Below are 164,555 nucleotides of genomic sequence, written 5' to 3' on the forward strand. Positions count from 1 at the left end.
CAGAAGTGAAACGCGGTAGCGCCGATGGTAGTGTGGCATTCGCCATGCGAGAGTAGGACACTGCCAGGCACCCAATTTAAGAACCCCGCTCATCGAGCGGGGTTTTTTATTGCCTGCAATTTATTAAATCGTCTGATAACTGACCTTTTATTCCCTCTTCTCTGCCGTTTTCCCTGTTTTTCCTCCCCGATTTTCTCCGGTTATGCCATCGCGGCTGGCGGTGGTTGTCGCTATAATGGCCGCCCTCAAGCAAGGTGGTGGTATGAAAGCAGAATATCTACAGCGATTCGGGGGCATTGCCCGTCTTTATGGTCAGAATGCCCTGCGTTCCTTTAGCCAGGCCAAGGTCTGTGTGGTGGGGATAGGCGGCGTGGGCTCCTGGGCGGCCGAGGCGCTGGCCCGTGCCGGTATCAACCAGATCACCCTGATCGACATGGATGATATCTGCATCACCAACACCAATCGCCAGATCCACGCCATGCAGGGGACGGTTGGTCACCTCAAGACCGAGGTGATGGCCGAGCGTATTCGCGCCATCAATCCGGATTGCAAAGTGATCGAGGTAGATGATTTCGTCACCGCCGATAATCTGGCCGAGCATATCAAGCGGGAGTTTGACTATGTGGTGGATGCCATCGACTCGGTCAAGGCCAAGGTGGCGCTGATTGCCTTCTGCAAGCGCAACAAGATCCCGGTGATCGTCGCGGGTGGTGCCGGCGGTCAGATGGATCCGACCCAAATCACCGTGGCCGATTTGGCCAAGACCATTCAGGATCCGCTCGCTGCGAAGGTTCGCTCCGACCTGCGCCGGTTGCACAACTTCAGCAAGAATCCGGCGCGCAAATTCGGGGTGGAGTGTGTCTTCTCAACCGAGCAGCTGAGTTATCCGGATGGTAATGGTGGCACCTGTCAGGCCAAGGCGGCCAGCGATGGCACCATGAAGATGGATTGCGCCTCCGGTTTTGGCGCCGTGACGCCGGTGACGGCAACCTTTGGGCTGGTTGCCGCGTCCCGGGTATTGAAGAAGATTGCCGAGCGGGGGGCCCGCGCCGAGAAAGAGGCCGGGGATGAAGAAGTAGGGTCGATTGGCGAAGCCTAATCGACCGCTGAACAAGGCGGGTTAGACAGCCTGTTCCCGGATCGCCAGCACGATCGCTCTGAGCCCGTTACCTCGTGACGGGCTCAAGTGTTTCTCTAGTCCCAGTTCGGTGAAATACCCTTCCATATCAAAGGCCTGGATCGCCGCAGACGATTTGTGGTTGAGCGCGGCCAGCACGATGACGATAAGGCCCCGCACGATGCGGGCATCGGAATCACAGGCAAAGTGCCAGCAGCCATCCTCACTTTGTTCTCCCTTCAGCCAGGCTTGACTTTCACACCCCTTGAGACGGAGTGCCTCCTGCTGCCATTCGGCGGGGAGTGCTGGCAGCTGCTTGCCGAGCTGGATGATGAGCCGGTACTGGTTCTCCCAGCCATGAGCGGCGGCAAACTGCTGGCGGATGGTGTCGGCGTTGGGCTCAAGGCCAATCTGGGTATAGCTTGCGAGGTCACTCATTCGGTTGTCTGCCTTAGAAGAAGTCACTGAGTTTGTGCAGGGCGGCCAGCAGGGCGTCGACATCGTCCCGATTGTTGTAGCAAGCCAGCGAGGCGCGCATGGTGCCGCCGATCCCGAGCGATTCCATCAGCGGCATGGCGCAGTGATGGCCGACTCGCAGGGCGATACCCTGCATGTCGAGCAGGGTAGCAGCATCTTGCGGGTGGATGTCGTCGAGCAGGAAAGAGACCGCACCGGCGCGTTGGCCGGGTTCGCCGACCAGACGCAACCCCGGCACTTGTTGCAGGCCAGCTACCAGATAGTCGGTCAGTGCCTGCTCATGTTGGGCGAGCCATTCCCTATCTTGCGCCATCACAAAGTCGATGGCGGCGGCGAGGCCGATAGCGCCAGCAATATGGGGGGTGCCCGCCTCGAACTTGAAGGGCAGGGTATTGAAGGTTGTGCCGCTGAAACTGACCCGATCGATCATCTCGCCACCGGCTTGCCAGGGCGGCATCCGCTCCAGTAGTTCGGTGCGGCCCCACAACACACCGATGCCGGTCGGGCCATAGAGCTTGTGACCGGAGAAGGCGTAGAAGTCGCAACCTATGGCCTGCACATCCACCTCGAGATGAGCCACCGCCTGAGCGCCATCGAGCAGGGTCAGAGCGCTGACTGCCTTGGCCGCTGCCACCATCTCTTTGACTGGATTGACGGTGCCAAGGGCATTGGATACGTGGGCCACGCTTACCAGACGGGTCCGTGGCCCCAGCATGGCGTGATAGGCGGCCAGATCGAGATCGCCCCGCTCATCGAGCGGGATGACCCGGATCACCGCGCCGGTGCGTTGGGCGACCAGTTGCCACGGGACGATATTGGCGTGGTGCTCCAGCGTGCTGAGGATGATTTCCTCCCCCGCCTTGAGCTCGTTCATCCCCCAGCTCTGGGCCACCAGATTGATCGCTTCTGTGGTACCACGGGTCCAGATAACTTCGTGGCTGCGGGGTGCATTGATAAAGCGGGCGACCGTCTCGCGGGCAGCCTCAAAGGCTCGGGTAGCGCGGCCACTCAGGGCGTGGGCGGCACGGTGCACGTTGGCGTTGTCGGCCCGATAGTAGTGAGCGATGGCATCCAGTACCGCGTGTGGCTTCTGGGTGGTGGCGGCATTGTCCAGATAGACCAGAGGGTGGCCGTTTACCGCCTGCGCCAAGGCTGGAAACTGGCTGCGCAGTTGGTCATGCTGTTGCTGATTCATGCTCCCCTCATCATCTGGAAAAAGTCATCATCTCGAAAGGTCGGCCATGATCCTGAAAATAGCGCTCGAACACAAGGCGCGATAAGCCCGATTGGCGGTTGCCTGCCGTGCAGCAGGTACGGCTCGTCGGGTGATTTCTGGTACAATGCCGCCCCTCATCATAAGCCAAGAGATCCGGCCCATGAAGCTCAACCCCAATCAGAACGAAGCGGTCAAGTATGTTTCCGGCCCTTGCCTGGTGCTGGCGGGTGCCGGATCGGGCAAGACCCGCGTCATCACCAACAAGATTGCCTATCTGGTGCAGCAGTGCGGCTACAACGCGCGCAACATAGCTGCGGTCACCTTTACCAACAAGGCTGCGCGGGAGATGAAGGAGCGGGTTGGCCAGACTTTGGGGCGCAAGGAGGCGCGGGGGCTGATGGTCTCCACCTTCCATACCCTGGGGCTCGATATCATTCGTCGTGAGCACAAGAGCCTGAATCTCAAGGCGAACTTCTCCCTGTTCGATGACACCGACCAGCTGGCGCTGCTGAAAGAATTGACTGAAGACGAGCTCGACAACGACAAGGACAAGCTCTCGGCCCTTATCAGCCAAATCTCCAACTGGAAGAACGATCTCATCCTGCCAGCCCGCGCCATGCGCATTGCCCGCGGGCCGGAAGAGGTGTTGATGGCCCAGCTCTACGAGCGTTATCACCGCCAGATGGTGGCCTATAACGCGCTGGATTTTGACGACCTCATCGTGATGCCGACCCTGCTGCTCAAGAACAATCAGGAGGTACGTGAGCGCTGGCAGAACAAGATCCGCTATCTGCTGGTCGATGAGTACCAAGACACCAACACCAGCCAGTACGAGCTGGTGAAGCAGATCGTCGGCGAGCGTGCCCGTTTTACCGTGGTAGGGGATGATGACCAGTCCATCTACTCCTGGCGCGGTGCCAAGCCGCAGAATCTGGTGCTGCTGAGCGAGGATTTCCCCAGCCTCAAGCTGATCAAGCTGGAGCAGAACTACCGCTCCAAGCGGCGTATCCTCAAGTGCGCCAACATCCTGATCGCCAACAACCCCCACGTCTATGACAAGGCGCTCTTCTCCGAATTGGATGAGGGGGTGAAGCTCAAGGTGCTGTTCGCCAAGAACGAGGAGCACGAAGCGGAGCGGATCGCTGCCGAGATGATGGGCCACAAGTTTATGAACCGCACCCGGTTCAAGGATTACGCCATCCTCTATCGGGGCAACCATCAGTCGCGCATCTTCGAGAAGGCGCTGATGACCAACCGGATTCCTTACCGTATCTCCGGCGGCACCTCGTTTTTCTCCCGCACCGAGATCAAGGACATCATGGCCTACCTCAAGCTGCTGGTGAATCCGGATGAGGACACCGCCTTCCTGCGGGTGGTCAACCTGCCGCGCCGCGAGATTGGCCCCACTACCCTCGAAAAACTGGGGCAGTATGCCAATCAACGCGGAAAGAGCCTGTTTGCCGCCAGCTTCGAGCTTGGGTTGGAGCAGCACCTCTCCGGGCGGGGCCTCGTGGCCCTGCAGGCTTTCACCAACTGGCTGGTACGCCTTGGCGATCAGGCGCTGCGTGGCAATCCGGTGGAGGCGGTGCGGGACATGATCAAGGAGATCCACTACGAAGAGTGGCTCTACGAGACCTCCCCCAGCCCGAAAGCGGCAGAAATGCGGATGCAGAACGTTTCTACTCTCTATCGCTGGATCACCGAGATGCTGGAAGGAGATGAGCTGGAAGAGTCGATGACGCTGGCTCAGGTGGTCAATCGCCTCACCCTGCGCGACATGATGGAGCGCAACGAGGGGGAGGACGACGCGGATCAGGTGCAGTTGATGACGTTGCATGCCTCAAAGGGGCTGGAGTTCCCCTATGTTTACATGGTGGGGATGGAGGAGGGCTTGCTGCCCCACCAGACCAGCATCGACGAGGACAATGTGGAGGAGGAGCGGCGTCTCGCCTACGTGGGCATCACCCGGGCTCAGACCGAACTGACCTTCACCCTCTGCAAGGAGCGGCGTCAGTTTGGCGAGTCGGTACGTCCGGAGCCGAGCCGCTTCCTGCTGGAGCTGCCGCAGGATGACCTTGAATGGGAAAACCAGAAGAAGGTGACTGCCGAGGAGCGCCAGCAGAAGGGGCAGATGGCGGTGGCCAATCTGCGCGCCATGTTCAAGAAAGATTAGGAGGTTGCGTTGCCGGGGGATAGCAGTGGAATGATGTCTGCTCCCGGCATGGGGGGAGATATATAGCGTCCTTGCCCCATCCGGCAGCCGATATCTATCAGCTTCTGTAACTGCTGCTGGTTCTCAATGCCTTCAACCACAAGGGTGTAATCGAGATCCTGACAGATATCCCGCATGGCGCGGATCAGCGCCAGATCTTTGGGGGACTGCAGCATCCGCTGGGTAAAGCTGTCATCCACCTTGATGTAATCTACCGGGAAATGGAACAGGGCGTTGAGGGAGGAGAAGCCGGTGCCGAAATCATCGAGGCTGATCTGGATACCCTTGGCCCTCAGCTCATGCAGGGAGGCCAGCGCATCGGAATCCTGCCGCGACAGCTCCCGCTCGTTGAATTCAAAGATCAGATAGCCTGGTGCTATCCCCTCCTCATCGATAATGTCCACCAACCGCATGATGTGATCATGGTTGACCAGATGTTTGCCGGAGAGGTTGATGGCGACCTTGAACTTGCTCTGGCCCGAGATCGGAAGCCACACTTTCAGTTGCTGGCAGGTGTGGCGCAGGATCTGATAATCCAGCTCCAGAATCAGGCCACATTGCTCCGCCAGCGGAATAAAGTCGAATGCATCCTTCAGAATTCCCTCTTCGGTCAGCCAGCGCGCCATCACCTCCAGACCGGTCAGGCGGCTATCCTGTAGCCGGATCACCGGTTGGTAGTAGGGGACGATACGCCCTTCCCGCAGGGCCCGAGCCAGCATCTCTTCCGGCGAATTCCAGTTCTGGTTGATGCAATCATCCGAGTAGCTGACGATGCGGCTGCGGCCATTGCGTTTGGCCTGGTACATGGCCAGATCGGCCTGGTGGAGTAACTGGCTGATATCCGATGTCTGTTCGGACACACTCGATACCCCCAGGCTGACGGTAATACTCAGCTCATTGCCAAGCAGCCGGAACGGATAGGAGAGGCGGCTGATGATACGGTTGAGCACCGGGCTGATGTCATCTTCATGTTTGCTGCTATCGAGATAGATGACGAACTCGTCGCCCCCCAATCTGGCCACCATATCGTTTTGCCGGATGCAGGTCTGGAGGCGGCGGCTTACCTCCTTGAGCAGCTGATCACCAGCACTGTGGCCCAGGGTGTCATTGATCTGCTTGAAGTGATCCACATCGATGAAGATCACCGCAAACCCCGGTGACTTGTAGCGGTTGTAGTGGGTCATGGCTTGATTGAGGTGGTTCATCAACAGTGCCCGGTTCGGTAGCTGGGTCAGCGGGTCGTGAAGCGCATCGAATTGCAGCCGCCGTTCCAGCTCCTGATGCTGCTTGAGCTGCTTTTGCAGCCTGAGGTTGGTCTGACGCAGCTGTTGCAGCCGCTGGTTGATGGAGTCTTCACTATTGATGTCGTTAAGCTGCTGGCGGATCCGCTTCAGCTCCAACAGCAGGGTGAGCTGGCCACGCAGGAAGTCGAGAAACAGCTTGTCGTCTGTCTCCAGCGGTTGCGCGGTGCTGATGATGAAGTGGGCGAAGTACTGTTGTTGCAGCCGTAGCGGCATGCTGTGCCAGTAGGTTGCCTCCCTGTTGACCTCGATATTGCTGGTGCTGTGGCACAAACCGCTGATGAATTCGTCGCTTTGACGAGGATGTGCGGGATAAATCTTCTCAAGCGTATGGCTGTGGAGCCTGACCAGCAGCATATCCTCAATGGCGAGCATCTGGCGCAGCACCGCCTCCAGCTGGGAGAAGAGCGCCTGACCGGGCAGGGTGTTGGCCAGTCGCATGATGCGGCTGATGCTCTCGATTTTCTTTTTCCAGTTCGGGTCTTTGCGGATCAGCGGAGAAGGCAGCTCGGTGAGATGGGAGCCCGCTTGGGTTTCGGTCAGCCGTTTGGATAGACACTCCAGCAGCAGGCGTAATGTGGGCAGGTCGGATGGTTCGCCGCGAGCCAGCAGCCACTGCACCTGACCATGTTCGATAGGAAAGACGCACCACCCTTCGGCCTCATCGAGCTGGGTGAGCTGATCGGTGATGCGGGACTGCTCCCGCCCCAGTTGTTGCTTGAAGGTATCGCTGATTTTGTAGGCGTAGAGCCAGTTCAGACCACTGTCGGAGAGGCCCAGCATGCCGAAATGCTGCAACGGGCAGAGCTGGTTTATCTGCTTTATCAGATCATCATAATCGCTGCTCTGCGCTGTAGGGGGAGCCGGAAAATCCATAATGGCAGAGACCAACGCCAGCAGAGGAGTTGAGTAGTGGGATTCGGTGGAATGGGGCGACATGAGCAACTCCCGACTATGCCTACCCTACAAGAGTAGTCGGAAGCCGATAGATTGAAAGGGCCGCAATTGCGGCCCTTTCAAATACTTAGAGGTTGTCAGTCATGTAGTGAATGGCGTTTTCAATCTCTTCGTCGCTGCAGTTCGCACAAGTGCCGCGTGGAGGCATCATGCCGGACTTGCCGGTAAAGCCTTCAATGGCATGTTTCTTGAGAGTATCAATGCCCTGGGCGACGCGTGGTTCCCAGGCTGTCTTGTCACCCCGTTTGGGGGCACCGGCAGCGCCGGTGTCGTGACAGGCAAAGCAGGCGCCCTTGTATACCGTTTCGCCATCGCGGGGACCGGAAGAGGCGGTCGCAGCAGGTGCAGCACCCGCGCCGGCAATACCTTCCAGATCCTTGGCGGTGTAGACCTGACCGATCGGTTTGATCCGCTCGGCAATAGCCTCCGGTGACATCTCATCGGCAGCAAGCACTGCCCCAGACAAGCTGGCGGCCGTCATCCCGACAGCCAGCAAATAGCTCAGTTTTTTCAACACGCTCATATACTCCCAGCAGTCTTTTATTATCCATGTAAACGACGGGATTATAACCGAATAGTTACAGCCATTTAAACGCTTGTGTGTGAAGTGTTAAACACTCTGCGTACAAAGTTTTGGGCGATATCACGGCAATTCTGGTGGTGGAGATAAAAAGAAACCCGGCGAATGCCGGGTTTCGAGTAACCAAAGGGTGAAAAGGGTTATTTATCCCAGCTCAGGATCACCTTGCCGGAGTGGCCGGAGCGCATCGCATCGAACCCCTGCTGGAATTCGTCGATGTGGAATCTGTGGGTGATGATGGGGGAGAGATCCAGCCCGGACTGGATCAGGCTGGCCATTTTGTACCAGGTCTCGAACATCTCGCGGCCATAGATCCCTTTGATAAACAGCCCCTTGAAGATCACCTTGTTCCAGTCGATGGCCATGGTGGAGGGGGGGATGCCAAGCATGGCGATCTTGCCGCCGTGGTTCATCTTGTCGAGCATCTCCTGGAAGGCGCTCGGGACGCCGGACATCTCCAGCCCCACGTCGAACCCTTCGGTCATGCCCAGCTCGCTCATCACGTCGGCCAGCTTCTCCTTGGCCACGTTGACCGCGCGGGTGGCGCCCATCTTGCGGGCTAGCTCCAGCCGGTATTCGTTGACATCGGTGATCACCACGTGGCGCGCACCCACATGGCGGCAGACGGCGGCAGCCATGATGCCGATAGGACCCGCCCCGGTGATGAGCACATCTTCACCCACCAGATCGAAGGAGAGGGCGGTGTGCACCGCATTGCCGAACGGGTCGAAGATGGCGGCCAGCTCGTCCGGGATGTTGTCCGGCAGCTTGAAGGCGTTGAATGCGGGGATCACCAGATACTCGGCAAAGGCGCCCGGGCGGTTGACGCCAACGCCAATGGTGTTGCGACAGAGGTGAGTGCGTCCGGCGCGGCAGTTGCGGCAGTGACCGCAGGTGATGTGCCCTTCACCGGAGACCCGATCGCCGATGGCGAAGCCGCGCACCTCCTGACCGATGGCGACCACTTCCCCGACATATTCGTGGCCGATCACCATGGGTACCGGAATGGTCTTCTGGGACCACTCGTCCCAGTTGTAGATATGGATGTCGGTGCCGCAGATGGCGGTTTTGCGGATCTTGATCAGCAGATCGTTGTGGCCGAGCTCGGGAGCCGGTACATCCGTCATCCAGATGCCGACCTCTTTGTGCAGTTTGGAGAGTGCTTTCATGGCTGTTCCTTCAATATGAATGCAGAAAAAAGGGGCTGCAGCCCCTTGATTCAAATCAGATAACGCCGAGTTCACGGCCGATGCGGATAAAGGCGTCGATCGCCTTGTCCAGCTGCTCGCGGGTATGGGCGGCAGACATCTGGGTGCGAATGCGCGCCTGACCCTTGGGCACGACCGGGAAGGAGAAGCCCACCACATAGATGCCGGCTGCCAGCATGCGGCTCGCCATTTCGGAGGCCAGCTTGGCATCCCCCAGCATCACCGGAATGATGGCGTGGTCGGCGCCAGCCAAGGTGAAACCGGCTGCGCTCATCCGCTCGCGGAAGTAACGGCTGTTCTCTTTCAGACGTGCGCGCAGGTCGTGACCTTCCGCCAGCATGTCGATCACCTTGATGGTGGCGGCAACGATGGAGGGGGCCAGCGAGTTGGAGAAGAGGTAAGGGCGGGAGCGCTGACGCAGCCAGTCGATCACCTCTTTCTTGCCGGAGGTATAGCCACCGGACGCGCCGCCGAGCGCCTTGCCCAGGGTGCCGGTGATGATGTCGACCCGCTCCATCACGCCGCAATATTCGTGGGTGCCACGACCATTTTCGCCGATAAAGCCGACGGCGTGGGAGTCATCCACCATCACCAGCGCATCGTATTTGTCTGCCAGATCGCAGATGGATTTGAGGTCGGCGATGACCCCATCCATGGAGAAGACACCGTCGGTGGCGATCAGCTTGAAGCGGGCGCCATCGGCGTCAGCCTGCTTGAGCTGGGCTTCCAGCTCGGCCATATCGTTGTTGGCGTAGCGATAACGCTTGGCCTTGCACAGCCGCACGCCGTCGATGATGGAGGCGTGGTTGAGGGCATCGGAGATGATGGCATCTTCGGCGCCGAACAGGGTCTCAAAAAGACCGCCATTGGCATCGAAACAGGAGGAGTAGAGGATGGTGTCTTCGGTGCCGAGGAAGGCAGACATCTTCTGCTCCAGCGCTTTGTGCTGATCCTGGGTGCCACAGATGAAGCGCACCGAGGCCATGCCGAAGCCATGGCTGTCGAGTCCCTGATGGGCGGCAGCGATCAGATCCGGGTGGTTGGCCAGCCCAAGATAGTTGTTGGCACAGAAGTTCAGTACCTGCTCACCGCCGACGGCGATGCTGGCCTGCTGGGCGGAGGTGATGATGCGCTCCTGCTTGTACAACCCTTCAGCTTGCACCTGGTTCAGTTGCTCGGTCAGGTGACGATAGAATCCGTTAGACATCCTCGATCCTTAGTGGCTATTTCAGCTGCGTATCAACAGAGGGCGACATTTTACTGCAATCTGTTGCGGTAAATTCAAATGATTGTGCTGATATTCAACAAATGTGAAACAGATCTCACCCAGCTGGTTGGGCCAGCTGGCGGTAGTGCTGCTCCAGCTGCTGGATCTGTCCGGCAACCTGGGGTTGCACATAGGGGCGCAGTAGGAACAGCACCTTCAACACGCCCTGATAGAGCAGCGGTTTGGTGATGCGGGTGTTGGGGGCCTGGGCAATCTGGAAGGGGATCCAGCAGGTCACCACCATCTTGATGGTCTGTCCCAGATCCGGCAGGTCTTCATCGCTGACATCTATGATGCCCCCTTCGCGCAGGCTTCTGAGCAGCGCGACCACTGAGGATCGCATCTGCTCCTGGGCCTTGAGGTACTTCTGTTGCAGCGGCTCGTCACGGCTCAGGATGTCCGGCAGATTGGCGTAGAAGAAGCGGAACTGCCACATCAGATAGAAGATGGCATCGAGATAGCCCATCAGATCCTGCAGAGTGATTTCACGGTTGCGGGTCGGCACGAAGCTCTCGCTCAGGTGACGGGCATACTGGTCGAAGATGGAGTGGATGATGTCTTCTTTATTGCGGAAGTGGTAGTAGAGGTTGCCCGGGCTGATACCCATGTGCGCCGCAATATGGTTGGTGGTGATGTTGCGTTCACCCTGATCGTTGAACAGCTCGGTCGCGCTGTGAATGATCCTGTCTCTGGTTTTCATCACTCATTCCTCCAACAGGTTCCGCTCGGGGCAGTTTTGAACAAGGTCGAATCCCCGGACGGCCCGTGATAAACTTTTCGGCAATTTCAAATTGGCTCACTATACACAGCTTTAACAAGCAGTCACATGTAGCCATCAACGTACGAGAGGCAAACTCCATGATCGTAGTAACTGGCGGTGCTGGCTTTATCGGCAGCAATCTGGTCAAGCAGCTGAACGCTCAAGGACGGACCGATATCGTGGTCATTGATGACCTGACCGACGGCACCAAGTTCGTCAACCTGGTCGATCTGACCATCGCTGACTACATGGACAAAGACGAGTTTCAGGCGCGCATCGTCTCCGGTGACGAGTTTGAAGAGTGGGACAACGGCATCGAGGTGATCTTCCACGAAGGTGCCTGCTCTGCCACCACCGAGTGGAACGGCAAGTTCATCATGGAGGTCAACTACGAGTACTCCAAGGATCTGTTCCACTACTGCATCGAGCGTGAAATCCCGTTCATTTACGCCTCTTCTGCCGCGACCTACGGTGGCCGCAACGACAACTTCATCGAAGATCCCAAGTTCGAACAGCCGCTCAACGTCTACGGCTACTCCAAGCAGCTGTTTGACCAGTACGTGCGCCGCTGGATGCCGGAGATCAACTCTCAGGTCGTTGGCCTCAAGTACTTCAACGTCTACGGCCCGCGCGAGCAGCACAAAGGCTCCATGGCTTCCGTCGCCTTCCACCTCAACACCCAGGTGAAGAAGGGCGAGAATCCCAAGCTGTTCGAAGGTTGCGATGGCTTCCCGAACGGTGGTCAGATGCGTGACTTCATCTATATCGACGACGTCTGCAAGGTAAACCTCTGGTTCTGGCAGAACCCGCAGCACTCCGGCATTTTCAACTGCGGTACCGGCCGTGCCGAGCCATTCCAGAACGTGGCCGAAGCGGTGATCAAGCATCATCAGAAGGGGTCTATCGAATACATCCCCTTCCCGGATCACCTCAAGGGTCGCTACCAGAGCTTCACCCAGGCTGACATGACCAAGCTGCGCAGCGTGGGTTATGACGCCGAGTTTAAAACCGTTGCCGAAGGGGTAGCGGATTACATGGCCTGGCTCAACCGCTAACAGGTGAGCACAACGCGGCAGTTTGAGCGCAAAACCGGAAGTGGGCACTCGCCTGCTTCCGGTTTCTGGTCTCTGTGGCTGCTTGCCGTTCCTCTCTTCTCTACCGGGTAACCGCGCGATGAATATATTGATGGCACTCTCCCAGCTCGAGGTAACGGGAGCTGAGGTCTATGCCACCACGGTCGGCAACGAACTGACCCGGCGTGGTCACAACGTCTTTTATGTATCAGATACCCTGACCAAGCCGACTCTTGGCCCAGTCTTCAAGCTGAGATTCAACAAGCGCAGCATTCTGCGCCGCTTCTGGCACGTCTTCTACCTTATCTATCTCATCAAAAAGCACCATATCCAGTTGGTGCATGCTCACTCCCGCGCCTCCGGCTGGAGCAGTTATGTGGCCTGCAAGCTGACTGGCACCCCGATGATCACCACGGTTCATGGTCGCCAGCCGGTGCACGCTTCGCGCAAGGCATTCCATGCTCTCGGCTATCGGGCAGTTGCCGTTTGTGAGGATATTGCCCATCAGATTGTCGACAATCTGGGGGTCGATCCCGCGATCGTGCAGGTGCTGCGCAACGGTATCGAAACCGACAAATTCCAGCCTGTGCCAGCGCCGGACAATCCCAAGCCGGTGATCGCCATCATTGGCCGTTTGAGCGGCCCCAAAGGGGAGCTCTGTTACCGTCTGCTCGACGAGGTACTCGATCTGGATGCCTACAAGGTGCGGATTGTCAGTGGTACCAAGGTGCCTGAGCGCTTTGCCCATTTCGAAGGCCGTGCCGAGTTTGTTGGCTATGTTGACGATGTGCCCGCTCTGCTGGCGAGTTGCGATCTGGTGATCGGTGCCGGTCGGGTAGCGATGGAAGCACTGCTCTGTGGTCGGCCCGCCTTTGCCATTGGTGAAGCCAAGGCAGTTGGTCTGGTAACCGAACAGAATCTGGATGATGCTCTGGCGAGTAATTTTGGCGATATCGGCCCCAAGGATCTGGCCATCGATTTTGCCGCGCTGAAGGGCGAAATCGAATCCGCCCTCGCAAGCAATGTGGTGCCGGAAGCCATTCGCCAACGCATTCAGGATGAGTATGGCTTGCAGGGGGTAGTATCCGGCCTCGAAACCATCTATCAGGATGCCGTAGTCGAAACCCTGCGCCGCGAGATGCCCGTCATCATGTACCACCGTTTTATCGAGCAGGATAGCGAGAAAGGAGTGCATGGCACCTGGATGCCGATCACCATGTTCGAGAAGCATCTGCGACTGATGAAGTGGCTCGGCTACGAGACCCTGACTTTCCGCGATTTGGCGGACAAAGGCTTTATCCACCGTCTGCAATACGGCAAGAAGTACCTGATGATCACCGCCGATGACGGCTATCAGGACAACCTGACCCGCATGCTGCCACTGCTGGAAAAATATGGTTACAAAGCTGTGGTGTACGTAGTCACAGGTGAAGGTTATAACCGCTGGGATGTGGAGCATCCGACCAATCCGGATACCAAGGTTTCGCTAATGAGTGGTGAGCAGGTCAAAGCGCTGGCCGCCAGCGGTCATGTGGAAATTGGTGGTCATACCCTGACCCATCCCCGCTTGAGCAAGCTCGCACCCGAACAACAAGCCCATGAAATTCAGGAGAATAAACGCCAACTGGAGGCCCTGCTTGGCCATCCGCTGCTCTCGTTTGCCTACCCTTACGGAGATATGGATGAGAGTGCCAAGGAACAGGCTATCACCGCCGGGTATCGTTTTGCTGTCGCTACCAATAGCGGCCCCAAAGCAATGCACCAGGACCCTTTCCAGATCCGCCGGATTGCCATCTTCCCCCGTACCGATGTATTCGGGCTGTGGCGAAAAATTCGTGGGAATTATGTGTTCAGGAAATAACTTGTGAATTTAGATAATAATTGCCTACGACTAAATATTATTGTGCAATTTGCAGCTTTTTTATTTGGCGCAATAGTTTTAACGGTCCCCAGTGGCTATGGATATGGGCCCAGCATTTTAGTTTTGACAAGTGTTTTTGTCTTTTGGCGTAAAAAATATTATTTGGCAATGAGTTCAGAGGTGAAAATATTATCATATATATTCATCTCTTTTTTTGTCATCCAAGCAGTGTCAATCTGGATTGATGGTGGCGCACTCAAAGAGTTAGACCGACCAAGTCGTTTGTTAATGGCTGCAATGACCTTACCTTTATTAAGTGTGTTCCCCATTAACATAAACGTTCTTATTGCTGGCCTCTCTATAGGAGCAGTGAGCTCAGGTCTAATCGCAATATATGAAAAGTTTTATCTTGGAATGCCTCGAGCTTTTGATGAAAGCATGCCAATTCAGTCAGGAAACATCAGCATGACATTGGCATTGTTATGTCTGTGTGCTTTTTTCTGGTTCCGCCATTTAGGGAAGAAAAGCATTGCTGCCTTTATGCTTCTTTCATTTTTAATGGGGGGGATAGGCAGTTTTCTCTCCGGGACCAGAGGTGGCTGGGTTTTACTTCCAATCGTCTTGTTTACAATAGTTTTTTATTTTAGAAAACAGCTATCCCTCAAAGATGGTCTCTATGCAAGCACTGTATGTGCCTTGTTGCTTTTCTTGGCTATGCTTCCGCAAAGTGGCGTAATGGATAGGATATATAATGCCAAAGCGGATGTTGTTCATTATTTTGATGGTGTGAATCCGGATACATCTCTAGGCATTCGATTGCAGTTGTGGGAAAGTGCATATAACTCTTTTTTGGAAAAACCAATTTTTGGTTGGGGAAATAACGGAATTCGCTTATCACAATTAAACCAATATAATAATGGTTCTATATCTGAGTTCATTTATAATTTTAACTCACATGCACATAATCAATTTTTAGATGAATTGGCTAAACGCGGCATTATAGGCTTCTTGATGTTAGCTCTGCTGTACTTTTATCCACTTTGGGTTGCGAGTAAAAATAGAGATAACTTATTGGTCAGTAGTATGTTGGCGGTTTCATCATTAACTCTTGTTGATTATAGCTTGAGTCAAGCATTTATAAGTCATAACTCCGGGGTGATATTCTTCATGTTTTTATTTTCGGCTTTAATTACCACAATAAAGGTATCGCCTTTGGAGGGAAGAAAATGATTAAGAAATTGCAATCATGGCGCGATATCATTCGTCGTAAAATAGGGATTGTGCTTTTTGACCGATCTTTGAAATCAGCTTCAAGTAAAGATGGTGCTATAGTCTTTGTTCGTTGGGATGCCAAATTGGGGGATGCCATAGTATCATCTTGGGTCGCTCGTGAAATAAAAAAGAAGTTTCCAGGCAAAAAAGTAGTTGCAATTACAACCCCTGAGATGAGGTTTTTATTTAAAAACCAATTTCTTTTTGATGAAGTTTATTCTATTCCGAAAAGACCAAGTTATGCAGCACTCGCCTCATTGGCTAGAGATATAGGAGATATTGAATATCTTGTTCATCTTACTAATGAAATGAAGATGAAAGATATTTTCTTTATCTCAAAATTATCTGTAAAAAATGTTATTGGTATAGATGACAAAATAAAATGTGTGAATATTAAAATTGGTCATTTAACCAAGAATATTCACTTCTCACAGAAGTTTGCCTTGGCCGTTAATAAAATGGGGGTTGATAACCCCGATACAGATTATATTGTTCCAGAATATCTTGAAGATGAGTCAAGCGTTAAATCTAGCTGGCCTGATAATCCCACAATCTGTTTTAATCCTTACGGTAGTGGCAGCTCACGAACATTTAATGATGAAAAAATTATCGAGATCCTGAAGGTTATGTTGAGCAAGCCTGGATATAATGTATGTTTGCTCTATCCACCGATAAAGAAAATTGAAACAGAACACAATATCAGGAGAATGCCTGATATCTTAAGGGAAAGAGTTATCACACATGACTCATCCCATTCTTTAGGTGTTCTATTCGCTCAAATAAGAAATAGTATCGGTATCGTGTCTGTAGATACGGCGACAATACACATTGCTGCAGGGCTTAAAAAACCTATATTTGGAATATATAATGATAATTTTGGTAAAGGTGAAAACCGGGAGTGGTTACCAAATTTTGAGAAAGCCATGGTAATGTATATTGATGCCAAAAAAGAACAAAATGTAAGCTACATTAATATGGAGGAGTTTGAGAATCAATTTAATGATTGGTATGTTCAGTACATAGCACAATAATTTAGATTTCTGCACCATAGCCTGGTGCAGAATAAAAATTAAAGCATCGCCTTTATGTATTTATTTACCCATATATCTAGTCTGTATTGATTTTTTATCTCGTCAGATATGTGATGATAAGGGAGCGTTAAAAAGTCAGGTGAGACTTTTAGATCTGTATCTGTTATGCAAAATATATTGTTGGGATGAAAGAACGGAAATGTCTCTGCGGTATTGTTATTTGATATTATTTTTTGTTCATAGGCAAGAGACTCAAAGAATCTAAAAGACAAGCCTTTTTGTGACTGGTATCCTATATCAAGAATACAGTGATAAGCCGATGAGATTGCCAATAGTTCATCACCAGTAATTGGCTTGGTAATTATTTCTATTCTCTTGTCTCTTATTTTTTTGATCTTTCGGTGGTGATCAACATAAATCATGATTTTAATTTTTAAGTCTGGGTTGGCATCCAGAAATGCAGTTATAAAGGCGTAGCGTTCACGATCAAAGCTAAAAATACCAAACACATCACCATCATAATTTCTGTTTGGTTGGAGTGGGGTTAAATTCTTTTTATAGTAGTTAGTTACTGGTGTAAAGCCATAGTTTTTAACATCTTGCGGATCAAAGCTCAAAACTTTATCAAAAAGTGAAATGTTTTTGATATTATTTGGCATTCTGAGAGTACTGTCCCACAGGTGGCAAATCATCCTGTTGGTGCATTTTTTGAGCTGTGTCAGATGTTCTGCCGTGTAAATATCAGGATTAGTGAGGATAGTGATATCAAAGTGGCGGTTTTTTGTAAAACCATTCAAAAACTGGGTGGTCGACAGCCAGCTTCTTTCTTGTTTTAAATTTCTTTTAAACAGAGCCTTTGAAATTAAGTTTGATATTCTCTCTACTGGGTGCAGGTAATCATATCTAGATATTTCTCCATTCTCAATAAATGTAACCACGTGTCCTTGTTGTCGCATCTCTTCAACTATCGGGGTAATGAGCCCTGCGTTATCAATACCTATTAATAGGATATTCATTGGATTAGCTCTCAAAATGACATTTCAATGTTATTTCATTAAATTTAATAAACTAAAGTGACATAAATGATTTTATGGTCTCTGTACTAGAGAATGGGCTGTAAAAATGATCTGGTATATGCATTTTATCAATATCCATACGAGATATTTTTTGCGCTATTTTGGGAATGTCAAAAAGGGAGCAAAGGTTATCTTGAAGTGGCCCAGTAAGAATTTCTGCCGGTCCAGACGGGCAATCCACGCTGATCACCGGGGTATGGCAGATGAGTGCTTCAATAAGCACTGTTGGCAGCCCTTCAGCATCGGATGTCAGGATGAGCGCCTGAGCGGCTTTGATATAGGGGTAGGGGTTCTTCTGAAAGTCGATGATCTTCACCTTGCTGGCAAGGTTCATCTCCTCGATCAAGGCTTCAATGTGAGGGCGTCGCTCCCCTTTGCCCATCAGAACGAGTGGCGTAGCAACGCCGCTTAGCTGATATGCCTGCAAGAGACGATCGTGGCGTTTTCGTTCTTCGAAGGTGCCGACATGGATAAAGTACTTGTCGAATGGCTTGCTGAAAGGCTCATCGGCCAACGCCTGAATTTTCTCGATATCAAACGGATTGTAGATAACCTGACACGATTTTGGTGTGGCTCTTACATTGTGCAAAATGTCGTCCGCGATGCCACGAGATACGCAGATCAGTTTCTTGCCATTATAGAAACGCTTGAATTTTTCATATCCTTTGGCATTGTCTTTGGCAAAGCCGGTGACATTTCCGTGGATCCAGTAATAAATATTCAGTGTATCAGGCAGGTGTCTGGTAATTTTGTCACATGAGCATGAGATAATTACGTCAGGTGAGATCTCTTTGACTTTTTTCAAGATCAGAGATGCTTGTATTTTTTCAACCGCAACATTGGATATGGCTTTAGTCAGCTTGGTGACAATGCCAAGATTAATCGGGTGAATGTTGTCAGGTAGCGTATGGTCTATTTTTTCCCGCAAGGTAAACAAGGTAACATCGACACCTGCATCTTTTAGCAAGGATGCGGTATTGAGCAGAACCTTTTCCGCACCACCACCATACAAGTCTTCAACAATGAATAAAAACTTTTTAACTGGTGGGGTCATAACTGCTCCGCGGGTCTCATAACTGACTGGTAAATCTACTAAAAATGTGAATCGTAAACGAGCAAAATCAGGTGGCAACTGTTAAAGTCGTTAGCAATTTTTTCAATAGGTGTGGATCAATGATTGGTCTTAGTGGGCGCTACCATAACGCATTATTCGCGGCCTGTATATTTGCCGGGCTGCTGCTCTCCTGGTTGTTTTCTGTTAATCAGCTCCTCACCGGCGACCAGACCCAGATGCTCTACAAGGGTTACCTTGGAGCCTATGAGGGGGTCTGGCTCAGCTATGGCAATGCGGCGAGTGCGGTGGGCAATGTGCCGGGGAGCTTGTCGGCCTGGCTGATTGGTGGGCCGCTGCTACTGTGGGATTCTCCCTATGCCCCCATGGTGTTGCTGCTGGTGATGCGGTTGGTCGGTTTTTTGCTATTTGATGCGGTTATCCGCCAGGTGTTTGTTGACCCCGTATCGAAGGGCAATGCGCGGTTGCTGTTTCTGGTGCTCTGCTGGCTCAACCCCTGGTTCCAGTACGAGAGTTTGCTCTACAACCCCTCCTATCTCTTCCTCTTCTCGGCCATGCACTGCTGGTCGGCTTGGCATATGCGCGAGCGAGCCTCCTTCTGGCACATGATTGTTCATCTGCTGGCTATCGGTATGGCGATGCAGTTGCACTACTCCTGGCCGTTGCTGGCTGTGATCTCCACCTACCTCTTCTGGCGCCGAATCCTCAAGGTGAGCTGGAGCGGGGTGGTGGTCGCAGCCCTGCTGATCGGTGCATCTCTGATCCCTTACGCCATGGAAGTGATGAGCAACAGCCATATCACCCAGAACGTCGATCCCGAAGCGCGTCAGCGCTATATCGGATGGGGGCTGGTGCATGTCTATCCGGTGCTGAAATCGGTGATCTACTGGCTGCGTTACGGCTCCTGGCTGTTTGCCAGCAAGCTGGTCAACGACACTCAGTTCATCTGGCTGGCGGGTCATGAATATTTGCAGATGACAGCAGTCTGGCTGTGGCGGGTGATGATCTACGGGGTGGGCTCTGCCACCGTGCTGCTGGCGGCCAAGGCCAACTGGCAACTGTGGCGGGATCTCAAGCCGCGTCTGCTGCGCAGCGACCGTGCATCAGTGGACGGCACGAGCTGGCTCGGCCTCTATGCGCTGGCGGCCGTATTGGCTGTGCTGGTGAGTGCGGCGCTCTCGCCCATCATCTTCAACTATTGGCACCTGATGCTGATATTCCCCTATGCCCTGTTCCCGATCCTGCTGTTGCTGGTTAGCTGGAGCCGCAGCCATCCTCAGTGGGTTGGCAAGGGGTTGCTGGCTGCCACCCTGTTCTGCACCGCGGTCAACCTGATTGCGGCGAGCGACAGCACCAAGTTCTCCTATCAGGCGGACTACAAGCAGCAGGTGCAGGAGTATTTGCAGGAGATGAAGCTGCAACCCAAGTAACTGGGTTGTGTGATCAGTCGAAGGGAGGCGTAATGCCTCCCTTTGCTTTTTCCGTAGCTCAATAAGCGGGTTGTGGTTGCCGGTTATCGCTGGTGGCGTAGCCGACCTGCTTTGGTGGCCATTGCACCAGCTGCAAGGGCATAGCCGGAATGCAATAATCTACAAGCTTTCAGCTTGTTTGCGGTGTATCTATAACCCATGAATACCACCGATTCCCTCATCCGCTACTGGCAATCCCCGCACCTGCCGGGGGTCGAGCTGTCACACTCCCACCACAGGGCGTTCAGCTACGGCCGCCATGTCCATCTCGACTACCATATCGGGCTGGTGCAGCGGGGTGGCCAGAAGTTTATCCACAAGGGAAATAGCCACCATCTGGTGCGCGGGGTGCTCTCTACCGTTAACCCGGACGAGGTGCACGACGGCCTCAGCCTGTTGCCGGAAGGGTATGAGGTGCGGGTCTTTGCCATCGATCCGCAGCAGCTGGCGCTCTGGCTGCCGGAGCAGCCGGAACCCTTCTTCGACAAGGGATTGCAGAGCCGCCCCGACCTCTATCAGGGCTTTGCCCAGCTGCACGGCTATCTCGACAACCCCAAGGCCGATGGCCTGCTGATCGAGAGCCAGCTGCTCGCCCTGCTGGGGGAGCTGCTGCATCTGGCCCCCGAGGTGCACCAGCTGGCCGATCCCCAGTTGCGATTTCTGCGCGACTACCTGATGGCCGCCCTCGACGAGCCCCACTCGCTGGAAGAGCTGGCGGGGCTGCTCGGGCTCGATCGCTTCGCCTTCCTGCGCCAGTTCAAGAAGCGCAGCGGCATGACCCCCTACGCCTGGCTGAAACGGCTGCGGCTGGAGCAGGGCAAGCGGCTGCTGGCGAGCGGCATGGCGGTGAGCGAGGTGGCGCTGGCGGTCGGCTTCTTCGATCAGAGTCACTTCCACCACGGCTTTCGCCAGGCATTCGGTCTGACACCCGCCGAATTTCGTGCCCAGATGCAATCTTTTACAAGCCGCGCCCCCCGCTGATCCGCCATGCTGGCTCTCCGTCGTTAAAGCGAGAGTTGTTATGCTGACCAGTCTGTTCGTTACCCTCGGCCTGATGCACCTGATTGCACTGGCCAGCCCCGGCCCCGATTTCGCCCTGATCCTGCGCACCAGCCTGCACCGGCCGACCGCCCTTGGCGCGGCGCTGGGCATCTCGCTGGCGATCATGGTGCACGCCACCCTGAGCCTGACCGGGATCAGCATGCTGATTGCCAGCCATCCGCTGCTGTTTATGGTGATCAAGTGCTGCGGCGCCCTCTATCTGGGCTGGTTGGGGTGGGGAGCCCTGATGGCGGCTCGCCAGCAGAGCAGTACCCTGATGGCCAGCGCCGCCAACGAGCTGCGCGGCTGGGGCAGGGGCGTGCGCACTGGCCTTGCGACCAATCTGCTCAACCCCAAGGCGCTGGTGTTCTTTATCGGCCTGCTGGCCGCCATGGTGACGCCAGAGGTGGACGGGATGACCCGCAGCCTGCTGGTGGGCGAGCTCTTCATTATTTCCCTCTGCTGGTTCGGGCTGCTGGCGTGGAGCCTCTCCACCGATCGTGCCCAGCGCCTGCTGCTGCGGGTACAGCGACCACTCAATCTGGTGACAGGCGTGCTGTTTGCGGTGGTCAGCCTCTCCATTCTGGCGAGCATGGGAGCCGAGCTGGTGGCCTGACGAGTGGGCGCATGGGCCTATACTCCAACAAGGTTTACCTGTCAGGAGTACCCGGCCATGCGTCTACTGCCTCTTTGCTGGTTGTTGGGGATGACCCCGGCGCTGGCGGCCCCGGTTCAGCTCAAATTGCTGGAGTGGGGCTATCTGCCTGCGGGTTATGAACAACAGTTTGCCGACTACGCCAAAGCCCATGGGGTGGAGGCGACGGTCAGCCGGATCGAGCCGCTGCTGACCGATTTCGACAGCGTCTACCGCTCCCTACGCACCCGCAGCGCCGATGTGGTGCTGCCGACCAGCTACTTTTACAAGGCCCATCACCAGCCGCTGTTCAAGCTGCTGCTCCCCATCGATTTCAGTCGCCTGCAGCACTACCCCGAGGTGAAGACCGCCCTCAAGAACACCGAGTATGACAAGCAGGGGGAGCGCAACTACTCGGTGCCCTTCTCCTACGCCATGTTCAGCCTCGCCTATGACAGCAAGCAGGTGCCGCAAGCGCCCACCAGTTGGCAGGTGCTCGCCAACAGCTCGCCGCCGGGCCAGTTTGCCGAGTTCTGCGACCAGTTCGAGCCGCTGCTCTTTTCGGTGCTGCTCTCGCTGGGCAAGTCGCCCGCCCTGTTTGCCAGTGGCGAGATGCTGGCCGACAAGACCTTGCAGCAAGAGGTGGAGCAGCAGCTCTCGCAGCGGCTGCGAGCCAGTCGTGGCTTCTGGTTCAATCAGGCCAACCGCTGTGAGGATCTGCGCCAGCAGACCTTTGCCACCACCTGGGGGCTGGAGCTGGTGGAGTGCAACAAGCAGAACGAGCAGCAGTGGCGGATCGCCATGGTGCAGGAGGGGGCCATCTATGCCCTCGATGCGATCTCCATCGCCCGCCATGTCGGGGATGATCCTGCGCGGCTCAAGGCCGCCTACCTGCTGGTGGATTTTCTGCTGAGTGCGCCGCTGCAACGCCAGATGCTGGTGGGCACGCCCACCATCTCGGCCAGCAATATTGCCTCCCGGCCGCCCCTCAGCCCGCAGGAGCAGGCGGTGCTGCCGGATCGCCCGCTGCCGGAGTTTGACGAGCGGCTGTTGGTGCCCGCGTTGCCCGCCCATATCAAGAATCGCTACAAACGGATGGTGCAGCAGGCGATCGTCGCCAGCGGTAAAGAGGGGCTGGTCAAGCAGTGCCCCTGGGATCTCGATAACTGATGAATGAGCCTGCTGCTTCTCCGGCGGCAGGCAAGTTTGCGCAAGATGGCTGATGATCGGTCATCGCCCGTTCCAGGGCATTTCCCCGTTCAACTCATGCCGCCCGCGGCTCGCATCGTTTGAAAAAACTGAGCGCTTTCCGCCGCCCCATTTAGCCGGATTAAACAACCGAACCCTCGCCAGATTGCCGTTCGTACCCTGGCTGACCCTGTACGAAAGTGCCTCAATTGTGACAACTTGGATGTGAGCTGAACAATCCTGATCTGTTGCTTGTGGGAAGGTGATGAATCGGTTATTTCTCTGTGACATTGGCGGCATCCGGCACGGGTTCTCCAGCCATGTGGTGCGAAATCCACAGCAAAAACAAACAGTAAAATGCAGGAGCAAATATGAAAAAGGTCGTGATGGTTGCCGTGGCTGCGGCCCTTCTGGGTGGCTGCGCCGTCAAGAATCAGGTATCCCACAGCTTGCAGGCGATCCCGTTGACTGCCTTCCAGCAGAGCGAGAGCAACCCCAATCAGCGCGTTTACAAGGAGCCGGGCGTTGACCTGCGCCAATACAATGAGGTGCTGCTCGATCCGCTGCAGTTTATCCGGCAGGAGAACGGTCAGTGGTATCTGCTGACCGCCAACGAACAGAACCAGATTGGCCGCTACTACCACGACAAGTTCCAGAGCGAGCTGATCAAGCAGGGCGTCAAGATCGCCACCGCCCCCGGCCCGAAGGTCATGCGGATCCAGGCCGCTGTCACCAACTTCGACCTGACCCGCCCCGACCCCAAGCTGCGTGACCTGCTGCCGGCCAAGATCGCCATCAACGTCACCCGCGAAGTGATCGGCAAGGAGCCTTACCTGCTCAAGGTGGGCAGCATGGCCCAGCTGCTCGACTCCCGGAGCGGCAAGCTGCTGGTGCGGGTGATGGATGCCCGTGAGAGCACGGACAGTACCCACAAGGATGAGCCCATCACCGCCGGGGAGATGGAGAAGATGATCGACCAGTGGGCGGCCAGCCGCGCCAAACAGCTGGCGGACAATCTGGGGCGCTGATCGATTGGTGCGTCCAAGCGGGGCGCAGCGGGAGCCTTTTGGGCTGCAATAATGGCAAGATGTTGATAAGGTGGTCATTTTGCAGGCAGGAGAAAATGATATGAAACGTGTGTTGTTACCCATCCTTGTTGCTGGCCTGTTGAGTGCCTGCAGCACCTCGTCACCCACTCCTGAGTGTGCGCCGATGGCGGGTGGCTGGCAGAGTCAGCCGTTGCCCAATACTGAAGGGGAGGCTGCGCTGGCCAGCGTGCTGGCTCGCATGAACACGGCCGCCAAACTGCAGAGCATCCGCGAGGTGCGCAGCCAGGTGGTCTCCGGGGTCAACTACGACATCGAGTTCCAGCTCGACAACGGAGAGGTGTGGAACACCCGTGTCTATCGGGATCTTACCGGCAACTACCAGATGACCCGCACGGCTGCACAGGGCGAGCTTCCTCCCTTGCCTTGCGTCAAGGCCAAGTAATTCCTGCTTGTTGAGCCCCTCGTCAGAGGGGCTCATCTGACCAGAAAATTTCTGCTTTTCTCCCCGCATTCTGACAGTCAGGATGACCCTTCCCGTGACTGCATCCTCATGGAAAAGGAACCGCTATGAATCGCCACCCCTGCATCAAACACTGGAGCGAGCTGCAAGAGCAGACGCCGCGCTACTACTCCGGCAGTCAGGAGCCCCTGTCGCGCGGTTGCGCCCTCGGCAAACACTTTGGCTTCAGCCGCATCGGCATCCACCACGAGATCGTCGAGCCCGGCCACCGTACCAGCTGGCCCCACGCCGAAAAGACCGAGGATGAGTTCGTTCACGTGCTGGAAGGGACGCCGGATGTCTGGCTCGATGGCGTGCTCTATCGGCTGCAACCGGGCGACTCGGTGGGTTTCAAGGCTGGTGACGGGCTGGCCCACGCCTTTATCAACAACACCGAAGAGACTGTCCGGCTGCTTTGTATTGGCGATACCGATCGGGAGGACAACCGCATCCACTACGCCGTGCACCCCGAGCGCAATATCACCCTCGGCAAGCTGCACTGGGATGACGTGCCCGAGCGCGAACTGGGGGATCACGACGGCCTGCCCGACAAGCTGCGCGAGAGCAACGGCCCCTTCTAGGGCGCAGCCCTTCTGCGCACCAGCCCAGTGCCATCCGGTATAAAAAAGCCTGCCGCTTGGCAGGCTTTTGCTATCTGTTTGCCGCCAGTGGCGTGCAGCGCTTATTGCAGGTTGAGCCCGCCCAGATAGTCGCGCTTGCCAAGATCGACCCCGGCGCGGCGCAGCAGGGCGTAGGCCATGGTGAGGTGGAAGTAGAAGTTGGGAATGCCGTACTCATGGACGCAGGTATGGCCATCCATCCCCTTGCCGCCCGCCCAGTGGGGCACGTAACGGCCGCTGGCGTACTGGCTGTAGTCCGCGTCCAGCTTGCCTTGCAAATAGCTGATGGTCTTGCCGATATGGGCGCGCAGATCCGCCATGGTTTTGGGCTCATCCCCCATGGCCGGCAGCTCGCTGTGGCTGGCGGTGGCGACCACGGCGCGGGCCGAATCGCAGCAGATCAGCACCTGCTTGGACAGCGGCAGCATATCGACGATCAGCCGATCGCCGAAGAAGTTGTCCACGTTGAACTGCTTCGCCGCGGCGTGGGCCTCGGCCTTGGCCAGACAGTGGTCGAGGTTGGTCAGCATCTTGATGAACTGGGCGGTAATGTCGCGATTCATGAGCACTCTCCATCTTGTTGAAACAGCGGCCCGCTTGCGCGGCCACGGTGAATGAGACTGGCTAATCGGCCACCAATATACCCCAACCGCTGCCGGGTTCGAGCCCGCCGCGACGAAAAGGGCAGGGCAGCACCACTGCGTGCGACAACCGCTGGCCAAGGGGTTATGCTCGCTTTTTGAACCTGTGAGTCCCTTATCGCCCCTTTTTTGATCTGTGACATAAATCACCTTTTTTCAGGGGCGTAGGCTGAATGTCGTTGTCCTGGACAGACGCCTGCGCATTCGCCAGGACACAAGAAAAGGAGAATGAGATGAAGATCTATGACCGTAACCGCAATGTGCTGAACCTGGGTCAGCGCGTGATGATTGCCGCCACTGGCGCAGTCGATTTTCTGAAAGAGGCCCACACCGACAATATGACCCCCTATCAGGCGGAGCATGAGAAGTGCGTGCTGCTGGCAAACTCCGGTGAGCGCTACGCCCCCATCGAGTTGATTAGACTAGGCTGATCCCTTTCCCTGTCACCCTACTCTTTACAATTCACCCGGCCGCCGCGCCCCATCTGGCGGCCGGGTTTCTGATTTCCCCCTACCTGTTTTGCCCACTCGTCTAACGAATCGCTGCAAGCCGCTTTGAGTCGCCTTGTAGGTTCGATTAGCGAAGCGTAATCGGACGATCGCGTAAGCGAACATCCGCGTAATGGAACATCCGCACCATCACGCCTGCAAGCAGATCGAAGTGAGGCAAGGCTATGCTTGGCTTTTCGGCCTCAACGAGGAGGACAGGATGGCCAATTGGCGGCGGGCATGGTGGCCCGGAGGAACCTGGTTCTTTACCGTCAACCTGCTGGAGCGGCGCAACAACCGGTTGCTGGTGGAGCAGATTGACCTGCTGCGCCGCAGCGTTGCCAAGGTGCAAGAGGCTCACCCCTTCGCCATTCACGCATGGGTGGTGTTGCCCGACCATCTCCACTGCATTCTCTCTTTGCCGGAAGGGGACACCGATTTCCCCCTGCGTTGGCGGCTGATCAAAAGCCACTTTTCCCGCGCCTTGCCAGTGAACGAGCGGCGCAGCCAGACCCGGTTACGCCACGGGGAGCGGGGCATTTGGCAACGCCATTATTGGGAACACCTGATCCGGGATGAGCAGGATTACCGCCGCCATATGGATTACGTCCATATCAACCCGCTCAAACATGGTCATGTCACCCGGGTGGCCGATTGGCCGTATTCCACCTTCCATCGTTACGTGGCGAATGGCGTCTATCCGCCGGATTGGTGCGGGTCGGTGGATGGAGTATTGGGGGGATTGGAGTAAACCCCTAAAGGGTTGTTCCGTTGTAAGCGTTCGATTACGCGAACGTCTGATTACTCGATCGTCCGATTACGCTTCGCTAATCGAACCTACGACTATGCGTCATTTAACCATATGAATATATTGTGTTTTTGTGCTTCTCTGAACGTTGGGGTATCACAAATAGTGATATATTTTCATTGACGGCTAGGTCACGATTGTCCATGATTCCGGTTACACATTTGACTCACAAATTGTAAGTTAAGGGTGTAAAAAAGGGCCCGAAGGCCCTTGGTTAGATCTGGTAATACTGCACTTTGGTTGCTTCTGGTGTGCGAGACCAAAAGTAATCGTTGAAATCGTGCGGGACTACACTAAGCAGAAGTAAAAACACAAATCCTACAAGCTTTTGTCTTAAAGCGTCTAGGAACCCTGATATGAGCCACCTGATCCATTTTGGAAGGGTGGCTTTATCATTTGTAGTCTTTGGTGTTGAACGACGTGAACGTCGTGGCCTTTTTGGCATGGATGACCTCCATTATTTGCCATGGGATGGGCACAGTTTCGCCCGGGATAGGTTTTGATACTTCGCTTCTCAACATGAGTTGCTCCTTAGTTGATGTAAAACCACTATATGTGGTGCTCCTGTCGCTTCGTAACACAAGATAATGGTGCAGAGACAGAGTTGCAATGTGTGGATAACTGACGCGCTGTGGATAAATTGTGAGTCCCTTGCTATCTGTTAGTATCCACTCACACTGAGCGGGTTTTCATTCGTCCGCTCCGCTAAATACAAGTCTCCCGATCGAGGGTGGAAAATTTAAATAACTTTTTTTGCTTGCGATAAGGGTGCTTTTTTAATAGCAAAATTAAGTTGAATATACCTTGTCCAATATGGGGCAAATATTGTTCTTCCACAGTTTAAACACAGCTGTAGGTTCGAATAGCGAAGCGTATTCGGACGTTCGCGTATTTAACGTTGTCGCGATAATGGATATAAAACCCAACCCGGCCTAAGCCGGGTTGGTTGTATCAAAAGGCGGGAAAAATCACAGCGCTTCCAATCTGGCATACGCCGTCACCAGCCACTTGGCGCCGACGTCGTCGAACTGGATCTGCACTCGGCTCTGCTGGCCGACCCCTTCGAAGTTGAGTACTACCCCTTCGCCGAATTTCGGATGGAGCACCCGCTGGCCGAGCTTGATGCCGCTGGCGTCGAAGCTCTGCTGCACCTCGTTCTGGCTAAAGCGGCCGTACTGGGTGGGGCGGCTGACCTGAGTGCGCAGCCGGATCTCTTCCAGACACTCGGCGGGCATTTCGCGGATAAAGCGGCTCGGTTTGTGGAACATCTCGCGGCCGTAGATGCGGCGGCTCTCGGCATAACAGATGTAGAGCTTCTCCATGGCGCGGGTCATGCCGACGTAACAGAGGCGGCGCTCCTCTTCCAGCCGGCCCGACTCCTCGGTCGATTGCTGGCTGGGGAACATCCCTTCTTCGACGCCGACCAACAGCACCAGCGGGAACTCCAGCCCCTTGGCGCTATGCAATGTCATCAGCTGCACCGCGTCGGCATATTCGTCCGCCTGATTCTCGCCGGATTCCAGCGCCGCATGGGCGAGGAAGGCGGAGAGATCGCTCATATCTTCCAGCTCGTCCGGGCGCTGGTACTGGCGGCAGGCGGTGACCAGTTCGTCCAGGTTTTCTACCCGCGCCTGGGATTTCTCGCCCTTTTCTGCCAGATACATCGCCTTGAGGCCGGAGTTCTGGATGGCGATATCCGCCTGCTGGTGCAGCGGCAGCAGGGAGACCTGTTCCTCCAGCGCGTCAATGAGATCGACAAAGCCGCGCACCGCGTTACCGGCGCGACCGGTCAGCACCTTGTCGTTGAGCAGCGCCTTGGCCGATTGCCACAGGTTGAGCCCCTGATCGCGGGCGTTGCCGCGCAGGATCTCGATGGTGCGATCGCCGATGCCGCGGGTCGGGGTGTTGACCACCCGCTCGAAGCTGGCGTCGTCGCCACGGTTGTTGATAAGGCGCAGGTAGGCCATGGCGTCCTTGATCTCTTGCCGCTCGAAGAAGCGCAGGCCGCCGTAGATGCGATAGGGCATGGCGTCCTGCATCAGCGCCTCTTCCAGCACCCGTGACTGGGCGTTGGAGCGATAGAGGATGGCGCAGTCGGCCAACAGGCCGCCCTTTTCCTTCCAATCCTTGAGACGGCCGACCACGAAGCGCGCTTCGTCCACCTCGTTGAAGGCGGCGTAGAGGGAGATCGGCTCGCCCTCGGCCCCTTCGGTCCACAGCTCCTTGCCAAGGCGCTCGGCGTTGTTGGCGATGACGCTGTTGGCCGCTTTGAGGATATTGGCGGTGGAGCGGTAGTTCTGCTCGAGGCGGATGGTCTCGGCCCCCTGATAGTCGGTCAGGAAGCGCTGGATGTTCTCGATTTTGGCGCCGCGCCAGCCGTAGATGGACTGGTCATCGTCGCCGACGATCATCACCTTGCCGCTGTTGCCCGCCAGCATCCGCAGCCAGGCGTACTGGATGCCGTTGGTATCCTGAAACTCGTCCACCAGGATGTTCTGGAAGCGGTCGCGGTAGTGCTCGAGGATGTGCGGCTTGTTGAGCCACAGCTCGTGGGCGCGCAGCAGCAGCTCGGCAAAGTCCACCAGACCGGAGCGATCGCAGGTCTCCTGATAGGTCTTGTAGATCTGCTGATAGGTGCGGGTGACGGGGTCGCCGTAGAGGTCGATGTCGCCGGGGCGCAGCCCCTCGTCCTTCTTGCCGTTGATGTAGCCCATCACGGCGCGTGGAGCCCAGTGCTTCTCGTCGAGGTTGAGCGCCTTGAGCACCCGGCGGATCAATCGGTACTGGTCGTCAGAGTCGAGGATCTGGAAATCCTGCGGCAAGCCGGCATCCAGATGGTGGGCCCGCAGCAGGCGGTGGGCGATACCGTGGAAGGTGCCGATCCACATACCGCGCACGCCGTCGCCGATCACTTTTTCGACCCGGCCGCGCATCTCGGCCGCCGCCTTGTTGGTAAAGGTGACCGCGATGATGGAGAAGGGTGAACAGCGTTCCACCTGCATCAGCCAGGCGATACGGTGCACCAGCACCCGGGTCTTGCCCGAACCGGCACCGGCCAGCACCAGCAGGTTGCTGCGGGGCGCCGCAACGGCATCTCTTTGCTTGTCGTTGAGCCCGTCGAGCAGGGTTGAAACGTCCATCACCACTCCTGTTTATTTATACAGGCGGGGATTATACGGCCATCCCCCTGCCAGACCAAATCCAAACTCGGGGGTAGGGGTGAGATGGGGTCCTGCAAGGGCGCCGGTGCGGCCATTTTTGGCTGGCGCAGAGAGAACGGGATGGGGAGGTCTCCAGCTGTAGCCAATCCTTGCTCGCGCGGTTTGTGGGGATTTTGCGAGCCGGATCACGGGCTTGCCGGGGGGCTGGATGAATAAGAGGGGAAAACGGTTTACAGTAACTTGCTGAACAATAAGAGAAATGTCGTTTGGGTCTTTTGGTTGTTAGCATAAAAAACTGAAAAGTAGCTAAAAAACAACTGCTTATAAGGTTATTTGCTTATAATTCAAACCGTTAACGCAAACGTTTTTCCCTTATCATTTGCTTGACCCGCATCGGGGCTGACTTAGAGTAAGCCTGCGTGCTAGATAGCCTGCTCTGACAGGCAAGCAAGTTCCCTCACTTAATAACAATCAAGGATACGATCGTGACTAAAGTGCTCAAGCTGGCCACCGTGGCCTCCCTCACTCTCGCTGCTCTCTCTGCTCAGGCTGCTTCCGAGCCAGCCGTCATTTATGACACCGCGGGCAAGTATGACAAATCATTCAACGAAGCCGTGTTCCGTAACGGCGTCGAGCTCTACAACAAGGACAAGGGCGTCAAGGTCAAAGAGTTTGAACCCCAGAACGAAGCCCAGCGCGAGCAGGGTCTGCGTCGTCTGGCCAGCCGTGGCAACGGCCCGATCGTGGCCGTCGGTTTCAACATGGGTTCTGCGGTAGAGAAGGTTGCGACCGAATTCCCGAAAACCCAGTTCACCATCATCGACATGGTGGTCGACAAGCCGAACGTCCAGTCCGTCATCTTCAAGGAGCATGAAGGTTCCTTCCTGGTGGGCGCGCTGGCAGCCATCGCTTCCAAGAGCGGCAAGGTCGGCTTCGTGGGCGGCATGGATATCCCGCTGATCCGCAAATTCCAGTGCGGTTACGAGCAGGGTGCCAAGTTCGTCAATCCGAAGATCGAAGTGTTCCAGAACATGGCGGGCTCTACCCCGGCCGCGTTTGCTGACCCGGCCAAAGGTGCCGAGCTGGCCAAGTCCCAGTTCGCCAAGGGCGCTGACGTGGTTTACGCCGCAGCTGGCGGTACCGGTATCGGTGTCTATCAGGCAGCCAAGGACAGCGGCAAGTTCGCCATCGGTGTGGACTCCAACCAGAACCACCTGCAACCGGGCACCATGCTGACCTCCATGGTCAAGTCTGTGGGTCTGGCCGCTTACCAGACCTGGGATGACGCTGCCAAAGGCGAGTGGAAGCCGGGTATCAAGAACCTGGGTCTGGCCGAAGGTGGTGTGGATTGGGCGCTCGACAAGGACAACGAGAAGCTGATCACCCCGGAAATGAAAGCCAAGGTAGATGCCATCAAGGCTGAAATCATCGCTGGCAAGGTCAAGGTTCATGACTACATGAGCGATAACACCTGCAAATACTAATTAGATAGTTGCTACGACTCTCAACGCACCACCGGCCCGCACGGGCCGGTTTTTAGTCTTATTTCATGAAACGCAGGGCTGCATCATGGACCAGACAGATCGCTATGCCATCGAATTAAGAGGTATCGATAAGCGGTTCGGCGAAGTGTACGCCAACAAGCTGATCGACCTTAAGGTTCGCAAAGGCAGTATCCACGGCATTGTCGGCGAAAATGGCGCCGGTAAGTCCACCCTGATGAGCATCATTTATGGTTTCTACCATGCCGACAAAGGCGAGATGCTGATCGACGGGAATCCTTTCAAACCCCATGGCTCACAAGATGCGATTGCCGCAGGCGTGGGCATGGTTCACCAGCACTTCATGCTGGTCAACAACTTCACCGTATTGGAAAACGTCATCCTCGGCGCTGAGAACGGCTGGCACCTTCAGCAGAGCGTGGCGTCAGCCGAAAAGTTGCTGGGCGAACTGGCGCGAGACTATGGCCTCGACGTGCCGCTGCACGAGAAGGTCGAAGATCTGCCGGTTGGTTTGCAACAGCGGGTCGAAATTCTCAAGGCGCTCTATCGCGGCGCTCGCATCCTGATCCTCGACGAGCCGACCGGGGTACTGACCCCGCAAGAGGCGGATCACCTGTTCGAGGTGCTGAAAAAGCTGCGAGATCAGGGGGCAACCATCATCCTTATCACCCACAAGCTGCGCGAGATCCTGGCCATTACCGATCAGGTCTCCATCATGCGCCGTGGCGAGATGGTGGCGCACGTCGCCACCAAGGATACCGACAAGGAGCAACTGGCCGAACTGATGGTGGGCCGCAAGGTACGCCTCAAGGTCGACAAGGGGCCAACCCAGCCCGGTGAAGCCAAGCTGAAGATCGAAGGGCTCAGCTATTTCGACGCCAGCAAGGTGGAGCGGGTCAAATCGGTCAGCTTCGAGGTGCGGGCCGGTGAAGTGGTCGGCATCGCCGGGGTCTCCGGCAACGGTCAGTCCGAACTGCTCAGCCTGCTTGGCGGCATTCTCAAGCCGAGCAAGGGCAGCTTTACCATCAGCAGTCGCAGCGGCGTGCACAAGGTGAGCGCGGAGCACCCGGCCGATCCCGAGCTGGTGCGCAACTACGGCCTCGGCCATGTGCCGGAAGATCGCCACAAGATGGGTCTGATCAACCGCTTCGAGGCGAAAGAGGCCTTTATCCTCGGTTATCACCGCCGCCCGCAATACAACAAGGGTTGGCTGCAGAACAAGGAGGCGATCCAGCAGGATTGTCAGGCCAAGATGGAGAAGTGGGACGTGCGCCCGCCCCATCCCGATCACAAGACCGCCAACTTCTCCGGTGGCAACCAGCAGAAGCTGGTGATCGCCCGTGAAGTGGAGCAGGACCCGGATGTGCTGTTGATCGGCCAGCCGACCCGCGGGGTCGACATCGGTGCCATCGAATATATCCACCAGCAGATCATCGCCATGCGCGACAAGGGCAAGGCGGTGCTGCTGGTCTCGGTGGAGCTGGACGAGATCATGAGCCTCGCTGACCGGATTCTGGTCATTGCCGATGGTCGCATCGTCGGCGAGCTGGATGGTGCCAAGGCGGACGAGCGCACCATTGGTCTGATGATGGCGAACATAGTGCCGGACGAAGTTGCCAAGGAGGCCCACTGATGAGCCAAGTACGTATTCCTGCCTGGGTCTCCGTAGGCGTCTTGTCTGCGGTCAATATCCTGCTGGCCTTCCTGGTGTCGGCCATTCTGTTCTACTACCTCGACATCAACCCGGTCGATGCCGCCAAGATCATGTGGTACGGCGCGTTCGGCACAGGTGAAGGGGTTGGTTTCACCCTCTACTACGCAACCGGCTTTATCTTTACCGGTCTGTCGGTGGCGGTCGCCTTCCACGCCGGTCTGTTCAATATCGGCGGTGAAGGTCAGGCCTATATCGGCGGTCTCGGTGTCGGTCTGGTCTGTCTGATGCTCGGCGATGTGCTGCCGTTTGCCCTGCTGTTGCCGCTCTCCATCATTGCCGGTGGTCTGTTCGGTGCCGCCTGGGCCTTTATTCCGGCCTGGCTGCAAGCCAAGCGCGGCAGCCATATCGTGATCACCACCATCATGTTCAACTTCATCGCCGCCTCGCTGATGGCCTATCTGCTGGTGGAGGTGTTCAAGCCGCCCGGCTCGATGGCGACCGAGAGCAAGGTGTTTGCCGAAGCAAGCTGGCTGCCCAAGATGAGCGGGCTGGCGAACCTGTTCGGGATGGAGATCCCCAACAGCCCCCTTAACATCAGCTTCTTCTGGGCGCTGATCTGTGCGGCGCTGGTGTGGGTCTTTATCTGGCACACCCGCTGGGGTTACGAAATCCGCTCGGTCGGCGCCAGCCAAAGTGCCTCCGCCTACGCCGGTATCTCCTATCCCAAGGTGGTGATCCTGGCCATGGTCATCTCCGGCATGCTGTCGGGCTTCTTTGCCCTCAACGTGCTGCAGGGTGAGCTGCACCAGATCAAGCTCAACTTCGTGGAAGGGTTCGGCTTCACCGGTATCGCGGTGGCGCTGATGGGGCGCAACCATCCGGTCGGCGTCATCATCGCCAGCCTGCTGTTCGGTTTCCTCTATCAGGGGGGCGCCGAGCTCAGCTTCGAGTTCGGTGTCGACCGCAACATCGTGGTGGTGTTGCAGGGTCTGGTGATCCTGTTCTGTGGCGCCCTTGAGCACATGATGCGCCCGCGTATCGAGCAGCTCTATCTGGCGTTTGCCAACCGCTCAGCCGCACAAGCTAAAGGAGTCTGATCATGTTTGAAATTCTGATCCTGATGCTGGATGCGACCATCCGTACCGCGCCGCCCCTCATTCTCGCCGCCATGGCGGGCATGTTTTGCGAGCGCTCCGGGGTGGTCAATATCGCGCTGGAAGGCAAACTGCTGGCGGCAGCGTTCGCCAGTGGTGCGGCGGCGGCGGTCTCCGGTTCTGCCTGGATAGGTCTGGGTGCCGGGGTGGGTGTCTCTATCCTGTTTGCTCTGATGCACGGCTTTGCCACCATCACCCACCGCGGTGATCAGGTGGTGAGCGGCATGGCCATCAACATTCTGGCGGCCGGTCTGACCGTCACCCTGGGCCGTTACTGGTTCGATCAGGGTGGCCAGACTCCGGCACTCTCCGGTGATGCCCGTTTCGCCCCCATCGATCTGCCCTATGCCAAGGAGCTGTGGGATGTGCCGGTGATCGGCCAGCTCTACAGCGAGCTGCTGAGCGGCCACTCCCTGCTGGAGTATGTGGCATTTGCCTGTGTGCCGCTGGCCTGGTGGGTGATGTTCCGTACCCGCTTCGGTCTGCGTCTGCGGGCGGTGGGTGAGGCGCCGGCAGCGGTCGATACCGCTGGTATCTCTGTGGTGCGGATGCGCTATACCGCGCTCCTTATCGGCGGCCTGCTGGCCGGTATCGGTGGCACCTATCTGGCGGTGGCCCAGACGGCCCAGTTCATCCCCAACATGAGTGCGGGCAAGGGCTTTATGGCACTGGCGGCGCTGGTGTTCGGCAAGTGGCGCCCCTGGAATGCCATGGCCGCCTGTCTGCTGTTCGGCTTCCTCGATGCGGTCGCCATTCGTCTGCAAGGGGTCAGCATCGGTGGCTTCGCCATTCCGGTGCAGGCCATCGAGGCACTGCCCTACATCCTGACCGTGTTCCTGCTGGCCGGTTTTATCGGCCGTGCGGTGGCGCCGAAGGCGCTCGGTACCCCCTATGTGAAGGAACGGGAGTAGCGCCCTTTATCGCGATACTCCCGATCACACAGATAACAGCAGGCCCACTTCGGTGGGCCTGTTTTTTTATGGGCGGAATGGGGCAGACCAGCCGGGATCTGGATGGTGTGATAGAGGGAGGCGATGGCGTGAAGGGATAAAGGGGCTGCGTGAACTGCCGCAGGTAGCGGCTGGCGTACAAGAGCTGACCCTCTGCCTGCACCATCAAAAACCCCCTCGTATCAGGAGGGGGTTGCAGAGGTTATTGCCGGATTAACCCTGAGGCTCAGGGTGCCAGCACCAGCTTGTAGACGCCAAAGCCGGGGTGTTTGGCATCGGTGGGCGGCAGCGTCTCCACATAGTTCAGCTTGCCACCGGTCAGGGCTTGCGCCTCGCTGCGTGGCGAGCTGTAGATGCGCAGATCCAGATTGGCGGGCAGGGGGGCCAGCTGCCAGTTGTTGTCTGCCGGGGGCTCGAAACCGGCCGGATTCTTCTCTGCCAGATCCTTGAGGTATTCGGAGAGCACTTCGCGGGTTTCGAACTGATCTTCATGGACGATCACCTTGGCGTTGATGCCCGGGAAGTTGCCACCACCGCTGGCGCGGTAGTTGTTGGTCACCACGTAGAACATCTGGGCCGGGTCGATTGCCTTGCCCTGATAGGTCAGGTTGGTGATGCGATAGCTGTCGCTCACCTTGTTGCCATCCACATCGTAACGGGCGGGTTTGGTCACATCGACCTGATAGTTCACCCCGTCGATCACGTCGAAGTTGTAGGTGCGGTACTTCTCGTTCACCAACCACTGGGTAGCGGTGCTGGCGGCATCGATCTTGTTGAACTGAACGGCGCTCTTCTCCAGCCACTCCTGTACGGTCGAGCCATTGATGGCGACCACCTGCAGGGTATTGGGGTAGACATAGAGGTCGGCCACGTTGCGCAGGGAGATATCGCCAGCCGGTACATAGGTGAAGTCGGTCGGGCCGTTGCGACCGCCGCGGAATGGCGCGGCGGCGGAGAGGATGGGCCATTTCTCCTTGAGCTGACCATCCTGTTGCAGTTTCTTGGCGTGCCACAGCTGGGCGTCGCTGACGATCTGGATGGAGGGGTCATCCTGCACCAGCGCGAAGAAGCTGTGGATCGGCTTGGTGATCTTGCTGAGGGGCTCGTCCAGCCACTGGTTGGCCTGCTCGTGCTCGGCAATGACCTGATCGACTACCGCCTGATCTTCGGTGCTGGTGGCACTGCTGTCGATTTTGCGCAACTGGGACTGGCTGGAGGCCACTTCCCAGCGACCCTCTTTCCAGGTCATGTGCAGGTCGATGATGCCGAGGTGATTGCCCCAGACGCCCGGCATCACGGTCGGTACGCCCGCCAGGGTGCCTTTCTCGTTGTCCACATCGGTCATGTTGGGGTAGTCGCCCGGGAAGGTGCGGTGGGCGTGGCCCAGCAGCAGGGCATCGACCCCCTTCACCTTGGCCAGCGGCAGGGCGGCGTTCTCCATCATGGGTTCGCGCGGGTCACCTATGATGCCGGTATGGGCCACGACCACGACGATGTCTGCGCCCTTGGCGCGGATTTCGGGTACATAGTGCTCGGCGGTTTCGACCATATCGGCCACCACCACCTTGCCTTCCAGATTGCGCTTGTCCCACTGGGTGATCTGGGGCGGGGTCAGGCCCAGCACACCGACCTTGATGGTCTGGGTATTGCCGTTGGCATCCTTCACCTGACGATCCAGCACCACATAGGGTTTGAACTTCTGCTTGCTCCAGTCGATGGTGCCCTTGCCATCACGGCTGAAGGCATCGGCCTGGAAGACGTTGGCGTTGATGTAGGGGTAGTTGGCCCCTTTCAGGGTCTCTGAGAGGAAGTCGAGACCGAAGTTGAATTCGTGGTTGCCCAGGTTGCCGACATCATAGCTCATGGTGTTGAGCGCCTTGATGGCGGGATGGGTCTGCTTGCTCAACCACTGCTGTTTGACCTGCTGGTCGTGGATATAGTCGGCCAGCGGGGTGCCCTGGATCAGGTCGCCGTTGTCGATCAGCAAGTTGTTGGCGTTCTCTTCGCGGGCCTTGCGGATCAGCACTGCGGTGCGGGCAAAGCCCAGCGAGGCATCCGGCTTGTTCTGGTAGTAGTCGTAGCTCAGCAGGTTGGAGTGGATATCAGAGGTTTCGATCAGCCGCAGGGTGAGATCACCGGGGGCCTGAGAGTTGTTGTCGTCACAGCCGGACAGCAAAAAGATAACTGCCACCGCGCTCAGTTTGAGGGTGGTTTTCATTGTTGAATTCTCTTGTTATGGGTATGCCAGCGTGGAGCATTCTATCGATAGCAAAAGAATCCTATTGTGAGCCGGCTGGCAATTCGGGTTAATTGCCTTCCTGTTAATAGAGTTATGGCTCTGATTTTAATCTCTTTTTTTTATCTTTCTTCAGGGCCGCCACCCTCAATGCTATTTCACTGTTAGTCACCCTGTTGTCGTCACCGCTGTGCGGTCGGGGCAAGCGGAGCGGTCTGCCGCTCCTGCGAGGCTGTAATGGTTGGTTACAGATCTCCATTCGACTGATAGATGACCTTTCCCTTAAATTCAGCGGCGATTGATTGCATCTAAAAAATTACAAAGCGACAGCAAGGAATAAAACTTCATGAAAATGCACAACAAAGCGCTGCTGGCCATCGCCTGCGCTGCGGCCCTGTCTGCCTGTGACAGCGAAAAAGCTGCCAACAGCATCGCCAAGCGGGTGCCTCTGGCTCTGCCGGAGGCGGGTCTTTACCAAGCGAATCTGATGAGCCGCGACGGTGACAAGGCGACGCCGCGCATGATCAAGGATCTGGATGGTCTGGCGCTGGTCTACCCGAAGGGTGAAACCGTGCAGTACTGGGGTGTCTGGGTGGATCATCAGGTGGGCAAGGTCGAGACCAACAGCCAGTGGCTGGGTCAGGCTGACCAGAAAGCCGACAAAGACGGGATCTACCCGGTGCAGTTGATCCGCAACAGCGAGCGGCTCGGCACCAGCACGGCGCTCAGCTCGGTGACCAACGACCACAACCTCATCACCTTCCAGGATCAGCCGGTCATCGATCTGCAGGGCAAGGAGATCAAGCGCTGGGTTTTTGATTTCACCCGGACCGGCACCAAGTTCTCCGACAACTCCCCCATCTATTCCGGTTTCAGCGGTCATGTGGCGGTGACGGCCCTGACCACCAAAGCGGTGACCACGGCCAGCTGGGGTGCCACGGACAGCGATGGCTTCAGCAGCGACATGGTGGGCAAGGTGGATACCACCAACAACGGCGGCAAGCTGACGGTAGCGATCGAGTTTCCGGCGGCAGGTTGTACGCTGGTGGGCGAGGGGAGTGCCACTGCCGGGTTGAGCAAGCTGACCATGACCGGATTTGGCAAGTGCAACTTCAAGCAATCCGCTGCCGCCACGCCGATCGAAAACCTCTGGAATGCCGCTCTGGCCCGGGCGATGGATAACAGCGTCGCCTATGTCACCACCTATACCACGGATGCCAAAAAAGAGGCGCTGGTCATCGGCTTCCCCGACACCAATGGCCTGCTGATCACCGCTGACAAGCGGTAAGCAGCCCAACGGCAGGGGCGGGCAAACACGCCTGAAACAACAAGGGAGCCAGTGGCTCCCTTGTTGTTTTCAACGCACGGTTTACAGCAGGAACAGGGTCGCCAGCCCGAGGAAGATAAAGAAGCCGCCTGTGTCGGTGATGGCGGTGATCATCACGCTGGCACCGACTGCCGGGTCGCGGCCGAGGCGGGTCATGGTCATGGGGATGATGACCCCCATCAGGGCGGCCACCAGCAGGTTGAGCATCATGGCCAGGGTCATCACGGCGCCGAGCGCCGCATCCTGATAGAGCAGATAGGTGGCGATGCCCATGGTGCCGCCCCACACCAGCCCGTTGATAAAGGCGACGCCAAGTTCCCGCAGCAGCAGGAAGGAGAGGTTGCCTGCCTGAATGTGCTGCAGCGCCAGCGCCCGCACTATCATGGTGATGGTCTGGTTACCGGTGTTGCCGCCGATCCCGGCGACGATGGGCATCAGGGCCGCCAGTGCCACCAGTTGGGAGATGGTGTGCTCGAACAGGCCGATCACCCGCGAGGCGACAAAGGCGGTGCAGAGGTTGATGGCAAGCCAGGCCCAGCGGGTCTTGACCGCCTTGGAGACGGGCGCGAATACGTCTTCATCCTCGCTGATACCCCCCATCCGGCGCAGGTCGGTGTCACTCTCCTCATAGACCAGATCCACCACCTCTTCGACGGTGAGGCGGCCCATCAGCTTGCCCTTGCCATCCACCACGGCGGCGGAGAGCAGGTCATCCCGCTCGAAGGTGCGGGCGGCCGCTTCGTCGTTATCCTCCGGATCGAAGGTGACCGGATCCCGCTCCATCACGTCGCTCACCAGGGTGGCGGGCTTGTGCAGCAGGACAGTGGTGAGGGCCAGCTCCCCCAGCAGGTGGTTGCGCCGGTCGATGACGAACAGCTTGTCGGTGTTGGCGGGGATCTTGCCGCGCAGGCGCAGATAGCGCTGCACAGTGGCGAGCGTCACCTCGGGGCGGATGGTGATGATCTCGAAGTCCATCATGGCGCCGACGGTGTGCTTGCCGTAGCGGATCACCTCGCGCACCCGATCCCGCTCGGCGGGGGCCATGTAGGTGAGCAGCCGCCCCATCAGGTTGCGCGGCAGGTACTGGCCCAGATAGATTTGGTCGTCGATATCTAGGGAGCGCAGGGCGTGCAGCAGCTCCTTGTCGCTCATCCCGCTGATGAGGCTGTCCCACACCGTCTCCGACGCTTCGACCAGGATCTGGCCGCGCTTCTCCTCCTCCACCAGCGCCCACAGGGCATGACGCTCATCGGGCGGCAGCGACTCCAGCGCATCGGCGACGTCGGCGGCGGGCAACCCGTTGACCAGCGTGGTGAGTTCGCTGGTCTGATCGCGCTGTTCGGCATCCTGCACCACCTGCGGATCGAGCAGGCTGTCGGTGAGGGCATCATCGCGCAGCAGCAGGGTGAGAATGCGGGATCTGTCATCCGCGCGCTGCCGGGCGCTGTTCTTGATGGGAAGAGACATGGGATGAATTCCTGAGATGGTAGCCAAGGGCTCAATGCCCATAGGATACCAGACTTAAAACAACAGGTTATGACCGTGATGGGAGAAGAGGGGGGGTAAAAGTGAGGCCACCTGCTGGTGGCCTCATGGTGAGTTGCCGAGGATCCCTCAGGCGAGGGCTCGCTGGCGCTGCGGGGCCTCGCCAAACCAGGCGAGCCGGTCGGCCAGGGTCACCACCGAGCCCACCATGATCAGCGCCGGGCTTTCGACCCCCACCGCCAGCGCGGGTAGCTCATCGAGAGTGCCGCGAATGACCCGCTGGCAGGGCTGGGTGCCGCGCTCGATCAGCGCCACCGGGGTGTCGCCTGCCTTGCCGTGGGCCAGCAGCTGTTCACGGATGGTGGCGCAGGAGGAGAGCCCCATGTAGAACACCAGAGTCTGTTTGTCCTTGGCGAGCAGCGGCCAGTCGAGATCCCGGGCGCCCCCCTTGCCGTGGGCGGTGATGAAGCGCACGCTCTGGGCGTGGTCGCGATGGGTCAGCGGAATGCCGGCGTAGGCGGCGCAGCCGCTGGCCGCGGTGATCCCCGGCACCACCTGAAAGCCGATGCCAGTGCCGACCAGCGTCTCCAGCTCCTCGCCGCCACGGCCGAAGATGAAGGGGTCGCCCCCCTTCAGCCGCACCACCCGTTGCCCCTGCTTCGCCTCCTCCAGCAAGAGCTGGTTGATCCCCTCCTGCGGCACGCAGTGGTTGCCCGCCTGCTTGCCGACGAAGATGCGCTTGGCATCCCGGCGCACCAGCGCCATCACTTCGTCCGAGACCAGCCGGTCGTAAACCACCACGTCCGCCTGCTGCATCTGGCGCAGGGCGTGCAGGGTGAGCAGACCCGGATCGCCGGGGCCCGCTCCCACCAGCACCACCTCGCCTCCGGTCTGGCTTTCATCGGCAAACAGGCTGTCGGCCAGCTGGTTGGCAGAGGCGCTATCCCCCCGCGCCAGCGCCTGACCGAGCCGATCCGCCCCGAGCAGCCGCTCCCAGAAGCGGCGCCGCTCCCCCATGCTGGCAAAGCGGGCCTTGACCCGCTCCCGCAGGCTGCCGGCAAAGGTCGCCACGGCCCCCAGATGTTGCGGCAGCAGGGCTTCCAGTTTTTCCCGCAGCAGCCGGGCCAGCACCGGGGCCTTGCCGCCGGAGGAGATGGCCACCATCAGCGGCGAGCGGTCGATGATCGACGGCATGATGAAGCTGGAGCGTTTCGGGTCATCCACCACGTTGGCAAAGATCCGCGCCTGATTGGCGCTTTGGTAAACCAGCGCATTCACCTCGCGCCGATCGGTGGCGGCCACCACCAGCCACTTGCCCGCCAGTTGCTCCGGCGCGAATTCACCGGCCAGCCATTCGATGCTGCCGTTGGCAGCCAGTTCCGCCAGCTCGGGGTCGAGCTCGGGGGCGACCACGGTGAGCTGGGCACCGGCATCCAGCAGCAGGCGCGCCTTGCGCTCCGCTACCTCGCCGCCGCCGACTAGCAGCACGGGTTTGTTGTCGAGTCGGCAAAAGATTGGCAAGTAGTCCATGGGGCCTCCGGATCAGGCGGTTTGGGTCTGGCTGGCGGTGGTGGTGGCGTCGCTCACCGCGACCGGGCGCTCAGCCTTGGGGGTGGCATACCAGTAGCCGAGGCCCATAAAGAGGGCACCGGAGACTGTGTTGCCCAGGGTCACCCACAGCAGGTTGTGGCCGATGCCGCCCAGGGTGTAGGCCTCGGAGTGGGCGCCAAACCAGGAGAGAGCGAACAGGGTCATGTTGGCGATGGAGTGCTCGTAGCCGGAGGCGATAAAGGCCAGCAGGCACCACCAGATGGCGATGAACTTGGCGGCCCCTTCGGTGCGCAGCGCCATCCAGATGGCGAGGCAGACCAGCCAGTTGCAGAGGATCCCCTTCATAAACAGGGTCAGGGCCGGTGCCTGAGTCTTGGCCAGCGCCACCTTGTGCGCTAGGCTGCCCGCGTCCGGCAGCAGGCTGCCGCCGTAGGAGTAGATGAGCGCCACCACGATGGAGCCAATCAGGTTGCCCGCCCAGGTCTGCGGCAGGATGCGCAGCAGGTCGGCCATGGTGATCTTGCCGGTTTTCACCCCGAAGGTGAGGAACATGGTGTGGCCGGTGAACAACTCGGAGCCTGCGATGATCACCAGCGTCAGGGCGATACCGAAGGTGGCCCCCATCACCAGCGGCCGGATGCTCGGATCCACCAGGTTGCCGAGGGTGAAGATGAGGATGATGCCAAGGCCCACATAGGCCCCCGCCATGGCGGAGCTGAGCCAGAAGCCGAGTGTGTCGCTGCGCTCGAAGCGGTTGATGCGGGCCGCGTTGGCGGCGCACTTATTAATGGTTTCCGTGTACATCTTGTGAGTCCTTGAAAGGGCTGCCCTCAGGCAGCCCGAAAGAGAGTGAATTTGGCTTTAGACGGCGACCCAGACCTGCTGGTCGCGCACTTCAACGGGGTAGCTCTGCACCGACATCGCAGGATTGTCGAAACAGTGGCCATCGCTCAGACGAAAGCGCTGCTTCTTGAGCGGGCTGGCCACCCAGAGTTCGCCGTCGTGTTCGCAGATCAGGCCCCGCGACAGCACGTTGGCGGCGAAGAAGGGGTCCCGGTTGTCGATGGCGAACACCTCGGCGGCCACGCTCGGGCGGAACAGGGCGATCTGGCGCCCTTCCAGCAGGGCACAGACGCCGGTTCCCGGCAGGATGTCGTTGAGTTGGCAGGCAAGTTTCATCGTTTAATCTCCACCTCGAGTTGGATGGACTGGCTATCGAGCAGGGCGCAAACGTCCATGCAGCCCGGCAGGATGTCGTTGAGTTGGCAGGCTAATTTCATCATTTGGTTTTCACCTCGATCTGGTAGACGGGGATGCGCTCGGCCGGGGTGGCCGGTCGGTGCTGATCGCGCTCGGCGACGAACTGGACGTCCGGGTCGCGCTTGTCGCTGTTGATGAAGTGGCTGAAGCGCTTGAGTGCTTCCTCTTCGTTGAGGGTGCGCGACCATTCGCATTCGTAGCTATCGATCAGGGTCTGGATATCGCGCTCCAGCGTCTCGACCAGCCCCAGCTTGTCGTCGACGATCACCTCGCGCAGGTAGTCGACGCCCCCTTCCAGATTGCCGAGCCAGACCGAGGTGCGCTGCAGTTTGTCGGCGCTGGTGACGTAGAACATCATAAAGCGGTCTATCAACCGGACTAACGTCTCGCGGTCAAGGTCAGACGCCAGCAGGTCGGCGTGGCGCGGTTTCATGCCGCCGTTGCCGCCCACATAGAGGTTCCAGCCCGCGTCGGTGGCGATGATGCCGACGTCCTTGCCCTGCGCTTCCGCACATTCGCGGGTACAGCCGGAGACGCCAAACTTCATCTTGTGCGGGGTGCGAATGCCCTTGTAGCGGTTCTCGAGGAAGACCCCGAGGCCAACGCTGTCCTGCACGCCGAAGCGGCACCAGGTGCTGCCGACGCAGGTTTTGGCCATGCGCAGTGCCTTGGCGTAGGCCTGACCTGTCTCGAAGCCCGCCGCCAGCAGCTTGCGCCAAATGGCAGGCAGATCATCCTTCTGGGCCCCGAACAGGCCGATGCGCTGGGCGCCGGTGATCTTGGTGTAGAGCTTGTAGTCGCGGGCCACTTCGGCCACCGCCAGCAGCCCCTCCGGAGTCACTTCGCCACCGGCCATGCGCGGGATGACGGAGTAGCTGCCGTCCTTCTGCATGTTGCCGAGGAAGATATCGTTGGTGTCCTGCAACGGGATGTTGCGCGGGCTCAGTACATGCTCGTTCCAGCAGGAGGCGAGGATGGAGCCGACGGTCGGTTTGCACACCTCGCAGCCATAGCCCTGACCGTGCTTGGCCAGCAGCTCGTCGAAGCTCCTGATCCCCTCCACCTTGACCAGATGGAACAGCTCCTGACGGGAGTGGGGGAAGTGGGCGCAGAGGTGGTTGTTGACCTCGATGCCCTGCTTCACCAGCTCGGCGTTGAGCACCTGGCTGATGAGCGGCACACAGCCGCCACAGCCGGTACCGGCCTTGGTGTGCTGCTTGATGGCGGCCAGGGTGGTGTGACCCTCGGCGACGGCCTGGGCGATGTCACCCTTGGAGACGTCGAAGCAGGAGCAGATCTGGGCGCTCTCCGGCAGGGCATCCACCCCCAGCGTCGGCTTGGCACCGGCGTAGGCGGGCAGGATCAGGGTGTCCGGGTGGCTCGGTAGCGGCAGGGCGTTGAGCATCATCTGCAGCAGGTTGCCGTAATCCTCCACGTCACCCACCAGCACGGCGCCGAGCAATCGGCTGTTGTCTTCGCTCACCACGATCTTCTTGTAGACGCCGGCCTGATCGTCCTGAAACACATAGCTGTGGCTGCCCGGGGTGCGGCCGTGGGCATCACCGATGGAGCCGACGGAAACGCCGAGCAGCTTGAGCTTGGCGCTCATGTCCGCCCCCTCGAAACGGCTGTCGCCGCCGAGCAGATGGTCGACGGTGATCTGGGCCATCTTGTAGCCCGGCGCCACCAGCCCGAAGAAGCGGCCCTGCCAGGCGGCGCACTCGCCGATGGCATAGATGTCGGGATCGGAGGTGAGGCAGTGATCGTCGATGACGATGCCGCCGCGCTCGGCGATGGCGAGATCACCGTAACGGCCCAGAGTATCTTGCGGGCGAATGCCGGTGGAGAAGACCACCACATCCACTTCCAGCTGGCTGCCGTCGGCAAAGGCGAGGCGGTGTTTCGCCTGCTCGCCGCCATGCATCAGGATCTCGCTGGTGCTCTTGCTGGTGTGTACCTGCACGCCCATGGATTCAATCTTGCGGCGCAGCAGCTGGCCGCCCTGACCGTCGAGCTGCTCGGCCATCAGCACAGGAGCAAACTCCACAACGTGGGTCTCGAGACCCAGCGCCTTGAGGGCACCGGCCGCTTCAAGGCCAAGCAGGCCGCCCCCGATCACCACCCCGCTCTTGCTGCTCCTGGCGGCGCTGCGGATGGCTTTCAGATCCTCGATGGTGCGATAGACGAAGCACTCGTGGTGCTGGCTGCCCGTAATGGGCGGCATCCAGGGGTAGGAGCCGGTGGCCAGCACCAGCTTGTCGTACCCGACCACAGTGCCCTTGTTGGAGTGCACTTCGCGGTTGGCCCTGTCGATTTTTTTCACCGCTTCGCCGAGCAGCAGGCGGATGCCGTGCTTGTCGTAGAAACCGGGTTTGACGAGGGAGAGATCTTCGCTGGTGTGATGGGAGAAGTAGGAGGAGAGATGGACGCGATCGTAGGCGGGACGGGGTTCTGCACCGAAGACGGTGATCTCGTAGCGGCCCGGGTCGGCCCGCTCGATCAACTCTTCGATGAAGCGGTGCCCCACCATGCCGTTGCCCACAACGACCAGTCTGACTTTGCTCATGATTGCCTCTAGTTTGGAGTAATAAAACATCATTCTGGGGCTAGGCTACCCAGTCAGTCGGGGCGGGCAATTGATGCAAATCAAGTGTCTATTTATATATCTCGTCAGGGGTAATTCGATAAAATTCAAAGATATACAAAAATAGGTATACCAGTTGATGATTTCTGCGTTGGCTTGGAGTGAGGGATGGTGGAGAGCAAGAGCGCTTTAGCAAAAGCCGGGGAGTGAAAACTTCTGGCGGAAAATGGCCGGCCTCGCACTGGCGAGACCGGCATCAGCCGAGCAAGGCGGCACGTCAGGCGATATGGCGGCGGAACATGGCGAGCGCCAGCGACAGGGTGACGCCGGCGATGGCGAGCAGCGGCCAGAGCAGGGGCCAGGCGGCCGACCAGTCAAACCCCTTGAGGAAGACCCCCTTGAGCAGCACGATGAAGTGGGTGAGGGGGTCGATGGCCGCCAGCCACTGGAACACCTGCGGCATGTTCTCCACCGGCGAGATATAACCAGAGAGGATCACCGCCGGGACGGTGAAGGAGAAGACCCCGAGAAAGGCCTGCTGCTGGGTCGAGCAGAACGACGAGATGAAGAGCCCGATCCCGGCCAGTGCCAGCCCGTAGCAGACCATGCCCGCCATCAGCAGACTGAGGCTGCCGGCAAAGGGGAGGTGAAAGACAAAACGGGCGGCCAGCGCGACTATGCACCCTTGTCCCACCGCCACCATGATGCCGGGCACCGCCTTGCCCGCCATGATCCAGCCCGCGGTGAGGGGCGAGACCAGCAGCTGATCGAAGGTGCCCTCTTCCCGCTCCCGCGCGACCGAGAGGGCGGTGACAATCAGACAGCCGGTGGTGGTGATGATGGCTACCAGCGCTGGCAGGATATGCCAGTGGAACTCGACGTTGGGGTTGTAGAGGTTACGTACCGCCAGCTCGGGTTGCCCTTTGCCCTCACTTTGCCAGCGGGCGATAACCTGACTGATGTAGCCAGCCGCCACCTGACCGCCGTTGGAGCGACGGCCATCGATAATCAGCTGCACCTTGGCCGGTTCGCCCCGCGCCAGCCGGCGCGAGAAATCCCCCGGAATAATCAGCCCGAGCAGCGCCTGCTGCCCGGTGATGGCCTCGGTCATGCCCGCCTCGCCCTGCACCGGGATGATGGTGGTGAAGGCGGGCATATGGGTGAGGCGTTCCAGCAGCTCGCGGCTCTGGGCACCGCCATCCTGGTTGTAGATGGCCAGCGTGTTGCCGGTCACCTCCAGAGTGGCGGCGAACGGGAAGAGGGCGGTTTGCAGCAGCACCGGCATGATGAGCAGAAAGCGCCCCTGGGTATTGCCCATCAGGGCCTGCAGCTCTTTTCGGATCAGCCACCAGAGTCGGATCAGCATGGGTTACTCCAGAGTGCGCCGCGTCTTGCGGGCGGTCAGGGCCAGCCAGAAACCGGCCAGCAGCAGCAGACAGAAACCGTTGACCAGCAGGATCGAGAAGACGCTGCCCGCCTGATAGAGGGTCTGCAGGGAGCTCGCGAAGTAGCGGGCCGGAATGAGGTGGGTGATGGCCCGCAGCAGCGGTGGCATGCTGGCGATCTCGAACACGAAGCCCGACAGCATCACGGCGGGCAGAAACGCGGCGATCAGCGCTGCCTGCGCGGCGTTGAACTGGCTGCGCATCACGGTGGAGAGAAACAGCCCGAGTCCGAGGGCGCTGCCGAGAAAGACGCTGGTGACCAGAAAGAGCAGCAGCAGGGAGCCGCGCCACGGTACGCCCATCACCGCCACCGAGAAGAGCAGGCAGAGCAGCATGGCGATGATGCCAAGGCCGTAGTAGGGCAACAGCTTGGAGAGCAGCAGCTCCCCCTTGGTGACCGGGGTGGCGAGCAGCGCCTCCATGGTGCCACGCTCCCACTCCCGCGCCACCACCAGCGAGGTGAGCAGGGCACCGATGATGGTCATCACCACCGCAATGGAGCCCGGCACCAGAAAGTTGCGGCTCACCAGCGCCGGGTTGAACCAGGCGCGGCTCTCTATCGACACCGGCATGGCAACCCCCTCGCCGGCGAGCCACCCCTGCCAGATCCCCTGCACATAGTTGGTGACGAAGTTGGCGGTGTTGGGCTCGGAGCCGTCAGTCAGCAGCAGCGCCTGCGGCGTGCCATTGCTCTGACCGGCCATGGCGCGGGAGAAGCCGTCATCGATCACCAGCAGGCCGCGGATCTCGCCACGGGCCAGACTGGCGAGCAGGGACTCCCTGCTCGGGCCGCTGTGGATCTCCAGCGCGGTTGAGCCGCGCAGGGCCTGCTCCAGCCGCACCGCCGGGGCGCCGCTATCGGTACGCCAGATGCCGAGGCGCAGGTGGTCCACATCCAGATTGATGGCGTAACCCATCACCACCAGCAGCACCACCGGCATGATGAAGGCGATGAGGATGCTGCTTGGGTCACGGACGATTTGCAGCGTCTCCTTGCGGCAGAGGGCCAGCAGTCGCCGACGGTTGATGCTCATGCTTCCTCCTCGCTGGCCCGTTCGACCAGGGTGATAAAGGCCTCTTCCATTGTTGGCAAAGAACAGGTCGGCAAGGAGCCGGTTGGCAAAGAGGTCGCCGCCTCTTTGGCGGCCAGCCCCTTGAGATCGTCCGGAGTGCCGAGCGCCAGCAGCTTGCCGCGATAGATGAGGGCAATGCGGTCGCAATACTCCGCCTCGTCCATAAAGTGGGTGGTGACCAGCACTGTGACGCCGTGGTCGGCCAGCGCGTTGATGTGCGACCAGAACTCGCGCCGGGTCACCGGATCGACCCCGGAGGTGGGCTCGTCGAGAAACAGCAGCGGCGGCTCGTGCAGCAGGGCGCAGGCCAGCGATAAGCGCTGGCGCAGGCCGAGCGGCAGGGATTCCGCCTTCTGATCGAGCCAGGGGGCGAGGGCAAAGGCAGTCACCATGGCATCGATCCGCGTCTGCTGGTGGCGGCCGAACAGGCCGTAGATACCGGCGAAGAAGGAGAGGTTCTGGGCCACGGTGAGCTGCTTGTAGAGGGAGAACTTCTGCGCCATGTAGCCGAGGCGCTGGCGCGCCGCCGAGGGGCTGTGAGCCAGATCGATGCCGGTCACCAGCGCCTGTCCCTCGCTCGGGCGCAGCAGGCCGCACTCCATCTTGAAGGTGGTGGACTTGCCCGCCCCGTTGGGGCCGAGCAGGCCGAAGATCTCGCCGCGGCGCACCGCAAAGCTGACATCATCGGTGGCGGTAAAATCGCCGAAGAGCTTGGTGAGGTGGCGCGCCTCGATCACCGCCTCGGGGGAGACCCCCTGCGGCAGTTCGGCCTCCCGCATCCCCGCCGCCAGACTCGACTCCCCGCCGGGGCCGCCGCCGAGCAGGTCAATAAAGGCATCCTCCAGCCGCGGCTGGGCCGGTTGAAAAGCTCCGTTGGCCAGCTGCAGCTCCGCCAGCGGCGGGGGCGTCATGCCCGGGTGCAGCAGCAGGCGCACCCGCTCCCCCGCCACCGCGCCATCCATCACCGCCGGGTGAGCCAGTGCCCGGCGCAGCAGGGCGCGCCGCTCGCGGCCATCCAGTTGCCCCGCCTCCAGCAGCCAGCAGCGGCTGGCCATGGCTCCCATCAGATCGGCCGGCGTGCCGCTGGTGCGCACCTCGCCATCCGCCATCAGCAGCACGTGGTCGCACAGCTCCGCCTCATCGAGATAGGCGGTACTCCAGAGCACCGTCATCCCCCCCTTGGCCAGCTCGCGCACCATCTGCCAGAGGGCGCGGCGGGAGATGGGATCGACCCCGACCCCGGGTTCATCGAGCAGCAGCACATCCGGGGTGCCGAGCAGGGCGCAGGCCAGCCCGAGCTTCTGCTTCATCCCGCCAGAGAGCTTGCCTGCCGGCCTTGCGGTGAAGCGCGCCAGATCGGTGAAGGCGAGCAGCCGCGCGAAGGTGGGCGTGCGTTCGGGCTCCAGTACGCCGCGCAAGTCAGCGTAGAGGGTGAGGTTCTCCAGCACGCTGAGATCCTCGTAGAGGCCGAACTGCTGGGGCATGTAGCCGAGGCGCTGACGCAGCAGATCCCCCTCGCTCACCGGATCCAGCCCCAGCACCCGGATGGTGCCCGCTTCCGGGATCAGCAGACCGGCCAGCAGGCGCAGCAAAGTGCTCTTGCCCGCGCCGTCGGGGCCGACCAGCCCGGTGATACCACCAGCCGGAATGGTGGCCGAGATGGCGTTGAGGGCGACCCGCTCGCCAAAGCGTTTGGTGAGCCCCTCAAGGGAGATGGCGCAGCTCATGGCGCCAGCCTGACGGTGACCGGCATCCCTTGGCGCAGGGCCGGGTCGGGGTCCTGCACAACGATGCGCAGCCGGTAGACGAGGTGAGTACGCAGGTCAGGCGTCTCCACCGATTTCGGGGTGAACTCGGCGGTGGGCGAGACAAAGCCCACCACCCCGTGATAGGGCTGATCCGACCGCGAGTCGGTGGTGAGGGTCACCCTGGCGCCGCTCGGGAAGTGGCCGAGCCAGGGCTCCTCCACATAGGCGCGCACCCAGACCGGCGCAGTCAGGGAGAGATTGAAGGCGGTCGCTCCGCTCTGCACCATGCTGCCGTTCTCGATGGCGCGGCTGATGATGATGCCGTCGCTGGGGGCGGTCAGGCTGGCATCCGCCAGCGCCAGTTCGGCACTGGCGAGCGCCGCTTTGGCCCCTTCCAGTTGGGCATCGGACTGGGCAATCTCTTCCGGGCGGTAGCCGGTTTCGAGCTGGGCGAGCTGCTCGCGGGCGGAGCGCACCTGCGCCCGGGTCTGATCCCGCTGGGAGCGGGCGGTATCGAGCTGACCGCGGGAGATGGCGCCGGTGGCTGCCAATGCGATCTGGCGGCGCCACTGCTGGTCTGCCTCCAGTGCAGCGGCTTCGGCGGCGGCCAGTGCGGCCCGGGCGCGGTCGGTCTCTTCGCTGCGATAGCCTTTGTGGATCAAGGTGTTGGCGGCAGTGAGCGCAGCCAGATTGGCGCGGGCGCTGTCGCGGCTGTGGGTGAGGGGAATCGGATCGAGGCGGGCCAGCAGTTGACCGGCTTTTACGCTATCGCCCTCATCGACCAGCACCTGATCGACGCGACCGCCGACTCGAAAGGCCAGATTGACGTCGCGAATATCGACATTGCCGTAAAGGATGGAGCCGTCGGCGGGGCGCCCCTGCCACCAGAGGTAGCCACCGATAACGGTTAGCAGCAGGGCTACGATTGCAATGCGTTGTTTCATGCCGCTTCTCCTTCTTTCATGTCGGTGGGGCGCAGGCCGCGCAGGGCCCATACCAGCCGTTGTCTGGCGGCCTCAGGGCTGTCTATCTGACTCAGAAAGGGGGCGGCCTGTTCGGGCAGCCAGCCGAGCTGACGACCGCTGCCTGCGATCACCAACGGCAGGCCGACCGACCCCATGATGAAGATCATCAGCTGGAGCGGGTGACCCGCGACCAGCGACCCTTCCGCCTGTGCCATCCGTACCTGCTCGATCAGCAGCAGGGGATGACGGCGTGGCAAGCTGAGCAGAAAACGTTGGGCCGCCCCTTCACCCGCCAGCGCATCGCCAAACAGGTGGTTGATAAAGCCGCGTTGGCGCGCCACCAGCCCGATCAGCGCCTGCATGGTGGCCTCGAACATGGCGATGGCAGAGGGGTAGGAGCCTTTGGCTGCCACCGCCTTGAGCTCGTCATAGAGGGGGGCGTACCAGAGCTCCACCAGCTCGTCGATAAAGGCATCGCGGTTGCCGAAGTGATAGACGAAGGAGCCAAGGTTCACCTCGGCCGCCGCCGCCAGCTCGCGCACCGTCAGGCCGCGCAGCCCCTTCTCGGTGGCGATGGCGAGGCCGGTATCGAGCAGTTTCTGCCGGGTTGGATTCATCTTTCGGGTTCCTGCTGCACAGATTTCGATCTGATTTATACATATGTATAAATCAACCGCACAGAAGTAGATAGATCTTTTTTTGAGCAAATTTCAGCGGAGATGAAAAAGGACGCCTCCACACAGGGAGGCGTCCATGATGTCGCTTATTGGCTGGTGTCCCAGTCAGTAAACTCGAGATACCAAGTGTCGTGGGTATTGCCGACAATAGAGCCACGTTTACCGATCTTTTTTCTTAATGTAGCGATGCACGCAGATTCAAAATCCAAGCTGTATCTTCTTTGCCGAGATATTGAGTCAAGCCATTGCCAATCACTGCTGCCTGGATTGATGCTCAGGCGAATTTTTTGTCCTGTGCCTCCGAGTTGGATTACTCCGCCACCCTGTGATCTGCTCAAAATAAGTGGCACAAGGGGGCCGTCCTCATGGATCTCAATGAAATCAATCTGACGACCATTTACTGTCACAATATCAGGTTCACGTTCAGTCATTGGCATGCTCCATTAAAGAGGAATATAAATAATATCAGTGCCTTAGTTGACAGTCCCGTCAATGGCTGGAGAGGATGGTTAGGGGCATTAAAATGCAAAACGCCCCCATTTCTGGAGGCGTTTTTTTACAAACGGAACTGCGCTTACAGAATAAAGCGGCTCAGATCTTCATCCTCGACAAGCGCACCTAGGTGGGCGTTGACGTAGTCGGTGTCGATGACAAAGGTCTCGCCGGACTTCTCGGAAGCGTCGTAGGAGATATCTTCCATCAGGCGTTCCATCACGGTGTGCAGGCGGCGGGCGCCGATGTTCTCGGTACGCTCGTTAACCTGCCACGCCGCTTCAGCCAGACGGCGGATGCCATCCTTGGTGAACTCGATGTTGACCCCTTCGGTGGCCATCAGCGCCTTGTACTGATCGGTCAGCGAGGCGTTCGGTTCGGTCAGGATGCGCTCGAAGTCATCGGTGGTCAGGGCGGTCAGCTCGACCCGGATCGGCAGACGGCCCTGCAGCTCGGGGATGAGGTCGGACGGCTTGGCGATCTGGAAGGCGCCGGAGGCGACAAACAGGATGTGGTCGGTCTTGACCATGCCGTGCTTGGTGTTGACGGTGCAGCCCTCGACCAGCGGCAGCAGGTCGCGCTGTACCCCTTCACGGGAGACATCGGGGCCCGAGCTCTCGCCGCGCTTGCAGATCTTGTCGATCTCGTCGAGGAAGACGATGCCGTTGTTCTCGACTGCGGCGATGGCTTTCTGCTTCAGCTCTTCAGGATTGACCAGACGGGCCGCTTCCTCTTCGATCAGCGCCTTCATGGCCTCTTTGACCTTGATCTTGCGCTTCTTCTTCTGGTTCTGGCCCAGATTCTGGAACAGCCCCTGCAGCTGGTTGGCCATCTCTTCCATGCCCGGCGGGGTCATGATTTCGACGCCCATCGGGGAGGCGGAGAGCTCCAGCTCGATCTCCTTGTCATCCAGCTGACCTTCCCGCAGTTTCTTGCGGAAGATCTGGCGGGTGTTGGAGTTGTCGGCTTTCTCTTCCTCACCCCAGGTGTTGCGCGGGTTGGGCAGCAGGGCGTCGAGGATGCGCTCTTCGGCGGCTTCCTCGGCGCGATATTTCATCTTCTCCATCTCGGTTTCGCGCACCAGCTTGATGGCGGCATCGGTCAGATCGCGGATGATGCTATCCACTTCCTTGCCGACATAGCCCACTTCGGTGAACTTGGTCGCTTCCACCTTGATGAAGGGGGCGTTGGCCAGCTTGGCCAGACGACGGGCGATCTCGGTCTTGCCGACACCGGTCGGGCCGATCATCAGGATGTTTTTCGGGGTCACTTCATGGCGCATCTCTTCGTTGAGCTGCATCCGGCGCCAGCGATTGCGCAGGGCAACGGCAACGGCGCGCTTGGCATCGGCCTGACCAATGATGTGTCTGTCCAGCTCGTGGACGATTTCTCTCGGGGTCATCTCGGACATGATGGTGTTCCTGTATCCGGGGCGGGCAGTGCCCGCCCCTTGGGAAATTGGGTTTGGCTGGCGGCCTTATTTGGCTGCGTAGTCCAGCACTTCGATGGTGTGGTTGCCGTTGGTGAAGACGCAGATGTCGCCCGCAATCTTGAGGGACTTCTCGACAATGGTCCTGGCATCCAGCTCGGTGTTTTCCAGCAGCGCGATGGCGGCGGACTGGGCGAAGTTGCCGCCGCTGCCGATGGCGATGAGATCGTGCTCCGGCTGCACCACGTCACCGTTGCCGGTGATGATGAAGGATTTGTGTTCGTCGGCCACGGCCAGCAGCGCTTCGAGACGGCGCAGGGCGCGATCGGTGCGCCAATCTTTGGCCAGCGCCACGGCGGCGCGCTCCAGATTACCCTGATGGGCCTGCAGTTTTGCTTCGAAACGTTCGAGCAGGGTGAAGGCGTCGGCGGTACCGCCAGCGAAACCGGCCAGCACCTTGCCGTTATAGAGGCGATGAACCTTGCGGGCGTTGCCCTTCATGACGGTGTTGCCAAGAGAGACCTGGCCATCGCCACCGATGACGACCTGACCGTTGCGGCGAACTGAAACTATGGTAGTCACTTTACTTACCTCGCTTGAGCCGAATGACGGCCTGACTGTGCATGGCAAGAAAGATGGGGATGGCAAACGGGTTTTTCAACCCTGCCTTTGGTCGGGATAAACGGGGTAGCAAACAGCGTGGGTGCGAGTGATACCAAAAGAGCAGGGCCGGGTGTTGCCACCCGGCCCTGCGTCATCGGTAAGCGGATTACCCTTTCTTGGGAATGCAGCCGCTGATGCCGGAGCTCTGCAGCTTGCTGTTGGCCGCATCGGCGGCCGCCTTGCCGTTGAAGGGGCCCACCATCACCTTGTAGACGGTGCCGTTGGCGCCATTGATCACCTGCAGGCTGGAAGAGAGGCCGGCGGTGAAGGCGATACGCGCCTTGAGCGACTCTGCAGAATCCTGCGAGCGCAGGGCGGCGCACTGCATCATATAGCGACTGCTGTCGGCGGCTGCGGTCTGGGCTGGTGGGGTAGCCGCTTTGGCCTTGGCTGCTTCGGCCCGCTCCCGCTCCAGCTCGGCACGGATCTCCCGCTCCATCCGTTCTCGTTCGGCCTGGCGATCGATCACCTGTTCCCGAGCGCTGGCAACGGGCGCACTGTTGTCAGGCGTTGTCGCCGGATTGGTCTGATAGGGTTTGGACTGGCCGATGGGCGTCCCCGGTTGGGGAATGTCGGTCGGTACCGGTTGCGGCAGCTTTTCCGGCTGCAGGGTCAGAGTATCGGCGGGGGGCGGTGGCAGTACGCCCGGCTGGGGCGGTGGCTCGATAACATCAACCTGCTTGTTCTCAAGCCGTTCGATGTAGCTCCACTTCTCCTGTGGCAACCCGTTGTTCTGTGGTTTTGGCTTGTTGGCCTTTACCTGCTCTTCGATGGTGGGGGCGTCGCTGCCCTTGCCATTGATCATGTAAAGGAAGCCACCAAAGCCTGCCAGCAGTGCCACGACCAGCAGCACTGGAATAACAGGAAAGCGGCGAGGGGCCGCTTTCTTGGTATTGCGGCCACCCGCCCGACGTCGCGGGCGGCTGCCGACATAATCCCGGGTTGCCATCTATTACATGCGCTCCAGGGTATGGATGCCCAGTACGCCGAGGCCCAGTTTCAGTACCTTGGCGGTGGCGGCGCACAGCAGCAGACGGCTCTGACGGGTTGCCTCGTCCACGCCATCCTTGTTGATCGGGCAGGCTTCATAGAAGGTCATGAAGTTGCCTGACAACTCGTACAGGTAGGTACAGAGCAGGTGTGGCATGCCTTTGTCGGCCACGCCGTTGACCGCGTCGGAGAACTGGATCAGCTTCTGGGCCAGCACCTCTTCGGCCTCTTCGTTCAGGGTCACGTTGCCGGTCAGCGTCTCGGCATCGATGTTGGCCTTGCGGAAGATGGACTGGATACGGGTGTAGGCGTACTGCAGGTAAGGGGCAGTGTTGCCTTCAAACGACAGCATCAGATCCCAGTCGAAGATGTAGTCGGTAGTACGGTTCTTGGAGAGATCCGCATACTTGACCGCGCCCATGGCGATGGCGTTGACCACATTGGCCTTCTCTTCGGCAGAGAGGTCGCTGTTGCGGCTCTCCAGCAGCGCAGCGGCGCGCTCTTCGGCTTCGTTCAGCAGGTCAACCAGCTTGACGGTGCCACCGGAACGGGTCTTGTAGGGACGACCATCCTTGCCCAGCATCATGCCGAAGGCGTGGTGCTCAAGCGGCACGGATTCCGGCACATAGCCCGCCTTGCGGGTGATGGTCCAGGCCTGCATCAGGTGCTGGTGCTGACGGGAGTCGATGAAGTACATGACACGGTCGGCGCCCAGGGTTTCATAACGGTATTTGGCACAGGCGATGTCGGTGGTGGTGTAGAGGAAACCGCCATCGCTCTTCTGGATGATGACGCCCATGGCCTCGCCATCCTTGTTCTTGAACTCGTCCAGGAAGACAACGGTGGCGCCTTCGCTCTCGACCGCCAGCCCCTTGGCTTTCAGGTCGGCCACGATCTCCGGCAGCATGTCGTTGTACATGGACTCGCCCATGATGTCCTTGTTGGTCAGGGAGACATTCAGGCGGTCGTAGTTGATCTGGTTCTGTTCCATGGTCATGTCGACCAGCTTCTTCCACATGGTACGGCAGTACTCGTCGCCGCCCTGCAGCTTGACCACGTAGTTACGGGCGCGCTCGGCAAAGGCTTCGTCTTCGTCGTAGCAACGCTTGGCCTGGGTGTAGAAGGCTTCCAGATCCTTGAGTGCCATGTCGCTGGCGTGTTCGTTGGACATCTTCTCCAGATAGGCGATCAGCATGCCGAACTGGGTGCCCCAGTCGCCGATGTGGTTGGCACGGATCACTTTGTGGCCGAGGAATTCCAGCGCGCGCGCAGCTACGTCACCGAGTACGGTGGAGCGGATGTGGTGCACCGCCATCTCTTTGGCCACGTTGGGGGCGGAGTAGTCCACCACCACGGTTTGTGGCGCGGGCAACCGTACGTTGGCGTTGGCAGAGGTCACCATGGCCTCGACCTGACCGGCCAGCCAGCGCTGGTCGAAGAAGAAGTTGATGAAGCCGGGACCGGCGATCTCGACCTTGGCGATCAGGTCGGAGGCAGGCAGGTGCTCGATGATGGCCGCTGCCAGCTCACGGGGATTCTTGCGGGCCGGTTTGGCCAGCAGCATGGCCAGGTTGGTAGCCAGGTCGCCGTGAGCTTTTTCCTTGCATCGGTCTACTTGCACGCGGGCTTCCAGGTCCGCCGGCAGGACGCCTGCTGACTTGAGATTGGCTACCGTTTGTTCAAGTAGATGATGAATATGCTCTTTCATAACTGACCACCAAGGTTGCGCGTCGAAAAATGACTGATATATAAGGGCGTGAATTTTACCCGCATCGGCCCGAGAAAACTATAGGGATGACCCGCCGCTCGCTGTCGGGCGGATATTTCACTGCGTTTGGCACCATATTCCAGAATATTGGGCGGAAATTACGGTGCTTATCCATTTCTACTGCATATCGAAGCGGCTTGTCCAGGCTATTTTCCCCTGATTGTTAAGGGTTTTTCCTTTCCGATGACGGGAATGATCTCCTCCCTCTGGCCCGGCGTATCAACAGGGGTTCCCAACCGAGGAGTTTGCGATGCGACTGGCGCTGTTTCCCCTATCTGCCCACCTGCTGCCCGGCGGCGTCATGCCGCTGCGGATCTTCGAACCGAGATACCAGCGGATGATTGCCGAGGCGGGGGAGCCCGGCTTTGCCCTCTGCATGGTGGACCCTCGCCAGCCCGACGCCCTGCGCAACATGCTGCCCATCGCCACCCGGGTCACCATCATCGATTTCGACCGGCTGCCGGACGGCATGCTGGGGATCACGGTGCTGGGGATGGAGCGGGTGCAGATAGAGGATTTGTGGCAGGAGCCCGATGGCCTGCGTATCGGCGAGGTGACGCCGCTGACGGCCTGGCCGCCCCGCCGGCTCCATCCCGATCAGCAACCGCTGGCCGAGGCATTGCGGGAGGTGTTTGCCGACTATCCCGACTATGCCGCCCTCTATCCCGCCCCCTGCTGGGACGATGGCAACTGGGTGGCCCAGCGCTGGCTGGAGGTGCTGCCGATACCCCCTGAACAGAAACAACTGCTGCTGGCCGCCGCCGACAATCAGCCCGCCATCGCTCTGCTCAAGGGGGTACTGGTGGCCAGCCACTGATTTTTTCCTGACCCGCTGATCCGCCACTGCCGCAGCGCCGTACAAGTCATCACCACAGCATGTTCGACAGCACACCAAAGGGATGGCGCAATGGCATATACTGGCCAACCACACTCGACCATACGCAGGACCTCGCCCGTGATGGATAACCCGGATGGCGACCTCAAATCTCTGCTGATCAGGGTGGCAGAGCAGGCCGACAAGGCTGCTTTTGCCCGCCTGTTCCAACACTTTGCGCCGCGTATTCGCAGCTACGGCCTGCGCCACCTCGGCAGCGAAGCCAACGCCATGGAGCTGGTGCAGGAGACCATGCTGCTGGTGTGGCAGAAGGCGCGTCTCTACCACCCCGAGAAGGGGGCGCCGACCACCTGGATCTATACCGTGATGCGCAACCAGTGCTTCGACATGCTGCGCCGTCGTCGCGCCAGCAAGGAGGATCTCTGTGCCGAGGAGCTGTGGCCGGTGCTGGAGTTTCAGGCCGAAGAGGAGCACCTGAGCGGGGGGGAAGATGCGGTGCTGACCCGTCAGATGGCCCATTATTTGGGCACCCTGCCGGAGCCGCAACAGCAGGTGGTGCGTGGCATCTATCTGCAGGAGTTCTCCCAGCAGGAGTTGGCGGAGCGACTCGGCGTGCCACTCGGCACCATCAAGTCCCGCCTCCGGCTGGCGTTACAGAAACTGAAAGAGCAAGTGGAGCAAGGCCATGATTAAAGCCCATCCGACCGACCCTATGCTGCGTGCCTTCGCCGCCGACGAGCTGCCTCTGCCGCTGGCGGTGGGGCTCTCCGCCCACTGTGAACTCTGCCCCGATTGTGCTGCCCGACTAAAGACATTCGAAGAGGAGCTGGCGCAGCAATATCTTGCCTCGCCAGTAGAGCCCAAGCTGGACTCCCGCGATGAAGTGGGACTGGACGCCGGATTCGACGCCATGCTGGCGGATATTCTGGCCCAGCCGCTGGCAGAGCCCCTCTCCGAGCCAACACATGACCAGCCCCGAGCCCAGCCCGGAGAGCTGGAGGTAGCCGGTCACGCCTACCGTTTGCCACGGGTGCTGGCCCGCTATCGTTCGCCCAAGTGGCGCCATATCGGGGCCATTCGTCAGCAGAGTCTGCCGCTGGACGAGATGGGTGCCCGCGCCAGCCTGCTCCATATCGAAGCGGGCGGTCGCATCCCCGAGCACACCCATCAGGGCTATGAGCTGACCCTGCTGCTGGCTGGCAATATTCAGGATGGCGATACCCTTTACAAGGTGGGAGATTTCATCTGGCGCGATGCCAGCCACTCCCATAGCCCGCATACGCCAGATGGCTGCCTCTGCTACACGGTGCAGGATGCGCCGGTGCAGTTCACCAAGGGGCTGTCGCGGCTGCTGAATGGCATCAGCCAGCACCTCTACTGAGCACCATGACGCCATAGAAAAAGGGACCAGATTGGTCCCTTTTTTCATTTGATTGCTGGTTGCCGGTCAGGCGACAAACACCAGATAGACGGCGAATGCCACGATAAAGCGGTAGATAGCGAACGGGATAAAGTCGATGCGGCGGATCAATGTCAGGAAGGTCTTGATCGCAAACATCGCTACCACGAAAGCGGTGATAAAGCCCACGGCAAACATCGGGAAGTCGGCCATCGAGAGAAAATCGCGGCTCTTGTAGAGATCAAGCCCGCTGGCCGCCACCATCATGGGCACCGCCATGATGAAGGAGAACTCGGCGGCGGCGTGACGGCTGATCCCCATCAGCATGCCACCACTGATGGTGGCGCCGGAGCGGGAGAAGCCGGGCCACAGGGCCAGACACTGGAACAGACCGATGCCGAACGCCTGCTTGTAGCTGATGTCATCAAGGGTTTCAGCTGTGACGGCCGGGCGGAACTTCTCGGCGATGATGAGCAGGATGCCCCCCGCGACCAGCGCGTACATCACGGTCTGTGGACCAAACAGGTTGGCCTTGATCCAGCTGTGGATGGCCAGACCGACCACGATGGCGGGCAGCATGCCGAGGATGACGTGGATCAGCGACAGGGTGGCGTGATCCCGGGACGGCTTCTGGCCGAAGTGGATGCCAATCAGGCCAAACAGGCGGCGCCAGAAGACGGCGACCACGGCGAGGATGGAGCCAAGCTGGATCACCACTTCGAAAGTGGCAGCCTTGGGCCCTTCAAAGCCCAGCAGATGGCCGACGATAATCATGTGGCCGGTGGAGGAGACGGGGAGGAACTCGGTCAGCCCCTCGACGACGCCCAGAATAAAGGCGACCAGCAGGCTATAGGTGTCAGTCATCGAACAAACAATCCTTAACTTCGTTGATGTAAAACGCCCCGGGAGGGTCTCGGGGCGGCTTATCTTGCTCGATAGTGACTGCTGAGGCTATGTAAAAATCATGAAACCTTTAAGTCAGTCGCGGATAAAACGGTAGCGGGTCTGGTGGTGATAACGCTCGCTAGGCAGCAGCCAGGGGTTGCCCAGCTCGGGCCGATTGGGGCTGTCCGGCAGCTGTTGCGCCTCAAGACAGAAGCCGTCGTGATCCCCGAGTGCCAGCCCCAGGTTGTATGAATGCTCATCAGTTCCTTTCGTTACGCAGCTTGAGCATCAGGACGGCGCAGGCCAGAGCGAGAGTGATGCTGTTTGCTATGGTGATGGGCATGTCGTTAGTGCGCAGGCCGTAGATCAACCATAGAAGTACGCCACAGCTGAAGGCCAGATACATATTGGTTGAGATGGCCCTGGTTTCTTGGGTCTTTATTATGTGTATAACTTGCAAGGCAAAAGATCCTGTGGTCAGAAAGGCTGCACAGAGACCGAGGTTGGCGGTGTCGAGCCAGAAAACCAGAACGCAGAGAGCGATTGGCACAATAACGATATTGTGCCAGAAATAAACCGACAAATTTGAACTCCTCAAAGACCAATGGAGGCAATGGATATTTATTATCGTGTAATATACTTCAGCAAAAGTTTACCCAGTGGCTTTCGATGATTCATGTAACTTATGTTGATTGCTTTTCCTATGCGCAATGCAACGAAAGAATAATTTATCAATCATTGTAGTTTTCATGTTCTTGAATGGAATTTGCCAGTCAAGTTGAATGGATAGAGGCGCTCAATTCGACTGGCGTATATTTTATGGTAAAGCATTCATTGTTTTTATGTTAAAGAGACGAAATGGAACGCCATTTATTTAGAGCATGACGTACTTTGGCGTGCTTATCTTCGGTGAAATTGTAGCGGGTCATGATCATCACCCGTAATATGCTACCCAATATCGGCACAAGTGATATACAGATAAATAGTCCGTCCATCGTAGCCTGAGTCTGTGCCGCATTCGGTTGATAGCCAAGCCAGATCAGCAGGGTACCGGAAATACCACCTGCGATGGCCCAAGCCAGTTTGCCGGTAAAGGTCTGCCCCGAGAATGCGATGGCAGCGCAACGGCGGCCAGACTTTAGTTCTGCATATTCGATGGTCTCACTCAACATGGCCGAGATAAGCGGATTGGTGATGACGTTGGCCGCATGGATCAAGGCGAGGAAGCCGAACACCATTATCAGATTGTCGTAGCCTGTCGTATAGAAACCGATGCGTAATGCAATCTCCAGCAGAGTGAGTAGCAGGAAGAGATCACGTTTCCTGAGCTTGCTGGTCAATATCGGCATCAGCATACAGGCCATAGAGGTTGCCACACCGATAGAGCCCATCACCGAGAGCAGCCCGGCATCACCCATGTTGTAGGTGAAGAAGAAAATGTAGAGCCCGGTGGCCAGATTAAAGAACACGTTACAGAAGAAGGCGCCAAGTACATACGCCAACGGTTTGTTGGAACGCAGGACGCGGAAAGAGTCCCTAATGGTGATCTTGTCATTCGGATTGGGCTTGATGCGCTCTTTCATCTGGCTTGCTCCGAGCACCATCAGCGGCAGGGCGATCAGCATCAGGCAGATGGCACCTTCCATGTAGCCCTTGGTGCTGCTGGTTGCAGCAAACAGTTCGGTGAGCTTCGGGAATATGATGGAAGCACTGCCAATGCCGATATTGACGCCCAACATGGCGACGGTTACGGCCTTGGCTCGCTCCTGTGGCTCTTGGCTCATGACCGATGACATGGTCCAGAAAGGTACATCAGACAAGGTGTATATCATCCCCCACGCGATATAGGTGACTGCTGCATAAGCTACCTTGGTGGTCATGGGTAAATCCATGCCAATGAAGCTGAGAGAGGTGATCCCGGCAATCAAGAAGGGAACGAAAAGCATATATGGCGTGAATTTGCCACGTTTGAAATTAAGAGTATCCATATAACCAGCGATAATAGGATCGTTGATGGCATCCCATACTCTGGCAATGAGGAAAATAGCCCCAGCTGCAGCGGGCGATATTCCAAGGATATCGGTGTAAAAATAGAGGATAAATGATCCCACCAGGCCGAAACTGAGGCATTGCCCGACGGCATAGCTGAAATATCCCACCAGCTCTCTATTGTGTATCTTTTGATCTGTCATCTGCCAACCTTTCCCAACATGAATGTGTTGTGAGGGGCGCCACTAGGGTGGCGTCCTCTTTTGCGTTATGAACGGGTCAATGTGCGGAGCAGTTCTATTTCACTGGCAGAGTAGGGGGTACCATCCTCCTCCAGCAGGTCGTGAAACCAGACCCTGCGGAAATCGGGGTCGATATTGCGAACGAAAGGCCATGGCAGGTGAGTTTGCGTCTTCCCTTTTACCAGACCCCATTGATAGGCACCTATTTTTAACTCTTTGAAGAGTGGCAGTTGTTGTTCCATCACGCTGCCGACATGCCTGGCCAGCCACTCTGTGCAGAGGAGCGGACGGCGATATTTGCTGACCACATCCAGAGAGATTTTCAGCCCCTCCATACGCTGATAGGAGTGGAAAGTGATGACATCCGATAGCTCCATAGCGCGCAGGTCGGTCGGATGAGTAAAGGTGTTTTCCGGAGTAAATTCCGAATCCCCCTGACCGATGCTGTAGGGTGCATGCCACGCGCCGACGGTGAGTGGCTGGGAGGGGTTCTCTTCTCGGGCCCAGACAAAAGCCAACTCCATCAGATAGTGGGCATATGTCTCCAGCGACTCATCGAAACGCACCTCGACATCGCCTTCCGAAAAGATGCCCCTGTTGGTCGGCTCATTGTACAGATCCCAGATAAAGATCCGCTCATCCTGTGCAAATGTACGTATCAGGTCGCGAATATAGTGTTCCACTTCGCGCCATTGGGTCGGGTCAATGACGACATTCCGACCGGGACTGGCCGCCGCCTGGCTATTGTGTACATCTTCCCGAGGTGGTTGCTGGCGGCCCAGATAGGGGTGATCGCCGGAGAAGCCACAGTCATCCATCAAGGTCATCATCACGCGGATATTGTGCTTGCTACACAGGCCAAGGAACTGCTCAATGCGCGCGAGCAGGCCATCCCGATCATGCTGCCAGACGATAAAGGGCAGATTGGTTCGCAGGGTGTTGTAGCCCAGTTTGTTGGCCCAACCCAGTTCCTGGTCAATGATGACTGGGTCGAAGGTTTCTCCCTGCCACATTTCGGTCCAGTTGACCGCTGTGCGGGGGAGATAGTTGAAGCCCAATAGCCAAGGTTGTTTGTTCCACCATTGCCAAGCTCGTTCTGTTGACCACTGTTGTATCGCCATCGGATATCCTTGCAACTAATTATTTAAACTTATAGCAATTAATATTAGCTAATATATTTAGTTGCAAATCATGAAGGACAGAATTCAGGGATTAGTCACAAAATGAACAAATTTAGGGGGTTAACAGGCATGACTGGCGAGCCATCTGTACTCGGGACGATAACCGAAACCCCTCTATCGTCCTTGCGGGCTGTTGTGCTGCTTGCTCATGTCCGTAATCATGAGTCATGATAAAAGATAAATAATTAATATTATTATCTGGGCGGTACTGCTCAAACTATGGCCATATCAATGAATAGTAAACGCATCACCATGAGCGCCATCGCTGCAGCTGCAGGTGTTTCCCAATCAACGGTTTCACTGGTGCTCAATGGTTCAACCACCATCAAACTGGCGGAGGAAACGCGGCGTAGAGTGCTTGAAAAAGCGGCCGAACTGGGTTACCAGCATAAGCGAGCTGAACATCTACCCAAGGGACCATCTGCTAGAAAAATAGCTTTTGTTTTCAATGGCCTGACTCCATATGACCCTTTTCTGGATGCGATCAATGCTTGCAATGAACGCGCTTGGGAGGCAGATCGCATGCTGGTTACATTCGATTATCGCAACAGCGCGGAGCTCACCAAGTTGATCGAGCAGGAGATCAATCAGGGGGATTATCTGGGGATGATTTTTGCCTCTTCCATGACACGACAACTTGCCGAGATGGAGCTCTCCCCACAGGTGCCTACCGTTTTGCTCAACTGCTACCTGGAGGGCAGTGGCTCGTCCGAGAGTTATTCCATCCTGCCTGCCGATAAGCTGGCGGGTTACAAGGTGACGGCGCACCTGTTGGAGCAAGGCTGCAAACGAGTGGCTCTTATTCAGGGGGAGCCATGGATGGAGGCAAATAGTCTGCGGCTGGAGGGGTATCGTCAGGCGTTGATCAACCACGATTTGATACCGGATCCACAATGGGTGCGTGTGGGCAACTGGTCGCTACATGAGGCTTATGAACAGACTCGGCAACTGCTGGCGCTGCCTCAGCCGCCTGATGGTATCTTCTGTTGCAGTGATTACATGGCTCAGGGTTGTTACCAGGCGATAGCCGAGGCGGGATTGCGCATCCCGGAAGACATTCTGGTGGCGGGCCATGATAACCAGATGCTGGCCTGCGAAATGGAGCCCCCTTTGAGTTCTATCGAACTACCTTACGACGAGATGGGTAAACTGGCGGTGGATACCTTGTTGCAACTGGCCCAAGGAGAGAAGCCCATCGCTTTACTGATGAAGCTGGAAGGGGAGTTGCTGATCCGTGCCTCGACCAGGGGTCAGCCAGTTAACAAAATTTGATCCTCTCTCGATGACCTGCTGCGTAGTGGTTCCTTGTGCCACAGGGCGTGCCGATATGCTCCCGTCATGCCTGCCAAGTTGTGTGGTTGGCGGTAAGAATGTAAAGCACATAATGGGTACTCAATGACTTTACCCGACACGAGCAGGTCAACGCCACTCTGAAAGCCATACACCCATCAGCACTGCACGCGGTGGCTGATATCGTAATGATGCCAAGCCGTAGCATGCTTCTTTCTTGGTTGTGTTGAATAAGCCGGGCGGGAGAGATGCGACAAAGGGGCGCCTTGACGCGCCCCTTCAATGGGTCAAGCCATAACCGGAATGAGCCGATAACGGGTTATGTGCTGATAGCGTTCTCCTGGCTCCAACCATGGGTTACCTAATTCTGGACGGTTCGGACTGTCTGGCACTTGCTGTGCTTCCAGGCAGAGCCCCTGATAGTTGCCCCAATGTCCCCCCCCGCGTTTTGGGGTGCCAGCCAACCAGTTGCCGGTGTAGAGCTGGACTCCTGGCTGATTGGTATACATCTCCATACAGAGTCTGCCATCCCCTGCCATCAGGGTGGCTTGTGGTGAGGGCGAGGTGTCATCAAACAAGAAGCAGTGGTCGAATCCCAGACATTTTTCCTGCTGCGAGTGGATCATCCACTGCTCCCCGACCCGCCTGCCATGACGTAGATCGAATACTCCTTCGACCGGCGCAATACCAAGCGGCAGCGAGTGTTCATCGGTTGGCAGATAGCGGTCTGCATTAATGGTGACACGGTGATCACGCACATCACCGCCATCCAGGTTGAAATAGGCATGGCTGGTGAGGTTGACCGGGGTCGGAGCATCTGTGGTGGCGCTCAGTTCGATCACCAGATCGGTCTGCTCCAGCCGGTATTCTACGGTCACGTCCAGATTACCAGGGAAGCCCTGTTCGCCGTCGGCCAGCCGAGTTTGCAGACAGATGCGATCTTCCGCCAGCCCGTCCAGTTGCCACTCCCGGTTGTGCAGAGAGTCACTGCCCCCGTGCAGGCAGGTGGTGCCCTCGTTGGCGTCTAGTTGCCACTCTTGCCCTGCTCGCTCTAGGCGGGCGTTGCCGATACGATTGGCAAAACGTCCTACTATCGCCCCCAAATAAGAGCGTTGATTGGGGTAATCCAGCGGATCACAAGCCAGCAGCACATTGCGATAGATGCCATTGACCGGGATCTCGAGGGCGGTGAGCGTTGCCCCGAAATCGAGTACGCTCAACCGCAGGCCGGCTGCATTCTGCAGATGGAACTCTTTCATGCGATGCCCCCTGCACCTGCGCTGGCGCGGCAGACGTAGCAGTCGGCCTTGAGGCCCGAGATGGCCGGATACTCCGCCTCGACGGCGGCGATCACCTCGGCCACCTTCTCGGGGCGCAGCAGGGCGACCACACAGCCGCCGAAGCCGCCACCGGTCATACGCACGCCGCCATCGATGCCGATCCTGGCCTTGATGATCTCCACCAGACCGTCGATGGCGGGCACGGTGATCTCGAAGTCATCGCGCATGGCGGCGTGCGACTCGGCCATCAGCTCGCCGAGGCGGGTCAGATCGTGGTTCGCCAGCGCAGCGGCGGCCGCCAGGGTGCGGGCGTTTTCACCGACGATGTGGCGGGCACGGCGGTAGCAAGCATCACCCAGCCCGGCTTTGCCCGCTTCCAGTCCGGTCAGATCGAGGTCGCGCAGCGCCTTGACCCCGTAGTGACGGGCGGCCTCTTCACACTGCTGGCGACGAGTGTTGTATTCGCTGTCCACCAGACCGCGGCGCACATTGGAGTTGACGATCAGCACCGCCAGATCCGCCGGCATGGGGATGAGGCGGGTCTGGAGCGAACGGCAGTCGAGCAGCAGGGCATGATCGGTTTTGCCGCTGGCGGAGATCATCTGATCCATGATGCCGCAGTTGCAGCCGACGAACTTGTTCTCCGCCTGCTGGCCGTTGAGGGCGATCTCGGCCTGGCTGATGTGAAGCCCCAGCGCCTCTTTGAAGGCCTGTCCGATAGCCACTTCCAGTGAGGCGGAGGAGGAGAGACCCGCCCCCTGCGGCACGTTGCCGGAGACTACAAGATCGAGGCCGCGCAGGGCATAGCCACGCTCCTGCAGATACTTCACCACGCCGCGGATGTAGTCGCTCCAGCGCTGGCTGGGGTGGTGTTCAATGGGCTGGTCGAGGTCGAACTGGTCGCGCTGGTTGTCGTAGTCGGCGGCGATCACCTGCACTTGCCGGTCATCGCGCAGGCCGATGGCGACGCAGGTCTCGTAGTCGATGGCGCAGGGCAGCACGAAGCCGTCGTTGTAGTCGGTATGTTCACCGATGAGGTTGACGCGGCCAGGGGCGCGCACCAGCAGATCGGGCGCTTTGGCAAATTGCTCGGCAAAAACGGTGCTGACGCGTTGGCTGGGGGTCATAGGGCCTCCTCATTGGTGTGGCTGGTCTGGTTGTAGTGAACGGGGCTCAGAGCGCGCAGCCGCTCGGCGGCCTGCTCGGGGGTAAGGTCGCGCTGGGTTTCGGCCAGCATCTCGAAGCCGACCATGAATTTGCGCACGGTAGCGGAGCGCAGTAGTGGCGGATAGAAGTGGGCGTGCAGTTGCCACGCCTCGGGGCAATCCGATTTGGGCGGTGCAAAGTGCCAGCCCATGGAGTAGGGGAAGCTGCACTCGAACAGGTTGTCGTAACGGCTGGTGAGCTCCTTGAGCGCTACCGCCAGATCCTGTTGCTGGGCCTGGGTCAGGTTGAGCATGGAGGGGACGTGCGCCTTGGGCAGTAGCAGGGTTTCGAACGGCCAGGCGGCCCAGAAAGGAACCACGGCAAGCCAGTGCTCGGTCTCCACCACGATGCGCGAGCGATCCGCCAACTCCCGCTCCACATACTCCAGCAGCATGGGGCGGCCATGCTCGGCCAGCCAGTCACGCTGGTGCTGCTCTTCGCGGGCGATCTCGTTGGGCAGGAAGTCGCTGCCCCAGATCTGGCCGTGGGGGTGAGGGTTGGAGCAGCCCATGACGGCCCCTTTGTTTTCAAAGACCTGCACCCACCCCCACTGGGCCGACAGCTCGGCGACCTGATCCATCCAGGTGGTGATCACCCCCTCGATGGCGAGCAGCGGCAGCTCGGGCAGGGTCTTGCCGTGATCCGGCGAGAAGCAGATGACCCGGCTGGTGCCGCGGGCGGCTTCCAGTTTCAGCAGGGGATCGCTGGCGCTATCGGCGGCCGGAGTATCCTGCATCAGGGCGGCGAAGTCGTTGGTAAAGACGAAGGTGCCCTTGTAGTCGGGGTTGATGTCGCCAGTGACCCGGGTGTTGCCCGCGCAGAGGAAGCAGTCGGGATCATGGGCCTGTTTGGGGGCCTGACTCACCTTCTCCACCTGTCCCTGCCAGGGGCGTTTGGCCCGGTGGGGGGAGACCAGCACATACTGGCCGGTCAGCGGGTTGAAGCGGCGATGGGGATGATCGACGGGGTTGAACATCATCTCTCCTGAATAAGGTATTGAAAAATAAAGTCGTTTATTACCGGGGAGCAGGCAGGCCTACTCCTCGTAACCGTTCGGATTGGCGGATTGCCAGCGCCAGCTGTCGGCGCACATAGCGTCTATGTCCCGGGTCGCCTGCCAGCCCAGCTCACGCAGCGCCTTGGCCGGATCGGCCCAGCAGGCGGCGATGTCGCCCGGGCGGCGCGGTTCGATGCGAAATGGCAGCGGCTTGCCGCAGGCATTGGAGAAGGCGGCGACCAGCTGCAATACGCTCTGGCCCTGGCCTGTGCCCAGGTTGTAGGTGTGCACGCCACCCTTGCCTACGCAGTGTTGCAGCGCCTTGACGTGTCCTTCGGCAAGATCCATTACATGGATGTAGTCGCGCACGCCGGTGCCATCAACAGTTGGGTAATCGTTTCCAAAGACCGACAGGCAGTCGCGACGGCCGATGGCGACCTGAGTGATATAGGGCATCAAATTGTTGGGAATGCCTTGGGGATCTTCCCCCATGGTGCCCGACTCGTGGGCGCCGACCGGATTGAAGTAGCGCAGCAGGGTCATGCTCCAGTGGGGCTCCGCCAGCTGCAGATCTTCGACGATCTCCTCGATGATCAGCTTGGATCGTCCGTAGGGGTTGGTGGCGCTGCGGGGGAAATCTTCGCGGATTGGCAGGCTGGCCGGATCACCGTAGACGGTGGCCGAGGAGCTGAACACCAGATTGTGCACGCCAGCCCGCTTCATCGCCTGCAGCAGGGTGAGGGTGCCGCCGAGGTTGTTCTCGTAGTAATCCAGTGGAATGCGGGTCGATTCACCGACCGCCTTGAGGGCGGCAAAGTGGATCACCGCATCGATCTGCTGTTCGGCGAGGATCCGGTCCAGCAGGGCTGCATCGCGAATATCCCCTTGATAGAACAGGGGTTGCTGGCCGCTGATAGCCGCGACTCGGGCTAGCACGCTGCGTTTGCTGTTGCCGAGGTTGTCGACCACCACGGGATTCATGCCTGCCGCTTGCAAGGCCAGACAGGTGTGGCTGCCGATATATCCGCAACCGCCGGTGACCAGAACGTTCATCTTGCTCTCCACTGAAAAAGTGTCTGGAAGCAGTCTAGCCGAGGGTGTGGCGATCAAACTGTGAGCTTGCTTGCAAAACAATGTAAACGATTACACTGTTTTTGTGATCATCCTGATGGCAGATATGCGTTTCACCCCTGTTTTCAAAGGGTTTGCTGGGTATAATGGCGCTCTATTGCACAGTGAAAGAAGTGAAAACAGCATGAGCACCATCAAGGATGTCGCCCGTTTGGCCAATGTGTCAGTGGCAACGGTTTCACGGGTGATGAACAACTCCCCCAAGGCCAGCGCCGCGTCTCGCGAAGTGGTGCAGAAGGCCATGGCTGAACTGGGCTACACCCCCAACGCCAACGCGCGGGCACTGGTTAGCCAGACTTGCGACACCATGGGGGTGGTGGTCGGTGATGTAGCCGATCCCTTCTTCGGCGCACTGGTGAAGGGGGTCTCCGGCGTGGCCGTCGAGCAGAACCTTCACCTGCTGATGGGTAACGGTTTTCACAAGGTGCGTCAGGAGCGTGAAGCGATCGAGCTGCTGATCGGCAAACGCTGTGAGGCGCTGGTGGTGCACAGCAAGGCGCTGAGCGACGAAGAGCTCTGCGACTACGCCATGCGGGTGCCCGGTATGGTGCTGATCAACCGCGATATTCCGGCCCTCAAGGGACGCTGCATCGCTCTCAACAATCGGCTGGGTGCGGCTACGGCGACTCGCCACCTGATCGAACTGGGCCACCGCCATATCGCCTTTATCAGCTCGGATCACGCCATCGAGGATGCCACCTTGCGGCTGCAGGGTTATCAGGATGGGCTGATGGAAGCCGGTCTGGCAGCCGATCCCGAGCTTATCGAGAGTGGCACGCCGAATGAGGAGGGGGGCGAGCGCGCCATGCTCAACCTGCTGGCCAAGGGGCTCAAGGTGACTGCCGTGGTGGCTTATAACGATGCCATGGCGGCGGGCGCCATCTCTGTGCTGGCCGACAACGGCCTGCGAGTGCCGGAGGAGGTATCGGTAGTGGGCTTCGATGACATCATCTATGCCAGATATTTGCGCCCCAAGCTCTCCACCATGCGCTATCCCATCGAGCTGATGGCGGCCCAGGCGGCCAAGCTGGCCATTCAGCTGGCGGCGGGGGAGAGTGACGCGACCCAGAGCCGGATCTATACACCCACCCTGATAAATCGTCACTCGGTGGCACCGGTTCGGGCCGGATAGCTCCCTTTTGCGGCCCTGTTCGGGGCCGTTTCTTGCACGGTTATTGTTTTACCTATTTTTAATCATTTTTACTCCGCTTTACTTAACAAAACAAGTGTAATCGTTTACATCTGTGTGAGCGAGATCGCCGTTCCCTGCGTCATACTTCTCTAGACTGAATACGTGTTCCAATCAGCAGGGAGAGAGTGAATGCTCAGGGAGATAGTGGCGCGTCAGGATTGGCAGACTCAGGCCATTACGTCGGTAAACCGGCTGGCAGCCCATACCCCCATGTTCAGCTGGCGCAGCGAAGCGGATGCCAGGGGTGATCTGGCCTCTTCCTCCCGTCTCTTGCTCGATGGCGAGTGGCGCTTCTCCTTCTTTGCCGCCCCCGAGCGGGTGCCCGAGAGCTGGCTGGCGCAGGATCTGGCGGATGCCTGCCCCATTACAGTGCCGGGTAACTGGCAGCTGGATGCCGCCTATCCGGCTACGCGGCCGCTCACCGATGGCCCCATCTACACCAATATCAAGTACCCCTTTCCTTGCGATCCACCGCGAGTGCCAGCAGAGAATCCTACTGGCTGCTACTCCCGCGAGTTCGAACTGCCCGCCGACTGGCTGGCAAGCGGCCAGAGCCGGATCATCTTCGACGGGGTGAGCAGCGCCTTCCACCTCTTTTGCAACGGCCGCTGGGTCGGTTACTCCCAGGACAGCCGCCTGCCCGCCGAGTTCGATCTGACTCCTTATCTGCACACCGGTCGCAACCGGTTGGCGGTGCTGGTGCTGCGCTGGTCCGACGGCTCCTATCTGGAAGATCAGGATATGTGGTGGCTGTCGGGGATCTTCCGCTCCGTCAGCCTGCTGCACAAACCGTCCCGCCATCTGATGGATATGCGGGTGGCCCCCGAGCTGGACGCCTGCTATCGGGATGGTCGTCTCAAGATTGCACTGCAGGTGGCCAATGGGGCCGGTCTGTCGGTGGAGGCCAATCTTTATGACGGCAGCGAGCGGGTCGCGGCCCTGCACCAGCCGATCGGCACCCAAACCATTGATGAAAAAGGGGCGTATGACGATCGCGCCGAGTGCTGGCTCGACGTGGTTGCGCCGCGCAAGTGGAGCGCCGAGACGCCCCATCTCTATCGCCTGACCCTGACCCTGCTGGACGAACAGGGCCAGGTTATCGAGAGCGAGGCATGTGATGTGGGCTTTCGGGTGGTGGAGATCCGTGGCGGCCTGCTGCGGGTCAACTGTCAGCCGCTGCTTGTGCGCGGTGCCAACCGTCACGAGCATCACCCCGCCAAAGGCTATGCCATCGATCGCGCCACCATGGAGCGGGATCTGCTGCTGATGAAGCGCCACAACTTCAATGCGGTGCGCTGCTCCCACTATCCCAACCACCCCGACTTCTATCGCCTCTGCGATCGGCTCGGTCTCTATGTGGTGGACGAGGCGAATCTGGAGACCCACGGCATGACTCCGATGGGGCGGCTGGCGCGGGATCCCGCCTGGAGCAATGCCTTTCTGGAGCGGGCGACCCGCATGGTGGCGCGGGATTTCAACCACCCCTCCATCATCATCTGGTCGCTGGGCAACGAGTCGGGTTACGGCCCGGCCCACGATGCCATGTATGGCTGGATCAAGCGCAGCGATCCGAGCCGTCCGGTGCAGTACGAGGGGGGCGGGGCCGATACCCCGGCCACCGACATCATCTGCCCCATGTATGCCAGAACCCATCAGGATCAGCCCTTCCCGGCGGTGCCCAAGTGGGCGCTGGCCAAGTGGATCGGCCTGCCCGGCGAGCACCGGCCGCTGATCCTCTGCGAATATGCCCACGCCATGGGCAACAGTCTCGGGGGCTACGCCCACTACTGGCAGGCGTTTCGCGATCATCCACGTCTGCAAGGCGGGTTTGTCTGGGATTGGGTCGATCAGGGGCTCGACAAATACACCATCGATGGTCGCCACTACTGGGGCTATGGCGGCGACTTTGGTGATGTGCAAAATGATCGCCAGTTCTGCTGCAACGGCCTGCTGTTCCCGGATCGCACCCCCCATCCCGCCCTGTGCGAGGCTAAGCGCGCCCAACAGCCGTTCCGTTTTGCCCTGCTCGAGCACACCCCGCTGCGGGTGCGGATCGAGAGCGAATACCTGTTTCGGGAAACCGATAACGAGCGGCTTTGCTGGCAGTTGTGTGAGAACGGCCATGTGCAGCAGCAGGGGGAGGTTTCCCTTGAGCTGGCGCCACAGGGGGTGATCGAGTTGACTCTGAGCGAGGCGTTGCCCCCCTTTGCGGCAGGCTCACTGGCCTGGCTCGATCTTGCCATCGTTCAGCCGCAGGCTACCCCCTGGTCGCAGGCGGATCACAAGGTCGCCCGTCAGCAGTTCACCCTGCCGACCCCCCTTGCCTTGCCAGCGCCGGTCGCTGCCGCCACCCTGAGCGAGCAGCCGGATGGCTGGCGGATCACTGCCGCAAACAGCCAGTGGTGGCTCGACAAGCAGAGTGGCCGCATCACCAGTTGGCAAAAATCGGGGCAGGAGCAGTTGCTGGCGCCGATCATGGATCACTTCTACCGCGCGCCGCTCGACAACGACATCGGCACCAGCGAAGCGGATCACGTTGACCCCAACTCCTGGATTGCCCGCTGGCAGGGCTGTGGTCTGGGTCAGTGGCAACATCGCTGTTTGGGGATTGCGGTCGCTGGAGGGGATATCCGGGTCAGCCATGGCTACTTCCACCGCGATGAGCTGCTGCTGGTGAGTCACTGGCATCACCGCTTTACCGACGATGGCGCCATGAGCCTGGAGATAGAGACCGAGCTGGCGCAGGTGCTGCCGTCGCTGCCGCGGATCGGTCTGCTGCTCCATCTGGCCGAGGTGCCAGCGCGAGCAGAATGGCTGGGGCGTGGCCCTCACGAGAACTATCCGGATCGCCTGCTGGGCGCTGATCTTGGTCGCTGGAGTTTGCCGCTGGAGGCGATGCATACCCCTTACATCTTCCCGAGCGACAACGGCTTGCGCTGCGATACCCGCCAGTTGCAATTGGGCAGCACGACGGTGAGCGGCAGCTTCCATTTCAGTGCCAGCCGCTTCAGTCAGCAACAGCTGGCCGCCGCCCGTCACCAGAGCGATCTGGTGGCCGAAGCAGGGCTGTGGGTCTGCCTCGATGGCGCCCATATGGGGGTGGGCGGGGATGACTCCTGGAGTCAGAGCGTGCGTCCCGAGTATCAACTGCTCGAGCGTCGTTACCGTTGGGGCTGCACTCTCCGTTAAGCCAGCTATTGAGGGGACTGCCTGGCCAGTGCGCCATTTTGACAACAGACCAGTAACGACTAGCCTCAATGCTGTGGGAAAGATTGAGTCTCAAATCTGATTTAAATTTATATGTATTTGAAAAATAAAAACAAAGTTTCAATGTAACAGAGTGTAATCGTTTTCATTTTGTCGTCATGATCACAGAAGAAATGACAACAAACTGATTACATTGATTGGCGCTTGCTCAATTGCTCGCCACCCTACAACACAGATAGACACATCGGAGCACACATAATGAAAAAACTGACCACAGTTGCCGCCCTGCTGATGGGCATGATGGCTGGAGCCAATGCCCAGGCTGACACCCGTATCGGGGTAACCGTCTACAAGTACGACGACAACTTCATGGCGGTCGTGCGCAAGGCCATCGAGAAGGAGGCGGCAGCCACTCCGGGGGTGGAACTGCTGATGAACGACTCCCAGAACGACCAGTCCAAGCAGAACGACCAGATCGACGTATTGCTGGCCAAAGGGGTGAAGGCGCTGGCCATCAACCTGGTTGACCCAGCTGCGGCACCGGTGGTGATTGAGAAAGCCCGTGGCGAAGATATCCCGGTGGTCTTCTACAACAAGGAGCCAAGCGCTACCGATCTGGCCAGCTACGACAAGGCCTACTACGTGGGCACCGACTCCAAGGAGTCAGGGATCATCCAGGGTCAGCTGATTGCCAAACACTGGAAAGCTCATCCGGAGTGGGATCTGAACAAGGATGGCGTGATCCAGTTCGTGTTGCTGAAAGGGGAGCCGGGCCACCCGGATGCCGAAGCGCGCACCTCCTACGTGGTCAAGACCCTGAACGATGGCGGCGTCAAGACTGAACAACTGCACATGGATACCGGTATGTGGGATACCGCCATGGCGAAAGACAAGATGGACGCCTGGATCTCCGGCCCCAACGCCAACAAGATCGAAGTGGTCATCGCCAACAACGACGGCATGGCAATGGGTGCAGTCGAGTCACTGAAAGCCCAGGGCAAGACTGCCATTCCGGTATTCGGCGTCGATGCGCTGCCGGAAGCGCTGGCCATGGTCAAGAGCGGTGCCATGGCGGGTACCGTGCTGAACGATGCGGCCAACCAGGCCAAAGCTACCTTCGAGCTGACCAAGAATCTGGCTGAAGGCAAACCGGCCGGTGAAGGCACCAAGTGGAATATCGTCGACAAGGTAGTACGTGTTGCCTACGTCGGTGTGGATAAAGACAACCTGTCCCAATTCGAGTAATTCCCTCCTTCAGGGCAAGGGAGATCCCCTTGCCCTTTTTTCAACCAGATGTGATGGCTGATATGACAACACAGCAACAATCAGAATGGCTGTTGGAGATGATTGACGTCAGTAAGAGCTTTCCCGGCGTCAAGGCACTCGATAATGTCAATTTACGGGTCCGTCCTCATTCTGTGCATGCGTTGATGGGCGAGAACGGAGCGGGAAAATCCACACTGCTCAAGTGCCTGTTCGGCATTTACGAGAAGGATCAGGGCAAGATCTTCTTCAAGGGCGAGGAGGTCAACTTCACCTCGTCCAAGGAGGCGCTGGAGAACGGTGTCTCCATGGTGCATCAGGAGCTCAACCTGGTGTTGCAGCGTACCGTGATGGACAACATGTGGCTCGGCCGCTACCCCACCAAGGGGTGGTTTATCGACCACGGCAAGATGTATGACGACACCAAGCGCATCTTTGATGAGCTGGATATCGACATCGATCCCAAGGTGAAGGTCGCGACCCTGTCGGTCTCCCAGATGCAGATGATCGAGATCGCCAAGGCGTTCTCCTACGATGCCAAGATCGTCATCATGGACGAACCCACCTCCTCCCTGACCGAGAAAGAGGTGAACCACCTCTTCAAGATCATCAACAAGTTGAAGGATAAGGGGTGCGGCATCGTCTACATCTCTCACAAGATGGAGGAGATCTTCCAGCTCTGTGACGAGATCACCATATTGCGGGATGGCCAGTGGGTGGCAACCCAGCCGCTCAAGGGCATGACCATGGATCAGATCATCGGCATGATGGTCGGCCGTGAACTGACCCAGCGTTTCCCGGAAAAGACCAACCAGCCGAAAGAGGTGATCCTCGAGATCGAACACCTGACGGCGAAGAACCAGCCCTCCATTCAGGATGTGACCTTCAACCTGCACAAGGGGGAGATCCTCGGCATCGCCGGACTGGTCGGGGCCAAGCGCACCGATATCGTCGAGACCCTGTTCGGTATTCGTGATCGCAGCCAGGGCAGCATCAAGCTGCACGGCAAAGAGGTAGCCAACCACAACGCCCACGAAGCGATCCGCAACGGCTTTGCGCTGGTGACGGAAGAGCGCCGCTCCACCGGCATCTACTCGCGGCTTGATATCGCCTTCAACTCCCTGATCGCCAACATGGACAGCTACAAGGGCTCCATGGGGCTGCTCAGCGACAACAAGATGAAGAGCGATACCCAGTGGGTGATCGACTCCATGCGGGTCAAGACGCCGACCCAGCAGACCCAGATCGGTTCCCTCTCCGGGGGTAACCAGCAGAAGGTGATCATCGGCCGCTGGCTGCTGACCCAGCCGGAGATCCTGATGCTCGACGAGCCCACTCGCGGCATCGACGTCGGGGCCAAGTTCGAGATCTACCAGCTCATCCTGGAGCTGGCGAAGAAGGACAAGGGGATCATCATCATCTCGTCAGAGATGCCGGAATTGCTGGGGATCACCGACCGCATCATGGTGATGAGCAATGGCCGGGTCGCCGGGATCGTCAATACCAAAGAAACTGACCAGAGCGAGATACTGCGCCTGGCATCTCTGTACCTCTAGAGACAGGAAGACATTTATGGAGTCGGCTAAAAATTTCAATCTGATGCAGGCGCTCAAGGAAAACGCCATCTATCTGGTGCTGCTGGTGCTGCTCATGGTCATCGTGATCCAGGAGCCCTCCTTCCTGAGCCTCACCAACTTCAGCAACATCCTGACCCAGTCCTCGGTGCGGGTCATCATAGCGCTGGGGGTGGCGGGCATCATTATCACTCAGGGGACGGATCTCTCGGCCGGTCGTCAGGTCGGTCTGGCGGCACTCATCGCGGCAACCATGTTGCAGGCGTTGACCAACGTCAACAAGGTGTTCCCGACGCTGGGGGAGGTGCCCATTCCTGCGGTGATCCTGCTGGTGTGTGTGGTGGGGGCGCTGATTGGTCTGGTCAACGGTCTGATCGTGGCCTACCTGAACGTCACCCCGTTCATTACCACCCTGGGCACCATGATCATCGTCTACGGTATCAACTCCCTCTACTTTGACTCGGTTGGGGCATCACCGGTGGCCGGGTTTGATCCCCGCTTCTCCAGCTTCGCCCAGGGCTTTATCCGGATAGGAGGATTCAAGCTCTCCTATCTCACCTTCTATGCAGCCATCGCCAGCGTCTTTGTCTGGGTGCTGTGGAACAAGACCCGCTTTGGCAAAAACATCTTCGCCATCGGCGGCAACCCCGAGGCTGCCAAGGTCTCCGGCGTCAACGTGGCGGTCAATCTGGTGATGATCTATGCGCTGGCGGGGGTCTTCTACGCCTTCGGCGGCATGCTGGAAGCGGGCCGTATCGGTAGCGCCACCAACAACCTCGGCTTCATGTACGAGCTCGATGCCATCGCTGCGTGCGTGGTGGGCGGGGTGTCGTTTGCCGGCGGGGTGGGAACGGTCGCGGGTGTGATCACCGGCGTACTTATCTTCACCCTGATCAACTATGGTTTGACCTATATCGGGGTCAGCCCTTACTGGCAGTTCATCATCAAGGGCGGCATCATCATTCTGGCGGTGGCATTGGACTCCATGAAGTACGCCAAGAAGAAATAACGATTGGCAGGGAGGGTTGGTGTTGCCAGCCCTCTCTTCTGGAGGGAACCCATGCCATTCAAGGTCAAGATTTACCTCTTGCTGCTACTGGCCATTCTGGTCACCATCGGCACCGCCGGGCTCAGCGTCAACCACTTCATCAGTGGCTACATTCGCACTCAGGCCACCCACAACATCAACGAACAGATCACCCTGGTCAAAGAGAAGCTGGCCAGCGACATCAATCAGAAGATCCTGTTGGCCGCCAACCTCAACTTCGGGGTGACCAACGTCAAGAAGACCCTGCAAGAGACCGGTTTTCACAACATCGTCAAGGTGATCGGCGACATGGCCTTCGACGTGAGCGGGGTCATCAACGACAGCGCCAAAGTCGATGCGCTGCGCAAGCTGATCCCCGCCGCCAACAACCAGATCACCGTCAGCCCGCTGCAACAAGTGGATGGCAAGCCGGTCATCACCATTCTGGTGCCGCGCGGTGCCGATTCCGCCTATCTCTACTACCTCGACATGAGCGAGTTCAAAAGCCTGCTGGAGAAGATGAGTGGCGATGGCCGCTACTTTTCGTTGGCCGACAGTCAGGGTAACAACCTCTATGACAGCAAGCCGCAAGGGGAGAGCGAGGCACGCCCCAACCAGCTGGATATTCGTGGCAGCAGCTGGACGCTGACCGGCTACATCGACCTCGATTACATCCGGGCCATGACCCGGGCCCTCAACGGCCAGATCATCATGGCGCTGTGCGGCGTGGCGATCGTGGTGATGGTGCTGGCAATGCTAGCGCTCAACGTGGCCTATCGCCCCATTCTCTCGTTGCGGGATCTGGTGCTGGAGCTCTCCCGTGGCAGTGGCGATCTCACCCGCCGGCTGGCGGTGACCAGCAAGGATGACCTTGGCCAGATCTCGGCCGGTATCAACCGCTTTATCGAGCGGTTGCAGGAGATGATGGGGGAGGTGCGGCAGGCGAGCGGCCAGCTCAACAGCGGTATCGAGGGGCTGGCCAGCCAGACCGGCGCCGCCCAGTCTCTGCTGGCGGACCATGTACGCGAGACCGAGCAGGTGGTGACCGCCATCAACGAGATGAGCCGCACCGCAGTCTCCGTCTCCGAGAGTGCAGCCAGCACCGCCCGGCTCACCGGCCAGAGCCAGCAGCTGGCGAGCCAGTCCCGTCAGGTGGTGGATCAGGCGATGGCCAGCGTGATGGCGCTGGTGGACGAAGTGGAAGCCACTGCTCGCTCCATTGAAGCTATGCAACAGGATGTGCAGCAGATTGGCTCTGTGCTGGGGGTGATCGGCAGCATTGCCGAACAGACCAACCTGCTGGCCCTCAACGCCGCCATCGAGGCGGCCCGCGCTGGTGAACAGGGGCGTGGCTTTGCGGTGGTGGCAGACGAGGTGCGTTCCCTCGCGGCCCGCACCCAGCAGAGCACAGCCGAGATCCAGACCATGCTGGCCAGTCTGCAGCGAGGCACCCGCACTGTGGTGGATGCCATGGGCAATACCAAGCAGAGCTGTCAGGGCGCTGCCGAGAACACCACCAGGGTCAACGAGTCGCTGGATCTGATGGCAGGGGAAGTGGTGGAGATCAACGATCTCATCAGCCATATCGCTACGGCGGCGGAGCAGCAGAGCGCGGTGGCCGAAGAGATCAACCGCAACATGAGCGCCATCGCTGAAGTGATCCGCCAGCTGACCCACAATGGCGAAGCGACGGTCGCCAGCTCTGCGGCGATGCAGCAGACCTACGACCGGCTGCGGGAGATCGTGGGCCACTTCCGGTTGGAGTGAGGCCGGTGTTCAGTCAATAACAAAACAGGGCCATCCGGCCCTGTTGTTGTTTTCCTGTCTGCCTGAATCAACCGGCCTTGCGGCGCAGATAGACCCCGGCTTCCATATGATGGGTCCAGGGGAACTGGTCGAACAGGGCGAAACGGGCGATTTCGTGGGTTTCGCCCAGCACGGCCATGTTGGCCTGCAGTGTCTCGGGGTTGCAGGAGATGTAGAGGATGTTGTCGTACTCCTGCACCAGCTTGACGGTGGCATCGTCGAGACCGGCGCGGGGCGGGTCGACGAAGATGGTGTTGCACTGGTAGCTCTTGAGATCGATCCCCTTGAGGCGGTTGAACTCCCGTTCACCACGCATCGCCATGGTGAACTCCTCGGCCGACATACGCAGGATGATCAGGTTGTCGACGCCGTTGGCGGCGATGTTGAACTGGGCGGAGTCGACGCTCGGCTTGGCGATTTCGGTGGCCAGCACCTTGCGGAAGTTCTGCGCCAGCGCGATGGAGAAGTTGCCATTGCCGCAATAGAGCTCCAGCAGGTCCCCTTCGCTCTCTTTGGTCACATCCAGCGCCCAGGCCAGCATCTGCTCGTTGATGGCGGCGTTGGGCTGGGTGAAGCTGTTCTCCACCTGTTTGTAGGTGAGCTGGCGACCCGCCACGTTGAGCTGTTCGATGACGAAGTCATCCCCCAGACAGATCTTCTGCTTGTGGGCGCGGCCAATCAGCTGCAGCTCGAACCCTTTGGCGCGCAGGTCGGCCTGCAGCGCTTCGGCGGCTTGTTGCCATTCGGCCTCCAGCTTGCGGTGATAGAGCAGGCTGACAATGATCTGGCCGGACTGGGTGGAGAGGTAGTCGATCTGGAACAGCTTGCGGCGCAGCACCGGGTGTGGGCGCAGCCCCTCCAGCAGCAGCGGCATCAACTGGTTGATGAGGCGGCTGGCGGTAGGGAAGTGGTCTATCTTGATGATCTCTTTGGTCGCCGGGGCATACATGCAGTGGAAGAGGTCATCCCCTTCGTGCCAGATGCGAAATTCGGCGCGCATCCGGTAGTACTCCGCCGGTGAGCTGTGCACTTCCAGCGCCGGGAGGGTGAAGCCGGCAAACAGCTCGGTGAGGCGAGCGCGCTTTTCGTCGAGTTGGGCCTGATAGTCGGCCGCGGTTCTAGGCGCCGGAGCGTTCGCGGAAGGCTGTTGGGATTGGGTCATAAATACCTCACATGCACACCGGCCGGGCCGGGTCGAAATCGGGGGAAGGCAACAGGCCACCCAAAGGGGCCCGATTTTAAAAGCCAGCCGCAGATTGTCCAGCATTTTGTGGTCAAGAAGTGTTCAGTCAGGCCGATAGCTGATCTACAGGCATGGTGGGAGGACACATTATGCAGATCGAAGGCGTGGGCGCAGCCCAACCCAAGGGAGTGGGTGTTTCTCCCAAATCGCCCCAACAGGCGGAGCAGAAACAGGTCAAGAGCGAGGAGGCGGTCTCCTTGCACAAGCCGCCCAAGTGGGCGCAGGTGCTGATCCAGCAGGCATTGCAGTTCTCGCTGGAGATCAACGGCCAGGGCTATCAGGCGCCGAAGGTGAAAGAGCCCGAGGAGATCACCCCGGAGACCCTGTTCGACTTCCAGTCGGTGGCGGACAACGTGCTGCAGTTCGTGACCGGGCGACTCGGTGCCGCGCGGGCCGATGGCAAATCCGACGACGACCTGACCGGGATGATGGAGCAGGCCCGCAAGGGGATCGACAAGGGCTTTGACGAGGCGAAGAAGCAGCTCGGCAAGTGGGCGACTGACAACGAGGATATCAAAACTGGTATCGATCAGAGCTACAAGCTGATCCAGAAAGGGCTCGAGGAGTTCGAGAAGGAGTTCTTCGGCAAGGTTTCCCCGACCGACATGGGGCAGGCCGAGATGGCCAGTCGCCAGCAGGGTTATCTGGAGATCCAGACCAAGGATGGTGACAAGGTGGTGCTGCGCTTCAACGATAGCTGGCAGACCAAGTCCCAGAGCAGCGAGAGCGGCAGCCAGTTCAGCCTCAAGTCGAGCCAGAGCTTCAGCTTCTCGCTGGAGGGAGATCTCAGCAGCGACGAGATGGAGTCCATCGGCAAGCTGGTCAAGGGGATCGACGAGCTGGCGGGGAGCTTCTTCTCCGGCAACTTCGAGGATCTGCTGGACAAGGCGGGCGAGCTGAAACTGGATGACAGCCAGCTGGCCTCCTACTCCCTCAAGCTCAAGCAGAGCGTCAAGCTGAGCCAGACCTATCAGGGGGCCAGCTCCCTGCAGGATCTGATCAAGCCGTTTGCCGACTACCTGCCGAAGCTGGATCAGGTGCAGAAACAGGCAGATACCCTGCTGCCACCATCCCAGCAACAGGCGCTGACCCCGGCCGTGTTGGCGGCGAGAGGGGAAGGGGAACCTGCACAGATCGATCGCTTCACCAGCTTCAACCAGCGGATGCTGGAGGCGCTGCGGATGATCAACCAGTTCCAGCCCTCCACCGAGCCCGCCAGTAAGAACGTCTGAGCCACAGCGCGTTACGCAAGTAATGAGCTGCCGTTTGCCAGCCCTTCCCGGGGCTGGCACACTGGCCTTTTCTCCAATCCGGTTGCCCCATGAACCCCAAGAAGCCAAGAGACAAGCGCGAGCTCTGCTACCCCTTTATCTTCGAAACCTCGTTCAAATGTGATTTTGAAATCGCCACGGACGAGCTCTGCTGTCAGGTCGGGGCCGTGCTGTCACACCTTGCGCCGGATGCGGATACCGAGCCCATGCTGGCGGATCTCGCGGCGTTGCAGCGACTTATCTACAACCTAAACGGCTCGGTACGCGGCAAACTGGGGATCTTCGATGCAGATCTTGAGTGGCTCAAGGCCCGTTACGACCACTACAACGAGGCGAGTCGCGGCAGCGTCACCGGTTTTGTGCTGCCACAGGGGCCGCAGCCCATTCCAACCCTCCATCTGTGCCGCTGCGGCAGCAAGAAGGTGGTGCGGCTGCTGGTCAGGCTGGAAGAGAGCGAGGTGGCCTTCGATCCCATTCTCTATCGCTTCGCCAACCTGCTGGCCAACTTCTTCTTCGTGCTCACCGTCTACCTCAAGCAGCGCTGGCAGGTGCCGGAAGTGCCCTACGTCAGCATCAACTACTGATGGCGGCTGGTTAGGGGCCAGACGTCATGGTGGATTGAATGGAATAAAAAACCGGAGCCTTGGGCTCCGGTTTTGCTTTTCAGCGCGTAAGTTGCCCGCTCAGCTGGAGATCAGCACCCGGGCCGAGTTGGCGGGGATGGTGAGCTGCACCTCGCCCTGCACCACTTCAAACTTCTCACCGTTGAAGGCGTCGGTGAAGCGGCTGGCAGGGCTGGCGGTCTGCCACAGGGGCAGGCTGATGGTGCGCGGCTCGCTCGGGTGGCGGTTGCAGGCTACTACCACTTGATCGCTTTGCAGGGTACGGGCGAACACATAGCTGTGGGGCCCGGCGTAGAGGGTCTGGATATCGCCACGGCGCAGGGAGGGGCGCTGGCGGCGGATCTGGATCAGCCGGCGATAGTGGTCGTGCAGCACGTGATCCCAGTCTGTGGTATTCCACGGGAAGCAGCGGCGACAGTCCGGGTCGTTGCCGCCAGAGAGCCCCACTTCATCGCCGTAGTAGATGGAGGGCACACCGATATAGGTGAGCAGCAGGGTGGCGGCCAGCTGCATCCGCTGCTTGTCCTCACCCAGCAGGTGGAGGAAGCGGGCGGTATCGTGGCTGTCCAGCAGGTTGAACTGGGCCAGCTGGTTCTTGAACGGAATGTGGGCCCGCGCCAGTTTGAGCCAGCGATCCAGCTCTTCGGCGCTGATCTTGATGGGGTGGTAGGCGATATCCTGCCCCGCCAGGAAGGCGCGGATCGGGTGGGCGAAGCCATAGTAGTTCATGGCACCATCCTCCTGATCCCCTTGCAGCCACTGGCTCGCCTCGAAGAAGTGCTCACCCAGCACATAGGCGTCCGGGTTCTCCTGCTTCACCGCCCCGCGAATGGCGCGCACATGGCTGCGGTTGCCCTCGGCGGTGCCGCGCTCGCCCAGCATGTGGATGACGTCAAAGCGCCAGCCATCGATCTGGTAGGGGGCGCGCATCCAGTAACGGAGGATGGCGTCGTCAGCCCGATAGACGGCGTCCTGAACCTTCTCGCAGGAGAAGTCGAGCTTGGGCAGGCTGCGAATGCCCTTCCAGCTGACGTAATCCCCTTCTTTATCAAAGGTGTAGAAGCTGCGCCACGGGGAGTCCGGGTTGCTCTGGGCTCCCAGTGGCGGGCAGAACCAGGGGTGCTCGGTAGAGGTGTGGTTGACCACCGCATCGAGGATGATCTTCATGCCGCGCTGGTGCAGGTTGCGGGTCAGCTCGGCGAACTGCTCGTTGCTGCCGAGGTGGGCATCCACCTTGAAGTAGTCCTGGGTGTCGTACTTGTGGTTGCTCGGTGAATCGAAGATGGGGTTGAGGTAGAGCGCCGTCACCCCGAGAGATTGCAGATAGTGCAGCTTGGCATCGATGCCCGCCAGATCGCCGCCGTAAAATTCGCAGGCGCCGTGGCCCTCTTCATGACGACTGACCGGCTCACCCCACGCTTTGCTGATCACCGCCTTGCCACGGTACTCGTACTCGTGATGCTTGACGCTCAGCGACGGATCGCCGTTGCAGAAGCGGTCGGGGAAGATCTGATAGAACACCTGATCCTGCACCCAGGCCGGTGGCTGGTGCAGGCTGTTGAAGCGAAAATGTTGCTCCCGTGGCGGCATGGACGCGCTGACGCCCGCCCCGTGCAGCCACCACTGCTCCTCGTCGGTGAGGCACTTGAAGCTGTAGAGGTGGATATCTTGTCCTTTGATGAGCGGCAGGGTCGCCTGCCATACCTGCAGCCGATCGCGGGTGGAGACTGCCGTCATCGGGATCAGGTACTCCTCGTTATCCGGCTCGTGGCGCAGCCATACCTCGCGGATCGGCGCATCCAGCTCGCTAAAAAGGGTCAATTGCAGTGCGTCGGCGCTCTCTTTGAACCAGGGCGCCACCTGGGGATGAAACAGAAACGGATGGGTCATGATGCTTATTGAGTCAGAAGATCGGCGAGGGCATTACCCTGTTCATGCAATGTTTCGAGCTGGCCTGCCAGCGACTTGGGATCCAGTCCCAACTGGTCGGCGAGCGGTTTAGGGAAGCGGGCGATGATGGCCTGGGCAGGCACGCCCGCGTTCCAGGCGAAGGAGATAAACACGGCGAGGCGGATCAGCACCGCCTCCTTGCTGACTGGATCGTGGGAGAGCGGGTCAAGCTGCTGGGAGATGGCATCGACGAAGGCCTCGGAGAGGTTCCAGCGCCGCGCCAGCTCGGCACCAAGCTGGGCATAGTCGTAGCCCAGCATCTCCCGCTGGGCCTCGACCCGGCTGCTGCCGTTCTGGATCGCCATGTTGATGAGCTCGGCCTCTTCCGGCAAGGTGCTCTGGATAAGCAGTTCGCCGATGTTGTGGATCAGAGCGCAGGTGAAGGCGGTCTCGGGATCCATCACCTTGGCCTCCTGGGCCAGGGTCTTGGCTATGGTGGCGACCTGGAAGGTCTCGGTCCAGAACTTGTTCTTGTCGAAGCTGGGCGGGGCCTTGAAGGTGCCGATGATGCCGGAGGCGACCACCACGGAGCGCAGCCGGTTGAAGCCGAGCCGGATCACCGCCTGTTCAATAGAAGTCACTTCGTTGCCCCGGCGCAGGGCGGCCGAGTTGGCCATCCGCAGCACCTTGACGCTGATCACCTGATCCATGGCGATCTTGGCCGCAATCTCGTCGATGCGGGCATTCTCGTCGTTGAAGCTCTGCATCAACTCGTGCAGCAGCTTGGGAATAGTGGGGAGTTGTTTGATCTTGTCAAACAGGCGATCCATCGACATGGCTGAGGCAGCCTCCGTTGCGAACTCTGCCTCATATTGTGCCACAGCCGGACAACATGTTCCTGTTTGTGATGCGGCTTTGTGAGCGCTAGAACACCCAGTCGCGCAAGGTGTATTCCAAACGGTGCTGTTTGCCCTGCAGGATCAGGTTCTGACTGGTGCCGCTCAAGGTCGCCCCCTCGGTAAGGGTGGTCAGCACGGCCTGTTCGATGGTGTCGAGCGGTGGCATGCAGGCCATTTCGGTGCTGCCCAGACTGGTGACCCACAGTTTGTCATCTTCCAGATGGCCCTGACCGAAGTAGCGGTTGCAACCGGCGATGCCGTTGACGGTGAAGTGCTCGCCGATCTCGAAATCGGGGGGATTGTCGCGGGGGGCCTTGATCGGTTCGCCATCCAGTTTGCTCAGTACCCAGTGGTGGTGTTGCAGATCTTGCTGAACAAAGGCGGTCGAGCTGCAGCCAGCGAGCAGTAACAGGGGGATCAGCAAAAAGGGCAATCTGGGCATGAGGGGGCTCCGGTTGGGGGAGCGTCAAGAATACCCTTTTTGGGCAGTCGGGAGCAGGGCGGGAGAGGGGACGACCGACCGCTTCTGTCGCCCCTTGTCCCGCACGACTGTCGCTTAATGGCAACACACGGGTGATGTTGCCATCGATTTACGCTATCTCAGGGCTCAGTTGGCGAACAGCCGCTCGGCATAACGGGCGAGACCGGCGGCCACCGAGCCGAAGTCATCGCCACCCTCAAGCGGGATGGACGGGAGCTTCTGGCGGATAAAGCTGGCGATCAGCGGCGAGCGGGCGCTACCACCGGTGACGAAGATGCGATCCGGCTGCACACCGGCGGCGGCAATCGCTTCGTCCATCAGCTCGCCAATTTTCTCCAGCAGCAGGGTCGATGCGTTAGCCAGCTGTTCGCGGGTCAGTTCGGCTTCCAGCCCTTTTTCCAGCTCGGCCAGCGACTGGCGATTGAGCTCCTGCTCCGAGAGGGCGATCTTGCCCTGCTCGGCACGCCACACCAGCTGGTGGCTCAGCTTGTGGGCCCGCAGGCTGGCCAGACGCCCCAACTTGCTGCCGGGCTGGCTGTCGAGCTGCAGATCCTGCAGCTGGCGGGCGGTGTCGAGGCTGTAGAAGCGGCTCTGGGCGCTGACGTCGTTGATGGCGGCCGCATCCCAGAACAGCGGGTGGGGCAGCGGCTTGCCGGTCTTGAGGGTCTCGTGCATGCCGAGCAGCGGCATCATCCCCTCCACCGTCAGGCGGATATCGAAGTCGTTGCCGCCGATCCGCTGGCCGCTGTGGCCGAGCAGATCGCCGCTGCGATCCAGCTGATCTCGGTAGCTCGGGCCCATCCGCAGCATGGAGCAGTCGGTGGTACCGCCGCCGATATCCACTACCAGCACCACGGCGTCTTCGGTGAGGCGCGCCTCGAATTCAAACCCGGCGGCCACCGGTTCATAGAGGAACTCCACCTGCTCGAAACCGGCCAGACGGGCTGCCTCGGTCAGGATGGCGATAGCTTGCTGGTTGCTCTCTTCCCCCGCCAGACCCTGGAAGTTGACCGGACGGCCGATCACCGCCTGGCGGATCGGGGCGCCGAGCTGCTGCTCCGCCTGCTGGCGGACATGGAGCATCATGGCGCAGACGATGTCTTCAAACAGGGCGATCTGGGGAGCCTTGAGGCCATAAGCCCCGAGGAAGGATTTCGGTGACTTGATGTAGTAGCCGTCGTCCGGCTCTTCCAGATAGCGCTCCAGTGCAGCGCCGCCAAAGCTCAGCTCGTCGATCAGTCCCTCTTCGCGCATCTGGCGGCGAACCATCTGGGCGCGGGTGACCACGGGGCCACGCAGCTTGAGGTATTCCGCCTGCTGGGCGGGGGCCAGCCCTTCAGCCAACAGACCGGCGATAGCATCCCGGTGGGGGGCATGCAGGGTGGAGGGGAGATAGCGGGATGCGCCAAGATTCAGCAGCCTGGGGCTACCTTGTTCCATCACGGCCACGGCACAGTTGGAGGTGCCGTAATCAAATCCGATAAACATGGGCGCCAGACTCCTGAATAAAAAAGGGGGGCTAGCCTACCCGAAGGCGCCGGGTCTCACAACCCGGCGCGTGACGAAGAGAGGGCGAGCCCTTATTCCACTTCGTTGTCGCAGCGGCCCTGGATCTCGATGGCGCGGATATTGCCGAGGGTGGTATCGGCGATGGCGTGCAGCGCCTCGCGGGTCAGGAACGCCTGATGGCCGGTGAACAGCACGTTGTGGCAGGCAGACAGGCGGCGGAACACGTCATCGGTGATCACCTCGTTGGACTTGTCGGAGAAGAAGAGATCCTCTTCCTCCTCGTAGACGTCCAGCCCCAGTGCGCCGATACGGGAGGTCTTGAGCGCCTCGATGGCGGCGTTGGAGTCGAGCAGACCGCCACGGCTGGTGTTGATGATCATCACCCCGTCCTTCATCTTGGCGAACGCCTCCTTGTTCAACAGGTGGTAGTTCTCTTTGAACAGCGGGCAGTGCAGGCTGATGATGTCGGATTGGCGGAACAGGGTATCGAGATCCACGTACTCGGCACCCAGCTCGATGGCTGCCGGATTCTGGTAAGGATCGTTGACCAGCAGGCGAACCCCGAAGCCCTTGAGGATGCGCAGGGCGGCCAGACCGATCTTGCCGGTGCCGATGACGCCAACGGTCTTGCCATGCATGTTGAAGCCGACCAGCCCCTCCAGCGAGAAGTTGGCGTCGCGGGTGCGCTGATAGGCTTTGTGGATGCGGCGGTTGAGGCACATCATCATGCCGACCGCGTGTTCTGCGGTCGCCTCGGGGGAGTAGGCGGGCACCCGCACCACTTTCAGCCCCAGCTCTTTGGCCGCGGCCAGGTCCACGTTGTTGTAACCGGCGCAGCGCAGGGCGATCACCTGGGTGCCGTTGGCAGCCAGTTCGGTCAATACCTCGTGGTCGGCGTCGTCATTGACGAACAGACACACCACTGGGAAGCCGTGAGCCAGTCGGGCCGTTTTGGCCTCCAGCCGCACATCGAAAAACTCTAGGTCGAAGCCGTACTGGCTGTTGGCCTGGTTGAAATGCTCTTTGTCATAGCTCTTGGTACTGAATACGGCGACTTTCATGGTATGTGCTCCGCAGCGTGTGTGTCGTCAAATTACAACAAAATGGGTCAGCTATCACCGGACAAACCGGCTGGTTATTGTCCCCACGGCATGATGGGAACGGCGCTGACTGCACTTTTGTACGAACCATCCACCAGTTTGGTGCTGTAGGTCAGGTAAACCAGTGCATTGCGTTTCTTGTCGTAAAAACGCACCACTTTCTGCTCCTTGAACACCAGCGAAGTGCTGACATCGAACACCTCTTCCCCCGCTTTCAGCTTTTCGGGCAGGGTGATGGGGCCGATCTGGTGGCACGACAGGGAGGCGTGGGAGGGATCTTCCGCCAGTCCCAGCCCACCTTTGACGCCACCTGTCTTGGGGCGCGCCAGATAGCAGGCGACACCGTCGATGCGCGGGTCGTCGAATGCCTCCACCAGGATCTTGTGGTTGGGGCCAAACAGCTTGAAGGCTGTGCTCACTTCACCGACCGGGTCGGCCTTGTCGGCCAGCGCCGGGCCGGCAAACAGGGCCCCCAGCAGCAGGGGCAGGGCGCGGCGCAGGGCATTATGTCGCGTGTGGTTATGTGTCATGGTCTCTCCTGTTGGCCCGGCACTCCTCAATAGGGAATGCCCAGGCGACGATAGAGGCTGGCGAGCACCCAGGCGGGGCCTATCAGCAGAAATTGCAGGTCGGCGAGGAAGGAGGGGCGTTTGCCCTCGATCTTGTGGCCGACAAACTGGGCTATCCAGAGAATCACGAACGCCGCCACCGCGGGCCACAGCAGCGGCCCCTGCCATTGGTGGCAGATCCACAGTCCCAGTGCGGTTAGCCCGGCCATCCCCGCGAACAGCGAAAACGACAGCTGCAGATAGAACAGCAGCACCGGAATAGCCGCCACTGCCGCCCAGTTGAGGATCTCTGGCAAGGGCCCGTGTGGCAGACACCAGAGCAGCGCCAGCGAGCAGAAATAGATGCCCGGCACCGCCAGCTTATGGATGGCGACGTTGACCGGATGGCGATGGCTCTGGCCGTACTCCTCAAACCACTCCTGGATTCCCTTCATGGCACCTCCCTGGCGCACTGTGTTCTCGCAGCCTGACCTTCGTGGTCAGGCGTTCGTGATGCTTATCCTTGCGGTGGATACTCCCAATATTGGGCCGGAATGGATTTTAGCAACGGGGTCATATCCGGATTGGGCAGGGCGATGGTGACCCGCTGATCGAGGTTGGCGCTGGCGAGCGCTTCGCGGATCTTGGGGTTGTCATTGAAGAACTTCATGAAGCTGCCATCGGCATAGGCCCGCTCCAGCCCGGTCTGAATCGCCTTGGCCAGCTTGGGGTATTCGGGGCTGACGAAGAAGAATTGGGCGAAGGGGTAGCGGATCAGCAGATGCTGCTCGATGGCGAGGTTGGGATACTGCGCCACCAGCTCGCTGCGCTCGGCGAAGATCTCCACCAGGGCGCGCGGGAAGAAGTCGATCTTGTCGCCGTCGTTGATAAGGCGAAACAGGCTGCTGTATCGGCCGGAGAAGGTCGGGATGCCCGCATTTTCCAGAATTTTGTTATCGGCCCAACCGACCCCTTGTGCCGCCTTCAGCTGTTTGAGGCCGGCCAAGGTATTGATCTGGTTGAACTTCTCTTGGGCATCCGCGTGAATGAAGGACAGCCGCAATCCTTCCAGCCCGCGAAACAGCGGAATGGGGACGGCAATCAGGGAGGATTCGAGTGCGCTGGAGGTGCCCATCCAGAAGACGTTGATGGTCTTGCCCTTGCTCAGCTGCTGCTGGAGGGTGAACTGGTTGAGGTCGAGTTCGACAGGCTGGATGCGAAAGGGTTGCCCAGAGCGGGTCAGGGCCAGTTCCAGCAGCTTGTACTGGTACTCCTGGTCAAGATTGTTGACGGGACGGCTGGGGACCTTGACCGTCAGAACCTGTGCTTGTGCCAGCAGTGGCAGGCACAAACACAGCTTGATGAGCCATTTCACTCTCTGTTCTCCTGTAGATTCCGGAAGGTGTCCGGAGTCTAACAGAACTTGTCACCATCTTGCTGCGAGGCGTTGTGCAAGGTTTGAGCGCGGTGCCCTGCCTTGCTGGCGTCTGTTGCACCAGAATGGTGACGGTTCTTCGAAGAATCAGGCGACGCGACGGAACACGTGGGTATCGTTAAATTCCTTGGTGCTCTGGCATTCGACGCAGAAACGGGATTCCGGACGGGCATGCAGCCGCTTGAGGGAGATCTCGTCACCGCAAGATTCGCAGTAACCAAAATCCCCTTCGCTGATGCGCTTCAATGCGCCCCGCAGCTTGCGCAGGTGCAGCTTGTCGTGCTCGATGCGGTTCAGCTCCAGACGGCGGGCTTCCTCGATACTGGCACGGTCAATTTCATCGGCCATCTCGTTGGTGTCGGTGGCGATGGCCTGGCTGGCCTGGGAGTTCAGGCGCTCTTCGAGCTCGGCGATCTGCCGCTCGATCTGCCCCTTGTAAAAGGCCAGTTGGTCTTCAGTCATGAAATCACACATACGATTTACTACCAGTCAGTTTACTAACCCAATTATCCCTGTTTATGGGGGCTGTCTGCCTGCAGACCAAGCCCTTCTCGTCTGATTTGCACCGTTTTCATGCAAGAGAGTGCAAATCAGGGCGGGCCTTGTACCAAAAAAAAGCAGCCAAGCAAAGCAAATAGGACAGGGATTGTGCGCCTTTGCAAAAAAATGGCCCCTTTAGCGGCTGATCTGACGGGATCTGACATCTGGTTTTGGCCGGTTGGCACCGGCTTTGCACTGGGGAGAGGCGAGACCACGAGTGTTTAGTATTTGGTGCCGACTTGGTCATTATATGCGCCGTTATTTATAGTTTTTTAAACACCACTGCTTGACATTACCCCTGATAGCGGGCTTTTATGGTGGTGTTGATTACAATTTGATAACAAGGGTGTTCCATATATTAGACACCCTTGCCAATGGCAACCGTAGAGTCGGGGTTTAACATGGACAGTATCAAGGGCTGGATGGAGAGCAATCGCATCACGGAAGTGGAGTGTCTCTTCCCTGATTTCACCGGCAACGCCCGGGGCAAGATCATCCCAGCCAACAAGTTTTTGCGAGAAGGGGGCATGCGTCTGCCCGAGGTGATCTTCACCCAGACAGTGACCGGTGAATATCCGGATGACGACAGCATGATCGATCCGCTGGAGCGGGACATGCAGCTCTATCCTGACCCCAACACCATCCGTTTCGTCCCTTGGGCGCTGGAACCTACCGCTCAGGTTATCCATGACTGTTACGACGTCAACGGCAAGCTGATCGACATTGCACCTCGCTCCGTACTGCGTCGGGTTCTGTCATTTTACGAGGCTCAGGGCTGGAAGCCGGTGGTGGCGCCCGAGCTGGAGTTCTATCTGGTCACCCGCAACGAAGACCCCGACTATCCGCTGATGCCGCCGGTAGGGCGCAACGGCCGTCCGGAGACAGCTCGCCAGTCCTTCAGTATCGATGCGGTCAACGAGTTCGATCCCATCTTCGAAGACATGTATGACTACTGCGAAGCGCAGGAGCTGGAGGTGGATACCCTGATCCACGAGTCCGGTGCTGCCCAGATGGAGATCAACTTCCTGCACGGGGATGCCATCGATCTGGCGGATCAGGTGTTCCTTTTCAAGCGCACCATGCGTGAGGCGGCCCATCGCCACGGCATCTACGCCACCTTTATGGCCAAGCCGATGAGCAACGAGCCGGGCTCCGCCATGCACATCCACCAGAGTCTGGAGGATATGAACGGTCGAAATCTGTTCGGTACCCCGGATGGCGGCAACTCCGAACTCTTCATGCATTTCATCGCAGGTCTGCAGAAGTACACCCCGGCGGTGACAGCCCTGCTGGCTCCCAATGTCAACTCCTACCGCCGCCTCACCTTCGGTGAGAGCGCGCCACGCAACGTCCAGTGGGGTGTCGAGAACCGCACCTGTGGTCTGCGGGTACCCTTCTCCGACCCGAGTGCCCGCCGGGTGGAGAACCGCTTCGCCGGTGCCGATGCCAACCCCTATCTGGCGCTGGCCGCCACCCTGGCGTGCGGCTATCTCGGCATGATGGAGAAGCTGGAGCCCATGCAGGAGATGAAATCCAGCGCCTACGACCTGCCCTACAGTCTGCCCCGCTCGCTGGAGGAGGCGCTCAGCCATCTCGAACAGTGCGAGCCGATCAAGGAGATGTTGGGGGAGCGCTTCACACGCGCCTTTGTCGCGGTCAAACGCAAAGAGTACGAGACCTACTTCGGGGTGATCAGCCGCTGGGAGCGAGAGTTCCTGCTGCTGAACGTCTGACCCGGATGCGTGCCGGCCACGCATCGTCCGAATCGGGGAGGCAGGCTGCCTCCCCTGCCTGTAACCGGTAATACGGGATGGAGGAGTGCCTCCGCCTGCGGATGGTTGTGAGCGGAAGTTGGCTCGCCACCGCTCTGGTTGCATGGTTGATAACAGTTTTTGGCTCGAATTGAAGGATGTGAGGAGCAGGCCGTGCCGCAGTCCACGCGAAAGTGGCAGTGATTGCGGGAGTGGCAGCCCTCCTGATGATTGACGAACAGAACCAGCTAAATCGAAGGAACCGAGGAGCTAACAATGCAACAGACTACCCGTGAGTGGCAGCAGCAGGATGCCAGCCACCACCTGCACCCCTTTACCGACTTTCAGGCCCTGAACAAGAAGGGCAGCCGTATCATCACCAAAGCCAGCGGCGTCTATCTGGAAGACTCCGAAGGCAAGCGCATTCTGGACGGCATGGCGGGGCTCTGGTGCGTCAATATGGGCTATGGTCGGCAGGAGCTGGTGGATGCCGCCACCCGTCAGATGCAGCAGTTGCCCTACTACAACCTCTTCTTCCAGACCACGCACCCGCCGGTGATCGAGCTGGCCACCTTGCTGGCCGAAGTGACGCCATCCCATCTCAACCATGTATTCTTTACCGGCTCCGGCTCCGAGTGCAACGACACCGTGCTGCGGATGGTGCGCCACTACTGGGCCAGCAAGGGGCAACCGGAAAAACAGGTGATCATCAGCCGCCACAACGCCTATCACGGCTCCACAGTGGCGGGGGCGAGTCTGGGTGGCATGAAAGGGATGCATGCCCAGGGTGGTCTGCCCATTCCCGGCATAGTGCACATCGACCAGCCTTATCACTTCGGTGAGGGGCAGGGGATGAGTGCCCACGAGTTCGGGCTGGAGCGGGCCCGTCAACTGGAGCAGAAGATTCTGGAGCTGGGGGTGGAGAAGGTGGCCGCCTTTATCGGCGAGCCGATCCAGGGGGCGGGCGGTGTCATCATTCCGCCTGACAGCTACTGGTCGGAGATCCAGCGCATCTGCGATCACTACGGCATTTTGCTGATAGCCGACGAGGTGATCTGCGGCTTTGGCCGTACCGGCCACTGGTTTGCCAGCGAAGGGTTTGGCATCAAGCCGGATCTGATGTGTCTGGCCAAGGGGATTACCTCCGGTTATATGCCGCTCGGCGCTGTGATGGTGAGTGACCGGGTTGCCAAGGGGCTGGTGGAAGAGGGGGGCGAGTTCAACCACGGCTTCACCTACTCTGGCCATCCGGTCTCTTGCGCGGTGGCGGTGGCCAATATCCAGCTTATGCAAAAGGAGAGCATAGTTAAGCGAGTGCATGATACCATCGGCCCCTATTTGCAGCGCCGCTGGGCAGAGCTGGCTGACCACCCGCTGGTGGGTGAAACCCGTGGCCGCGGGCTGGTCGCCGCCCTGGAAATCGTCCAGGACAAGCAGACCAACCGGCGTTTCCCGGCCCATGCCAATGCCGGGATGACTTGCCGGGAATTCTGTTTTAACAATGGCTTGGTGATGAGGGCGGTAGGCGATACCATGATCATATCGCCCCCCTTGGTGATCACCGAGGAACAGGTTGATGAATTGGTCAAGCTAGCCAGGCTCAGTCTGGATCTGACGGCTGCAAAGCTGAAGGGATAGCTGCCGCCAGGCAGGTTGGCATGCGCATACAATTTGCTTAGGAGACAAGGATGATGTCTTTCAAAACGGGAGTGATCGCTGCCTCTGTGGCTCTGGTCATGGCAAGTGCCGGAGCAATGGCTGAAGAGAAGGTGTTGCACGTCTACAACTGGAGCGACTATATCGCCCCGGATACCCTGGAAAACTTCCAGAAGGAGACGGGCATCAAGGTGGTTTATGACGTGTTTGACAGCAACGAGGTACTGGAAGCCAAGTTGCTGGCTGGTAAATCCGGCTACGACATCGTGGTGCCGTCCAACCCCTTCCTGGCCAAACAGATCAGGGCTGGCGTGTTCCAGAAGCTGGACAAGTCCAAGCTCTCCAACTGGCAAAATATGGATACCGACCTGCTCAAGGCGCTCGACCCGAGCGATCCGGGCAACCAGTACTCCATCCCCTATCTGTGGGGCACCATCGGTTATGCCTACAATGCCGAGAAGGTGAAGGCCGTACTGGGGGCCGATGCGCCGCTCAACTCCTGGGATCTGGTGTTCAAGCCGGAGAACATGGCCAAGCTGAAGGAGTGCGGCGTCTCCTTCCTCGACTCGCCGACCGAAATGTTACCGGCCGCCCTGCAATATCTGGGCTTCAAACCGGATAGCCAGAAGCCGGACGAGCTGAAGAAGGCCGAGGAGCTGTTCCTCTCCATCCGTCCCTATACCGCCTATTTCCACTCCTCCAAGTACATCTCGGATCTGGCCAACGGCAACTTGTGTGTTGCTGTCGGTTACTCCATGGATTTGCAGCAGTCCAAGGCGCGGGCGGCGGAAGCCAAAAATGGCGTGGCACTGACCTACACCATTCCGAAAGAGGGGGCTGGCAGCTTCTTTGACATGATCGCCATCCCGGCGGATGCCAAGAACGTCGAGGCGGCCCACACCTTCATCAACTATCTGATGAAGCCCGACGTGATCGCCAACATCACCAATCAGGTGCAGGCGCCTAACGGCAACAAGGCGGCGACCCCGCTGGTTGACGAGGCGATCCGTACCGATCCGGGGGTTTATCCGGACTCTGCAACCTTGCAGAAGATCTACACCTTCCCGGATCTGCCGGCCAAGGTGCAGCGTCTGATGACCCGCAGCTGGACCAAGATCAAGTCCGGTAAGTAAGTAACGAATACCCCTCCCGGTCCGCAGTTCGGCCGGGAGGGTAGTGATGCCATCCATCCGGATGGGCCGCGCGAATGGATGCGCAGACGGTCAACCACTGAACAGGAGAACTGACACCGTGAATACAACCAGATTGCTAACCATAGCGCTGACCATGGGATTGGCGAATGCAGTCCAGGCAGCCCCTGTGCTCCATTTCTACAACTGGTCTGACTATATCGGCGAGACCACCCTCAGCGATTTCCAGCAGGAGACCGGGATCAAGACCGTCTATGACGTATTTGACTCCAACGAAACCCTGGAAGGCAAGTTGCTGACCGGACGGACCGGTTACGATCTGGTGGTGCCCTCAAATAATTTCCTCTCCAAGCAGATCAAGGCGGGGGCTTTCCAGAAGCTGGACAAGAGCTTGCTGCCCAATCTGGCCAACCTGGATCCCGTGCTGCTCAAGCAGCTCGAGAAGGTGGATCCGGGCCATCAGTACGCAGTGCCCTATCTGTGGGGAACCAACGGCATCGGCTACAACGTCGACAAAATCAAGGCGGTGCTGGGGGTCGACAAGATCGACTCCTGGGCGGCCATCTTCGAGCCGGAAAACATGGAGAAGCTCTCCCGTTGCGGCGTCGCCTTCCTCGACTCGGCAGACGAGATGATCCCGGCTGCCCTCAACTACCTTGGTCTGAACCCCAACAGCCAGGACGCGGCCGATATCAAGCGCGCCGAGGCGCAGTTGCTCAAGGTGCGCCCCTATGTGGCCTACTTCCACTCCTCCAAATACATAGGTGATCTCGCCAACGGCGATATCTGTGTGGCAGCGGGCTTTTCCGGCGACATCTTGCAGGCGGCAGCCCGTGCCGACGAGGCAGGCAAGGGGGTGAAGATTGCCTACAGCATTCCTAAAGAGGGGGGCAATCTCTGGTTCGACATGATGGCGATCCCGTCTGATGCCACCAATGTCAAAGAGGCACATGCTCTCATCAACTATGTTCTGCAGCCCGAGGTGATCGCCAAGGTCAGCAATTATGTGGGCTATGCGAACCCCAATGCCAAGGCTGGCGAGTTCATGGATGAGACGGTGCGCAATGATGAGGGGGTTTATCCGCCTCAGGCTGTGCTGGAGCGGCTCTATGTGCAGGAGGCACATTCCCGCGCGGTACAGCGTCAAATCACCCGGAGTTGGAGCAAGATCAAGTCCGGTACCTGACCTTGGTGCCCGCTCTGGGGCGCCAAATCGCTTTTATGGATTGGCCGTGAGGCCAGTATCACGTTAGGGAGTTTGGTAATGGCGATAGCCTCCAGTGCCTACAAGAAAGCCCTCGAGGGCAGTCAGCAGCGCAAAGAAGTGCTGGTGAAAATTGATCGGGTAAGCAAGCAGTTCGACGAAACGCTGGCGGTCGATAACGTATCTCTCAATATTCACAAGGGGGAGATTTTCGCCCTGCTCGGCGGGTCCGGTTCCGGCAAATCGACCCTGCTGCGGATGCTGGCCGGTTTCGAGCGCCCGACCGAGGGGCGGCTGTTCCTCGACGGGGTCGACATCACCGACATGCCCCCCTATGAACGCCCCATCAACATGATGTTCCAGTCCTACGCCCTGTTCCCCCATATGACGGTGGCCCAGAACATCGCCTTTGGCCTCAAGCAGGATGGCCTGCCCAAGGCCGAGATTGATGCCCGGGTGGAGGAGATGCTCAAGCTTGTGCAGATGACCCAGTATGCCCGTCGCAAACCGCATCAGCTCTCCGGTGGCCAGCGTCAGCGGGTGGCGTTGGCTCGTTCCCTGGCCAAGCGTCCCAAGTTGCTGCTGCTGGATGAACCCATGGGGGCGCTCGACAAGAAGCTGCGTTCCAAGATGCAGCTGGAGCTGGTTGAGATCATCGAGCGGGTCGGGGTTACCTGCGTCATGGTGACCCACGATCAGGAAGAGGCCATGACTATGGCGGAGCGGATCGCCATCATGCACCTCGGCTGCATCGAGCAGATCGGCAGCCCGATGGATATCTACGAGACTCCGGCCAGTCGGCTGGTGTGCGAGTTCATCGGCAACGTCAACCTGTTTGACGGCCTGCTGGTGGAGGATGAGCAGGACCACGCCACCATCGCCTGCGCCGATCTGGAGCAGCCCATCTATGTGGGCCACGGCATCAGCTCCCGCGCCGAAAACAAGAAGGTGACCTACGCCCTGCGGCCGGAAAAACTGCTGATGAGTCTGCAAAAGCCGGAGGAGATCGAGCACCCGGACTTCAACTGGACCAAGGGTGAGGTCTATGACATCGCTTATCTGGGCGGTCACTCGGTTTATCACATCCAGCTGCCCTCGGGCAAAATCGTTCAGGCTTTCATCGCCAATGCCGAACGCCACGGCAAGCGGCCAACCTGGGATGACCAGGTGTTCCTCTACTGGGAAGATGACAGCGGCGTGGTGCTGCAATCATGAAGTTCTTGCAACGACTAAAGCGGGTCGGGGGGCGCCGACTGGTGATTGGCATCCCCTTCTTCTGGCTGTTCCTCTTCTTCCTGCTGCCCTTCGTCATCGTGGTGAAGATCAGTTTTGCGGAAGCGGATGTGGCGATCCCGCCCTACACCGACGTGGTGAGCTGGGCCGACAATCAGCTCACCATCCTGCTCAATATGGGCAACTACCTGCTGCTGCAGGAGGATGAGCTCTATATCGCGGCCTATCTGGGCTCCCTCAAGATGGCCTTCGTCAGCACTTTGCTCTGCCTGCTGATTGGCTATCCGATGGCCTATTCCATCGCTCGGGCCAACAAGGAGACCCAGACCGTTCTGCTGCTGCTGATCATGATGCCGACCTGGACCGCCATTCTGATCCGGGTCTATGCGTGGATGGGGATCCTCAGCAACAACGGACTGCTCAACAGCGTCTTGCTGGGGATCGGGGTGATCGACGAGCCGCTGCAGATCCTCAACACCAACCTGGCGGTCTATATCGGCATCGTTTACTCCTATCTGCCCTTCATGGTGCTGCCGCTCTACGCCAATCTGGTCAAACACGATCAGAGCCTGCTGGAGGCTGCCTCCGACCTGGGGGCGCGCAACCTGACCCGTTTCTGGCAGATCACGGTGCCGCTCTCCAAGAACGGCATTATCGCCGGCTGCATGCTGGTGTTCATTCCGGTGGTGGGGGAGTTCGTTATTCCGGAAATGCTGGGCGGCCCGGAGACCCTGATGATCGGCAAGGTGCTGTGGCAGGAGTTCTTCAACAACCGCGACTGGCCGGTTGCCTCTGCGCTGGCGGTGGTGATGCTGGCGGTGCTGATCATTCCGATCATCCTGTTCAACCGTAACCAGGCCAAAGAGCTGGAGGGCAAGGCATGATGAGACGTTTCGGTTTTGCCAAGCTGATGCTCTGGCTTGGGCTGCTGTTTATCTACCTGCCCATGATCATCATGGTGATCTATTCCTTCAACGCCTCCAAGCTGGTGACGGTGTGGGGTGGCTGGTCGCTCAAGTGGTATTTCGGCCTGCTCGACAACAAGCAGCTGATTGGATCCGTGTTCCGCTCGCTGGAGATCGCCTTCTACACCGCGATCGCCGCGGTGGCGCTGGGGACGGTGGCGGCATTCGTGCTGACCCGAATTCCCCACTTCCGTGGTCGCACCCTGTTCGGCGGCATGGTGACGGCGCCGCTGGTGATGCCCGAGGTGATCACCGGTCTGTCGCTGCTGCTGCTGTTCGTGGCCATGGCCCAGCTGGTGGGCTGGCCCGCCGAACGGGGCATGCTGACCATCTGGATCGCCCACACCACCTTCTGTACCGCCTACGTGGCGATCGTGGTGTCGGCGCGGTTGCGGGAGCTGGATCTCTCCATCGAGGAGGCGGCAATGGATCTCGGCGCCAAGCCGTGGAAGGTGTTTTTCCTGATCACCATCCCGATGATCGCCCCCTCGCTGGCGGCAGGCGGCATGATGTCGTTTGCCCTGTCGCTGGATGATCTGGTGCTGGCGAGCTTCGTCTCCGGCCCGGGCTCGACCACCTTGCCGATGGAGGTCTTCTCGGCGGTGCGGCTCGGGGTGAAACCCGAGATCAACGCGGTAGCCAGCCTGATCCTGTTGTCGGTATCGCTCTTTACCTTTGGCAGCTGGTATCTGATGGCCAGGGCGGAGAAGCGCCGTCGTGCCGAGATCGCCATGACCACCCAGATGCAGGCCGTGGTCTGACGGCATGATAAGATCCGCCTACTCTCGTCAATCTGGAGGATGAGTATGCGGATCACCCTTTTTAGCGGTCGTGGCACCGAGCTGGTGCCCGGCCTCACCAGTGCCATTCACAAGCAACCGATCTCTGCACCAGTTCGCTGTACCTTTGCCGGTCTGGAAGGGGATGAGCAGTGTGACCTGCGCCACCACGGTGGCCCGGATCGGGCGCTCCACTACTATCCTGCCGATCACTATCTCTGGTGGCAGACCTGGCAAACCGCACTGGACTTGCCTGCGCCACGTACCCCCTGGCAACCTGCCGCCTTTGGCGAGAACCTCTCCGGTATCGGTCTGACCGAGGTGCAAGCCTGCATTGGCGATGTCTATCGACTCGGCGAGGCACTGATCCAGATCAGCCAGCCGAGATCCCCCTGTTTCAAGCTCAACCAGCGCTTTGGCTATGGCCAGATGTCGCAGGTGATACAACTGAATGGCCGTTGTGGCTGGCTGCTGCGGGTGCTGGAGGAGGGGAGGGTGTCGCCGGAGTCGGCCATGGAGCTGGTAGACAGACCCTATCCCGAACTGACGGTGAAGCGCACGGCGGATATCCTATTCAATCAGGTGCGCAATGAAGCGGATCTGCTGATGTTGCTGGAGAATCCGGCCCTTTCCCCCAACTGGCGCCAGCATGCAGCCGACTGGCTGGAGCATGGCACTGTGGCTGACTGGCAGCGCCGTCTGCTGGGACCGGCATCCCTGCGCCTGGCCTGACAGTCGGTTACCGGAATGTCACCAGCTGGCTGCAGCCCGGTAAACGGATGAAAAGAGTGCTGAATAGTTGAGCGAACAGCACTTTTTTTCCTGCAAAATGCAAAAAAGGCTTGTGTCAGGTCTGGGCTTTCGGTAAATTCCCGTCCCGCAGACATCGGTGTGTAGCGCAGCTTGGTAGCGCACTTCGTTCGGGACGAAGGGGTCGGAGGTTCGAATCCTCTCACACCGACCAAATTTGAAAAGGCCGCTCAATAGAGCGGCCTTTTTGCATTTTCCTTCCAGTTACTCGGTTTTTCATTAGCTGCTGACCTGTTACCTGGCCAAGTGATCTGACTTGATGTATGCAGGGTCGAAGCAAGCCCACAGACATTAAAAGGGCCACCGCTCGGTGGCCCATCGGTGGAGTCTGATCCTGACTCCGGCACTCTAGATTGTGGCAATCTCGCTATGGGTCTTGTCTATGGTGCCCTCCTTGCGCGCCAGGCGCTTACTCAGATATGCCAGTGCTGATGCCGCAAAGCCTTGAAACTGTGTTGAGGCAGCAAGGCCGCGTGCTTGGGGTACTCACTAATGAAATGTTCTATTCCCTCCATCAGTTGTGCACGTAATGAAATAACGGGCTCATGCCAGGCTTGCAGGCATAGATGGCCGGGGATCAACTGCTCCTGATAATCTTCCAGCAGCTGTTCTGGCCAGGGTTCAATACCGGAATTGCGTTGCAGCAAATAGTGGGCGGCGGGTTCACGGGCATAAATGAACTGAATTTGGGCCAGATCGCGTTGGCATAGCGTTTGACTGTTGATATGACAGGTCAAATATTTTCCCGTTTTCAGATCCAGAAAGTGACCGCGTTGCCGACAGGGAACGATGCGATACCAAGGCAGGGGTGAGGAGAGAGAATACCCCTCAAGCTCCTGTTCCAACCAGTGGCGACACTCGGGTGTCTGCACCTCGTCGAGCATGGACTCGAGCTGTGTCAACAAGGCTCTGGATGGTTTGATGGCCAGTTTCGCACTCATCGCCTGCAATCCTCCCTCTGCACACAATCCCGACTATCAGTATGGACCTTGTTCGGCCAGAGGGGGTAAGGAATCTAATGATTAAAAGTAGATTAGCCGCGTGGTTTTTATGCACTAACTTGGTTCAACCCACCAGATAGGTACCAGTGCCGAAGGCGATGTGGGTGCCCTCTTCGTTGTGCAGCTCCATCCGGGCGACGGCCACCTTGCTGCCTGCCCGGATGATGTGGGCGGTGGCGATAAACTCGTTGCCGCGCCCCGGCCGCAGGTAGTCCACCCGCAGATCTATGGTGCCGAGGCGAGCGAAGCGCTCCTTGAGATAGCTGGGGGAGAACTCCTCCAGCTCGTCGATGCAGGAGGCGGCGACGATCATGCCGCCCGCCACATCCAGCAGCGTGGCGGTGACACCGCCGTGCAGGATGTTGTGGAAGGGGTTGCCGATTAGCTTCTCGTCCATCTTGATGCGCAGTTCCACCTTGTCGAAGTCGTAGTGGGTCACCTGCATGCCGATCAGCTTGTTGAACGGCATCTTCTCGGCAAACAGGTTGGCAATGCCACTGAGCGCCATCTTCTTGAGCATCTGTTTCATTCTCTGATCCCAATCCTTGTCATCAAAGCCGAGTAAAAACTCCAGCCAGTCTGCAACAGTTCCTTAACAGTCGCAATGGCAGGTTTATTGTGGGCGGCGGCTGCTTTAGAATGGCGACCCCAAAGGAGAGCCCATGACCGCGATTGCCGAAACCCTGCCAGATCCTCAGCCAGAGAGTCCGCTTGCCCTGCTGCAGGCGGTCTTCGGCTATCAGCAGTTTCGGCCGGGTCAGCTCGAGATCATCGAGCAGATCGTCGCGGGGCGCGATGCGCTAGTCCTCAAGCCCACCGGTGGCGGCAAGTCGCTCTGCTACCAGATCCCGGCACTGCTGCGGCCCGGGCTCGGTGTGGTGGTCTCTCCCCTAATTTCGCTGATGAAGGATCAGGTCGACAGCCTGCGCGCCAACGGCGTAGCGGCGGTCTACATCAACTCGGCCCTCAGTCGGGAGGAGATGATTCAGAACTTCGCCGCCATGCGTCGCGGCGAGATCAAGCTGGTCTATGTCTCCCCCGAGCGACTGTTGCAGCACGAGTTTATGGATCGGCTGGCCGAGCTGCCGCTCGGGCTGTTCGCCATCGACGAGGCGCACTGCGTCTCCCAGTGGGGCCACGATTTCCGGCCTGAGTATGCGGCGCTGGGGCGACTCAAGCAGTGGTTCCCGCAGGTGCCGGTGGTAGCACTGACCGCCACTGCCGACGAGGCGACCCGCAGCGACATGCTGCACCGGTTGGAGCTCAACGATCCCTTCATCCACACCGCCAGCTTCGATCGCCCCAATATCCGCTACAGCCTGGTGGAGAAGTTCAAGGCGGCCGAACAGTTGTTGCGTTACGTGCAGAGCCAGAAGGGCAACTGCGGCATCGTCTACTGCTCCAGTCGCAACCGGGTGGAGGAGGTGGCCGAGCGGCTATCCCGCCACGACTGCAAGGCCGCGCCCTATCATGCGGGGCTGCCGCTCGAGCAGCGCCAGCAGACCCAGGATGCCTTCCTCAAGGATGACATCGAGATCGTGGTGGCGACGGTGGCGTTCGGTATGGGCATCGACAAACCCAATGTGCGCTTCGTGGTGCACTACGACATCCCGAAGAACATCGAATCCTACTATCAGGAGACCGGCCGCGCCGGGCGCGATGGCACTCCCGCCGAGGCGCTGCTGCTCTACGATCCCGCCGATATCGGTCGGGTGCGCCGCCTGCTCGACAACATCGAGAACCCGCAGCAGCTGCAGGTGGAGCAATACAAGCTCAACGTGATGGCAGCCTTTGCCGAGGCGCAGACTTGTCGCCGCCAGGTGCTGCTCAACTACTTTGGCGAGTACAACGACAAGCCGTGCGGCAACTGCGATATCTGTCTCGATCCGCCCAAGAGCTATGACGGCACCGAAGATGCCCAGAAAGCACTCTCCTGCGTTTGGCGGGTGGGGCAGAACTTCGGGGTGGGCTATGTGGTGGAGGTGCTGCGCGGTTCCCTCAACCAGCGCATCAAGGATCACGGCCACGACAAGCTCTCGACCTACGGCATCGGCAAGGATCAGAGCCATGAATACTGGATGAGCGTGATCCGCCAGCTGATCCACAAGGGGCTGCTGACCCAGAACATCACTCGCAATCTGGTGTTGCAGCTGACCGAAGCGGCCCGCCCTGTGCTGCGTGGTGATGTGAAGCTGGAGCTGGCGGTGCCCCGCCTGCAGCCTATCTCCAGCCGCAAGGAGAAGCGCAACGGCCTGCTCGATAACGCCAACTACGACAAACGGTTGTTCAAGGAGCTGCGAGGCCTGCGCAAGCAGATTGCCGAGGACGAAGAGGTGCCGCCCTACGTGGTGTTCAACGATGCGACCCTGGTTGAGATGGCTCAAGTGATGCCGATGACTGAAGACGAGATGCTGGCCATCAACGGCGTCGGTCACCGCAAGCTGGAACGCTTCGGTGAAGCCTTTATGGACCTGATCATCGACTACTGCCGTCGTTAGGGTCGATTAGGCAGCCTAATCGACCACGGTAAGCGCGGCTCGGAAGAACCTCGGTTCAGACGCGAGGTTATTTCAGGCTGGCGTAGAAGGCGGCCAGATTGTCGATATCCGCATCGGTCAGCGGCGCCATGAAGGGGTCCATCAAGGGCTCTTTGCGGGTGCCATCCTTGAACGCTTTCAACTGTTTCACCAGATAGGCGGCATTCTGACCCGCCAGATGGGGATAGTTGGGGATCATCGCCTTGCCTTCCACGCCGTGACAGGCAGCACAGACCGCCGCTTTGGCTTTGCCGGCTTCGATATCGGCAGCCTTGGCCTGATGACCCCACGCCAGTGCCAGCAAGGGCAGGGCATATACCCATTTTTGCATCTTCTTCTCCTTGAATTGAAAAATGATGGTCGCCAGTTAGCGCAAGCATGGCTGACGGCAGTATAAAGAGTGACACGAGCATACGCAGGGACGAATGGTACAACCATGAAGTTGATCAACACTTTTGCGACCGAGTTGCCCTGGGCCTGTGAACCTGTGGTGCCCCAGCCGCTGCAGCAACCCCGGTTGCTTCATCTCAACCGGGCTTTGCTGGATGAGCTGGGATTGGGAGGCATCAGCGAGGCTGACTGGATCGCCTGTTGTGGCGAGGGAAAGGTGCTGCCCGGTATGCAGCCGGTAGCTCAGGTCTATGCGGGCCATCAGTTTGGGGGTTATAGCCCGCGGCTTGGGGATGGCCGCGCGCTGCTATTGGGTGAGCAGCAGGCGCCTGATGGTCAGCGCTGGGATCTGCACCTGAAGGGGGCAGGAAAGACGCCGTTTTCCCGTTTTGGTGACGGCCGCGCCGTGCTGCGCTCCAGCATCCGCGAATATCTCGCCTCCGAAGCGCTCCATGCTCTCGGCATCCCGACCACCCGGGCGCTGGTATTGGTGGGGAGTCAGGAGCCCGTTTATCGCGAGCAGGTTGAGACAGGGGCGACTGTGCTGCGCACCGCCCCCAGCCATCTGCGCTTCGGTCATATCGAGTATTTCGCCTGGAGCGGGCAGGGGGAGAAGATCCCGCCACTCATCGACTATCTGCGGCGCCACCACTTCCCCGAACAGGAGAGTGGTGCCGAACTGTTTACCGAAGTGGTGCGCCGCACCGCGCGGTTGATTGCCAAATGGCAGGCGGCGGGGTTCTGTCACGGGGTGATGAACACCGACAACATGTCGCTGCTCGGCCTGACGCTGGATTACGGGCCATACGGCTTTATCGATGCCTATGTGCCGGACTTTGTCTGCAACCACTCGGACCCTGCGGGCCGCTACGCGCTGGATCAGCAGCCCGCGGTCGGTTATTGGAATCTGCAAAAGCTGGCGCAGGCGCTGGCTGGCCATGTAGACGGTGATGCGCTGGCTGCTGCGTTGGCCCAGTACGAACGGCAGCTGATGCTGCACTACTCCGAACTGATGCGGGCCAAACTCGGGTTGGCGATGTGGGAGGAGGATGACCCGGCGTTGTTCCGTGAGTTGTTCCGGTTGCTGGCGGCTAACAAAGTGGATTACCACCTGTTCCTTCGCCGTCTCGGTGAGGTGACGCAAGAGGGGGCGTGGCCTGCATCTCTGCTGGCCCTGTTGCCTGAACCACTGGGTTGGCAGGCGTGGCTGGAGCGCTATCGGGCGCGGCTGATGCTCGAAGGCAGCGAGGATGCCGTGCGCAAGGTGCAGATGGATGGCATCAATCCCAAGTATGTGCTGCGCAATGCGCTGGCCCAGCAGGTGATAGACGCCGCCGACGCAGGGGATATGCGGCCTTTCGAGCGGCTGTTCGCCGCCTTGCAGCGCCCCTATGATGAACAACCCGAATATGAGGATCTCGCCACCCCGACTCCGGCATGGTATTGCGGTGGTGAGCTCTCCTGCAGCAGCTGAGAGACAGGGAATGAGTTGGCAAATCAAACAGGTAGATAGCGAAGCTGGCGTGGTGACGCTGGATTGTCCGGCACTCGACTGGGACACGTTCCCGCTGTTGGCGCAGGCCTTGCTGCGAGAGTGGGAGCTGCAGCCGCTCGAGCAGGATGCGGGGGCCGACCGCCATAGCTGGTTGCTGGTGTTTGAAGGGAGCCAGTTTCGGCTGGAGTACGAACACTACAGCGGCTGCTGGCTGGAGGCGGTGCGCCCGGCGGATCGGGAGGCGCTGCTCTGGCTCGCCAGACAGCACAAGGCGTGACTATCGCCCACAAGGCCTGCAAGGCCTGCTCTGCCGCTGGCCAACCTGGACAAGCGTAATCGCATAAAGATTGAACTATCGGTTTGGGGGCGTATAATCTCGCCCCTCGATTATCGTCAATGGTGGCGATATGGGTTCCCTAACCCCATTAACCAAAAAGGTCACAAGATGAATTTGACCCCTGCGCAGTACCAAACGGCGCTCGTTCGCCTGTCGTTGTTCCACATCCTGATCATTGCCAGCAGCAACTATCTGGTGCAGCTGCCGATCACCGTGTTTGGCTTCCATACCACCTGGGGTGCGTTCAGCTTCCCGTTTATCTTCCTGGCGACCGACCTGACAGTGCGGATCTTCGGTGCTGGTCTGGCACGCAAGATTATCCAGACCGTGATGCTGCCTGCGCTGGCAGTCTCCTATGCGCTCTCTGTGCTCTTCTTTGAAGGGAGCTTCCAGGGCGTTGGTCATCTGGCCGAATTCAACCTGTTCGTGGCGCGTATCGCACTGGCCAGCTTTATGGCCTATCTGGTAGGGCAGTTCATGGATGTGGTGGTGTTCAACCGCCTGCGTCTGCTCAAGCAGTGGTGGATTGCGCCAGCGGCCTCCACCCTGTTCGGTAATCTGGTCGATACCATCGCTTTCTTCAGTGTGGCCTTCTGGCGCACCACAGATCCTTTCATGGCAGAGCACTGGGTCGAGATCGCAACCGTCGATTACGTATTCAAGTTGCTGATAAGCCTTGGTTTGTTCGTGCCGCTCTACGGTGTCTTGCTGCGCTACCTCAGCCGCAAGCTGGTGGGCGAGGCCGGATTATCCAGCCTGCACACGGCCACCCGGCAAGCCTGACCAGATTGACCACCCTTCGCGGTGGTCAATTTTTTTGCACTTTCTGCAAATAGCGCTTGCCTACTTAAATGAGAATGATTATTGTTAACTTGTTTTCCGGGAAAGACTTCATTCGTTCCAACGTGATGGACTTCTTGTGAAGGCACGACATTGCTCACATTGCTTCCAGTTAAGGGCCAGTTTATCTGGCCCTCTTTTTTTGTCATTTTTCAGCAAGTTGCAGGCATAAAAAACGGGAGCCAAGGCTCCCGTCGTCACTCTGCCTGTGGCTTACTCGATATCGAGTGCCTCGGGGGAGAGGATCACCCCTGTGGTATCGGCGTAGAGGTGGTCGTCAGGCAGGAAGGTCACGCCACCGAAGTTGACCGGCAGATCGGTCTCCCCTACATCCTTGCTGTCGGCACCGACCGGAATGGCAGCCAGTGCCTGAATGCCGATATCCAGATCTTCCAGAATATCGACTTCGCGGACGCAGCCGTAGCAGACAATCCCTTCCCAATCATTCTCGGCCGCCGTGGTGGCGATGTCGCTGTCAATCAGGGCACGGCGCATGGAGCCACCGCCATCGATCAGCAAGACACGTCCCAGCCCATTCTCTTTGACGAGTTCACGGATCAGGCCATTCGATTCGAAGCATTTGACGGTGGTGATGACGCCGCCGAAAGAGGCGCGGCCGCCGAAGGAGCAGAGCATGGGTTCAAGCACATCCACCATGTCCTGATAGATGTCGCACAGTTCAGAAGTATTGTATTCCATAGTGTCAAATCCACGGCTGGAAACAGGTGCAACCAGTATAAGGAGTGGGTGTGGCATTTCAATGAATATTCCTTGCACAGATCACCTGTCGCCGCTTTTCTGCATAAGCTCAATGCAGTTCACTGCCAGTTTGCGAGAGGTCCATCGTGCTTATCCGTCATAAGTTGATCCTGAATACCGTGCTGGTTGCCGTTGCCATGCTGGTACTGAGCGGCCTGTTTATCTACTCCAGCCAGGTGCACCGTCATCTGACCGAAGCCCAGCGCAATATCGACCAGCTGGAGATCGCCATGCTCAACTTGCGGCGGGCCGAGAAGGATTTTCTGATCCGCAAGGATATGACCTTCGTCGAGCGCTTCAATCAGGGGCTGTCAGATTTTCACCAGCACAACCGGGAGCTGGTGACTGATGACAATCTGGCGGCCGTCGAGGGGGAGCTGACCAGACTGGATCAGCAGATCAGCGGTTATGGCAAAGCCTTCAATGATCTGGTGGCCCAGCAGCAGAAGATTGGTCTGGGGCCTGAGGAGGGGCTCTATGGCAAGCTGAGGGCGGCGGTGCATGAGGTGGAGAATGGGCTCAAGCAGCTGGATCAGCAGGGGCTACTCATCACCATGCTGCAACTGAGGCGGGCGGAGAAAGACTTCATGCTGCGTTCCGATATCCAGTATCTGGAGCGTTTCGAGACCTTGCACAAGAGTTTTCAGGATAGCCTTGCCACTTTGCCGGAGGCGGGTCGCGGCAAGCTGGAGCAGGCCAGCAAGCAGTACCGGCAGGACTTTGTGGCGCTGGTGCAGGGGATGCAGGTACTGGGGCTGAAAGAGGATGAGGGGCTGCGCAACCAGATGCGGGATCTGGTGCATCAGACCGAACAGGGGTTTGCCGCCGTCGATCAGCACATTGTCGCTGAGCTGGAGCGGCAGAGCGCTCGCCTCAACAGCCTGATGCTGGTCTGTGGCGGGGTGATTGTGGTGCTGATCGGCATCATGAGCGTGCTGCTGGGGCGCAGCATCGACCGTCCCATTACTAAGGTGAATGATACCGTCAACCGCATTCGTCAGGATAATGACCTGCGCCTGAAGATAGAGCTGCGCGGGGCAGATGAAATGGCCCAGCTGGCAGGTAATCTCGACGTGATGCTGGGCGGGTTTCGCGACCTGATTGGCGATGTGAAGCAGAGCGTGCACACCCTGACCGAAGCGGCGGATCACCTCTCGGCCAACGTCAAACGCACCAGTGAAGGGGCGGCGCGCCAGCTGCAGGAGACCGATATGGTGGCGACCGCGTCCACCGAGATGGGCTCCACCATCGAAGAGATCGCCCGCAACACCGAGCAGGCGGCCAACAATGCGCAGGCGACCAACAACAAGGCGATGGAGGGGCGGACTGCGGTCGAGAACACTGTCGAGCAGATCCGCTCGCTGGCGGGCAATCTGGAGAGTTCATCTCGCGAGGTGAGCCAGCTGCAAAAAGAGAGCGAGACCATCGGCTCCGTGCTTGACGTGATCCGCGGCATTGCCGAGCAGACCAACCTGCTGGCCCTCAACGCGGCCATCGAAGCAGCCCGGGCAGGGGATCAGGGGCGCGGCTTTGCGGTGGTGGCCGATGAGGTGCGCAATCTGGCCATCCGTACCCAGAAATCGACCCAGGAGATTGCCGGCATCATCAGCTCGCTGCAGAAACAGACCGGCAGCATCGTCGAGGTGATGGCAACCTGCCGCGAGCAGGGCAACCGCAGCTCGGATCAGGCCAGTACCGCAGGGGAGTTGCTGGGGCAGATCACTCAGGATGTTACCAACATCATGGACATGAGCACCCAGATTGCGGCAGCCATCGAACAGCAGAGTCTGGTGGCCAACGAGGTGAACCGCAACGTCAACAACATCCGCGACATCGCCCAGGAGTCGAGCATCATGGCAGAGGAAAATGCGAGATCCAGCGAGGGTCTCAACGAGCAGGCCCAGCTGCTCAACAAGGCGGTGGCAAAATATCGGGTTTAGTGAGCGGACTGGCATCCTTGTGAGGTTTTTGCACCAGAGTGGCAATGATTTGATCGTAATGGCTGTTATTGGGGTAATTCGCTCATATAATCGCCGCCACTATGATGATTCGGAAGGATTCGATGGCAAAGTTGCTGGTGGCCGTATTCGGGCTGCTCTGTTCCTGTCTGGTGTTGGCAGGCTCGGCGCCTCAGGCTACCCCACTCAAGCCCGGTATGGAACCGCTGCTCAGCTGGTTCAACGGGGCCTTTACGAGCCGGGAGCAGGCCAGTTACGACAGCCGCTTTACCAGTGCCGAGCTGCGTCTGATGGAGATTTGGCCCGGCTATCAGGGCTATCGCTGGGTCTATGCCGAGCAGTATCTGAGCATGCGCTCCGTCCGCCCCTTTCGCCAGCGTATTTATCGCTTCTCACCCGCCCCTGACGGGCGGATCCTGATGGCAGAGCTGACCATGCCCCGTGCCACCGATTTTGCCGGTGCCTGGCATGATCCCGCCCTGCTCGACAGTCTGACCCCGCAGCAGCTCTCCTTGCGCCACGGTTGTGAGATCTGGCTGACACGCACTCCCTCCGGCGAATATGCCGGTCACACCCGGGTGGGCCACTGCTCCACCGATTTTGGTGGTGCCACGACGCTGGTGCAGCATATCTGGATTGGCCCCGACAGCGTCAGATTGCTGGATCGCGCCTATGACAACGCAGGGAGCCCGCGCTGGGGCAGCCCGGGTGAGGGGTATGTCTATTTGCGTCGTTCCAAAGGGTTTGGCCAGTAGGGGAGAGTGCGTCTGGCTGCGGGAACATGAAGGATGAAAAACAGGGATCGTAAAAAAGGCGCCCATTGGGCGCCTTTTTCAGAATTCTTCAGAAGTAAAATTACTTCTTGGTGGTCATCGCACCGAAACGCTTGTTGAACTTGTCTACGCGGCCGCCGCTAGAAACTTCTTTCTGCTTGCCGGTGTAGAACGGGTGGCACTCGGAGCACACGTCCAAGTTCAGATCTTTACCGATGGTAGAGAAAGTGTTGATGACGTTACCGCAAGAGCACTTGGCGGTGATGGCTACGTAGTCAGGATGGATACCAGCTTTCATGGACAACCTCAATTAATTGGCCGTGTCGCCATCCGATCTCTTGTCGGACACCACACGATTGTTGAACACAGTTTCAAAGGCTGCGAATAATATAGGAAATGCCTGAGATCAGGCAAGTGGCTTCGCAGAAAAAATAGGCAACACCTGGTGAATTCTTCCCAAACGCTGGATCTGGTTCGTGTCGCTGTCCCGGTACCGTTACGCCGTCACTTCGACTATCTCTCTCCCCTGCCGTTACCTGCCCCCGGTTGCCGGGTCGAGATCCCTTTCGGTCCCCAGACCCTGGTCGGGCTGGTGGTGGAGCACCCGGCCGACAGCCAGGTGCCCCGCAACAAGCTCAAGCCCATCAAGCGCGTACTCGATGCGACGCCGGTGCTGGGGCCGGATATTCTGGCGCTGATGAACTGGAGCGCCAGCTACTACCAGCATCCGCTGGGGGAAGTGCTGCCCCACGCCCTGCCGGTGTTGGTGCGCAAGGGGGAGCCTGCTGCTTATCGTGAACTGGAGTTCTGGTTTGCCACCGAGGCGGGCATGGCCATCGATCTCAACGAGCTCAAGCGGGCGGCCAAGCAGCAGCAAGCGCTCGCCTTGCTGCGCAAGGGGCCGCAGACCCCCTCCGCCCTCAAGCAGGAGGAGATCCAGAGTGCAGCACTCAGCGCACTGGAGAAGAAGGGGCTGCTGGAGAAGCGTTCACTGGAGCCGAGCCACGATGGCGACTGGGCTGCCCGCTTTGAGCCGGGGGAGGGGCTGCGCCTCAATGGCGAGCAGGCGCTGGCTGTCTCTGCCGTTACCAGCCAGAGCGACAAGTTCGGCGCCTTTCTGCTGGACGGCATCACAGGTTCCGGCAAGACCGAGGTCTACCTGAGCATCCTCGAACCCCTGCTCAAGGCGGGCAAGCAGGCGCTAGTGATGGTGCCGGAGATCGGCCTGACCCCGCAGACCATCAACCGCTTCCGGCGCCGCTTCAACGTGCCTGTGGTAGCGATGAACTCGGCCATGAACGATCGGGAGCGGCTTGATGCCTGGCTCGCCTGTCGCGACGGCGGCGCCGCCATCCTGATCGGCACCCGCTCCGCGGTGTTCACCCCGTTTCACAACCTCGGCATCATCATCATCGACGAGGAGCACGACGGCTCTTTCAAGCAGCAGGACGGTTTTCGCTACCACGCGCGGGATCTGGCGGTGATGCGGGCTCATCGTGCCGGTATCCCCATCCTGCTTGGCTCGGCCACCCCGTCGCTGGAGACGCTGCACAACGCCCGCACCGGCAAGTATCACCATCTCACCCTGACTCGCCGTGCCGGCAATGCCCAGACTGCCCGTCAGGTGATCCTGGATATCAAGAACGTGCGGTTGCAGGCCGGGCTCTCTCCCCAGCTGGAGCAGCTGATGGCGGAGCATCTGGTGGCGGGTAACCAGGTGATACTGTTTCTCAATCGCCGTGGCTATGCCCCGGCTCTTATTTGCCACCAGTGCGGCTGGAGTGCCGCCTGCGAGCGCTGTGACGCCTGGTACACCTGGCATCAGGCTGGACGACGACTGCACTGCCACCACTGCGACAGCGTGCGCCCCTTGCCCCACCACTGCCCCGAGTGTGGCAGCAACGAGCTGATCGGATCGGGAGTGGGCACCGAACAACTGGAACAGCTGCTCACCACGGTTTTCCCGCAATATCCCGTAGTGCGCATCGATCGGGACAACACCCGCCGCAAGGGGGAGCTGGAGACTCACCTCGGCGACATCAAGGCGGGCAAGTACAAGATCCTGATCGGCACCCAGATGCTGGCCAAGGGCCACCACTTCCCGGATGTGACCTTGGTGGGGCTGCTGGATGTGGATGGCGCCCTGTTCAGCGCTGATTTTCGCGCAGCTGAGAAACTGGCCCAGCTCTACACCCAGGTGGCGGGCCGTGCCGGTCGCGCCAGCAAACCCGGGTTGGTGGTGCTGCAGAGCCATCATCCGGAGCACGCCCTGCTGCAGGATCTGACCCAGAATGGTTACGGCCACTTCGCCGATACGGCGTTGAAAGAGCGCCGCCTGCTGGGGCTGCCGCCGTTCAGCTATCAGGGGCTGTTTAGGGCCGAGGCCAACGGCCGCGACGAGGTGCAGCTGTTCCTCGCCCGCCTCGCCGATACCCTGCGCAGCGCCCGCTATCCCAACGTTCAGGTGCTGGGGCCCATCAGCGGCTTTATGGAGCGCAAGGCGGGCAAATTTCGCATGCAGTTGCTGCTGCAGGGGCCGAACCGGGCACCGCTGGCCCAACTGCTGGATTGGGCGGTGAAGGAGCTGGAAGGCTGGCCCGAGACCAAAAGGGTGCGCTGGAGTCTGGATATCGACCCCACCGAGCTGAGTTGATAGTGCCGGAGTCGGTCGCTGGCAGCTCTCGTCAGCGACCGGGTTTGCCATGCGGGTGCGGGGTTCAGATCCGCAGATCGATCTGCTGCACCCAGCCTCCCTTACCTTGTTCGGTGAGATAGAGGCCGGATTGGCGCAGCACCCCCTGATTGCCGCTCTCCCCCAGATGGTTGAAGGGGGTGTCGAGGGGACGTAGCAGGATGGCGCCGATCCCCAGCTCCACCAGAGCGATAGGGGCGTGCTCGGGATGCCAGAACTGCAGGGCTGAAAACTGGCTATCCCCCTCATCCAGCACCCCGTTGCCATCCTCATCCAGGGTTGCCAGCTCGCCGAAGCCATTGCCGGAGCGGGCACCAAACAGCTCGCCGCCATCGTCTATGGTGCCGTTGCCATTGCGATCCAGCGCCACAAAGCCGCTGCCTTCCCGCAGACCCGGCAGGCTATCCTCTTTGCCATCCTGATCAATATCGAAAGTGACACGTGCCTCGGTCAGATCGGCAATCTTGCCATCCAGACTGAGCACCAGCGGATCCTTGAGGGCATTGAGGGTGGTGCGTCGCTGGCTCACCTCCAGCTGACGCCAGTCGAGCACAAAGCCGAGATCGAGCTGAATAGTCTGACCATCTTGAGTCGCTACGCTGGCCGATGCCACCACGTTGAGCTGCTCCTGTTGCAGCAGGGTGTCAGTCACCTCCACCAGTTGATCCGGCTCGTCGGCTTGAGCAGCGGCGTCTCTTTGGGTCACTCCATCGCCTCCTTCTTCGGAGGGTTTGATCGGCTTGGGCAGCTCGATTTCGTGGCCCAGCATCGCCTCAATCATCAGCTTGATCAGTCGCTGGCGGTTATCCAGCCCATCGTCGGGAATGCCATCCTGCTCTTTGCCGACGTCCGCTGCGGGCGGGGAGGGCGGTGTTGCTGCTTGCTGACTGGCGGCGGATTGCCTTGCGGTTTGCAGCGTCAGGGCGCTGGTGAGGGTCAGGGTGCTGCTGCGTTCGCCGGCCGCGGCCGTGTTGTTGCCCTCCGGTGGATTGACGGCGGGTGGCACTGGCCCGAGGTTGCGCACCTTGCGGCTCTGGGCCTGTTGTTGCCGGTATTGCACCTCCCCCTGGAGGTCGTAGTGATCGATGCGCATACGTTCGCCCTCGGCGCTATACATCTGGTCAGTTATCGACCAGCCAATGAGCAGGGCTTAACACCAAATCGGACTAATCAGAGAGGTGGTTAGTACTAGGTTGCAAGGTGGTGACGTGGCAGGATGGCAAGAGACTGGATGGTGGCGCAGTGGTTGAACATTTTCAGGTAGCGCTGCGCACGCTGGCTGACAAGCGGCATCGGTGAGGATAGGGAGAATTACATGAGAAATTGTCTGGTGATGGGTGTGGCGGGATATGGTGGATTCCTGTCTGGCGCCCCTTGCATCAATGATGTTGAGGGCTTCACTCATGCGTAACTGTCTGGTGATGGGAGCGGCAGGATATATCGGTTCCTATCTGGTACCCCACCTGCAGACCCTCGGCTACAAGGTGATTGCCGGGGCGCGCCGTCCCTGCCGATTGCCTGAGGGGGTCGAGTTTCGCCTCGCCGACAGCCTCAAGCCCATCACACTGCTGCCTGCGCTGGCGGGCATAGATACCGTCTTCTATCTGGTGCATGCCATGGGGGCGGGGGCCGATTTTCACCGATTGGAGCAGCAGGGGGTAAAGAACTTCGCTGCCGCCGCCCGTGCTGCCGGGGTGCGCCGTATCATCTATCTCGGGGCAATCCAGCCCGAGCAGTGCAACAGCCGCCATCTCAACTCCCGCCGCCACTGTGGCGAGCTGTTTCGCGAATCCGGTGTGCCGACGGTGGAGCTGCGCGCCGGCATCATCATCGGGCCCGGTTCGGCGGCGTTCGAGGTGATGCGGGATCTGGTGTTCAACCTGCCGATGATGGTGACGCCCAAATGGGTGCGCTCGCGCACGCCGCCGATTGCGCTGTCCAACCTGCTTCACTATCTGGGCGGGTTGGTGGAGGCCGACGAGGTGGATGGCCACATCTTCAATGCGGTCGGCCCCGAGCTGCTCAGCTATCAGCAGCAGTTGCAGAAGTTCGCCGCCCATATCGGCAAGCGCTGCCCCATCATTCCCATCCCGTTTCTGAGTCCGCGCCTCTCCGCCTGGTGGCTGCAGTTCGTCACCTCGGTGCCTCAGCCGGTGGCCAAGGCGCTGGTGGGGGGTCTCAAGCACGATATTCCGGCCGATGATGGCCCGCTGCGGGCCCTGCTGCCACAGACTCTGCTCAGCTTCGACGAGGCGCTGGCGGAGAGTCTGGCGCTGGAGCAGAAGCTGGGTGCCGAGCAGCAGGGGCAGGAGACCCCCCTCGGCCTGCGCTGGCGCCATCCCGAATATGGCTTCTACGACCGCACCGCCAGCGGCGAGGCCATCTGTCTCGCCTCTCCCGAGGTGGTGTGGCAGGTGTTGCAGCAGCTGGGGGGTGAGCAGCGCTACTTCTACATGAACGAGCTGTGGGTGGTGCGCGAATGGATGGATCACCTGATTGGCGGCCCGGCCCGCACCCGTGGCCGCACCAATCCGGATCGTTTCGTGAAGGGGGACATGCTCGACTCCTGGCAGATCCTCGGGGTGGATGAGGGGCGCAGGCTCGATCTCTTGTTCAACATGAAGGCCCCGGGCGTCGGGCGGCTGGAGTTCAACATCCTGCCGGAGGAGTCCGGGTTGACCCGCATCCGGGTCACCGCTCACTGGCACCCGCAGGGCGCCTGGGGGCTGGCCTACTGGCTCGCCATGCTGCCGTTCCACCTCTTTATCTTTCAGGGGATGACCGAAGCCATCGCCCGTCAGGCCGAAGCGAGAGCGGGTATCCCGGTGATGGATTAACCCCTCTTCACATCATTTCCGCTGATAGAGTGCCCCGTTCGGGGCACTTTGTATGCGGCGGCCATGCCCGGTTATGACAGATAGTGGTAGGCGTCTTATGGCAAAGGCTGGCATCATGCCGCGGTCTTGTTTACCGCGGATAGATAATCAGTCAGAAAAAGAAGGGATTATGAAGAAAAAACCGTCAATTTTGGGGGGCGCCTGCATCATTGCCAGCGTCTGCGTGGGAGCCGGCATGCTCGGTCTGCCGAGTTCTGGGGCGGGGGCCTGGACCCTCTGGTCGGTGCTGGCGCTGACCGTCACCATGGTGATGATGACCCTCTCCGGCTGGATGCTGCTGGAATCCTTCCAGCACCACGATATGCGGGTCTCCTTCAATACCGTGACTCGCGAGCTGCTGGGGGAGAAGCTCAATCTCCTCAACAACCTCTCGGTCTACTTTGTTGGCGGCATTCTGCTCTACGCCTATATCACCTCCTCCGGTGCCATCCTGCAGGGCATTCTGGGGATCGACAGCAAGCTCGCGTCCGTGCTGTTCGTGGCGCTCTTCTCTGCGGTGGTGTGGCACTCGACTCGCGCTGTTGACCGTATTTCGGTGGTACTGATCGCCTTCATGATCCTCAGTTTCGCCCTCGGTGTGGCCGGGCTGCTCGGCAGTATCAAGCTGCCGACCCTGCTCGATCTGGCGGGCAGCGAGAGTCGTTATGCCCCTTATGCCATGGCGATGCTGCCGGTGGCGCTCACCTCGTTTGGCTATCACCACTCTGTTGCCTCCCTGCGTGCCTATTACCAGAACGAGCAGCAGGCCAGATGGGCCATTCTGGGGGGAACCCTGATCGCGCTGGCGCTCTACGTGCTCTGGCTGCTGGGGATCTTCGGCAACCTGCCCCGCCAAGATTTTGCTCCGGTGATTGCCAAGGGGGGTGACGTGAGTGTGCTGCTCTCCGCGCTTTCAGGGGTGATCGAATCGGAGAAGGTGGCCAGCGCCATCAACGGCTTCTCCATGGCGGCCATCCTCTCCTCCTTTATCGGGGTGGGGCTCGGGGTGTTCGACTACCTGGCTGATCTGTTCAAGTTCGACAACAGCCGCGCCGGTCGCAGCAAGACCTGGGCGGTCACCTTCCTGCCGCCGTTGGTGCTCTCTCTGCTCTTCCCGTTCGGTTTCCTGCTGGCCATCGGCTATGCCGGTGCCGCCGCCACCATCTGGACCTGCATCATCCCGGCATTGCTGGTGCTGCGCACCCGGGCGCGGGCCGAGCGGGGCGAAGTGACCCCCCATTTCGTCACCCCCGGCGGCAAGCTGATGGCCTGGCTGCTGATCCTGTTCGGATTGGCGACCGCGCTGTTCCACTTCCTGTCGATGGCAAATCTGTTGCCGGTCTATCTGGGCAACTGAGTCAGGTCTACAGCTCTGACAGAAAGGGCGGCAAGGCCAACTTGCCGCCCTTTTTGCACCATTTTTACCCCATACAGCAGGATCTATAACTAAAGTGGTAGGTGTGGGTGGGGTAAGGTGCTGAAATAACTGGTCTGATCTGGCTGGCGGTAGCATGATCTGCTGGGCATGCCCGCCGCTTTCTTTTATGATCCCCGCCCTTCTGTGTGCCCCCTGTCGGCACCTCATTTGCACCAACCACATCGGGGTCCCCCATGTCCGATCTGCGTCAAGAAGCACTCGATTACCACGCCCTGCCTGTACCGGGCAAAATTGCCATCGCCCTGACCAAGCCTGCCGAAACCGCCCGTGATCTGGCGCTGGCTTACAGCCCGGGTGTTGCCGAGCCGGTGCGCGAGATCGCTGCCAACCCGGCCGATGCCTATCGCTATACCGGCAAGGGCAATCTGGTGGCCGTCATCTCCAACGGCACCGCGATTCTGGGTCTGGGCAATCTGGGGCCGCTGGCCTCCAAGCCGGTGATGGAGGGCAAGGCCCTGCTGTTCAAGCGCTTTGCCGGCATCGACGCCATCGACATCGAGGTGAAGCACGAGACCAGCCAGCAGTTTATCGACACGGTGGCGGCCATCGCCGATACCTTCGGTGGCATCAATCTGGAAGATATCAAGGCGCCGGAGTGTTTCGAGATTGAAGAGGCGCTGATCGCGCGCTGCGACATTCCGGTGTTCCACGATGATCAGCATGGTACCGCCATCGTCACCGCCGCCGGTCTGCTCAACGCGCTGGAAGTGCAGGGCAAGCAGATCAGTGACAGCCGCATCGTCTGCATGGGGGCGGGGGCTGCCGCCACCGCCTGCATGGATCTGCTGATCAAGTGTGGCGCCAGAGCGCACAACATCTTCATGCTGGATCGTCAGGGTGTTATCCACACCGGCCGCAGCGATCTCAACAAGTACAAGCAGCGCTTCGCCAACGAGACCCCGCTGCGCACCCTGATGGATGTCATCGAAGGGGCGGATGTGTTTGTCGGTGTTTCAGGCCCCGACGTGTTGCCCGCCGAAGCGGTCGCCCTGATGGCGCCCAACCCGGTGATCTTTGCCTGCTCCAACCCGGACCCAGAGATCAAGCCTGCGCTGGCCCACGCCGTACGCCGCGACCTCATCATGGGCACCGGCCGCTCCGACTACCCGAACCAGATCAACAACGTGCTCTGCTTCCCCTTCATCTTCCGCGGTGCCCTCGATGCCCGTGCCAGCCGCATCAACGATGCCATGAAGATTGCTGCGGTCGAGGCGATCCGCGCGCTGGCCAAGGAGCCGGTGCCGGCCGAGGTGCTGACCGCAGCCGGGGTGAGCGAGCTCGCCTTCGGCAAGGATTACGTCATTCCCAAGCCGATGGATGCCCGTCTGCTGCCGCGGGTTGCCCGCGCCGTGGCGCTGGCAGCGGTGGCCTCCGGCGTCGCCCGCATCGAGCTGCCCGCGGACTACATGCTGTAATCCGGCGTTGCAAACGGCCCCATAGCGGGGCCGTTTTTATTTGTGCTTCTGACGACAGCCAGAGACGCCAGTCGGGTGACAGGTTGGGGCTGATGGAGGCAAATCGGGTTCAAAGGTGGTCAAACAGCGCTCTCCTCTGACACAATATTGCCACTATGACGCTAACGAGAATCAAGATGCAGCAGCCTGTCAGCGGCCGTTTGGCCCACGCCCTCTCCTTCTTGCGCCATGATGGTCGCCACTTTGCCCAGTTTGTCTGGGGCCGTTTCCAGCAGGACAGATTGACGGTTACCGCCGGTTATCTGGCCTATGTCACCCTGCTTTCGCTGGTGCCGATGATCGCCGTGGTCTTTGGCATGATGTCCGCCTTCCCGGTGTTCCAGAGCCTCAAGCAGGCGATGGAGCAGTTCGTCTACCACAACTTCGTGCCGACCGCGGGCGACATGCTCAAGGAGTACATCGACGGCTTCGTCGCCAATGCCACCAACACCACGGCAGTGGGGATTGGGGCGCTGGTGGTGGTGGCGTTGATGCTGATCTCCGCCATCGACAAGAACCTCAACTACATCTGGCGTTCGACCCAGGGCCGCCCGCTGGCGCAGGCCTTTGCCATGTACTGGATGATCCTGACCCTGGGGCCCGTGCTTATCGGGGCCAGTATCGCCATCTCCTCTTACATCTTCTCGCTGCGGCTGTTTGGTGCCGAGAGCCTGTTCGGCATCGGCTATCTGCTGCTGCGCGGCTTGCCGTTCCTCTTCTCGGTGCTCACCTTCCTGCTGGTCTATACCGTGGTACCCAACTGCAAGGTGCGGCTGATCCACGCCTTTATCGGTGCGCTGGTAGCGGCGACCCTGTTCGAGCTGGCCAAGCGCGGCTTTGCCATCTACATCACCAACTTCCCCTCCTATCAGGCCATCTACGGCGCGCTGGCCACCATCCCGATCCTGTTTGTCTGGGTCTATCTCAGCTGGCTGGTGGTGCTGCTGGGGGCTGAAACCACGGCCTGCCTTGGCGAATATGAAAAACCGGCGAGCGAGGAGCTGGGCTAAGCCATCGCCTTGCCCACCGGTTTATTGGTAGCATCGACGACCGCCCCTGCGAGGGGGCGGTCGTTCTGTTTTCAAAGGAGAGGGATGTGATTGCATTGATTCAGCGGGTCAGCGAGGCCAGCGTGACTGTCGAGGGGGAGGTGACCGGCGCCATCGGTCAGGGACTGCTGGTACTGCTCGGGGTTGAGCAGGGGGATGACGAGGCCAAGGCCGACAAGTTGCTGCATCGGGTCAGTGGTTATCGCATCTTTCCGGATCAGGAGGGCAAGATGAACCTGAATGTCAGCCAGATCGGCGGCAGTCTGCTGGTTGTCTCCCAATTCACGCTGGCGGCGGATACCAAGCGAGGGATGCGTCCCAGCTTCTCCTGCGGTGCTCACCCGAGCGAGGCCGAGCGGCTCTATGACTACTTCGTGGCCAAGGCTTCAGCCAGCGGCATCCCGACCGAAACCGGCCGTTTTGCCGCCGACATGAAGGTGGCGCTGGTCAACGAGGGGCCGACGACCTTCTGGCTACAGGTCTGAGGATGTTTCGTCCCGCGGTGTGACGTGGACGATCACGTTGATGAGCCCCGCTACCGGATAGGGGGTTGCCGGGCCAATCCACTGTTCGATCAGTGTCAGGGCGTGGGTTAGCTCAAGCGCGGTGCGCGGCAGCAGGTTGATCACCAGCGTGCCGCAGAGGCGGGGAGCCAGCGCCCGGTAGAGCCGCTCCTGAAACAGCAGCAGCGGGTTGCCATCCTGACTGAATAGATCGAGCAGGATGAGGTCGTACTGCTGCTCGCTCTGCTCCAGAAAGGCGAGGGCATCGGCCTGATGGAGTGCCGGAGCAGCGCGTTCATCGCTCTCCTGATGCTGGAAAAACTGCTGATAAACGGTCAGCACCTCTTCGTCGAGGTCGACGCACTCGTGGCGGGCATCGGGCCAGCGTTGGCAGAGATGGCGAGTGAGATCGCCGCCCCCCAGCCCCAGTTCGAGTATCTGTGTGGCCTGCTCCGGCAGCAGGCAGGCGATGACCCGTTGATGGGGCAGACAGAGGGTGGCGGGGTCGGCGAGCGACATGGCGGATTGCACCACGCCGTCTATCTCCAGCCAGCGGTGCTGGTCATTTTCCTGTACCGTGAGGCGGCGCTGGGGTTTGACGCTGAGGTGCAACAAGTGATCGGCTTGGTACGCTTGCAGATTGAAGTCCATGAATTTGCACGGCAAGATGGTTTCCGACCAGTGTAACTCAAGGATGAAACTATGTACCGGGTAGTCACCCCTCAGACAGTCGCCGAGCTGGATGCCTACTACCAGTTGCGCTGGGAACTTCTGCGTAAGCCCTTCAATCTGCCCGTCGGTTCCGAGCGGGACGAGTACGACACCGTCGCCATTCACCGGCTGATGCTGGCACCCGATGGCACTCCCATCGCGGTGGGCCGCCTCTTTATCGGCGGTGACGAGGCGCAGATCCGCTTTATGGCGCTGCGTCCCGAATATCGCGGTCAAGGGCTGGGCGCCCGAATGGTGGAGGATCTCGAGCAACTGGCCCGCAGCGAGAAGGTGAAACGGCTGGTGATGAACGCTCGTCAAGAGGCGGTGGAGTTCTATCGCAAGTGCGGCTTTCTCGAAGTGGGGGGCGGCCCCGTCTCCTTCGGCCGGATTCCCCATCGCCAGATGATCAAATCCCTGAGCCCGTTGCAGACTATCCAGTACCGGCCGGAGTGGTGTCAGGATCTCACCACCCGCTGGTCGCGCGGGGTACCCATCAGCGAGAAGATGGGGATGCACATCAGCCACTACGATGGCCAGACTTTCCACCTCAAGGCCAATCTGGCGGCCAACTTCAACGTGCATGGCAGCATGTTCGCCGGCAGTGTCTACAGCCAGTGCGTGCTGGCGGGCTGGGGGCTGATCTGGCTGCAGCTTAAAGAGGAGGGGCTGGTGGGCGAGCCGGTGCTGACCGAGAGCACCATCAAATATCATGGCCCGGTCGATGAGGAGCCGGAGGCGCGGGTGGCCCGCGAGGGGATGCCCGCCGTGCTGCAGCCGCTCAAACGGGGGGAGCCTGCCACCTTCAGCCTCAAGATCCAGCTGTTCAGCGGCGGCAAGCTGGCGGCGGAGTTCTGTGGTCACTACGTGGTGCAGCCGCCCCGCCGCCCGGGCCAGTAACCGCGTCGTTTCCCCATCAAACAACAAGGCCTCATCATGAGGCCTTGTCTGTTTTTACCCTTGTTGGCTGTCGCTTGTCTGCCCGGCTTGTGTCTGCACTTGGGTTTGGTTTTGGGCTTTCGGTGCGGGAGCCGGTCGCCAGAGTGGGGCGCTGTTGCCTTGCGGCGGATAGCGTACTCCCACTTCCCAGCCGCAGGCGTCCTGCTTTTGCGGGAAGCTCCAGGCCAGCGTGGGGGCAGTCAGCGGCCCGCGCCACTGGCCGAGCAGCTCGGCGCAGCGGTTGCCGTTGAGGATCCCCAGATCGAGCTGCCACTGCTCGTTGACCAGATCGATCCCCCCTTGCAGCGCCAGCAGATGGGTGATGGTGGAGGCGCCAGCCTGCTCGACTTGTAGTTGCCCCTTGTCGATCTTGCCCTGCAGCTTGATGCGGTAGAAGGGGGTGTCACCCTCCTGCATCGCCTGCCACAGCTGATCCGGCGTCAGGGTGGGCGGGGTCGCCCCCTTGAACCACTGATCCAGCAGCGGATCTATCTTTACCTTGTCCCAGAACGGCTCGTCGGCATCGAGGGCAAAGCTGCCCTGCAGGGTCTGGCGCCACTCGCCCGCCGTTTTGCCATGTTCGGCTTGCAGATCGGCGCTCACGTCCGCCTTGCCAGCGAACGAGACAGGGGAGTGGAATATCTTGCCCCATTGCTGCAGATCCAGCTTGGTCGCCTGCAGTTGGAGGCGGCTGCTCTGGCCCGGTTCGCGGCCCCACTGGCCACTCAGGCTGAGAGTGCCCTCATCCGGCAGCGAGCTGGTGAGTTTGCCCAGTTGCCAAGAGCTGGGGGTCAGCTCCCCATCCAGCTCGCCGTTGCGGGCGCTGAGGCCATCCCACACCAGCTCGAACCACTTGCTCTCGATACGGGCACGGCCGAGCAGCGGGCCGGGTTGGTTATCGCGCAGGGCGAGATCGCTCAGATAGAGCTGCCAGCCGGTCAGCGACAGAGGGATGGAATCGTCGAAGGAGAGCACCTTAAGCTTGTCGAACGCCAGCTTGCGGATATCCACCTGCTGCGGGCGCCAGCCCTGCCAATCCTGCCACCACCCCTGTGGCAGACTGATATCCATGCCGCTCAGCGCCACGTCTTTCAGGGTCAGCTTCTGCTGCTGGCTATCGAGGGAGAGCTCGACATTGAACTCCCCTTCATAGGCTTTGCCCCGCAGTTCCCCGTCGATCTGTTGGGGCGAGAAGGCGAGCTTGCCCTTGATCTCCTCCAGCTGGAACAGGCCACGCCCCATGTCGCCCAGGGTGCCGCTCAGGTAGCCGGTGGGCTGGTTGCCCGCCTGCCAGTTGAAGGCGGTGAGCTGGCCGCTGAAGTTGTTGAAGGAGAGCTCCTGATTGATGTCGTTGAGGCTGATGTTGTCCAGCTGGCCGCGATCCAGCGACACGCTTTGCAACGGGAAGCGCTGCGGGAAGCCTTGTTGTGTCAGATCCCCCAGCTCCACCCGCATGCCGCGCGCCTTGAGGTCATGCAGTTGCAGGGTGCGGGCGGGCCAGTCCAGCACCATGCCGGTCTCCAGCAGACCGTCGAACAGGTTGGTCACCAGCTTGTCGGTGCGCAGCACTTCTCCTTCCAGCCGCCCTTGCAGGTTGAGACGGGCGAAGGTGAACTGCGGAGTCTCCAGCTGGCCGATATTGAGGCTCAGGTTGGCCTGTGGCTGGCGTTTCGGATCGATCAGCTCCCAGTCGCTCAGGGTGGCATTGAGGCCGCGCAGGGTCAGCTCGGGGCTTTCCAGACTGAGCCGGTCTATGGTGCTGTCACTGATGGTGAGGGAGTGCACCGGCAGGCTCGGTAGCTGGTTGGGCAGCGGCAGCTTGATGGCGGGACGAATGAGATCGAGATGGGCGATGCGCACGTCGCGGCTCAGCCAGTCGATGCTCTCGATCTCCAGATAGATCTTGTCGAGGGAGACCGCATCGCCGTAACGCACCTGCTCAGCCAGCAGGGTGTAGGGGTGCAGCGGGTTGAACACCAGTCGCCCTATGGTGACCGGCACGCCGGTCTGCTGGCTGATCCAGCTGGCGATGGGGCCTTTGGCGCGCTCGGCGTCGAACAGGCCGAGGGCAACCCAGACAAACAGCAGCAGGAAGGCGAAGGTGTAGAGCAGGCCGCGTAGCCAGGAATTCATGGTTGCTTTCCTCCTGTTTTGGGGTGGTTGTCAGGCGTTTGAGTAGTGGTCTCGCAGACCGAGCCAGCGGCGGATCAAGGGTTCGACATGGCTTGGGTGCCTATCCATGAGGAAGCGCGCCATTTTTTGCACCTGCGGAATAAGCGGCTGATCTCGCACCAGATCGGCGATCTTGAGGTCGGCCAGACCGGTCTGGCGAGTGCCGAGCAGTTCCCCCGGGCCGCGCAGTTCCAGATCCCGCTGGGCGATCAGGAAGCCGTCGTTGGTCTCCCGCAGCACCCCGAGCCGGCTCTGGGCCGTCTTGGACAAGGGGGCATGATAGAGCAGCACGCAGTGAGAGGCTACCGCACCACGGCCAACCCGCCCACGCAACTGGTGCAACTGCGCCAGCCCGAGCCGTTCCGGGTTCTCGATGATCATCAGGCTGGCGTTGGGCACATCCACCCCCACCTCGATGACGGTGGTGGCGACCAGCAGTTGCAGTATGCCCGCCTTGAACTCCTCCATCACCCGCTGTTTCTCCACCGGCCGCATCCGGCCATGTACCAGCCCAATGTGCAGGCCGGGCAGCAGGGTCTGCAGCTCGGCGGCGGTATCCTCGGCAGCCTGACACTCCAGCACCTCCGACTCCTCGATCAGGGTGCAGACCCAGTAGGCCTGCTTGCCCTCGGTGCAGGCGAGCTTGACCCGCTCGATCACATCGCCGCGACGACTGTCGGGCAGCGCGACCGTGGTGATGGGGGTTCGGCCCGGCGGCAGTTCGTCGATGACCGAGGTGTCGAGGTCGGCATAGGCGGTCATCGCCAGGGTGCGGGGGATGGGGGTGGCGGTCATGATGAGCTGATGGGGATGTACCCCTTCCCGCTCCCCTTTCTCGCGCAGGGCGAGGCGCTGATGCACCCCGAATCTGTGCTGTTCATCGATGATGACCAGCGCCAGACGCTGGAACACCACCTGCTCCTGAAAGATGGCGTGGGTGCCCACCACCATCTTGACGCTGCCATCGGCGATGGCGGCCAGCGACTCTTCCCGCGCCTTGCCTTTCTGTTTGCCCGCCAGCCAGCCGACTCCGATGCCGAGCGGCTCCAGCCACTTGGCGAAGTTGATGGCGTGCTGTTCCGCCAGCAGCTCGGTCGGCGCCATCAAGCCCACCTGACAGCCGTTGCCGATAGCCTGCAGGGCCGCCAGCGCCGCGACCAGCGTCTTGCCGGATCCCACATCCCCCTGCACCAGCCGCATCATGGGGTGGTTCTGTTGCAGATCCTTGCTTATCTCGGCCACCACCCTGCTCTGGGCGCCGGTGGGCTTGAACGGCAGGGCGCCGAGCAGCTGTTCGACCAGCGCAGGCGCCGGTTTGAGGGCGCGGGCCAGCTGGGTTTGTGCCTGAGCACGTACCTTGAGTACCGAGAGATTGTGAGCCAGCAGCTCCTCCAGTACCAGTCGCTGCTGGGCCGGATGCTGGCCGCTTTCCAGCAGCGGCAACGCCACCGAGGGGGGCGGACGGTGCAGCAGCTTCAGAGCAGCGGCCAGTTCAATCTGATGGGGATAGAGTCCGGCGGGCAGCAGCTCCTCCACGCCATAGAGGTCGAGCTGGGCCAGCGCCTGATCGGTGAGGTTGCGCAGGGTGAGCTGGCGCAGCCCTTCGGTGGTCGGGTAGACGGGGGTGAGCGCCTCTTCGGTCTGACCGGCCTGCTCCTCGCCGAGCAGCTTGTACTCGGGGTGGGCCATCTCCAGCCCGTATTTGCCGGGGCGAACCTCGCCAAAGCAGCGGATCAGACGGCCCGCCGCCAGACTGTTTTTCTGGGCGGCGGTGAAGTTGAAGAAGCGCAGGGTGAGGGTGCCGGTGCCATCGCTGATGCGACAGACCATCATGCGGCGGCGCCCCATCACCAGCTGAGTGTCCTGGATTTCGCCCTCGACGGCGCCGTGCAGGCCGGGCGGCAGATCGCCGATGGGCCACACCTGGGTGCGGTCCTCGTAGCGCAGGGGAAGGTGGAACAGCAGATCCTGTACCGTGGCCAGCCCCAGCCGCTCGAGCTTCTCCAGCATCTTGCTGCCGACACCCTTGAGGCTATCGAGAGGAATTTTATCCAATTTCATCAATTAGATGCCCGAAAACACTGTAAATATGTCCAGATGATAGGGGTTGTTGAGGGGCCGATGCAAGCCGAGTTGCTGCTGGCTGGGCCGTCAAAGTGGGGGAAACGGCGGATACAACAAAGGCCTGCCGAAAACGGGAGGCCTTTGTGCGGCTGCCAACAGGCAAGGTGCGGGCGCATGGCGCCCGGAGTCAGATGATGCGTTTGAGCAGCAGATGGGCCTTGACCCGGTGGATCCGTCCCAGCAGCTTGCGCACCTGTTCCGGGTAGTCCTGGATCTGCTCCACCTGATCGAAGTGACTGATCCGCTTGGTGTTGGTCAGGATGTTCTCCCGCTCCGCGTTGAACTGGGGACGCAGCAGGTGGCGACGATCGTGTACCAGCAGGCCATTCTCCAGATCCAGCGCCCAGGCGCGGGGGTTGAGGTTGTTGCCGGTGAGCAGGGCCCACTCGTCATCCACGAAGATCCCCTTGAGATGGTAGGAGTTGCGCTCGCAACACCAGAGCATCAGGTTGAGGCGGCCGTCGTCAATGTGACGCTGGTTGCGTTCGGCAAACTTGCGCAGGTTGGTCTCGTAGAGATAGGGCAGGCCACCGATGGTGGAGAACTTCTCTTCCGGTGGAATGAAGAAGTCGTTGGCGGTCTTGTCGCCCACTACGATGGTGACTTTGCAACCGCGCTGCAGCAGATCCTCGATATCCTTGCTCAACTCCTTGGGCGGGTTGAAGTAAGGGGTGCAGATGAAGATCTCCCGCTCGGTGGCGCGCACCAGATTGCGGATCATCAGGTTGAGCTGATTGTTGCGCTTGCCCAGACCCACCATGGGGGTGACGGCCACCTCCTGAGTGTTGACCGGCATGGTGCTGAAGCGGTACTGGCTCTGGCGCAGGCTCTGCTTGAAGCGGCGGATCGGCCCCTTCAGCTGTTTGGCGCTGGGGATATCGCTGTGATCCAGTCGCTGCACCGCGTCGCTCTTCACGAACAGGTCATCCACATAGTTGACCATGCTGCGGGCCAGCTCCGGGCTGGTGATCTGGTGATAGCGATCGAAGCGGTAGCGATCCTGCTGGTGCAGGTAGATGTCGTTGAGGCTGGCACCGGAGTAGAGCACCACATCATCAAAGATGAAGCCCTTGAGGTGGAGCACGCCGAGCAGCTCGCGCCCCTTGACCGGTACGCCGTAGATTTCGATCTGGTGCTCGTGTTCGGCAGCCATGGCCTGATACATCAGGTGGTTGCCGCCCTGCTTGCCCTTGCCGATCAGGCCGCGCTGGGCACGGTGGAAGTCGACGAACAGCTTGATGTCGAGGGCCGGATTGCGCTGCTTGGCGGCGTAGAGGGCGGAGAGGATCTCCCGGCCTGCTTCGTCATCCTGCAGATAGAGCGCGACCAGATAGATGCGCCGGGTGGCACTGGCGATAAGCGCAAGAATGCGGCGTTTGAAATCCTGGGCGCTGTAGAGCACTTCAAACTGATCCGCTGCGACGGCGATCTGGGGCAGGCGCGCCAGCAGTTGTCGATAATGGGCCGATGAATGCATAGATAAACCTGAAATCACGGGGTTAAGCGTTCCACTCGGAGCGATGAATAGGCGATTCTAGCAATCTCGCCCTCTCAGCCAAAGAAAGAATCATCAGAAAGATGAAAAAGGCCTCACGAGTGAGGCCTTTTTGTCAGCATTTCGCCCTTGTCAGAGGAAGCTGTAGATGATCATCGCCATCACGCCGCCGGTGGTGCCGATGATGGTCTCCATCACGGTCCAGGTCTGCAGAGTCTGCTTCTCGGTCAGGCCGAGGTAGCGGTTGGCCAGCCAGAAACCGGAGTCGTTGACGTGAGAGAGCACGATGGCACCGCCGCCGATGGCGATGGTGACGGCCGCCAGCTGGGCACCGTTGAGGCCGAGCGGCTCCAGCATCGGCAGCACCAGACCACAGGCGGTCAGCATGGCGACGGTGGCAGAACCCTGAATCACCCGCACCGCAGCGGCCAGAATGAAGGCCAGCGCGACGATGGGCAGACCGGAGTCGGCCAGCATGTTGCCCAGCGCGGCGCCTACGCCGGAATCAACCAGCACCTGCTTGAACACGCCACCGGCACCGGTCACCAGGATGATAACACCGGCGGGCTGGATGGCGCTGTTGCAGACGCTCATCACCTCGTCACGGGACATGCCGCGGCGAATACCCAGCAGGTAGAAGGCGGCCAGACAGGCGACCATGATGGCGGTGAAGGGGTGGCCGATGAACTCCAGCCAGTTGTGCAGGGTGGAGCCCGCCTCGACGAAGCGACCGACAATGGTCTTGAGGCCGATCAGCAGCAGCGGCAGACCGATGAGGCCCATGGCCAGCCCGAAGGAGGGCAGGGATTTGCTGTCATCGTGTACGCTGTTCTGGGCATCGGCAGGCAGCGGCACATCGACGATCTTGCTGATGAAGTCACCGAACAGCGGGCCAGCCAGGATCAGCGCCGGTACGGCGGCGATCAGGCCGAACAGGATCATGTAGCCGAAGTCGGCACCCAGCTGGGATGCCACCAGGATCGGGCCCGGCGCCGGGATAAGGAAGGCTTGGCAGGTGGCGATACCGGCCAGCAGAGCGATACCGATCTTCACCACGCTGCCGCCGCCACGACGGACGATGGCGAAGGCGACGCCGATCAGCAGCACCACGGCTACGTCAAAGAAGAGCGGCAGGGCGCAGACAAAGCCGGTCAGGGCCATGGCCCAGTTGGCGCGCTTGACGCCAAACTTGCCGAGCAGGGTGTGGGCTACCCGGTCGAGAGCACCAGTCACTTCCATCACCTTGCCGAACATGGCGCCCAGCGCCACCACTACCGCGACGAAACCGAGGGTGCCACCCATTCCTTTCTGGATGGTGTTGGCGATATCGGCCGGGTTCATGCCGGCGGCGAGACCCGCCACCATGGAGACCAGGATCAGGGCTACCACGGCGTGGAGCCGGGCCTTCATCACCAGGAAGAGCAGCAGCACAATCGAGCCGGCGGCCGTCATGATCAGGGAGAGGTCAGACATTGTTATGCGTTCCTTTTTCCAAGTTCAGAGTGACACCTTGCCGATCCGTCGGCAAACCATATCTTTATGATTTATTTAGATTTATGGCAAGGGCTCAACATCATATGCCCAGGTGACTATGGGTTTGCTCAGTCTGTGGCAGACTTCACATTTTCAATCGTTACCGGTAACATGTTACCGGTAACGTGTTAGATTAGAACCCATCAACAGCTGGTTTTTTGAAAAGTGGGACAGAGGTCAAATTATGGCGGGTAAGTGCATTATCGTGATGGGTGTGTGTGGTAGCGGCAAATCCAGCGTGGGTCTGAAAGTGGCCGAAGCGCTGGGCGCCAAGTTCATCGATGGTGATGACCTGCACCCCAAGGCCAACATCCAGAAGATGGCTGGCGGCAACCCCCTCAACGATGAGGATCGTGCCCCCTGGCTGGAGCGGATCCGCGACGCCGCCTACAGTCTCGAGCAGAAGAACGAGACCGGCATCATTGTCTGTTCCGCCCTCAAAAAGAAGTACCGCGACCAGATCCGCGAAGGCAACGAGTCGGTCAGCTTCATCTTCCTCGATGGCAGCCAGCCGCTGATCCTCGAGCGGATGCGTGCCCGCAAGGGCCACTTCATGCGTGAAAGCATGGTACAAAGTCAGTTCGATACGCTGGAGCGCCCGGATGGCGAAGCCGGTGTATTCCACATTGATATCGACGGCACCTTCGAACAGGTGGTTGACCGCGCCGTCACAGCATTGGAGCAAGCCCAATGATTCATCAGGTAATTTCCGACGTCACCGCCCGCATCCGCGAGCGCAGTGTCGCCCGTCGTCAGGCATTTCTGGCCCGTATCCAGCGTCAGGCAGAGCAGGGCAAGACCCGCGCCGCGCTGGCCTGTGGCAACCTGGCTCACGCCGTGGCCGCCTGCAGCAGTGACGAGAAGGGTCGCATTCTCGATATGACCCGCGCCAACGTCGGCATCGTCACCGCCTACAACGACATGCTGAGCGCCCATCAGCCCTATCAGGGCTATCCGGATCAGATCAAGGCAGTGCTGGCCGAGCTGGGCCACAGCGCCCAGGTCGCTGGCGGCGTGCCCGCCATGTGCGACGGCGTGACTCAGGGTCAGCCGGGGATGGACATGTCCCTCTTCTCCCGCGACCTGATCGCCCAGGCGACTGCGCTGTCGCTCTCTCACAACACCTTTGATGCCACCCTGCTGCTCGGTATCTGCGACAAGATCGCTCCGGGCCAGATCATGGGGGCCCTCTCCCACGCCCACCTGCCGACGGCATTTGTTCCTGCCGGCCCGATGGCGAGCGGCATCAGCAACGACGAGAAGGTGAAGGTTCGCCAGCAGTACGCCGCCGGTGAAGTGGGCCGCGATGCCCTGCTGCAGATGGAGTGCGGCGCCTACCATGCGGCAGGCACCTGCACCTTCTACGGCACCGCCAACACCAACCAGCTGGTGTTCGAGGCCATGGGCTTGATGCTGCCGGGCTCTGCTTTTGTGCATCCCCATAGCGAGCTGCGCCGCGCCCTGACCGCCGAAGCGGCCCGCCGCATCAGCGCCATGATCCCGGGTTCCCCGGCCTATCGCCCGCTGAGCGAGGTGCTGGACGAGCGCTCGCTGGTCAACGGTCTGGTGGCCCTGCTCGCCTCCGGCGGCAGCACCAACCACAGCATCCACATGGTGGCGCTGGCCCGCGCCGCCGGTCTGGTACTGACCTGGGATGACATCAGCGATCTCTCCGATGTGGTGCCGCTGCTGGTTCGCATGTACCCGAACGGCCCGGCCGACGTGAACGCCTTCGAACAGGCAGGCGGCGTGCCCGGCCTGATGCGCCGTCTGGCGCAAGAGGGGCTGATCCACATGGATGCCACACCGGTCTTTGGCGAGATGCAGGATTACCTCAGCTGTCCGGCACTGGTCGATGGTCAGTTGGTATGGCAGCCGGTGGGCGAGAGCGGCGACGCGAGCGTGTTGTCGCCTTCCGGTAGCGTGTTCCAGGCCACTGGCGGCACCAAGCTGCTGGCGGGCAATCTGGGCCGCGCCGTGGTCAAGGTCTCCGCCGTGGCTCCCGAGTATCGGGTGATTGAAGCGCCAGCGCGGGTCTTCTCCTCCCAGCATGCGGTGGAAGCGGCCTACAAGGCGGGCGATCTCAATCAGGACGCCGTGATCGTGGTGCGCCACAATGGCCCAGCCGCCAACGGCATGCCGGAGCTGCACAAGCTGATGCCGGTGCTCGGCAACCTGCAGAAGGCGGGTTACAAGGTGGCGCTGGTCACCGATGGCCGTCTCTCCGGTGCTTCCGGCAAGATCCCGGCCGCCATCCACGTCACCCCGGAAGCGTTGCACGGCGGGGCCATCGGCCTGCTTGCCGATGGCGATCTGCTGCGGGTTGATGCGGTAAACGGCAGCCTCGACTGCCTGACCGATTTGAGTGGCCGTACCCAGGCCGAGATTGACCTCACTCTGGAACAAGAGGGGTGGGGCCGTGAACTGTTCAGCGTGATGCGTCGCGCGGTATCGAGCGCCGAGTGTGGCGCTACCATCTTTGACTAAGGAAGAGCTATGCAGAACTGGAAAGTGACCCCGGCCGAGGTGTTTGCCGCCTCCCCGCTGGTACCCGTGATGGTTATCAACGAGCTGGATCAGGCCCTGCCGATGGCCAAGGCGCTGCTCGACGGCGGCATCTCTGTCTTCGAAATCACCCTGCGCACCCCGGTGGCGCTCGATGCCATCGCCCTCATCGCCAAGGCGATGCCGGATGCCATGGTTGGTGCCGGTACCGTGCTCAACTGCGAGCAGTTTGACGCAGCCGTCTCTGCCGGTGCCCGCTTCGTCATCTCCCCGGGGATGACCCCGGCACTGCTGGCCCACGCGGCCAAGAGCACTGCACCGCTGATCCCGGGTGTGGCAACTCCGTCTGAAGTGATGCAGGCGCTGGAAGCGGGCTATGACCATCTGAAGTTTTTCCCGGCCGAAGCGAACGGCGGCACCAAGGCGCTCTCCGCCATTGCCGCGCCGCTGCCCCAGGTGAAGTTCTGCCCGACCGGCGGTATCGGCCCGAAAAACGTGGCCGACTATCTGGCACTCAAGTGCGTGGCCACCGTCGGCGGCTCCTGGATGCTGCCGGCCGATGCGGTCAAGAGCGGCAACTGGGAAGAGGTGACCCGCCTCTCCCGCGAAGCGGTTGAGCTGGTAAAACGCTAAGCATCAGTTGTGCCGAAAACCAAACAGGCCACCCTCGGGTGGCCTGTTTGCTATCAGCGTGACTTAAGTGGGTGAGGGAAGGGATTACCCCAGACTCTCCCCGACATAGAGGGAGAAGCCGATATCCTTGCGGGTGTCGGGTTGGGATTGGCCGCTGAGACGAGCCAGCAGCATGGTGGCCGCCTCCCGACCGATCGCTTCCCGCGGGGTGGCGATACTGGCCAGTTTGGGGGTCATGGCGTGGCCGATGTCGAGAGCGTTGCAACCGGCGATGGCGATCTGCTGGGGCACCGGGATCCACTTGGCCTGACACTGCAGCAGAGCACCCACCGCCAGGTCATCGTTGGTGCAGAACAGGCCGTCGAGGTCGGGATAGCGTACCAGCGCCTGATCCAGCAGCTCGCCCCCCAGAGTGAAGCTGGAGGATTGTTCGGTCAGCAGATGCTGGCCGGTGAGGCCGAAGTCGGTCATCGCCTGATAGTAACCCTCCATCCGCAGCTGGGTGCGCACGTCGAGCCGCGCCCCCAGATAGACCACCTTGCGTCGGCCCCGGCGCAGCATCTCTGTTACCATGGCCCGGGCCGCGGCTCTATGGTCCATACCGACCACCATATCGATGGGGGTTTGCGGCAGATCCATGGTCTCCACCACCGGAATGCCAGCGGTGGCGATCATCTTGCGGGTACGCTCGGTGTGCTGGCTGTCGGAGAGGATTAGCCCATCCACGTGATAGGAGAGCAGGGACGCGACCTGCTCCTCTTCTCGCTCCGGGCTGTAGCCATAGTGGGCCAGCAGGGTCTGGTAACCGGCCGGTCGGGTTACCGACTCGATGCCATGGATCACCGCCGAGAAGACCTGGTTGGAGAGGGAGGGGATCAGAATGCCGATCGCCTTGCTGGTCGCGTTGGAGAGAATATCCGGCGCCCGGTTGGGGATATAACCCAGCTCTTCCACCACAGCCGCGATCCGCTCGCGGGTCCCTTCCGCTACGGTCTGCGGGTCGCGCAGATAGCGGCTGACAGTCATCTTGGTCACGCCGGTCTGGTCGGCGATATCTTGCAGGGTGGGGCGGCGCTTGCGGGTGGGGCTCATAGGGGTGTCCAGCGTGGATGTTACATGTAACATTACCGTTTTTGGCGGATAAAGTCAGCATATGAAGCCGTTTTTGCAGGAGTTTTCCGATGATCAGAGGCAAGCAGTTAGTGGATGTCCGGTTCGAGCAACAGGATGTGGAGGGGGAGCAGTTCTCGGAGTGCCGCTTTATCGGATGCAACTTCTCCTGGCTGGATTTGAGCGATAGCCGCTTCATTGACTGCAGCTTCTACGATCGGGAGAGTGAACGGGGCTGCCTGTTGCAGGGTTGCGATCTGCGCGAGGCCAGCTTTCTACGCTGCGATCTCACCATGGCCGATTGCAGCCGCAGCCAGTGTCTGGGGTTGGAGATGCGCGACTGTCAGGCGGTCGGTATCAACTTCAGCCATGCCAGCTTCGCCAACCAGATCACCGCCAAAAGCTACTTCTGCGAGGCCCATCTGACCGGCAACAACTTCAGCTACGCCAGCTTCGAGGGCTGCCTGCTGGAGAAGTGCGAGCTGACCGGCAACCGTTGGCAGGGGGCCAACCTGTTTGGTGCCTCGCTGGCGGGTTCCGATCTTAGCGGCTCTGAGTTTGGCCAGATTGACTGGACCAGCTTCAAGCTGCAGGGCTGCGATCTGCGCCAGTGCGATCTGCCGGGGCTGGATCTGCGCCGGGTCGATCTGCAAGGGGTGCAGATCAACGAGGATCAGCAGCAGACCTTGCTGGAGCAGATCGGTCTGGTTGTCTTCTCCTGAGCCGAGCGAAAAATTAGGTAATTTTTCATCAAATGGGAGCGACAGCGGGTTGCTGTACTCCTGAAACGACAAAAGCCTGCGTGATGCAGGCTTTTGCTAGTGAGCGTGTGATGCGTTTGTCGGCCGGGTTGACTCAACCCTTGGCCAGCCATTTGGTCGGGTTGATGGCCTCGCCCTGATAGCGAATTTCGAAGTAGAGGCCCGGTATGTCCTGGCCACCACTGTCACCGACCAGTGCCACTGGTTCACCCTGTTCCACATTCTGGCCAACCTGACGCAGCAGCGACTGATTGTGACCGTAGAGGCTCATGTAGCCCTTACCGTGATCGATTACCAGCAGCATACCGAAGCCGTCGAGCCAGTCGGCGTAAACCACTTGTCCCGGTGCGACCGCCTTGACCTGGGTTCCTTCGCTGGCGCCGATCAGGGTGCCTTTCCACTTGAGCTGGGCGGTGCGCGGCGAGCCGTAGGCGATGAGGATCGGCCCCTGTACCGGCCAGCGCAGGCTGCCATTGGTCTTGAGCCCGCTGTAGTAACCTGCGGTCCCAATCCCAGAGCCTCGCTCCGGTTTGGTACTGGACATCTCTTCGACCGGTTCTGCCGGTTTGACGGTTTTGTTCTGCTGGGCGGCAAGTCGTTGTTGCTCGGCGCGGCGCTGCTCGGCCAGCTTGCGCTGACGCTCCTGTTCCGCTTTCAGCTTGGCCAGCCGTTCCCGTTCGGCCCGTTCGCGGCGCTCCTGCTCTTCCCGCTGGCGGCGCAGCTCCTCCAGCCGGGCTTTCAGCGCTTTCTCCGCCTTGACCAGCTTGGTGAGCTTCTGCTCGTCATCCTGTACCGACTGCTGCAACTGGTTGCGCACCTTGGCCCGGCTCTGCTGGCTGGCCAGCAGGGTCTGGTGATGCTCTTGCTGTTCGGCAAGCAGGGTTTGCAGTCTGGTCTCGGTCTCTTTGGTTGCCTGCTGGTTTTTCGCCAGCTTGTCGCGGGTGGCGCGCAGGGCGTCGATGGCCTCGATGCGGGCCTTGTTGAGGTAGTCGTAGTAGTCGAGGGAGCGGCTCAGTTTGGCCGGATCCTGCTGATTGAGCAGCAGTTTGAGGTAGTCGTGGTTGCCCGCCTGAAAGGCGCTCTCCGCCTGTTTGGCCAGCAACTGCTTCTGATGTTTGGCTTGAACTTCCAGCGCTAGCTTGTCTTTTTGCAGGGTCGCCAGCGTCTGCTGGTTCTGCTTCAACTGCTGCTTGGTCTGGTTGAGTTTGGCGGCGGCGGCCGAGATGGCCTGCTCGTCAGCCTTGAGCTGGGTATTGAGCTTGGCAAGCTCCTGCTTGCTGAGCTTGATGGTCTTCTGTTGCTCTTTGATCTGGGACTGCATGGTCCCCAGCTGCTGATTGGCGGCCAAAGCCGGTGTGCTGGCGCCAAATGACAGGCAAAAAAACAGCGCGCCGGCCAACAGGCCGACGCGACTGGTTTTGTTTGAAATAACTTCGCATCCCCGCATGGGGAAGGATTATTTCAGAATCATCAGGGGCTTGCCAGTCATTTCCGGCGGCACCGGCAGACCCATCAGGGTCAGCATGGTGGGGGCCAGATCGGACAGTTTGCCACCTTCAACTACCTCGGCTTTGCGACCGAAATAGATGAGAGGAACCGGCAGATTGGTGTGGGCGGTGTGGGCCTGACCAGTCTCTTCGTCCAGCATCTTCTCGGCGTTGCCGTGGTCGGCAGTGATCAGGCACTCGCCACCCACTTCGGCCAGCGCGTCGGTGACACGACCGATGCAGTGGTCAACGGCTTCACAAGCTTTGACGGCGGCATCGAACACACCGGTGTGACCAACCATGTCGCCATTCGGGTAGTTACAGATTATGACGTCGTACTTGCCGCTCTTGATGGCCGCAACCAGCTTGTCGGTCAGCTCTTCAGAGCTCATCTCCGGCTGCAGGTCATAGGTCGCCACTTTCGGGCTGGCCACGATCTCGCGATCTTCGCCGGTGAAGCAGGACTCTTCGCCACCGTTGAAGAAGAAGGTGACGTGAGCGTACTTCTCAGTTTCGGAGATGCGCAGCTGGGTCTTGCCCTGCTTGGCCAGCCACTCACCCAGGGTGTTGACCAGAGCGGTCGGCGGGTAGGCACAGGCAGTTTTGATGTCGGCCGCGTATTCGGTCAGCATCACGAAGTTCAGCTTCGGCTCGACTGCACGGGCGAAGCCGGTGAAGTCGGTGTCAACGAAGGCGCGGGTGATTTCACGGGCACGGTCGGCACGGAAGTTCATGAAAATCAGTGCATCACCATCTTCCATCGGTGCAGCTTCGCCGATGCGGGTGGCTTTGACGAACTCGTCGTTCTCGTCGCGGGCATAGGCGGCAGCCAGTGCTTCGGTGGCGCTCTCGGCGGTGAATTCGCCCTTGCCCTGAGTCATCAGGTCATAGGCCTGCTGCACGCGATCCCAGCGGTTGTCACGGTCCATGGCGAAGTAACGACCGATCATGGAGGCGAAACGACCCTTGCCCAGCTTGGCGAAGAGGGCGTCGAACAGCTCGATGGAGGACTGGGCGGAGCGCGGCGGAACGTCACGGCCATCCAGGAAGGCGTGCAGGTAGATCTTCTCGGCGCCACGCTTGGCCGCCATTTCGATCATGCCCATGATGTGCTCTTCGTGGCTGTGTACGCCACCTGGGGACATCAGGCCCATGATGTGAACGGCTTTGCCGTTGGTGACGGCAGCGTCAACTGCCTTGGCCAGCTCGACGTTCTGGAAGAATTCGCCGTCCTGGATGTCTTTGGAGATGCGGGTCAGCTCCTGATAGACGATGCGACCGGCACCGATGTTGACGTGACCCACTTCGGAGTTGCCCATCTGGCCATCCGGCAGACCGACGTCCAGGCCGGAGCCGGAGATCAGGGTGCTGGTGTAGTCACGGGCCAGACGATCGAGGTTGGGAGTCTTGGCGGCAGCGACGGCGTTGTGCTCTTGCTTGGTGCTGTAGCCCCAACCGTCCATGATGACCAGAACCAAAGGTTTCTTAGCTGTTGACATAAGACTATGTCCTCTCGGATTGGAAAAAATGCGGGAAATGAAACTAGCGTAATATTACTACATCTGCCGAAATAGTCACCTGATAGCCAAGGGGCGCTCCCGCGGCCCCGCAAGCCATGCCCTTCCTGCCATGCTCGCTGCCCAAAGATGATGGGAGCCTGCTCGCGCTTTGCCGCCAAGATGGCTGATCTTATCAATACCCCCATGTATACTCGGGCCCTTGTCTTGGTCCCTGGATAGTAGAAGATGCAAGAGTATTTGGATTTTGCGGCCCGTAACCCGCTGCTGACCGCAGCCTGGTTGGGCCTGGCTGGCACCCTGGTTTACACCACTGTGCGTGCCCGTTTTTCTCCGGTAAAAACCGTCAACAATCACACCGCCACCCTGCTGATCAACCGCGAGAATGCCACCGTGGTGGATATTCGCAGTCAGGAAGAGTACGCCAAGGGCCATCTGGCCGGTGCCCAGCACCTGCCGCTGACCCAGATCCAGAGCAATAATCTGGGCCCGGTTGAAAAGCATAAAGATGCCCCCATCATAGTGGTGTGCGAGTCGGGAATGACTGCGGGCGGCGCGGGCCGTCAGCTGAGCAAAGCTGGCTTCAAGCAGGTTTATGTGCTCGGCGGTGGCATGGCCCAATGGCGTGCAGAAAATCTGCCGGTAACCAAGAAACGCTGATTTAAGCAGGGCCTGAGCCCACTTATCCATATAACAAGGAATCAAACGAAATGGCTGACGAGATCAACAACCAGGAAGTACAACCGGAATTCCACATCCAGCGTGTTTACACCAAGGATGTCTCTTTCGAAGCGCCGAACACCCCGCACATCTTCCAGAAAGAGTGGCAGCCGGACGTCAAGCTGGATATGGATACCAAGACCAACATCCTAGCTGAGAGCGTGTACGAGGTTGTCCTGACCCTGACCGTGACTTGCAAACTGGAAACCGAAACTGCCTTCCTGTGCGAAGTACAGCAAGCCGGTATCTTCACCATCGGCAACCTGCCGGAGCCGCAACTGGCTCACTGCCTGGCTGCCTTCTGCCCGAACATCCTGTTCCCGTATGCCCGCGAAGCCGTGGCCAACATGGTGAGCAAGGGGTCCTTCCCGCAGCTGAACCTGGCACCGGTCAACTTCGATGCCCTGTTTGCCCAGCACATGGCGCAAGCACAGGCCCAGCAGGCGACTGCGGAAGCCTGATAATGGCTGACCAGATCGCTATCTCGGTCTTGGGGGCGGGGTCTTATGGCTCCGCCCTTGCCATTTCTCTGGCGCGCAACGGTCATCCGACCCTGCTGTGGGGTCACGACCCCGCCCATGTCGCCGAGCTGGAACAAGACCGCTGCAACAAGGCGTTTTTGCCTGATGTCCCTTTTCCTGCCGATCTGCAGCTGACTGCGGATCTGCAACGTGCGGTACAAGCTGCTCCCGTGCTGCTGCTGGTCGTGCCAAGCCATGTCTTTGGTGATGTGCTGACCCGGATCAAACCCTTCCTGCGCCCCGATACCCGTATCGCCTGGGCCACCAAGGGTCTGGAGCCGGACAGTGGCCGTCTGCTGCAGGACGTGGCCCGTGAAGTGCTGGGTGACGAGATACCGCTGGCGGTGATCTCCGGTCCCACCTTCGCCAAGGAGCTGGCTGCCGGTCTGCCGACCGCCATCTCGGTCGCCTCGACTCACGATGAGTTCGCCGACGATCTCTCCCATCTGCTGCACTGTGGCCGCTCGTTCCGGGTCTATACCAATCCGGACTTCGTCGGTCTGCAGCTGGGCGGGGCGGTGAAGAACGTCATCGCCATCGGTGCCGGTCTTTCCGATGGGCTAGGGTTTGGCGCCAATGCCAGAACCGCGCTCATCACCCGGGGTCTGGTGGAGATGCAGCGTCTGGGTGCGGCGCTGGGTGCCGATGCCAAAACCTTTATGGGGATGGCGGGGCTCGGGGATCTGGTGCTCACCTGTACCGACAACCAGTCGCGCAACCGTCGCTTCGGGCTGGCCCTCGGGGCTGGCAAGGATGTGAACACCGCCATGACCGAGATCGGTCAGGTGGTGGAGGGATATCGCAACACCAAAGAGGTGCATCTGCTGGCGGCCCGCTGCGGCGTCGAGATGCCCATCTGCGAGCAGATCTTCAAGGTGCTTTACGAGGGTAAGAACCCGAAAGAGGCGGCCATCGCCCTGCTGTCGCGAGACAAGAAGGACGAGTAATCTGCCGATTGCCCATGCAAAAGGCCCCTCCAGATGGCGGGGCCTTTTCTTTGCTGCAAGGGCTGCAAATCAGTAGTAGGAGTGGTCGCCGCGCTGGTGCTCGGTGGCGTCTTTCACACCGTTGAGCTCACCCGGGAACTTCTCCAGCAGCTGCTTCTCGATTCCCTCTTTCAGGGTGTAATCGACCATGGAGCAACCGTTGCAACCACCGCCAAACTGCAGGATGGCCAGTTTGTCTTCAGTCAGCTCGACCAGGGTGACTTTGCCACCGTGACCGGCCAGCATGGGGTTCACTTCGGACATCAACACGTACTCGATGCGCTCGATCAGCGGCGCGTCATCGGCCACTTTACGCATCTTGGCGTTCGGTGCTTTCAGGGTGAGCTGGGAGCCCATCTGATCGGTCACGAAGTCGATGGTGGCATCCACCAGGAAGGGGGCGCTCAGGGGATCAACCATGCAGTCGAAGCCACTGAAGGGCAGGTGTTGATCTTCCGGGTCCACGGCATCGGGCGGGCAATACGATACGCCACACTCGGCATTCTGGGTTCCCGGATTGACCACAAACACCCGGATATTGGTGCCATCAGGCTGTTTTTCCAGCAGTTTACGGAAATGGGCCTGGGCGGCGTCGGAAATGCTGATCATCACTATCCTCATAAACCTGAGTGTACGACTAGGGTATTCATGATAACGCGGTTATTAATGCTTGGGTAGCATGCCGATGGCTACTTGCTGTGCCGCAGGGTACGACAGATTGCCCACACTTCTACCTTTGTGATGCCGCTCTCATGGATCAAACGGCTGAGCTGACCGGCGGTGGCGCCTGTGGTCACGACGTCATCGAGCAGGGCGATATGGCGATAGTGGTGGGGACGGATCCGGAATGCCCCGCGCAGATTGCGCCGCCGCTGCCCGGCGCTCAGGGTTGTTTGCTGCGGTGTTGCCTTGATGCGCTGCAACAGGGTGTTGTCGCAGGGAATGCCGGTGAACTCGCCAAGGGCTTGTGCGATCTCCTCCGCCTGGTTGAACCCGCGCCGCCACTGCCGCCACCAGTGCAGGGGAACCGGAATGATCGCCTCCGGCGGCTCGCTGCCATCCAGATGATCGGCCAAGAGGCGTGCCAGTAGCGGCGCCAGCAGGATCTGGCCGGAATATTTAAGCCGGGGGATCAGCATGGGGTAGGGGGTTTGGTAGTCGCCAATCACCTGCAACCGCTCCCAGGGGGGAGGTCTGCGCTGGCAGCGACCACAGACCGGTATGCTCTCTTCTATATAGTCAGTCAGCGGTGCGGCGCAGAGGTGGCATCTCGGCTGTGACTGGTGCAGCGCCTGCCGACACCAGCTGCAGAGCAGGGGCTCGTTGTCACAAGGCTGATGACAGAGCAGGCAACTCCCTTGCCAGTCACCGTGGCTGCCGAGCAGCGGGCTTGCTTTAGCGAGCAGTCGCTTTAACATGCTGACCCCAAGAGCATGAACAGGGATCTTGAGTCTAGATGAGCATATCGGTAGAGCAGTTTGGCCAGGGGCACGATCTGGTGCTGTTGCACGGGTGGGGGATGAACGGTGCGGTCTGGCATGGTGTTGCCCAACAGTTGGCGTCCCACTATCGGGTTCATCTGGTGGATTTGCCCGGCTTTGGCAACAGCCCGCTGGCAGACGAGGTGGATTACAGCCTGCCCTGGCTTGCCGAGCAGGTGGCCGCCATCTTGCCGCAGAAGTGCCATCTGCTTGGCTGGTCGCTCGGCGGTCTGGTGGCAAGCCAGTTGGCGCTGGCTCATCCCGAGCGGTTGCACTCCCTGATCACGGTAGCCAGCTCTCCCTGCTTTATGGGGCGGGACGAGTGGCCCGGAATTGCCCCCAAGGTGCTTACCGGCTTCAACCAGATGCTGGCGGGGGATTTTCGCCAGACCATAGAGCGCTTTCTGGCGATCCAGGCAATGGGCAGTGAACATGCCCGGGACGATATCCGCCAGTTGCGTCACTGGCTGGCCGAGCGCCCGGCGCCCCAGTTTGCTGCACTCGAGGCCGGGCTGACGCTGTTGGCCGACATTGACCTGCGCGAACCGCTGCGGGAGCTGGATCTGCCCTGGTTGCGGATCTATGGCCGACTGGATTCATTGGTGCCCAAGGCGGCCATTCCCCTGCTGGATGATCTCTACCCTGTCAGCCGCAGCGTGACCCTTAATAAGGCCTCACACGCACCTTTTATCTCCCACCCTGACGAATTCATTGAAATCGTTCGAGATTTTGTTGGCTAAAAAACAGCCGGCAAGCTTCATTAATCCTCTGGTCTGGCGGATAATTAAGCTGTGACCAGAGGAGTAACATCATGCGTATTGATTCTGCTTTCAACAGCGGGGTACAGGGATTTCAGCGAGCCGAGCAGATTGCCGACAAGGCATCCAATCAGATCGCCCGCCTCAACACCCCCAGCGGGGATCAGGTGCAAGTGACCGATGAGCTTGTCAATCTCAAGGTGGCCGAGCAGCAGGCTGGCGCTTCAGCCAAGGTAGTGCAGACCGCCAGCGAGATGATGGGAACCCTGATCGACATCCGGGTGTGAGATGAACATCAATGTCAGTCTGCCCCCCCTTATCCCGACACAGCTGCAACCTCAGGTGGAAGCGGCGAGGACGGATAATCGCCGGGCAGAACTGATCCCGCAGGCCCGAGCGGGCCAAGCCTCCGTTGCCGAATCCGAAGTCGGCTCCCAAAAAGAGAAATCCAAAGCCGGTCAGGCCTCCAGCAATCAGACCTCCCAGAACAGCCGTGAAACCGGGCAATTAGCCCCGACGACACTGCCAGACAATCGCTTTGTCGAGGCCACCGGTGAGGATGGGCAGCGCAAGCAGCAAGATCCCAAACAGCAGGAGCAGCAACAGCGGCAAGAGCAGCAGGTTCAGGATCTTGCCGAGCGTGACAAGGAGGTGCGCACTCACGAGCAGGCGCACCAGTCTGCGGGTGGAGAGTACGCCAGCTCGCCCACCTATCAGTTTACGCAAGGGCCGGATGGCAAGCGTTATGCGACGGGTGGCGAAGTCCAGATCGATACCAGTGTCGTACCCGGTGACCCTGCCGCTACCATCGCCAAGATGCAGCAGATCCGCGCTGCAGCGCTGGCGCCCGCTGAGCCTTCCGCGCAAGATCTGGCCGTCGCGCGCAGCGCCGCCGCCAGTGAAGCCAAGGCGCGCAAAGAGCTGATGGCCGAGCAGAGCGCGAAATCGGGCGGTGTGCTGAGTGCCTATATGGACAAACGCAACAGCGTCATCGCGGGCCACTATCAACAGGCTGTCAGCCCGGCTTCTACCCAGTCCCTCAGTCTGCATATCTGAATCACCCTCGCCAAACTTTCAGCTGCTTTGCCTGTTTTGCAACTAACCTGAAGATCAGGCCCATTCCAATTTCACAGGAGCTGTCATGCATTTCGATGAAGTCAAAGCGGAAGATTTCACCACCTTCTCCCGTGTACCGCCTCCCCACCTGCAGATGGAGCAGTTTCTGATGCAGCTCGGGGGAGGGGGAACTGAAGGAACCAGTTTCAAGAAGAAAGTGATGCTGGCGGCTGGCTGGAGTCACACCGGCGTCGTCTCTTACGGCAAGTATCCGCAAGAGGCCTGCAAGGCATTCAACCGACTGCGGGAGGTGCTGGCCCAGCATGGAGAGCCCGAGAGCATTCTTGCTGCCCTGGCGCAGTGATCCTGAGCTTCGCGTGTAAAAAAGCCCCTTGCGGGGCTTTTTGCATTCAGAGGCGTTCCGGACGGTGTCGTTACTTTTTCGCTTTGGATAGTGCTGCCGCAAAGGCGTTGCCCATGGCACCACCCATAGGGGGGCTTTGCCGCGGCTCATTTCTTGGCTTGGTGTTGCCGGCACTGCTGTTGCGCGCTTCAGCCGGCTTGCGGGAAGCTTGCCCCGCTTTCTCGTCAAGGCGCATGGTGAGGCTGATCCGCTTGCGCGGGGCGTCCACTTCCAGCACCTTGACCCGCACAATGTCGCCGGCCTTGACCACCTCACGGGGATCCTTGACGAAACGGTCGGTCAGGGAGGAGATGTGCACCAGACCGTCCTGATGAACACCGATATCGACGAAGGCGCCGAAGTTGGTGACGTTGGTGACTACCCCTTCCAGTACCATCTCTGGCACCAGGTCGCTGATCTGCTCCACACCTTCCTTGAAGGTCGCGGTTTTGAACTCGGGGCGCGGGTCGCGGCCCGGCTTGTCCAGCTCGCCGATGATGTCGGTGATGGTGGGCACGCCGAATTGCTCATCGGTGTAATCGGCCGGTTTCAGGCTGCGCAGCAGGCTGCTGTTGCCGAGCAGGCTCTCCACAGTCTGCTCCAGCTTGGCGAGGATCCGCTCCACGACCGGATAGGACTCCGGGTGTACCGCCGAGCTGTCGAGGGGATTGCTGCCGCCGCGAATGCGCAGGAAGCCAGCACACTGTTCGAAGGCTTTGGGGCCGAGTCGGCTCACTTTCAGCAACTGCTGACGGCTCTTGAAAGCGCCGTGCTCATCCCGATAGGCGACGATGTTCTGGGCCAGCGTCTGGGAGAGGCCGGAAACCCGGTTGAGCAGGGCGACCGAGGCGGTGTTCACATCGACCCCGACCGCGTTCACGCAATCCTCAACCACGGCATCCAGCCGGCGGGCCAGCTGGCTCTGGCCGACGTCGTGCTGATACTGGCCGACCCCGATACTCTTGGGATCGATTTTGACCAGTTCGGCCAACGGGTCTTGCAGGCGGCGGGCGATGGAGACGGCGCCACGGATCGAGACGTCGAGATCCGGGAACTCCTGAGAGGCGAGTTCGGAGGCGGAGTAGACCGAGGCCCCCGCTTCGCTCACCACTATCTTCTGCGCCTTGGCGGCGGGGTAGCGCTCGAACAGGTCGCTCACCAGGCGGTCGGTCTCCCGCGAGGCGGTGCCGTTGCCGATGCTGATGAGCTCGACCTTGTGTTTCTGGCACAGCTCGCTCAGGGTCTTGAGGCTTTGATCAATCTGGCGTTTTGGTTCGAACGGATAGATGGTGGCGTGATCGACCAGCTTGCCGGTGGCATCCACCACGGCAACCTTGACCCCGGTGCGGATGCCCGGATCCAGCCCCATGGTGCAGCGCATGCCGGCCGGGGCCGCCATCAGCAGATCCTTGAGGTTCATGGCGAACACCTTGATTGCCTCCTCCTCTGCCGACTCGCGGATACGGCCGATCAGCTCGGTCTCCATCTGAAGCGACAACTTGATCTTCCAGGTCCAGCTCACCACCCCTTGCAGCCATTTGTCGGCCGGGCGGTTCTGCAGATTGAGATTGAGGTGGTGGGCAATGATCCCTTCGCAGGGGCTGGCACTCTCATCGTCACCGGTGACCAGAGCCAGATTGAGGATCCCTTCATTGCGGCCGCGCAGCATGGCCAGCACCCGGTGGGAGGGGGCCTTGTGCAGGGGTTCGTCGTGTTCGAAATAGTCCTTGAACTTGGCCCCTTCCTGCTCCTTGCCTGCCACCACGCGGGCGCGCAGGGTGGCATTTTGCCACAGGTAGTCGCGCAGCTTCTCCAGCAGGTCGGCCTGCTCGGCGAAGCGCTCCATCAGGATATAGCGGGCGCCGTCGAGGGCCGCCTTGCTGTCGGCAATGCCCTGTTCGGGATTGAGGAAGGTGGCAGCCGCTTGCTCGGGATCCTGCATCGGGTCGCTGAGCAGCAGGTTGGCAAGCGGCTCCAACCCGGCTTCGATCGCCATCTGCCCCTTGGTGCGGCGCTTGGGCTTGTAGGGGAGGTAGAGATCTTCCAGTCGGGTCTTGCTGTCGGCGCCGTTCAATTCGCGCATCAGATCGGGGGTCAGCTTGCCCTGCTCTTCGATGGAGCGAATGATCACCTGACGGCGGTCTTCCAGTTCACGCAGATAGCCGAGGCGGCTCTCTATAGTACGTAGTTGGCTGTCGTCCAGACCGCCGGTCACCTCTTTACGGTAACGGGCGATAAAGGGCACGGTCGAGCCTTCATCCAGCAGGCGCACTGCGGCCTGCACCTGCTCCGGGCGAGTATTGAGCTCACCGGCAATCTGTCTCTCTATGGTTTGCATCATGATGTTGTTGAGGGCCTCTGTGGTCGAGTCCGCGCCATCAGGCGCCAAGTGTGAGCACTATATGGGGTCGTGTTGCGGGATGCCACCCTGCGCCGGGGTCTGCACCCGTCAGACTGATAAGTCGCAGGGGAGAGCGCATATCTTGCCATTGCACCTGTGACTCAGGATGTGTTTGTGGCAAGCCGCTCACCAGTAGTCCGGCTATTTGGGGTAGCTGATCTCGTTGATATACCAGCAGACGTCACCAACTGGCGTACGGACGATGGCCTCATCACCGACCTCTTTCTTGAGCAGGGCGCGGGCCATGGGGGAGTCGATGGAGATGTAATCCTTGCGCTCGAAGATCTCGTCATAGCCGACGATGCGAAAGCGCTTGGTCTCGCCCTCTTCGTTTTCCACCTCGACCCAGGCACCGAAGAAGACCTTGCCCTCCTGCGCGGGGGCATAGTCGACGATCCCCAGCTCTTCGAGACATTTGCGCAGGTAACGCACCCGCCGATCGATCTCCCGCAGCCGCTTCTTGTTGTACTGGTAGTCGGCATTTTCGCTGCGATCCCCCAGACTGGCGGCCCATGCCACCTTCCTGGTGACCTCGGGGCGCTCCTGGCGCCAGAGGAAATCGAGCTCTTCTTTCAGCTTGTTGTAGCCTTCGCGGGTGATCAGCTTTGTCTTCATGGTGATGCGGACCTGGTCAAAGAGGGGGATTCATCGCTAACTGCTCGGGAATATTAGCTTTTGTCCTCTTGCTGTCGAGAGAAATTGCGCCAGCTTGGCGGGAGCCATTCAGCGGAGCTGGTCTGGAGGATGGCTTGATGGCCGTCACGCTCTGATCATGGGTAATAACCGGTAACATATTTGTGCTTTGCTCCCGCTATATCCCCCCCTAGTATTGGGGGCAGCTAAAGAATGAAGAGGCAAAGCAATGAGTCAGCAGCAATACAAGGTCCTGGTCGTGGACGATGACCTGAAATTACGTTCCCTGTTGGAACGCTATCTCACCGAGCAGGGATTCGTAGTGCGCGGCGTGGCCAATGGCGAGCAGGCCGATCGCTTGCTGACTCGTGAAAACTTCAGCCTGATGGTGCTCGACCTGATGTTGCCGGGGGAGGATGGGCTCTCCATCTGCCGCCGTCTGCGGGAAGCGGGCAACCAGATCCCGGTGCTGATGCTCACCGCCAAGGGGGATGAAGTGGATCGCATCGTCGGGCTCGAGATGGGGGCTGATGACTATCTGCCCAAGCCGTTTAACCCCCGCGAACTGCTGGCGCGGATCCGTGCCGTACTGCGCCGCCATACCGTCGAGCTGCCGGGGGCTCCCTCTGCTGCAGAAAAGGTGGTCAACTTCGGAGCTTTTCAACTCAATCTCGCGACCCGCGAGCTGAGCCGGGATGGCGAGCCGATGGCGCTCACCAGCGGTGAATTTGCGGTGCTCAAGGTGCTGGTCAGCCATCCGCGCGAGCCGCTCTCCCGCGACAAGCTGATGAATCTGGCCCGTGGCCGCGAATACACCGCCACCGAGCGCAGCATCGACGTGCAGGTCTCTCGCCTGCGCCGCCTGCTGGAACAGGATCCGGCCCAGCCCCGCTACCTGCAGACCGTTTGGGGTCTGGGGTATGTGTTCGTGCCAGATGGTGACGGTGCATGAAAAAAGTCGGCAGCATGTTTTCCCGCATGCTCTGGTTTCTGGCCGCCGTCCTGGTGGTCTATCAAGCGGTCTCCTACGTCACCTTCTACAACTATCTGCTGGCGCCGACCGTCAAGCAGATCAGTCACTTGCTGGCCAATCAGGTCAAGCTGATCTTTCCGGTCAACACCGAACAACTGGCGCTGAGTGAAGATGCCGAGGCGCTGGTCTATGTGACGACCGGTACCGACATCTATACCCAGAGCGAGGCGGTGCAGCATGGCTTCAACGATGCCAAGCCGTACCCCTATCTGGAGGAGAATATCAGCCGCGAACTGGGTGGCCCGGCCAAGGTGCGGGTCGAGATCCAGGATCACTACATCATCTGGATCCAGCCGCCGCAGGCCAGCAAAATCTGGGTGCGGATCCCGCTGACCGAGATTGAAGATGACGATATCGAACCCCTCATCATTTATCTGAGCGTGCTGCTGGTGATCACCCTGTTTGCGGCCTGGCGCTTTGCCCGGCAGCTGGTGCGCCCGCTCGAGGATCTCGAGGCTGGTGCAGTTGCTGTTGCCAGGGGCCATTTCCCCGAGGCGCTGGGGGAGCTGGGCTCAAGGGAGGTGCGGCGGCTGACCCGCACCTTCAACCATATGTCGCACTCCATCAAGAGCCTGATCGAAGAGCGTAACCTGATGATGGCGGGGGTCTCCCACGATCTGCGAACCCCGCTGACCCGTATCCGGCTGGCCACCGAGATGATGTCCTCCGGTGACGAGTACCTCAAGGAGAGCATCAACGCCGACATTGATGAGTCCAATGCCATCATCGATCAGTTCATCGACTACATCCGCCCGGACGAGGGGCAGGATTTTGAGCCTATCGACCTGACCCAGCTGGTGCATGATACCTTGCTGATCTACTCGGAGCAGGGGCTGGAGGTCGATCTGGCGCTGCCGCAAGAGGCGGTGCGGGTGGCCTGCAATCCGGTCAGTATCCGGCGGGTGTTGAACAACCTATCAAGCAACTCGCAGCGTTATGGGGCGAGCCGCTTGCATGCCGAGCTCAAGGACGATGGGCACTGGGTGCGCTTGCGCCTCTCCGATGATGGCCCCGGCATTCCGGAGCAGGACTATTCCCGGGTGCTCAAGCCTTTTACTCAGGGGAATGTGGCGCGGACCGTCGGCGGTAGTGGGCTGGGGTTGGCCATCGTGGCCAAGATAGTCGCCCAGCACCACGGCACTATCCGGTTGGGAAGCTCGGATCTCGGCGGCCTGCTGGTCGAGATGCGGCTGCCGAAACATCAGCCACAGGAGTGGATGGATTGAGAGAAGGGCGTATCCGTGGATACGCCCTTTTGCATGGTCAGCTCTTGGTTTCGACTGATGCTCGATAGCGTTTGCCGTACTTGAGCTGCTGGATCAGCAGGGCGGCAACGATGAGCGCCAACCCGATGGGGGTGGCCGGATGGATGGCTTCGCCGATCAGCAGATTGAGCAGCACCAGTGAGGCAAACGGCGAGATAAAGATGAGGTTGCTGATGGGGGCCGTGTTGGTGGCATGGCGCAGCGCCATCAGCCAGAGCACGAAACCGAAACCCATTTCGAACAGTCCCACATAGATGGCTCCAGCCCATCCCTGCCAGGCGGTCATGGCAAAATCGGAGAGCAACCAGGTCGCCACGAAGATAAAAGGCAGGCTGATCATAAAGCCGAGCAACAGGCTGACAATAGGATCGCCCTGATTGCGGGTGTTGAGGATCCAGTAGCTGGCCCAGATGAGGGTCGAGACCAGCGCCAGCGTCACGCCGAGGGGGCTGTCGAAATGGAGGCCGAATACATCCCCTCTGGTGGCGATCACCAGTGCGCCAAAATACCCCAGCACGATAGCGACGCCATCGCGCCGACGCAGCTTCTGGCCGAGGAAGGGAACGGCCAGCAGACTGAGGGTAATGGCCCAGGTGTAGTTGAGGGTCTGTGCCTGCTGGGCAGGCAGCAGATCATAGGCTTTGAACAGCAACAGGTAGTAGAGAAAGGGATTCAGCACGCCCAGAGTCAGGTAGTAGAGAGGGCGGGCCTTGATGTAGCTCCCCAGCAGCGGCAGTTTGCCCTGTTTGGCGACGACGGCTGTCAGCGTGAGAGTCGAGGTGAAGGCGGCCACAAGCAACAGTTGCACAGGTTCGAAATAGGCGAGGGAGATCTTGAAGGCTGTGGCGACCGTCGACCAGAGGGCAACGGCGCAAAGGCCATACTGATAGGCTTTCTTTTGATCTTTGAGCATGGGATGTCGTTCCACTGACAGAGGCAAGCGCACAGTCTACCAGTCTGCTTGTAACATTGTCGTTACCTGGGTGTTGGCACAGAGTGCGTTGCCGCAGGCGAGATCCATCTGCCACATAAAACTGAGCATAATCTGTTCGCTCTTCCTTGCGCAAATTTGAAAAATCCGTATAATCCCCTTCGCTTACCCATGAGGTAAGCCAGACGATATGTCTGCTGCTGAGTTTCCTGTTTACAGGAGCCAGCCATACAGTCCTCCCGATATGGGGGGAAACGTGAAAAATCACACCTCTGGCGGGAGAAATCTCGGTCGGGCGGTGTTGATTTATGTTCTTTTATCTATTGGAGCTCTGTCAATGCAGAACCAAAGAATCCGTATCCGCCTGAAGGCTTTTGATCATCGCCTGATTGATCAATCCACTGCGGAAATCGTTGAAACTGCTAAGCGCACTGGCGCGCAGGTTCGCGGTCCTATTCCGCTGCCGACTCGCAAAGAGCGCTTCACCGTCCTGATCTCCCCGCACGTCAACAAAGATGCGCGTGATCAGTACGAGATCCGCACTCACAAGCGTCTGGTAGACATCGTTGAGCCGACTGACAAGACCGTAGACGCCCTGATGCGTCTGGATCTGGCAGCTGGTGTAGACGTCCAGATCAGCCTGGGTTAATTACGGAAAGAGGTTGATAACAATGACAATCGGTCTTGTAGGTCGCAAAGTGGGTATGACTCGCATCTTCACTGAAGATGGCGTTTCTATCCCGGTGACTGTTATCGAAGTTGAAGCTAACCGTGTAACTCAGGTCAAATCTGTAGAAACCGACGGCTACAACGCTATTCAGGTTACCACTGGCGCCAAGAAAGCCAGCCGTGTGACCAAGCCGGAAGCTGGCCACTTCGCCAAAGCTGGTGTAGAAGCCGGTCGCGGTCTGTGGGAATTCCGTCTGAACAACGGTGAAACTTTCACTGTTGGTAGCGAGCTGAAAGTAGATCTTCTCGCTGACGTTAAGCTGGTAGACGTTACCGGCACATCCAAAGGTAAGGGCTTTGCTGGTACTGTTAAGCGCCACAACTTCCGCACCCAGGATATGACCCACGGTAACTCCTTGTCTCACCGCGTTCCGGGTTCTATCGGTCAGAACCAGACTCCGGGTCGTGTATTCAAGGGCAAAAAGATGGCTGGTCACATGGGTGCTGAGCGTGTAACGACTCAGAACCTGGAACTGGTTCGTGTTGACGCTGAACGCAACCTGCTGCTCATCAAAGGTGCAGTACCGGGTGCAACCAACGGCAACGTGATCGTCAAACCTGCCGTCAAAGCGTAACGTCTGAGGAGATAGTAATGGAATTGGTAATGAAAGACGCCAAGAGCGCTCTTGAAGTTTCCGAGACTACCTTCGGGCGCGAATTCAACGAAGCTCTGGTTCACCAGGTCGTCGTTGCATATGCCGCTGGTGCCCGTCAGGGTACTCGTGCGCAGCTGACTCGCTCTGAAGTGTCTGGTGGCGGCAAAAAGCCGTGGCGTCAGAAGGGTACTGGTCGTGCCCGTGCTGGCTCCATCCGTTCGCCCATCTGGCGTTCCGGTGGTGTGACTTTTGCTGCTAAGCCGCAAGATCACAGCCAGAAAGTAAACAAGAAGATGTACCGCGGCGCTATCCGTAGCATTCTGTCCGAGCTGGTACGTCAAGAGCGCCTGATCGTTGTTGAGAAGTTCGGCATCGAAGCTCCGAAGACCAAAGAACTGATCGCCAAGCTGAAAGAAATGGAACTGACTGACGTTCTGATCGTGACTGCTGAAGTCGATGAGAACCTGTTCCTGGCTGCTCGCAACCTGTACAAAGTTGACGTGCGTGACGTTGCCGGTATCGACCCGGTCAGCCTGATCGCTTTCGACAAGGTTCTGATGACTGCTGACGCAGTTAAGCAAATCGAGGAGATGCTGGCATGATCCGTGAAGAGCGTCTGCTGAAAGTTCTGAAGGCTCCGCACATCTCTGAAAAGAGCACCATGGTTGCAGAAAAGCAGAACACTATCGTGTTCAAAGTTGCTGTTGATGCTACCAAGGCGGAAGTCAAAGCTGCAGTTGCGAAACTGTTCGAGGTCGAAGTTGAGACCGTCCGTACCCTGAACATGAAGGGTAAGACCAAGCGCGCAGGTGCACGCGTAGGCCGTCGTTCCGATTGGAAAAAGGCTTATGTGACCCTGAAAGCTGGTCAGGACATCGACTTCATGGGCGCAGCCGAGTAAGAGGAGTTCTCAAAAATGGCAATCGTTAAGTGCAAGCCTACTTCTCCGGGCCGCCGCCACGTCGTCAAGATCGTCAATCAAGAGCTGTACAAGGGCAAGCCCTTCGCCGCTCTGCTGGACAGCAAAAGCAAGTCCGGTGGTCGTAACAACAACGGCCGTATCACTACCCGTCATATCGGTGGTGGTCACAAGCAGCACTACCGTATCGTCGACTTCAAGCGCGACAAAGACGGTATCCCGGCTAAAGTAGAGCGCCTGGAATACGATCCTAACCGTACCGCTAACATCGCTCTGGTGTTGTATGCAGACGGTGAGCGTCGTTACATCCTGGCTCCGAAAGGCCTGAAAGCTGGTGACGCGATCGCTTCTGGTGCTGATGCAGCCATCAAGGTAGGTAACGCCCTGCCGATGCGCAACATCCCGGTTGGTTCTACCGTTCACGCTGTAGAGATGAAGCCTGGTAAAGGTGCCCAGCTGGCTCGTTCCGCTGGTACTTTCATCCAGATCCTGGCTCGTGAAGGTAACTATGTAACTCTGCGTCTGCGTTCCGGCGAAGTACGTAAAGTTCTGGCCGAGTGCCGCGCTACCATCGGTGAAGTCGGTAACTCCGAGCACATGTTGCGTCAACTGGGTAAAGCCGGTGCAAACCGCTGGCGTGGTATTCGTCCGACCGTTCGCGGTATGGCGATGAACCCGGTTGACCACCCGCACGGTGGTGGTGAGGGTCGTAACAAGGGCATGCAGCCTGTGTCCCCATGGGGCCAGAAGGCTAAAGGCTTCAAGACCCGTAAGAACAAGCGTACCGACAAGTACATCGTACGTCGTCGTAACAAGTAATTGTTAACATAGAGGAATCACCATGCCACGTTCTCTCAAGAAGGGTCCATTTATTGACCTGCACTTGCTGAAGAAGGTAGAGAAAGCGGTGGAAAGCGGGGATAAAAAGCCGGTTAAAACCTGGTCCCGTCGTTCAATGATCATCCCGAACATGATCGGTTTGACCATCGCTGTCCATAATGGTCGTCAGCACGTTCCGGTTTTCGTTACCGAAGAAATGATCGGTCACAAACTGGGTGAATTCGCACCGACTCGTACTTATCGCGGCCATGCTGCTGATAAGAAGGCTAAGAAGCGCTAAGGGATAAATGATGGAAGCTATCGCTAAACACCGTTATGCCCGTACTTCTGCCCAGAAAGCTCGTCTGGTAGCCGATCAAGTACGTGGTCTGTCCGTAGACAAGGCTCTGAATATCCTGACCTTCAGCCCGAAAAAGGCTGCAGTGCTGGTTAAGAAAGTGCTGGAATCTGCCATTGCAAACGCTGAGCACAACGAAGGCGCCGATATCGACGCGCTGCGTGTTGCTACTATCATGGTCGACGAAGGTCCCTCCATGAAGCGCATCCGTCCGCGTGCCAAAGGTCGTGCGGATCGTATCCTCAAGCGTACCGCTCACATCACTGTAGTGGTATCCGACGCTAAGGCTGGGAGATAAGCAATGGGTCAGAAAGTACATCCTAATGGCATTCGCCTGGGTATTACCAAGCCTTGGAATTCTACCTGGTTCGCGAACACCAAAGACTTCGCTGACAACCTGTACAGCGATTTTCAAGTACGCCAGTTCCTGACCAAGGAACTGAAAAACGCGTCCTTGTCCAAGATCACCATTGAGCGTCCGGCCAAGAGCATCCGTGTGACCATTCACACCGCTCGTCCGGGTGTTGTCATCGGTAAGAAAGGCGAAGACGTTGAGAAGCTGCGCAAAGCTGTAGCCACTATTGCTGGCGTGCCTGCTCAGATCAACATTTCCGAAGTCCGCAAGCCGGAGCTGGATGGCAAACTCGTTGCCGACAGCATCACTTCCCAGCTGGAGCGTCGTGTAATGTTCCGTCGTGCTATGAAGCGCGCCGTACAGAACGCAATGCGCCTGGGTGCCAAGGGCATCAAAGTGGAAGTTTCCGGTCGTCTGGGCGGCGCTGAAATCGCGCGTACCGAATGGTACCGTGAAGGTCGTGTGCCGTTGCACACCCTGCGTGCCGACATCGACTACGCAACTTCTGAAGCCCACACCACTTACGGTGTGATCGGCGTTAAAGTTTGGATCTTCAAGGGCGAAGTTCTGGGCGGTCTGGCTGCTGTTAACGCTGCCGCTGCTCAAGAGCAAGCTCCTGCAAAGCCCAAGCGTGACAACAAGCGCCGCGCTGCTAAGTAAGGAGATTCGGTAAATGTTGCAACCTAAGCGTACTAAATTCCGCAAGACCCACAAGGGTCGTAACCGCGGTCTGGCCACCTCTGGTAACGAAGTATCCTTCGGTACCTTTGGCCTGAAGGCGACATCCCGTGGTCAGCTGACTGCTCGTCAAATCGAAGCAGCCCGTCGTGCCATGACCCGTCACGTTAAGCGTCAAGGTAAGATCTGGATCCGTGTGTTCCCGGACAAGCCCATCACCGAAAAGCCCCTCGAAGTTCGTATGGGTAAAGGTAAGGGTAACGTGGAATACTGGGTTTGCCCGATCCAGCCTGGCAAGGTTCTGTACGAGATGGACGGTGTACCTGAGGCTCTGGCGCGTGAAGCGTTTGCCCTGGCCGCAGCTAAGCTGTCTGTTCAGACCACTTTCGTAATTAAGACGGTGATGTGATGAAAGCCCAAGATCTGCGTCAAAAGAGCGTCGAAGAACTGAACCAGGAGCTGCTGGGCCTGCTGCGTGAGCAATTCAACATGCGCATGCAAGCGTCCACCGGCCAGCTGGCTCAGACTCACACTCTGAAACAAGTGCGTCGTGACGTCGCACGTATCAAGACTGTACTGACTGAGAAGGCAGGTGCGTAATGACTGACAAGATCCGTACTCTGCAAGGTCGTGTAATCAGCGACAAGATGGACAAGTCCATCACTGTTGCTATCGAGCGCAAGGTAAAGCACCCGATCTACGGTAAGATCATCAAGCGCACTACCAAGCTGCACGTGCATGACGAAAACAACGAGTGCAAAGCTGGCGACCTCGTGGAAATCCGCGAATGCCGCCCGCTGTCCAAGACCAAGTCCTGGACCCTGGTTGCCGTTGTAGAAAAGGCCTAATCGGTACTTTGTAGTCCAAGCGGCCCCTTTCAGGGGCCGTTTGTTTTTTAGGCTACCTTTTCTGAAAATCCTGTGTTATAGTTTCGCGCCTTTTGAAGGCAGCCAGATCCCATTAGGGATAAGAAGTAAACAAAGCGGAGCACTAAGATGATCCAGATGCAAAGTATGCTGGGTGTTGCCGACAACTCCGGCGCTCGCAGTGTAATGTGTATTAAGGTTCTGGGTGGCTCGCACCGCCGTTACGCCGGCATCGGCGACATCATCAAGGTTTCCATCAAGGAAGCCATTCCTCGCGGTAAAGTGAAGAAAGGTGATGTGTATAACGCGGTGGTCGTACGCACCCGTAAAGGCGTTCGTCGTCCGGACGGCTCTGTCATCCGTTTCGACAACAATGCGGCTGTGTTGCTTAACAACAACCAACAGCCAATCGGTACTCGTATTTTTGGCCCGGTGACCCGTGAACTGCGTAATGAGAAGTTCATGAAGATTGTGTCCCTGGCACCCGAAGTACTGTAAGGAGTCGAACGATGGCAGCTAAAATCCGTCGCGAAGACGAAGTGATTGTTCTTACCGGCAAAGACAAGGGCAAGCGTGGCAAAGTCACTCAAGTCCTGATTGCAAAAGGTAAGGTAATCGTGGAAGGCATCAACCAGGTGAAGAAACACCAGAAGCCGGTACCCGCACTGGGTCAGGCTGGCGGTATCGTCACCAAAGAAGCCCCCATCGATGTATCAAACGTAGCGCTGTTCAACTCTGCCACAGGCAAAGCTGACCGCGTTGGTTTCCGGATTGAAGACGGCAAAAAAGTCCGTTTCTTCAAATCCACCGGCGAACTTGTGAAGTAATTGGAGTTTAACGATGGCGAAACTGCATGATTACTACAAATCCGATGTAGTAAATGAACTGTCCAAGCAGTTCGGTTACAAGACTATCATGCAAGTCCCTCGGATCGAGAAAATCACCCTGAACATGGGTGTTGGTGAAGCGATCTCTGACAAGAAATTGCTGGAAAATGCTGCTGCCGATATGGCTGCCATTTCCGGTCAGAAGCCGCTGATCACCAAAGCTCGCAAATCTGTTGCGGGCTTCAAGATTCGTGAAGGCTACCCGATAGGTTGTAAAGTAACCCTGCGTGGCGAGCGTATGTGGGAGTTCCTGGAACGGCTGATCTGCATCTCCGTACCGCGTATCCGTGACTTCCGTGGCCTGAACGCTAAAGCGTTCGACGGTCGTGGTAACTACTCCATGGGCGTGCGTGAGCAGATCATCTTCCCGGAAATCGACTATGACAAAGTCGATCGCGTCCGTGGTCTGGATATCACCATCACCACTTCCGCGAATACCGATGAAGAAGGCCGTGCTCTGCTGGCTGCCTTTAACTTCCCATTCCGCAAGTAAGGTTAGGGTTATGGCTAAAACATCCATGAAAGCGCGCGAAGCAAAGCGTGCCAAGCTGGTAGCCAAGTACGCGACCAAGCGTGCCGAGCTGAAAGCTATCATCGTTGACATGAACGCTTCTGAAGAAGCGCGTTGGGATGCTGTACTGCAACTGCAACAGCTGCCCCGTGATTCCAGTCCGTCCCGCCAGCGTAACCGTTGCAATATTACTGGTCGTCCGCACGGTTTCCTGCGCAAGTTTGGCCTGTCTCGCATCAAGGTGCGTGAGCATGCCATGAAGGGCGAAATTCCGGGCCTGAAGAAGGCTTCTTGGTAACGAATCTCGGGAGTTAGACTTATGAGCATGCAAGATCCGATCGCGGATATGCTGACCCGCATCCGTAACGGTCAGGCGGCGAGCAAAGTTGCGGTTTCCATGCCTTCTTCCAAGCTGAAAGTGGCTATTGCCAAAGTGCTGAAAGAAGAAGGTTACATCGCTGGCTACTCCGTAGCTGGTGACGTGAAGCCGGAACTGGAAATTGAACTGAAATATTTCCAGGGCAAGCCAGTTGTAGAACTGATCCAACGCGTAAGCCGTCCAGGCCTGCGTATTTACAAGCGCACTACTGATCTGCCGAAAGTTATGGGCGGTCTCGGTGTTGCTATCGTGTCCACGTCTAAAGGTGTGATGACTGACCGTGCTGCTCGCAAAGCAAGCATGGGCGGTGAGATCATCTGCTACGTCGCTTAATAGGAGGTAGGAAATGTCTCGTGTTGCTAAGGCACCCGTCACTATTCCTGCTGGCGTAGAGGTGACTCTGAACGGCCAGGAACTGACCATCAAAGGTGGTAAAGGTTCTCTGGTTCGCTCTATTCACGCCGGTGTAGAAGTGACCAAAGAAGACAATGTACTGAAGTTCGCCCCGCGCGGCAGCATCGCTGGTGCTGACGCTCAGGCCGGTACTGCCCGTGCATTGGTCAACAACATGGTAATCGGTGTTACCCAAGGCTTCGAGCGCAAGCTGCAGCTGGTTGGTGTAGGTTATAAAGCCTCCATCAAGGGCAATGCTGTTGCGCTGGCTCTGGGCTTCTCTCACCCGGTAGAGCATGCGCTGCCGGCTGGTGTGACCGCTGAGTGCCCGACTGCTACAGAAATCGTTCTGCGTGGCGTCGACAAGCAGCTGGTTGGCCAAGTCGCCGCCGATATCCGTGCTTACCGCGCTCCGGAGCCCTACAAGGGCAAGGGTGTACGCTATGCCAACGAGCAAGTGCGTACTAAAGAAGCTAAGAAGAAGTAAGGTAACACTATGGACAAGAAAGCAGCTCGTCTCCGTCGTGCTACTCGTGCTCGGAAAAAGATGCAGGAACTGGGAGCTACCCGTCTGGTTGTTCACCGTACCCCGCGTCATATCTATGCGCAGGTTATTGCAGCCAACGGTTCCGAAGTTCTGGCCTCTGCTTCCACAGTAGAGAAAGCCATCAGTGAAGCTCTGAAATACACCGGTAACGCAGATGCTGCTACCGCTGTAGGTAAAGCTATCGCTGAGCGTGCTATTGCCAAAGGCGTTCAGAACGTATCTTTCGATCGTTCCGGTTTCAAGTATCACGGTCGCATCGCTGCCCTGGCAGCTGCCGCACGTGACGCTGGTCTTCAGTTCTAAGCTAGGAGTCGAAGATGGCTAAAGTCGAATCTCAAGCCGGCGAACTGCAAGAAAAGCTCATTGCAGTAAACCGTGTTTCGAAAACTGTTAAAGGTGGTCGTATCATGTCCTTCACCGCGTTGACCGTGGTGGGTGATGGTAACGGCCGTGTAGGTTACGGTTACGGTAAAGCCCGTGAAGTTCCGGCTGCTATTCAAAAAGCAATGGAACAGGCTAAGCGTAACCTGAACAAGGTTGAACTGAACAACGGCACCCTGCACCACCCGGTGAAAGGTGTTCACTCCGGTTCCACCGTGTTCATGAAGCCGGCCTCTCAAGGTACTGGTATCATCGCAGGCGGCGCCATGCGTGCCGTTCTGGAAGTTGCTGGTATCCACAACGTGCTGGCTAAGACCTACGGTTCCACCAACCCAATCAACGTTGTTCGCGCAACTGTAGACGCTCTGGTTCACGGTCAGTCACCGGAACAGATCGCTGCCAAGCGTGGTCTGCGCGTTGAAGAAATTCTGGGGTAATGCGACATGGCTAACACTGTAAAAGTAACTCAAACTCGCAGCTCTATCGGCCGTCTGCCAAAGCACAAGGCGACTCTGCGTGGTCTGGGTCTGCGTCGCATTGGTCACACCGTTGAGCTGGAAGATACTCCTTGCGTACGCGGTATGATCAACCAGGTTTATTACATGGTTAAGGTGGAGGGCTAAGCATGCGTCTGAATACTCTGTCTCCGGCCGCTGGTTCCAAGCGCGTTAAGCACCGTCCGGGCCGTGGTATCGGTTCTGGTCTGGGCAAGACCGGTGGTCGTGGTGTTAAAGGTCAAACCTCTCGTTCCGGTGGCGGTAAAGTCCGCAACGGTTTCGAAGGCGGCCAGATGCCTTTGAAAATCCGTCTGCCGAAGTTCGGTTTCTTCTCTCGCAAATCTTTGGTATCTGCCGAAGTGCGCCTGAACGAAATCGCCCTGGTAGAAGGTGATGTAGTCGACGTGAGCACTCTGAAGCAAGCCGGCGTTCTGACCAAGAACATCGTGTTCGCTAAAGTTGTTCTGTCTGGCAACATTGACCGTGCTGTGACCGTTCGTGGTCTGTCCGTCACCAAAGGTGCACGTGCAGCCATCGAGGCCGCTGGCGGTAAAATCGAGGAATAATCAGTACAATGGCTAAGAAACCAGGATTGGATGTTAAAGCACAGGGTGGTCTGAGTGAACTGAAGAGCCGTCTGCTCTTCGTTCTCGGGGCGATTATCGTTTTCCGTGCAGGCTCTTATGTGCCGATTCCTGGTATTGACGCCGCCGTACTGGCCGAGTTGTTCCAGCAACAGAAGGGCACCATCATTGAGATGTTCAACATGTTCAGTGGTGGTGCACTATCGCGTGCTTCTATTCTTGCGTTGGGGATCATGCCGTACATTTCGGCGTCGATCATTATCCAGCTGCTGACAGTGGTTCATCCTGCTCTTGCTGAACTCAAGAAAGAGGGTGAATCCGGCCGTCGCAAGATTAGCCAATATACCCGTTGGGGCACGCTGGTTTTGGGAACTTTCCAGGCCATTGGTATTGCAACCGGTCTGCCGAATATGATGCAAGGACTCGTGACTCATCCGGGTTTGGGCTTCTATTTCACAGCGGTTGTGAGTCTGGTCACCGGTACCATGTTCTTGATGTGGTTGGGTGAGCAGATTACCGAGCGTGGGATTGGTAATGGTATCTCGTTGATTATTTTCACAGGTATCGTTGCTGGTCTGCCGCATGCCATTGGCGCTACGGCCGAACAGGCACGTCAAGGGGAATTGCACATCCTGCTGTTGTTGTTGCTGGGCTTGATTGTTTTCGCAGTGACTTACTTTGTGGTGTTCGTGGAGCGTGGTCAGCGTCGTATTGTCGTTAACTATGCCAAGCGTCAACAAGGCCGCCAGGTATTTGCCGCGCAAAGCACACACCTGCCGTTGAAAGTGAATATGGCTGGTGTGATTCCTGCGATTTTCGCATCCAGTATCATCCTCTTTCCGGGGACCATTACCTCCTGGTTTGGTCAGGGTGAGGGTAAAGTCGCTGATATCCTGCAACAGGTCTCTATGGTCCTGCAGCCGGGTCAGCCGCTTTACGAGATGCTGTATGCAGCAGCCATTATCTTTTTCTGTTTCTTCTATACCGCGCTGGTGTTCAACCCCCGCGAGACAGCAGATAACCTGAAGAAGAGTGGAGCCTTTATCCCGGGGATCCGCCCGGGCGAGCAGACAGCACGTTATATCGATAAGGTTATGACTCGCCTGACATTGGCAGGTGCGCTCTATATAACCTTTATCTGTCTGGTACCCCAGTTCCTGATGACTGCCTGGAACGTACAGTTCTACTTCGGTGGCACTTCGCTGCTGATTATTGTGGTGGTTATCATGGACTTCATGGCTCAGGTACAAACCCATATGATGTCTCATCAATATGGTGACGTCCTGAGGAAGGCCAACCTGAAGGGCTACGGCCGCTAAAGGTCGGCGTAGTTACGGAGTTAAGCAATGAAAGTTCGTGCTTCCGTTAAGGCAATCTGCCGTAACTGCAAAATCATCAAGCGTCACGGTGTGGTGCGTGTGATTTGCAGCGAGCCAAAGCATAAACAGCGCCAAGGCTAATTTTTTACGGTTAGTACTTGCAACAAATAGTTGTGCTGGCTAATATAGCCAGCCAACTTTTGTTGTGTATTGGTTGACCGCCACGTATCCGCTCACGGGCTTTGTGGTGGTCGTAATCTACTATATGTAGGAGTGAATAGTGGCCCGTATCGCTGGCATTAACATTCCTGACCATAAGCATGCAGTCATTGCTTTGACTGCGATTTATGGCGTCGGTCGTACCCGCTCCAAGGCCATTTGTGCCGCAGCCGGTATCGCTGAGAATGTGAAAATTAAAGACCTGGACGAAGCTCAGATCGAGAGTCTGCGTGAACAAGTAGGTAAATTCACCGTTGAAGGTGACCTGCGTCGTCAGATTTCCATGAACATCAAGCGTTTGATGGATCTGGGCTGCTACCGTGGTTTGCGTCACCGTCGTAGCCTGCCTGTTCGTGGTCAACGTACCAAGACCAACGCTCGTACCCGTAAGGGTCCGCGCAAGGCTATCAAGAAGTAACGGGAAGGTAGAAAATGGCTAAAACTCCGACTCGTGCTCGCAAGCGCGTTAAAAAGCAAGTGAGCGACGGTATTGCGCACGTTCATGCATCTTTCAACAACACAATCGTGACCATTACTGACCGTCAGGGCAATGCTCTGTCTTGGGCTACTTCTGGTGGTTCCGGTTTCCGTGGTTCTCGTAAGTCCACCCCGTTCGCTGCTCAGGTAGCTGCCGAGCGCGCTGGTGAGATGGCCAAAGAATATGGCGTCAAGAACCTGGAAGTCATGGTCAAAGGTCCGGGTCCCGGTCGTGAGTCTTCCATCCGCGCCCTGAACGCGGCTGGTTTCCGCATCACTAACATTACTGATGTGACTCCGATCCCGCACAACGGTTGTCGTCCTCCCAAGAAGCGCCGCGTGTAACGCTGTAGCTACTTGGTCTAGGATTGTTGGAGAAAGAAGATGGCAAGATATATCGGTCCTAAGCTTAAGCTTAGCCGTCGTGAGGGCACAGACCTCTTCCTGAAGTCTGGTGTTCGTGCGATTGATTCTAAGTGCAAGATTGACACCGCTCCTGGTCAGCACGGCGCTCGCAAGCCCCGTCTGTCCGATTACGGTGTGCAACTGCGCGAGAAACAAAAAGTTCGTCGTATCTACGGCGTATTGGAAAAACAGTTCCGCAACTACTACCGCGACGCTGCCCGTCAAAAGGGTAACACCGGTGAAAACCTGTTGCAGCTGCTGGAAGGTCGTCTGGACAACGTCGTATACCGCATGGGCTTCGGTGCTACCCGCGCTGAATCTCGTCAGCTGGTGAGCCACAAGGCCATCATGGTAAACGGCCGCGTTGTGAACATTCCTTCTTTCCAGGTTTCCCCTGAGGACGTGATCTGCGTTCGTGAGAAGGCTAAGAAGCAAGCGCGTATCAAAGCTGCCCTTGAGGTTGCTGGTCAGCGCGAGAAGCCGACTTGGGTAGAGGTTGATGCCGCTAAAATGGAAGGTGCCTTCAAGCGCCTGCCAGAGCGTTCCGACCTGTCTGCCGACATTAACGAACAGCTGATCGTCGAGCTTTACTCCAAGTAAAGCTAGCTTCTAAAGAGAGGACACAATGCTGGGTTCTGTAACAGATTTTCTTAAACCGCGGCTAGTTGACATCGAGCAAGTTAGCCCGACTCATGCGAAAGTGACTCTTGAGCCACTCGAGCGTGGCTTTGGTCACACGCTGGGCAACGCCCTGCGTCGTATTTTGCTGTCTTCTATGCCCGGTTGTGCAGTTACTGAAGTCGAAATTGACGGGGTACTGCATGAGTACAGCAGCAAAGAAGGTGTACAGGAAGACATTCTTGAAATCCTGCTCAACCTGAAAGGTATCGCTGTGAAGCTGGAAGGCAAGGACGAGGTAACTCTGTCCCTGACCAAGTCTGGAACAGGCCCCGTTACCGCAGGTGATATCACTCACGGTGATGAAGTCGAGATCGTAAACCCGGAGCACGTAATCTGCCACCTGACTGGTGCCAATGCTGAAATCAGCATGCGCCTGAAAGTTCAGCGCGGTCGTGGTTATGTGCCTGCTTCTGCTCGTGTTCACAACGATGACGAAGAGCGTCCTATCGGTCGCCTGCTGCTGGACTCCGCGTTCAGCCCCATCGTTCGTATTGCCTACAATGTTGAGGCAGCACGTGTGGAACAGCGTACCGACTTGGACAAGCTGGTCATCGACATGGAGACCAATGGTACCCTGGATCCTGAGGAAGCTATCCGTCGTTCTGCCACTATTCTGGCCGAGCAACTGGAAGCCTTCGTGGATCTGCGCGATGTCAGCGTGCCCGAGAAGAAAGAAGAGAAACCCGAGTTTGATCCGATTCTGCTGCGTCCTGTCGATGATTTGGAGCTGACAGTTCGTTCTGCGAACTGTCTGAAGGCAGAAGCTATCCACTATATTGGTGATCTGGTACAGCGTACCGAAGTTGAGTTGCTTAAGACTCCTAACCTCGGTAAGAAGTCCCTGACTGAGATCAAGGACGTGTTGGCCTCCCGTGGTCTGTCTCTTGGCATGCGCCTTGAGAACTGGCCGCCCGCCAGCATCGCTGACGAGTAATCCAGATTACGGGTTTCACAGATTTAGTTAGAAGGATAAGGTCATGCGCCATCGTTTGAGTGGTCGTCAACTGAACCGGAACAGCAGCCATCGTCAGGCTATGTTCCGCAACATGGCCAGCTCCCTGGTTCGTCATGAGATCATCAAGACGACTCTGCCTAAGGCAAAAGAGCTGCGTCGTGTAGTTGAACCGCTGATCACCCTTGCCAAGACTGATAGCGTTGCTAATCGTCGTCTGGCATTTGCCCGCACTCGCGACAACGCGATCGTGGCTAAGCTGTTCAATGAACTGGGCCCGCGCTACCTGGAGCGCGCCGGCGGTTATACTCGCATTCTGAAATGCGGTTTCCGTGCTGGCGACAACGCCCCTATGGCTTATATTGAGCTGGTAGACCGCCCGGCCGCTGCTGAAGCAGCTGCTGAGTGATAAAGAAAAAGCCGGGCTTGTCCCGGCTTTTCTCTTAATCCATTCTGACACTGCCTCAACTGCCTCAACTGCCTCAACTGCCTCAACTGCCTCAACTGCCTCAACTGCCTCAACTGCCTCAACTGCCTCAACTCATCATTCAACTTCTTCTATATAGAAGGTAAGAGTTGTTCCTGAACCTGGCGAAATGGTGAATTGTCTGCTCATTTCATCCGAACATCGTTGGCCAGCTGGATATCGCCCACCAGTGTCGCGCAGGGATCTACATATACTCCTTTGCCCAGTTGTGGGCGTTTTCCCTTGTAAGGTCTCAGTCGCAAGTCCATCTTGGCCTCCTTGTTTTCGGCCATTCTAGCAACCTGGAGGCGGTTTCTGTGGATAAGTGTGTATAAAAGCTGTGGTCGGAGATGAATAACTAAAAAAGTGCAGTTTTTTGCAATTTTATTGCCGATAAGGGGTTGCCAGAACGAATTCACTCCCTATAATGCGCCTCCATCGACAGGGCAAGCGGCAACGCAAACAACCGGGTCGGTAACCTCGAAAAGCCTTTGCAAATAAGGCTTGACTCGAGAAGGCGGTTGAGTAGAATGCCACTCCCGCAGCAGCAAAAGCTGCGTCGCTCTTTAACAATTTGAATCAAGCAATCTGTGTGGGCACTCACAGCATCGAGCATCAAAAACAATTTTTGATTTTC

General features: G+C 59.0%; 159 protein-coding genes, 1 tRNA gene and 2 pseudogenes. 95 read left to right on the plus strand and 67 right to left on the minus strand.

Going from position 1 to position 164,555, the window contains the following annotated elements:
• The first annotated feature begins 262 nt into the window (after positions 1-262).
• Positions 263-1,099 (plus strand): tRNA cyclic N6-threonylcarbamoyladenosine(37) synthase TcdA, encoded by an 837-nt coding sequence (tcdA, locus tag G5315_RS11630; protein WP_159142757.1) that lies wholly within the window; start codon positions 263-265, stop codon positions 1,097-1,099.
• 21 nt (positions 1,100-1,120) lie between these two features.
• Here tcdA and G5315_RS11635 read toward each other — a convergent pair whose 3' ends face one another.
• Together G5315_RS11635 and G5315_RS11640 are read right to left on the minus strand one after the other, a co-directional pair.
• Positions 1,121-1,555 (minus strand): SufE family protein, encoded by a 435-nt coding sequence (locus tag G5315_RS11635; protein ID WP_005342474.1) that lies wholly within the window; start codon positions 1,553-1,555, stop codon positions 1,121-1,123.
• Between the two features lie 13 nt (positions 1,556-1,568).
• Positions 1,569-2,789, minus strand: a complete 1,221-nt coding sequence (locus G5315_RS11640; RefSeq protein ID WP_159142756.1) for an aminotransferase class V-fold PLP-dependent enzyme — start codon at positions 2,787-2,789, stop codon at positions 1,569-1,571.
• Between the two features lie 181 nt (positions 2,790-2,970).
• On the opposite strand from G5315_RS11640, the gene rep reads away from it, so the two are divergent.
• On the plus strand, positions 2,971-4,983 hold the full coding sequence (gene rep / locus G5315_RS11645; RefSeq protein WP_421333080.1) for a DNA helicase Rep: 2,013 nt from the start codon (positions 2,971-2,973) through the stop codon (positions 4,981-4,983).
• Here the strand turns inward: rep and G5315_RS11650 are convergent.
• From G5315_RS11650 to G5315_RS11670, 5 genes are all read right to left on the minus strand, one after another.
• Positions 4,980-7,262, minus strand: coding sequence for a putative bifunctional diguanylate cyclase/phosphodiesterase (locus G5315_RS11650; protein ID WP_216979758.1), 2,283 nt, complete (start codon positions 7,260-7,262; stop codon positions 4,980-4,982). The two genes, rep and G5315_RS11650, sit on opposite strands and share 4 nt — an antisense overlap.
• An 85-nt stretch (positions 7,263-7,347) precedes the next feature.
• Positions 7,348-7,803 (minus strand): c-type cytochrome, encoded by a 456-nt coding sequence (locus G5315_RS11655; protein WP_216979757.1) that lies wholly within the window; start codon positions 7,801-7,803, stop codon positions 7,348-7,350.
• A gap of 197 nt (positions 7,804-8,000) precedes the next feature.
• Positions 8,001-9,029, minus strand: a complete 1,029-nt coding sequence (gene tdh, locus G5315_RS11660; protein ID WP_421333081.1) for an L-threonine 3-dehydrogenase — start codon at positions 9,027-9,029, stop codon at positions 8,001-8,003.
• 55 nt (positions 9,030-9,084) lie between these two features.
• On the minus strand, positions 9,085-10,275 hold the full coding sequence (locus G5315_RS11665; RefSeq protein WP_127007235.1) for a glycine C-acetyltransferase: 1,191 nt from the start codon (positions 10,273-10,275) through the stop codon (positions 9,085-9,087).
• A 115-nt stretch (positions 10,276-10,390) separates the two neighbouring features.
• Positions 10,391-11,035: a TetR/AcrR family transcriptional regulator gene (locus G5315_RS11670; RefSeq protein ID WP_005340848.1), complete on the minus strand. Its 645-nt coding sequence runs from the start codon at positions 11,033-11,035 to the stop codon at positions 10,391-10,393.
• A gap of 158 nt (positions 11,036-11,193) precedes the next feature.
• Here G5315_RS11670 and rfaD point away from each other — a divergent pair, with 158 nt between their 5' ends.
• The 4 genes from rfaD (at position 11,194) to G5315_RS11690 (ending at position 16,332) form a co-directional block, all read left to right on the plus strand.
• Positions 11,194-12,150, plus strand: coding sequence for an ADP-glyceromanno-heptose 6-epimerase (gene rfaD / locus G5315_RS11675; protein ID WP_040069912.1), 957 nt, complete (start codon positions 11,194-11,196; stop codon positions 12,148-12,150).
• Between the two features lie 118 nt (positions 12,151-12,268).
• Complete coding sequence (locus tag G5315_RS11680) at positions 12,269-14,029, plus strand: polysaccharide deacetylase family protein (protein ID WP_421333082.1); 1,761 nt, start codon at positions 12,269-12,271, stop codon at positions 14,027-14,029.
• Between the two features lie 3 nt (positions 14,030-14,032).
• On the plus strand, positions 14,033-15,259 hold the full coding sequence (locus tag G5315_RS11685; RefSeq protein ID WP_421333083.1) for an O-antigen ligase family protein: 1,227 nt from the start codon (positions 14,033-14,035) through the stop codon (positions 15,257-15,259).
• Positions 15,256-16,332, plus strand: coding sequence for a glycosyltransferase family 9 protein (locus tag G5315_RS11690; protein WP_421333084.1), 1,077 nt, complete (start codon positions 15,256-15,258; stop codon positions 16,330-16,332). The genes G5315_RS11685 and G5315_RS11690 overlap by 4 nt, the downstream gene beginning before the upstream one ends.
• A gap of 38 nt (positions 16,333-16,370) precedes the next feature.
• Here the strand turns inward: G5315_RS11690 and G5315_RS11695 are convergent, their stop codons facing one another.
• Both G5315_RS11695 and G5315_RS11700 read right to left on the minus strand, forming a co-directional pair.
• Entirely contained in the window at positions 16,371-17,348 is a 978-nt protein-coding gene (locus G5315_RS11695; RefSeq protein WP_421297505.1) for a hypothetical protein, read from the minus strand.
• A gap of 52 nt (positions 17,349-17,400) precedes the next feature.
• Positions 17,401-18,462 carry a glycosyltransferase gene (locus G5315_RS11700; RefSeq protein ID WP_421297503.1) on the minus strand — a complete coding sequence of 354 codons (1,062 nt, stop codon included), beginning with the start codon at positions 18,460-18,462 and terminating at the stop codon, positions 17,401-17,403.
• A gap of 236 nt (positions 18,463-18,698) precedes the next feature.
• Here G5315_RS11700 and G5315_RS11705 point away from each other — a divergent pair, with 236 nt between their 5' ends.
• The 7 genes from G5315_RS11705 to G5315_RS11735 all read left to right on the plus strand — a co-directional run bounded on the left by G5315_RS11705 (position 18,699) and on the right by G5315_RS11735 (position 24,941).
• Positions 18,699-19,910: a 3-deoxy-D-manno-octulosonic acid transferase gene (locus tag G5315_RS11705; RefSeq protein WP_421333119.1), complete on the plus strand. Its 1,212-nt coding sequence runs from the start codon at positions 18,699-18,701 to the stop codon at positions 19,908-19,910.
• Between the two features lie 198 nt (positions 19,911-20,108).
• Positions 20,109-20,930: a helix-turn-helix transcriptional regulator gene (locus G5315_RS11710; RefSeq protein ID WP_005357044.1), complete on the plus strand. Its 822-nt coding sequence runs from the start codon at positions 20,109-20,111 to the stop codon at positions 20,928-20,930.
• Positions 20,931-20,970: 40 nt separating this feature from the next.
• The gene (locus tag G5315_RS11715) at positions 20,971-21,606 is read left to right on the plus strand and encodes a LysE family translocator (RefSeq protein WP_100652235.1); all 636 of its coding nucleotides are present in this window, start codon (positions 20,971-20,973) and stop codon (positions 21,604-21,606) included.
• Between the two features lie 57 nt (positions 21,607-21,663).
• Entirely contained in the window at positions 21,664-22,794 is a 1,131-nt protein-coding gene (locus G5315_RS11720; protein ID WP_421333085.1) for a spermidine/putrescine ABC transporter substrate-binding protein, read from the plus strand.
• Positions 22,795-23,183: 389 nt separating this feature from the next.
• The gene (locus G5315_RS11725) at positions 23,184-23,840 is read left to right on the plus strand and encodes a DUF3313 domain-containing protein (protein WP_421209190.1); all 657 of its coding nucleotides are present in this window, start codon (positions 23,184-23,186) and stop codon (positions 23,838-23,840) included.
• Positions 23,841-23,940: 100 nt separating this feature from the next.
• Positions 23,941-24,303: a cystatin domain-containing protein gene (locus tag G5315_RS11730; RefSeq protein ID WP_421333086.1), complete on the plus strand. Its 363-nt coding sequence runs from the start codon at positions 23,941-23,943 to the stop codon at positions 24,301-24,303.
• 125 nt (positions 24,304-24,428) lie between these two features.
• The gene (locus G5315_RS11735) at positions 24,429-24,941 is read left to right on the plus strand and encodes a cupin domain-containing protein (RefSeq protein ID WP_019445003.1); all 513 of its coding nucleotides are present in this window, start codon (positions 24,429-24,431) and stop codon (positions 24,939-24,941) included.
• A 101-nt stretch (positions 24,942-25,042) separates the two neighbouring features.
• Here the strand turns inward: G5315_RS11735 and G5315_RS11740 are convergent, their stop codons facing one another.
• Positions 25,043-25,543, minus strand: a complete 501-nt coding sequence (locus G5315_RS11740; RefSeq protein ID WP_421333087.1) for a DUF1993 domain-containing protein — start codon at positions 25,541-25,543, stop codon at positions 25,043-25,045.
• Positions 25,544-25,854: 311 nt separating this feature from the next.
• Between G5315_RS11740 and ydfZ the strand changes: the two genes are divergently transcribed.
• Together ydfZ and G5315_RS11750 are read left to right on the plus strand one after the other, a co-directional pair.
• Positions 25,855-26,052 carry a putative selenium delivery protein YdfZ gene (gene ydfZ, locus G5315_RS11745; RefSeq protein ID WP_005342516.1) on the plus strand — a complete coding sequence of 66 codons (198 nt, stop codon included), beginning with the start codon at positions 25,855-25,857 and terminating at the stop codon, positions 26,050-26,052.
• A gap of 277 nt (positions 26,053-26,329) precedes the next feature.
• A complete protein-coding gene (locus tag G5315_RS11750; protein ID WP_421263305.1) occupies positions 26,330-26,860 on the plus strand; it encodes an REP-associated tyrosine transposase in 531 nt (176 codons plus the stop codon).
• Positions 26,861-27,885: 1,025 nt separating this feature from the next.
• Here the strand turns inward: G5315_RS11750 and uvrD are convergent.
• Positions 27,886-30,057, minus strand: a complete 2,172-nt coding sequence (uvrD, locus tag G5315_RS11755) for a DNA helicase II (protein WP_421333088.1) — start codon at positions 30,055-30,057, stop codon at positions 27,886-27,888.
• A gap of 506 nt (positions 30,058-30,563) precedes the next feature.
• On the opposite strand from uvrD, the gene G5315_RS11760 reads away from it, so the two are divergent.
• The 4 genes from G5315_RS11760 (at position 30,564) to G5315_RS11775 (ending at position 35,299) form a co-directional block, all read left to right on the plus strand.
• On the plus strand, positions 30,564-31,562 hold the full coding sequence (locus G5315_RS11760) for a BMP family lipoprotein (RefSeq protein ID WP_005340803.1): 999 nt from the start codon (positions 30,564-30,566) through the stop codon (positions 31,560-31,562).
• A gap of 85 nt (positions 31,563-31,647) precedes the next feature.
• On the plus strand, positions 31,648-33,213 hold the full coding sequence (locus G5315_RS11765; protein ID WP_075116180.1) for an ABC transporter ATP-binding protein: 1,566 nt from the start codon (positions 31,648-31,650) through the stop codon (positions 33,211-33,213).
• Positions 33,213-34,331: an ABC transporter permease gene (locus G5315_RS11770; RefSeq protein ID WP_005357011.1), complete on the plus strand. Its 1,119-nt coding sequence runs from the start codon at positions 33,213-33,215 to the stop codon at positions 34,329-34,331. The genes G5315_RS11765 and G5315_RS11770 overlap by 1 nt, the downstream gene beginning before the upstream one ends.
• Positions 34,332-34,333: 2 nt before the next feature.
• Positions 34,334-35,299 (plus strand): ABC transporter permease, encoded by a 966-nt coding sequence (locus G5315_RS11775; RefSeq protein WP_021230728.1) that lies wholly within the window; start codon positions 34,334-34,336, stop codon positions 35,297-35,299.
• 265 nt (positions 35,300-35,564) lie between these two features.
• Here the strand turns inward: G5315_RS11775 and G5315_RS11780 are convergent, their stop codons facing one another.
• Positions 35,565-37,556 (minus strand): bifunctional 2',3'-cyclic-nucleotide 2'-phosphodiesterase/3'-nucleotidase, encoded by a 1,992-nt coding sequence (locus G5315_RS11780; RefSeq protein ID WP_335832612.1) that lies wholly within the window; start codon positions 37,554-37,556, stop codon positions 35,565-35,567.
• Between the two features lie 364 nt (positions 37,557-37,920).
• On the opposite strand from G5315_RS11780, the gene G5315_RS11785 reads away from it, so the two are divergent.
• Positions 37,921-38,862: a hypothetical protein gene (locus tag G5315_RS11785; RefSeq protein ID WP_421236184.1), complete on the plus strand. Its 942-nt coding sequence runs from the start codon at positions 37,921-37,923 to the stop codon at positions 38,860-38,862.
• Positions 38,863-38,943: 81 nt separating this feature from the next.
• On the opposite strand, the gene mgtE is transcribed toward G5315_RS11785, so the two are convergent.
• The 15 genes from mgtE to argS form a co-directional block, all read right to left on the minus strand.
• On the minus strand, positions 38,944-40,368 hold the full coding sequence (gene mgtE, locus G5315_RS11790) for a magnesium transporter (protein WP_421323878.1): 1,425 nt from the start codon (positions 40,366-40,368) through the stop codon (positions 38,944-38,946).
• Between the two features lie 147 nt (positions 40,369-40,515).
• Positions 40,516-41,916 (minus strand): siroheme synthase CysG, encoded by a 1,401-nt coding sequence (gene cysG / locus G5315_RS11795; protein ID WP_421333089.1) that lies wholly within the window; start codon positions 41,914-41,916, stop codon positions 40,516-40,518.
• 12 nt (positions 41,917-41,928) lie between these two features.
• Positions 41,929-42,741: a nitrite transporter NirC gene (gene nirC / locus G5315_RS11800; RefSeq protein WP_421333090.1), complete on the minus strand. Its 813-nt coding sequence runs from the start codon at positions 42,739-42,741 to the stop codon at positions 41,929-41,931.
• Between the two features lie 57 nt (positions 42,742-42,798).
• On the minus strand, positions 42,799-43,116 hold the full coding sequence (gene nirD / locus G5315_RS11805) for a nitrite reductase small subunit NirD (RefSeq protein WP_421333091.1): 318 nt from the start codon (positions 43,114-43,116) through the stop codon (positions 42,799-42,801).
• 100 nt (positions 43,117-43,216) lie between these two features.
• Entirely contained in the window at positions 43,217-45,763 is a 2,547-nt protein-coding gene (gene nirB / locus G5315_RS11810) for a nitrite reductase large subunit NirB (RefSeq protein ID WP_421333092.1), read from the minus strand.
• Between the two features lie 295 nt (positions 45,764-46,058).
• A complete protein-coding gene (locus G5315_RS11815) occupies positions 46,059-47,147 on the minus strand; it encodes an ABC transporter permease (RefSeq protein ID WP_005355575.1) in 1,089 nt (362 codons plus the stop codon).
• A 3-nt stretch (positions 47,148-47,150) separates the two neighbouring features.
• Positions 47,151-48,260: an ABC transporter permease gene (locus G5315_RS11820; protein ID WP_421333093.1), complete on the minus strand. Its 1,110-nt coding sequence runs from the start codon at positions 48,258-48,260 to the stop codon at positions 47,151-47,153.
• Positions 48,257-50,026 carry an ATP-binding cassette domain-containing protein gene (locus G5315_RS11825; RefSeq protein ID WP_421258800.1) on the minus strand — a complete coding sequence of 590 codons (1,770 nt, stop codon included), beginning with the start codon at positions 50,024-50,026 and terminating at the stop codon, positions 48,257-48,259. Before G5315_RS11825 ends, G5315_RS11820 begins: the two co-directional genes overlap by 4 nt.
• Positions 50,023-50,991, minus strand: a complete 969-nt coding sequence (hlyD, locus tag G5315_RS11830; RefSeq protein WP_421333094.1) for a secretion protein HlyD — start codon at positions 50,989-50,991, stop codon at positions 50,023-50,025. Before hlyD ends, G5315_RS11825 begins: the two co-directional genes overlap by 4 nt.
• Positions 50,988-51,629: a TetR/AcrR family transcriptional regulator gene (locus tag G5315_RS11835; protein ID WP_421333095.1), complete on the minus strand. Its 642-nt coding sequence runs from the start codon at positions 51,627-51,629 to the stop codon at positions 50,988-50,990. The genes hlyD and G5315_RS11835 overlap by 4 nt, the downstream gene beginning before the upstream one ends.
• A 146-nt stretch (positions 51,630-51,775) precedes the next feature.
• The gene (locus G5315_RS11840; protein WP_335837535.1) at positions 51,776-52,120 is read right to left on the minus strand and encodes a hypothetical protein; all 345 of its coding nucleotides are present in this window, start codon (positions 52,118-52,120) and stop codon (positions 51,776-51,778) included.
• Positions 52,121-52,263: 143 nt separating this feature from the next.
• Entirely contained in the window at positions 52,264-53,592 is a 1,329-nt protein-coding gene (hslU, locus tag G5315_RS11845; RefSeq protein WP_005340773.1) for an HslU--HslV peptidase ATPase subunit, read from the minus strand.
• Positions 53,593-53,658: 66 nt separating this feature from the next.
• The gene (hslV, locus tag G5315_RS11850) at positions 53,659-54,192 is read right to left on the minus strand and encodes an ATP-dependent protease subunit HslV (RefSeq protein ID WP_005342555.1); all 534 of its coding nucleotides are present in this window, start codon (positions 54,190-54,192) and stop codon (positions 53,659-53,661) included.
• A gap of 187 nt (positions 54,193-54,379) precedes the next feature.
• Positions 54,380-55,222, minus strand: coding sequence for an SPOR domain-containing protein (locus G5315_RS11855; protein WP_421333096.1), 843 nt, complete (start codon positions 55,220-55,222; stop codon positions 54,380-54,382).
• A 3-nt stretch (positions 55,223-55,225) separates the two neighbouring features.
• A complete protein-coding gene (gene argS / locus G5315_RS11860) occupies positions 55,226-56,971 on the minus strand; it encodes an arginine--tRNA ligase (RefSeq protein ID WP_005355547.1) in 1,746 nt (581 codons plus the stop codon).
• A 310-nt stretch (positions 56,972-57,281) separates the two neighbouring features.
• On the opposite strand from argS, the gene G5315_RS11865 reads away from it, so the two are divergent.
• From G5315_RS11865 to G5315_RS11875, 3 genes are all read left to right on the plus strand, one after another.
• Entirely contained in the window at positions 57,282-57,848 is a 567-nt protein-coding gene (locus tag G5315_RS11865) for an LON peptidase substrate-binding domain-containing protein (protein WP_139433473.1), read from the plus strand.
• A 141-nt stretch (positions 57,849-57,989) separates the two neighbouring features.
• Entirely contained in the window at positions 57,990-58,559 is a 570-nt protein-coding gene (locus tag G5315_RS11870) for a sigma-70 family RNA polymerase sigma factor (RefSeq protein ID WP_005355542.1), read from the plus strand.
• On the plus strand, positions 58,552-59,247 hold the full coding sequence (locus G5315_RS11875) for a ChrR family anti-sigma-E factor (RefSeq protein ID WP_421231159.1): 696 nt from the start codon (positions 58,552-58,554) through the stop codon (positions 59,245-59,247). Before G5315_RS11870 ends, G5315_RS11875 begins: the two co-directional genes overlap by 8 nt.
• Positions 59,248-59,313: 66 nt before the next feature.
• Here the strand turns inward: G5315_RS11875 and bacA are convergent, their stop codons facing one another.
• From bacA to G5315_RS11900, 5 genes and pseudogenes are all read right to left on the minus strand, one after another.
• Positions 59,314-60,129, minus strand: coding sequence for an undecaprenyl-diphosphate phosphatase (gene bacA / locus G5315_RS11880; RefSeq protein ID WP_069527669.1), 816 nt, complete (start codon positions 60,127-60,129; stop codon positions 59,314-59,316).
• Between the two features lie 114 nt (positions 60,130-60,243).
• Positions 60,244-60,375 (minus strand): annotated as a pseudogene (locus G5315_RS11885) (galactose-1-epimerase); the annotation flags it as partial.
• Positions 60,376-60,409: 34 nt separating this feature from the next.
• Positions 60,410-60,733 (minus strand): SemiSWEET transporter, encoded by a 324-nt coding sequence (locus G5315_RS11890; protein WP_421221976.1) that lies wholly within the window; start codon positions 60,731-60,733, stop codon positions 60,410-60,412.
• Positions 60,734-60,995: 262 nt separating this feature from the next.
• On the minus strand, positions 60,996-62,342 hold the full coding sequence (locus tag G5315_RS11895) for an MFS transporter (RefSeq protein ID WP_227341614.1): 1,347 nt from the start codon (positions 62,340-62,342) through the stop codon (positions 60,996-60,998).
• Positions 62,343-62,407: 65 nt separating this feature from the next.
• Positions 62,408-63,502, minus strand: coding sequence for a 1,4-beta-xylanase (locus tag G5315_RS11900; protein ID WP_421206265.1), 1,095 nt, complete (start codon positions 63,500-63,502; stop codon positions 62,408-62,410).
• Between the two features lie 291 nt (positions 63,503-63,793).
• Here G5315_RS11900 and G5315_RS11905 point away from each other — a divergent pair, with 291 nt between their 5' ends.
• Entirely contained in the window at positions 63,794-64,834 is a 1,041-nt protein-coding gene (locus tag G5315_RS11905; RefSeq protein ID WP_139408882.1) for a LacI family DNA-binding transcriptional regulator, read from the plus strand.
• A gap of 305 nt (positions 64,835-65,139) precedes the next feature.
• Here the strand turns inward: G5315_RS11905 and G5315_RS11910 are convergent, their stop codons facing one another.
• Genes G5315_RS11910 through galE form a run of 4 tightly spaced genes read right to left on the minus strand, consistent with a single transcriptional unit; the run spans position 65,140 to position 69,388 of the window.
• Entirely contained in the window at positions 65,140-66,111 is a 972-nt protein-coding gene (locus tag G5315_RS11910) for an aldose epimerase family protein (protein WP_421333097.1), read from the minus strand.
• Entirely contained in the window at positions 66,108-67,259 is a 1,152-nt protein-coding gene (gene galK / locus G5315_RS11915; RefSeq protein WP_421333098.1) for a galactokinase, read from the minus strand. Before galK ends, G5315_RS11910 begins: the two co-directional genes overlap by 4 nt.
• Entirely contained in the window at positions 67,256-68,314 is a 1,059-nt protein-coding gene (locus G5315_RS11920; protein WP_323913406.1) for a UDP-glucose--hexose-1-phosphate uridylyltransferase, read from the minus strand. The genes galK and G5315_RS11920 overlap by 4 nt, the downstream gene beginning before the upstream one ends.
• A 60-nt stretch (positions 68,315-68,374) precedes the next feature.
• Positions 68,375-69,388: a UDP-glucose 4-epimerase GalE gene (gene galE / locus G5315_RS11925; RefSeq protein ID WP_421333099.1), complete on the minus strand. Its 1,014-nt coding sequence runs from the start codon at positions 69,386-69,388 to the stop codon at positions 68,375-68,377.
• A gap of 202 nt (positions 69,389-69,590) precedes the next feature.
• Here galE and G5315_RS11930 point away from each other — a divergent pair, with 202 nt between their 5' ends.
• From G5315_RS11930 to G5315_RS11955, 6 genes are all read left to right on the plus strand, one after another.
• A complete protein-coding gene (locus G5315_RS11930; RefSeq protein ID WP_421266517.1) occupies positions 69,591-70,598 on the plus strand; it encodes a substrate-binding domain-containing protein in 1,008 nt (335 codons plus the stop codon).
• Positions 70,599-70,787: 189 nt separating this feature from the next.
• On the plus strand, positions 70,788-73,847 hold the full coding sequence (locus G5315_RS11935) for a beta-galactosidase (RefSeq protein WP_421333100.1): 3,060 nt from the start codon (positions 70,788-70,790) through the stop codon (positions 73,845-73,847).
• 276 nt (positions 73,848-74,123) lie between these two features.
• Positions 74,124-75,110, plus strand: a complete 987-nt coding sequence (gene mglB / locus G5315_RS11940; RefSeq protein ID WP_005340747.1) for a galactose/glucose ABC transporter substrate-binding protein MglB — start codon at positions 74,124-74,126, stop codon at positions 75,108-75,110.
• 53 nt (positions 75,111-75,163) lie between these two features.
• The gene (gene mglA / locus G5315_RS11945) at positions 75,164-76,684 is read left to right on the plus strand and encodes a galactose/methyl galactoside ABC transporter ATP-binding protein MglA (protein WP_421333101.1); all 1,521 of its coding nucleotides are present in this window, start codon (positions 75,164-75,166) and stop codon (positions 76,682-76,684) included.
• A gap of 16 nt (positions 76,685-76,700) precedes the next feature.
• Positions 76,701-77,711, plus strand: coding sequence for a galactose/methyl galactoside ABC transporter permease MglC (gene mglC, locus G5315_RS11950; protein ID WP_005342585.1), 1,011 nt, complete (start codon positions 76,701-76,703; stop codon positions 77,709-77,711).
• 51 nt (positions 77,712-77,762) lie between these two features.
• Positions 77,763-79,496 carry a methyl-accepting chemotaxis protein gene (locus tag G5315_RS11955; RefSeq protein ID WP_421231152.1) on the plus strand — a complete coding sequence of 578 codons (1,734 nt, stop codon included), beginning with the start codon at positions 77,763-77,765 and terminating at the stop codon, positions 79,494-79,496.
• 67 nt (positions 79,497-79,563) lie between these two features.
• On the opposite strand, the gene trmA is transcribed toward G5315_RS11955, so the two are convergent.
• Complete coding sequence (trmA, locus tag G5315_RS11960; protein ID WP_421231151.1) at positions 79,564-80,697, minus strand: tRNA (uridine(54)-C5)-methyltransferase TrmA; 1,134 nt, start codon at positions 80,695-80,697, stop codon at positions 79,564-79,566.
• 170 nt (positions 80,698-80,867) lie between these two features.
• On the opposite strand from trmA, the gene G5315_RS11965 reads away from it, so the two are divergent.
• Entirely contained in the window at positions 80,868-82,010 is a 1,143-nt protein-coding gene (locus G5315_RS11965; protein ID WP_421231150.1) for a DUF5610 domain-containing protein, read from the plus strand.
• 89 nt (positions 82,011-82,099) lie between these two features.
• Complete coding sequence (locus G5315_RS11970) at positions 82,100-82,633, plus strand: cobalamin adenosyltransferase (RefSeq protein WP_058059398.1); 534 nt, start codon at positions 82,100-82,102, stop codon at positions 82,631-82,633.
• Positions 82,634-82,732: 99 nt separating this feature from the next.
• Here the strand turns inward: G5315_RS11970 and malZ are convergent, their stop codons facing one another.
• From malZ to G5315_RS12015, 9 genes are all read right to left on the minus strand, one after another.
• The gene (gene malZ / locus G5315_RS11975; protein ID WP_421231149.1) at positions 82,733-84,562 is read right to left on the minus strand and encodes a maltodextrin glucosidase; all 1,830 of its coding nucleotides are present in this window, start codon (positions 84,560-84,562) and stop codon (positions 82,733-82,735) included.
• Between the two features lie 5 nt (positions 84,563-84,567).
• A complete protein-coding gene (locus G5315_RS11980; protein WP_005355498.1) occupies positions 84,568-85,398 on the minus strand; it encodes an HDOD domain-containing protein in 831 nt (276 codons plus the stop codon).
• A gap of 88 nt (positions 85,399-85,486) precedes the next feature.
• Positions 85,487-85,903, minus strand: a complete 417-nt coding sequence (locus G5315_RS11985; RefSeq protein ID WP_005340725.1) for an META domain-containing protein — start codon at positions 85,901-85,903, stop codon at positions 85,487-85,489.
• Between the two features lie 165 nt (positions 85,904-86,068).
• Positions 86,069-87,430: a molecular chaperone gene (gene yegD, locus G5315_RS11990; RefSeq protein WP_118854446.1), complete on the minus strand. Its 1,362-nt coding sequence runs from the start codon at positions 87,428-87,430 to the stop codon at positions 86,069-86,071.
• A 92-nt stretch (positions 87,431-87,522) separates the two neighbouring features.
• Positions 87,523-88,512 (minus strand): 2-hydroxyacid dehydrogenase, encoded by a 990-nt coding sequence (locus G5315_RS11995; protein ID WP_421231148.1) that lies wholly within the window; start codon positions 88,510-88,512, stop codon positions 87,523-87,525.
• A gap of 74 nt (positions 88,513-88,586) precedes the next feature.
• Entirely contained in the window at positions 88,587-89,081 is a 495-nt protein-coding gene (locus tag G5315_RS12000; RefSeq protein WP_005355485.1) for a CreA family protein, read from the minus strand.
• Between the two features lie 26 nt (positions 89,082-89,107).
• Entirely contained in the window at positions 89,108-89,554 is a 447-nt protein-coding gene (locus G5315_RS12005; RefSeq protein WP_219296766.1) for a DUF962 domain-containing protein, read from the minus strand.
• Between the two features lie 62 nt (positions 89,555-89,616).
• Positions 89,617-90,474: a hypothetical protein gene (locus tag G5315_RS12010; RefSeq protein ID WP_421231147.1), complete on the minus strand. Its 858-nt coding sequence runs from the start codon at positions 90,472-90,474 to the stop codon at positions 89,617-89,619.
• A gap of 147 nt (positions 90,475-90,621) precedes the next feature.
• Positions 90,622-91,008 (minus strand): TraR/DksA family transcriptional regulator, encoded by a 387-nt coding sequence (locus G5315_RS12015; RefSeq protein ID WP_421231146.1) that lies wholly within the window; start codon positions 91,006-91,008, stop codon positions 90,622-90,624.
• 467 nt (positions 91,009-91,475) lie between these two features.
• Here G5315_RS12015 and G5315_RS12020 point away from each other — a divergent pair, with 467 nt between their 5' ends.
• The 9 genes from G5315_RS12020 to G5315_RS12060 all read left to right on the plus strand — a co-directional run bounded on the left by G5315_RS12020 (position 91,476) and on the right by G5315_RS12060 (position 100,777).
• Positions 91,476-92,807, plus strand: coding sequence for a glutamine synthetase family protein (locus G5315_RS12020; protein WP_005342613.1), 1,332 nt, complete (start codon positions 91,476-91,478; stop codon positions 92,805-92,807).
• Between the two features lie 294 nt (positions 92,808-93,101).
• Complete coding sequence (locus G5315_RS12025; RefSeq protein WP_421333102.1) at positions 93,102-94,463, plus strand: aspartate aminotransferase family protein; 1,362 nt, start codon at positions 93,102-93,104, stop codon at positions 94,461-94,463.
• Between the two features lie 53 nt (positions 94,464-94,516).
• On the plus strand, positions 94,517-95,614 hold the full coding sequence (locus G5315_RS12030) for an extracellular solute-binding protein (protein WP_201937706.1): 1,098 nt from the start codon (positions 94,517-94,519) through the stop codon (positions 95,612-95,614).
• A gap of 118 nt (positions 95,615-95,732) precedes the next feature.
• Positions 95,733-96,818, plus strand: a complete 1,086-nt coding sequence (locus tag G5315_RS12035; RefSeq protein WP_201937656.1) for a polyamine ABC transporter substrate-binding protein — start codon at positions 95,733-95,735, stop codon at positions 96,816-96,818.
• Positions 96,819-96,896: 78 nt separating this feature from the next.
• The gene (gene potA, locus G5315_RS12040; protein WP_005340704.1) at positions 96,897-98,051 is read left to right on the plus strand and encodes a polyamine ABC transporter ATP-binding protein; all 1,155 of its coding nucleotides are present in this window, start codon (positions 96,897-96,899) and stop codon (positions 98,049-98,051) included.
• Positions 98,048-98,953: an ABC transporter permease subunit gene (locus G5315_RS12045; protein WP_005340703.1), complete on the plus strand. Its 906-nt coding sequence runs from the start codon at positions 98,048-98,050 to the stop codon at positions 98,951-98,953. Before potA ends, G5315_RS12045 begins: the two co-directional genes overlap by 4 nt.
• Positions 98,950-99,795, plus strand: a complete 846-nt coding sequence (locus tag G5315_RS12050) for an ABC transporter permease subunit (RefSeq protein ID WP_005340701.1) — start codon at positions 98,950-98,952, stop codon at positions 99,793-99,795. The genes G5315_RS12045 and G5315_RS12050 overlap by 4 nt, the downstream gene beginning before the upstream one ends.
• A gap of 45 nt (positions 99,796-99,840) precedes the next feature.
• The gene (locus G5315_RS12055) at positions 99,841-100,545 is read left to right on the plus strand and encodes an MOSC domain-containing protein (protein ID WP_421333103.1); all 705 of its coding nucleotides are present in this window, start codon (positions 99,841-99,843) and stop codon (positions 100,543-100,545) included.
• A gap of 155 nt (positions 100,546-100,700) precedes the next feature.
• A tRNA-Pro gene (locus G5315_RS12060) sits at positions 100,701-100,777 on the plus strand.
• 259 nt (positions 100,778-101,036) lie between these two features.
• Here G5315_RS12060 and G5315_RS12065 read toward each other — a convergent pair.
• Both G5315_RS12065 and G5315_RS12070 read right to left on the minus strand, forming a co-directional pair.
• Positions 101,037-101,564, minus strand: a complete 528-nt coding sequence (locus tag G5315_RS12065; RefSeq protein ID WP_005356927.1) for a hypothetical protein — start codon at positions 101,562-101,564, stop codon at positions 101,037-101,039.
• A 124-nt stretch (positions 101,565-101,688) separates the two neighbouring features.
• Complete coding sequence (locus G5315_RS12070) at positions 101,689-102,153, minus strand: thioesterase family protein (RefSeq protein ID WP_005355465.1); 465 nt, start codon at positions 102,151-102,153, stop codon at positions 101,689-101,691.
• Between the two features lie 133 nt (positions 102,154-102,286).
• Here G5315_RS12070 and recQ point away from each other — a divergent pair, with 133 nt between their 5' ends.
• Positions 102,287-104,122, plus strand: a complete 1,836-nt coding sequence (gene recQ / locus G5315_RS12075; RefSeq protein WP_421333104.1) for an ATP-dependent DNA helicase RecQ — start codon at positions 102,287-102,289, stop codon at positions 104,120-104,122.
• A gap of 67 nt (positions 104,123-104,189) precedes the next feature.
• Here the strand turns inward: recQ and G5315_RS12080 are convergent, their stop codons facing one another.
• Positions 104,190-104,492 (minus strand): c-type cytochrome, encoded by a 303-nt coding sequence (locus tag G5315_RS12080; protein WP_005340687.1) that lies wholly within the window; start codon positions 104,490-104,492, stop codon positions 104,190-104,192.
• A 105-nt stretch (positions 104,493-104,597) separates the two neighbouring features.
• Here G5315_RS12080 and G5315_RS12085 point away from each other — a divergent pair, with 105 nt between their 5' ends.
• The 3 genes from G5315_RS12085 (at position 104,598) to G5315_RS12095 (ending at position 107,166) form a co-directional block, all read left to right on the plus strand.
• Entirely contained in the window at positions 104,598-106,025 is a 1,428-nt protein-coding gene (locus tag G5315_RS12085) for a protein adenylyltransferase SelO (protein WP_421333105.1), read from the plus strand.
• Positions 106,026-106,035: 10 nt separating this feature from the next.
• A complete protein-coding gene (locus G5315_RS12090; RefSeq protein ID WP_005355452.1) occupies positions 106,036-106,323 on the plus strand; it encodes a DUF3630 family protein in 288 nt (95 codons plus the stop codon).
• Positions 106,324-106,491: 168 nt separating this feature from the next.
• Positions 106,492-107,166 (plus strand): 7-cyano-7-deazaguanine/7-aminomethyl-7-deazaguanine transporter, encoded by a 675-nt coding sequence (locus G5315_RS12095; protein ID WP_115521501.1) that lies wholly within the window; start codon positions 106,492-106,494, stop codon positions 107,164-107,166.
• 270 nt (positions 107,167-107,436) lie between these two features.
• Here G5315_RS12095 and rraA read toward each other — a convergent pair whose 3' ends face one another.
• Positions 107,437-107,922 carry a ribonuclease E activity regulator RraA gene (rraA, locus tag G5315_RS12100; protein ID WP_005340678.1) on the minus strand — a complete coding sequence of 162 codons (486 nt, stop codon included), beginning with the start codon at positions 107,920-107,922 and terminating at the stop codon, positions 107,437-107,439.
• Between the two features lie 146 nt (positions 107,923-108,068).
• Here rraA and G5315_RS12105 point away from each other — a divergent pair, with 146 nt between their 5' ends.
• A complete protein-coding gene (locus G5315_RS12105) occupies positions 108,069-109,922 on the plus strand; it encodes a methyl-accepting chemotaxis protein (RefSeq protein WP_216960316.1) in 1,854 nt (617 codons plus the stop codon).
• A 122-nt stretch (positions 109,923-110,044) separates the two neighbouring features.
• Positions 110,045-110,695 (plus strand): chromophore lyase CpcT/CpeT, encoded by a 651-nt coding sequence (locus G5315_RS12110; protein WP_021230765.1) that lies wholly within the window; start codon positions 110,045-110,047, stop codon positions 110,693-110,695.
• 100 nt (positions 110,696-110,795) lie between these two features.
• Here G5315_RS12110 and rpmE read toward each other — a convergent pair whose 3' ends face one another.
• A complete protein-coding gene (gene rpmE, locus G5315_RS12115) occupies positions 110,796-111,011 on the minus strand; it encodes a 50S ribosomal protein L31 (protein ID WP_005340673.1) in 216 nt (71 codons plus the stop codon).
• Positions 111,012-111,158: 147 nt separating this feature from the next.
• Here rpmE and priA point away from each other — a divergent pair, with 147 nt between their 5' ends.
• Positions 111,159-113,366, plus strand: coding sequence for a primosomal protein N' (gene priA, locus G5315_RS12120; RefSeq protein WP_421333106.1), 2,208 nt, complete (start codon positions 111,159-111,161; stop codon positions 113,364-113,366).
• A 64-nt stretch (positions 113,367-113,430) separates the two neighbouring features.
• Here the strand turns inward: priA and G5315_RS12125 are convergent, their stop codons facing one another.
• Positions 113,431-114,522 (minus strand): hypothetical protein, encoded by a 1,092-nt coding sequence (locus G5315_RS12125; protein ID WP_421333107.1) that lies wholly within the window; start codon positions 114,520-114,522, stop codon positions 113,431-113,433.
• A gap of 286 nt (positions 114,523-114,808) precedes the next feature.
• On the opposite strand from G5315_RS12125, the gene G5315_RS12130 reads away from it, so the two are divergent.
• The 5 genes from G5315_RS12130 (at position 114,809) to dtd (ending at position 120,707) form a co-directional block, all read left to right on the plus strand.
• Positions 114,809-116,242, plus strand: coding sequence for a DUF2867 domain-containing protein (locus G5315_RS12130; RefSeq protein ID WP_421333108.1), 1,434 nt, complete (start codon positions 114,809-114,811; stop codon positions 116,240-116,242).
• A gap of 169 nt (positions 116,243-116,411) precedes the next feature.
• Positions 116,412-117,638, plus strand: a complete 1,227-nt coding sequence (locus tag G5315_RS12135) for an aromatic amino acid transporter (protein WP_069527627.1) — start codon at positions 116,412-116,414, stop codon at positions 117,636-117,638.
• Positions 117,639-117,892: 254 nt separating this feature from the next.
• A complete protein-coding gene (locus G5315_RS12140) occupies positions 117,893-119,134 on the plus strand; it encodes a malic enzyme-like NAD(P)-binding protein (protein ID WP_421333109.1) in 1,242 nt (413 codons plus the stop codon).
• 176 nt (positions 119,135-119,310) lie between these two features.
• Entirely contained in the window at positions 119,311-120,183 is an 873-nt protein-coding gene (locus G5315_RS12145; protein ID WP_005340664.1) for a virulence factor BrkB family protein, read from the plus strand.
• 86 nt (positions 120,184-120,269) lie between these two features.
• Positions 120,270-120,707 (plus strand): D-aminoacyl-tRNA deacylase, encoded by a 438-nt coding sequence (gene dtd, locus G5315_RS12150; protein WP_005340662.1) that lies wholly within the window; start codon positions 120,270-120,272, stop codon positions 120,705-120,707.
• On the opposite strand, the gene G5315_RS12155 is transcribed toward dtd, so the two are convergent.
• Positions 120,696-121,376, minus strand: a complete 681-nt coding sequence (locus G5315_RS12155; protein WP_421333120.1) for a spermidine synthase — start codon at positions 121,374-121,376, stop codon at positions 120,696-120,698. The two genes, dtd and G5315_RS12155, sit on opposite strands and share 12 nt — an antisense overlap.
• 51 nt (positions 121,377-121,427) lie before the next feature.
• On the opposite strand from G5315_RS12155, the gene G5315_RS12160 reads away from it, so the two are divergent.
• Positions 121,428-122,336: a bifunctional GNAT family N-acetyltransferase/hotdog fold thioesterase gene (locus tag G5315_RS12160; RefSeq protein ID WP_201947710.1), complete on the plus strand. Its 909-nt coding sequence runs from the start codon at positions 121,428-121,430 to the stop codon at positions 122,334-122,336.
• Between the two features lie 54 nt (positions 122,337-122,390).
• Here the strand turns inward: G5315_RS12160 and G5315_RS12165 are convergent, their stop codons facing one another.
• The 4 genes from G5315_RS12165 to gntU all read right to left on the minus strand — a co-directional run bounded on the left by G5315_RS12165 (position 122,391) and on the right by gntU (position 129,639).
• On the minus strand, positions 122,391-124,508 hold the full coding sequence (locus G5315_RS12165; protein WP_421333110.1) for an AsmA family protein: 2,118 nt from the start codon (positions 124,506-124,508) through the stop codon (positions 122,391-122,393).
• Between the two features lie 30 nt (positions 124,509-124,538).
• Positions 124,539-126,608 (minus strand): ATP-dependent DNA helicase RecG, encoded by a 2,070-nt coding sequence (gene recG, locus G5315_RS12170; RefSeq protein WP_421333111.1) that lies wholly within the window; start codon positions 126,606-126,608, stop codon positions 124,539-124,541.
• Positions 126,609-126,798: 190 nt separating this feature from the next.
• Positions 126,799-128,148 (minus strand): CDP-diacylglycerol--serine O-phosphatidyltransferase, encoded by a 1,350-nt coding sequence (pssA, locus tag G5315_RS12175; protein WP_021230775.1) that lies wholly within the window; start codon positions 128,146-128,148, stop codon positions 126,799-126,801.
• A gap of 150 nt (positions 128,149-128,298) precedes the next feature.
• Positions 128,299-129,639 (minus strand): gluconate transporter, encoded by a 1,341-nt coding sequence (gene gntU, locus G5315_RS12180; protein ID WP_005355418.1) that lies wholly within the window; start codon positions 129,637-129,639, stop codon positions 128,299-128,301.
• Positions 129,640-129,883: 244 nt separating this feature from the next.
• On the opposite strand from gntU, the gene G5315_RS12185 reads away from it, so the two are divergent.
• The 3 genes from G5315_RS12185 to G5315_RS12195 are packed head-to-tail and all read left to right on the plus strand — an operon-like array spanning position 129,884 to position 132,837.
• Positions 129,884-130,393 (plus strand): gluconokinase, encoded by a 510-nt coding sequence (locus G5315_RS12185; RefSeq protein ID WP_005340649.1) that lies wholly within the window; start codon positions 129,884-129,886, stop codon positions 130,391-130,393.
• Positions 130,390-132,186, plus strand: a complete 1,797-nt coding sequence (gene edd, locus G5315_RS12190; protein ID WP_139430070.1) for a phosphogluconate dehydratase — start codon at positions 130,390-130,392, stop codon at positions 132,184-132,186. The genes G5315_RS12185 and edd overlap by 4 nt, the downstream gene beginning before the upstream one ends.
• A gap of 9 nt (positions 132,187-132,195) precedes the next feature.
• Positions 132,196-132,837: a bifunctional 4-hydroxy-2-oxoglutarate aldolase/2-dehydro-3-deoxy-phosphogluconate aldolase gene (locus G5315_RS12195; protein WP_021230777.1), complete on the plus strand. Its 642-nt coding sequence runs from the start codon at positions 132,196-132,198 to the stop codon at positions 132,835-132,837.
• Between the two features lie 84 nt (positions 132,838-132,921).
• On the opposite strand, the gene G5315_RS12200 is transcribed toward G5315_RS12195, so the two are convergent.
• Positions 132,922-133,929 (minus strand): substrate-binding domain-containing protein, encoded by a 1,008-nt coding sequence (locus tag G5315_RS12200; RefSeq protein WP_043821541.1) that lies wholly within the window; start codon positions 133,927-133,929, stop codon positions 132,922-132,924.
• A gap of 89 nt (positions 133,930-134,018) precedes the next feature.
• Here G5315_RS12200 and G5315_RS12205 point away from each other — a divergent pair, with 89 nt between their 5' ends.
• On the plus strand, positions 134,019-134,669 hold the full coding sequence (locus G5315_RS12205) for a Qnr family pentapeptide repeat protein (RefSeq protein WP_421172437.1): 651 nt from the start codon (positions 134,019-134,021) through the stop codon (positions 134,667-134,669).
• A gap of 133 nt (positions 134,670-134,802) precedes the next feature.
• On the opposite strand, the gene envC is transcribed toward G5315_RS12205, so the two are convergent.
• Together envC and gpmM are read right to left on the minus strand one after the other, a co-directional pair.
• Entirely contained in the window at positions 134,803-136,155 is a 1,353-nt protein-coding gene (envC, locus tag G5315_RS12210) for a murein hydrolase activator EnvC (protein WP_421333112.1), read from the minus strand.
• 9 nt (positions 136,156-136,164) lie between these two features.
• Complete coding sequence (gpmM, locus tag G5315_RS12215) at positions 136,165-137,694, minus strand: 2,3-bisphosphoglycerate-independent phosphoglycerate mutase (protein ID WP_005356867.1); 1,530 nt, start codon at positions 137,692-137,694, stop codon at positions 136,165-136,167.
• Positions 137,695-137,940: 246 nt separating this feature from the next.
• On the opposite strand from gpmM, the gene G5315_RS12220 reads away from it, so the two are divergent.
• From G5315_RS12220 to gpsA, 3 genes are read left to right on the plus strand one after another with little or no spacing between them, the layout of a single operon-like run.
• A complete protein-coding gene (locus tag G5315_RS12220) occupies positions 137,941-138,372 on the plus strand; it encodes a rhodanese-like domain-containing protein (protein WP_139473071.1) in 432 nt (143 codons plus the stop codon).
• A 50-nt stretch (positions 138,373-138,422) separates the two neighbouring features.
• Positions 138,423-138,893, plus strand: a complete 471-nt coding sequence (secB, locus tag G5315_RS12225) for a protein-export chaperone SecB (protein ID WP_042054222.1) — start codon at positions 138,423-138,425, stop codon at positions 138,891-138,893.
• 2 nt (positions 138,894-138,895) lie between these two features.
• Positions 138,896-139,900: an NAD(P)H-dependent glycerol-3-phosphate dehydrogenase gene (gpsA, locus tag G5315_RS12230; RefSeq protein ID WP_005356865.1), complete on the plus strand. Its 1,005-nt coding sequence runs from the start codon at positions 138,896-138,898 to the stop codon at positions 139,898-139,900.
• 69 nt (positions 139,901-139,969) lie between these two features.
• On the opposite strand, the gene nfuA is transcribed toward gpsA, so the two are convergent.
• Both nfuA and G5315_RS12240 read right to left on the minus strand, forming a co-directional pair.
• Positions 139,970-140,548 (minus strand): Fe-S biogenesis protein NfuA, encoded by a 579-nt coding sequence (nfuA, locus tag G5315_RS12235; protein ID WP_005340636.1) that lies wholly within the window; start codon positions 140,546-140,548, stop codon positions 139,970-139,972.
• Between the two features lie 80 nt (positions 140,549-140,628).
• Positions 140,629-141,357 (minus strand): ComF family protein, encoded by a 729-nt coding sequence (locus G5315_RS12240; RefSeq protein ID WP_421333113.1) that lies wholly within the window; start codon positions 141,355-141,357, stop codon positions 140,629-140,631.
• A gap of 38 nt (positions 141,358-141,395) precedes the next feature.
• Here G5315_RS12240 and bioH point away from each other — a divergent pair, with 38 nt between their 5' ends.
• The 4 genes from bioH to G5315_RS12260 all read left to right on the plus strand — a co-directional run bounded on the left by bioH (position 141,396) and on the right by G5315_RS12260 (position 143,598).
• On the plus strand, positions 141,396-142,160 hold the full coding sequence (gene bioH / locus G5315_RS12245) for a pimeloyl-ACP methyl ester esterase BioH (protein WP_421333114.1): 765 nt from the start codon (positions 141,396-141,398) through the stop codon (positions 142,158-142,160).
• 71 nt (positions 142,161-142,231) lie between these two features.
• Positions 142,232-142,465: a flagellar basal body rod C-terminal domain-containing protein gene (locus G5315_RS12250; protein WP_005342675.1), complete on the plus strand. Its 234-nt coding sequence runs from the start codon at positions 142,232-142,234 to the stop codon at positions 142,463-142,465.
• A gap of 1 nt (position 142,466) precedes the next feature.
• Positions 142,467-143,234, plus strand: coding sequence for a putative metalloprotease CJM1_0395 family protein (locus G5315_RS12255; protein ID WP_421333115.1), 768 nt, complete (start codon positions 142,467-142,469; stop codon positions 143,232-143,234).
• Positions 143,235-143,319: 85 nt separating this feature from the next.
• Positions 143,320-143,598, plus strand: a complete 279-nt coding sequence (locus G5315_RS12260; RefSeq protein WP_005340630.1) for a hypothetical protein — start codon at positions 143,320-143,322, stop codon at positions 143,596-143,598.
• Positions 143,599-143,668: 70 nt separating this feature from the next.
• On the opposite strand, the gene G5315_RS12265 is transcribed toward G5315_RS12260, so the two are convergent.
• Together G5315_RS12265 and greB are read right to left on the minus strand one after the other, a co-directional pair.
• On the minus strand, positions 143,669-145,978 hold the full coding sequence (locus G5315_RS12265) for a Tex family protein (RefSeq protein WP_421333116.1): 2,310 nt from the start codon (positions 145,976-145,978) through the stop codon (positions 143,669-143,671).
• A gap of 201 nt (positions 145,979-146,179) precedes the next feature.
• The gene (gene greB / locus G5315_RS12270) at positions 146,180-146,653 is read right to left on the minus strand and encodes a transcription elongation factor GreB (protein ID WP_005355349.1); all 474 of its coding nucleotides are present in this window, start codon (positions 146,651-146,653) and stop codon (positions 146,180-146,182) included.
• A 247-nt stretch (positions 146,654-146,900) separates the two neighbouring features.
• Here greB and ompR point away from each other — a divergent pair, with 247 nt between their 5' ends.
• Positions 146,901-147,623: a two-component system response regulator OmpR gene (gene ompR, locus G5315_RS12275; RefSeq protein WP_005340625.1), complete on the plus strand. Its 723-nt coding sequence runs from the start codon at positions 146,901-146,903 to the stop codon at positions 147,621-147,623.
• Positions 147,620-148,930, plus strand: coding sequence for a two-component system sensor histidine kinase EnvZ (gene envZ, locus G5315_RS12280; RefSeq protein WP_100644841.1), 1,311 nt, complete (start codon positions 147,620-147,622; stop codon positions 148,928-148,930). The genes ompR and envZ overlap by 4 nt, the downstream gene beginning before the upstream one ends.
• Positions 148,931-148,967: 37 nt before the next feature.
• Here the strand turns inward: envZ and G5315_RS12285 are convergent, their stop codons facing one another.
• Entirely contained in the window at positions 148,968-149,882 is a 915-nt protein-coding gene (locus tag G5315_RS12285) for a DMT family transporter (protein WP_421333117.1), read from the minus strand.
• Positions 149,883-150,237: 355 nt separating this feature from the next.
• On the opposite strand from G5315_RS12285, the gene rpsJ reads away from it, so the two are divergent.
• From rpsJ to rplQ, 28 genes are all read left to right on the plus strand, one after another.
• Entirely contained in the window at positions 150,238-150,549 is a 312-nt protein-coding gene (rpsJ, locus tag G5315_RS12290; protein WP_005307944.1) for a 30S ribosomal protein S10, read from the plus strand.
• A 22-nt stretch (positions 150,550-150,571) separates the two neighbouring features.
• Positions 150,572-151,204: a 50S ribosomal protein L3 gene (gene rplC / locus G5315_RS12295; protein WP_005340620.1), complete on the plus strand. Its 633-nt coding sequence runs from the start codon at positions 150,572-150,574 to the stop codon at positions 151,202-151,204.
• A 17-nt stretch (positions 151,205-151,221) separates the two neighbouring features.
• Positions 151,222-151,827 carry a 50S ribosomal protein L4 gene (gene rplD, locus G5315_RS12300; protein ID WP_005340616.1) on the plus strand — a complete coding sequence of 202 codons (606 nt, stop codon included), beginning with the start codon at positions 151,222-151,224 and terminating at the stop codon, positions 151,825-151,827.
• Positions 151,824-152,126, plus strand: a complete 303-nt coding sequence (rplW, locus tag G5315_RS12305; protein WP_005307955.1) for a 50S ribosomal protein L23 — start codon at positions 151,824-151,826, stop codon at positions 152,124-152,126. Before rplD ends, rplW begins: the two co-directional genes overlap by 4 nt.
• A gap of 15 nt (positions 152,127-152,141) precedes the next feature.
• Positions 152,142-152,963 carry a 50S ribosomal protein L2 gene (gene rplB, locus G5315_RS12310; RefSeq protein WP_005340614.1) on the plus strand — a complete coding sequence of 274 codons (822 nt, stop codon included), beginning with the start codon at positions 152,142-152,144 and terminating at the stop codon, positions 152,961-152,963.
• Between the two features lie 22 nt (positions 152,964-152,985).
• Positions 152,986-153,264: a 30S ribosomal protein S19 gene (gene rpsS / locus G5315_RS12315; protein WP_005307960.1), complete on the plus strand. Its 279-nt coding sequence runs from the start codon at positions 152,986-152,988 to the stop codon at positions 153,262-153,264.
• A gap of 10 nt (positions 153,265-153,274) precedes the next feature.
• Positions 153,275-153,619, plus strand: a complete 345-nt coding sequence (gene rplV, locus G5315_RS12320; RefSeq protein ID WP_005319741.1) for a 50S ribosomal protein L22 — start codon at positions 153,275-153,277, stop codon at positions 153,617-153,619.
• Between the two features lie 3 nt (positions 153,620-153,622).
• Entirely contained in the window at positions 153,623-154,336 is a 714-nt protein-coding gene (gene rpsC / locus G5315_RS12325; RefSeq protein ID WP_005307962.1) for a 30S ribosomal protein S3, read from the plus strand.
• 13 nt (positions 154,337-154,349) lie between these two features.
• Positions 154,350-154,763, plus strand: a complete 414-nt coding sequence (rplP, locus tag G5315_RS12330; protein ID WP_005340612.1) for a 50S ribosomal protein L16 — start codon at positions 154,350-154,352, stop codon at positions 154,761-154,763.
• Positions 154,763-154,954 carry a 50S ribosomal protein L29 gene (rpmC, locus tag G5315_RS12335; protein ID WP_005307965.1) on the plus strand — a complete coding sequence of 64 codons (192 nt, stop codon included), beginning with the start codon at positions 154,763-154,765 and terminating at the stop codon, positions 154,952-154,954. The genes rplP and rpmC overlap by 1 nt, the downstream gene beginning before the upstream one ends.
• Positions 154,954-155,202 (plus strand): 30S ribosomal protein S17, encoded by a 249-nt coding sequence (gene rpsQ / locus G5315_RS12340; protein WP_005307966.1) that lies wholly within the window; start codon positions 154,954-154,956, stop codon positions 155,200-155,202. The genes rpmC and rpsQ overlap by 1 nt, the downstream gene beginning before the upstream one ends.
• A gap of 147 nt (positions 155,203-155,349) precedes the next feature.
• Positions 155,350-155,718 carry a 50S ribosomal protein L14 gene (gene rplN, locus G5315_RS12345; protein WP_005307975.1) on the plus strand — a complete coding sequence of 123 codons (369 nt, stop codon included), beginning with the start codon at positions 155,350-155,352 and terminating at the stop codon, positions 155,716-155,718.
• Between the two features lie 11 nt (positions 155,719-155,729).
• Positions 155,730-156,047, plus strand: a complete 318-nt coding sequence (gene rplX, locus G5315_RS12350; protein WP_005307977.1) for a 50S ribosomal protein L24 — start codon at positions 155,730-155,732, stop codon at positions 156,045-156,047.
• A 13-nt stretch (positions 156,048-156,060) separates the two neighbouring features.
• Positions 156,061-156,600, plus strand: coding sequence for a 50S ribosomal protein L5 (gene rplE, locus G5315_RS12355; protein ID WP_005331162.1), 540 nt, complete (start codon positions 156,061-156,063; stop codon positions 156,598-156,600).
• 10 nt (positions 156,601-156,610) lie between these two features.
• Positions 156,611-156,916 carry a 30S ribosomal protein S14 gene (gene rpsN / locus G5315_RS12360; protein ID WP_005340609.1) on the plus strand — a complete coding sequence of 102 codons (306 nt, stop codon included), beginning with the start codon at positions 156,611-156,613 and terminating at the stop codon, positions 156,914-156,916.
• 21 nt (positions 156,917-156,937) lie between these two features.
• Positions 156,938-157,330: a 30S ribosomal protein S8 gene (gene rpsH / locus G5315_RS12365; protein ID WP_005307980.1), complete on the plus strand. Its 393-nt coding sequence runs from the start codon at positions 156,938-156,940 to the stop codon at positions 157,328-157,330.
• A 13-nt stretch (positions 157,331-157,343) separates the two neighbouring features.
• Positions 157,344-157,877, plus strand: a complete 534-nt coding sequence (rplF, locus tag G5315_RS12370; protein WP_005340607.1) for a 50S ribosomal protein L6 — start codon at positions 157,344-157,346, stop codon at positions 157,875-157,877.
• 9 nt (positions 157,878-157,886) lie between these two features.
• Positions 157,887-158,240 carry a 50S ribosomal protein L18 gene (rplR, locus tag G5315_RS12375; RefSeq protein ID WP_005340606.1) on the plus strand — a complete coding sequence of 118 codons (354 nt, stop codon included), beginning with the start codon at positions 157,887-157,889 and terminating at the stop codon, positions 158,238-158,240.
• A 14-nt stretch (positions 158,241-158,254) separates the two neighbouring features.
• Positions 158,255-158,755 carry a 30S ribosomal protein S5 gene (rpsE, locus tag G5315_RS12380; RefSeq protein ID WP_005342686.1) on the plus strand — a complete coding sequence of 167 codons (501 nt, stop codon included), beginning with the start codon at positions 158,255-158,257 and terminating at the stop codon, positions 158,753-158,755.
• Between the two features lie 6 nt (positions 158,756-158,761).
• On the plus strand, positions 158,762-158,941 hold the full coding sequence (gene rpmD / locus G5315_RS12385) for a 50S ribosomal protein L30 (protein WP_005307985.1): 180 nt from the start codon (positions 158,762-158,764) through the stop codon (positions 158,939-158,941).
• Between the two features lie 2 nt (positions 158,942-158,943).
• Entirely contained in the window at positions 158,944-159,381 is a 438-nt protein-coding gene (gene rplO / locus G5315_RS12390) for a 50S ribosomal protein L15 (protein ID WP_005342691.1), read from the plus strand.
• An 8-nt stretch (positions 159,382-159,389) separates the two neighbouring features.
• Complete coding sequence (gene secY / locus G5315_RS12395; protein ID WP_005307989.1) at positions 159,390-160,718, plus strand: preprotein translocase subunit SecY; 1,329 nt, start codon at positions 159,390-159,392, stop codon at positions 160,716-160,718.
• 27 nt (positions 160,719-160,745) lie between these two features.
• Positions 160,746-160,859, plus strand: coding sequence for a 50S ribosomal protein L36 (rpmJ, locus tag G5315_RS12400; RefSeq protein WP_005319705.1), 114 nt, complete (start codon positions 160,746-160,748; stop codon positions 160,857-160,859).
• 139 nt (positions 160,860-160,998) lie between these two features.
• On the plus strand, positions 160,999-161,355 hold the full coding sequence (rpsM, locus tag G5315_RS12405) for a 30S ribosomal protein S13 (RefSeq protein ID WP_005307991.1): 357 nt from the start codon (positions 160,999-161,001) through the stop codon (positions 161,353-161,355).
• Between the two features lie 14 nt (positions 161,356-161,369).
• Positions 161,370-161,759: a 30S ribosomal protein S11 gene (rpsK, locus tag G5315_RS12410; RefSeq protein WP_005307993.1), complete on the plus strand. Its 390-nt coding sequence runs from the start codon at positions 161,370-161,372 to the stop codon at positions 161,757-161,759.
• A gap of 39 nt (positions 161,760-161,798) precedes the next feature.
• On the plus strand, positions 161,799-162,419 hold the full coding sequence (rpsD, locus tag G5315_RS12415; protein WP_005342696.1) for a 30S ribosomal protein S4: 621 nt from the start codon (positions 161,799-161,801) through the stop codon (positions 162,417-162,419).
• Between the two features lie 25 nt (positions 162,420-162,444).
• A complete protein-coding gene (locus tag G5315_RS12420) occupies positions 162,445-163,434 on the plus strand; it encodes a DNA-directed RNA polymerase subunit alpha (RefSeq protein WP_005307997.1) in 990 nt (329 codons plus the stop codon).
• A gap of 43 nt (positions 163,435-163,477) precedes the next feature.
• On the plus strand, positions 163,478-163,861 hold the full coding sequence (gene rplQ, locus G5315_RS12425) for a 50S ribosomal protein L17 (protein WP_005307999.1): 384 nt from the start codon (positions 163,478-163,480) through the stop codon (positions 163,859-163,861).
• A gap of 218 nt (positions 163,862-164,079) precedes the next feature.
• On the opposite strand, the pseudogene G5315_RS12430 reads toward rplQ, so the two are convergent.
• Together G5315_RS12430 and G5315_RS12435 are read right to left on the minus strand one after the other, a co-directional pair.
• A pseudogene (locus tag G5315_RS12430) lies at positions 164,080-164,187 on the minus strand (gamma carbonic anhydrase family protein); the annotation flags it as partial.
• A 146-nt stretch (positions 164,188-164,333) separates the two neighbouring features.
• Positions 164,334-164,555, minus strand: a 222-nt coding sequence (locus G5315_RS12435; protein ID WP_421333118.1) for a hypothetical protein, incomplete at its 5' end; no start/stop codon positions are given.

Origin of the sequence: Aeromonas sp. 603607 (assembly GCF_049171595.1) — a bacterium.
In the GTDB taxonomy this organism is placed as follows: domain Bacteria; phylum Pseudomonadota; class Gammaproteobacteria; order Enterobacterales; family Aeromonadaceae; genus Aeromonas; species Aeromonas veronii.

Excerpts from the sequence above, each read along its gene's own strand:
- G5315_RS12165 (WP_421333110.1), bottom strand. The coding sequence starts at position 124,508 with ATGAATTCCTGGCTACGCGGCCTGCTCTACACCTTCGCCTTCCTGCTG.
- G5315_RS11920 (WP_323913406.1), bottom strand. The coding sequence starts at position 68,314 with ATGTTCAACCCCGTCGATCATCCCCATCGCCGCTTCAACCCGCTGACC.
- ompR (WP_005340625.1), top strand. The coding sequence starts at position 146,901 with ATGAGTCAGCAGCAATACAAGGTCCTGGTCGTGGACGATGACCTGAAA.
- G5315_RS11780 (WP_335832612.1), bottom strand. The coding sequence starts at position 37,556 with ATGAAAACCACCCTCAAACTGAGCGCGGTGGCAGTTATCTTTTTGCTG.
- G5315_RS12065 (WP_005356927.1), bottom strand. The coding sequence starts at position 101,564 with ATGAGTGCGAAACTGGCCATCAAACCATCCAGAGCCTTGTTGACACAG.
- G5315_RS11740 (WP_421333087.1), bottom strand. The coding sequence starts at position 25,543 with ATGAATCGCGACATTACCGCCCAGTTCATCAAGATGCTGACCAACCTC.
- G5315_RS11695 (WP_421297505.1), bottom strand. The coding sequence starts at position 17,348 with ATGAATATCCTATTAATAGGTATTGATAACGCAGGGCTCATTACCCCG.
- rplO (WP_005342691.1), top strand. The coding sequence starts at position 158,944 with ATGCGTCTGAATACTCTGTCTCCGGCCGCTGGTTCCAAGCGCGTTAAG.
- galK (WP_421333098.1), bottom strand. The coding sequence starts at position 67,259 with ATGACCCCCAGCCAACGCGTCAGCACCGTTTTTGCCGAGCAATTTGCC.
- G5315_RS12265 (WP_421333116.1), bottom strand. The coding sequence starts at position 145,978 with ATGATGCAAACCATAGAGAGACAGATTGCCGGTGAGCTCAATACTCGC.
- G5315_RS11775 (WP_021230728.1), top strand. The coding sequence starts at position 34,334 with ATGTTTGAAATTCTGATCCTGATGCTGGATGCGACCATCCGTACCGCG.
- G5315_RS11835 (WP_421333095.1), bottom strand. The coding sequence starts at position 51,629 with ATGAATCCAACCCGGCAGAAACTGCTCGATACCGGCCTCGCCATCGCC.
- G5315_RS11655 (WP_216979757.1), bottom strand. The coding sequence starts at position 7,803 with ATGAGCGTGTTGAAAAAACTGAGCTATTTGCTGGCTGTCGGGATGACG.
- mglC (WP_005342585.1), top strand. The coding sequence starts at position 76,701 with ATGGAGTCGGCTAAAAATTTCAATCTGATGCAGGCGCTCAAGGAAAAC.
- G5315_RS12145 (WP_005340664.1), top strand. The coding sequence starts at position 119,311 with ATGCAGCAGCCTGTCAGCGGCCGTTTGGCCCACGCCCTCTCCTTCTTG.
- G5315_RS12220 (WP_139473071.1), top strand. The coding sequence starts at position 137,941 with ATGCAAGAGTATTTGGATTTTGCGGCCCGTAACCCGCTGCTGACCGCA.
- recG (WP_421333111.1), bottom strand. The coding sequence starts at position 126,608 with ATGAAATTGGATAAAATTCCTCTCGATAGCCTCAAGGGTGTCGGCAGC.
- G5315_RS12240 (WP_421333113.1), bottom strand. The coding sequence starts at position 141,357 with ATGTTAAAGCGACTGCTCGCTAAAGCAAGCCCGCTGCTCGGCAGCCAC.
- G5315_RS11640 (WP_159142756.1), bottom strand. The coding sequence starts at position 2,789 with ATGAATCAGCAACAGCATGACCAACTGCGCAGCCAGTTTCCAGCCTTG.
- G5315_RS11785 (WP_421236184.1), top strand. The coding sequence starts at position 37,921 with ATGAAAATGCACAACAAAGCGCTGCTGGCCATCGCCTGCGCTGCGGCC.
- G5315_RS12130 (WP_421333108.1), top strand. The coding sequence starts at position 114,809 with ATGCGTAACTGTCTGGTGATGGGAGCGGCAGGATATATCGGTTCCTAT.
- G5315_RS12140 (WP_421333109.1), top strand. The coding sequence starts at position 117,893 with ATGTCCGATCTGCGTCAAGAAGCACTCGATTACCACGCCCTGCCTGTA.
- rpsS (WP_005307960.1), top strand. The coding sequence starts at position 152,986 with ATGCCACGTTCTCTCAAGAAGGGTCCATTTATTGACCTGCACTTGCTG.
- G5315_RS11905 (WP_139408882.1), top strand. The coding sequence starts at position 63,794 with ATGAATAGTAAACGCATCACCATGAGCGCCATCGCTGCAGCTGCAGGT.
- nfuA (WP_005340636.1), bottom strand. The coding sequence starts at position 140,548 with ATGATCAGCATTTCCGACGCCGCCCAGGCCCATTTCCGTAAACTGCTG.
- G5315_RS11980 (WP_005355498.1), bottom strand. The coding sequence starts at position 85,398 with ATGTCGATGGATCGCCTGTTTGACAAGATCAAACAACTCCCCACTATT.
- G5315_RS11955 (WP_421231152.1), top strand. The coding sequence starts at position 77,763 with ATGCCATTCAAGGTCAAGATTTACCTCTTGCTGCTACTGGCCATTCTG.
- G5315_RS11635 (WP_005342474.1), bottom strand. The coding sequence starts at position 1,555 with ATGAGTGACCTCGCAAGCTATACCCAGATTGGCCTTGAGCCCAACGCC.
- malZ (WP_421231149.1), bottom strand. The coding sequence starts at position 84,562 with ATGACCCATCCGTTTCTGTTTCATCCCCAGGTGGCGCCCTGGTTCAAA.
- rpsJ (WP_005307944.1), top strand. The coding sequence starts at position 150,238 with ATGCAGAACCAAAGAATCCGTATCCGCCTGAAGGCTTTTGATCATCGC.
- yegD (WP_118854446.1), bottom strand. The coding sequence starts at position 87,430 with ATGTTTATCGGATTTGATTACGGCACCTCCAACTGTGCCGTGGCCGTG.
- gpmM (WP_005356867.1), bottom strand. The coding sequence starts at position 137,694 with ATGTCAACAGCTAAGAAACCTTTGGTTCTGGTCATCATGGACGGTTGG.
- G5315_RS11825 (WP_421258800.1), bottom strand. The coding sequence starts at position 50,026 with ATGAGCTGCGCCATCTCCCTTGAGGGGCTCACCAAACGCTTTGGCGAG.
- G5315_RS11900 (WP_421206265.1), bottom strand. The coding sequence starts at position 63,502 with ATGGCGATACAACAGTGGTCAACAGAACGAGCTTGGCAATGGTGGAAC.
- rpmE (WP_005340673.1), bottom strand. The coding sequence starts at position 111,011 with ATGAAAGCTGGTATCCATCCTGACTACGTAGCCATCACCGCCAAGTGC.
- G5315_RS11840 (WP_335837535.1), bottom strand. The coding sequence starts at position 52,120 with ATGACTGAACGTGAACCTGATATTGTGACAGTAAATGGTCGTCAGATT.
- G5315_RS12020 (WP_005342613.1), top strand. The coding sequence starts at position 91,476 with ATGGACAGTATCAAGGGCTGGATGGAGAGCAATCGCATCACGGAAGTG.
- G5315_RS12195 (WP_021230777.1), top strand. The coding sequence starts at position 132,196 with ATGCAGAACTGGAAAGTGACCCCGGCCGAGGTGTTTGCCGCCTCCCCG.
- G5315_RS12185 (WP_005340649.1), top strand. The coding sequence starts at position 129,884 with ATGGCGGGTAAGTGCATTATCGTGATGGGTGTGTGTGGTAGCGGCAAA.
- bacA (WP_069527669.1), bottom strand. The coding sequence starts at position 60,129 with ATGACTGACACCTATAGCCTGCTGGTCGCCTTTATTCTGGGCGTCGTC.
- secB (WP_042054222.1), top strand. The coding sequence starts at position 138,423 with ATGGCTGACGAGATCAACAACCAGGAAGTACAACCGGAATTCCACATC.
- rplW (WP_005307955.1), top strand. The coding sequence starts at position 151,824 with ATGATCCGTGAAGAGCGTCTGCTGAAAGTTCTGAAGGCTCCGCACATC.
- G5315_RS12045 (WP_005340703.1), top strand. The coding sequence starts at position 98,048 with ATGAAGTTCTTGCAACGACTAAAGCGGGTCGGGGGGCGCCGACTGGTG.
- nirD (WP_421333091.1), bottom strand. The coding sequence starts at position 43,116 with ATGAAACTTGCCTGCCAACTCAACGACATCCTGCCGGGAACCGGCGTC.
- rpsK (WP_005307993.1), top strand. The coding sequence starts at position 161,370 with ATGGCTAAAACTCCGACTCGTGCTCGCAAGCGCGTTAAAAAGCAAGTG.
- G5315_RS12160 (WP_201947710.1), top strand. The coding sequence starts at position 121,428 with ATGTACCGGGTAGTCACCCCTCAGACAGTCGCCGAGCTGGATGCCTAC.
- envC (WP_421333112.1), bottom strand. The coding sequence starts at position 136,155 with ATGCGGGGATGCGAAGTTATTTCAAACAAAACCAGTCGCGTCGGCCTG.
- G5315_RS11650 (WP_216979758.1), bottom strand. The coding sequence starts at position 7,262 with ATGTCGCCCCATTCCACCGAATCCCACTACTCAACTCCTCTGCTGGCG.
- G5315_RS12030 (WP_201937706.1), top strand. The coding sequence starts at position 94,517 with ATGTCTTTCAAAACGGGAGTGATCGCTGCCTCTGTGGCTCTGGTCATG.
- G5315_RS11865 (WP_139433473.1), top strand. The coding sequence starts at position 57,282 with ATGCGACTGGCGCTGTTTCCCCTATCTGCCCACCTGCTGCCCGGCGGC.
- envZ (WP_100644841.1), top strand. The coding sequence starts at position 147,620 with ATGAAAAAAGTCGGCAGCATGTTTTCCCGCATGCTCTGGTTTCTGGCC.
- rplC (WP_005340620.1), top strand. The coding sequence starts at position 150,572 with ATGACAATCGGTCTTGTAGGTCGCAAAGTGGGTATGACTCGCATCTTC.
- gpsA (WP_005356865.1), top strand. The coding sequence starts at position 138,896 with ATGGCTGACCAGATCGCTATCTCGGTCTTGGGGGCGGGGTCTTATGGC.
- G5315_RS11855 (WP_421333096.1), bottom strand. The coding sequence starts at position 55,222 with ATGGCAACCCGGGATTATGTCGGCAGCCGCCCGCGACGTCGGGCGGGT.
- rpmD (WP_005307985.1), top strand. The coding sequence starts at position 158,762 with ATGGCTAACACTGTAAAAGTAACTCAAACTCGCAGCTCTATCGGCCGT.
- G5315_RS12070 (WP_005355465.1), bottom strand. The coding sequence starts at position 102,153 with ATGAAACAGATGCTCAAGAAGATGGCGCTCAGTGGCATTGCCAACCTG.
- G5315_RS12000 (WP_005355485.1), bottom strand. The coding sequence starts at position 89,081 with ATGACACATAACCACACGCGACATAATGCCCTGCGCCGCGCCCTGCCC.
- recQ (WP_421333104.1), top strand. The coding sequence starts at position 102,287 with ATGACCGCGATTGCCGAAACCCTGCCAGATCCTCAGCCAGAGAGTCCG.
- mglA (WP_421333101.1), top strand. The coding sequence starts at position 75,164 with ATGGCTGATATGACAACACAGCAACAATCAGAATGGCTGTTGGAGATG.
- G5315_RS12005 (WP_219296766.1), bottom strand. The coding sequence starts at position 89,554 with ATGAAGGGAATCCAGGAGTGGTTTGAGGAGTACGGCCAGAGCCATCGC.
- hlyD (WP_421333094.1), bottom strand. The coding sequence starts at position 50,991 with ATGAAACAACGCATTGCAATCGTAGCCCTGCTGCTAACCGTTATCGGT.
- galE (WP_421333099.1), bottom strand. The coding sequence starts at position 69,388 with ATGAACGTTCTGGTCACCGGCGGTTGCGGATATATCGGCAGCCACACC.
- G5315_RS11970 (WP_058059398.1), top strand. The coding sequence starts at position 82,100 with ATGAACCCCAAGAAGCCAAGAGACAAGCGCGAGCTCTGCTACCCCTTT.
- uvrD (WP_421333088.1), bottom strand. The coding sequence starts at position 30,057 with ATGGACGTTTCAACCCTGCTCGACGGGCTCAACGACAAGCAAAGAGAT.
- mgtE (WP_421323878.1), bottom strand. The coding sequence starts at position 40,368 with ATGTCTCTTCCCATCAAGAACAGCGCCCGGCAGCGCGCGGATGACAGA.
- G5315_RS11765 (WP_075116180.1), top strand. The coding sequence starts at position 31,648 with ATGGACCAGACAGATCGCTATGCCATCGAATTAAGAGGTATCGATAAG.
- rpsE (WP_005342686.1), top strand. The coding sequence starts at position 158,255 with ATGGCTAAAGTCGAATCTCAAGCCGGCGAACTGCAAGAAAAGCTCATT.
- G5315_RS11815 (WP_005355575.1), bottom strand. The coding sequence starts at position 47,147 with ATGCTGATCCGACTCTGGTGGCTGATCCGAAAAGAGCTGCAGGCCCTG.
- rpsQ (WP_005307966.1), top strand. The coding sequence starts at position 154,954 with ATGACTGACAAGATCCGTACTCTGCAAGGTCGTGTAATCAGCGACAAG.
- rplN (WP_005307975.1), top strand. The coding sequence starts at position 155,350 with ATGATCCAGATGCAAAGTATGCTGGGTGTTGCCGACAACTCCGGCGCT.
- rplX (WP_005307977.1), top strand. The coding sequence starts at position 155,730 with ATGGCAGCTAAAATCCGTCGCGAAGACGAAGTGATTGTTCTTACCGGC.
- G5315_RS11870 (WP_005355542.1), top strand. The coding sequence starts at position 57,990 with ATGGATAACCCGGATGGCGACCTCAAATCTCTGCTGATCAGGGTGGCA.
- potA (WP_005340704.1), top strand. The coding sequence starts at position 96,897 with ATGGCGATAGCCTCCAGTGCCTACAAGAAAGCCCTCGAGGGCAGTCAG.
- G5315_RS11770 (WP_005357011.1), top strand. The coding sequence starts at position 33,213 with ATGAGCCAAGTACGTATTCCTGCCTGGGTCTCCGTAGGCGTCTTGTCT.
- G5315_RS11820 (WP_421333093.1), bottom strand. The coding sequence starts at position 48,260 with ATGAGCATCAACCGTCGGCGACTGCTGGCCCTCTGCCGCAAGGAGACG.
- G5315_RS11910 (WP_421333097.1), bottom strand. The coding sequence starts at position 66,111 with ATGAAAGAGTTCCATCTGCAGAATGCAGCCGGCCTGCGGTTGAGCGTA.
- tdh (WP_421333081.1), bottom strand. The coding sequence starts at position 9,029 with ATGAAAGCACTCTCCAAACTGCACAAAGAGGTCGGCATCTGGATGACG.
- G5315_RS11750 (WP_421263305.1), top strand. The coding sequence starts at position 26,330 with ATGGCCAATTGGCGGCGGGCATGGTGGCCCGGAGGAACCTGGTTCTTT.
- G5315_RS12055 (WP_421333103.1), top strand. The coding sequence starts at position 99,841 with ATGCGGATCACCCTTTTTAGCGGTCGTGGCACCGAGCTGGTGCCCGGC.
- edd (WP_139430070.1), top strand. The coding sequence starts at position 130,390 with ATGATTCATCAGGTAATTTCCGACGTCACCGCCCGCATCCGCGAGCGC.
- G5315_RS12015 (WP_421231146.1), bottom strand. The coding sequence starts at position 91,008 with ATGTGTGATTTCATGACTGAAGACCAACTGGCCTTTTACAAGGGGCAG.
- rplQ (WP_005307999.1), top strand. The coding sequence starts at position 163,478 with ATGCGCCATCGTTTGAGTGGTCGTCAACTGAACCGGAACAGCAGCCAT.
- rpsH (WP_005307980.1), top strand. The coding sequence starts at position 156,938 with ATGAGCATGCAAGATCCGATCGCGGATATGCTGACCCGCATCCGTAAC.
- rraA (WP_005340678.1), bottom strand. The coding sequence starts at position 107,922 with ATGGAATACAATACTTCTGAACTGTGCGACATCTATCAGGACATGGTG.
- rpmC (WP_005307965.1), top strand. The coding sequence starts at position 154,763 with ATGAAAGCCCAAGATCTGCGTCAAAAGAGCGTCGAAGAACTGAACCAG.
- rpsC (WP_005307962.1), top strand. The coding sequence starts at position 153,623 with ATGGGTCAGAAAGTACATCCTAATGGCATTCGCCTGGGTATTACCAAG.
- G5315_RS12250 (WP_005342675.1), top strand. The coding sequence starts at position 142,232 with ATGCGTATTGATTCTGCTTTCAACAGCGGGGTACAGGGATTTCAGCGA.
- G5315_RS11995 (WP_421231148.1), bottom strand. The coding sequence starts at position 88,512 with ATGAAAGTCGCCGTATTCAGTACCAAGAGCTATGACAAAGAGCATTTC.
- G5315_RS12135 (WP_069527627.1), top strand. The coding sequence starts at position 116,412 with ATGAAGAAAAAACCGTCAATTTTGGGGGGCGCCTGCATCATTGCCAGC.
- secY (WP_005307989.1), top strand. The coding sequence starts at position 159,390 with ATGGCTAAGAAACCAGGATTGGATGTTAAAGCACAGGGTGGTCTGAGT.
- ydfZ (WP_005342516.1), top strand. The coding sequence starts at position 25,855 with ATGAAGATCTATGACCGTAACCGCAATGTGCTGAACCTGGGTCAGCGC.
- G5315_RS11725 (WP_421209190.1), top strand. The coding sequence starts at position 23,184 with ATGAAAAAGGTCGTGATGGTTGCCGTGGCTGCGGCCCTTCTGGGTGGC.
- G5315_RS12155 (WP_421333120.1), bottom strand. The coding sequence starts at position 121,376 with ATGGACTTCAATCTGCAAGCGTACCAAGCCGATCACTTGTTGCACCTC.
- cysG (WP_421333089.1), bottom strand. The coding sequence starts at position 41,916 with ATGGACTACTTGCCAATCTTTTGCCGACTCGACAACAAACCCGTGCTG.
- G5315_RS11705 (WP_421333119.1), top strand. The coding sequence starts at position 18,699 with ATGCTCTACAAGGGTTACCTTGGAGCCTATGAGGGGGTCTGGCTCAGC.
- G5315_RS11690 (WP_421333084.1), top strand. The coding sequence starts at position 15,256 with ATGATTAAGAAATTGCAATCATGGCGCGATATCATTCGTCGTAAAATA.
- G5315_RS11665 (WP_127007235.1), bottom strand. The coding sequence starts at position 10,275 with ATGTCTAACGGATTCTATCGTCACCTGACCGAGCAACTGAACCAGGTG.
- G5315_RS11670 (WP_005340848.1), bottom strand. The coding sequence starts at position 11,035 with ATGAAAACCAGAGACAGGATCATTCACAGCGCGACCGAGCTGTTCAAC.
- gntU (WP_005355418.1), bottom strand. The coding sequence starts at position 129,639 with ATGTCTGACCTCTCCCTGATCATGACGGCCGCCGGCTCGATTGTGCTG.
- rplF (WP_005340607.1), top strand. The coding sequence starts at position 157,344 with ATGTCTCGTGTTGCTAAGGCACCCGTCACTATTCCTGCTGGCGTAGAG.
- G5315_RS12200 (WP_043821541.1), bottom strand. The coding sequence starts at position 133,929 with ATGAGCCCCACCCGCAAGCGCCGCCCCACCCTGCAAGATATCGCCGAC.
- hslU (WP_005340773.1), bottom strand. The coding sequence starts at position 53,592 with ATGTCCGAGATGACCCCGAGAGAAATCGTCCACGAGCTGGACAGACAC.
- rplD (WP_005340616.1), top strand. The coding sequence starts at position 151,222 with ATGGAATTGGTAATGAAAGACGCCAAGAGCGCTCTTGAAGTTTCCGAG.
- G5315_RS12095 (WP_115521501.1), top strand. The coding sequence starts at position 106,492 with ATGAATTTGACCCCTGCGCAGTACCAAACGGCGCTCGTTCGCCTGTCG.
- G5315_RS11930 (WP_421266517.1), top strand. The coding sequence starts at position 69,591 with ATGAGCACCATCAAGGATGTCGCCCGTTTGGCCAATGTGTCAGTGGCA.
- G5315_RS12420 (WP_005307997.1), top strand. The coding sequence starts at position 162,445 with ATGCTGGGTTCTGTAACAGATTTTCTTAAACCGCGGCTAGTTGACATC.
- G5315_RS11935 (WP_421333100.1), top strand. The coding sequence starts at position 70,788 with ATGCTCAGGGAGATAGTGGCGCGTCAGGATTGGCAGACTCAGGCCATT.
- G5315_RS12285 (WP_421333117.1), bottom strand. The coding sequence starts at position 149,882 with ATGCTCAAAGATCAAAAGAAAGCCTATCAGTATGGCCTTTGCGCCGTT.
- G5315_RS12025 (WP_421333102.1), top strand. The coding sequence starts at position 93,102 with ATGCAACAGACTACCCGTGAGTGGCAGCAGCAGGATGCCAGCCACCAC.
- rplP (WP_005340612.1), top strand. The coding sequence starts at position 154,350 with ATGTTGCAACCTAAGCGTACTAAATTCCGCAAGACCCACAAGGGTCGT.
- trmA (WP_421231151.1), bottom strand. The coding sequence starts at position 80,697 with ATGACCCAATCCCAACAGCCTTCCGCGAACGCTCCGGCGCCTAGAACC.
- greB (WP_005355349.1), bottom strand. The coding sequence starts at position 146,653 with ATGAAGACAAAGCTGATCACCCGCGAAGGCTACAACAAGCTGAAAGAA.
- pssA (WP_021230775.1), bottom strand. The coding sequence starts at position 128,148 with ATGCATTCATCGGCCCATTATCGACAACTGCTGGCGCGCCTGCCCCAG.
- tcdA (WP_159142757.1), top strand. The coding sequence starts at position 263 with ATGAAAGCAGAATATCTACAGCGATTCGGGGGCATTGCCCGTCTTTAT.
- G5315_RS11735 (WP_019445003.1), top strand. The coding sequence starts at position 24,429 with ATGAATCGCCACCCCTGCATCAAACACTGGAGCGAGCTGCAAGAGCAG.
- G5315_RS12050 (WP_005340701.1), top strand. The coding sequence starts at position 98,950 with ATGATGAGACGTTTCGGTTTTGCCAAGCTGATGCTCTGGCTTGGGCTG.
- G5315_RS11710 (WP_005357044.1), top strand. The coding sequence starts at position 20,109 with ATGAATACCACCGATTCCCTCATCCGCTACTGGCAATCCCCGCACCTG.
- rplB (WP_005340614.1), top strand. The coding sequence starts at position 152,142 with ATGGCAATCGTTAAGTGCAAGCCTACTTCTCCGGGCCGCCGCCACGTC.
- rplE (WP_005331162.1), top strand. The coding sequence starts at position 156,061 with ATGGCGAAACTGCATGATTACTACAAATCCGATGTAGTAAATGAACTG.
- G5315_RS12125 (WP_421333107.1), bottom strand. The coding sequence starts at position 114,522 with ATGTATAGCGCCGAGGGCGAACGTATGCGCATCGATCACTACGACCTC.
- G5315_RS11715 (WP_100652235.1), top strand. The coding sequence starts at position 20,971 with ATGCTGACCAGTCTGTTCGTTACCCTCGGCCTGATGCACCTGATTGCA.
- G5315_RS11875 (WP_421231159.1), top strand. The coding sequence starts at position 58,552 with ATGATTAAAGCCCATCCGACCGACCCTATGCTGCGTGCCTTCGCCGCC.
- G5315_RS11700 (WP_421297503.1), bottom strand. The coding sequence starts at position 18,462 with ATGACCCCACCAGTTAAAAAGTTTTTATTCATTGTTGAAGACTTGTAT.
- G5315_RS11965 (WP_421231150.1), top strand. The coding sequence starts at position 80,868 with ATGCAGATCGAAGGCGTGGGCGCAGCCCAACCCAAGGGAGTGGGTGTT.
- rpsN (WP_005340609.1), top strand. The coding sequence starts at position 156,611 with ATGGCTAAAACATCCATGAAAGCGCGCGAAGCAAAGCGTGCCAAGCTG.
- G5315_RS11680 (WP_421333082.1), top strand. The coding sequence starts at position 12,269 with ATGAATATATTGATGGCACTCTCCCAGCTCGAGGTAACGGGAGCTGAG.
- argS (WP_005355547.1), bottom strand. The coding sequence starts at position 56,971 with ATGAAAGAGCATATTCATCATCTACTTGAACAAACGGTAGCCAATCTC.
- mglB (WP_005340747.1), top strand. The coding sequence starts at position 74,124 with ATGAAAAAACTGACCACAGTTGCCGCCCTGCTGATGGGCATGATGGCT.
- G5315_RS12255 (WP_421333115.1), top strand. The coding sequence starts at position 142,467 with ATGAACATCAATGTCAGTCTGCCCCCCCTTATCCCGACACAGCTGCAA.
- G5315_RS11895 (WP_227341614.1), bottom strand. The coding sequence starts at position 62,342 with ATGACAGATCAAAAGATACACAATAGAGAGCTGGTGGGATATTTCAGC.
- rplV (WP_005319741.1), top strand. The coding sequence starts at position 153,275 with ATGGAAGCTATCGCTAAACACCGTTATGCCCGTACTTCTGCCCAGAAA.
- G5315_RS11720 (WP_421333085.1), top strand. The coding sequence starts at position 21,664 with ATGCGTCTACTGCCTCTTTGCTGGTTGTTGGGGATGACCCCGGCGCTG.
- rep (WP_421333080.1), top strand. The coding sequence starts at position 2,971 with ATGAAGCTCAACCCCAATCAGAACGAAGCGGTCAAGTATGTTTCCGGC.
- nirC (WP_421333090.1), bottom strand. The coding sequence starts at position 42,741 with ATGTACACGGAAACCATTAATAAGTGCGCCGCCAACGCGGCCCGCATC.
- G5315_RS12085 (WP_421333105.1), top strand. The coding sequence starts at position 104,598 with ATGAAGTTGATCAACACTTTTGCGACCGAGTTGCCCTGGGCCTGTGAA.
- rpmJ (WP_005319705.1), top strand. The coding sequence starts at position 160,746 with ATGAAAGTTCGTGCTTCCGTTAAGGCAATCTGCCGTAACTGCAAAATC.
- G5315_RS12080 (WP_005340687.1), bottom strand. The coding sequence starts at position 104,492 with ATGCAAAAATGGGTATATGCCCTGCCCTTGCTGGCACTGGCGTGGGGT.
- nirB (WP_421333092.1), bottom strand. The coding sequence starts at position 45,763 with ATGAGCAAAGTCAGACTGGTCGTTGTGGGCAACGGCATGGTGGGGCAC.
- G5315_RS12090 (WP_005355452.1), top strand. The coding sequence starts at position 106,036 with ATGAGTTGGCAAATCAAACAGGTAGATAGCGAAGCTGGCGTGGTGACG.
- G5315_RS11985 (WP_005340725.1), bottom strand. The coding sequence starts at position 85,903 with ATGCCCAGATTGCCCTTTTTGCTGATCCCCCTGTTACTGCTCGCTGGC.
- bioH (WP_421333114.1), top strand. The coding sequence starts at position 141,396 with ATGAGCATATCGGTAGAGCAGTTTGGCCAGGGGCACGATCTGGTGCTG.
- G5315_RS12110 (WP_021230765.1), top strand. The coding sequence starts at position 110,045 with ATGGCAAAGTTGCTGGTGGCCGTATTCGGGCTGCTCTGTTCCTGTCTG.
- G5315_RS12260 (WP_005340630.1), top strand. The coding sequence starts at position 143,320 with ATGCATTTCGATGAAGTCAAAGCGGAAGATTTCACCACCTTCTCCCGT.
- G5315_RS11730 (WP_421333086.1), top strand. The coding sequence starts at position 23,941 with ATGAAACGTGTGTTGTTACCCATCCTTGTTGCTGGCCTGTTGAGTGCC.
- G5315_RS12205 (WP_421172437.1), top strand. The coding sequence starts at position 134,019 with ATGATCAGAGGCAAGCAGTTAGTGGATGTCCGGTTCGAGCAACAGGAT.
- rplR (WP_005340606.1), top strand. The coding sequence starts at position 157,887 with ATGGACAAGAAAGCAGCTCGTCTCCGTCGTGCTACTCGTGCTCGGAAA.
- rfaD (WP_040069912.1), top strand. The coding sequence starts at position 11,194 with ATGATCGTAGTAACTGGCGGTGCTGGCTTTATCGGCAGCAATCTGGTC.
- rpsD (WP_005342696.1), top strand. The coding sequence starts at position 161,799 with ATGGCAAGATATATCGGTCCTAAGCTTAAGCTTAGCCGTCGTGAGGGC.